Annotated in this window: 180 protein-coding genes and 3 tRNA genes (1 of these 183 running past the window's edge); 116 read left to right on the top strand and 67 right to left on the bottom strand. The window is 31.3% G+C overall.

The features are described 5' to 3' along the window. The first annotated feature begins 29 nt into the window (after positions 1–29). The 14 genes from atpB to I0K12_RS04315 all read left to right on the top strand — a co-directional run bounded on the left by atpB (position 30) and on the right by I0K12_RS04315 (position 17,839). Positions 30–1,196 carry a F0F1 ATP synthase subunit A gene (gene atpB, locus I0K12_RS04250; protein WP_196885650.1) on the top strand — a complete coding sequence of 389 codons (1,167 nt, stop codon included), beginning with the start codon at positions 30–32 and terminating at the stop codon, positions 1,194–1,196. Positions 1,197–1,235: 39 nt separating this feature from the next. Continuing rightward, positions 1,236–1,433 (top strand): ATP synthase F0 subunit C, encoded by a 198-nt coding sequence (gene atpE / locus I0K12_RS04255; protein ID WP_196885651.1) that lies wholly within the window; start codon positions 1,236–1,238, stop codon positions 1,431–1,433. A 110-nt stretch (positions 1,434–1,543) separates the two neighbouring features. Continuing rightward, on the top strand, positions 1,544–2,035 hold the full coding sequence (locus I0K12_RS04260; protein WP_196885652.1) for a F0F1 ATP synthase subunit B: 492 nt from the start codon (positions 1,544–1,546) through the stop codon (positions 2,033–2,035). 25 nt (positions 2,036–2,060) lie between these two features. After that, on the top strand, positions 2,061–2,603 hold the full coding sequence (gene atpH, locus I0K12_RS04265) for an ATP synthase F1 subunit delta (protein WP_196885653.1): 543 nt from the start codon (positions 2,061–2,063) through the stop codon (positions 2,601–2,603). A gap of 50 nt (positions 2,604–2,653) precedes the next feature. Continuing rightward, complete coding sequence (atpA, locus tag I0K12_RS04270; protein WP_196885654.1) at positions 2,654–4,231, top strand: F0F1 ATP synthase subunit alpha; 1,578 nt, start codon at positions 2,654–2,656, stop codon at positions 4,229–4,231. A gap of 74 nt (positions 4,232–4,305) precedes the next feature. Further along, positions 4,306–5,163, top strand: coding sequence for an ATP synthase F1 subunit gamma (atpG, locus tag I0K12_RS04275; RefSeq protein ID WP_196885655.1), 858 nt, complete (start codon positions 4,306–4,308; stop codon positions 5,161–5,163). A gap of 104 nt (positions 5,164–5,267) precedes the next feature. Beyond that, positions 5,268–6,173, top strand: coding sequence for a hypothetical protein (locus I0K12_RS04280; protein ID WP_196885656.1), 906 nt, complete (start codon positions 5,268–5,270; stop codon positions 6,171–6,173). Positions 6,174–6,235: 62 nt separating this feature from the next. Then, positions 6,236–6,952: a 3'-5' exonuclease gene (locus tag I0K12_RS04285; protein ID WP_196885657.1), complete on the top strand. Its 717-nt coding sequence runs from the start codon at positions 6,236–6,238 to the stop codon at positions 6,950–6,952. Positions 6,953–6,972: 20 nt separating this feature from the next. Beyond that, positions 6,973–7,551 (top strand): hypothetical protein, encoded by a 579-nt coding sequence (locus tag I0K12_RS04290; RefSeq protein WP_196885658.1) that lies wholly within the window; start codon positions 6,973–6,975, stop codon positions 7,549–7,551. 103 nt (positions 7,552–7,654) lie between these two features. Next, the gene (locus tag I0K12_RS04295; RefSeq protein ID WP_196885659.1) at positions 7,655–10,924 is read left to right on the top strand and encodes a UvrD-helicase domain-containing protein; all 3,270 of its coding nucleotides are present in this window, start codon (positions 7,655–7,657) and stop codon (positions 10,922–10,924) included. A gap of 90 nt (positions 10,925–11,014) precedes the next feature. Continuing rightward, the gene (kbl, locus tag I0K12_RS04300; protein WP_196885660.1) at positions 11,015–12,214 is read left to right on the top strand and encodes a glycine C-acetyltransferase; all 1,200 of its coding nucleotides are present in this window, start codon (positions 11,015–11,017) and stop codon (positions 12,212–12,214) included. Positions 12,215–12,310: 96 nt separating this feature from the next. Next, positions 12,311–13,678 carry an OmpA family protein gene (locus I0K12_RS04305; protein WP_196885661.1) on the top strand — a complete coding sequence of 456 codons (1,368 nt, stop codon included), beginning with the start codon at positions 12,311–12,313 and terminating at the stop codon, positions 13,676–13,678. 273 nt (positions 13,679–13,951) lie between these two features. After that, the gene (locus I0K12_RS04310) at positions 13,952–15,775 is read left to right on the top strand and encodes an alkaline phosphatase PhoX (RefSeq protein WP_196885662.1); all 1,824 of its coding nucleotides are present in this window, start codon (positions 13,952–13,954) and stop codon (positions 15,773–15,775) included. A gap of 132 nt (positions 15,776–15,907) precedes the next feature. After that, entirely contained in the window at positions 15,908–17,839 is a 1,932-nt protein-coding gene (locus I0K12_RS04315; protein ID WP_196885663.1) for a cytochrome-c peroxidase, read from the top strand. A gap of 238 nt (positions 17,840–18,077) precedes the next feature. Here the strand turns inward: I0K12_RS04315 and I0K12_RS04320 are convergent, their stop codons facing one another. Both I0K12_RS04320 and I0K12_RS04325 read right to left on the bottom strand, forming a co-directional pair. Next, entirely contained in the window at positions 18,078–18,749 is a 672-nt protein-coding gene (locus I0K12_RS04320) for a response regulator transcription factor (protein WP_196885664.1), read from the bottom strand. After that, positions 18,746–20,254, bottom strand: coding sequence for a sensor histidine kinase (locus I0K12_RS04325; protein ID WP_196885665.1), 1,509 nt, complete (start codon positions 20,252–20,254; stop codon positions 18,746–18,748). Before I0K12_RS04325 ends, I0K12_RS04320 begins: the two co-directional genes overlap by 4 nt. 114 nt (positions 20,255–20,368) lie before the next feature. Between I0K12_RS04325 and I0K12_RS04330 the strand changes: the two genes are divergently transcribed. The 6 genes from I0K12_RS04330 to I0K12_RS04355 all read left to right on the top strand — a co-directional run bounded on the left by I0K12_RS04330 (position 20,369) and on the right by I0K12_RS04355 (position 28,170). After that, the gene (locus I0K12_RS04330) at positions 20,369–21,148 is read left to right on the top strand and encodes a GLPGLI family protein (RefSeq protein WP_196885666.1); all 780 of its coding nucleotides are present in this window, start codon (positions 20,369–20,371) and stop codon (positions 21,146–21,148) included. A 58-nt stretch (positions 21,149–21,206) separates the two neighbouring features. Then, entirely contained in the window at positions 21,207–22,097 is an 891-nt protein-coding gene (locus I0K12_RS04335; protein ID WP_196885667.1) for a GLPGLI family protein, read from the top strand. A 23-nt stretch (positions 22,098–22,120) separates the two neighbouring features. Next, positions 22,121–24,814, top strand: coding sequence for a carboxypeptidase-like regulatory domain-containing protein (locus tag I0K12_RS04340; protein ID WP_196885668.1), 2,694 nt, complete (start codon positions 22,121–22,123; stop codon positions 24,812–24,814). Positions 24,815–25,033: 219 nt separating this feature from the next. Beyond that, a complete protein-coding gene (locus tag I0K12_RS04345) occupies positions 25,034–25,387 on the top strand; it encodes a DUF6686 family protein (protein WP_196885669.1) in 354 nt (117 codons plus the stop codon). Positions 25,388–25,392: 5 nt separating this feature from the next. Then, positions 25,393–27,510, top strand: a complete 2,118-nt coding sequence (locus I0K12_RS04350; protein WP_196885670.1) for a TonB-dependent receptor plug domain-containing protein — start codon at positions 25,393–25,395, stop codon at positions 27,508–27,510. Between the two features lie 12 nt (positions 27,511–27,522). After that, the gene (locus I0K12_RS04355) at positions 27,523–28,170 is read left to right on the top strand and encodes an HmuY family protein (protein WP_196885671.1); all 648 of its coding nucleotides are present in this window, start codon (positions 27,523–27,525) and stop codon (positions 28,168–28,170) included. 401 nt (positions 28,171–28,571) lie between these two features. On the opposite strand, the gene I0K12_RS04360 is transcribed toward I0K12_RS04355, so the two are convergent. Continuing rightward, on the bottom strand, positions 28,572–30,497 hold the full coding sequence (locus I0K12_RS04360; protein ID WP_196885672.1) for an LTA synthase family protein: 1,926 nt from the start codon (positions 30,495–30,497) through the stop codon (positions 28,572–28,574). Positions 30,498–30,824: 327 nt separating this feature from the next. Continuing rightward, positions 30,825–30,906 (bottom strand) — tRNA-Leu (locus tag I0K12_RS04365). Between the two features lie 124 nt (positions 30,907–31,030). Here I0K12_RS04365 and I0K12_RS04370 point away from each other — a divergent pair. Beyond that, entirely contained in the window at positions 31,031–31,972 is a 942-nt protein-coding gene (locus I0K12_RS04370) for a ribose-phosphate pyrophosphokinase (protein ID WP_196885673.1), read from the top strand. 18 nt (positions 31,973–31,990) lie between these two features. Then, positions 31,991–32,566 (top strand): 50S ribosomal protein L25/general stress protein Ctc, encoded by a 576-nt coding sequence (locus tag I0K12_RS04375; protein WP_196885674.1) that lies wholly within the window; start codon positions 31,991–31,993, stop codon positions 32,564–32,566. 55 nt (positions 32,567–32,621) lie between these two features. On the opposite strand, the gene I0K12_RS04380 is transcribed toward I0K12_RS04375, so the two are convergent. Beyond that, positions 32,622–33,182 (bottom strand): class I SAM-dependent methyltransferase, encoded by a 561-nt coding sequence (locus tag I0K12_RS04380; RefSeq protein ID WP_196885675.1) that lies wholly within the window; start codon positions 33,180–33,182, stop codon positions 32,622–32,624. Positions 33,183–33,526: 344 nt separating this feature from the next. On the opposite strand from I0K12_RS04380, the gene I0K12_RS04385 reads away from it, so the two are divergent. Continuing rightward, entirely contained in the window at positions 33,527–35,761 is a 2,235-nt protein-coding gene (locus tag I0K12_RS04385) for an NADP-dependent isocitrate dehydrogenase (RefSeq protein ID WP_196885676.1), read from the top strand. Between the two features lie 171 nt (positions 35,762–35,932). On the opposite strand, the gene I0K12_RS04390 is transcribed toward I0K12_RS04385, so the two are convergent. From I0K12_RS04390 to I0K12_RS04425, 9 genes are all read right to left on the bottom strand, one after another. Beyond that, positions 35,933–36,541, bottom strand: coding sequence for a superoxide dismutase (locus I0K12_RS04390; RefSeq protein ID WP_196885677.1), 609 nt, complete (start codon positions 36,539–36,541; stop codon positions 35,933–35,935). 180 nt (positions 36,542–36,721) lie between these two features. After that, entirely contained in the window at positions 36,722–37,669 is a 948-nt protein-coding gene (locus I0K12_RS04395) for an SPFH domain-containing protein (protein ID WP_196885678.1), read from the bottom strand. Between the two features lie 87 nt (positions 37,670–37,756). Further along, the gene (gene gltX / locus I0K12_RS04400; protein ID WP_196886137.1) at positions 37,757–39,274 is read right to left on the bottom strand and encodes a glutamate--tRNA ligase; all 1,518 of its coding nucleotides are present in this window, start codon (positions 39,272–39,274) and stop codon (positions 37,757–37,759) included. A 107-nt stretch (positions 39,275–39,381) separates the two neighbouring features. Next, positions 39,382–40,236, bottom strand: a complete 855-nt coding sequence (locus tag I0K12_RS04405) for a ChaN family lipoprotein (protein ID WP_196885679.1) — start codon at positions 40,234–40,236, stop codon at positions 39,382–39,384. A gap of 39 nt (positions 40,237–40,275) precedes the next feature. After that, complete coding sequence (locus I0K12_RS04410; protein ID WP_196885680.1) at positions 40,276–40,620, bottom strand: hypothetical protein; 345 nt, start codon at positions 40,618–40,620, stop codon at positions 40,276–40,278. A gap of 25 nt (positions 40,621–40,645) precedes the next feature. After that, positions 40,646–40,774 (bottom strand): hypothetical protein, encoded by a 129-nt coding sequence (locus I0K12_RS22095; protein ID WP_255552870.1) that lies wholly within the window; start codon positions 40,772–40,774, stop codon positions 40,646–40,648. Positions 40,775–40,891: 117 nt separating this feature from the next. Beyond that, on the bottom strand, positions 40,892–42,235 hold the full coding sequence (locus I0K12_RS04415; RefSeq protein WP_196885681.1) for a serine hydrolase domain-containing protein: 1,344 nt from the start codon (positions 42,233–42,235) through the stop codon (positions 40,892–40,894). 221 nt (positions 42,236–42,456) lie between these two features. After that, a complete protein-coding gene (locus I0K12_RS04420; RefSeq protein ID WP_196885682.1) occupies positions 42,457–42,897 on the bottom strand; it encodes a hypothetical protein in 441 nt (146 codons plus the stop codon). A gap of 73 nt (positions 42,898–42,970) precedes the next feature. Further along, positions 42,971–44,047, bottom strand: coding sequence for an endonuclease/exonuclease/phosphatase family protein (locus I0K12_RS04425; RefSeq protein ID WP_196885683.1), 1,077 nt, complete (start codon positions 44,045–44,047; stop codon positions 42,971–42,973). A 239-nt stretch (positions 44,048–44,286) separates the two neighbouring features. Between I0K12_RS04425 and I0K12_RS04430 the strand changes: the two genes are divergently transcribed. From I0K12_RS04430 to I0K12_RS04440, 3 genes are all read left to right on the top strand, one after another. Continuing rightward, positions 44,287–46,992 carry a TonB-dependent receptor gene (locus I0K12_RS04430; RefSeq protein WP_231372701.1) on the top strand — a complete coding sequence of 902 codons (2,706 nt, stop codon included), beginning with the start codon at positions 44,287–44,289 and terminating at the stop codon, positions 46,990–46,992. A 10-nt stretch (positions 46,993–47,002) separates the two neighbouring features. Beyond that, positions 47,003–48,331: a DUF5689 domain-containing protein gene (locus I0K12_RS04435; RefSeq protein ID WP_196885685.1), complete on the top strand. Its 1,329-nt coding sequence runs from the start codon at positions 47,003–47,005 to the stop codon at positions 48,329–48,331. Between the two features lie 98 nt (positions 48,332–48,429). Continuing rightward, the gene (locus I0K12_RS04440) at positions 48,430–48,687 is read left to right on the top strand and encodes a hypothetical protein (protein WP_196885686.1); all 258 of its coding nucleotides are present in this window, start codon (positions 48,430–48,432) and stop codon (positions 48,685–48,687) included. A gap of 134 nt (positions 48,688–48,821) precedes the next feature. Here I0K12_RS04440 and sufD read toward each other — a convergent pair whose 3' ends face one another. From sufD to I0K12_RS04460, 4 genes are all read right to left on the bottom strand, one after another. Beyond that, a complete protein-coding gene (gene sufD / locus I0K12_RS04445; protein ID WP_196886138.1) occupies positions 48,822–50,150 on the bottom strand; it encodes a Fe-S cluster assembly protein SufD in 1,329 nt (442 codons plus the stop codon). An 84-nt stretch (positions 50,151–50,234) separates the two neighbouring features. Further along, positions 50,235–50,978 carry a Fe-S cluster assembly ATPase SufC gene (gene sufC / locus I0K12_RS04450; protein WP_196885687.1) on the bottom strand — a complete coding sequence of 248 codons (744 nt, stop codon included), beginning with the start codon at positions 50,976–50,978 and terminating at the stop codon, positions 50,235–50,237. Between the two features lie 12 nt (positions 50,979–50,990). Beyond that, positions 50,991–52,439: a Fe-S cluster assembly protein SufB gene (sufB, locus tag I0K12_RS04455; RefSeq protein WP_196885688.1), complete on the bottom strand. Its 1,449-nt coding sequence runs from the start codon at positions 52,437–52,439 to the stop codon at positions 50,991–50,993. 46 nt (positions 52,440–52,485) lie between these two features. After that, positions 52,486–52,815 carry a HesB/IscA family protein gene (locus I0K12_RS04460; RefSeq protein ID WP_196885689.1) on the bottom strand — a complete coding sequence of 110 codons (330 nt, stop codon included), beginning with the start codon at positions 52,813–52,815 and terminating at the stop codon, positions 52,486–52,488. 150 nt (positions 52,816–52,965) lie between these two features. Here I0K12_RS04460 and I0K12_RS04465 point away from each other — a divergent pair, with 150 nt between their 5' ends. The 3 genes from I0K12_RS04465 (at position 52,966) to I0K12_RS04475 (ending at position 57,151) form a co-directional block, all read left to right on the top strand. Beyond that, positions 52,966–54,048: a CapA family protein gene (locus tag I0K12_RS04465; protein WP_196885690.1), complete on the top strand. Its 1,083-nt coding sequence runs from the start codon at positions 52,966–52,968 to the stop codon at positions 54,046–54,048. Positions 54,049–54,060: 12 nt separating this feature from the next. Beyond that, entirely contained in the window at positions 54,061–55,116 is a 1,056-nt protein-coding gene (gene thiL / locus I0K12_RS04470; RefSeq protein ID WP_196885691.1) for a thiamine-phosphate kinase, read from the top strand. Between the two features lie 220 nt (positions 55,117–55,336). Then, positions 55,337–57,151, top strand: coding sequence for a sodium:solute symporter family protein (locus I0K12_RS04475; protein ID WP_196885692.1), 1,815 nt, complete (start codon positions 55,337–55,339; stop codon positions 57,149–57,151). A gap of 320 nt (positions 57,152–57,471) precedes the next feature. Here I0K12_RS04475 and I0K12_RS04480 read toward each other — a convergent pair. Beyond that, positions 57,472–57,545 (bottom strand) — tRNA-Asn (locus I0K12_RS04480). Positions 57,546–58,008: 463 nt separating this feature from the next. On the opposite strand from I0K12_RS04480, the gene I0K12_RS04485 reads away from it, so the two are divergent. The 7 genes from I0K12_RS04485 (at position 58,009) to I0K12_RS04515 (ending at position 68,463) form a co-directional block, all read left to right on the top strand. After that, positions 58,009–60,750: a 2-oxoglutarate dehydrogenase E1 component gene (locus I0K12_RS04485; RefSeq protein ID WP_196885693.1), complete on the top strand. Its 2,742-nt coding sequence runs from the start codon at positions 58,009–58,011 to the stop codon at positions 60,748–60,750. A gap of 28 nt (positions 60,751–60,778) precedes the next feature. Beyond that, complete coding sequence (gene odhB, locus I0K12_RS04490) at positions 60,779–61,990, top strand: 2-oxoglutarate dehydrogenase complex dihydrolipoyllysine-residue succinyltransferase (RefSeq protein WP_196885694.1); 1,212 nt, start codon at positions 60,779–60,781, stop codon at positions 61,988–61,990. 131 nt (positions 61,991–62,121) lie between these two features. Then, on the top strand, positions 62,122–63,981 hold the full coding sequence (locus I0K12_RS04495; protein ID WP_196885695.1) for an ABC-F family ATP-binding cassette domain-containing protein: 1,860 nt from the start codon (positions 62,122–62,124) through the stop codon (positions 63,979–63,981). A gap of 113 nt (positions 63,982–64,094) precedes the next feature. Next, complete coding sequence (gene radA, locus I0K12_RS04500) at positions 64,095–65,456, top strand: DNA repair protein RadA (RefSeq protein WP_196885696.1); 1,362 nt, start codon at positions 64,095–64,097, stop codon at positions 65,454–65,456. A gap of 30 nt (positions 65,457–65,486) precedes the next feature. Next, positions 65,487–66,014, top strand: a complete 528-nt coding sequence (locus I0K12_RS04505) for a CvpA family protein (protein WP_196885697.1) — start codon at positions 65,487–65,489, stop codon at positions 66,012–66,014. Between the two features lie 84 nt (positions 66,015–66,098). After that, entirely contained in the window at positions 66,099–66,710 is a 612-nt protein-coding gene (locus I0K12_RS04510) for a tRNA (guanine-N1)-methyltransferase (protein WP_196885698.1), read from the top strand. Between the two features lie 211 nt (positions 66,711–66,921). Then, positions 66,922–68,463 (top strand): glycine--tRNA ligase, encoded by a 1,542-nt coding sequence (locus I0K12_RS04515; protein WP_196885699.1) that lies wholly within the window; start codon positions 66,922–66,924, stop codon positions 68,461–68,463. Positions 68,464–68,708: 245 nt separating this feature from the next. On the opposite strand, the gene I0K12_RS04520 is transcribed toward I0K12_RS04515, so the two are convergent. Then, positions 68,709–71,972 carry a M4 family metallopeptidase gene (locus I0K12_RS04520; protein ID WP_196885700.1) on the bottom strand — a complete coding sequence of 1,088 codons (3,264 nt, stop codon included), beginning with the start codon at positions 71,970–71,972 and terminating at the stop codon, positions 68,709–68,711. Positions 71,973–72,484: 512 nt separating this feature from the next. Between I0K12_RS04520 and I0K12_RS04525 the strand changes: the two genes are divergently transcribed. Beyond that, a complete protein-coding gene (locus I0K12_RS04525) occupies positions 72,485–74,158 on the top strand; it encodes an ABC transporter ATP-binding protein (protein WP_196885701.1) in 1,674 nt (557 codons plus the stop codon). 71 nt (positions 74,159–74,229) lie between these two features. On the opposite strand, the gene I0K12_RS04530 is transcribed toward I0K12_RS04525, so the two are convergent. Beyond that, positions 74,230–74,643 carry a BrxA/BrxB family bacilliredoxin gene (locus I0K12_RS04530; protein ID WP_196885702.1) on the bottom strand — a complete coding sequence of 138 codons (414 nt, stop codon included), beginning with the start codon at positions 74,641–74,643 and terminating at the stop codon, positions 74,230–74,232. Between the two features lie 425 nt (positions 74,644–75,068). Between I0K12_RS04530 and I0K12_RS04535 the strand changes: the two genes are divergently transcribed. The 3 genes from I0K12_RS04535 (at position 75,069) to I0K12_RS04545 (ending at position 88,912) form a co-directional block, all read left to right on the top strand. Further along, positions 75,069–86,306: a gliding motility-associated C-terminal domain-containing protein gene (locus I0K12_RS04535; protein WP_196885703.1), complete on the top strand. Its 11,238-nt coding sequence runs from the start codon at positions 75,069–75,071 to the stop codon at positions 86,304–86,306. Between the two features lie 76 nt (positions 86,307–86,382). Further along, complete coding sequence (locus tag I0K12_RS04540) at positions 86,383–87,297, top strand: type IX secretion system membrane protein PorP/SprF (RefSeq protein ID WP_196885704.1); 915 nt, start codon at positions 86,383–86,385, stop codon at positions 87,295–87,297. A 19-nt stretch (positions 87,298–87,316) separates the two neighbouring features. Continuing rightward, the gene (locus tag I0K12_RS04545; protein ID WP_196885705.1) at positions 87,317–88,912 is read left to right on the top strand and encodes an OmpA family protein; all 1,596 of its coding nucleotides are present in this window, start codon (positions 87,317–87,319) and stop codon (positions 88,910–88,912) included. An 80-nt stretch (positions 88,913–88,992) separates the two neighbouring features. Here I0K12_RS04545 and asnS read toward each other — a convergent pair whose 3' ends face one another. Continuing rightward, positions 88,993–90,426: an asparagine--tRNA ligase gene (asnS, locus tag I0K12_RS04550; RefSeq protein ID WP_196885706.1), complete on the bottom strand. Its 1,434-nt coding sequence runs from the start codon at positions 90,424–90,426 to the stop codon at positions 88,993–88,995. A gap of 267 nt (positions 90,427–90,693) precedes the next feature. Here asnS and I0K12_RS04555 point away from each other — a divergent pair, with 267 nt between their 5' ends. Then, positions 90,694–91,104 (top strand): ester cyclase, encoded by a 411-nt coding sequence (locus I0K12_RS04555; RefSeq protein ID WP_196885707.1) that lies wholly within the window; start codon positions 90,694–90,696, stop codon positions 91,102–91,104. Between the two features lie 78 nt (positions 91,105–91,182). Here I0K12_RS04555 and I0K12_RS04560 read toward each other — a convergent pair whose 3' ends face one another. The 3 genes from I0K12_RS04560 to I0K12_RS04570 all read right to left on the bottom strand — a co-directional run bounded on the left by I0K12_RS04560 (position 91,183) and on the right by I0K12_RS04570 (position 93,833). Beyond that, a complete protein-coding gene (locus tag I0K12_RS04560; protein ID WP_196885708.1) occupies positions 91,183–91,413 on the bottom strand; it encodes a ferredoxin in 231 nt (76 codons plus the stop codon). Next, complete coding sequence (locus I0K12_RS04565; protein ID WP_196885709.1) at positions 91,413–92,654, bottom strand: peptidase U32 family protein; 1,242 nt, start codon at positions 92,652–92,654, stop codon at positions 91,413–91,415. Before I0K12_RS04565 ends, I0K12_RS04560 begins: the two co-directional genes overlap by 1 nt. A gap of 147 nt (positions 92,655–92,801) precedes the next feature. Further along, the gene (locus tag I0K12_RS04570; protein ID WP_196885710.1) at positions 92,802–93,833 is read right to left on the bottom strand and encodes a rhodanese-related sulfurtransferase; all 1,032 of its coding nucleotides are present in this window, start codon (positions 93,831–93,833) and stop codon (positions 92,802–92,804) included. A gap of 464 nt (positions 93,834–94,297) precedes the next feature. Between I0K12_RS04570 and I0K12_RS04575 the strand changes: the two genes are divergently transcribed. From I0K12_RS04575 to I0K12_RS04595, 5 genes are all read left to right on the top strand, one after another. After that, on the top strand, positions 94,298–96,781 hold the full coding sequence (locus I0K12_RS04575; RefSeq protein WP_196885711.1) for an efflux RND transporter permease subunit: 2,484 nt from the start codon (positions 94,298–94,300) through the stop codon (positions 96,779–96,781). A 521-nt stretch (positions 96,782–97,302) separates the two neighbouring features. Further along, entirely contained in the window at positions 97,303–100,113 is a 2,811-nt protein-coding gene (gene leuS, locus I0K12_RS04580) for a leucine--tRNA ligase (protein WP_196885712.1), read from the top strand. A 181-nt stretch (positions 100,114–100,294) separates the two neighbouring features. Next, positions 100,295–103,039 (top strand): TonB-dependent receptor, encoded by a 2,745-nt coding sequence (locus I0K12_RS04585; RefSeq protein ID WP_196885713.1) that lies wholly within the window; start codon positions 100,295–100,297, stop codon positions 103,037–103,039. Positions 103,040–103,223: 184 nt separating this feature from the next. After that, positions 103,224–104,732: a F0F1 ATP synthase subunit beta gene (gene atpD / locus I0K12_RS04590; RefSeq protein ID WP_196885714.1), complete on the top strand. Its 1,509-nt coding sequence runs from the start codon at positions 103,224–103,226 to the stop codon at positions 104,730–104,732. 21 nt (positions 104,733–104,753) lie between these two features. Continuing rightward, entirely contained in the window at positions 104,754–105,047 is a 294-nt protein-coding gene (locus tag I0K12_RS04595) for a F0F1 ATP synthase subunit epsilon (RefSeq protein WP_196885715.1), read from the top strand. A gap of 182 nt (positions 105,048–105,229) precedes the next feature. On the opposite strand, the gene I0K12_RS04600 is transcribed toward I0K12_RS04595, so the two are convergent. The 3 genes from I0K12_RS04600 to I0K12_RS04610 form a co-directional block, all read right to left on the bottom strand. Then, entirely contained in the window at positions 105,230–106,000 is a 771-nt protein-coding gene (locus I0K12_RS04600; RefSeq protein WP_196885716.1) for a DUF3050 domain-containing protein, read from the bottom strand. A gap of 117 nt (positions 106,001–106,117) precedes the next feature. Beyond that, the gene (locus tag I0K12_RS04605; RefSeq protein WP_196885717.1) at positions 106,118–108,016 is read right to left on the bottom strand and encodes an amidophosphoribosyltransferase; all 1,899 of its coding nucleotides are present in this window, start codon (positions 108,014–108,016) and stop codon (positions 106,118–106,120) included. A 111-nt stretch (positions 108,017–108,127) separates the two neighbouring features. After that, positions 108,128–109,057: a PfkB family carbohydrate kinase gene (locus I0K12_RS04610; RefSeq protein WP_196885718.1), complete on the bottom strand. Its 930-nt coding sequence runs from the start codon at positions 109,055–109,057 to the stop codon at positions 108,128–108,130. 133 nt (positions 109,058–109,190) lie between these two features. Between I0K12_RS04610 and I0K12_RS04615 the strand changes: the two genes are divergently transcribed. From I0K12_RS04615 to I0K12_RS04630, 4 genes are all read left to right on the top strand, one after another. Beyond that, positions 109,191–109,610, top strand: a complete 420-nt coding sequence (locus tag I0K12_RS04615; RefSeq protein ID WP_196885719.1) for a SufE family protein — start codon at positions 109,191–109,193, stop codon at positions 109,608–109,610. Positions 109,611–109,629: 19 nt separating this feature from the next. Continuing rightward, positions 109,630–109,950 (top strand): SUF system Fe-S cluster assembly protein, encoded by a 321-nt coding sequence (locus I0K12_RS04620; RefSeq protein ID WP_196885720.1) that lies wholly within the window; start codon positions 109,630–109,632, stop codon positions 109,948–109,950. A gap of 3 nt (positions 109,951–109,953) precedes the next feature. Beyond that, positions 109,954–110,463, top strand: a complete 510-nt coding sequence (locus tag I0K12_RS04625) for a DUF2480 family protein (RefSeq protein WP_196885721.1) — start codon at positions 109,954–109,956, stop codon at positions 110,461–110,463. Positions 110,464–110,785: 322 nt separating this feature from the next. Then, entirely contained in the window at positions 110,786–111,631 is an 846-nt protein-coding gene (locus I0K12_RS04630) for a DUF3078 domain-containing protein (RefSeq protein WP_196885722.1), read from the top strand. 57 nt (positions 111,632–111,688) lie between these two features. On the opposite strand, the gene I0K12_RS04635 is transcribed toward I0K12_RS04630, so the two are convergent. Next, complete coding sequence (locus I0K12_RS04635) at positions 111,689–112,114, bottom strand: hypothetical protein (RefSeq protein WP_196885723.1); 426 nt, start codon at positions 112,112–112,114, stop codon at positions 111,689–111,691. Between the two features lie 391 nt (positions 112,115–112,505). On the opposite strand from I0K12_RS04635, the gene I0K12_RS04640 reads away from it, so the two are divergent. From I0K12_RS04640 to I0K12_RS04675, 8 genes are read left to right on the top strand one after another with little or no spacing between them, the layout of a single operon-like run. Continuing rightward, on the top strand, positions 112,506–114,140 hold the full coding sequence (locus I0K12_RS04640; RefSeq protein WP_196885724.1) for a glutamate synthase-related protein: 1,635 nt from the start codon (positions 112,506–112,508) through the stop codon (positions 114,138–114,140). After that, positions 114,137–114,502 (top strand): DUF1622 domain-containing protein, encoded by a 366-nt coding sequence (locus I0K12_RS04645; protein ID WP_196885725.1) that lies wholly within the window; start codon positions 114,137–114,139, stop codon positions 114,500–114,502. Before I0K12_RS04640 ends, I0K12_RS04645 begins: the two co-directional genes overlap by 4 nt. A 31-nt stretch (positions 114,503–114,533) precedes the next feature. Further along, the gene (locus tag I0K12_RS04650; RefSeq protein ID WP_196885726.1) at positions 114,534–116,480 is read left to right on the top strand and encodes a thiamine pyrophosphate-binding protein; all 1,947 of its coding nucleotides are present in this window, start codon (positions 114,534–114,536) and stop codon (positions 116,478–116,480) included. After that, positions 116,481–116,687 (top strand): hypothetical protein, encoded by a 207-nt coding sequence (locus tag I0K12_RS04655; RefSeq protein ID WP_196885727.1) that lies wholly within the window; start codon positions 116,481–116,483, stop codon positions 116,685–116,687. Between the two features lie 5 nt (positions 116,688–116,692). Beyond that, entirely contained in the window at positions 116,693–117,130 is a 438-nt protein-coding gene (locus tag I0K12_RS04660) for a hypothetical protein (protein WP_196885728.1), read from the top strand. Beyond that, on the top strand, positions 117,121–118,158 hold the full coding sequence (locus tag I0K12_RS04665) for a Rieske 2Fe-2S domain-containing protein (protein WP_196885729.1): 1,038 nt from the start codon (positions 117,121–117,123) through the stop codon (positions 118,156–118,158). Before I0K12_RS04660 ends, I0K12_RS04665 begins: the two co-directional genes overlap by 10 nt. Next, a complete protein-coding gene (locus I0K12_RS04670; RefSeq protein WP_196885730.1) occupies positions 118,155–118,949 on the top strand; it encodes a hypothetical protein in 795 nt (264 codons plus the stop codon). The genes I0K12_RS04665 and I0K12_RS04670 overlap by 4 nt, the downstream gene beginning before the upstream one ends. A 12-nt stretch (positions 118,950–118,961) precedes the next feature. Next, positions 118,962–119,414, top strand: coding sequence for a YHS domain-containing (seleno)protein (locus I0K12_RS04675; protein ID WP_196885731.1), 453 nt, complete (start codon positions 118,962–118,964; stop codon positions 119,412–119,414). 75 nt (positions 119,415–119,489) lie between these two features. Here the strand turns inward: I0K12_RS04675 and pth are convergent, their stop codons facing one another. The 14 genes from pth to I0K12_RS04745 all read right to left on the bottom strand — a co-directional run bounded on the left by pth (position 119,490) and on the right by I0K12_RS04745 (position 132,641). Next, positions 119,490–120,056, bottom strand: a complete 567-nt coding sequence (pth, locus tag I0K12_RS04680) for an aminoacyl-tRNA hydrolase (RefSeq protein WP_196885732.1) — start codon at positions 120,054–120,056, stop codon at positions 119,490–119,492. 7 nt (positions 120,057–120,063) lie between these two features. Then, positions 120,064–121,563, bottom strand: coding sequence for a GH3 auxin-responsive promoter family protein (locus I0K12_RS04685; protein ID WP_196885733.1), 1,500 nt, complete (start codon positions 121,561–121,563; stop codon positions 120,064–120,066). Beyond that, on the bottom strand, positions 121,563–122,435 hold the full coding sequence (locus tag I0K12_RS04690) for a M23 family metallopeptidase (RefSeq protein WP_196885734.1): 873 nt from the start codon (positions 122,433–122,435) through the stop codon (positions 121,563–121,565). Before I0K12_RS04690 ends, I0K12_RS04685 begins: the two co-directional genes overlap by 1 nt. A 40-nt stretch (positions 122,436–122,475) precedes the next feature. Continuing rightward, positions 122,476–123,057: a nicotinate (nicotinamide) nucleotide adenylyltransferase gene (nadD, locus tag I0K12_RS04695; protein ID WP_196885735.1), complete on the bottom strand. Its 582-nt coding sequence runs from the start codon at positions 123,055–123,057 to the stop codon at positions 122,476–122,478. 6 nt (positions 123,058–123,063) lie between these two features. Further along, complete coding sequence (gene gmk / locus I0K12_RS04700) at positions 123,064–123,633, bottom strand: guanylate kinase (protein WP_196885736.1); 570 nt, start codon at positions 123,631–123,633, stop codon at positions 123,064–123,066. Then, complete coding sequence (locus I0K12_RS04705; RefSeq protein ID WP_231372702.1) at positions 123,634–124,479, bottom strand: YicC family protein; 846 nt, start codon at positions 124,477–124,479, stop codon at positions 123,634–123,636. Between the two features lie 228 nt (positions 124,480–124,707). After that, a complete protein-coding gene (gene murI / locus I0K12_RS04710; RefSeq protein WP_317194415.1) occupies positions 124,708–125,502 on the bottom strand; it encodes a glutamate racemase in 795 nt (264 codons plus the stop codon). A 66-nt stretch (positions 125,503–125,568) separates the two neighbouring features. After that, on the bottom strand, positions 125,569–126,072 hold the full coding sequence (locus I0K12_RS04715; protein WP_196885738.1) for an OmpH family outer membrane protein: 504 nt from the start codon (positions 126,070–126,072) through the stop codon (positions 125,569–125,571). A 34-nt stretch (positions 126,073–126,106) separates the two neighbouring features. After that, on the bottom strand, positions 126,107–126,937 hold the full coding sequence (locus I0K12_RS04720) for an OmpH family outer membrane protein (protein WP_196885739.1): 831 nt from the start codon (positions 126,935–126,937) through the stop codon (positions 126,107–126,109). A 70-nt stretch (positions 126,938–127,007) separates the two neighbouring features. Then, positions 127,008–129,527: an outer membrane protein assembly factor BamA gene (gene bamA, locus I0K12_RS04725; protein WP_196885740.1), complete on the bottom strand. Its 2,520-nt coding sequence runs from the start codon at positions 129,525–129,527 to the stop codon at positions 127,008–127,010. Further along, on the bottom strand, positions 129,520–130,275 hold the full coding sequence (locus tag I0K12_RS04730; RefSeq protein ID WP_196885741.1) for an isoprenyl transferase: 756 nt from the start codon (positions 130,273–130,275) through the stop codon (positions 129,520–129,522). The genes bamA and I0K12_RS04730 overlap by 8 nt, the downstream gene beginning before the upstream one ends. An 8-nt stretch (positions 130,276–130,283) precedes the next feature. Beyond that, positions 130,284–130,961, bottom strand: a complete 678-nt coding sequence (locus I0K12_RS04735; protein WP_196885742.1) for a DUF6089 family protein — start codon at positions 130,959–130,961, stop codon at positions 130,284–130,286. Between the two features lie 132 nt (positions 130,962–131,093). Then, positions 131,094–131,978: an NAD kinase gene (locus I0K12_RS04740; protein WP_196885743.1), complete on the bottom strand. Its 885-nt coding sequence runs from the start codon at positions 131,976–131,978 to the stop codon at positions 131,094–131,096. A 3-nt stretch (positions 131,979–131,981) separates the two neighbouring features. Then, on the bottom strand, positions 131,982–132,641 hold the full coding sequence (locus tag I0K12_RS04745; RefSeq protein WP_196885744.1) for a CBS domain-containing protein: 660 nt from the start codon (positions 132,639–132,641) through the stop codon (positions 131,982–131,984). A gap of 193 nt (positions 132,642–132,834) precedes the next feature. On the opposite strand from I0K12_RS04745, the gene I0K12_RS04750 reads away from it, so the two are divergent. From I0K12_RS04750 to tig, 4 genes are all read left to right on the top strand, one after another. Next, complete coding sequence (locus I0K12_RS04750) at positions 132,835–133,554, top strand: pyridoxine 5'-phosphate synthase (protein WP_196885745.1); 720 nt, start codon at positions 132,835–132,837, stop codon at positions 133,552–133,554. Positions 133,555–133,557: 3 nt separating this feature from the next. Beyond that, a complete protein-coding gene (locus I0K12_RS04755) occupies positions 133,558–134,331 on the top strand; it encodes an alpha/beta fold hydrolase (RefSeq protein ID WP_196885746.1) in 774 nt (257 codons plus the stop codon). A 59-nt stretch (positions 134,332–134,390) separates the two neighbouring features. Further along, a complete protein-coding gene (locus I0K12_RS04760) occupies positions 134,391–134,735 on the top strand; it encodes a phage holin family protein (RefSeq protein ID WP_196885747.1) in 345 nt (114 codons plus the stop codon). Positions 134,736–134,834: 99 nt separating this feature from the next. Beyond that, the gene (tig, locus tag I0K12_RS04765) at positions 134,835–136,160 is read left to right on the top strand and encodes a trigger factor (RefSeq protein WP_196885748.1); all 1,326 of its coding nucleotides are present in this window, start codon (positions 134,835–134,837) and stop codon (positions 136,158–136,160) included. Positions 136,161–136,233: 73 nt separating this feature from the next. On the opposite strand, the gene I0K12_RS04770 is transcribed toward tig, so the two are convergent. After that, positions 136,234–137,631 (bottom strand): dipeptidase, encoded by a 1,398-nt coding sequence (locus tag I0K12_RS04770; RefSeq protein WP_196885749.1) that lies wholly within the window; start codon positions 137,629–137,631, stop codon positions 136,234–136,236. A gap of 179 nt (positions 137,632–137,810) precedes the next feature. Here I0K12_RS04770 and I0K12_RS04775 point away from each other — a divergent pair. Both I0K12_RS04775 and upp read left to right on the top strand, forming a co-directional pair. Next, positions 137,811–137,892 (top strand) — tRNA-Leu (locus tag I0K12_RS04775). A gap of 103 nt (positions 137,893–137,995) precedes the next feature. Continuing rightward, on the top strand, positions 137,996–138,649 hold the full coding sequence (upp, locus tag I0K12_RS04780; protein ID WP_196885750.1) for a uracil phosphoribosyltransferase: 654 nt from the start codon (positions 137,996–137,998) through the stop codon (positions 138,647–138,649). On the opposite strand, the gene I0K12_RS04785 is transcribed toward upp, so the two are convergent. Further along, positions 138,646–139,584, bottom strand: a complete 939-nt coding sequence (locus tag I0K12_RS04785) for a DUF6427 family protein (RefSeq protein WP_231372703.1) — start codon at positions 139,582–139,584, stop codon at positions 138,646–138,648. The two genes, upp and I0K12_RS04785, sit on opposite strands and share 4 nt — an antisense overlap. Before the next feature lie 41 nt (positions 139,585–139,625). On the opposite strand from I0K12_RS04785, the gene I0K12_RS04790 reads away from it, so the two are divergent. After that, entirely contained in the window at positions 139,626–139,820 is a 195-nt protein-coding gene (locus I0K12_RS04790) for a DUF6341 family protein (RefSeq protein ID WP_196885752.1), read from the top strand. 133 nt (positions 139,821–139,953) lie between these two features. Beyond that, entirely contained in the window at positions 139,954–140,625 is a 672-nt protein-coding gene (gene trmB / locus I0K12_RS04795; protein ID WP_196885753.1) for a tRNA (guanosine(46)-N7)-methyltransferase TrmB, read from the top strand. A 78-nt stretch (positions 140,626–140,703) separates the two neighbouring features. Here trmB and I0K12_RS04800 read toward each other — a convergent pair whose 3' ends face one another. Then, positions 140,704–141,654: a geranylgeranylglycerol-phosphate geranylgeranyltransferase gene (locus I0K12_RS04800; RefSeq protein ID WP_196885754.1), complete on the bottom strand. Its 951-nt coding sequence runs from the start codon at positions 141,652–141,654 to the stop codon at positions 140,704–140,706. A 13-nt stretch (positions 141,655–141,667) separates the two neighbouring features. Continuing rightward, positions 141,668–142,606 carry a mevalonate kinase gene (locus I0K12_RS04805; protein ID WP_196885755.1) on the bottom strand — a complete coding sequence of 313 codons (939 nt, stop codon included), beginning with the start codon at positions 142,604–142,606 and terminating at the stop codon, positions 141,668–141,670. 237 nt (positions 142,607–142,843) lie between these two features. On the opposite strand from I0K12_RS04805, the gene I0K12_RS04810 reads away from it, so the two are divergent. Next, a complete protein-coding gene (locus I0K12_RS04810) occupies positions 142,844–144,004 on the top strand; it encodes a beta-ketoacyl synthase N-terminal-like domain-containing protein (protein WP_196885756.1) in 1,161 nt (386 codons plus the stop codon). A gap of 47 nt (positions 144,005–144,051) precedes the next feature. Then, positions 144,052–145,170: a biotin synthase BioB gene (gene bioB, locus I0K12_RS04815; RefSeq protein ID WP_196885757.1), complete on the top strand. Its 1,119-nt coding sequence runs from the start codon at positions 144,052–144,054 to the stop codon at positions 145,168–145,170. A gap of 70 nt (positions 145,171–145,240) precedes the next feature. Here the strand turns inward: bioB and I0K12_RS04820 are convergent, their stop codons facing one another. Then, positions 145,241–145,624: a hypothetical protein gene (locus tag I0K12_RS04820; RefSeq protein WP_196885758.1), complete on the bottom strand. Its 384-nt coding sequence runs from the start codon at positions 145,622–145,624 to the stop codon at positions 145,241–145,243. A gap of 217 nt (positions 145,625–145,841) precedes the next feature. Between I0K12_RS04820 and I0K12_RS04825 the strand changes: the two genes are divergently transcribed. The 8 genes from I0K12_RS04825 to I0K12_RS04860 are packed head-to-tail and all read left to right on the top strand — an operon-like array spanning position 145,842 to position 157,208. Continuing rightward, positions 145,842–147,356, top strand: coding sequence for a c-type cytochrome (locus I0K12_RS04825; RefSeq protein ID WP_231372704.1), 1,515 nt, complete (start codon positions 145,842–145,844; stop codon positions 147,354–147,356). Positions 147,357–147,386: 30 nt separating this feature from the next. Continuing rightward, the gene (locus I0K12_RS04830; RefSeq protein WP_196885759.1) at positions 147,387–150,500 is read left to right on the top strand and encodes a TAT-variant-translocated molybdopterin oxidoreductase; all 3,114 of its coding nucleotides are present in this window, start codon (positions 147,387–147,389) and stop codon (positions 150,498–150,500) included. A gap of 34 nt (positions 150,501–150,534) precedes the next feature. Further along, entirely contained in the window at positions 150,535–151,926 is a 1,392-nt protein-coding gene (gene nrfD / locus I0K12_RS04835; protein WP_196885760.1) for an NrfD/PsrC family molybdoenzyme membrane anchor subunit, read from the top strand. Then, a complete protein-coding gene (locus tag I0K12_RS04840) occupies positions 151,919–152,443 on the top strand; it encodes a DUF3341 domain-containing protein (RefSeq protein WP_196885761.1) in 525 nt (174 codons plus the stop codon). Before nrfD ends, I0K12_RS04840 begins: the two co-directional genes overlap by 8 nt. A 5-nt stretch (positions 152,444–152,448) precedes the next feature. Next, the gene (locus I0K12_RS04845; protein ID WP_196885762.1) at positions 152,449–153,006 is read left to right on the top strand and encodes a c-type cytochrome; all 558 of its coding nucleotides are present in this window, start codon (positions 152,449–152,451) and stop codon (positions 153,004–153,006) included. A 27-nt stretch (positions 153,007–153,033) separates the two neighbouring features. Beyond that, positions 153,034–154,395 carry a quinol:cytochrome C oxidoreductase gene (locus I0K12_RS04850; protein ID WP_196885763.1) on the top strand — a complete coding sequence of 454 codons (1,362 nt, stop codon included), beginning with the start codon at positions 153,034–153,036 and terminating at the stop codon, positions 154,393–154,395. A gap of 28 nt (positions 154,396–154,423) precedes the next feature. Then, positions 154,424–155,431, top strand: coding sequence for a cytochrome c oxidase subunit II (locus I0K12_RS04855; RefSeq protein WP_196885764.1), 1,008 nt, complete (start codon positions 154,424–154,426; stop codon positions 155,429–155,431). Between the two features lie 28 nt (positions 155,432–155,459). After that, on the top strand, positions 155,460–157,208 hold the full coding sequence (locus I0K12_RS04860) for a cbb3-type cytochrome c oxidase subunit I (protein ID WP_196885765.1): 1,749 nt from the start codon (positions 155,460–155,462) through the stop codon (positions 157,206–157,208). A 221-nt stretch (positions 157,209–157,429) separates the two neighbouring features. Here I0K12_RS04860 and I0K12_RS04865 read toward each other — a convergent pair whose 3' ends face one another. The 4 genes from I0K12_RS04865 to I0K12_RS04880 form a co-directional block, all read right to left on the bottom strand. Further along, complete coding sequence (locus tag I0K12_RS04865) at positions 157,430–158,458, bottom strand: glycosyltransferase family protein (protein ID WP_196885766.1); 1,029 nt, start codon at positions 158,456–158,458, stop codon at positions 157,430–157,432. Beyond that, positions 158,455–159,333, bottom strand: coding sequence for a UDP-2,3-diacylglucosamine diphosphatase (locus I0K12_RS04870; RefSeq protein WP_196885767.1), 879 nt, complete (start codon positions 159,331–159,333; stop codon positions 158,455–158,457). The genes I0K12_RS04865 and I0K12_RS04870 overlap by 4 nt, the downstream gene beginning before the upstream one ends. A gap of 339 nt (positions 159,334–159,672) precedes the next feature. Further along, entirely contained in the window at positions 159,673–160,143 is a 471-nt protein-coding gene (locus I0K12_RS04875) for an ABC transporter ATPase (RefSeq protein ID WP_196885768.1), read from the bottom strand. 531 nt (positions 160,144–160,674) lie between these two features. Further along, positions 160,675–161,283 carry a thioredoxin family protein gene (locus tag I0K12_RS04880; RefSeq protein WP_196885769.1) on the bottom strand — a complete coding sequence of 203 codons (609 nt, stop codon included), beginning with the start codon at positions 161,281–161,283 and terminating at the stop codon, positions 160,675–160,677. Between the two features lie 214 nt (positions 161,284–161,497). Here I0K12_RS04880 and I0K12_RS04885 point away from each other — a divergent pair, with 214 nt between their 5' ends. The 6 genes from I0K12_RS04885 to fdhF all read left to right on the top strand — a co-directional run bounded on the left by I0K12_RS04885 (position 161,498) and on the right by fdhF (position 170,502). After that, entirely contained in the window at positions 161,498–162,046 is a 549-nt protein-coding gene (locus I0K12_RS04885) for an MOSC domain-containing protein (protein WP_196885770.1), read from the top strand. 240 nt (positions 162,047–162,286) lie between these two features. Further along, positions 162,287–163,216, top strand: coding sequence for an ion transporter (locus tag I0K12_RS04890; protein WP_196885771.1), 930 nt, complete (start codon positions 162,287–162,289; stop codon positions 163,214–163,216). 120 nt (positions 163,217–163,336) lie between these two features. After that, positions 163,337–164,239: a type IX secretion system membrane protein PorP/SprF gene (locus I0K12_RS04895; RefSeq protein ID WP_196885772.1), complete on the top strand. Its 903-nt coding sequence runs from the start codon at positions 163,337–163,339 to the stop codon at positions 164,237–164,239. Positions 164,240–164,276: 37 nt separating this feature from the next. Further along, entirely contained in the window at positions 164,277–165,833 is a 1,557-nt protein-coding gene (locus I0K12_RS04900; protein ID WP_196885773.1) for an OmpA family protein, read from the top strand. Between the two features lie 268 nt (positions 165,834–166,101). Continuing rightward, entirely contained in the window at positions 166,102–167,748 is a 1,647-nt protein-coding gene (locus tag I0K12_RS04905) for an NADH-ubiquinone oxidoreductase-F iron-sulfur binding region domain-containing protein (protein WP_196885774.1), read from the top strand. Positions 167,749–167,769: 21 nt separating this feature from the next. After that, entirely contained in the window at positions 167,770–170,502 is a 2,733-nt protein-coding gene (fdhF, locus tag I0K12_RS04910; RefSeq protein ID WP_196885775.1) for a formate dehydrogenase subunit alpha, read from the top strand. Positions 170,503–170,573: 71 nt separating this feature from the next. Here fdhF and I0K12_RS04915 read toward each other — a convergent pair whose 3' ends face one another. Both I0K12_RS04915 and I0K12_RS04920 read right to left on the bottom strand, forming a co-directional pair. Further along, a complete protein-coding gene (locus tag I0K12_RS04915; protein WP_196885776.1) occupies positions 170,574–171,266 on the bottom strand; it encodes a LytR/AlgR family response regulator transcription factor in 693 nt (230 codons plus the stop codon). A gap of 3 nt (positions 171,267–171,269) precedes the next feature. Continuing rightward, positions 171,270–172,418 (bottom strand): sensor histidine kinase, encoded by a 1,149-nt coding sequence (locus I0K12_RS04920; RefSeq protein ID WP_196885777.1) that lies wholly within the window; start codon positions 172,416–172,418, stop codon positions 171,270–171,272. 181 nt (positions 172,419–172,599) lie between these two features. Here I0K12_RS04920 and I0K12_RS04925 point away from each other — a divergent pair, with 181 nt between their 5' ends. The 5 genes from I0K12_RS04925 to I0K12_RS04945 all read left to right on the top strand — a co-directional run bounded on the left by I0K12_RS04925 (position 172,600) and on the right by I0K12_RS04945 (position 181,483). Continuing rightward, entirely contained in the window at positions 172,600–173,466 is an 867-nt protein-coding gene (locus tag I0K12_RS04925) for an ABC transporter ATP-binding protein (protein WP_196885778.1), read from the top strand. 31 nt (positions 173,467–173,497) lie between these two features. Further along, positions 173,498–176,785: an ABC transporter permease/M1 family aminopeptidase gene (locus I0K12_RS04930; RefSeq protein ID WP_196885779.1), complete on the top strand. Its 3,288-nt coding sequence runs from the start codon at positions 173,498–173,500 to the stop codon at positions 176,783–176,785. Positions 176,786–176,937: 152 nt separating this feature from the next. Further along, positions 176,938–180,339, top strand: a complete 3,402-nt coding sequence (gene ileS / locus I0K12_RS04935) for an isoleucine--tRNA ligase (protein ID WP_196885780.1) — start codon at positions 176,938–176,940, stop codon at positions 180,337–180,339. Between the two features lie 4 nt (positions 180,340–180,343). Continuing rightward, positions 180,344–180,730: a TraR/DksA family transcriptional regulator gene (locus I0K12_RS04940; RefSeq protein ID WP_196885781.1), complete on the top strand. Its 387-nt coding sequence runs from the start codon at positions 180,344–180,346 to the stop codon at positions 180,728–180,730. A 159-nt stretch (positions 180,731–180,889) separates the two neighbouring features. Beyond that, positions 180,890–181,483, top strand: coding sequence for a lipoprotein signal peptidase (locus I0K12_RS04945; RefSeq protein ID WP_196885782.1), 594 nt, complete (start codon positions 180,890–180,892; stop codon positions 181,481–181,483). A gap of 34 nt (positions 181,484–181,517) precedes the next feature. Here the strand turns inward: I0K12_RS04945 and I0K12_RS04950 are convergent, their stop codons facing one another. After that, positions 181,518–182,720, bottom strand: a complete 1,203-nt coding sequence (locus I0K12_RS04950; RefSeq protein WP_196885783.1) for an acyltransferase family protein — start codon at positions 182,718–182,720, stop codon at positions 181,518–181,520. Between the two features lie 179 nt (positions 182,721–182,899). On the opposite strand from I0K12_RS04950, the gene I0K12_RS04955 reads away from it, so the two are divergent. Continuing rightward, the gene (locus I0K12_RS04955) at positions 182,900–183,436 is read left to right on the top strand and encodes a hypothetical protein (protein ID WP_196885784.1); all 537 of its coding nucleotides are present in this window, start codon (positions 182,900–182,902) and stop codon (positions 183,434–183,436) included. A gap of 49 nt (positions 183,437–183,485) precedes the next feature. On the opposite strand, the gene I0K12_RS04960 is transcribed toward I0K12_RS04955, so the two are convergent. The 3 genes from I0K12_RS04960 to I0K12_RS04970 all read right to left on the bottom strand — a co-directional run bounded on the left by I0K12_RS04960 (position 183,486) and on the right by I0K12_RS04970 (position 186,893). Then, positions 183,486–184,262 carry an enoyl-CoA hydratase/isomerase family protein gene (locus tag I0K12_RS04960; protein ID WP_196885785.1) on the bottom strand — a complete coding sequence of 259 codons (777 nt, stop codon included), beginning with the start codon at positions 184,260–184,262 and terminating at the stop codon, positions 183,486–183,488. A 17-nt stretch (positions 184,263–184,279) separates the two neighbouring features. Next, the gene (locus tag I0K12_RS04965; RefSeq protein ID WP_231372705.1) at positions 184,280–185,692 is read right to left on the bottom strand and encodes a sensor histidine kinase; all 1,413 of its coding nucleotides are present in this window, start codon (positions 185,690–185,692) and stop codon (positions 184,280–184,282) included. Positions 185,693–185,870: 178 nt separating this feature from the next. Beyond that, positions 185,871–186,893: a 2-oxoacid:ferredoxin oxidoreductase subunit beta gene (locus I0K12_RS04970; protein WP_196885787.1), complete on the bottom strand. Its 1,023-nt coding sequence runs from the start codon at positions 186,891–186,893 to the stop codon at positions 185,871–185,873. Positions 186,894–187,016: 123 nt separating this feature from the next. Here I0K12_RS04970 and I0K12_RS04975 point away from each other — a divergent pair, with 123 nt between their 5' ends. After that, positions 187,017–187,970, top strand: a complete 954-nt coding sequence (locus I0K12_RS04975; RefSeq protein WP_196885788.1) for an NAD-dependent epimerase/dehydratase family protein — start codon at positions 187,017–187,019, stop codon at positions 187,968–187,970. An 83-nt stretch (positions 187,971–188,053) separates the two neighbouring features. Here I0K12_RS04975 and I0K12_RS04980 read toward each other — a convergent pair whose 3' ends face one another. Beyond that, positions 188,054–190,279: a reprolysin-like metallopeptidase gene (locus I0K12_RS04980; protein WP_196885789.1), complete on the bottom strand. Its 2,226-nt coding sequence runs from the start codon at positions 190,277–190,279 to the stop codon at positions 188,054–188,056. A gap of 225 nt (positions 190,280–190,504) precedes the next feature. Then, a complete protein-coding gene (locus tag I0K12_RS04985) occupies positions 190,505–192,757 on the bottom strand; it encodes a reprolysin-like metallopeptidase (protein WP_196885790.1) in 2,253 nt (750 codons plus the stop codon). A gap of 336 nt (positions 192,758–193,093) precedes the next feature. On the opposite strand from I0K12_RS04985, the gene I0K12_RS04990 reads away from it, so the two are divergent. The 15 genes from I0K12_RS04990 (at position 193,094) to I0K12_RS05060 (ending at position 210,763) form a co-directional block, all read left to right on the top strand. Then, entirely contained in the window at positions 193,094–194,020 is a 927-nt protein-coding gene (locus I0K12_RS04990; RefSeq protein WP_196885791.1) for a bifunctional riboflavin kinase/FAD synthetase, read from the top strand. A gap of 78 nt (positions 194,021–194,098) precedes the next feature. Beyond that, on the top strand, positions 194,099–195,373 hold the full coding sequence (gene serS, locus I0K12_RS04995; RefSeq protein WP_196885792.1) for a serine--tRNA ligase: 1,275 nt from the start codon (positions 194,099–194,101) through the stop codon (positions 195,371–195,373). A gap of 374 nt (positions 195,374–195,747) precedes the next feature. Beyond that, positions 195,748–196,098 carry a hypothetical protein gene (locus tag I0K12_RS05000; RefSeq protein WP_196885793.1) on the top strand — a complete coding sequence of 117 codons (351 nt, stop codon included), beginning with the start codon at positions 195,748–195,750 and terminating at the stop codon, positions 196,096–196,098. 449 nt (positions 196,099–196,547) lie between these two features. Continuing rightward, entirely contained in the window at positions 196,548–197,705 is a 1,158-nt protein-coding gene (locus I0K12_RS05005; RefSeq protein WP_196885794.1) for a homogentisate 1,2-dioxygenase, read from the top strand. A 54-nt stretch (positions 197,706–197,759) separates the two neighbouring features. Next, a complete protein-coding gene (gene hppD / locus I0K12_RS05010; RefSeq protein ID WP_196885795.1) occupies positions 197,760–198,911 on the top strand; it encodes a 4-hydroxyphenylpyruvate dioxygenase in 1,152 nt (383 codons plus the stop codon). A gap of 72 nt (positions 198,912–198,983) precedes the next feature. Next, the gene (locus I0K12_RS05015) at positions 198,984–199,931 is read left to right on the top strand and encodes a tryptophan 2,3-dioxygenase family protein (protein ID WP_196885796.1); all 948 of its coding nucleotides are present in this window, start codon (positions 198,984–198,986) and stop codon (positions 199,929–199,931) included. Positions 199,932–200,055: 124 nt separating this feature from the next. Next, a complete protein-coding gene (locus tag I0K12_RS05020) occupies positions 200,056–200,829 on the top strand; it encodes a DUF3108 domain-containing protein (protein WP_196885797.1) in 774 nt (257 codons plus the stop codon). Between the two features lie 51 nt (positions 200,830–200,880). After that, positions 200,881–202,140, top strand: a complete 1,260-nt coding sequence (locus I0K12_RS05025) for a M23 family metallopeptidase (RefSeq protein ID WP_196885798.1) — start codon at positions 200,881–200,883, stop codon at positions 202,138–202,140. Positions 202,141–202,146: 6 nt separating this feature from the next. Next, on the top strand, positions 202,147–203,718 hold the full coding sequence (pgi, locus tag I0K12_RS05030; RefSeq protein WP_196885799.1) for a glucose-6-phosphate isomerase: 1,572 nt from the start codon (positions 202,147–202,149) through the stop codon (positions 203,716–203,718). A gap of 366 nt (positions 203,719–204,084) precedes the next feature. Continuing rightward, a complete protein-coding gene (locus tag I0K12_RS05035) occupies positions 204,085–206,658 on the top strand; it encodes a TonB-dependent receptor (protein ID WP_196885800.1) in 2,574 nt (857 codons plus the stop codon). Between the two features lie 21 nt (positions 206,659–206,679). After that, a complete protein-coding gene (locus tag I0K12_RS05040; RefSeq protein ID WP_196885801.1) occupies positions 206,680–207,765 on the top strand; it encodes a hypothetical protein in 1,086 nt (361 codons plus the stop codon). 129 nt (positions 207,766–207,894) lie between these two features. Continuing rightward, the gene (locus I0K12_RS05045) at positions 207,895–208,329 is read left to right on the top strand and encodes a hypothetical protein (protein WP_196885802.1); all 435 of its coding nucleotides are present in this window, start codon (positions 207,895–207,897) and stop codon (positions 208,327–208,329) included. A gap of 94 nt (positions 208,330–208,423) precedes the next feature. Next, complete coding sequence (locus I0K12_RS05050) at positions 208,424–209,158, top strand: lysophospholipid acyltransferase family protein (protein WP_196885803.1); 735 nt, start codon at positions 208,424–208,426, stop codon at positions 209,156–209,158. A 22-nt stretch (positions 209,159–209,180) separates the two neighbouring features. Continuing rightward, the gene (locus tag I0K12_RS05055; protein ID WP_196885804.1) at positions 209,181–210,176 is read left to right on the top strand and encodes an acyl-ACP desaturase; all 996 of its coding nucleotides are present in this window, start codon (positions 209,181–209,183) and stop codon (positions 210,174–210,176) included. Between the two features lie 128 nt (positions 210,177–210,304). Next, positions 210,305–210,763 (top strand): RNA methyltransferase, encoded by a 459-nt coding sequence (locus tag I0K12_RS05060; protein WP_196885806.1) that lies wholly within the window; start codon positions 210,305–210,307, stop codon positions 210,761–210,763. A gap of 458 nt (positions 210,764–211,221) precedes the next feature. Here I0K12_RS05060 and I0K12_RS05065 read toward each other — a convergent pair whose 3' ends face one another. Both I0K12_RS05065 and rbfA read right to left on the bottom strand, forming a co-directional pair. Next, a complete protein-coding gene (locus tag I0K12_RS05065; RefSeq protein WP_196885808.1) occupies positions 211,222–212,427 on the bottom strand; it encodes an ABC transporter permease in 1,206 nt (401 codons plus the stop codon). A 1-nt stretch (position 212,428) separates the two neighbouring features. Then, entirely contained in the window at positions 212,429–212,821 is a 393-nt protein-coding gene (gene rbfA / locus I0K12_RS05070) for a 30S ribosome-binding factor RbfA (RefSeq protein ID WP_196885823.1), read from the bottom strand. Between the two features lie 188 nt (positions 212,822–213,009). On the opposite strand from rbfA, the gene mce reads away from it, so the two are divergent. The 12 genes from mce to I0K12_RS05130 all read left to right on the top strand — a co-directional run bounded on the left by mce (position 213,010) and on the right by I0K12_RS05130 (position 227,399). Beyond that, entirely contained in the window at positions 213,010–213,414 is a 405-nt protein-coding gene (gene mce, locus I0K12_RS05075; protein ID WP_196885833.1) for a methylmalonyl-CoA epimerase, read from the top strand. Positions 213,415–213,437: 23 nt separating this feature from the next. Next, positions 213,438–214,316, top strand: coding sequence for a cell division protein FtsX (locus I0K12_RS05080; RefSeq protein ID WP_196885834.1), 879 nt, complete (start codon positions 213,438–213,440; stop codon positions 214,314–214,316). Between the two features lie 7 nt (positions 214,317–214,323). Next, complete coding sequence (locus I0K12_RS05085; protein WP_196885835.1) at positions 214,324–214,575, top strand: DUF3098 domain-containing protein; 252 nt, start codon at positions 214,324–214,326, stop codon at positions 214,573–214,575. A gap of 127 nt (positions 214,576–214,702) precedes the next feature. Further along, entirely contained in the window at positions 214,703–215,494 is a 792-nt protein-coding gene (locus I0K12_RS05090; RefSeq protein ID WP_196885836.1) for an undecaprenyl-diphosphate phosphatase, read from the top strand. 10 nt (positions 215,495–215,504) lie between these two features. Then, the gene (gene truB, locus I0K12_RS05095; protein WP_196885837.1) at positions 215,505–216,194 is read left to right on the top strand and encodes a tRNA pseudouridine(55) synthase TruB; all 690 of its coding nucleotides are present in this window, start codon (positions 215,505–215,507) and stop codon (positions 216,192–216,194) included. 97 nt (positions 216,195–216,291) lie between these two features. Continuing rightward, positions 216,292–216,570 (top strand): hypothetical protein, encoded by a 279-nt coding sequence (locus I0K12_RS05100; protein WP_196885838.1) that lies wholly within the window; start codon positions 216,292–216,294, stop codon positions 216,568–216,570. Between the two features lie 94 nt (positions 216,571–216,664). Further along, the gene (locus I0K12_RS05105; RefSeq protein ID WP_196885840.1) at positions 216,665–216,901 is read left to right on the top strand and encodes a hypothetical protein; all 237 of its coding nucleotides are present in this window, start codon (positions 216,665–216,667) and stop codon (positions 216,899–216,901) included. Between the two features lie 428 nt (positions 216,902–217,329). After that, positions 217,330–217,974: an OB-fold-containig protein gene (locus I0K12_RS05110; RefSeq protein ID WP_196885842.1), complete on the top strand. Its 645-nt coding sequence runs from the start codon at positions 217,330–217,332 to the stop codon at positions 217,972–217,974. A gap of 152 nt (positions 217,975–218,126) precedes the next feature. Continuing rightward, a complete protein-coding gene (locus tag I0K12_RS05115; RefSeq protein ID WP_196885844.1) occupies positions 218,127–220,331 on the top strand; it encodes a flotillin family protein in 2,205 nt (734 codons plus the stop codon). A gap of 420 nt (positions 220,332–220,751) precedes the next feature. After that, positions 220,752–221,816 carry a hypothetical protein gene (locus tag I0K12_RS05120; protein WP_196885846.1) on the top strand — a complete coding sequence of 355 codons (1,065 nt, stop codon included), beginning with the start codon at positions 220,752–220,754 and terminating at the stop codon, positions 221,814–221,816. Between the two features lie 91 nt (positions 221,817–221,907). Beyond that, on the top strand, positions 221,908–222,339 hold the full coding sequence (locus tag I0K12_RS05125) for an endonuclease domain-containing protein (RefSeq protein WP_196885848.1): 432 nt from the start codon (positions 221,908–221,910) through the stop codon (positions 222,337–222,339). A gap of 146 nt (positions 222,340–222,485) precedes the next feature. Then, on the top strand, positions 222,486–227,399 hold the full coding sequence (locus I0K12_RS05130) for a DNA repair ATPase (RefSeq protein ID WP_196885850.1): 4,914 nt from the start codon (positions 222,486–222,488) through the stop codon (positions 227,397–227,399). A gap of 92 nt (positions 227,400–227,491) precedes the next feature. Here I0K12_RS05130 and I0K12_RS05135 read toward each other — a convergent pair whose 3' ends face one another. The 5 genes from I0K12_RS05135 to I0K12_RS05155 form a co-directional block, all read right to left on the bottom strand. Then, positions 227,492–228,397 carry a hypothetical protein gene (locus I0K12_RS05135; protein WP_196885851.1) on the bottom strand — a complete coding sequence of 302 codons (906 nt, stop codon included), beginning with the start codon at positions 228,395–228,397 and terminating at the stop codon, positions 227,492–227,494. Positions 228,398–228,461: 64 nt separating this feature from the next. Then, positions 228,462–229,064, bottom strand: coding sequence for a hypothetical protein (locus tag I0K12_RS05140; RefSeq protein WP_196885854.1), 603 nt, complete (start codon positions 229,062–229,064; stop codon positions 228,462–228,464). A 471-nt stretch (positions 229,065–229,535) separates the two neighbouring features. After that, the gene (locus I0K12_RS05145) at positions 229,536–229,757 is read right to left on the bottom strand and encodes a phosphate ABC transporter substrate-binding protein (RefSeq protein ID WP_196885856.1); all 222 of its coding nucleotides are present in this window, start codon (positions 229,755–229,757) and stop codon (positions 229,536–229,538) included. A 196-nt stretch (positions 229,758–229,953) separates the two neighbouring features. Beyond that, entirely contained in the window at positions 229,954–230,373 is a 420-nt protein-coding gene (locus tag I0K12_RS05150; RefSeq protein ID WP_196885858.1) for a hypothetical protein, read from the bottom strand. Between the two features lie 119 nt (positions 230,374–230,492). Continuing rightward, positions 230,493–230,686, bottom strand: partial view of an SdiA-regulated domain-containing protein gene (locus tag I0K12_RS05155; protein ID WP_196885860.1) — the 3' end only. It continues 544 nt past the right edge of the window; 194 of the gene's 738 nt are visible here — the last part of the coding sequence; its start codon lies beyond the right edge, outside the window — the gene reads right to left on this strand; it ends in the stop codon at positions 230,493–230,495.

A 230,686-nucleotide genomic window follows, 5' to 3' on the forward strand; every position in this document is an offset into this window, starting at 1 on the left:
TAAAGGCATAATTTTTTACTATCTTAAAAATGATTATAGCAAAAAAATCTATCAAGACATTTATCCTATCAATGCTGCTATCAGTTTCATTAGTAGGATCTTTATTTGCTCAAGGGCATGGTGAAGAAACATCTCACGCAAATGACAAATCTTCTCACCATGAAGAGGAAAAGTTTAATCCAAGTGAATTTATCAACGATCACATCGCTGATGCACATGAATTCCATATCGCTGATTGGGGTGGACATGCAATTTCAATGCCTCTTCCAGTTATCTTATGGACAGATAATGGATTAGTTACTTTCATGTCTACAGAATTTGGACATGGAAAATATAGAGATGTAAAAGCTAGTGAGTTCACAAGAACTGATCACCACAGAAAGATTGTAGAAAAGAACGGAATGAAATTCGAAATGGTAAATGGAAACATTTATTATGCGGATAAAGTTGCTGATATTCACCCAGCAGACTTAAAAGATTTAGCAAAAGCTTTTGATTTTGGGATCAGACCAATCAACTTATCTCCTACAAAGAATGCATTTTCGATGGTTCTTTCAGTAATTTTCTTATTTCTTATTTTTTCAAAAGTTGGAAAGTCTTACAAAAAGAATAAAATGGCACCGAAAGGAATCGCTGGATTCATGGAGCCTTTAGTGATTTTCGTTCGTGACGATATTGCTATTCCAAACATTGGAGCTAAGAAATATGCGAAATTTATGCCTTATTTATTAACGATATTTTTCTTTATTTGGATTAATAACTTAATCGGATTGATTCCTTTCTTCCCGTTTAGTTCTAACCTTACAGGAAACTTAGCGTTTACATTTACTTTAGCATTTATCACATTCTTAATCACATCATTTAACGGAAACAAGAACTACTGGGGGCACATATTTGCTCCACCAGTGCCAAAAGCATTATGGTTCTTAATGATTCCTGTTGAGATTATCGGAATGTTCACAAAGCCTTTCGCCTTAATGGTGCGTTTATTCGCAAACATTGCGGCAGGACATATTATTATTTTAAGTTTAGTAGCTTTAATTTTCATCTTTAAGACGGTATTCATCGCACCAGTTTCTGGAGCGTTCGTAATCTTCATGAGTTTCTTAGAGCTATTAGTTGCTGCATTACAAGCGTATGTATTTACATTGTTATCAGCATTATTCATTGGTCAAGCTGTAGATGACCATCACTAAAAAGAATTTGTTTAATTATTAATTATAAATTTTAATATTATGGTTTTAGCTGGAATTGGTGCTGGGATCGCTGCATTAGCTGCAGGATTAGGTATTGGTAAAATTGGTGGATCTGCAATGGACGCTATTGCACGTCAACCAGAAGCTGCTTCAAAAATTCAAACTGCAATGATTATTGCTGCTGCCTTAATCGAGGGGGTTGCTTTATTCGCAGTAGTAGTTGCGTTAATCGCGTAATTATTTTTGAAAAAACAAAAAGGAACACACTGCAACGGTTGGTTGCAGTGCTCCTTTTAAAAGATTAAACAAATAAAAATTTTAAAAAATAGATACTTAAATATACAGTTATGAATCTTATCGCACCTGAAAGTTTAGTTTTTTGGACAACAATAATCTTCGTTGTTTTCTTTTTCATCTTAAAGAAAGTAGCTTGGAAACCAATTTTAACTGCTGTAAAAGATAGAGAAGACTCTATTAACAACGCTTTAGCTGCTGCTGAAGAGGCTCGTAAAGAAATGGCAAATTTAAAAGCTGATAACGAGCGTATCTTAAACGAAGCAAGAGCTGAAAGAGATGCAATGTTAAAAGAGGCTCGTGAAATGAAAGATAACATGATCAATGAAGCTAAAGAGCAAGCACAGACTGAAGCTACTAAATTATTAGAGCAAGCACAAGTTGCTATTCAAAATGAAAAGAATGCTGCTGTTGCTGAGTTAAAAGGTCAAGTTGCTGCAATTTCATTACAGATCGCTGAGAAAGTAGTGAAGTCAGAGTTGTCAGATGATAAGAAACAATTAGAATTAGTAAATTCTTTAGTAAAAGACGTTACTTTAAACTAATCTAACCAAAAAAGAGTAGAGCAGTATGAGAGTAGCACTTAGATACGCAAAAGCAATTGCAGGAGTAGCAGCAGAAAAAAATGCTACAACTGAAGTTTATAATGATATGAAGTTAATAGTGGAAACTATTAACGAAAGTACTGATTTACGTACGTTATTAAAAAGTCCTTTATTACATTCGAATGATAAAAAGGCTGCTTTAGAAGCAATTTTTAACGGGAAGGTAAATCAAGTTTCTTTAGACTTAATGCAATTATTAATTGAGAATAAAAGAATTGATATTCTTGACATAATCGCAGAAAGATATATTTCTTTAGCAGATACTTTAGCAGGAAAACAAGAAGCAACAGTTACAACAGCTGTAGCTTTAACAGCAGAGCTTGAAGCTCAAATCCTTGCGAAGGTTAAAGAAATAACTGGAAACGAAGCTACATTAGTAAGTATTGTGGATCCTGAAGTAATTGGAGGATTCATCTTAAGAGTTGGAGATGTTCAATTCGATGCTACAGTAGCAAGTAAATTAAAGGCATTAAAAGTAAAATTTGAAAATAATCGTTACACAGCATAAGTGTAATACTATTTAATAGCAAGATTTTTTAGTTTTTAAAAACAATTAAAATGGCAGCAATAAATCCAGCTGAAATATCAGCAATTTTAAAACAACAATTATCAGGATTCGAAGCTAGTGCATCGCTTGATGAAGTAGGAACAGTACTACAAGTAGGAGATGGTATTGCACGTGTATATGGTTTATCAAATGTACAATATGGTGAGTTAGTAGAATTCCCTGGAGGATTACAAGGAATTGTACTTAACTTAGAAGAAGATAATGTTGGGGTTGTATTATTAGGAAGCTCAACAGAAGTAAAAGAAGGAACAACAGTAAAACGTACAGATACAATTGCATCTTTAAATGTAGGTGAAGGAATTGTAGGACGTGTTGTTGATACTTTAGGAAATCCTATCGATGGTAAAGGACCAATCGCTGGAGAAACTTACGAAATGCCATTGGAGCGTAAAGCACCAGGAGTAGTTTTCCGTGAGCCAGTAACTGAGCCATTACAAACTGGTATCAAATCAGTAGATGCTATGATTCCTGTAGGAAGAGGACAACGTGAGTTAATCATTGGTGACCGTCAAACAGGTAAATCAACAGTAGCAATTGATACAATCTTAAATCAAAAAGAATTTTACGATGCTGGAAAACCAGTATATTGTATTTATGTTGCAATCGGACAGAAAGCTTCTACAGTAGCGGGAATCGTTAGTTTATTAGAAGAAAAAGGTGCTTTAGCTTATACAACTGTTGTAGCTGCAAACGCATCTGATCCTGCACCAATGCAAGTATATGCTCCATTCGCAGGTGCTGCAATCGGAGAGTACTTCCGTGATACAGGACGTCCTGCATTAATCGTTTATGATGATTTATCTAAACAAGCCGTAGCTTACCGTGAGGTATCTCTTTTATTAAGAAGACCACCAGGTCGTGAGGCTTACCCTGGAGATGTATTCTACTTACACTCTCGTTTATTAGAGCGTGCTGCAAAAGTTATCAATGATGACAAGATTGCTGCTCAAATGAATGACGTGCCAGATTCATTAAAAGGTAAAGTAAAAGGAGGAGGATCTCTTACTGCATTACCAATTATTGAAACTCAAGCGGGAGACGTTTCTGCATATATTCCTACAAACGTAATTTCTATTACGGATGGACAGATTTTCTTAGAGTCTGATTTATTCAACTCAGGGGTTCGTCCAGCGATTAACGTAGGTATCTCAGTATCTCGTGTAGGAGGATCTGCACAGATTAAATCAATGAAGAAAGTATCTGGAACATTAAAATTAGACCAAGCTCAGTTCCGTGAATTAGAAGCATTCGCGAAATTTGGTTCTGACTTAGATGCTGCAACAATGAACGTGATTGAAAAAGGTAAGAGAAACGTGGAGATCTTAAAGCAAGCTCAAAATGATCCATTTACTGTTGAAGATCAGGTAGCAATCATTTATGCAGGTTCTAAGAACTTATTAAAAGATGTTCCTGTAAATAAAGTTAAAGAATTCGAGAGAGATTACATCGAGTACTTAAACGCAAAACACAGAGATGCATTAGATACTTTAAAGTCTGGAAAATTAACAGACGAAGTAACTTCTGTATTAGCTAATGTAGCAAAAGAATTATCAGCAAAATATGCTTAATAAAGCTTTTAGTATTGAGTAGTAAGGTTCATTCCTTACTACTGAATACTCAATACTAAAATAACTCTATACTTATGGCAAACTTAAAAGAAATACGTAACAGAATCACATCTATTAGTTCAACTATGCAAATTACTAGTGCCATGAAAATGGTATCTGCTGCGAAGTTGAAAAAAGCTCAAGATGCAATCACAGAAATGCGCCCTTATGCTGATAAGTTAACTGAACTTTTACAAAGTTTAAGCGCAACACTAGACGAAAATGCTGGTGGTGTATATTCTGAGCAAAGAGAAGTATCTAAAGTATTACTTGTTCCTGTAACTTCAAACAGAGGTTTATGTGGAGGATTCAATTCTTCTATCATCAAAGCAACGAAGAAAGTTGCTGCAGAATACGCAGGAAAAGAAATTGATATTTTAACTATTGGAAAGAAAGGAAACGATCTTTTAGCAAGAGAATTTAATACTATCGAAAATAACAATGAAATTTTTGATGCTATTACTTACGAAAATGTTTCTGTAATTGCGGAAAAATTAATGAATTTATTCGCAGATGGTAGTTACGATAAAATAGAAATTGTTTACAATAGATTTAAGAATGCTGCCACGCAAATTGCTACTGTAGAACAATTTTTACCAATCAAACCAGTGGAGAAAGATTCTAATGTTGTATTAGATTATATCTTTGAGCCATCTAAAGATGAAATCGTTTTAGACTTAGTTCCTAAATCGTTAAAAACACAATTATTAAAAGCTATAAGAGATTCATTCGCTGCGGAACATGGTGCTCGTATGACTGCAATGCATAAAGCAACTGATAACGCAACTGAATTGAAGAATGAGTTATTATTAACTTATAACAAAGCTCGTCAGGCTGCAATTACAAACGAGATCTTAGAGATCGTTGGTGGAGCGGAAGCTTTAAATAACTAAGAATTTCGAGTTGTATTAATTTATAACTTTAAAATATTAGAAAACCCACAGAATATTTCTGTGGGTTTTTTGTTTTTAATAATAATCGTTAATTTTAAAGTTCTATGAAAAAATCTATCTTATTATTTTGTTTTCTGATTTCTATAAAATCATTTTCTGTTCATAAAAATGTTTTGAAAAACTTTAATTATGGAAATGTTTCAGGAGTTTATATTACCGCATGGAATAATGATGGAACTATAAATGACTTTGATATTTTGGTACAGTTGACTGCAAAACTTGCTGAAAAAGTTTCTTATAAAGATTCCATATTTTTAGATTTTAGAGATGAAACAGCTACTAGTAAACCTCGATATTCTGAAATAAGAAAAAATAATATAGCTTATGATAAAAAATATGGAATTACTTTTTGTAATTATAGTTTTAAAAATATCAATATTTGGGAGACATTGAAGCTTTTAGAATTTGCAATGAAAAACGATTTTAAAGAGCAAAAAAGAAAAGTAGTTAGATATGATGATTTTTATGAAAAAACTATTGTAGAATACTTTGGAATGACAGATAAGTTGATTTCTAAAATTAAAAATTCAGAGGATTCAAGAAATTTAAAAAAGTTGCGAAAAGAAAAAATTTCCTTTTTAGATGAAAATGGAGTTCAAGCTTATTTTCAAAATGAAACGTATTATTTCACCAATCAAAAAATGACTTTCCAAACTAATTCTTTAGAATATTTATTGACTTTGAATAATGGAATTATGATTTTTGATACAAAATCTAGTTTTGTTTATCTTAATCCGGAAATTTCAGTTATGAATAAAATTGAATTAGATTTTTATGAAGAACTTTCTGATTATCCTTTCTACCATTATTCCTTTAATATTTATAATAAAAGGAAATTAAAAGAAGGAGTGTTTATTTATAAAGTTATGGATTCAGAGCGAAATAGTTTTGTGTTTTCAGAAGAAAAAAATGAAATAATAGATTTTTATTTTAAGCCAAAAAATCCTTAAAATTCTATGTATATTTGGTTTTGTTGAAAAGAAAAAGAATTTTAAAATTTTAAAAAAAGAGAATGCAACAACCAAAAATCCACTTCGAGAATATTTTATTTTTAGATATTGAAACTGTTCCAGAAACAGAAACATTTGATGAGCTTTCAGATATTAAAAAAGAGCTTTACGCAGATAAAACTAAATACCAAAGAAAAGATGAAGAAACTCCAGAAGCGTTTTATCATAAAGCAGGAATTTGGGCAGAGTTTGGAAAAATCATTTGTATTTCTGTTGGGTTTTTTAAACAAAAAGAAGGAGATAGAAACTTTCGTGTTAAATCTTTTTACGGAGAAGAGGAGGAACTTTTAACAGAGTTTAAAAATCTTTTAGAAACGTATTTTGCACATCCTAAATATTTACTTTGCGCACACAACGGAAAAGAGTTTGATTTTCCTTACATCGCAAGACGAATGGTGATCAACGGAATTTCTTTACCTCAAAAGTTGAATTTATTTGGTAAAAAACCTTGGGAGATTCCTCATATCGATACGATGGAAATGTGGAAGTTTGGAGATTTTAAACATTATACTTCCTTAAAACTGTTGACTACGATTTTAAATATTCCTTCACCAAAAGATGATATTGACGGAAGTCAGGTTGCTGAAGTTTTTTATAAAGAAAAAGATATAGATCGAATAATTACTTATTGTGAAAAAGATACAATAACGGTTGCGCAGCTTTTATTGCGTTTCCAGAACCGTCCACTTTTAAAAGAACACGAGATTATTATTACATAAAAAATAAATAAAAAAAAGCTATGAAATATTCTTATTATAGTTTAATTACCATATTGATTTTAAGTTTATCCTCTTGTAAGTTTTATGGTCCTTTTCAAGGATTATATAGCTATCAAGAAAAAGTAGAAATTGAAAATCCTAATCTAATTCAATTTCCAAAATCTGCTATTTGTGAATTGGAAAATAAGGAAACACCAGTAATTTATAAGATTCATGGAGAGGAATTGAAAAGTTGTTTGAACAATTATGATAAATCAATTATTTACTTATGGAGTCCAAATTGTACTAGTGATGTTTGTATTCCTTTGGATTTAGCGCAAGATTATTGTGATCAAAATAATATAGAATTATTTGTGGTTGCTGAATATTATGATGCTAAAAAGATGAAAGAGAATTATACTATCGAAAGACCAATTTTTTCCATTGATACAAAGTTTTATAAAACAGATTTGACCAATAAATATCTAAGAGCTTTTTTTGAAGATGTGACGAATCAAAAAATGAAAGATTTTGAAAAGTTTTATTTTTTTGAAAAAGATGAATTAAAATCAAGCGTTGATTATTTGGAAAAAAACGATTATAAAAATATTTTTAACTAATGAAAAGAGTTTAACTTCGGTTAGACTTTTTTTATGACTTATTTTTACCTTAGAAAACAGTTTTGTGAAAAAAATTATTAAAGAAAAAATTACTTATTAACATATGTCTGAAAAATCAACATTTATTGTTTATAACGCTTCGGCAGGAAGTGGGAAAACTTTTACATTGGTGAAAGAAACCTTGGTATTACTGCTTTCTACGAATGATTTAATGCGATATAAGCGAATTTTGGCAATTACGTTTACTAACAAAGCAGCTGGTGAAATGAAGGAAAGAATCATTCATTATCTGAAACTTTTTGCTGACAAACAAGAAAATGACATGTTGGATCATGTTTTTCAAATAATCAGTGAAAAAAAGCCAATATCCAAAGAGTTGATTTGTAATAGAGCTAAAACAGTTTTGGAGAACATTCTTCATAATTATGCTGCTTTTAGTGTGACGACCATTGATAGTTTGACACATCGAATTATCCGTAGTTTTTCTAAAGATCTTGGTTTGTCTCTGAATTTTGAAGTAGAGATGGATGGAGGTAAATTGATTGAAGAAGCTGTGGATATTCTGATAGCAAAAATTGGAAAAGACAAAGAAGTTACCAATTTGCTTTTGGATTTTTCGCTTCAAAAATCAGAAGAAGATAAATCTTGGGATATTTCTAGGGAGTTGAAAGAATTTTCTAGGTCTTTATTGAATGAAGATGATATTCGAGAGTTGGAAAAAGTAAAAGATAAAACGATTCAAGATTATAAAAAACTTCGAAAGTTTATCCGTTCGCAAAATGAAATTATCGAAGAACAAGCACAGAAAATAGGAAAAGAAGCTTTGGAGTTGATAGAAATGAATGGAATTGAAGTGAAAGATTTTAATCGTTCGGTGATTCCAAAATATTTTGAAAAACTTCGAGATGCTTTTAAAGACAATGATTTTTTACCAGATGTTACGGCATTTAAACATTTTGAAAATAATACACTTTATGCAAAATCAAAACCAGAAGCTGTAAAGCAAAGTATTGATGCGATTGCACCAAAACTAGAAGAGCTTTTTGATGATTCGATGCGTTATGGTAAATATTATTATTTAAATAAAAGATATTTGAATAGCATCGTTCCAATGGCGGTTTTGAACGCTGTTCGAAATGAGTTGGAGCAATTAAAAGAAGAAAATAATATTCGTTTAAATGCTGAGTTTAACAAAATCATTAATGATGAAATACGAAAGCAACCTGTTCCTTTTATTTATGAAAGGATTGGGCAGCGATATTCGGATTACTTTATTGATGAAATGCAAGATACCTCGGTACTTCAATGGGAAAATTTGATTCCACTTATCGGAAATGCTTTGCATAATGAATATGATGATAAATCGAAAGGATTTTTACTTTTGGTAGGAGATGCAAAGCAAGCAATTTATAGTTTTCGTGGAGGAAAGGCAGAACAGTTTATTAAACTTTCAGAAGAAGAAAGTGAAGAATTTTTGGAAGTAGAAACAGAACAAAATCCATTTTACATTGAAAAATCTTTGGAGAACTTGACTACCAACTACCGCAGCCACTCTGCGATTGTGGACTTCACAAATGCATTTTTTGTTCATGTTTCAAAATTTTTGAATAATGATTCGTATCAAAATTTATATATAGAAGGAAACCAACAGAACATAAATTCTAGTAAAGAAGGATATGTGGAAATTTCTTTTGTAGATAAAAAAAATGCAGAAGCAGAAGAAAAAGATTTGGTTTATCCGAAGCGAGTTTTGGAAATAATTGAAAATATGGATCCGGCTTTTAATCGAAAAGATATCTGTATTTTGACCCGAAAAACAAAAGATGCAAGAGCTGTTGCTAAATATTTGAGTGAAAATGGTGTGGATATCGTTTCTTCGGAAACACTTTTAATTAATAATTCAGAGAAAGTTCAATTTATTATTCACCTTTTAAAGTTTATTCATTTTGATATGGATAAGCAAGTGAAGATTAATGCGCTTTATTTCTTGTATGATCATCTGAAAATTGAGGTGGAAAAACATCATTTCCTAGCTGCTTTTATTGATTTAAATAATAAAGAGTTTTTCGAAAAACTAGCAGAGTTTGATATCGAATTTGATTATGCAGATTTTCTACAAAAACCATTGATTAATGGAGTAGAACAAATCATAAGAGATTTTAGACTTACGGAAGAAACAGATGCTTATTTACAATTTTTCTTGGACTTGGTGATGGAATATCAAGACTCGAAAGGAAATAGTTTATTAGGTTTTCTTTCTTTTTGGGAACAACAAAAGGAGCGAAAAACAATTATTTCTCCAGAAGGACAAGATGCAGTTCGAATCATGACCATTCATAAATCAAAAGGATTGGAGTTTCCTGTAGTTATTTTTCCATATGATTTAAGTATTTATGGAGAGATTACAAGAAAGTTTTGGTATCCTTTAGACCCAGAAATTTACCAAGGATTTCCGTCTTTAAAAATTGATTATAATATCGACAAATTCAAGCTTCTTGGTGGAGCTGCTGAAGAATTGGCTACAAAAAGAGAACATGATTTAGAGTTGGATAATTATAATCTTCTTTATGTTGCTTTGACTCGTCCGGTGGAGCAATTGTATATTATTTCTGAGAAAAATATAGATAAAAAAGGAGTTGAAAAAACAAATACGTATTCTGGTTTATTTATCAATTATCTGAAAATGTTTACGGATGAAAATGCTTGGGATGAAAATAAAGATGTGTATGGATTTGGTTCGAAAGAAAGAAAACATTTACCAGAAAAAGAAACTTCAGAAATTGATACAATTCAGCAAAAGCGATTTTTATCGACACCTTGGAAAGATCATCAGATTTCGATTGTTACAAGTGCTTCCTTGCTTTGGGATACAGAACAAGAAGAAGCGATTTCTTATGGAAATCTGATTCATGAAATTGCTTCGAAAATTCTTACAGCAGCAGATATCGAATCTGTGGTAGATACTTATGTTTTTGAAGGAGTTTTAGAAATTGAACAAAGAGAAGAAATCATCCAAAAGCTTTTTGCAATTGTAGAGCATCCGATTCTTCAACCATTTTTTGAAGAAGGAATTCAAGTTTTTAATGAAAGAGAAATTATGGTTCCGAAAACAAAGGAACAGATAGAATATGAAGCTGGAATGAAAGGTTTGAATGAAGATAAAATTAAAACGTACGAAATTTTGATTCCGGATCGTATGGTTGTTTTGCCAAATAAAGAAGCTGTTATTATTGATTATAAAACTGGAAAACCTTCTTTTACATATCATAAACAATTGGAAAGATATGCCGAAGTAATTGAAAAAATGAATTATAAAGTTTCGAAGAAATATTTAGTCTATATTGATGAAGAAATTGTAGTGGAAGAAGTATAATTATTAATTACATTTGTAAACATTAAGATTTTTTACAGTCGGTAATTAAACTTTTAAGCAAAAGAATTTTATCTAAAAAAATAAAAAAATATGTACGGCAAAATCAAAGAAACTTTAGAACAAGAGATTCAAGAAATAAAAGATGCAGGTTTGTTTAAAAAAGAAAGAATTATTACATCTTCTCAGGATGCAGTAATTAAGATTTCTACTGGAGAGGAAGTAATCAACTTTTGTGCAAACAACTATTTAGGATTATCAAATAACAAAGAAGTAATCCAAGCTGCAAAAGATACAATGGATACACACGGATTTGGAATGTCATCTGTACGTTTTATCTGTGGAACACAAGATATTCACAAGAACTTAGAAGCTAAGATTGCTGAATTTTACCAAACAGAAGATACAATTCTTTACGCAGCAGCTTTTGATGCAAATGGAGGAGTTTTTGAACCTTTATTAACAAAAGAAGATGCAATTATTTCTGATTCTTTAAACCATGCTTCAATTATTGATGGAGTTAGACTTTGTAAAGCTGCAAGATATCGTTATGATAACAACGATATGCAAAGTTTAGAAGAGCAATTAATCAAAGCTAATGAAGAAAACCACAGATTTAAAATCATTGTTACTGATGGTGTTTTCTCAATGGATGGAATTGTTGCAAAATTAGATGAGATTTGTGATTTAGCTGATAAATATGATGCACTTGTGATGGTAGATGAGTGTCACGCTGCTGGATTTATCGGAAAAACAGGAAGAGGAACATTAGAGTTGAAAAACGTAATGGGACGTGTAGATATCGTAACAGGAACTTTAGGTAAAGCACTTGGAGGAGCAATGGGAGGATATACTACAGGAAAGAAAGAAATCATCGAGATTTTACGTCAACGTTCTAGACCATATTTATTCTCAAACTCTTTAGCACCTGCAATTGTTGGAGCTTCTTTAAAAGTATTTGATTTACTTTCTACAGATACTACTTTAAGAGATAAATTAGAGTGGAATACAGATTATTTCAAAAAAGGAATGATTGAAGCTGGATTTGATATTGTAGAAGGAGATTCTGCAATTGTTCCAGTAATGTTATACGATGCGAAATTATCGCAAGATATGGCTGATATGTTATTAGAAGAAGGAATTTATGTTATTGGATTCTTCTACCCAGTTGTACCTAAAGGAAAAGCTAGAATTAGAGTGCAATTATCAGCTGCTCATGAGCAAGAACACCTTGATAAAGCGATCAATGCTTTCACAAAAGTAGGTGAAAAGCTAGGTGTGCTTAAAAAATAAAAGAAACTTAATAAGAAATTAACGAAAAGCCTTTGAAAATAGTCTCTTACGGTTTACATTTGCCAAAAAATAGTAAATTTTTTAATACACGAAAAAATGAGACATTTATCGAAGGCTTTTTTAGCCTTTTTACTTTTGGTATGTGTTGGTACAACACAGGCTCAAGATTCTGATAACCCATGGTTAGTAGGAGTCGGTTACAACGCTGTTGATTTTAACTCAGCAGGAGCTACAGGAAATGGAAGATTTGATGGTTTTTTCAAATTTGACAACTACAATTTTAACGCTACAGCATTTAGATTTTCAGGAGCTCGTTACTTAGGTTCTGGGTTTAGTGTTGAAGCTGCTTTATCTTTAAACACTATTGATAGATTTGGTGAGACTAAATTAGATAAGGATCTGTCTTACTTAGCATTTGATGCAGGAGCTAAGTATGATATCAATAATTTAGTTGGTCAAACAGGATGGTTCGATCCATATTTAGGATTAGGTCTTGGATATGTTTCTGTAGAAGATGATGCTACTTCTTCTATTAATGGAACAGCTGGTTTTAACATCTGGTTTGCTGAAAAATTCGGATTATATGTTCAAACTATGTACAAGAGATCTATGAAAGCTGAGGATGTTGCTAGACATTTTCAACATTCAGCAGGTTTAGTTTACAGATTTGGAGCTAAAGATACTGACAATGATGGTATCGTTGATAAGAAAGATAAATGTCCAGAAGTATTCGGATTAGAAGAGTTTGACGGATGTCCTGATACAGATGGAGATGGTGTAAAAGATTCAGAAGATGCTTGTCCAGAAATCGCTGGAGAAAAAGAATTAGGAGGATGTCCTGATGCTGATAAAGATGGTATTGCTGATCAAAATGACGCTTGTCCAAATGCTAAAGGAACAGTGAAAAACGGAGGATGTCCTGATACAGATGGAGATGGTGTTGTTGATAAAGATGATGCTTGTCCAAACAAAAAAGGAGAAAAAGGAAACAATGGATGTCCATGGGTTGATACAGATGGTGATGGAGTATTAGATAAAGATGATGCTTATCCAAATGATCCAACAATGTGGACTAAAGAGCAATTCTTAAGAAAAGAAAGATTAAAGAATGCAATTGCTAAAATTCAAGAGAATGCAAAAGCAATCAAGTTTGGTGTAGGTAGCGCAAGATTTACTCCAAGAAAATCTAAGCAATTAGACGAGATTGTTGCTTTAATGAAAGAAAACAAAGATGCTAACTTCTTAATCCAAGGAAACACGGATAACACAGGTTCAGAAGAAATAAACCAAAAATTATCTGTAAGAAGAGCTGAAGGTGTAAAGAAATACTTAGTAAAAGCAGGAATTGAAGCTTCAAGAATTGAAGTTAAAGGATTAGGAGAGTCTAACCCTATTGATTCTAACGATACTTGGAAAGGTAGAGCTAAAAACCGTAGAGTTGATTTCGTTATCATTAATCTATAGTTAATACCTAAAAAATAAATTATAAAAACCGAGTTACTTTCTTAGTAATTCGGTTTTTTTATTAGATATCGTAAATTGCTGAAAATAAAATATTAAGTAATATCTCTTAATATACGCTTAATAAAATAAATGTTTAATTTACATTTTTTTAATAAAAATAACTTTAAAGTAAAAATTCCTTTTCATTAAATATATTCTAAGTTTAAGTTCATCTGATAGGTTTGTAATGCAAAAAAACAAAAAGAGTTAGTAAGCATAACCAAACCAAAAACAATGAAAAAAACTACTTTATTTTTAGCGTCTACTTTTTTAACGGTAGCAGGAGCTTTTGCTCAAAGTACTTTCCCAACAGAAGTTGAGCCTGATTGGGATGCAACAGAGATTGTAATGATGGACGAATCTCCAATGGAATCTCAAATCATATTTACAGGAGGAGTAGATATGGTACAGACAAAATCTGGAGAAACGGAAGCAAAACAATGGCATGATTTCATCGGATTTACGCCAGTAACAGATGAAGATTGTGTACCAGAAGGAGCTATCGGGTGGGTTTCTGTAAACCACGAAATGATTGCTAAAGATGAAAAGATTGGTGATGGAGGAGGAATGACTTCTTTCTTAGTAAAAAGAGCAGAGGATGGAACTTTCGAAGTATTGGACCAAACTTTATCTGATGGAAGAGAAGGAAAATTCTTCAATGTAGATTTTAGTGGAGTAGGAGAAACAGGAATGAACTGTGGAGGAATCAACTCATCTATTGATGGAAGAATCTGGACTGCTGAGGAGTGGTTTAGAACAAGTAATGAGTCTATTAATGATGAAGGAGATGGAGTAAGAGATATTTCTGATTACACAATCAAATATACAGATTTCGATTTTGCTAACTTCCAAACTATCGAGAAGTACCAAAACTTCAACTGGATGGTAGAAATTGACCCAAGAAATGCAAAAGCTATCCGTAAGCAATATAACTGGGGACGTCAAGGTTTTGAAGGTGGAGCAATAGCACCAGATAACCAAACTGTTTATTTAGGAGTGGATGCAAATCCTACTTTCTTCACAAAATTCGTAGCAGACGAGCCAGGAGACTTTACAAAGGGATCTTTATATGTATATAAGCATGATGCTGCTGATAAATGGATCGAAATCGATAATGAAGATTTTGACAAAATGTTAAACTACCAAGATGAGGCTATCGCTGTAAATGCTACAATGTATAACCGTATCGAGTGGGTTACTATTGACAAAAATTCAGGAAAAGTTTACTTAACGGAAACTGGTAGAGATAACATTGGAGAGAAATGGGCTGATGAAGCTGCAGCAGGAGCAGTATTCGCACCACACCACCAAACTAGAGCAGAATCTATGGGATTAGCTACTCCTGACGCTACTTATACAGATTACTACGGAAGAATCTTAGAGTTTGATCCAGAAACTAACGAATTTTCAGTGTATTTAGCAGGAGGACCAGAATTAGCTGAAGAAAATGTTGCAGAAGCTGATTACCCAGACAAGCACTTATCTAATCCTGATGGGTTAAACTTATTATATTTAAATGATAAGACTTATATGTTAATCTGTGAGGATTTAAATGGAACTTCTTATGGAAGAATGCCAGCAGAATTTGCTTCAAACAGAATGTGTGAGTTATATATGTTAGATATGTCAGTAGAAGATCCTTCAATTGATGATTTATTACGTATCGCTCAAACTCCAGCAGGAGCAGAGATTACAGGAGTTTGTCCAACACCTGATGGAAAAACAATCATGTTTAATTCTCAACACCCAAGTTCGGATAATCCAGCTCCATACAATAACTCATTAACGATTGCATTACATGGAATGGATGAGTTAATCAATGCTTTAGAAGTTACAGATTTTGCTCCAACAAATTCTGATAGTTTCCAAATTTATCCAAACCCAGTAGAAAGAATCGTATACTTAAGCAAAAAGACTGATGTTGCTTTATATGATGTTACAGGAAAAAGAGTTGCTGTTTACAGAAACAGAAAATCTTTTGATGTGACTAACTTAAACCCTGGAGTTTACTTTGTAGTAACTAAGGATAAAGAAACTAAGAAGTTAGTAATTAAATAGTTTATTTTTTTTAATATATCTATTGTAGTGAGATTTTTAGCCAAGTACTTTCGCCAAGGTACTTGGTTTTTCCTATAAAATAACATTACATCTTCATACATAATACAATACAAACACTTAGCAAAAACGAATATGAAAGCTCTAAAGTACTTTTCCATTCTTACTATAGGTATTATTATATTTTCAACATTACTTTCCAATCAAAAAAAGAAAGGAGTTTATAGCGAAAAAAGTATTAAAGAAGTAAATACATTATTTCAACAACAAATTTCCGATTTCGAACTTGAAATCTTAGAATTTGAAAAAGCAGTTCAGCAAAATTCGAAATCGAAAATTCAGGAATCGTATAAAAAACTTCGTAATACTTTTAAAAAAGCAGGTTTATACATCGCATATTTAGACACGGAAGCAAATGATAGATTCATCAATGGAGCTCCTTTATTAAAAATCATGAAGAAAACTCCAGAACTTTCTATTGTACAACCAAAAGGAATGCAAGTAATAGATGAATTGATGGCAGAAGATTTAGCAAATCCTGAAATCAAGAAAGAATTAGTACAAAAAGTACAGCTTTTAAAAAGACATTATAAAGACGTAAAACTTTATATTTCTAGATTAAGTCTTACCGACAGACAAGTTTTTGAAATTATCCGACAAGAAATTATCCGAATCACAACTTTTGGTATTACAGGTTTTGATACTCCAGGAACTTTAAATGGAATTTCAGATTCTTATTACAGTTTTCTTGAAATGAAAGAAATAATCGAAGCTTATAAAGAAGAGATGAAAAACGTCAACAGAATAGACTTATACAAAGAAACAATCAAAATTTTTGATGAAGGATTAAAACAATTAAAACATAACGATTTTGAAAAATTTGACCGCTTAATTTTTATCAAAAAAGTGATAAATCCTCTTTACGGAAATATCAAAAAAATTCATTTTGCTTTAGGTTATGAAACAATTGATGAGGTATATTTTGGTAAAAAAACTACCAATTATGAAGTAGAAAATCTTTTTGAAGAAAACTTCGTAAACAAAGAATATTTTACAACCTATAAAAAAGAAAAGAACCACGAAAAAGTAGTAAAACTTGGAAAATTATTATTCAATGATCCAGTTCTTTCTTCTACAAAACAAATGGCTTGTGTAAGTTGCCATCAGGCGGATAAAGCTTTCACAGATGGACAAAAAACAAGTATTTCTAATGCCGGAGAATTCGTGAAAAGAAATTCTCCAACCTTGAATTATTCCATTTTTGCTACAAAATATCTTCACGATTTAAGAGCAGATAGATTGGAAGATCAATACGAGCATGTAATCACAAATCCAGACGAATTCAACTCTTCTTACCAACAAATCATTAAAGACTTACAATCGAGTCCAACATATCAAAAAATGTTCGAAGAAGCTTTTGAAGGAAAAGAAATTTCGACAACAACAATCGATCATGCAATCACAGCTTTCATTATGGACTTGACACCTTTTGATAACGATGTAGATCTTTATTTTCAAAACAAAAAAGTGGTTTTAAAACCAGAAATTAAAAGAGGATTCAACCTTTTTACTGGAAAAGCAGCTTGTGCTACGTGCCATTTTATTCCGCTTTATAACGGAACTGTTCCACCAAATTATGTAGATACAGAATCAGAAGTTCTTGGAGTGCCAAAGACCAAAGAAGATCAAACGGTTTTAGATGATGATTTGGGGAGATATGGAAACAAACGTCCGAAAGAACATGCGCCACACTACAAAAATTCATTCAAAACACCAACGCTTCGAAATATCGCAAATACAGCTCCATACATGCACAACGGAGTTTTTTCTACACTAGAAGAAGTGATGGAATTTTACAACAATGGAGGTGGAGCAGGACAAGGAATGAAGCTTGATAACCAAACATTAAGCGATGCTCCTCTGGATCTTACAGAACAAGAAATTTCAGATATCATCGCATTTATGAAAGCACTTTCAGACAAAAAAACATTTGAAAACAAAGTAGAACTACCAAAAGATTTTCCAAATCAGGAATGGAATAACAGAAAAGTTAAAGTAGACTATTAATAATTGGACGCTCCCTTTTCCTTTCGTAAAAACTACAGGAAAAGGTCAGGCTTTCCGTTCCAAGTTTTGTATTAAAAAAAAGAACTTCTAAACAATCCGGGGGCTTCCGTTGGTCGCCTCCTTTTGTCAAGAAGTTCTAATTTTTTTAAAAACAAAAGCTTTCCACTACAATCCTTAGCGCAAAAGCATTTGTAACAAGTTTTTCAATTTCTTTTCTTGAAAAACGAATTCTTAAAACTCAAAAAATAAGCTTATACCCAAATCCTCTTACATTGATAATTTGAATTGCAGGATCCTTTTTTAGTTTCTTACGAAGCTTTGATATAAAAACATCCATACTTCTTGTAGTAAAAAAATCATCTGTCCCCCAAAGTTTGTTTAAGATTTCGCTTCTTTCTAAGATTTCATTTCGCTGAAGAAGTAAATGATAAAGTAATTCGGACTCGCGATGTGTAAGTGGAATTTCTTCTTCTTCAAATTTTAGAAGTTGTTTTTTATAATCAAAATCGAACTTTCCTAGCTTTGAAGTTTCTTTCTTTTGCGTGTTTTTTCGTAGTTGCGCATGGATTCTTACAATCAATTCTTCCATGCTAAAAGGTTTTTTCAAATAATCATTTCCACCAATCGTAAAACCTTTTACTACATCCGCTGTTTGCGACTTAGAAGTAAGGAAAATAATAGGAATTTGCTCATCCAGATTTCGGATTTCGGTCGCAAGTGTAAAACCATCTTTCAAAGGCATCATGATATCTAAAACCAAAATCTCTGGTTTTTCAGTTTTGAATTTTCGCAAAGCTTCTTCTCCATCCAAACAATGAATTACTTCAAAATCTCGAGTCTCTAAGCTTTCTTTGATAATTTGCCCTAAAGCCGTTTCGTCTTCTGCTAAAATTACTTTTATTTTTTTCATTTGCTTTTTGGAAGTTCTATTTGAAAAATACTTTTTCCTTTTTTATAAATCACTCGAATGTTTCCGAAGTGTTTTTCTATGATTTTTTTAGTGTAATAAAGCCCAATTCCAAAACCTTTAACATCGTGCTTATCTCCTTCTGAAATTCGATAGAATTGCTCGAAAATCTTATCTTTTTCTGTCTTTGGAATTCCGATTCCATTGTCAAAAATTTCAATAATTACTTTGTCTGATTTTTGATAAAGATTACATTCAATTTTATCTCCCCCGTATTTAATTGCGTTATCAAAAATATTATTCACTGCATTTTCAAAATGGAAACTATCAATATTTGCTTCAATATTATCCAAGCTGTTTAAAATAAACTCACGAGAAGCATAGCGTTCTTGGTATTTCTGAACACGTTTTTTGATTAATTCACTCAAATTTGATTTTTCAATATTCAAATCAATTGAATCACTTTTTAGCGTTGCAGTTTCTAGAAGTTTTTCAACCATTAAATTTAGCTTCTGTAATTGTTCTGTAGAAATATTCAGATATTTTTCTGTTCGTTTTTGATCATTTAAAACATTAAAATTCTTCATTCCTTCGATGGCAGCAAAAGTAGTTGCAATTGGTGTTTTGAACTCGTGTGTGATATTACTTATCAAATCATTTTTGATTTCAGATAATTGTTTTTGTTTGTAGATCGTTTTTAGAAGATAAATCAAACAAGCAATTACACTCAGCGTTAAAATAAGTGAGAGAAAAATACTGACATACATTTTTTTAAAAATTTCAGAATTATCTTTTTCCAAAGTCATTTCTAAATCAGTATCATTTGCAAAAAGAAGTGGACTTGCTTTAATTTTTAATTCAGATTTTAAAATAGTGTCTTTTAAATTTGAATAATAAGTATCGGAAAATTGATCATAGAAATGATTTTCTTTTAAAGACAATTTAAAATCTAAATCGATTTCTTGTTTCTTAAGCTCTTTTTTAATTTTATTTCCAAGAGTATCTACAGAAATAGAATTTTCAAAAACTGAAACAAGAATTTTTGCAAATAAACTATCAATTTTGGAATGCTCTTCTTTGTCTGAATAAAATTTTCTTTTTGGATACTCAAAACGAATTGGAAAATTCTTTTTCAAGCTATCTTCATGTAAGCTGATGGATTCTATCTCTTTTGGAATCCTCATTTTTAAACTATCATTTTTATACTTCCCAACTAAAATTTTACGAAACTCTCTTTTCTTAGAAATTGGTGAATTTCGAAATGGTAAAATAATAGTATCAATACTATTTATCTTAGATTCATTATTTGAAAAAGTAAAAAATGAATTTTGTGTTTTATCTGTATAATAACTTTCAATAGAATTGTCTAATATCTTTTGAATTTGTTGTTTTAAATTATGCTTTTTAAGTACGTAATTCTTTCTGTTCCAGTAAAATTGCGTTCCAATTACAAGCAAAATTGTAATACAAATAAAGACAATTCCTGTTGTATAATTTTTTCCAATCATAGCTCAAAAGTAGAATTAATTTTCATTCTTTTTTTATTGTTAACACTCGTTAACGTTTGTTAACCCAAATCTTAAACGTCCCTATATACTTTTGAAAAATCAATTTAGATTATTATGAAAACAAAATTAATTTTACCTATTATTCTAATTCTATTATTTATTCCAACACTAATTTTTTCTCAAAATTTTAGTGGAATAGCAGTTTATCAATCAAAGATAAATGTAGATCTAGAATTGGATAAAGATTCTACAAATGCGGCATTACAAAATCCTGAGATTAGAAAAATGCTTCAGCAACAATTAAAAAAGCAACTTGAAAAAAAATACGTTTTAAATTTCACTTCAAAAGAGGCGAATTTTATTGAAGAAGAAAATCTAGAAATTAAAAATCCAGCAGTTCAAGTAAAAGTTTTTGGAGGAACTTCAACTAAGCAAGGAATTTTATATAAAGATATTTCTAAAAAAGATTACAAAGCAGAAAAAGAGTTTTTTGGAAAACGATTTTTAGTTGAAGATAAAATGCCTGAATACAATTGGGAAATGACAAATGAAACAAAGAAAATTGGAAATTACACTTGTCATAAAGCAATCGCAAAAACAGAAGAATCTACAATAACAGCATGGTATACAATGGAAATCCCTTTAAGTATTGGACCAGATTTATACAGCGGACTTCCAGGAATGATTTTAGAAATTAATGATGGAAAAAGACAATTTCTTTGTACAAAAATCACTTTAAATCCTAAAAAAGAAATTAAAATTAAAATTCCAAAAAACGGTAAAAAAGTAAAACAAGAGCAATTTGAAAAAATTGTAGAAAAGAAAATAAAAACTTTTACAGAGCAACATAAAAGCAATAGAGGAAATTCAAATGTAAAAATCATTAGACAGTAGTTTAAACTTTGAATTTAAAAAGCGGTCTAAAACTTATAATCAAAATGAAACCTTAAAAATGAAAAATATTCAGAAACTAATATTAGCTACACTTTTCTTAATTCCATCTATCCTTTTAGCACAACAATTTCAAGGTAGAGCGATTTATCAGACCAAAACTACTTTTGATCTTGGACAAAAAAATGATACTACAAAACAAGGACAAGTAAGAGCAGAAAGAAGAAAGGCTTTTGAAAACATGTTGAATCAAGAATTGGAAAAAAGATTCGTGTTAGATTTCAATCAAAAAGCTGCTATTTATGAAGAAGAAGCCAAAGTAGATGTTGGAGCATCGAACCCGAATGCGGGAAGGATTAAAATGATGGCAAATGTAATGTCGGGAGGAACTGTAAGTAACGGAGTTTTATATACAGATATTCAAAACAGAACTTACATTAACAAACAAGAGCTTTTTGGAAAAAACTTTTTGATAAAAGATAAGCTTCCAAACTACGAATGGCAACTTGAAAATGAAACAAAAAAAGTTGGAAACTATACTTGCTACAAAGCTACGGCAAAAACAATGATGAGAGATTTTCAGGCAGAAGCTAAAAAAATGCGTGATAATTTCCGTAAAAAACAAAAAGCTAAAATAGAACCAATAATTAAAGAAGTACAAATAACTGTTTGGTACACGCCTCAAATTCCTATAAGTGTTGGTCCAGAAAAATTTGGTGGACTTCCAGGATTGATTTTAGAAGCAAATATTGGAAATACGCAATTGGTTTGTACGCAAATTACTTTAAACCCAAAAGAGAAAGTAGAAATCAACCCGCCAAAAGGAGGAAAAGAAATTACGCAAGAAAAATTTGATGAAACAAGACAGAAAAAAATGGAAGAAATGTCTAAAAACTTTCGTCGTGGTGGTGGACGCGGAAGAGGAGGTTTCGGAGGTGGAAGAGGCCGTTAATTGAAATATAAATACGAAGAAAGATGTACCTAAAGAATATATTATTAGTTTTTTTCCTTTTTGGAACTACTATCACTTTTGCACAAAAAACTACGATTACTGGAACTGTAAAAGATAGTACGGGAGTAGCAATGGAACTTGCAAATGTTTTGGCTGTAAATCCTGAAACGAAAGCAATCAAGAAATTTGCGATTACAGATACGCAAGGACAATTTAAATTAGTTGTACCGAATGATGAAAAAATTGTTTTACAAGTAAGTTATCTTGGATATGCAATGAAAGAAGTTCCTGTGGATTTTACAGGAAATCCGAAGACTTTAACTTTCAATATTGTTTTGGATCAAGAAGATAATACGCTGGATGAAGTAGAAATTACTTATGAAATTCCGATTACGATTCAAGGAGATACGATTGTTTATACAACAGATGCATTTACGAATGGTAAAGAAAAAAAACTGGAAGATGTTTTGAAAAAATTACCTGGAGTGGAAGTAAATGAAGATGGAGAAATTGAAGTAGAAGGAAAAACCGTTTCGAAAGTAATGGTGGAAGGAAAAGATTTCTTTGATGGAGATTCGAAATTGGCAACGAAAAATATTCCTGCAGATGCGATTTCTAAAATTGAAGTCTTGAAAAATCATAATGACGTTGCACCAATTCGTGGTCTGGAAGATGATTCGGATAATATCGCGATGAATATTTTATTAAAAGAAGGAAAAAAGAATTTTTGGTTTGGAGAAATAAATGCTGCTGGAGGAGTTGAAAATCGTTATTCTTTTAACCCAAAACTCTTCTATTATAGTCCGGAAAAAAGTATCAATATTATAGGTAACATCAATAATACTGGAGAAGTTCCATTCACGTTCCGAGATTATATAAAGTTCTCGGGTGGATTTAAAAACCTAATGCGAAAAGGAGGATCGAGTATTAATCTATCTTCAAATTTGGCTGGTTTTAATTTTTTCCAAGATACAAAAGTACAGGAAATCACTTCGAAATTTGGAGCTGCAAACTTTAGTTTTTCAACCAAAGAAAGCAAATGGGATTTTAATGGTTTTGCAATTTTCAACGAAAGTAGAACAGATAATAAAACACAAAGTCAACGAACTTTTATTGAAACAAACGAAACGGAAATTGATAGCGATAATACTTCTTTACAAAAAAGTCAATTGGGATTATTGAAATTTAGTGCAACGAATAAACCTAGTGTAGATACACATTTTGAGTATGATGCTTTATTTAAAATAGCAAAACAAACAGAAGATGGTGGTTTAAATTCCTCGATAAAAGGAGATATTCAAACGGTTAATGAAGATTTACCAATTTCTTTTAACCAAAATATTGGATACCATCATACGATCAATGAAAAAAATATTATTTCGCTTGCGGGGCAACATTTATACACAAAAGAAAAACCAATTTATGAAGCGATTATTGATAGTCCAACAGGAGAATCGCCTTTTCAGTCGATTCCTTTTGTAACGCAAAATGTTTATGACATTCAGCAAAACAGAGATATTCATACAAACAAAATTGATGCAAAAGCAGATTATTATTATGTGCTTAACAATAAAAGTAATTTGAATTTCACATTAGGAAATACAACGAACATTCAAAAACTGACTTCTGATATTACGCAAACATTAGAAGACGGAACGAAAGTTTATTTCTCAGATGATAATTTAAACAATGATGTTTCTTATACTTTTTCTGATATCTTTTTGAGCTTACATTATAAGGTGAAACTTGGGAAATTCTTATTACTTCCAGGAGTGAGTGTTCATCAATATTTAATTCAAAACAAACAATTGGGAATTACTCAAAATGATAATGAAATCCGCTTCTTAGGAGATTTCTTGGCAGAATATGAATTTACAAGTTCGGAAACTTTACGTTTTAAATATAATGTGACAAATGAATTTTCAGACATAAACAACATTGCTGAAGGATCTATTTTTACGAACTATAATAGTTTACAAAAAGGAAATAGAAACTTAGAAAGTGCGCAGTACCATAATTATAATTTGAGTTATTCAAATATCAATATGTTTTCTTTCACAAATATTTTTGCAAATGTGAATTATTCTAGAAAAATGGATGCGATTAAAAACTTTATCGATATTTCTGGAATTGATCAAGAATCTACACCTATTAATTCTGATTTTACTGATGAAGCATTATCTGCAAGAGGAAGTATTGATAAGAATTTTGGAAAATATAAACTAGGATTCACTGCAAACGGAAATTATTCTAAGTTCTACAATATTATTAATACACAATATCAGACTTCAGAATCGTTTACACATTCTTATCAATTAAAAGTAAATACGAATTTTGATGAATTTCCAAATATTGAATTGGGATATAAGAAAAGTTTCTCTGATTATAATTTAGCATCGAACAAAACAACTTATATCACAGATAAACCTTTCGTTCGTATAGAATATAGTTTCTTGAAAAACTTTACGATTGATGCGAACTATGATTATTATAATTATAGAGACAAAGACGACACAATTGAAAATACATATGCTTTCTTGGATGCTAATTTGTATTATCAAAAAGAAGGAAGTAAATGGGAATTTAAGGTTTCTGCAACCAATTTGTTAGACACAAAAACTGTAGAAGACAACTCATTTTCTCAAACTTTCCAGAGAACAACTACTTATTATGTACAACCAAGATATATCTTATTTGGTGTAAAATACCAGATTTAAAAGGAATCCATTACTCTTTTTCCTACATATAAAACTGTCACTATTTAGAATTAGTGACAGTTTTTTTGTTTAAATACTTTTCCAAGAAACTAGAAAACCCTGTGTTTATGAAGGCTAAAAGCAAATGTTAGAAAAAATATAATATTTTCTTTATTTATATTCAGTCTAAATAAAAATAATAATATATATTTGTACCATCAATGGAAAACAAATGTGGATATGAGTCATCAAATTGAATTATTAAGCAGAACGGAAAATGGAGTAATCTATAAATGTCTTGAGTGTAATCATTATCAGATTGAGTTCAAGAATTTGAATTTTACTTTTTCTATTTCAGGATTTGATCGATTTAGAAACCACATCAAAAATCTTTATAAAAAACATTTAGGAGATGGAGCTTTGTGTCATTCTTTAGGTAAAAACATTCTTTTACCAACAAATAGTGAAACATTGAAAATCTCTTTTAACATGAATGAATTAGAAGAATTGTTTTCACTTTTTTCTATGAGAAAGACGCAAAAGAAAGAGACAGAGTTGGCAGTAGAAATGACGTATGACTTTTGTTTAAACTAGAGAAAATGAAAAAAATAATTGGAACTTTATTTTTTGTGTTTGCTTTTATAAATACAATTTCAGCACAGCAAACACAGAAAAAAGACACGATAAACGGCTTGGAAGAAGTCGTGGTAACAGCAACAAAGAATAAAAGACAGCTAAGTAGTATTTCTGTACCTGTGACATTATTGAAAGCTAAGGATATTGAGGCATTAGGTGTAACTAATTTAAAAGACGTTTTACAAGAAGTCACAGGTCTTGACATTGTCTATGATCATGGAGCCGGAGTACAATTACAAGGTTTAAATTCAGATTATATTTTGATACTTGTAGACGGAAATCCATTAGTAGGTAGAGTTTCAGGAACTTTTGATTTATCAAGATTGAATCTTGGAGATATTGAACAAATCGAGATTGTAAAAGGTCCAAGTTCAAGTCTATATGGTTCAGAAGCTTTAGGAGGAGTAATTAATATTATTACTAAAAAAGCAAACAGAACTTCTGCTTCAATTATCGGGCGATATGCTACGAATAATACAATAACTGGAAATGCGGAGCTGGATTTTGTAAAAGATAAATTTAAATTAAATGTTGGTTTAAATCATTATCAAACGGATGGTTATGATTTATCTCCAGAAACATTTGGAAAGACAGTTTCACCTTTTAATAATCAAACATTTTTGACAAATATTGGTTATGATTTTACAAAAAAGCTAAAGTTTACTGTAGGTGGAAGATATTTTCAAGAAAAGCAAGATTACGATTATTTAAGCAATGAATTAGTCATCAATTCTGAAGGAAAAGTAAAAGATTTCTTTGTAGTTCCAAAGTTTGAGTATAAACACTCGGATAAACTTCAGACAAGTTTAAGATGGTATTATACAAGATATAAAACAGATTCAGAATCTATATATAAAGAAACTAATGAGAATTATGATTCATCATTCTTTAAAGAATCTTTTCAGCAATTAGAATCACAAACAACTTACCAATTTCACAAAGCACATACGCTAACTGTTGGATTGGGATATATTCGAGAAACTGTAAATACTTCTCGATTGGATGCAGATATTACTTTCAAGGCGAATAATGTTTTTGCTTATGCTCAATATCTGTGGGATATCAACAAAAAAGCGAACGTAACTGTGGGAGCAAGAATTGATAATCATGATGCTTTTACAACACAGTTTAACCCAAAATTTTCAGGGTTTTATCGTTTCACAGACAATTTCTCTGTTAATGCTAGTATTGGAACAGGTTTTAAAAGACCAACGTTTCAACAGCTATACTTAAACTTCTCAAATGCTTCCGTAGGATACACTGTTTTTGGTACTACATATGTTGTGGAAGGTATTGAGAAGTTATTACAAGAAGAACAAATCAAACGAAATGAAGATGGAAGTCCGATTTTGTATGATGATTATTATAAAATTAAAAACGATGATGGTAAGATAGATCCTGAAACATCTATTGGAATTAACTTCGGTTTCAATTATTCTCCAATTAAAAATGTGTTTATCAAAGGAAACCTTTTCAGAAATGATCTTGACAATTTAATTGAATCTACTGCGATTGCTTTAAAAACAAATAATCAATTCGTCTATAGTTATAAAAATATCAGTAGAGTTTACACGCAGGGAATTACACTAGATGTTTCTTACCATCTGAATGAAAAAATCAAATTTAGTATTGGATATCAATACTTAGATGCAAAAGATAAGGATGTTGTAGAAGAAATTAAAGACGGGAAAAGATATGGAAGAGATCCTAAAACAGGAGAATCTTACAAGTTGAAATTATCTGATTATGGAGGTCTTTTCAATAGATCAAAACATTCTGGGAACTTTAAAATTACAGCAAATAATATTTGGAAAAAAATCTCCGCTAATCTTAGAATTATCTATAAAGGACCCTATGGTTTTGCAGATGTAAATGGTTCTGGAATTCTTGATGCAGATGAAGAATATACAAAAGGATTTAGTCTTGTAAATACGAATATTTCGAGACCATTTTGGAAAGATAAATTAATCTGGAGTATTGGAGCAGAGAATCTTTTTGATTACACATACAAAACAGAAGAATACACAATTACTTCCAATCCAGGAAGAATATTATATACGTCACTAAAATTAAATTTATAAACTATAGAAACCATGAAAAAAAATAATTTATTCCTTAGTTTTTTACTTATCGCTTTTATATCATTTTCATTCGTAAGTTGTTCTGATGATGATGATAATACACAAACTGTTGATCCAGTAGACCCAGCTCCAACAGAATTAGAATTAAAAAAAGTAGAAAATTTACACGCTCCTAATGATGTTATTGATTATGCTACAGGACAAGTAATCGAGGAAAAACCTTTTAATTATTTCAGTTTTGAAGAAGGAGGATTGGTAGATGAAAGTGCAAACTGGGATATTGCTTTCAAGGGAACTACAATTATTACAAATTCAGGGATTAGCGGAGATGGTTCTGCAATGGCTGTAGTTTTAGATGGAATTTTCAATGAAGTTTTAGAAGCTCCAGAAGATGCAGATTTTAGAGAAGATACAGAAGCTGAATTAGCTGTTCCAAAAGGAGGAGGAAATGGATGGTATAACTATAATCCACAATCTCACCAAATTACTCCAATTCCAGGAAAAGTTATTGTTATTAAAACAGATGCTGGAAAATATGCAAAAATGGAAATCTTAAGTTATTACAAAGATAATCCTGCAACGATTGATGAAACATCAGAGTCTGCATATTACACATTTAATTATAAATATCAAACAGGTGATTCTAAATCATTAAAATAAGTAACCTATAAATGTTGCATAGAAAATTATAACTAACCATATATTTCTGATTTTAAATTGTTCTAATTGAAACTATACTATGCAACATTTTTTAAAAGTTCATTCATATATCAAATTGTTTTAGTTATTGAAGTATTTAGTTTTATCAAAGTACATTATTGGTATTGTAATACCTTTCTTCAATTTCTCGAGAAAAGGAAGAATCTTTGAATTATGAAAACTATTATCACAGGTGTAAATTGATAATGTACGACAAACACGTTCTTTTTTCCTTCACGATAAAACTAAATATCTTCGATATATTTTAGTTATAGATTGTAGAAAATCTTAAGTTTTCTACGTTGTTTTTGGTTTGTAAGCGTTGGGGTAGTTACCAACGCTTTTTTTATGAAGTTTATTTTCTAAAACTCTTCCAATTTTGTTTGACCAGAAAGCAACATGTTTTGATATACCTGAAGATTTGACTTAGCATAGTCAGTCATTTCTTTTACCAATTCAGGATTTTCATCTGCATAATTTTTTGGATCCGCTTGCTTGTATTTATACAATTTCGCTTCATCATCTTTATAAATACATAAGAAGGTTGTATCTATAATCCCGATTTTATCATCGTCATTGATAATTGCAAAATCTCTTTTACTATTAATAACATCTACACCCAAACTATTATTCACATAAGGAATTTTAAGCATCCCCATTAAAGTTGGATAAATATCTACTTGACTCGCGATGTTTTTATGTATTTGTTTAATGTTTTTATTTGGTTGATAAATCACTAACGGAGATCTAAAATAACTTAAAGGAATATCATAATTAGCTTCTAGCACCGCTCCATGATCCGCAGAAAAAATGAAAATAGTATCTTCATACCAATCTTTTTCAGAAGATAATTCTAAAAATCGTTTTAAAGACCAATCAGCATATTCTACTACCTGATCTTTGATATTTTCTGATTTAGGTTGAAAATATTCAGGAACGTAATAAGGACCATGATCACTAGTAGTCATAAAAGTGGTGAAAAAAGGCTTATCTCCTCCAGCTAAATCATCTAAAATATCCATTGAATATCGGAACATATAATCGTCTGGAACTCCTAAAGATGTTTTTACTTCCGAAATAGGATAATCAGATTGTGTAATAATGTTTTGAAAACCATTTTCTCTTAAAAAACCTTCTACATTGTCAAACTGACCATCATGTGTTGTAAAATATGTTGTTGAATATCCATTTTTAGATAAAGTACTACTCATTCCACTATGGCTTATCATTTGCTTCATCGAATGTCTTCGGTAGATTGCCGGAAAAGAATATAAGGAACTAAAAATTCCGTTGAAAGTATGTTTACCCGATGTGTAGTAGTTTTCAAAATAGATGCTTTCATTTGATAAACTATCTAAAAAAGGAGTTAGGTTTTTTTCATTTCCATGTCGATTCATTTTAAAAGCACTCATACTTTCCATCAAAATTAATACAACATTTGGCTTTTTTTCTGCCTTAGTATCAAATTCTACTTTTCTAGCAATCGGAGAATTATAATCGGATGATTTTATATTATAATATCTTTTTACATTATTTAATGCTAATTCTCCTTCTATTAAATCAATTTTTTTGTTCTTCGGATTTTTACTGCTTAAATAACTTCTCAGTAAAGTATAAGATGGATTTAATCCTAATTTATTTAAAAAAGCATTATCACAAAAATAAGCTGTTCCTACTCTAATTGGTGATTTTCTTTGTAATCTTCCTCGAATTCCTACTGCAATAATTAGTAAAGTACAAACCATCAAAGTTGCTTTTTTCCATGTTTTTAAATTTGAAATCTCTTGCTCTTTTAAAAGAATCTTTTTCAGCATAAAAACAAAACCAACAGCTAATAATATAAAGAAAATAAAGAAAGAATAATATTGAGGTTCGCTAAAAATCATAGAAAAAACAATATCAAAATTACTCATCCACTCAAATGCTCCTACTGAGAATCTTTCATAGAACTGACTGAAATATGGAATATCTGCCGAAGAAATTGCAAAAGCAACAATAAAAAATATAGAAGTCCAATAGAAAATAAATTTCTTTACATATTTACTGTCTTTCTTTAGAAGATCCATGATACTCAATATCAGAACAGGAAGAATCAGTATATAACTTGATATAACTATATCAAATCTTACTCCCATCACAAAGGATTGGAAAATTGTTGAAATGGAAACTTTACTTAAATCTACTTTGTCTGATTCGTAAAAGAAAAGTATGAATCTAAAAAGTGTAAAAATGGAAAGAACTAATAAGTATAACTTTAAAATTAGTTTAGAGTTAGGGTTAATTTTCATGCTTAATGGGGTTATTTTTTTATTTCTTTTAATTCAAGAATGTGAAAAAAAAGCACCCAAAAGTAAAAAGTATTTTATTTTTAACAAAAAATTAGCACAAAACAAGTTTATTTGATAGAATAATTATGTATAGAGAAATTTTACGCTTAATTTTTTATTGAAATCTAAAAATGCAATTAATTTAATACTTGAAAATTACATTTATATCAATAAAAAGAAGTTTTTTAAGTATTTTTACATAAAAAAATATCCTTTTTATGAGTTATTTTTAATTGTTGGATATAAAAAAACACCTTATACTATTTTAAAATAATATAAGGTGTTTAGTACCTTGGGTGGGAATCGAACCCACACTCCCGAAAGAACTGGATTTTGAATCCAGCGCGTCTACCAATTCCGCCACCAAGGCTTAAGGTGAGGCAAATTTAATAAATATTTTTGGTTTATTAACTACCCAATTTTCAAATAATTTCTAAATTTGCACAACAAACAACACTATATTTTTAAGTACTTAAAACACAACTAAATAAAAAATGGAAAACACAAAACTTCCACCAAAAATCTTTGCATGTTCACAAAGTGTAGAATTAGCCGCTGAAATTGCTAAAGCTTATGGAGCTGAATTAGGAAATGTAAAATTATCTAAGTTTAGCGATGGAGAATTCCAACCTGCTTTTGAAGAGTCTGTGAGAGGACGTAGAGTTTTTATCATTGGTTCTACTTTTCCAAATGCTGATAATTTAATGGAAATGCTTTTAATGTTAGACGGAGCAAAAAGAGCTTCTGCTAGACATATTACAGCAGTAATTCCTTATTTCGGATGGGCTAGACAAGATAGAAAAGATAAACCTCGTGTGGCAATTGGAGCAAAATTAGTTGCAAACTTATTACAGTCTGCAGGTGCTACAAGAGTAATGACGATGGATTTACATGCAGATCAAATTCAAGGATTTTTTGAAAAACCAGTGGATCATTTATTCGCATCTACAATCTTCTTACCATACATTGAAAGTTTAGGTTTAGATGATATCACGATTGCTTCTCCAGATATGGGAGGATCAAAAAGAGCTTATGCTTATTCTAAGTATTTAAAAAGTGATGTAGTAATATGTTACAAGCAAAGAGAAAAAGCCAATGAAATCTCTACAATGGAACTTATCGGAAAGGTAGAAGGTAAGAATGTAATCTTAGTAGATGATATGGTTGATACTGCTGGAACATTAACAAAAGCTGCAGATATGATGATGGAAAAAGGAGCAAAAAGTGTAAGAGCAATCACTACACACCCTATTTTATCTGGTAATGCAGTAGAAAGAATTGAGAACTCAGCACTTACGGAACTTATTGTTTCTGATACAATTCCGTTAAATGCTAGTAGTTCTAAAATAAAAGTTGTATCTTGCGCCCCTTTATTCGCAGAGGTGATGCATAAAGTGCATGATAACACTTCAATTAGCGATAAATTTATTATTTAATTTTATATTTTATTTAAAATGCAATCAATAGCAATCAAAGGATCTAAAAGAGAAAGCGTAGGTAAAAAAGCAACTAAAGCCTTACGTAATGCTGGAAAGGTACCTTGCGTATTATACGGAGGAGAGAACACTTTATCATTTTCAGCTGATGCAAAAGAATTCAAAAGTTTAGTTTATACTCCAAATGTATACACTGCAACGATTGAAATTGAAGGTGGTGAAACTTATACTGCTATCTTACAAGATATCCAATTCCACCCAGTAACTGACGAGATTTTACACATCGATTTCTACCAATTATTTGAAGATAAAGAAATTGGTATGGATATCCCAGTAAAATTAACTGGAGCATCTCCAGGGGTTATGCGAGGAGGAGCTTTACGTCACAATATGCGTAAATTAAGAGTAAAAGCTTTACCAGCAAACTTACCAGATTTCATCACAGCTGATATTTCAGAATTAGAAATCGGAAACAAATTATATGTAACTTCATTAGCTAACGATAACTATACTATCATGCACCCAGAAAACACTGTAGTTGCACAAGTTAGAATGTCTCGTAACGCTAAGAAAGCTGAAGAAACTGCTGAATAGTAGGTTTTTAACAGATAATATACTTAAAAGCTCTCTTAAATTAAGAGAGCTTTTTTTATGCTTTATTTTTTAAAACATAAGTTACTTGCTTGAAAAAAAATAAAAATTTATAATACTCAACTTTCTCGATTTCTAAGTTTAAATCTTCAAAAACATCTCGCCAACCTTTATCATCTTTATTAGTATATGGATGTCCAATAAATTCCCAATTGACAATACTATCTACTATATGTGTTAGAATTTTCTGAAAATAACTTTCAAAAATATCTTCCATAATAATAATTCTTTTGGCTGTCTTTTGAGCTTCTTTGATAGTATTTACAGGATCTGGAATATGATGAAGAACTGTAATGATTTGAACAGTGTCAAAACTTTTTTGTTCAAAAGGAAAATTCACTCCATTATATATTATAGGAGAAACAGATTGAAATCCACTTTTATTTTTAATATCTAAAGAAGTTACTTCTAGATTTTCATTTTTTAAAAGATAACACAAACCTCCATTTCCGCTCCCAACATCTAGAATTTTTTCTTTTTCAGTATAAAATTTGGATAGTCTTTCTAGTTTTACATTGGCTTTTTTTAAATACCATTTTTGAATAAAATTAAACTTCATAAATTAAATAAAGACGTCTGTTATAAAAATATTAGAGGCTTAGTCGGAAATAAGGAATATTATTTACAAAATTTCCCGAAGAAAAGCTTTTTTGTTGCATTTTTTTCTATTAAATTAAAAAAACAATAAAATATATCTAAATTTTAGGCTATGATTTATGAGTTATTATAAAAAAAATAATTACTTATTTGACAAATGTCAATATTATCATAAAATTCGATAAGTTATTGATAAGAGTAAAGCTAAATTCTTTAATAAAAGAAAATTGTTTGTTAAATTTACCACGCAAAAAATGGCTAATTAATTTAGCTAGATAATTATATTTTTTAAACTGAATTTTGATCATGACAAAAATAGCATCCAAGATTATTTATACGAAAACAGACGAGGCACCAGCTTTAGCAACTTATTCATTTTTACCAATTGTAGAGGCATTCTCAGCTTCTTCAGGAATTGAAATGGAAACAAGAGATATCTCTTTAGCTGGAAGAATTATTGCAACTTTCCCAGAGTTTTTATCAGAAGAACAAAGAATCAACGATGATTTAAAATATTTAGGAGAATTAGCTAAAACTCCAGAAGCTAATATCGTAAAACTACCAAATATCAGTGCTTCTATTCCTCAGTTAACAGCTGCAATTAAAGAATTACAAGCTCTTGGATATGCTTTACCAGATTACCCAACTTCTCCTGCTACGGATGAAGAAAAAGCAATCAAAGCTCGTTATGACAAAATTAAAGGATCTGCAGTAAACCCAGTTTTACGTGAAGGAAACTCTGACAGAAGAGCTCCTAAAGCAGTGAAGAATTATGCTAGAAAACACCCACATAGTATGGGAGCTTGGTCAGCAGATTCTAAATCACACGTTGCAAGCATGGGAGAAAATGATTTCAGATCAAGTGAGCAATCAGTTACTGTAGAAAAAGCGACAGATGTAAAAATCGTTTTCGAAGGAGTAAATGGAGAAGAGAAAGTATTAAAACCACAAGTTTCTCTTTTAGATGGTGAAGTAATTGATGCTACAAGGTTAAGTAAAAATGCATTAATTTCTTTCTTAGAAACACAAATCGAAGATGCAAAGAAAGAGGATGTATTATTTTCTTTACACATGAAAGCTACGATGATGAAGGTTTCAGATCCAATTATTTTTGGACACGCTGTAGAAGCTTTCTTCAAGCCAGTTTTTGAAAAACACAATGATACTTTCAAAGAATTAGGAGTAAATGTAAGAAACGGATTTGGAGATTTAGTATCTAAAATCGAAAACTTAGACGAAGCTAAGAAAAACGAAATTAAAGAAGATATCAACGCTTGTATGGCAGATCGTCCTGCATTAGCAATGGTAAATTCTGATAAAGGAATTACAAATTTACATGTACCAAGTGATGTAATTATTGATGCTTCTATGCCAGCAATGATTCGTACTTCTGGACAAATGTGGAATGCTGAAGGAAAACAACAAGATACAAAAGCTGTAATTCCAGATAGTAGTTATGCTGCTGTTTACCAAGAGACAATTGATTTCTGTAAAGAAAACGGAGCTTTCGATCCAACTACAATGGGAACTGTACCAAACGTAGGATTAATGGCACAAAAAGCTGAAGAATACGGATCTCACGATAAAACTTTCGAAATTCCTGGAGAAGGAACTGTAAAAGTTATCGATGCTGAAGGAAACGTATTAATGTCTCATAAAGTTGAGGAAGGTGATATCTGGAGAATGTGTCAGACAAAAGATTTACCAATCCAAGACTGGGTTAAATTAGCTGTAAACCGTGCAAGAGCTACAAATACACCAGCAGTTTTCTGGTTAGATGAAACTAGAGCTCACGATGCTGAATTAATCAAAAAAGTAAACACTTATTTACCACAACACGATACAGAAGGGTTAGAAATCTTAATTCTTGCTCCAGCTGAAGCTACTCGTTATACTTTAGCTAGATTAAAAGATGGAAAAGATACGATTTCTGTAACTGGAAATGTATTAAGAGATTACTTAACAGATTTATTCCCAATCTTAGAAGTTGGTACATCTGCAAAAATGCTTTCTATCGTTCCATTAATGAACGGAGGAGGTTTATTTGAAACAGGAGCTGGAGGTTCTGCACCAAAGCACGTACAACAATTTGAGTCTGAAAACCATTTAAGATGGGATTCATTAGGAGAGTTCTTAGCATTAGCTGTTTCTTTTGAGCACTTAGGAACTACAACTGACAATGCTAAAGCTTTAGTTTTATCTGAAACTTTAGATAATGCAACAAGTACTTTCTTAGAAAATGATAAATCTCCTTCTAGAAAAGTAAATGAATTAGACAACAGAGGTTCTCACTTCTATTTAGCTTTATACTGGGCAGAAGAATTAGCGAAGCAAGATAAAGATGCTGAGTTAAAAGCACACTTCGCTGGATTAGCTGAAGAGTTAAAAGCAAATGAGGAAGCAATCGTTGCTGAATTAAACGGAGCTCAAGGTGTGGAAATGAATATCGGAGGATATTACAAACCAAACCAAGAGTTAGCTGCTAAAGCTATGCGTCCAAGTGAAACTTTCAATAAAGTATTAGCTAATTTAAACGCTTAATAAAGAGTTTAAAATAACATAAATAGAAAAAGAGATAGATATACATCTATCTCTTTTTTGTTTTATTAAAATTGACTTATAAAAAAACAGGATTCAAATTAAATTTTGAATCCTGTTTTAAATTTATACACTTAATGGTATAATAAATAATTATTATATGTCCTCTAAAAATTATTTTCCTTCAGCATATCTTCTAGAAACTTCTTCCCAGTTGATTACATTAAAGAATGCATTAATGTAGTCAGGTCTTCTGTTTTGGTAGTTTAAGTAGTAAGCGTGCTCCCAAACGTCTAATCCTAAGATTGGAGTTCCTCCACACCCGATTTCTGGCATTAATGGATTATCTTGGTTTGCAGAAGAACAAACTTCTACTTTTCCACCTTTTTGTACACATAACCAAGCCCATCCTGATCCGAATCTAGTTGCAGCAGCTTTTGCAAAAGCATCTTTAAAAGCATCAAAAGAACCAAAAGCAGCATCAATTGCTTCTGCTAATTCTCCTGTTGGAGCTCCACCTCCGTTTGGAGACATGATTGTCCAGAATAAAGAGTGGTTGTAGTATCCACCTCCGTTGTTTCTTACAGCTCCGTTAGATAAGTCTAAATTAGCTAAGATATCTTCGATAGATTTTCCTTCTAAATCAGTTCCTGCAATTGCATTGTTTAAGTTATTTGTATATCCTGCATGGTGTTTACCATGGTGAATTTCCATTGTTCTAGCATCAATATTTGGTTCTAATGCGTCGTATGCGTATGGTAATTTTGGTAATTCGAAAGCCATTTTGTTTCTATTTTTTTAAGTTAAACATAAACTATTTCAAAGGTAATGAACAATAATGAATAAAAGAAATTGATTGTTTTGATATTCCTATTATTTTTATTGATAATTAAAAATATAAATCTGAATTTAAGAGTTTTATGAATTATTTCTTTCAAAACTCAAGTTTTCTTGATTTATTTTTTATTCAAAATCTTTGTGATCATCATCGTTTTTCTTCTTACGAGGTTTTTGGTTTGCTTCACTGATTTTGTTTGCTGCAACCATACTCGTTACCAAATTATTCAACATATCACTTGCTGCATTTGGTGTGTTTGGTAAAAGAATCAAATTACTGTTCGTATCTTGTCCAATTGCTTGTAAAGTATCATAGTGTTGTGTAATTACAATTAGAGAAGAAGCTTCTTGAGAATTAATTCCAGCTCTGTTTAAAGTATCTACAGACTCTTCCAATCCACGAGCAATCTCACGTCTTTGGTCTGCAATACCTTGTCCTTGTAAACGTTTGCTTTCTGCTTCTGCTTTTGCTCTTTCTACAATACGGATACGTTGTGCATCTCCTTCAAACTGTGCAGCAACTTTTTCTCTTTCTGCAGCATTAATTCTATTCATCGCATTCTTTACTTGCGAATCCGGATCAATATCTGTTACAAGAGCTTTTACGATGTTGTAACCATAATTCAACATTGCTTCTTTCAATTCTCTTTCAATTGCGATGGCGATATCATCTTTCTTCTCAAAAACATCATCCAAAATCATCTTTGGAACTTCCGCACGAACTACATCAAAAATATATGCTGTAATCTGGTCATGAGGATTTTGAAGCTTATAAAAAGCATCATAAACTTTTTCCTGAGAAATTTTAAACTGAACAGAAATTTTTAGCTGAACGAAAACATTGTCTTTTGTTTTTGTTTCTACCATTACATCTAATTGCTGAATTTTCAACGAAACTCTACCTGCAATTCTATCGATAAAAGGAATTTTGAATTGAAGTCCTGCTTGACGAATAGATCTAAATCTACCAAATCTTTCAATTACGGCAGTAGTTTGTTGTTTCACCATAAATAAACCTGAAACAATAATAAATAGTAAGACAATTACTACGGGTATGTACTGATAATAATCCATATTATTTTATTTTTTGCTTAAAAATACAAAAAAAGCACTTCAAAATAGAAGTGCTTTTAGAATATTTATAGTATTTTGATTAAAAAATTATCCGTTTGTTTGAATTGCATTTTGAATTCTTTCTACAGTATTTTCTTTTCCAATCATTTCAATAATATCAAATAGATGTGGTCCTTTCATTGCTCCAACTAGACTTAAACGAAGAGGCTGCATTACTTTTCCAAATCCAACTTCTTTTGTTCCAATCCATTCCTTCACGATTGATTCTGTATTTGCTGAAGAGAAATCTTCAATTCCTTCGAGAACAGAAATTAATTCTGTCATCAATTCATTGGTTCCTTCTTTCCAGTTTTTCTTTACTCCTTTAGCATCATATTCTGTAGGATTTACAAAGAAGAAATTGCTTAAATCCCATAAATCATTTACAAAAACAGCTCTTTCTTTAATTAATCCAACTACTTTTTCTACGAAATCTTCTGTAGCTTCGATATTATGCTCTTTTAAAATTGGCATAAATAAACCAGCTAATTCTTTATCCGATTTCTTTTGCATGTATTGTTGGTTGAACCATTTTGTTTTGTCTGGACTAAATTTTGCTCCAGCTTTGCTCACTCTTTCTAAAGAAAAAGCTTCTACTAATTCTTCTAAAGAGAAAAGCTCTTGCTCTGTTCCAGGATTCCAACCAAGGAAAGCTAACATATTGATAAAAGCTTCTGAGAAATATCCATCTTCTCTATATCCTCTAGAAACTTCTCCATTTACTTCATTCGTATATTCTAATGGGAAAACAGGGAAACCTAATTTATCTCCATCACGTTTGCTTAATTTTCCTTTTCCAACTGGCTTTAAAATCAATGGTAAATGTGCGAATTTTGGCGCCTCCCATTCAAAAGCTTCGTATAATAAAACGTGTAATGGCATAGAAGGTAACCACTCTTCACCACGAATTACGTGTGTGATTTCCATTAAATGATCATCTACAATATTTGCTAAATGATACGTTGGCATTCCGTCCGACTTAAATAAAACTTTATCATCTAAAGTATTTGTATCAATCGAAATTTCTCCACGAATTTCATCTGAAAGTTTTAAAATTCTATCTGCTGGAGTTTTAAAACGAATCACATATTTTTCTCCTGCTGCAATTTTTGCTTCTACTTCCTCTTTAGAAAGTGCAAGAGAATTGTCTAATTTTTCTCTATTATGATGACTATAACTAAAAGTTTTACCTTTTTCTTCGTGTTCTTTTCTGTGTGCGTCTAAAGCTTCTGCAGAATCAAAAGCATAATAAGCTTTTCCTTCCTCGATTAATCTAAAAGCATAATCTTTATACATCGCTTTACGCTCCGATTGACGGTAAGGACCAAATTTTTCATTTTTCCCTGGACCTTCATCAAAAGGAATTTCACACCAGTTTAAAGAATCAATAATGTACTGTTCGGCATTTGCAACATATCTTGTCTGATCTGTATCTTCAATTCTCAACACAAATGTACCATTGTGCTTTTTTGCAAATAAATAATTAAATAATGCTGTTCTTACACCTCCCATATGTAATGGTCCCGTTGGACTAGGTGCAAATCGTACTCGAACGTCTGTAGTCATGATTTTGATTTTTTTCTGTCGCAAAGATAATGAACTTGTAGAAAGTAATTGATACACTCAATTAAGCTTTTATCAATATTCTATTTGCTTTGTTTTTTTATTTAAGATTAATAAGATTTAGTTACATCTTCATCTACAACTAAGATAAAGTCTGCTTTTTCTTTATTTTCTTTTTTAAACTTATTTACCTCTTTTTGTTCTACAATGGAAATAGTAACAATATTCAGTTCAGGATTATGTTTTTTCAAATACCAATAAATTCCTTCAAAATCGTCAGAATGATAAGAACCATTAAAATGAATAAAAAGTTCTCCTTCTTTTTTATTTTTCAAAATAGAATTTGCCATTGTAGCATCTTTTAAAGCCTGTGCTTTTGGTAAGTTTTCTCCACCATGACCTCCCATCATTTTCAACATATTTTGGTATCCTGGTAAGTTTTTATCATAAGGAATCGGAAGCGGAGCAATCCATTTTTTTTCATCAACCGCTAATGTTTCCAAACCTTCAAATCCTTTTTTATAAACAATACTTGCGTATTTTCTAGGAACATTTGTAGCAATTACTGGAATATTATTTTTTTTAGAAAATTCAATTAATTGTAAATAATCTGTGTCAAAATTATTCCAAGGACGTGCTAAAGAATCAAATTCTTTTTTAGTTAATTTTTCTTCTAAAAAAGCATCCATGGTCGTTTGTGTATCTGTTTCGAACATTTCCATTCCAATAGTCACTTTATTATTTTCCGAAATGTCTTCTAAAATAGAATATTCCAGCCAGTGAGAAATCGGGTTATTGTGGAATTCTCCAACTAAAACAACATCTGCTTTTTTGATTTTTCGAAGCATTTTTTGATAACGAACTTTCTTTCCATTTTCGTTATACAATTTATACACATCTTTTCCTTGTGCATTTCCAATAAGACTAAAAGCTAAAAAACTAACTAGAAGAAATATATTTTTCATAAAATTTATCTTGGTTAAAGAGCAAATGTAAGATAAAATCTATTCTCTTTTTATCAAGACAAACAAATCATTTTCAAGAGCAAGATAGCCTTGATCATAGCAAAAATGATAAACAGTTCCTTTTTTTGTAGTATAAATGGAAGTCAAATAATCAAAGTCAAAACCTTTACTAATTAATTTATGTTTTGAAACCTTTGTTTTTCCAGAAACATTTAGTTCGGATAGAATTTTGTAGTTTTTTCGCAGGCGATTATTGATATTTCGAATGATTTTTTTTCCTTCGATATCTAATCTGTTGTTATAACTGTTTCTACAATAGTCCGAGCAGTATTTTTTATCTATTCTTCCAACAAATGTTTCTTCACAGTTTAAGCACTTTTTCATTCACAATTGATTTTAAATTCTTAGTTTAAAACAAATCTTTAATCCATTTTCCTAAACCAAAAAATATTGCTAACCAAACCAATCCTTTGATAAAGAAAAAAAGAAAGCCTACAAGACCTATTTTTTTCAGCCAATCTTTAACTTTTTTTTGCATGAGGTTGTATTATTAAGAGTCTCTAAAAATAAGAAATAATTGCTTCAAAATCATATTTTAAAGCAATTATTTAGAATTGTTCTATTTAAAAGTTTGTTTCTTAACAATAACCATTTATTATTTTACGGATGCTACGATATTGCTAACCATTCCGTCAAAATCAAAAGCATCTCTTTCTGAGTAACCTAGTCTAACAATCACCATATCTTTACTAGGAATTATGAAAATTCTTTGTCCTTGATATCCATTTGCAGAATACATATCTCTAGGTGAGTTTGGATAGAAACCTCCTTTGTTAATCCAGAATTGTTCACTATATCTATCATCTGATTCTGGAGCTGGTTCTTGTGTATATTTCACCCAAGACTCTTTCAAAATCTGATCTCCATCCCAATTTCCATTATGAAGATATAAAAGACCAAACTTAGCCCAATCTCTCGTTGTAGCCCAACCATATGAAGAAAGAACATAATTTCCGGCACAATCTGTTTCGATAATCATAGAATGCATTCCCATTTTATCGATAAAAGATTTATAAGGAAAATCCATATAATCTTGATACGAATCAAATTGTTTTCTCAAAATTCCAGAAAGAAGATTTGTGGTTCCAGAAGAATAATTGAAAAAATGATTAGGTTTATGTTTTTCACTTTTATTGATTTGAGATTTTGTCATATTTCCAGCTTGAAAAAGCATTTTTGTCACATCAGAAATAGTATTATAATCTTCAACCCATTCCAAACCACTATTCATTTTTAGTAAATCTTTTGTGGTGATTTTTCTTCGATCATCTTTTTGCCATTCTTCTACAGGAGCAGGTTTATGAATATCAAATTTCTTTTCTTTTTGAAGAATTCCAAACATGGTGTTTGTCAAACTTTTTGTCATCGACCAACCTAAAAGACGAGTGTCTTTGTTATATCCTTCCATGTATTTTTCTCCAATAATTTGATCTTTATAAATAACTAAAACTGCTTTTGTTTTTTTAGTTGCAGAATCTAAAGATTCGTCAAAAGCATCTGCGATTGTTTTGTTTAATTTATCATAATCGATATTGGTAAAAGTAGTGTCCTTTGGTTCTAAATTTCCATAAGGGAAAGGCTTTTGGATTGGTGTTAAATTTCTATTCGGAGCATCATTTTTCTCACTTTTAGGAGCATTTTCAGGAAGAAGTACACAACCTAAACCTTCTCTATAAATAGCTTTTCTCTTTTTTAATCCAAAAACTGTAGAAGTAACAGATTTTTCTTTAAAATCAATTTTATTCTTAGCCATTTTAATTGGTGAAAAACCATTGTCTTCAGATTCGATAGATTTTAATTTTCTATCGGCAACAAAAGTACACGAACAAACATTTTTTGCTGCAAAACCTGTAATGATGTTTAATCGAGGATAATTATAGACTACAACTACAATTATTACAGCTATCAGTATGAAAAAAATCATTTTTGCAATTTTCATATTTTAAGAAATCTATTTTGAGTAAATAATTTGATTAATCTTTTAAGAACTGATTTTTTTAGTTCTTATTTTCTTATGTAATTTATAAAAGAAACATAGATAAATCAAGGATAATTAATAATTTAACGGTATTACGTTATTTTATTAGGGTATTTTCTCTTTTATTATCCTCTATATGAAAAAAGTAATGATTTGTTTTATAGTAAATATTTTATGTAGTTTTATTCTTTTAGATACGATTTAATCTTCACAATATGCTCTTTTTTATAGCCTTCGTATCCCCAAATTAATTCTTTTCCTTTGTATAATTGAAAAATTGGATAAAAGTCATTTGGAAAAACACTGCCATCTTTTGGGTTTATGAAAAGATATTTGTCCAAATATCGTTGATGATATCTTTTTATAGTCATTGGGTTTCCAAATTCGGCAACAACAATATTTAATTTCGGAGATTTATCAAAAATTAAAAGGTCTTTCATCGCTTGATTACAATAACCACAACCAACTCCAGCAGTCATTATTAGTGTAAATTCTTTTTCTTCCTTAAAGTATTCTTTAGTATTTAAAACTTCGACAGAAGAGTAATCTGGAATGTATTCAATAGTTCTACAAGATTGTAAACTGAAAGTGAAAATAGCGATGTACAATAATCTTTTTAACATAAAACAAAAAACCTATTAAAACGTAAAAGTATACTTATTTTAATAGGTTTAATAATATTTTGTTTAAAAAAGATTAATCATCGTCGTCATTATCTCCTCCCATTTCTCGAATTAAATAAATATAAACAGGATAATGATCACTATATCCACCTGTATATTGGTTATTCGAATAACTTCGGAAAGGATAACCTTTATATCTTCCTTTTGAATTTGTTAGATAACTTGGGTTAAAAATATGTGCTTCATAGAACTTATAATCATCATAATCTTTATCATCTGTTAATAATTCTCCAGAAATAATTATTTGATCAAAAAGATTGATATTATCTCTATAACCTAAAGAGCTCATTCCTGATTCAAACATATTATAAAAAGGATTGTAAAGTTCTTCATCCTCCACATTTTTAGACCTTTTAGCATCCAAAATATCTTTGATACTTTTATTTGTAGGATCATCGTTAAAATCTCCCATAATCATAATTTTCGCATCATCATCTTCTTCAAGAATCTCATCTACAATTTTTTTGGTTAATGCTGCAGCTTTTTCTCTTAAAGGACTACTTCTTTTTTCTCCACCTCTTCGAGATGGCCAGTGATTAACAATCACATAAACTAATTCGTCATCTAAATATCCTTTTACCATCAATTGATCTCTGGTGTAAATTCTTCTACCATTATCACTCCAGAGTTTTAACTCATAACTTTTATAGTCTACTGGAGAGAAATATTTTTTTTGATAAAGTAGCGCAACATCTACACCTCTTTTATCTGGAGAATCAAAATGAATTATTCCGTAATTTTTTTTCTTTATTCTTTCATTATTTACTAAATCTTGTAAAACACCTTCTGTTTCTAATTCCGAAACTCCCAAGATTACTGGTCCATTTTTATCTTTATCCGTTCCGATTTCAGAAATTACTTGTGCCAGATTATCTATTTTATCCCAATATACTTTTGATGTATATTGATCTTTTCCGGTTGGAGTTCTATCATCGTCATAAGTATCAGGATTGTTAATGGTATCAAATAGATTTTCCAAATTATAAAAAGCTACTGTTCTTATAGAATATTTTTTTCCTGATTTTTGACCAAAAACTTGTATAGATACAAAGCTTAAAACTACACAAATGAATAGGATTTTATTTTTCATTTTTCATTGTTTTAAATGTGTTTTAAAATTATAGATATTTTTTCAATTTTATTTTAAAAAACAATTAAAATTATCTTTTTTTAAATTTATAACAGCTTGTTGTTCAATTAATTATTTAAACGTACCTTTAATTAGCAGTTCTATGAACTCAAGTTTAAATTTTAATTCATGTAACGTAAAAAAAGATGAAAATCAAGTTTATTACATTCAGTATCTTTTTTTGTTTCATGGTATCTTTTATGCACGCCCAATCTGTAATAAGGGGTGTAATAGTAGATAATGAAACAGACTTACCATTAAAAGATGTACAGCTATCCGTTAAAGGATTTACAAAAATTTACACAACAAACGAACAAGGTGTTTTTGAAATTGACAATTTGCCAATTGGAAATCACATGTTAATTATTAATTATGAAGATTATCTGAATCAAAATATTCCCTTTGCAATAAAGGCAGATAATGAAGAGCTAGATTTTGGAATTATCGTTTTAGAAAGAAATTTTGAAGATGATAATGATTTAAGTGTAATTACACTTACAGAAGACGATTTAGATGAAAATGGAAGTGGAGGAACGGAAAATATTTCTGGTTTGTTACAATCATCAAGAGATGCTTTTTTACAGGCAGCAGCTTTTAATATTGGACAAGCAAGATTCCGTGTAAGAGGTTATGATTCCAATCAAGGAACGATTTTGATTAACGGAATTTCGATGAATAAACTTTATGATGGACGTCCACAATGGAATAACTGGGGAGGTTTGAATGATGTTTTTAGAAATCAAACTTATATCAATGGATTACAACCTTCCAGTCAAATTTTCGGAGGAGTCCTTGGAGTTTCAAGTTTTGATACTCGTGCCTCATCGTATAGAAAGCAAACAAAAGTTTCGTATTCTTCTTCAAACAGTAACTATACAGGAAGGGTGATGGCTTCCTATTCTTCAGGTTTACAAAGTAATGGATGGGCTTATGCCGTTTTAGGTTCAGGACGATTTGCTAATGAAGGGTATTTCGAAGGTTCTTATTACGATGCCTGGAGTGGTTTTATTGCAATTGAAAAGAAAATATCAGATAAACATAGCTTAAACCTAACAGCTTTTATAGCGCAAAATAAAAGAGGGAAATCTTCTCCAAATACTCAAGAAGTTTATGATTTAAAAGGATATAAATACAATTCTTACTGGGGAAAACAAGCAGGGGATGATAGAAATTCTAGATATAGAGATATTAATGAACCAACATTTATCTTAAGTCATTATTGGAACTTATCAGATAAGGCTTCTTTAAATACAAATGTTGCTTATCAATTTGGGCACATAGCAAATAGTCGTTTAGGATTTTTTAATGCACCAAATCCAGATCCAACATATTATAAAAAACTACCAAGTTATTTCCTAAGAGACGAGTCAAATCCTGATTATGCAAATGCATATTTAGCATATGAGAATTTTAGAGACTACGGACAAGTTACCTGGGAAGATTATTATGACATCAATATGAATAGATATGATGTAAATGGTAATAGATTAGAAAATTCACTTTATTATCAATATGAAGATAGAGTGGAAGATAATCTATTTTCAGCTTCTTCTATTCTAAATGCAAGTTTAACTAATGATATCATTTTAGATGCAGGAGTTTATTATAAAAATCTAACATCGAACAATTTTGCTAAAATGGTAGACCTTTTAGGAGGTTCTTATTTTATTGATTTAGATCCTTTTGCAGATCCAGGTAAAATGCAAAATAACTTAAATGATCCTAATAGAAAAGTTTATACGGATGATGAATTTTTATACAGTTATGATATAAATGCTTCGACTTTAAATACTTTTGCGCAACTACAATTTCAATATAGCAAAATAGACTTTAATGTTTCAGGTTCTTACACTAATACTTCTTACCAAAGAGATGGTAATTATAGAAATGGAACCTTTGCAGATAATTCTTTTGGAAAAGGAGAAAGACAAACTTTTAATGATTTTGGTGTAAAAGCTGGAGCTACTTATAAAATTACAGGAAGACATTTAATTCTTGGAAATATTGGGTATATCACGCAAGCCCCAAGTATCAGAAATACTTTTGCAAATGCGAGAGTTAATAATACAATTATTCCAAATATTGATAGTGAAAAAATCGCTACAGGAGATATTAGTTACTATTATAGAGCTCCAAAATTTAAAGGAAGAATCACAGGTTATTATACTAAATATCAAGATGGAATAGAAACTTCTTTCTTCTTTGCTCAAGGTTTAAGAGGAGATGATTCTGATTTCGTATCTGAAATGCTTACAGGTGTTGACAGACGTCATATGGGGATGGAATTATCTTTAGAATACGATGTAACTTCTACTATTAAGCTTAAAGGAGCTGTAGCAATGGGTGAATATATCTATGATAATAATCCTAATTTATATTTACAATCTTCGAGTGCGGAACCTTTAATTAGCTATGGTCAAACTTATATTAAGGATTATAAATTAAGTAATGGACCACAAAATGCTTATTCTTTAGGTTTTGAATATAGAGATCCAGATTATTGGTGGGTAGGTGCAAATGCAAATATTGTTTCAAATAATTATTTAGACATAGCACCAGTTTTAAGAACTGAAAACTTCTTTTTAGATTCAGAAGGACTTCCATTTAACGATATCGATGAAAATTTAGCAAAAGAACTTTTAAGACAAGAAAAATTTGATTCTGCTTTCTTAGTAAACCTTCAAGGAGGGAAATCTTGGAAAGTAAATCAATATTATATCGGATTTTTTGCAAGTGTAAATAATGTTTTAGGAGAACTGTATAAGTCAGGAGGATTTGAGCAATCAAGAAATGCAAACTACCAAAGATTAAAAGAAGACAAAGGTAGGCAAACTCCGCTTTTCGGCCCTAAATACTGGTATGGTTACGATACAACCTATTTTTTAAATGTTTATGTAAGACTATAACTAAGAAATCATGAAAAAATTATTTTTATTATTAAGTATAGGATGTTTATTAGCTGTTTTCCAAACATCTTGTGTAAATGACGATGATTATTCAATTCCAAACATCGTAGATCCAAGTATTGATATTAAACCAAATATTACGCTTGATGGAGTAAAACAAATGTATACAGGTTCTCTGATTGAATTTGGTGCAGATTCAGATTTAATTTTCGAAGCTTATGTAGTTTCAAGTGATGAAACAGGAAATATATATAAAGTAATGTATTTACAAGATGATCCTACAGATCCAACACAAGGTATTGCTATCAGTATAGATGCTACAAATACTTATGTGAAATACAATGTAGGAAGAAAAGTATATGTGAAGTTGGCAGGATTATATATGAATGCTTTGAACGGGGTTTTAACTATTGGAGGTTTAAATGGATCAAATGTTGGAAGAATTTCTGAATTTACTTACGAAGATCATTTAGTCAGAACTCCAGAAACAATGATGGTTACGCCAAAATTGATTACAAGTGCTGATTTCTCTCCTGCAATTCATAGTATGTTAGTAAAGTTAGAAGATTACCAATTAATCGAAACACAATTAGGAGATGCTTATGCAAACTACGATAATACTTTTTCTGTAAATAGAACTTTAGTTAGTTGTAGTGGTGGAGAAAATGTTGTGATGAGAAATAGTGGTTTTGCTACTTTCAAGTCACAAACATTCCCAGAGGGAAGAGGTTCTGTTGTAGCTGTATTTAGTGCTTATAATAGTACAAATCAATTATTCATTAGAAGTACAGAAGATGTTCAATTTGAAGGAACAAGATGTAAAGCTCTTTTTGAAGAGAATTTCAGTTCTGTAACAGATAACCAAAAAATTGAACTACCAGGTTGGATTAACTTTACACAAGCTGGAACAAGAGACTGGAATGGAGGGGAATTTAATGATGATAAATATGCTAAATTCTCACCTTTCGGAGCAAATGAACCAGAAAATATTGGTTGGTTAATTACACCAGCAATTGATTTGAATGAAACTACAGATCCATTATTAACTTTTGAAAGTGCTACAGCATATCCTGTAGATGGATTCCAACCTCTTGAAATTTTAGTTTCAACGGATTTTGACGGTACAGAAGCAGGAATTCCTAATGCAACATGGAATGTGTTAAATGCAACTCTAGCAGGGCCTGGAAATAGTAATTTCGAGGTAGTTCCTTCAGGAGAGGTAAGTTTAGCAAGTAATATTTCTGATCAAGTATATATTGCTTATCGATATACAGGTAATTCTGCTGATAATCAATCTCCTTTAATGCAGATTTATAACATCAAAGTATTTGAAAAATAATAGTTTTTTATATTAAAGTTGAATAAGCTGTTTCTTAATTGAAGCAGCTTTTTTTAATTATTTTTTTATTAAATTTGAATAAAAGAAAAAGTAACATTATGAAAATCAGCACAAAAACTTTAAGGATTCTTCCTGTATTTTTAATTCTTATCTATTCTGCAATTATATCTATTTTTGATTTAAGCTTTAAAGTTGAGATGACAATTATTTGGTCATTTATTGCTTTAAGTTTAGTCTCATTAGGGTATTTATATAAAAATGTATTTTCTCAAAAAGAAAAGAAACAAAAACTGATTCAACTTTCGTTTGCAATTGTTTCTCTAATTGGAGTTTTACTTTTTCAAGTTTATAGATAATTCTATTATTTAAAGAAAATTTCATTCTATAAATAATAGATTGAAGACAGATATAACTTTAAATATTAATTTATACCATAAAAAAATCCAGACACCTCAAAGTATCTGGATTTTTTAGATAAAATAATATAAAATTATAAATCAAATTCTAAATCCACATTTAGTTTCTTAGCAATGATTTGATTTACTTTTTGTTTTAAAGCTGGTATTTTTACATTCTGTAATGCTTCATTTGCGAAAGCATACATCAATAAAGCCTTAGCATTTTCTTTTCCAATTCCTCTTTGTTGCATGTAGAACAATGCACTTTCGTCTAATTGTCCAATAGTACAACCGTGAGAACATTTTACATCATCAGCAAAAATTTCTAACTGAGGTTTTGCATTAATTGTTGCAGAATCTCCAATTAAGATATTGTTGTTTTGCTGGAATGCATTTGTTTTTTGAGCTTCTTTATCTACAATTACTTTTCCGTTGAAAACTCCTGTAGCTTTATCGTCAAAAATTCCTTTGTACATTTCGTGACTCTCACAGTTTGGTTGTTTATGGTGAACCAAAGTATGATTATCTACTAATTGTTTTCCTCCAAGAATCGAAAGTCCATTTAAGTTAGAAGTAATATGCTCACCTTCGTGATAAAACTCTAAATTATTTCTAGTTAATTTTCCTCCGAAAGAATAAGTATGCACAGAAGCAATACTATCTTGTTTTTGAGATACAAATGTGCTATCGATTAAAGTAGCATTTTCTGTATCATTTTGAAGTTTATAGAAATCTACAATTCCTCTTTTGTGAACAAAAATTTCCGTAACACTATTTGTTAAAGTAACGTTTGTCTCACTTAAATTTTGGTGACGCTCGATGATTTGAACATGAGAATTTTCACCAACAATTACAAGATTTCTTGGTTGTACTAATAATTCTTTTTCAGCTCCAGTAGTGAAGTTTAAAATCTGAATTGCTTTAGGAACAACTGTGTTTTTTGGAATATTGATAAAAGCTCCTTCTTTAGAAAAAGCAGTATTTAAATTGGCTAAGCTCTGATCTTCTTTTGCAATTGTATTAAAATAATTGTCAACGATCATTTTGTATTTAGGCTTAGAAAGTGCTGATGACATCACGCAAATATCTAAACCGTCATGTGTAGCATCAGAAAGAAAAGAGTTGAAAACTCCATCGATAAAAACTAATTTATACGATTCTATTCCGTGTACAAAATATTTTTTTACATCACTCAAATCGATGTTTGAAGCTGCAGCTATTGGAAAAATACTATAGTCATGATTTAATACAGAACGTAAGCTTGTATATTTCCACTCTTCATCCTTTTTTGTTGGGAATCCTTGAGTTTCGAAATTGTTAAGAGCTTTTGTTCTAATATCATGAATACTAGAATCCAAGTCAATGCTTGCATTGTTTTCAAACGCCAAAAATGATGATACTAATTTATCTTTTAATTCCATTACATCTAAATTCAAAGCCATTTTGTTTCCGAGAATTGATTTCCTTTAAAGGTAAATATCAAATCTTTAAAAAACAAAAAAGCATTAACTATTTTTAATCCAATCGTATCCTTTTTCTTCTAATTCTAGAGCTAATTCTTTTCCTCCAGACTTAACGATTTTTCCATCGTGTAAAACGTGAACAAAATCAGGAACGATATAATCTAATAATCTTTGGTAGTGCGTAATTACGATTACAGCATTATCCTCAGACTTTAATTTGTTTACTCCATTTGCAACAATACGTAATGCATCGATATCTAAACCAGAATCTGTCTCATCTAAGATTGCTAATTTAGGCTCTAACATTGCCATTTGGAAAATCTCGTTTCTTTTCTTCTCTCCTCCAGAAAATCCTTCGTTTAATGAACGAGATAAGAATTTACGATCAATTTCTAATAATTCTGATTTCTCACGAATCGTCTTTAACAAATCTTTCGCTGGCATTTCTTCCAACCCTTTTGCTTTTCTCGTTTCGTTGATTGCAGATTTGATGAAGTTTGTAACGGTTACACCTGGAATTTCAACAGGATATTGAAATGATAAAAATATACCTTTGTGTGCTCTTTCTTCTGGAGCTAATTCGATGATATCTTCATCATCTAAGATGATTTCTCCTTCTGAAACTTCATAATCTTCTCTTCCAGCAATAACAGAAGATAAAGTACTTTTCCCAGCACCATTTGGTCCCATGATTGCGTGTACTTCTCCTGGTTTTACTTCTAAGTTAATCCCTTTTAGGATTTCTTTTTCGTTAATACTTGCGTGTAGATTGTTAATTTTTAACATCGTTATATATTTTTATCCTACAGATCCTTCTAAACTAATTTCTAATAATTTTTGTGCTTCTACAGCGAACTCCATTGGAAGTTTATTCAATACTTCTTTACTAAACCCGTTTACAATTAATGCAATCGCTTTTTCCGTATCGATTCCTCTTTGGTTACAATAGAATAATTGATCTTCACCAATTTTACTTGTAGTTGCCTCGTGCTCGATTTGAGCCGTTTTATTTTTTGCTTCAATATATGGGAAAGTGTGAGCTCCACATTCATTACCCATTAATAAAGAATCACATTGAGAGAAGTTACGTGCATTTTCAGCTCTTGCTCCAATTTGCACTAATCCTCTATAACTATTTTGAGATTTTCCAGCAGAAACTCCCTTAGAAATAATCGTACTCTTCGTATTTTTTCCTAAGTGAATCATTTTTGTACCTGTATCTGCTTGTTGGAAATGGTTTGTTACCGCTATTGAATAAAATTCTCCAACAGAATTATCTCCTTTTAATACACAAGAAGGGTATTTCCAAGTTACAGCTGAACCTGTTTCTACTTGTGTCCAAGAAATTTTTGCATTTTTCTCACAAAGACCTCTTTTTGTTACAAAGTTGAAAACTCCTCCGTTTCCTTCTGCGTCTCCTGGGAACCAGTTTTGTACAGTTGAATATTTGATTTCAGCGTCATCTAAAGCAATTAATTCAACTACAGCAGCGTGTAATTGGTTTTCATCTCTTTGTGGCGCCGTACATCCTTCTAAGTAACTTACATAACTTCCTTCATCAGCAATTACTAAAGTACGCTCAAATTGTCCTGTTCCTCCTTCGTTAATTCTAAAGTATGTAGAAAGTTCCATTGGACATCTTACACCTTTTGGAATATAACAGAAAGAACCATCTGAGAATACTGCTGAGTTTAAAGCTGCATAGAAGTTATCTGTTTTAGGAACAATTGATCCTATATATTTTTTTACTAATTCTGGGTGATTTTGAATTGCTTCAGAAATAGAACAGAAGATAATACCTTTTTCAGCTAAAGTTTCTTTGAAAGTAGTTGCAACAGAAACAGAATCCATTACGATATCTACTGCTACTCCAGCTAGTTTCTTTTGCTCATCAATAGAAATCCCAAGCTTTTTGAAAGTTTCTAATAATTCTGGATCTACTTCATCCAAACTTTCATATTTGTCTTTTTTCTTAGGCGCAGAATAATAACTTAAATCCTGAAAATTAGGTTTTTCATAAGTTACGTTGGCCCATTCAGGTTCTTCCATTTCTTGCCAAATGCGGAAAGCTTCTAAACGCCATTCCGTCATCCATTCTGGCTCGTTTTTCTTTTTAGAAATGGCCCTAACGATATCCTCATTCAGTCCTTTCGGGAAAGTCTCTGATTCGATATCGGTATAAAAACCATACTCATATTCTTTATGTTCTAACTCCTTCTTTAAGTCGTCTTCAGTAAACTTATTCATAATGTCGTATAAAAAAGATGCACAAAAGTACTAAATCTTATTTTGTTTATAATGAAAAACTTTCTCCACATCCACATGTTCTGCTAGCATTCGGATTTTGGAATACAAATCCAGTTCCGTTTAAACCACCAGAATACTCTAATGTAGTTCCTACTAAGTAAAGGAAACTCTTTTTGTCTACAATGATTTTTACACCATTATCTTCAAAAACTTTATCGTCTTCACTTTTCGTATTATCAAATTTCAAATCATAGGAAAGTCCGGAGCAACCACCACTTTTCACACCAACTCTTACGTAGTCTGTTTCGGGGTTGAAACCGTCATCAGTCATCAATTCAATGACTTTCTTTTTAGCTGTATCTGAAACTTTTATCATAATTTATATGTAGATTAAATCTAATTTTCTTTGCAAAGGTATCATATTTATATGATATTTATCATGTTTAATATATTAATATAATTAATATTGCGATAGTTATCATCTATGAAAGTGTATCTTTGCAAAGTAAATCAATAACAAATTATTATGAAAAGACTCTTACCTTTTATTTTGTTTTTAAGCGTAATTTTAACAAATGCGCAGGAAAGTTCCGATCGAATTTCTCTTTTATTCATTGGGGATTTTATGGGACATATGGATCAAATAAATGCTGCTTATAATAAACAGACAAAAACTTATGATTACACAGATTGTTTCAAATACATCAAAGAAACTTTATCTGAGCCAGACTTGGCTATCGGAAATCTGGAAGTAACTCTTGGAGTAACGCCTTATTCTGGATATCCACAATTTAGTTCTCCAGCTTCTTATGCTTCGGCCATTAAAGAATCGGGAGTTGATGTATTAATGACTGCTAACAATCATTCTTGTGATAAAAGAAAAAAAGGAGTAGAAAGAACCATTTCTATCCTAGATTCTTTAGAAATTCCACATACAGGAACTTTTATCAATAATGAAGTAAAGAAAAAAACTTCTCCTTTAATTATTGAGAAAAATGGATTCAAAATTGCCATTATCAACTTTACTTATGGAACAAATGGAATTCCTCCAACAAAACCAAATGTGGTAAATTATTTAGACCAAAAAACAGTAAAAGCAGATATTGCAAAAGCTAAAGAAGCAAACGCAGATCAGATCATTGCTTTTGTTCACTGGGGGATTCAATATAAAGACATGCCTTCTAAAAATCAGAAAGAATGGTATGATTTATTTAAAAGAGAAGGAATTAACATGGTGATCGGTGCGCATCCGCATGTTTTACAACCTATGGTTTTTGATAAAGAAAGTGGTAACTTTGTAGCCTATTCTTTAGGTAACTTTGTCTCGCATCAAAGAACTTTTCCTAGAGATGGTGGAGCAGTTTTAAAAATAGATTTAGTAAAAAAAGACAACAAAACAGTTATAGATAAAGCTGAATATAAGCTAACTTGGGTGTATGAGCCAATAGAAAATGGACAAAAACAATATTATATTTTACCAGTTTCTGATTTTGAAGAAAAACCAAAATTCTTTAAAAGAAAAACAGATTATGATAAAATGATACGTTTTACAAAACATGCAAGAACTTTATTGGGTGAGAATAACAAAAATGTTGAGGAATATAAATAAACGAATTAAATAATGATAGAAGATAAAAATCCTAAAAAAACAAGTATCGGAGAGTTGGGAGAATTTGGTTTGATTGATTACTTGACAAAAAATATTAAAATTTCACATTCTTCTACCATAAAAGGTATTGGTGATGATGCTGCAGTTTTAGATTTTAAAAATAAAAAAGCTGTAGTTTCAACAGATTTATTAGTAGAAGGAGTGCATTTTGACTTGGCTTATATGCCGATAAAACATCTTGGATATAAAGCCGTGATGGTAAATTTATCGGATGTTTATGCAATGAATGCAGAAGCTACACATATTACGGTTTCTATTGCTATTTCAAATAGATTTCCATTAGAAGCTGTGGAAGAATTATACAAAGGAATTCGTTTAGCTTGTGAAAAATATAATATTGATTTAATCGGTGGAGATACGACTTCTTCTACAAAAGGAATGTTGATTTCTGTAACTGCTTTTGGAGAAGCAAATCAAGAAGATATCGTTTACAGAAATGGTGCAAATGCAGGAGATTTACTAGTGGTAACTGGTGATATCGGTGGAGCTTATTTAGGATTACAAGTATTGGAAAGAGAAAAGCAAGTTTTCCAAGTAAACCCGAACATGCAGCCTGATTTAGATATGTATTCATACATTATCGAAAGACAACTGAAACCAGAAGCTCGTCAAGATATTCCAGGATTATTAAAAGCTTTAGATATCAAACCTACGAGTATGATTGATGTTTCTGATGGATTATCTTCTGAGATTCTTCATATTTGTAAACAATCAAAAGTTGGTTGTAATCTATTTGAAGAAAAAATTCCTTTAGATCCACAAGTGATTTCAACTTGTGAGGAGTTTAAAGTAGATAGTACAACAATGGCTTTAAGTGGAGGTGAAGATTATGAATTACTTTTCACAATTAAGCAAGATGATTATCCAAAAATCAAAGCGAATCCAAACTTTACAATTATTGGACACATGACGCAAGAAAGCGAAGGAGTTCATTTAATTACTAGAGCAAACCAAAAAGTAGAAATGGTTGCTAAAGGTTGGAATCCTTTGAAGAAGGAGGAAGAATAGAATTTAGACAAAATTTCAAATATAAGAACCTGTTTAGCTTTTTTTGATATAAATTTAAACAGGCTCTAAATCCATTTAAGATTTTTCTTGAATGGATTTTTTTATTTCTAAAACTTTCTAGGCTAGAAAAAGAAAAAATCTCAAACTTCTTTTACAATCAAAACACCTACAGTTTTTTTATATATTTACGCAAATACCAATTAATCAAGAACAAAACTACATGATCTCATTACACACGATAGACTATGTCTTTATTTTCACCTTTTTTGCAATCACTTTAGGAATTGGATTTTATATCTCAAAAAAATCTGGAAAAAACACCGATGAATTTTTCTTATCTGGGAAAAATATGCCTTGGTGGCTTTTAGGATTTTCTATGGTTGCAACCACTTTTGCTACAGATACTCCAAATTTAGTAACACAATTAGTTCGTGAAGATGGAGTTTCAGGAAACTGGGCTTGGTGGATTTTTCTTATCACTGGTTTATTAACTGTTTTCGTTTATGCAAAACTCTGGCGAAAATCCAATGTACATACAGATATTGAGTTCTATTCTCTTCGATATGGAGGAAAACCCGCAAATTTTCTAAGAGGTTTTCGTTCGCTCTACCTTGGAGTTGTATTTAATGTTCTTGCAATGTCTGGTGTAACTTTGGCCGCCATAAAGATTGGACAAGTGATGCTCGGATTGTCTCCAATTCAAACAATTGGAATAGCCTCTGTCGTTACAGTTCTTTTTAGTATGCTTGGAGGTTTTAAAGGTGTAGTTTATACAGATTTTTTATTGTTTTTCGTGGCGATGGTTGGTTCTATCGGAGCTGCATATTATTGTGTAAATCTTCCAGAAGTTGGTGGAATTTCAAATCTGATTTCACACCCAAATGTAGTTGGTAAAATTGATATTCTTCCAGAAATTGATAACACAGAAGCATTTATCGGATTACTGATTATTCCACTAGCCGTTCAGTGGTGGAGTGCCTGGTATCCAGGATCTGAACCTGGAGGTGGAGGATATATTGCACAGAGAATGTTGGCTGCAAAAAATGAAAATCATGCGATTGGAGCAACTTTCTTTTTCAATATTTTACATTATGCTCTTCGTCCTTGGCCATGGATTTTAGTTGCTTTAGCTTCTTTGGTTATTTTCCCAGATGTACAAAGTATTCATGAAGCTTTTCCGAATGTTGCTGATGATAAATTAGGACACGATTTAGCTTATTCTGCAATGCTAACAAAGCTTCCTTATGGGTTGATGGGGGTAGTTTTAACTTCTTTGATTGCTGCTTATATGAGTACTATTTCTACGCATTTAAACTGGGGGTCTTCGTATATTGTTTATGATTTTTATAAAGAAACTATCAAACCAAATGCTAGCGAAAAAGAATTAGTTTTTATTGGTCGTATTTCAACCTTAATTTTAATGATTTTAAGCGCAGGAATTGCTTTGCTTCTAAATCATGCAGATCAGATTTTTGATTTCATTATCATGTTTGGAGCCGGAACAGGATTGATTTTTATTCTTCGTTGGTTTTGGTGGAGAATCAATGCTTGGAGTGAAATTACAGCAATGTTCGCTTCAGGAATTATTTCTATCTTATTTCATATTGATAGTGTACAACAATTTCTTTTCTCTGCAGAACATGGAATTTTACCAACATGGAGCTCAATGCCAATAGCAGTGTTTACAACGACATTTTTATGGGTTTTGGTTACTTTTCTAACAAAACCAGAATCAGACAAAGTACTTTTTGATTTCTATGAAAAAATTCAACCAGGAGGAAATGGTTGGAAAACCATTATAGATAAAGCAAGATTACAGAATAGAGAAATTAAAAATCCGAATGAGAAATGGACAGTTCCTTCTGGAGTTTTAGCGATGTTTTTAGGTTGTTTGGTAATTTACGGAAGCTTATTCGCAACTGGATACTGGATTTACGGAGAAACAATGCTAGCAAGCATCTTGACTATTTTAGTACTAATTTTTACTTTCTTTTTGGTCAAAGTTTGGCAAAAAATAAAAGTACATATTTTATAAAAGTATAATAGTGAAATTATAAGATTAGTAGATTAGAAGTAATTTTTAATCTACTAATTTTTTGAAAAAACATAAGTGAAAATATATTAGAAAGTAAGGTTTTTATTACTCGGTAAATTATCAGGAGCTTCCCCTATATTCTTCGACTCCGTTCCACTTCGCTCAGAATTCGGGTCGGGCTATCCGCTATATCTTTTTTGCTAAAGCAGCATTATGAAGAAAAACAAAAAAGGATGCCGCTACTATCCCTAAGCCAAAAAAAATAAAGGAAATGTATAGAAACAAAAAAGCCGTTCAATTATTGAACGGCTTTTGTTTTGCTCCCCCTCTTGGGCTCGAACCAAGGACCCTCTGATTAACAGTCAGATGCTCTAACCAACTGAGCTAAGGAGGAATTTATTTCTCTTTTGCGGTTGCAAATATATACGTTTTTTTTATTCTGCAAAAACTTTTTTCGAAAAAAAATGAAAAAAAATCATGTGGAATCTGTAATTGATTGATTTGTAAAATCTTATTAATTGAAAAAATTTTAAACTTTTTTTCATGTTTTTTAAAACAACCAAAATGGAGTTATATCCGCTTGGATAATGATATTTTTAAAAAGATGATAATTGTTTTGATAATTTAATATTTTTTATTCTCAATTGATTAAAAAATAATCATTGATATTGATTTTTTATTGTTTAAAATGTAAAAAATAGTTAAAATTATGTATTTTATTAGAAAATAAATAAAATATTTATGAAAAATTATAAATAAAATAAAATTGTAAAATAGACGAGTTTATCACGGTTTTGTTATCAAAAATTGTATTTTTGCTCTTAGTTTTATCTAAAACACTGAGCATTAAACAAACTATGGACAAATTTTCGTTCTTAAACGCAGCACATACTGGTTATATAGCTGATTTATACGAGCAGTATTTACAAAACCCCGATGCGATAGAGCCTAGTTGGAGAAGTTTTTTTCAAGGTTATGATTTAGCCAATGAGAATTATTCTTTAACTGACGATACTGAAACTGAAGTAAAAGTACCTGAAAATGTACAAAAAGAATTCAAGGTTTTAGATCTTATTCACGGTTACAGAACCAGAGGGCATTTATTTACAAAAACAAACCCTGTAAGAGAAAGAAGAAATTATTCTCCTACTTTAGATATTGAAACCTTTGGACTTTCTAAAGAAGATTTAGACAAAGAGTTCAAAGCTGGAAAAACACTAGGAATAGGTACAACAACTTTAAGAAACATTATAGATCATTTACAAAAGATGTTCTGTAACTCTATCGGAGTTGAATACATGTACATTCGTAATCCAGAAGAAATCAAATGGTGGAACGAGCGCTTAAACCAAAACGCAAACCTACCGAACTTTTCTACAGAAGCTAAGAAATACATTCTTACAAAATTAAACCAAGCGGTATCTTTCGAGCAATTTTTACAAACTAAATATGTTGGACAAAAACGTTTCTCTTTAGAAGGAGGAGAGTCTTTAGTTCCTGCATTAAGTTCTGCTATTAGAGATGCAGCTGAGCAATATGATGTAGACGAGTTTGTATTAGGTATGGCACACAGAGGTCGTTTGAATACATTGACAAATATCTTTAGAAAACCAATTCGTGAGTTATTCAACGAATTTGAAGGAAAAGATTTTGAAGATGAATCAATTGATGGAGATGTAAAATATCACTTAGGTTCTACTACAACAAAAACGCTTAAAAACGACAAGACAGTTAAGATGAATTTGGTTCCAAATCCATCGCACTTAGAAACTGTTGGTGCAGTTGTAGAAGGAATCGCAAGAGCTAAAACGGACAGAGATTACAATGAGGATTCTTCGAAAGTTTTACCAATTATTGTTCATGGAGATGCTGCAGTTGCAGGACAAGGTTTAGTGTATGAGATTATCCAAATGAGCAAATTGAACGGATATAAAACAGGAGGAACTTTACATTTAGTTGTAAACAATCAAGTTGGATTTACAACGAACTACTTAGATGCACGTTCTAGTACTTATTGTACGGATATTGCTAAAGTAACTCTTTCTCCAGTTTTACACGTAAATGCGGATGATGTTGAGGCTGTGGTGCACGCAATCGGAATAGCGATTGATTTTAGAATGAAGTTTGGAAGAGACGTATTTATCGATTTATTAGGATATCGTAAATATGGTCACAATGAGGGGGATGAGCCAACGTTTACACAACCAAAATTATACAAAGCAATTAAGAAGCATGATAATCCAAGAGATATTTATGCGGATAAATTAAAGAGTGAAGGAGTAATCGATGATGCTTATTTAAAAGCGATTTCTGCGGAATTCAAAAATAAATTAGAGGAAGAATACCAAAAATCAAAACAAGATGAGGTTTCAGTTATTAAACCTTTCATGAATGATATTTGGGATGACTTTACTCGTAGAGGACTTGAAGCAATGTTATCTTCAGAGGATACATCTTATCCAGAAGAGAACTTAAAGAATATTGCTAAAGTTGCTTCTACAACTCCAGAAGGTGTGAAATTTGTTAGAAAAGCACAACGTATCTTAGACGGAAGAGCGAAAATGGTTTTTGAAACAGACAAGATCGACTGGGGAATGGGAGAAACTCTTGCTTACGGAAGTTTATTAGAAGAAGGATTTAATGTTCGTATCTCTGGACAAGATGTAGAAAGAGGAACATTTAGTCACCGTCACGCTGTATTAAGAGATGAGGTTTCTGAAGAGAGAATCAATCTTTTAAACACAATCAGTGATAAGCAAGGAAAAATGTATATCTATAACTCATTATTATCAGAATACGGAGTTTTAGGTTTCGACTATGGATATGCAATGGCAAGCCCAAATACATTAACAATCTGGGAAGCACAATTTGGAGATTTCAGTAATGGAGCACAAATTATGTTTGACCAATATATTTCGGCTGCAGAGGATAAATGGAAATTACAAAACGGAATTGTAGTTTTACTTCCTCACGGATATGAAGGTCAAGGAGCAGAGCACTCTTCTGCAAGAATGGAGCGTTATTTACAGCTTTGTGCGGAAGACAACATGATTGTTACAGACTGTACAACTCCAGCGAACTTCTTCCACTTGTTACGTCGTCAAATGAAACGTGACTTTAGAAAACCATTAGTAGTATTTACACCAAAGAGTTTATTACGTCATCCAGAAGCAGTTTCGTCAATCAAAGATTTCTCTGAAGGAGCATTCCAAGAAATAATTGATGATACAATTGCGAAGGATAAAGTGAAAAAAGTAGTTCTTTGTACTGGTAAATTCTATTATGATTTATTAAAAGAAAGAAGAGAATTAGAAAGAGAAGATGTTGCTTTAGTAAGAATTGAGCAATTATTCCCTCTTCATACAGATAGAATAAAAGAGATTTTAGAAAGTTATCCAAATGCAACTGAATATGTTTGGGCACAAGAAGAGCCAAAGAACATGGGAGCATGGAGCTTCATGATGCAACGTTTAGATTTCCTAAACTTAAAAGTAGCATCAAGACCTTATTTAGCTGTACCAGCAGCAGGATCAGGTTCAAGATTTAAGAAAAGACATCAAAAAGTAATCGATAGTGTTTTTAATACTATCCAAGAATAACAAAACAGCATAATTAAAATTAGTAACAATGATTTTAGAAATGAAAGTTCCCTCTCCGGGAGAATCAATAACTGAAGTAGAAATCGCAACTTGGTTGGTAGAAGATGGTGATTATGTAGAGAAAGATCAACCAATTGCTGAGGTAGATTCTGACAAAGCAACACTTGAATTACCAGCTGAAGAGAGCGGAATTATCACCTTAAAAGCTGAAGAAGGTGATGCTGTAGCCGTAGGTGAAGTAGTTTGTCTAATTGATATGGACGCTGCAAAACCAGAAGGAAGTGCAAAAGAAGAAGCTCCTGCTAAGAAAGAGGAAGCTGCTGCACCAGCTCCTGCTGCAACAGAAACTAAGACTGCAACATATGCAACTGGTACTCCATCACCAGCTGCTAAGAAAATTTTAGATGAGAAAGGAATTTCTTCTTCAGAAGTTTCTGGATCTGGAGTTGACGGAAGAATCACAAAAGAAGATGCAATAAAAGCGGTTCCATCTATGGGAACTCCAACAGGAGGAGCAAGAGGAAGCGAGCGTAAAAAATTATCAATGCTTCGTAGAAAAGTAGCACAACGTTTAGTTTCTGTGAAAAATGAAACTGCAATGTTAACTACTTTCAATGAAGTGGATATGAAGCCAATTTTCGACTTAAGAAATGAGTTCAAAGAAGAATTCAAAGCAAAGCACGGAGTTGGTTTAGGATTCATGAGTTTCTTTACATTAGCTTGTACAAGAGCTTTACAAATGTATCCTGATGTAAATGCAATGATCGATGGTGATTACAAAATCACACACGATTTCCAAGACATTTCAATTGCTGTTTCTGGACCAAAAGGATTAATGGTACCAGTAATCAGAAATGCAGAGAATTTATCTTTCCGTGGAGTAGAAGCTGAGGTTAAGCGTTTAGCTTTAAGAGCACGTGATGGACAAATTACTGTTGATGAAATGACAGGAGGAACATTTACAATTACAAATGGAGGAGTATTTGGATCAATGTTATCAACACCAATTATCAATCCACCTCAGAGCGCTATTTTAGGAATGCACAACATCGTTGAGCGTCCAGTTGTAGTAAACGGAGGAATTGCTGTAAGACCAATTATGTATGTTGCTCTTTCTTATGATCACAGAATCATTGATGGAAGAGAATCAGTTGGATTCTTAGTAGCAGTTAAAGAAGCTTTAGAAAACCCAGCAGAAATCTTAATGGGAGGAAATCCAAGAAAAGCTTTAGAATTATAAGATAATTTTTATCAAATAATATTTTAAAAAATCCAGAGGTGTTTATCTCTGGATTTTTTCGTTTAGAACAAATTTTCAATAATGTTTTGGTACAATTTAATTTTACTAGCTTTGTAAAAAATTAGATTATTGTGAATTATCTTTCAGTAGAAAATATATCCAAAGCATTCGGAGAACGAGTTTTATTTGAAAACTTATCATTCGGAATAAATAAAGATCAAAAAGTAGCATTTGTAGCAAAAAATGGAAGTGGAAAAACTTCGATTTTAAATATTATTGCTGGAAATGATACGCCAGATTCAGGACAAATTATTACAAGAAAAGGAATTAATATTGCTTTTTTAGAACAAACAGATACTTTCAATCCTGAATTAACAATAGAAGAAGCAATTTTTCATACAGAAAATCAATCGTTGAAAGTTATTCAACAATATGAAAGAGCTTTAAAAAATCCAGAAAATGAAGAAGCTTACCAAAAAGCTTTCGAATTAATGGAGCAACACAATGCTTGGGATTTTGAAACACAATACAAACAAATCCTTTCTAAACTTAAATTAGAAAATATCAATGTAAAAATCAGTGGATTATCAGGAGGACAAAGAAAACGTCTTTCTCTTGCTATCGCTTTGATTAATAAGCCTGATTTATTAATTCTTGATGAGCCAACCAACCATTTAGATTTAGAAATGATTGAGTGGTTAGAGAAGTATTTTGCAAAAGAAAAAATGACTCTTTTTATGGTGACGCACGATCGCTACTTTTTAGAGAGAGTTTGTAATGAAATCATCGAATTAGATCACGGAAAATTATACCGTTATAAAGGAAACTATTCTTATTATTTAGAGAAAAAAGAAGAGCGAATTGCTATAGAACAACTTTCTGTAGAAAAAGCAAAAAACCTTTTCAATAAAGAGTTAGATTGGATGCGTAGACAGCCAAAGGCAAGAACTACAAAATCGAAATCTAGAATTGATGATTTTTTTGAAATCAAGAAAAAAGCACACCAAAGAAGAAAAGATCATGTGGTTCAGTTGGAAATCAACATGGAACGTATGGGAAGTAAGATTTTGGAATTGCATAAAATTGGAAAATCTTATGATGATTTAAAGATTTTAGATCAGTTTGAATATGTTTTCAAAAAAGGTGAAAGAATTGGAATCATTGGAAAAAATGGTACTGGAAAATCTACTTTTTTAAACGTAATTACTGGAAAAGAATCTGTAGATGCTGGAAAAGTAGTTCCTGGAGAAACGATCAAATTTGGTTATTATTCTCAAAAAGGAATTAAAGTCAAAGAAGGACAAAAGGTAATTGAAGTTATCAAAGAATTTGGAGAATATATTCCTTTAACAAAAGGAAGAAAAATCTCTGCAGCACAACTTTTAGAACGTTTTCTTTTTGACAGAAAAAAACAATACGATTATGTAGAGAAACTAAGTGGAGGAGAACAAAAACGACTTTATTTATGTGCTGTTTTAATCCAGAATCCAAACTTCTTGATTTTGGATGAGCCTACGAATGATTTAGATATCGTTACCTTGAATGTTCTTGAAAGTTTCTTATTGGATTATCCTGGGAATTTAATGGTAGTTTCGCACGACCGTTATTTTATGGATAAAATTGTAGATCATTTATTTGTTTTCAGAGGAGATGGAGTGATTGAAGATTTCCCTGGAAATTACTCAGATTTCCGAGCTTATGAAGATTCTACACCAAAAGAAGATTCTGTAAAGAAAGAAAAAACAGAAAAAACTGTCAAAGAAAAAACAACGAAGGTTAAACTTAGTTATAAAGAAAAACTTGAATTTGACAATTTAGAAAAAGACATTGCTACCTTAGAGAAAAAGAAAATAGAAATTGAAGCATTATTTGCGAATGGAGAAGTAGAAGATATTCAGAAAACTTCTCAAGAACTTCAGACTATTTTGGATTCTATAGATGAAAAAGAAGAACGCTGGTTCGAGCTTTCTTCAAAAATGGAAGGAGAATAAATCGAGTTTTTTTATCGAAAAAACATATTTTTTTAATTGAACTGATGGAATTTTATTGAAATCAGTTCAATTTCTTTTATTTTTACCTAAAAACAAAAACTATTTTAATAAAAATGGCTAAAGTTAAAACTGCTTTTTTCTGTCAAAATTGTGGGACACAGTTTGCAAAATGGTTAGGACAATGTACGGCTTGTAATCAGTGGAATACGATTGTAGAAGAAGTTATTCAAAAAGAAGAGAAAAAAACGTGGAATGTAGCTTCGGAAAAACCAAAAGTAAAAAAGATCAAAGCTTATAAGGTAAGTGAGATTTCTTATGACAAATCGGAGCGAATTACTACTAATAACAACGAATTTAATAATGTTTTAGGTAATGGAATTGTTCGTGGTTCTATGGTTTTACTAGGAGGCGAACCAGGAATTGGTAAATCTACTTTACTGCTTCAGGTAGCGCTTTCTATTGATAAAAAAGTATTATACATTTCTGGAGAAGAAAGTAAGGAACAAATCAAAATGCGTGCGGACAGATTGGAAAATGTCAATACGGATTGTATGATTTTGACCGAAACTAAAACACAAAATATATTTAAAGTAATCGATGAAGTAGAGCCAGATGTGGTGATAATTGACTCGATTCAGACATTGCATACAGATTATATTGAAGCTTCTGCTGGAACAATTTCTCAAATTCGAGAAACTACTACAGAGTTTACCAAATTTGCAAAAGAAACTGCGACACCAGTTATTATTATTGGACATATTACAAAAGATGGAAATATTGCAGGACCAAAAATTTTAGAACATATGGTGGATGTTGTACTTCAGTTTGAAGGAGACAGAAATCATACCTATAGAATTTTGAGAGCAAAGAAAAATCGTTTTGGTTCTACTTCGGAGTTAGGAATTTTTGAAATGCAAAGTTTTGGATTACGAGAAGTTTCCAATCCTTCGGAGATTTTAATTTCTCAAAAAGATGATTCTTTAAGTGGAACTGCAATTGCTGCAACTTTGGAAGGTGCAAGACCTTTGATGATCGAAATTCAGGCATTGGTGAGTACAGCAGTTTATGGAACACCACAACGTTCTTCCACAGGATATGATTTGAAAAGACTGAACATGCTTTTGGCTGTTTTGGAAAAAAGAGCAGGATTTAGACTAGGAGCAAAAGATGTCTTTTTAAATATTGCAGGAGGAATAAAAGTTGATGATCCAGCAATTGATTTGGCAGTAATTGCTGCTATTTTATCTTCCAATGAAGATGATCCGATTCCACATGACTATTGTTTTGCTGCGGAAATCGGACTTTCGGGAGAGGTTCGTCCTGTTCCGAGAGTGAATCAACGAATTTTAGAAGCAGAAAAATTAGGATTCAATAGAATTTTTGTTTCAAGATTTAGCAAATTGACTGTGAAAAATACAGGAATCCAGATTATTCAAGTTTCAAAAATTGAAGATATTTATAACGCTTTATTCTAGAAAATATTAACAAAAACTAAAAAACATAAGATGAATACATTTGATATTATAGCTATTGTTTTAATGACAACGGGTTTTATCCGTGGAAATCTTAATGGACTTTTTGAAGAAGTTGCTTCGCTTGCCTCCTTAGTTGGAGGAGTTTTAGGAGCTGTACTTTTTTCAAGTATTGTAGAAAGTATTTTAGGATTTTTGGAATGGGAACAAAAATATATTACAGCTTTGGCCTATATTGTAACTTTTGCTTTAATTGTTGCTCTAATTATGGTTGTTGGTAAATTGTTTACTAAATTAGCCGATAAATTAGAACTTGGAACCATAAACAGTATTTTAGGAGGGATTTTTGGTGTTTTAAAAATTGCAGTGATTATTAGTGGAGTTCTTTTTATTTTTAATAAAGTAAACTCAGCTATTCCGTTTATTTCAAATAAAGATTTAGAAGATTCCGTTTTGTATAAACCTATTAAAAGTATAGCACCAGCCATTTTTCCAACAATAGAATCAGAGTTTAAAAAACAGATGGAAAAGCATGTTGAAAAGCCAGGGAAATTAATTTAACATAAGATTCCTCTGTTAAATCACTTGACAAACAGAATATTGTTTATATTTTTGCGAAAAGAAAATAAATTAATAGCCTCAATAATGAAATTATCGAAATATTTTTTCACACTAGTAGTAATACTATTAACTACTGTAAATTTAGCAGCGCAGGAGACACCGTCAGCAGAAGGATTATCGCTAAATAAAGGACCTATCAAGAATCAATTTGATTACGTTATTCAAAAATCGAACAACTACAAGCAATTCAAGGTAGTGGAAAGAACATGGTTGAATCAATTAAAAGGTCATGTATTAGATAGTTTAAAGTTATCACAAGAGAAATTAAATAAAGTAAATACAATTGTTGATAAACAAAAGAATGAAATTTCTTCTTTAAAATCTAAATTAGAGAATACAAATGGAGAATTATCTTCAATCAACCAAGAGAAAGATAGTATCACATTTGTAGGAATGCAGATGACAAAAAGTTCTTATAAGACTTTTATGTGGTCAATTGTTGCAGTATTAGTAATTCTTTTAGTTTTCTTCATTTCTAAGTTTAAAAGAAGTAACGTTGTTACAGTGCAAGCGAAGAAAGATTTAGAAGAAATTCAAGAAGAATTTGATGCACACAGAAAAAGAGCTTTAGAACGTGAGCAAAAAATCATGAGAAAACTGCAAGACGAAATTAACAAGCAGAAAGCAGTTTCTTAATTCAATAAAAAAACTAGGAAAAAGGTCTCTAAAAAGAGGCCTTTTTTTGTTTGTCAGATTTAATAAGAATAATGTTTTTAATACAACTATTATTTACATAATTCTTTTTAATTTTGACCTTCGTTTAAAATGAAAGAAAATAAAAGTTTTCTGGAGAATGTTTTTTCTAGAAAATTTAGTGTTAAATCATAATACCTAAAATCTTTGCTATATGGCAAAACAAGAAGATCAATTCAAAAAAGTTATTTCGCATGCGAAGGAGTACGGATATGTATTTCAGTCAAGTGAAATTTACGATGGTTTAAGTGCAGTTTATGACTATGCTCAAAACGGAATCGAGTTAAAGAAAAACATTAGAGATTATTGGTGGAAAGCAATGGTGCAATTAAATGAAAATATTGTAGGATTAGATTCTGCGATTTTTATGCATCCAACAACTTGGAAAGCTTCGGGCCACGTAGATGCTTTCAACGATCCGATGATTGATAATAAAGATTCGAAAAAACGTTACAGAGCGGATGTTTTGGTTGAAGATTATGTAGGCAAGATTGACACAAAAATTGAGAAAGAAATCAAAAAAGCGGCTAAGCGTTTTGGAGAAGCTTTCAATGAAGAGGAATTTGTTGCTACAAACAAAAGAGTTTTAGATTATAAAGCAAAGCAAGAGCAAATCTTAAAAAGATTAGGAGAGTCTTTGACTAATGAAGATTTAGAAGATGTAAAAGCTTTAATCGAAGAGTTAGGAATTGCTTGTCCACTTTCTGGATCTAAAAACTGGACAGAAGTAAAGCAATTTAACTTAATGTTCGGTACGAAACTAGGAGCTTCTGCTGATTCTGCAATGGATTTATATTTAAGACCAGAAACAGCACAAGGTATTTTTGTGAACTTCTTAAATGTGCAAAAAACAAGTAGAATGAAGATTCCTTTTGGAATTGCACAAACAGGAAAAGCTTTCAGAAATGAGATTGTAGCTCGTCAGTTTATTTTCCGTATGCGTGAGTTCGAACAAATGGAAATGCAATTTTTCGTTCGTCCAGGAGAGCAAAAGAAATGGTATGATACATGGAAAGAAAATAGATTAAATTGGCATTTATCTTTAGGTTTAGGTAAAGAAAATTATCGTTTCCATGATCATGAGAAATTAGCACATTATGCGGATGCAGCAGCAGATATCGAGTTTAAATTCCCATTCGGATTTAAAGAATTAGAAGGAATTCACTCAAGAACTGATTTCGATTTAAAAGCACATGAAGAGCATTCTGGAAAGAAACTTCAGTATTTTGATAATGAAATCAATGAGAAATATACTCCTTATGTAGTAGAAACTTCTGTTGGATTGGATCGTTTATTCTTAGCTATTTTCTCAAATTCTTTACAAGAAGAAACTTTAGAAGATGGTTCAGAAAGAACAGTTTTACGTTTACCAGCAGTAATTGCTCCTTACAAAGCAGCAGTTTTACCATTGGTAAAGAAAGATGGTTTACCAGAAATTGCACACAAAATTATCGATGACTTGAAATTTGATTTCAATGTGATGTATGATGAGAAAGATGCAATTGGTAGAAGATATAGAAGGCAAGATGCAAATGGAACACCTTTCTGTATTACAGTAGATCATGATACTTTAAATGATAATACAGTTACGATTCGTCATAGAGATACGATGGAACAAAAACGTGTACCAATCTCTGAGCTTCGTTCTATTATTGATGATGAAGTATCAATGCGTAAATGGTTACAAAAAATATAAGGAATTAGATTGTTTTTTGGCTTAAGGATTGAAGCGGCATCCTTTTTTGCTTTTCTTCATAAAGTTGGTTTGGCAAAAAAGATATAGCAGAAAGCCTGACCCGTATCCTGAGCGAAGTCGAAGGAAGGGGAAGCCCCAAATAATTAATTTCAGAAAAAATAAAAGGACTTTTCAATTCACTGAAAAGTCCTTTTTTAATTCAAATAATTTTTATGCTTGTTTAGATAAAATTTTTAGTTAGACATTTATTTTATAAATAATTTTTTAGTTAAGTTTCTTTGACCATCATTTACATTGATCATGTATACTCCAGTGTTTAGATCTTTTACGTTGATAGGTTTTTTAGTTACTTTTCCAGCTTTTACAATCTGTCCGAATAAATTTGTAATTGTGAAATTCGTTTCACCTCTTTCTCCTACATAGATTGTAATTTCACCAGAAGTTACAGGATTTGGGAAAACGTCAAGCGTAAAGTTTGGCGCTTCATTTCCTATTGTAAATACTTCCGTATCACTTGTAAATCCTGTATTGAAAGGAGCATCATCGATATTAACTGTGTAATCTTCAACTTCACCATAAGTAAAAGTTCCACATGAAGGAACAGTACTAGTTCCATACATCATTACAACACGCATCCTTGTAGCTCCATTGTTTGCTGAAGAAGGAATATTTACAGTATGATTTACATTAGTTGTACTTGAAGATGAACCTGAAGCAACTTCTTCGCTAGCGTCAAATGTTCCATTTTGGTTGAAATCAATCCAAACTTTCCAGTTTTCTGTGTAAGAATTTCCGCTAAATCCAGCTCTAAGTGATAATGTATAAGAACCTCCTTTGCCTACATTTGCGGACATATTTGTGAAATCTCCATATCCATTATTATTTCCAGAAGAATTTGAAATACCTGCGAAGCTTACAAAATCTATATATTCATAATTTGTATTATTTCCGCTAGCTTCACAATAAGAAACTGAGTTTGAAAGTGTCGTTACATTTACAGTATTACTATATCCAGAAATGTTATTAGCAGCATCTTTTGCTTTTACTCTAAAAGTATAAGAAGTATTAGCTGTTAGTCCAGAAACATTGTATGAAGTTGAAGAAGTTGTAGTAATTTTAGTATTTCCTCTATAAACATCATAACCTGTTACTCCAACATTATCTGAAGAAGCATTCCAAGATAATTGAGTTGTAGTTTGCGTAGTTCCAGAAGCTGCTAAATTTGTAGGTGCTGAAGGAGCTTGTGTATCTGCTCCACTTCCGATATTAACTGTATAATCTTCAACTTCTCCATAAGTAAAAGTTTCACAAGCAGTAGGAATTCCATTATATTTCATAGAAACTCTCATCCTTGTAGCTCCAGATGTCGCTGAAGTTGGAACTGTAAAAGTTCCACTTACAGGTGTGTCCTGAGAAGCTGCTTTAGACCAAACTAATTCACCAGCATCATTGAAATCAAAATCATTATTATAATCAATCCAAACTGCATAAGCTTCATTATAAACTGTTCCTGTCCAAGTTGGAGTAATTGTAATTGTATAAGATTGACCTTTTCCTAAATCTGTTGACATAGCTGTAAAGTCTGCATATCCACCATTTGCTCCACTTGTATTATTGATTGTTCCTAATTGTACTCTGTTGATGTATTCATCATTTACATTTGTTCCTTTAGAATTACAATAACTTGGTGTGTTATCTCCATATTCATCTCCAACACCTACAGCATAAAAAGCATTTGTAGTAGCAATTACTTCTGGAGAATCTGTACCATATAATTCTTCAGCTGATTGGATTCCATATGTTCTAGCATCCGCATATGTAGAATTTGAAGTTAGATAAGTACTTTCTAAACGATAAGCAATTTTTGCTGCTTTATCAATTGTAATTCCAGTTACATTATAACTATCTCCATTATCATTTGATCCAGTTTTTCCAACAGAAAGAATATAAAACCAGTGATTTAAAACACCACTATTTGTATGAACTCCACAGTAATCATTCGATTGCGTTGGTGTTCCACAGTTTACGTTTTTCCAATAAGTTCCACCATACGTATCTGGTTGTCCTTGTGCTTTAGGATTACTCATTGAACGAAGTGCTAAAGAACCAGATCTTCTGTCAATCTCTTCTCCGATTAACCACTCATCTTTATCCGCATCTGTTGCACCAGAATAAACTTCAACAGCAGCTCCCCAAATATCAGAGAAACCTTCGTTCATTGCTCCAGATTCTCTTTGGTAAACTAAGTTTGCTGTATATGTACAAACTGCATGACCAATTTCGTGTGCAGCAACATCAATACTTGTCAGAATGTCGAAATATCCATTTCCTTCATTTCCGTTAGAACTTCCATCTCCATAAGACATTACAGAACCATTCCAGAAAGCGTTGTCATAATTAGAAGAAACATGTACATAACTTCTGATTTGAGCACCATTTCCATCAAAACTATTTCTGTTATGTTTTGCTTGGAAATAATCATAAGTTTTCATTGCTCCCCAGTGTGCATCTAATGCTCCATCATCTTTTCCTGGACTGTGCTCTGCAGAAGTCCAATTGTTATCATTATCTGTAAACTGATCGTAGTTGTTTACATAAGGGTAACCAGCTGTAGATTGATTTTTTGCATCTCTAGTGTACACTTTTCTTCCAGAATCACTTAAGATATAATTTCCACCACTAGAACCTGTAGTAATAGTTTGCGTTCCACTATACCTTGTTTGTGCTGTTCCAGAGGCTATAGCCATTGGTGTTTCATCCATTGACGTATAATTTGGAACTGTTGCTACATCATGATCATGATTATGTCCTGTGTGTCCAAATTCACCAGCATGTTTAATTGTAGCGTTGTAAAGAAGAATTTCTCCAGTTTGTGCATCTACATATACATCACCACGACTTAATGGATTTGTAGCGTAGATATCAAATTTGTAAGCTAATTTTACACTAGAATCTGTATTTTTTCCTCTATCTATAGTAGCGTAGTTTGGAATAATAATCAATTCACCAGTTGGTTTTTGATAATCATCCATAGCTTTAGCACTCTGAGGATATTCCCAAAGATAATTAGTTGCATTAATGTGTTGAAGTGCTAAATTAAAGGCTTGAGAAGAGGAAATAGATGGAGAAGTATTTAAATTTTCAATTCGATACATTTCTCCATTCATGGAATTTAATTTACCGTTTTTGTAGTGTGCTAAATAACTAGCAAACTCCACTTTGATACCATTATAATATTGTTGGTATTTTTCGTGAACAAAACCTAAATCATCAGAGAATTGTTTGATCTTGATAAAAGAATCTTCTGGATTTAATTCCAGATACTCTGAAAAAGCTGATTGAATGTTTTTTTGTGATACGTTTGAGTTTTCATTAAAATTAATGAATTTCGGTGTTCCGAAAGCGTCTGTGTGTTTGTTTTTAACTGCATCTCTTTGCTGAGCGTTGACTGAAAAAGTGAAGGCACAACAAATCGAAAAAACTAAGAAACTTGCATAGTTTTTTTTCATTTGATTTTAAAAAATTTGAATGTTAAACAAAAATTATTTCAACCTTATTCTTAATAAAACCTATTTCTAGTGCGCGCTGTATTATGATTGGTTTTTATAGGATCCTTCAAAAAACCAACGAAACGGATTAATTAAACTAAGATTGATATTTTTTCTTTTAAAATAGCTGTAAGCAGTATTATGGTAAACGTAGTTTGGGGACTTCAAAAAAAACACACTTCCGTATAAACTAGAAGTGTGTATTATTTATAAAACATGATAGAACGTAGGAAGTTTTTACAAAAACTTCCAAAAAATATTTTAATTAATTTGCTCAAAACCGAATCAAAATACTTTTTCTTTTTTTACTTTTTAATGGTTATTTTAGCGAAGGTTAAAAACTAAGCTAAAACAGTCTTTTATTTAAATTTTTATTTGGGAACTTTTTCATTTTCAATTACTTATATAAATATACGCTTTATATTATTAATTAACCATATTTTAACATTTATAACTTATTTTTTAAATATAACATGCTGAAAATAAATAATTTATATGTAAAGTTTAAAAAAAATGATATAAAAATAGAGATTATTCAAAATTTAAGTTTTGAAGTAGCTAAAAACTCTATTTTGGGTATTGTTGGAGAATCTGGGAGTGGAAAATCTATAACGAGTTTGAGTATTCTTCGATTGTTGGCTAAAAATGCTGAAGTTTCTGGTGAGATATTTTTTGAAGAAGAAAATCTTTTAGAATTCCCAGAAAAAAAGATGCAAGAAGTTCGTGGAAATCAGATTTCGATGATTTTTCAGGAACCAATGAGTTCTTTAAATCCGAGTATGCGATGCGGACAACAGGTAGAAGAAATTTTATTTAGACATAAAAATTTAACCAAAAAAGAAGTAAAAGAAGAAGTTCTTTCTTTGTTTGAAAAAGTAAAATTGCCCAATCCTGAAATTATTTTTAAAAAATATCCACATGAAATTTCTGGAGGACAAAAGCAAAGAGTGATGATAGCGATGGCGATTGCTTGTAAACCAAAATTATTAATTGCCGATGAGCCAACAACAGCTTTAGATGTTACAGTTCAAAAAGAAATTATCGATTTGTTGAAATCATTGCAGGAAGAAATGCAGATGAGTATTATTTTTATCACGCATGATTTGGAATTGATTTCTGAAATTGCAGATGAAATTATCGTGATGCAAAAAGGGCAAATTGTAGAAAAAAATACACCAAACGAAATTTTTCATCATCCGAAAGAAGATTATACAAAAGCATTAATTAATTCGAAACCGAAACTAGATGTTCGATTAAAAACACTTCCTACAGTTTCTGATTTTATTAAAAACACTTTTCAGAAAGTAATTTTTACAGCTAAAGAAAGAAAAGAAAAGCAAGAGGAAATTTATAATAAAAAGCCAATTTTAGAAGTAAAAAACTTAAAGACTTATTTTCAACCTAAAAAATCCTTTTTAGAAAAAGAATTTGAACTAATAAAAGCTGTGGATGATGTTTCTTTTCAGTTATATGAAGGTGAAACTTTAGGTTTGGTAGGAGAATCTGGTTGTGGAAAATCTACTTTGAGTAGAACTATTTTAAAATTGGAAAAAGCAACTGACGGAGAAATATTATATAAAGGTGTCGACATTACAAAATTAAAAAGAAGTTCTGCAAAGCAATTTCGAAAAGATATACAATTGATTTTTCAAGATCCGTTTGCTTCTTTAAATCCAAAAATGAAAGTTGGAGAAGCGATTATGGAAGTGATGTCCGTGCATAATATTTTGAAAGGAAGAAAAGAGCGAAGGGAATATATTTTTGAACTTTTGGAAAGAGTTGGATTAAAAAGAGAATTTTATGATCGATATCCGCATGAATTTTCTGGAGGACAAAGACAAAGAATTGGAATTGCTCGTGCGATAGCTTTACAACCAAAAATTATTATTTGTGATGAATCTGTTTCTGCATTGGATGTGTCAGTACAAGCTCAGGTTTTAAATCTTTTAAATGAACTGAAAGAAAAATATGCTTTTACCTATATATTTATTTCGCATGATTTGTCTGTGGTAAAATATATGTCAGATCAATTAATTGTAATGAATAAAGGAAAGATTGAAGAAAAAGCGGATGCAGATAAAATATATGAAAATCCAGCTTCAGAATATACCAAAAAGTTAATAGCATCTATTCCGAAAGGAATTTAGAAATAAACATAAAATAAAAAAGTTTGCTCTCTTGTGGAAAGCAAACTTTTTTTATGAATATTGTTTAATGATTATTCACAAAATTCGTCATAAGCACCTACTAAGTTTTGAGCAATTGCTTGCGCAGATCTTCCTTCGATGTGGTGTCTTTCTAACATGTGAACTAAGTTTCCATCTTTAAAAAGAGCGATACATGGAGAAGAAGGAGGGAAAGGAATCATAAATTCTCTTGCTTTGTTCGTTGCTTCTTTATCTACACCTGCGAAAACAGTAGTTAAGTGTGTAGGTTTTTTGTCATTATAAGTAGAAGCGATAGCTCCAGGACGAGCAGTACCTGCTGCACACCCACAAACAGAGTTTACCATAACTAAAGTAGTTCCTTCTCTTTTGATTGCATTTTCAACACTCTCTACCGTGTGTAATTCTTCAAAACCTGCTGCTACTAATTCCTCGCGCATTGGTTTAACTAATTCTGCTGGATACATATATATGTTGTTTTTTAAATCTTATTACTTGCTACAAAGATATATATAAAACTAATGCAAAAATAATTCTTCTAATCTGCGTTTATTTGGAGTCAAAAAGGGTAAATATGTTAATATTTTATAAGTAAAGTCAAAAAAAATTAACATAAAATAATATAAATATTCAGTGAAAATTAAGAAAAATTAGAATTTAGTTTTATAAAAAATGAAATATTACTTAAAAATTAGAGAATAATATAAAAATAAACTTCTCTTTTTAAGGATATTTTATATCTGTGTAAAAGTGACTAAATTTATGTGTAGTATCATTTAATCAATTGATAGTCAGTTGGTTGAATATTTTTTGATGTGCACAACCCTAAAGAATGATTTGCCTAAAGTTAGATAAATGAAATGATATAACTTTTAAACTAAATCATTCAACTATGAAGAATATTACTTTTCGCAAAATTAAAAGCCGGTCAATTTTATTGCTTTTATTTTTTTGTTTTTATTTCTATGACGGCGTCTATGCGCAGTGTCCTACCGAGATTTCTGCGTCGCCAACAAGCCCTAGTGCAATACAAGAAGATGTAACTTTTAGTTTGTCAAATGCACAAGGAGGATTTAATATGGATGCAATTCCGGGAGGGTGGTCCCAAATATATGGAACAGCTGGAGTTCATTCTAATTCAGAATGTAAACCTTCGTATGATGGAGGAAATTTCTATTGGGTTGGTGAGTCTCTTACAGGTCCTGATTATAGAGATATAATTTCAACTTCTTATGATTTTTCCGGTTCAGGAGCTATGATAACTTTTTATATGAAGTTTGCTGGAGGTGGAGATTCAGGATCAAATTGTGAAACTTTAGATCCAAATGAAGGAATTGAGTTACAATATAACACTGGAAGTGGATGGGTTCCTTTTGCAGATTTTGATCCAAATGATGGAACGGGTAATGATTATGTAAATTGGAATCAATATGAAGTTTATTTACCAGCTGTAGCAAGAACAGCATCTACGCAAATTAGATGGCATCAAAAATTAACAAGTGGTGCAACTAATGACTATTGGGGATTAGATGATATTCGTTTTTATAAAGATGTTCAATGGACAATTGATGGAGCACCCGTTACAATTGGAGCTGGAGAAACACCATTTTCTTTTCAAGAAACATTTACAACTCCTGGAGTTAAAAATATCGTAGTATCTGGTACAGTGTTTAATTTTGATGGTTCAGAATGTTCATTTGCTAGTTCTATGCAATATACAGCTGTACAACCATCAGTCACAACTACTGTAACAAGTTCAGGGGATTCTTCTATTGGAGATACTGCAATGATGGCTTTGAATGTTCAGAATACTTCAACAGTTACTATTTCAGGAGTAGACGTTGCTTTAACTTTTGGAGATGATTTGGCACCTGACTTTACAGGGATGCCTAATATTACTCTAGGAAATCCTGCTACTGTAAATGTTCCAGATATTTTACCTGGAGACACTTATGTTTTAAACATACCAGTATTCTTAAAAGAGCCTTCAGATGCTAATTCAAATGGAGATTACTATGATGATAATAGTTTTGATGTAAATGTTCAAACAACACAAACTACTTATGGTATTTCGAATAGTTTTGTTCATGAATTTTCAGCAAAATATACAGATATAGAGTTTAATGTAACAGCATTTACAGATGGTAGTCCAACTGCAGATTATCAAGTTACTTTTGAAATTCAAAATAATGGTTCTCATAATGCAACGGAACTTTATGCAAATTTATTTGTTCCTTCTGGTTTTGATTATGTTTCATCTAGTCCAGATGCAGGAACATCTTATAATGGTGTTTGGACTATTGGAGCTTTAAATCCTAGTAATAGTGTAGCAATTACATTGTTTTTAGATAGAAATTTAAGTGGTAATTATCAAATTTTAGGAGAAGCATTCTTGAAACAACATGATTGGGATTATGCTAATAATGCTGTGAGTGCAGAACTTCCACCAATAGTTGATTTACAAGGAGATGTTTCTTTTTTAGAGCCAGTCCCTACTACTACTTATTATGGACAGGAAATTGATTTAATAGTAAGTGTTACAAATCAAGGAAATGCAGATTCTGGAATTATTACCGTTGATGAATTAGTTCCTGATGGATATGATATTGTAGCTTATAATTTCCTTGATGGTACTTATGATTCTTCTACAGATAAATGGGATAATTTTATATTAGAAGCTGGAGAGAATCAGCTTATTGAACTTAAATTAAAAATTAAGACAGATACTGGAAGTTTAGATTATTCGCCAAACACATTTGGATCAGATAGTAATGGAAATAATATCAATTTTGGTATTATGCCAAATATTTCACCAACTGCAGCGAGTGATTTAGATATGACTTTTACAGTAAGTAATCAAAATCCAGAAGTAGGAGAACATGTTGAAATTACTGTTACTTTAACAAATAATGGTCCTTCTAATTCTTTAGCTTCAAATATAATTGTTGATTTTGGAAAAGGAAATGGTTTAGGGTATACACCTGCAACGCCTAATTTAGCTATTTGGATAGTTCCAACATTAAATTCAGGAGATTCTGAAACAGAAACATTTATTCTTGAAGCTTTAGGATTGCCAAATGGAACCGCTCCTGTAGATTATTATGATTTTTGGGCAGAAATTTTATCTGCACCAAATCCAGATTTAGACTCTGATTTCTTAAACAATCCAGGTTCACCACCAACAAGTGGAACAGACCCTGCTGCAAATGTGGAAGATGATTTTATATTAACAACATTTACGCCAGTTCCTGTAGCAAATATGGATATAACGATTACAGATAATAAAGAGTTGTATACTGCTGGAAATACTAATACTTATGATGTTAGAATTCAAAATACTGGTTTAAGTGAAGCAGAAAATGTGACTATCACATTTAATGATTTTTCACCAATAGGAAGTTCTGAAATTGATTATTCAGGTTCTATAGTAGAAGTTGCAGATGTATCTAATATTTTTTTATTAGGAACTACACCAATGACATTTGATAATGGAACAGATATTTCAGATGGATTTACTATAAATGGAATGACATTCCCAGCTGGAAGTGTATTAGATTTACAAGTGACTATTAGTATTCCAAGTAATTATACGATAGAAGCAGGAAATACACCAAATATTACTATAGAAACTTCAGTAACAACTACAACATTAGAACAGGATACTAATAATAATGTTGCTTTTGATACAAATTTACCTGATTCAACAGTTGATATTGATTTAGCAATGGAAATTTATGATGGTTCTTTGGTTAACCCACCTGTACCTGCAGTTGCTTCCAATGTTAATGTTGGAGATATTGTATTTATTTATATAGAATCAACTAATAATGGGCCTAGTGATGCTAGTGGTGTACAAGTCAGTGATATGTTACCAGATGGATATGCATATTTAGCTCACTTAGCAGATTCAGGAACGTCTTACGATCCAACAACTGGAGTTTGGACTATAAATGATTTAGTAGATTCTGATACTAAATATCTAGAAATTGAAGCAACAATTACTTCTACACAGAATTATTTAAATGTTGCTGAAGTAATAAATGTAGATCAGACAGATTCAGATTTAACAGATAATGTGGTTTCAAAATCAGTAAATTTAATTGTTACAGATTTAGAAGTGACTTTAGATGATGGAGATGATACTTATACTGCAGGTGAAACTAAGACTTATAGATTAGTTATAGAAAATAAAGGTCCTGCTACTGCAGAAAATGTGACTATAAAATTTGAGGATTTAACTCCTATTTATTCTTCTATAAATGAGATTACAGATATTAGTAATGTTTATGACGTAGCAAATCCTCCAATTGAAGATTTAAATGGAAATCCTTCACCTCCAGCTTTGATAGATGATGGATTTGTAATTTCAGGATTAACATTTCCTCCAGGAGCAATTTTAGAATTAGATGTAGTTCTTGATATTCCAAGTGATTTTACAGATGGAGCTCCTTTAGAAGTATTAGTTCAAGTAACAACAGATACTTATGATACTGATATGGGGAATAATGATGCATTTGATGTTGATTTGCCGAACTTAATTTCTGATTTACAAATTACGATGGATGATCCAGTATTAGTAGGAGGAGGAGCTCCAACTTTTGTACCTGGAGAAAATTTAGAGTATACAGTAACTGTAAGAAACGATGGGAATAGTGATGCATCAAATGTAAATGTACAGTTTCCAGTGCCTTCAGGATTTCAATATATCTCAGAGGTATTTGAGTCTTTTAATGGAGCAGTTTGGATTCCTTTTACTCCATTGGCTCCAGAAGGATACGATGAAGCAACAGGAGTTTGGACAATTGGAGATTTAGCTTTTGATGAAGAAGTTAGAATAACATTGAGACTTGAAATGTTAGCTTCAGGTAATTATATGAATGTTGCTACGGTTTCAGGAAGTGAAACAGACGATGTTCCAGGAAACAACCAAGCGAGTAAAGGAATTTCTTTAGCAGATGTAGTTGTTGAAATTTTAGATATAAGTGATAATCCAATCAATGATAATGTTCAAACTTTTATTCCAGGACAAGATTTTGTTTATAAAGTAAGAGTTACAAATCAATTATCTTTTGGAGGTACTCCAACTTTTGCTCAAAATATAAAAGTTTTAGCACCATTACCAATTAATACGTCATCAAGTGATGTCTCTTGGACAAGAGATGGAGGACCAACCAATGCTGGAATGTTAGATGACACGATTACTTCTTTAACTAATAATCCAGCTGGAAATGCTAATAGAGTAGAGTATACGGTTACCATATCTACACCAAGTGGTATGGATGGTAATTTAATTCAATGGTTAGAAGCGAGTACAGCTTCAGTAGATCTATCTCCTTTATGTAATGTTGGAGCTTGTTCATTTACTGCAACTCCGGATCCAGATGTGGAATTAGAAATTGAAAGTTATACTTCTGATATGTCAGCAACAACAAATGTTGGAGATGAAGTTGAGTTTACAATTGAAGTAGAAAACACTGGAGTGAGTGATGCTTTTGACGTTTCAGTAACTAATATTCTTAGTAGTCAATATGAGTTTGTTTCTTATACAACTGATCAAGGAGTATATGATACAAATTCAAACACATGGTTTGTTGGAGATTTAGCTTCGAATACACCTATAACTAATAATAATATATTGACTTTAAAAATTAAAGCAATAATATTACCAACAGGACCACCATATACAAATACTATTACAATTGAAACAAATCCATTGTATAGTACAGACAATCCTGCTGATAATACAGCTACTTTTACTCCACCTGTAGGAGTGCCAATTCCTTCATCAGATTTAGAAATTAGTCTAGAAGTAAACAATGATGAACCAGAAGTGGGAGATAATGTTACATTTACTTTGACAGTTGTTAATAATGGTCCTAGTGTAGCCCAAAATGTTACTATTAGTTCAGTTTTAGGTGTTGGGCTTCCTTTGGTTAATTCACAATCAGCAACAATTGGTACACCTTCTCTAGCAACTACAAATAGTGCTGATGATAGTGTAGTGTGGTTAATTACTAGTTTACCGGTTGGTACACCTCAAACTTTAACGTTTGATTCTAATGTATTAGCTACAGGACCTTATGATATTATTTCTCAGGTTTCAAGTATGGATGATAATGATCCAGATTCAACACCAGGAAATGCAGGAACAGATCCTGATGAGGATGACTCGGTTGCAATGGTCTTAAAACCTAAAAAAGTTGATCTACAATTAATAAGCTCTGTGTTTAGTCAAGATCCAACAGCAGGTGATGAGGTAACAGTTACTTTAACTCTAACTAATAATGGACCAAATAATGCTTCTCAAGTTGAGGTGTTAGTTCCAATTCCAGATGGTCTAGAGTATGTTTCTGACAACAGTGGAGGTTTACTTAAAGATTTGTTATTAGCAGATTTATCTACTCCAGGAACGGATAATATTTTAGATACATGGGAAGTTGGAAATCTTCAGAAAAACACGACAACTTCTATAGATATTGTATTTATGGTCTTACCAGATGAAGCAGGGAGTTATGGCTTTACATCGGTAGCAGATGCTTTTGAATATAATACTGGAGGAACAGGTTCTCAAACTACAGTTACATTTAATACAGTTTCTCAGTTAGCTAATATGACTATTAGTTTAACAGATAATAAAGATACTTACACAGCAGGAATCCCTAATTCTTATAATTTAATTATTGAGAATTTAGGTCCAAGTTCAGCTACAGAATTACAATTAGCAGTGAATGTTCCTTTAGGAACTACCACTTCTAATTGGCAAGTTGATGATAATTCAACAAATTTAACAAACTCTGATATAGGTGATTTGATTTTAGGAAATACAATTTCTGGAGTTGATTTTGAATCAGGAGGAGTATTAGAATTAAGTTTCGAATTAGATATACCAAGTAGCTATACAGTAACTAATGCTTCAAGTCCAGATATAGAAGTAGAAACATTTATAACTGGACTTCCAGGAGTTTTAGCACAAACAACAGATTTGGATACTGCAAATCCTATTGCTGATTTGGAAATCACAAAAGATGTAAGCGATCCTTTAGCTGTTGTAGGTACTAATGTTGTATTTACAATTGATGTTGAAAACTTTGGTCCAAGTGATGCAAGTGGAATTTTAGTCGAAGATTTACTTCCGAGTGGATATGTTTATGTATCAGATAATGGTGGAGGAGATTATGATTCTGGAACTGGAATTTGGAATGTTGGAAATATTGCAAATACAGGAGTTGCTACACTAGAAATTACAGCCACAGTTCAAGCCACAGGAGAATTTAATAATGTAACAGAAATTGTTTTCTTAAATGAAACAGATCCTGATTGGACAAACAATGTTGTAAACGATGTTATATCTCCACAACCAGATGTTGATTTATCAGTTAATTTAACTGTAAATAATACATCCCCATATGCAGGAGATGAACTTACAATTAATGTAGAAATTGTAAATAATGGATTAAGTACTGCGACAGGAGTTCAAGTTTTAGATATAGTTAGACCTGGTTATACATATATTAATGATACACCTTCTGCAGGTTTTTGGGATAATACATTACAAATTTGGAATGTAGGAAATCTACCAAGTGGACAATCAGAAGTGCTTACATTTAATGTATTAGTAAATGGAGATCAAGGAATAGCTGATCAATATGATATTTGTGCGACAATTGATTCAAATGAGCATGATGTAAATGAACAATGTATCACATTAATTCCAGTACAAAATGCTACACTAAAAACAACAGTTACTGATAATAAAACAAAATATACTGCAGGTACAGGATTTACAGGTTCACCTTCACAAAATGAAAATATTTATAGAATTGAAGTTGAAAATGAAGGTCCAAGTCCAACAAGTAATGTATTAATTAATATTAAGATTCCATTTGGAACACAATTGGAATATTTAGATGTTGTTACAGCTGAAACAACAGTTGATATCACAGGTTTAACATCATTGCCTGTTACATCATTTAGTGTGAGTAATTTACCAGATGATATAGATTCAATTGATTTAGATGTTGCAACATTAGGTGGAGCACTTAGTTTTGATCCAGGAGAAAAAATTGTAATTGAAGCAAGAATGGCTATCAATAGTAACTTTACTATTGTGAATGCTGCCTCTCCAAATCTTGATGTAACTGTAGAAGCTACAGGTTCGGTAACTAATTTAGAACCAAATAAAGCAATTCATACAGATACAGATCATCCAGATCCAATTTCTGATTTAGAAATAACGAAAGTATCAAGTATTGATGATCCTGAGGTGGGAGATTTAGTTACTTTTACTTTAGAAGTTACTAATAATGGACCTAGTGATGCTGATGGTATTTTAGTTGAAGAATTATTACCAGATGGTTATACTTATGTAACTTATACAGGAAGTGGATATGATCCATTAACAGGAATTTGGAATATTGGAGGTTTAGCAAACGGAGATGCAATAGCAATTGATATTGATGCTACTGTAAACGCTTCAGGAAACTATTCTAATGTTACTGCAATTGTAGCTTTAAACCAAACAGATCCTGATTTAACAAATAATATTGTAGAGGATGACACAAGTCCAATTCCAGTTGTTGATTTAGAATTATTAATGGAAGTTAATAATGATGAGCCAAACGTTGGAGAGGAAGTTGTCTTTACTTTAACTTTATTAAATGGAGGTCCAAGTACAGCTACAGGAATTGAGATAGAAAACTACTTACCTAATGGTTATACTTATGTAAGTGCAAATCCTTCGATGGGAATTTTTATTCCAGATGATAATGATGGAGATAATACAGATCAAGATGATTATTGGATTATTCTAGCATTACAAAAGGATGCGACTGCTACGTTGACAATTACTGCAATAGTAAATGATGGTAATGCAGCAGGTAGTGCAATAGATTATAATAATTGTGCTGAAATTGTTAGTGTAAACGAAGATGATCCAGATTCTACACCAGATAATGGTATTATTGGAGAAGACGATGATGTATGTTCAAGTACAACACCAGTTCAAATATCAGATCTTAAAGTCCAAATGGATGATGGTTTAGTTGTTTATACAGCTGGAACTCAAATTGAGTATGGAATTATGGTGAAAAATGATGGTCCAAGTACTGCACAAGCTGTTAGGGTTATAAATAATGCTCCAACAGAATCTAATATAGTTTCTTGGCAAATTTCTGGTTTTGTAGGAACGCCAACATTACCGATACCAGATAATGGAACAGGGAATATTGATGTATTTATTGAGGACTTAAAACCAGGAGAAGAAGTATTTTTTGATGTTGTATTATTTTTAGATAGTGACTTCACTACAACAAGACTTGCAAATGGAGATTCTCCTTTATTAGTTAATATTACTACAGTAGAATTATACGATACACCAACTGGATCGGCTATTCCTGGTGATTTAGATGAATCAAATAATGTTGCGATAGAAGAAGATTATCCAAACCCAATTTCAAACTTAGAAATTGTAAAGCAAGTATTTGATGGACCTCAATCAGGAACACCAAATCCAATTACAGAAGCAGAAGTTGGTTCAGATGTTTATTTCTTAATTGAAGTAGCAAATCCAACACCATCAGACATTACACAGTTCCCTGATGTATTAGAAGGAGGGCCAAGTGATGCAACAGGTGTTATTGCTTATGATTTATTACCGACAGGTTATACTTATGTAGGACATTTAACAGATGGTGTTTCATACGATAATGCGACAGGATTATTTAATGTTGGTGATCTTGCAGTTGGAGAAACTAGATTTGTAGAAATCCAAGCTACAGTTAATCCAGAAGGAGAATATACTAATATTACAGAAATAACTTCTTTAGATCAAACAGATCCAAATTGGGTTAACAATACTACAGAAGTAGGAATTGATCCAATTCCAGTGGTTGATTTAAATGTTCTTAAAACAGTAAATAACTTAACACCTTATGTTGGAGACAATGTAGTATTTACAATAACGGCTTTCAATGCAGGACCAAGTCCAGCAACAGAAGTTCAGTTAGAGGATTTATTACCATCAGGATTTACAATTGTAAGTACTGCTCCTTCAGTAGGGCAATTTGATACAACTACTAATGTTTGGTTATTTGATATTTTACCAGCAAATAATACAGCTGTAATGACAATTACTGCAAAAGTTGAAAAAACAACTGGAACAGTTGATGAATATGAAAACTGTGTGACTATAACTTCAGATGAAGATAATACGCTTCCATTATTAGAAAGTTGTGTTACTCTTGTTCCAATTCAAGTGGCTGATTTAGCAATTTTCAAAGAAGTAGATAATCTGATTCCAGATGTTGGAGATGAGGTGATTTTTACAATCAAATTAGTTAATGATGGACCAAGTGATGCAACGGATGTTGTAGTTTCAGATTTATTACCAGCAGGATTTGACTATGTATCGCATACGCAAACAAATGGTACATATGATGATACTACAGGAAATTGGTCGATAACTTCAGTACCTTATGATGAAGTAAGTGGGCCAACTATAGAAACTTTAACAATTACAGCTATAGTTACTCCAGATCAAACGCAGCAAGAGTATACAAACTGTACTGAAATTGTTGCTTCAAATGAATTTGATCCGGATTCAGATCCTAATAATGGAAATCAAGATCCTCTTGAAGACGATTATGCTTGTGTAGAAGTATTCCCAACGCAAGTTGTAGATGTAAGTATTGTGAAAGAAGTTGATAATCTTACGCCAAATGTAGGAATGAATGTATTCTTTACACTTACTGTTACAAATGATGGACCAAGTATGGCTACTGGTTTAGTAGTTACAGACTTACTAGAGTCAGGATTTGATTTTGTAGCATCTAATCCAAGTGTTGGAACTTATAATGAATATACAGGTTCTTGGGATATCGGAATTTTAGCAGCAGATGCAAGTGTAACTTTAGTAATTGAAGCAACTGTTAATCCTAAAGGAAGTTATCTCAATTGTTCTGCTATTACAGGATTAAATGAAAAAGATATCGATTCTACAATTAATAATAATAGCGATTTTGAAGATGATGAGTCTTGTGTAATCGATATTGTTCCAGTTCCACAAGTGGATTTATTTATACTTAAAACTGTAAATAATGAAACACCATATGTTGGAGATAATGTAGTATTCAATATTGTAATTGCAAATGAAGGTCCTAGTGATGCAACAGCAGTTATAGTTACAGATTTACTTCCAGATGGATATGAATATGTAAGTCATGATGCTTCGGTTGGAGTATATGATCCAGAAACAGGAGAATGGATTGTAGGAATTATTCCTGCAGGTGAAAGTGAAGGATTCTCAGTAACAGCGGAAGTACTTCCAATTAATAATGTAGTTGATGAATATGTGAATTGTGCTGTTATTACGAATGTGTTTGAGGAAGATACAGATCCTTCAAATGATGAGTCTTGTGCAGAAACATATCCTATCAGAGGAGCAGATATTTCATTAAACAAAACAGTAAATAATTTAACACCAATGTCGGGTAGTGAGATTACATTTACTGTAGAGGTTAAGAATGATGGTCCAAGTGATGCAAATAATCTTCAAATCTATGATTATATAGAATCAGGATTTAGATTCATAGAAGCATCTGCTACAAATGGAACTTATAACGAAAATACTGGTATTTGGAATATTGATACAATTGAAAACGATGAGACAGCTTTATTATTTGTAAAAGTAGAAGTGCTGCCTACAGGAAGTCATGAAAATATAGCTGAGGTTGTATTTGTTGATGAGTTTGATTTTGATTCAACACCAAATAACGGAGATGTGTTCGAGGATGATTATGCGAAAGTAATTATCGAGCCTCAAATTGATCTTGAAATTCCTGATGGATTCTCTCCAAACGGAGATGGAATTAATGATGTTTTTGAAATCAAAAACTTAGAAGTTCTTTATCCAAACTTCAGTTATGAAATTTATAATAGATATGGGAATAAAATTTATGAATATGCACATAATGGAAATCCAGATCAAAAACCAAGATGGTGGGATGGATATTATGATGGAGACTTCTCATTAGATTCTAATGAAACTCTACCAGCTTCAACATATTTCTATATAATTAATTTTAATAATGACAATAGAAAACCACAAACAGGTTGGGTGTATTTAAATAAATAAGATATAAATCTGAAAAGAGAGTAACCAAACTCTTTTAGTTACTCTCTTTCATATCATAACCATATAAATTGATTTTATGAAAAAAATTAAAAAATTACTGTTAGGGATTTTAGTCTGTCTGCCTTTGACAATTTTTGCGCAGCAAGATCCTCAGTATACACAATATTACTATAACATGAATATAGTAAACCCTGCATATGCCGGCTCAACAGGAGACTTTAACGTCGGTATTTTAGGAAGAACACAATGGGTAGGCATGGAAGGTGCTCCAAGAACTGCTACAGTAGTGGTACAATCACCTGTAGGAGATAGAGTTGGTTTAGGATTTTCAGGTTTATATGATCAATTCGGTCCTGTAAAAGAAACAAATCTATACGGAGATTTCTCATATACGCTTTTTCTTTCAGATGATTTAAAATTAGCTTTAGGATTAAAAGCAGGAGTTACATTCCAAGATATAGGTTTACTTTCTTTGACAACTTTGGATCAAAACGATCCTTTATTCAATGAAAATGTTAGTAAAGCTTATCCAAACTTAGGAGTTGGTACTTTTTTACATAAAGAAAATTGGTACATAGGTTTATCAATACCAAATTTATTGGAGAATAAGCATTATGAAAAATCAGATGGGATTATTTCAAAAGCTTCAGAACAATCGAACTATTTTCTTACGGGAGGATATGTATTTGATATTTCAAGAAGTTTGAAATTTAAACCTTCTACTTTAATCAAAGGTTCTGCGGGATCTCCACTTACATGGAATTTAGCAGCAAACGTATTATTAGAAGATAAAGTAGAGTTTGGAGTTTCATATCGCTGGGATGATACATTAACTGCTTTAGCAGGGATAAATTTATCTCCAGGATTCAAAGTAGGATATGCATATGATTATACATTGAATAATCTTGGGAATTTTAACTCAGGTTCACATGAGCTTATTATGTTATTTAATTTCAGTAGAACAAATATTGACAGTCCGAGATTTTTCTAAAATTTTAAATTAGTTTTTTATGAAGAAAATTATATTCATTTTATCATTGTTTCTGGCCTGTAGTTTAAGTGCGCAAGAAACAGGAAGATACAAAATCAAAGTTTTAGAAATTAATTCCAAGAATTCGGACTTTGGTGTTGCCTTCGTGAAAGGTAATAAAGTTGTATTTTCTAGTGCCAGAAAAGGTAGATCCATAAGGAATAGAAAATGGAGTAAGAATAAACAACCTTACTTAAAATTATATTCTGGAGAATGGATGCCAAATGCTCAAGAAATTGCTAGTTTGAAAGAACTACCAAAAAAGATTAATACAAAATTTCATGTGGCTTCTGCAACAATAAGTCCAGATGGAGAACATTTATATTTTACTAGTAATAATTATATCAAAGAGAAGTTTAAACTATCAAAAGACAAAAAAAATAAACTTCAGATATATAAAGTAAAAATAAAAGGTGAAGGAGATTTTGGAGAACCAGAATCTTTAGAAATCAATCATCCAGATTATTCTGTAGCACATCCGATGGTGAGCTTAGATGGAACAAAATTATTCTTTTGTTCTGATATGCCAGGTTCAATGGGAGGAACAGATATATATGTTGCAGAAATCTTAGAAGATGGAAGTGTTGGAGAGCCAATTAATTTAGGCCCAAATGTAAATTCGATTTACAATGAAATGTTTCCTTTTATGGGAGGAGATAACGTTCTTTATTTCTCATCTGATAGAAAAGAAAGCCTTGGTGGTTTAGATGTTTTTGGGGTAAGAGTTTATCCTAATGGAAAATGTAGCATGCCTAAAAGGCTTAGTTCACCAATTAATTCTATAGCAGATGATTTTGCATTTGTAATTAATGCAGATGAAGATATGGGATTTGTTTCTTCTAATAGAAAAGGTGGAGTAGGGTCTGATGATATCTATTTCTTTGAAGAAGAAGAACCAATTGCGTTTATCTGTACTCAAAAGATAAGAGGTATTGTAAAACAAGAAAATGGGCCATTATTACCAGGTTCTTTAGTAGATGTGAAAAGTCCGATGCCACCAAGACCAGGAGAAGACATGCCTAGAAATATGAGTATTTTGACAGGGGGTGATGGTGGATTTATCGTAGATGTAGATTGTGATGCTGTATATGAAATTCAAGCGTCAAGAGATTATCATTCACCACATCGTAAGAAAATAAACACAACTTATGAAGTAGATAAAATTCATGTTGTACAGTTTATTTTAAAGCCAGATGAGTTTATGATAAAAGATGGTGTGAAATTTATTAATACAAATAAAATTTATTTTGACTTTAATAAATCAAACATTCGTCCTGATGCAGCAATGGAGCTAGATAAAGTAGTTGCAATCATGCAAAAATACCCTTCTATCATGATTGATGTACGTTCTTACACGGATTCAAGAGGAAGTGAAAGTTATAACTTAGAACTTTCAGACGAAAGAATGGTTTCAACAATCAAGTATCTTGTAGATCATGGAATACCGATGAATAGATTAACAGGGCAAGGTTATGGAGACAGATTCCCTATTAATAAATGTAAAAAAGGTGTGAAGTGTACAGATGAAGAACAAGAGATGAATAGAAGAACTGAATTTGTAGTTATTAAAGAGTGATAATTAGTTTATTGGTTTTATTTAATGAAAGAGGCTATGCAGATTGCATAGCCTCTCTTATTTATTGTTGAATTTATTTTTTAAAATTCTGCGTTTTGTGGAGTTCTTGGGAAAGGAATTACATCTCTAATGTTACCCATTCCTGTTACGAACTGAACTAATCTTTCAAAACCTAAACCGAATCCACTGTGAACTGCAGTTCCGAATTTACGAGTATCTAAGTACCACCATAATTCTTCTTCTTCAACTCCAATTTCTTCCATTTTTTGTTTTAATACATCTAAACGCTCTTCTCTCTGAGAACCTCCAACGATTTCACCAATTCCTGGGAATAAAATATCCATTGCACGAACTGTTTTTCCATCATCGTTTAATCTCATATAGAAAGCTTTGATATCTGCAGGATAATCAAATAAGATTACTGGACACTTAAAGTGCTTCTCAACTAAGAAACGCTCATGCTCACTTTGTAAGTCAGCTCCCCATCCTTCGATTGGGAATTGGAATTTCTTTTTCTTATTTGGTTTAGAATTTCTAAGAATCTCAATAGCTTCTGTATAACTAACTCTTTTGAAGTTGTTGTCTACAACAAAACGTAACTTTTCAATTAAAGTCATTTCACTTCTCTGAGCAGCTGGTTTTCCTTTTTCTTCTTGAATTAATCTTTGCTCTAAGAATTCTAAATCATCCTTACAGTTTTCTAAAGTATAAGAAATTACACTTTTGATGAAATCTTCTCCAAGATCCATGTTTGCATCAAGATCGTTGAATGCAACCTCTGGTTCAATCATCCAGAATTCTGATAAGTGACGAGTTGTATTTGAGTTTTCAGCTCTAAAAGTTGGCCCAAAAGTATAAACTTTTCCAAGTGCCATTGCATATGTTTCAGCTTCTAACTGTCCAGAAACTGTAAGATTTGATTCTTTTCCGAAGAAATCTTCTTTATAATCTACATTACCTTCCTCTGTTAAAGGTGGATTTTTAGCATCTAAAGTTGTAACTCTAAATGTTTCTCCAGCTCCTTCTGCATCTGATCCCGTAATAATTGGAGAATGGAAATAGTAAAATCCGTTTTCTGTGAAATATTTGTGAACAGCAAAAGAAAGAGCAGAACGTAAACGCATAATAGCTCCGAAAGTATTCGTTCTAATACGTAAATGCGCATTTTCTCTCAAAAATTCAAGAGAATGTTTCTTTGGCTGAATTGGATATTCATCAGGGTTTGAATCTCCTAAAATTTCCAAATTTGTTACTTGAACTTCAACAGTCTGTCCTTTTCCTTGGCTTTCTACTAAAGTACCAGTGATAGAAATAGCAGCACCTGTAGTGATTCTTTTCAATAAGTCAGGATTCGTATTCTCAAAATCAACAACACATTGTATATTCTTAATTGTTGAACCATCATTTACAGCAACGAAACGGTTGCTTCTAAATGTTCGTACCCATCCTTTTAAATGTACTTCTTGTAAAATTTTGTCTGAATTCAATAATTCAGCAACACTGCTTTTTTTCATCTTTTATCTTTTGAATCGCAAATATACTTTTTTAGGATTAAAAAATCAATCTACTTATAAGACTTATAATGAGCCTTTTTAGCTTTTCTAAATCCAAAGTGCAAAAGTAAAATTTTAATTTGAAAACAAATAAATTTGAATTGTAATTCGTTTAATTTTAATAATTTATAGTTTTAAAGTCCTGTTAAAAAGAAATGTGATATCAAAATTGTAATAAAAAAATAGATAAATTTAAAGAGGATTCACAAAAAGTAAGATTTTGATATTATGTCTGAAACGAACAAACAGGTTATAAAAAGATTTATAAATGAAGTTTTAAATCCGAATCGACCAGAGCTTGCAGAAGAAGTTTTTAATGTTGATGCAACTAGTCGTGGAACAACTTCAGGACTTTTTGGAGATAATAAATTAAAAGATTTAAAAACTTTTGCAGGTTTATATCACAATGCTTTTAGTGATTTTCATGTGGAAATAAAGGAAATATTTTCAGAAAGAGATAAAGTTTTTCTTGCTATAGAAATATCAGGAACTCATGATGGTGAAGATTTTTTAGGAATAAAAGCAAAAGGAAAAAAGATTTCTTGGACTTCGTTTAATGTCTATTATTTAAAAAATCATAAGATATCAAAGCATTGGGGAGTTTCTAATTTGGACACAAGAATTGAAATGTTGAAATAAAATTTTGAATAAAAACATAAAAAAAGGATTTACAACATAAACTGTAAATCCTTTTCTATTTTATTTTTAAAAAAAAACTTAGATCTGTTTCACATCAATGATATTCACAGGGCAAGCTTCTTTTGCATTTTCAGCATCATTATAAATAGTATCATCAGGAGATTTAATTGTAAAAAAACCTTTTTTCTCCTTAGAATGAAGCAATACAGATTTTCCGTCTTTTTTAGACATCTGAAACTGTAATGGAGCCAATTCCACACAATAATTACAACCAATGCATTTATTTCTTTGTAAAGTGATAATTACCATTACGCTTCTACAATTTTATAAAGTTTATCTGAAGGACGAATTCTGAAATCCATTTTCATCGTGAAAGATTGTCCTTTTGTAGCAACATCTCCTTCTTTATCCTCCACATACATACTTTCTACTTTCATTTCTTGCGCTCCAGTAGTTGGCCCAGTAATTAAGATTGTATCCCCAACTTTTACATCATAAGCTTCAATCTTAAACTCTCCAATATTTGCCTTCGGGAAATAGTGAACACCTTTTCCTAAATAAACTTTCTTTTGCGTTGCATGCGATCCAGAACCTTTACTCCATTCTCCAAGTTTTTGTCCTAAATAATATCCACTCCAGAAACCTCTGTTGTAAACTTTCTTCAACTCTTCCATCCAAGCTTCTACTTTTTCTTGGCTGTAAGTTCCATCGTAAATACTATCAATTGCCTCACGGTAACATTTAATTACTTTAGCAACATATTCTGGAGCTCTTCCTCTTCCTTCGATTTTTAAAACTTTAATTCCAGAATCCACAATCTGATCTAAGAAATCCATCGTACATAAATCTTTTGGAGACATGATGTATTCATTGTCTAATTCCATTTCAGTACCAGTTTCCTGATCGATTACTGTATATTTTTTACGACAATTTTGCTTACAAGCTCCTCTGTTTGCTGATGAATTATGAGAATGTAAACTCATATAACATTTTCCAGAAACAGCCATACATAAAGCTCCATGTCCGAAAATCTCAACTTCTAATAAATTTCCTGAAGGTCCTTTGATTTCTTCTTTTGCAATTTGCTCCGTGATTTTCTTTACCTGACGTAAACTTAACTCACGACTCATTACCACAGTATCTGCAAACATTGCGTAGAATTTTACTGTCTCAATGTTTGTAATATTAATTTGCGTAGAAATATGTACTTCCATTCCTTCTGCTCTTGCCATCGCAATTACTGCTTGATCCATTGCAATTACAGCTGTAATATCCGCTTCTTTCGCTCTTTTGATTAATGTTTTTACAATAGATAAATCGTGATCGTAAATAATCGTGTTTAATGTCAAATACGTACGAACTCCTTTTTCTTTACATCTTTGCGAAATTTCTGGTAAATCATCTAATGTAAAGTTAATTGAAGCTCTTGCTCTCATATTTAATTGTTCTACACCAAAATAAATAGAGTCTGCACCATTATCTAAAGCCGCCTGTAAAGATTCAAAATTTCCCGCAGGAGCCATTAATTCTATTTTCCCAGATTGTGTCATGTTTTCCTAAACTTTTATCCGTTGTGGATTTTATTTTTAATTAAACTTTGAAAAAAAGCTTAAATGTTATTTTTGATTTGTATTGTTTGAGAGAAGTGTATTTCTTTTTTAATTAAAAATACACTTCAATTTTTTTAAAAAGAGAAATTACTTTTTGAATTTCAATGCTTCTGAGCGTCCTTTTTTAAAGATTTTGTTGCTGTTACTCTTTCCTCTTCGAAGTTCTTTTTGTTTTTCTAAAGGAAGTTGAACGATTTCTTGACATTCTGAAGAACAACAATTATCCATTTTTTCAGCACAAGAAGGACATTGAATGAAAAGTAAATGACAAGCATCATTTGCACAGTTTGTGTGAACATCAAAAGGTTCTCCACACTGATGACAAGATGCAATCACATCTTCTGAAACTTTTTCAGCTCTTCTTTCATCAAAAACAAAATTCTTTCCGATGAATTTATTCTCTAAGTCCTCCGTTTTAATCTGACGAACATATTCGATAATTCCACCTTCTAACTGAAATACATTTTTAAAACCTTTATGTTTGAAATAGGCACTCGCTTTCTCACAACGAATTCCACCAGTACAATACATCACAAGATTTTTGTCTTCTTTGTGTTCTTTTAAATCATCTTCGATAATTGGTAAAGATTCACGGAAAGTGTCCACATCTGGAGTAATTGCACCATCGAAATGACCAATTTCACTTTCGTAGTGATTTCTCATATCCACTAAAACCGTGTTTTCGTCATCTAAAAGTTGGTTAAATTCTTTTGCAGAAACATGTGTTCCGATAGAAGTAACATCAAAGGATTCATCATCCAATCCGTCCGCAACAATTTTATCACGAACTTTGATCGTCAGTTTTAAAAACGATTTGTTGTTTTGTTCAATAGCAACATTCAAGCGAATGTCGTTTAAGAAAGAGATGCTGTAAAGTTGATCTCTTAATTTTTCAAAATTTTCGGCTGGAACAGAAATCTGAGCATTGATTCCTTCATAAGAAACATAAGTTCTTCCAAGAACATCAAGCTTTTCCCATGCTACAAATAATTCATTTCTGAAAATCGCTGGATTTTCAATTTTATGATATTGGTAGAATGAAATCGTGATACGATCTTTTCCAGCTTTATCTATTAATAAAGCGCGTTCGTCTGCGCTTAACTTATTGTACAGTTGCATGCTATACTTTTTTAGTTAAACATCAAAATTTTTGCAAAAGTACGATTTTAAAATTGAACTCGTTTAAACTTTTTTGCCAAAACTAGGAGTTTCATCTGATGTTTATTGATGGTGAAGGGAAAAATTTTCAGCATAGCCTTAGCTATGGTTAAAATTTTTCACAAGTCAGTAATGAACATGCTTGAAACGAATTTTGAGTCAAAAAGTTTAAATGAGTTCATCGATTAAAAACCTCGAAAATAATTTTATAAAAACTTTGACGATTCTAAATCTACTGATTATGAAAACTTTAATCTATGAATTGATTATGATTGTGTTAAAAAAAATAATAGCTCCAAAAGTTATCTCTAAACAACTGATTGAATGCTCTTACAACAAGTTAATATTAATTCAGTGTTATTTAATATTTAAACTTTCCTAAAAAGAAAGGTGTGAATTTTATACCTTTGCGAAAATTTTTTAAAATGGGTTTTTGGAATAGAACAGCACGTATAATTATTAAAGACGGTAGATTCGTCATTCTTGGGATTATTGCCCTTATCACTTATTTTCTTGCTTCTCAAATGCAGTATATGCGTTTCTCACACACAGAAGCAAACCTTTTACCAACGGATCATGAGGCAAATATCAAGTATGATAAATTCTTAGAAGTTTTTGGAGAAGAAGGGAACTTAATCATTTTAGCTTCAAATGATTCTACCATTTTTACACCTGAAAAATTCCATGCTTGGAATCAATTAGCAAAAGATATTGCAAGTCATGAAGTTGTGACTGAAAAATATCCGAAGTTTTTTGACAAAGAAGGATATTTTACCAACCATACCTTAGCTGATTCTACCAGTAAAGAAGTAGTGAAAAAAGTAAAAATTAATAAAGAAATTGATTTTGCTATTTCTATTGGAGATATTCAAAAACTTGTAAAAGATAAAGAAAATGAGACTTTTAAGTTAGAGCCGCTTTACAAAATTGAGCCAAAAACCAAAGAAGAAATTATAGAAGTAAAAAAAGCTCTTTTTGATAGTTTACCATTTTACGATAACATTCTTTTTAACAAAAAAACAGGAACAATTCGTACTGCTCTTTATTTGAATAAAGATATTATTAATACGAAAATTAGAAGAGATTTTGTTTTTGATGTAATCAATCCACTTGTTGAAAAGTTTGAAAAAGATTACAATGTAGACGTTCGTGTATCAGGAATGCCTTATATCCGTACAATGAATGCGCAGAATATTATCGACGAAATCGGAATGTTCGTTGGTCTTGCATTGTTCGTTACAGCATTTATTTTCTTCTTATTTTTTAGATCATTCAGAGCTACTTTTATTACGCTATTAGTTGTAAGTATCGGAGTAGTTTGGGCCTTTGGTTTCATCGGACTTTTCCGTTATGAAATCTCAGTTCTGATGGCATTAATTCCACCATTAATTATCGTTATTGGTGTACCAAATGCAATTTTCTTGATCAATAAATACCAGCAAGAAATCAAAAAACACAGAAACCAAGCGAAGTCATTACAACGTGTTATTTCTAAAATTGGAAATGCTACATTAATGACAAACGTAACAACAGCTTCAGGTTTCGCTACGTTTATTTTTACAAAAAGTCAACTTTTAAGAGAGTTTGGTATCATTGCTTCTATCAATATTTTATCCATATTCATTTTAGCACTTTTAATCATTCCGATTATTTATAGTTTCCTTCCATTACCAAAAGAAAAACACCTAAAACACCTTGATAGAACTTGGATTGAAGGTATTGTTGATTGGATGGAAAATATGGTAAGACACCGTAGATTTACAATCTATGTAAGTTCAGTGATCATTATTGTTTTAAGTATCATCGGAATGTACATGATCCGTGTATCTGGATCTCTAATTGAAGACATGCCGAAAGGAAAACAGTTCTATAAAGACATCGTTTTCTTCGAAAAGGAATTTGGAGGAATTATGCCTTTAGAAATTGTAATCGACACCAAAAAACCAAATGGTGTGATGAAACTTTCTACACTAAAAAGAATTGAAAAACTAAGTGAAACAATTAACGATATTCCTGAGTTATCACAGCCAATTTCTGTAAATAACTTAGTAAAATATTCAAAACAGGCTTTCTATAACGGAAACCCAAAATATTACCAATTACCAAGTTCACAAGAGAAGAACTTCATCTTAAATTACGCTAAGAATTCAGGAGGAAATTCTAACATGCTTGAAAACTTTGTGGATTCTACAGGACGTTATGCTCGTATCACAACGTTCATGAAAGATATTGGTACAGAAAAAATGGAGCGAATTGAAGAAACACTATATGCTAAAATCAAGAAAGAATTCCCAGAGTCAAAATACGATGTAAGTATGACAGGGAAAGCATTAGTTTTCTTAAAAGGAACAAACTATTTAATCAACAATCTTGTATTGTCGTTATCATTAGCAATTGTGTTAATCGCATTGTTCATGGCATTCATGTTCCGTTCTTTTAAGATGATTATCATCTCAATTTTACCGAACGTATTCCCATTATTAATCACAGCCGGATTAATGGGATATTTAGGAGTTCCAATCAAACCATCTACGATTTTAGTATTTAGTATCGCATTCGGAATCTCTGTAGATGATACAATTCACTTCCTAGCAAAATACCGTCAAGAGTTACAAGCGAACAATTGGAAAGTGAAAAAATCAGTATACGCTGCATTAAGAGAAACAGGAGTAAGTATGTTTTATACATCTGTAGTACTTTTCTTCGGATTCTTAGTATTCATCGTATCAAGTTTCGGAGGAACAATTGCACTAGGAGGTCTAGTTTCCGTAACGCTACTTTTCGCAATGGTTTCAAACTTACTTTTATTACCATCTCTACTTTTATCACTAGAGTCGAAGATTGCAAATAAAAAGACATTCAAAAAACCAGCGATTCCAATCATTCCAAAAGAGGAAGAAGACAAATAGAACATCATAAATAAATAGAAAAGGTAGCAACAATAATTGCTACCTTTTTTTATGCATTAGATTTAAATATTTTAGAATTCCCCTCTTGAGAGGGGCTAGGGGTGTGTTTTAGATTAAAAAAAATCATATAAAATTTTAAACGTAATAAAGTTTAATATTTAAAATAAAAATTAGGGCGTTCCCCTCCGTCAAAACTTCGGGTCGGGCTTTCCGTTCCAAGTTTTGTATTTCTAAAAAAGATCTTCTAAAGAACCCGTGGGCTTCCGTTGGTCGCCTCCGTTTCTTAAGAATCTCTAATTTTTAGAAAAACAAAAGCTTTCCACTACAATCCCTAACGTAAAAATGAAAAGATTAAGAAAGTTAAAAGAAACTATTATAAAACTTTCAAACACCAAACTTTCTATTCTCAAAGGATTGCTTAAATTTGCAAGCGTTGAAGAAATTTGAGTTTTTAAATAGGAAATCAAATTACTTCAGAAATAAGAAAAACAATCTTTTAAGTAAAAATATACAAATTAAAGATGGAATATAATTTCAATGACATTGAAGCCAAATGGCAAAAATATTGGGCAGAGAAGCAAACCTTCAAAGCAGACAACAACTCTGAAAAACCAAAATATTACGTACTCGATATGTTTCCTTATCCTTCTGGAGCAGGATTACACGTTGGGCATCCATTAGGTTATATTGCATCAGATATTTATGCACGTTATAAGCGTCATAAAGGTTTCAACGTATTGCACCCACAAGGATATGATTCTTTTGGTTTACCAGCAGAACAATATGCAATCCAAACAGGACAACATCCTGCAATTACAACAGAAACAAACATTGCAACATATAGAAAACAATTAGATAAAATTGGTTTTTCTTTCGATTGGTCTCGTGAAGTTCGTACATCAAATCCAGAATATTACAAATGGACACAGTGGATTTTCACGCAATTATTCAATGCTTGGTACAACAAAGAATCTGATAAAGCAGAAACAATCGATACTTTAGTTGCAACATTTGAAAAAGATGGAAATGCAAATGTAAAAGCTGTTTGTGATGAAGATATTACAACTTTCACAGCAGAAGAGTGGAATGCATTTTCTGACAAAGAGAAAGAAGCAATTTTAGCAAAATATAGATTAACTTACCTTTCAGAAACAGAAGTAAACTGGTGTCCTGCTTTAGGAACTGTTTTAGCAAATGATGAAATTGTAAACGGAGTTTCCGAAAGAGGTGGACATCCTGTAGTTCGTAAAAAAATGATGCAATGGAGCATGCGAATTACAGCATATGCACAAAGACTTTTAGATGGATTAGGTACAATTGATTGGCCACAACCATTAAAAGATTCACAAACAAACTGGATTGGTCGTTCGCAAGGTGCTTCTGTAAAATTCCAAGTAGAAAACTCGGAAGATATGATCGAAGTATTTACGACTCGTCCTGATACTATTTTCGGTGTTACTTTTATGACTCTTGCTCCAGAGCATGAATTAGTTTCAAAAATTGTAACGGAAGATAGAAAAGAAGCTGTAGAAGCTTATATCGAAGCAACTGCAAAACGTAGCGAACGTGAGCGTCAAGCGGATGTAAAAACAATTTCTGGAGAATTCACAGGAGCATATGCAATTCACCCATTTACTGGAGAGAAAATTCAAATCTGGATTGGTGATTATGTATTAGCTAGCTACGGAACAGGTGCTGTAATGGCGGTTCCTTGTGGTGATCAACGTGATTGGGATTTCGCAAATCATTTTGGAATTGAAATCAAAAATATTTTTGATGGAATTGATATTTCAGAAGCTGCTTATGCAGAAAAAGATGCGAAAATTGCAAACTCTGATTTCTTAGATGGATTAAATGTAAAGAAAGCTACAAAGCAAGTAATTTATCATTTAGAACAAAAAGGAATTGGAGAAGGAAAAATCAATTACCGTTTACGTGATGCTGTATTCTCTCGTCAGCGTTATTGGGGGGAACCATTCCCAGTTTATTACAAAGATGGAATGCCACAAATGATTGCTGCGGAACATTTACCAGTTAGACTTCCAGAAGTAGAGAAATATTTACCAACAGAAGATGGAAAACCACCATTAGGAAATGCAACTGTTTGGGCTTGGGATACCGTAAATAATGAAGTTGTTGAAAATTCAAAAATCGATGATGAAACTATTTTTCCATTAGAATTGAACACAATGCCAGGTTGGGCAGGTTCTTCTTGGTATTTCAACAGATATATGGATGCAAACAACGAAAATGAGTTTGTAAGCAAAGAAGCTGTAGATTACTGGAAAGAAGTTGATTTATATATTGGAGGTTCTGAGCATGCAACAGGACATTTATTATATGCTCGTTTTTGGCAAAAATTCCTTTTTGATTTAGGATTACTTCCTGTTGATGAATTTGCGAAGAAGTTGATTAATCAAGGGATGATTTTAGGAACTTCTGCAATTGTTTACAGATTATCTGGAACAAATACTTTTGTTTCTAAAAACTTAGTAAAAGATCAAAAAGTAGAAGAATTAAGAGTTGATGTAAAATTAATCAACACTTCTGATGAATTAGATGTAGAGAAGATTAGAGAATGGCAACCACAATATAAGGATGCAGAATTCATTTTAGAAGATGGAAAATACATCGTTGGTCGTGAAGTAGAAAAAATGTCAAAAAGATGGTTTAATGTTGTAAACCCAGATGATATTTGTGAAGAATACGGAGCAGATAGTTTACGTTTATTCGAAATGTTCCTTGGGCCACTAGAGCAATCTAAACCTTGGAATACTGCTGGAATTTCTGGAGTGCATTCTTTCTTAAAGAAACTTTGGAGATTATTCCACAATAATAATGAATTTACAGTTTCAGATGCAGCGCCAACAAAAGAAGAATTAAAAGTTTTACACCAAACAATTAAAAAAGTAGATAAAGATATCGAGAATTTCTCTTTCAATACTTCTGTTAGTACTTTTATGATTGCTGTAAATGAGTTACAAAAATTAAAATGTAACAAAAGAGAAATCTTAGAAGGATTGGTAATTCTTATTTCTCCTTATGCGCCACATATCGCAGAAGAATTATGGAGTAAATTAGGGCATGAGGAATCAGTTTCTACGGCAGATTTCCCAATTTTTGAGCCAAGTCATTTAGTAGAAAGTTCTAAAGAATATCCAGTTTCTTTTAATGGAAAAATGCGCTTCAAATTAGAATTACCATTAGATATGTCAAAAGACGAAATCGAAAAAGTGGTAATGGCACATGAAAAAACACAAGCACAATTACAGGGAAGAGAACCTAAAAAGGTGATTATTGTACCTGGAAAAATTATAAATATTGTTGGATAATTTAATTTGTGAAATGTTTCATATGTTAAATTAATGTAAACAAAATAAAATATTTCTTAAAGCCTCATCAACTTGATGAGGCTTTATTGTTTTAAGTTAAATTAAGTAAAAAATTGGCAATTAAATTGTTAATCACGATAAAAATTGTATTTTACATACTGTTAATTCATATTTAAATATTATGAGAAAAATAATACCTTTAATTATCTTTTTATTATTTGCGAATATTACCATAGCCCAAATAATAGTTTCAGGTTCTGTAACGGATGGCAGCGTAAATGAACCTCTTCCTGGAGCAACAATTAAAGTAGTAGGGAAACCTATAGGTACTACTACAGATTTTGATGGTAACTTTTCCCTTGAAGTAGACTTACCTTTACCTTTTAGTATTGAAGTTTCAAGTATTGGATTTGAATCAAAAAAACTAGAAGTAACCCAAAATAATCAGAATTTTAATGTAACCTTAAACGAATCATCTACAGCTTTAGATGAGATTGTTGTTTCAGCTTCAAGAACACCAGAAAGAGTTTTTGAATCTCCAGTAACAGTAGAACGATTTGATATTAAAAAAATTCAAAGCTCTTCTTCACCAACTTTCTACGATGCTTTAGAAAACTTAAAAGGAGTAGATATCAATACAAACAGTTTAACTTTCAAATCTGTTAACACAAGAGGATTTGCAACTTTTGCAAATACACGTTTTGTACAGTTAGTAGATGGAATTGATAACTCTTCACCAGCCTTAAACTTTACATTAGGAAATTTATTAGGAATGTCTGAATTAGATGTTCACACTGTAGAATTATTACCAGGAGCTTCTTCAGCTTTATATGGAGCAAATGCTTTTAATGGTATTTTATTCATGACAAGTAAAAATCCTTTTGATTTTCAAGGAGTAAGTGCTTATGCAAAAACAGGTTTAACTTCACAAAAAGCAGCAGGAACAAATGGATTTGTAGATGCAGGTTTCCGTTATGCACATGCATTTAATGATAAGTTTGCTTTTAAAATTTCAGGTTCTTTCTTAAGTGGAGAAGAATGGTGGGCAACAGATTATAGAGATTATAACATGCCTGGAGCAACAAGACAAAACGACCCAGGATATGATGGATTAAACGTTTATGGAGATGAGGTTTCTATCTTTTTAAATTTTGATGAAATAGCTGGAACACCAGAAGGAACTTTAGGTGCTGCTCAAGTTTCTCGTACAGGTTATGAAGAAAGAGATTTAGCAAACTACGATGCAAGAAGTTTTAAAGCAGATTTATCTTTAAACTATCGCCCGAATGGAGATGATTTAGAAATTGTATATAACGGAAAGTTTGGAACAGGAAATACTATTTATCAAGGAGCAAATAGATATTTCTTACAAGATTTCTCTATGCAACAACATAAATTAGAAGTTCATAATAAAAACTTTTTTGTTAGAGCTTACTTAACTGCAGAAGACGCAGGAGATTCTTATGATTCTCGTTTTGCAGGGATTAATGTGAATAGAGCTTGGAAAGCGGATCAACAATGGTTCCAAGAATATGCAGGAGCATATATTCAATCAATTTTAGGTGGAGCATCAAGAGAGCAAGCACATCAAGCAGCTCGTGCTTTTGCACAACAGGGAGCTTTAGTGCCAGGAACAGCTGAATTTAATGCAGCTTTCGACAAAATTAAAGATGATGGAAACTTACAAACTGGAGCTAAGTTTATTGATAAATCAAAAATTTATCATTCAGATGTAAATTATAACTTTAGAGATATTATCAAGTTTGCAGAATTTCAAGTTGGAGGTTCTTTCAGACAATATTCTTTAAATTCAGAAGGGACAATCTTTACAGATTATGATGGAGCAATTAATTATAATGAATATGGAGCTTATGCACAGGTTCAAAAGAAATTTGCTCAAGAAAAATTCAAGTTTACAGGTTCTGTAAGATATGATAAATCAGAAAACTTTGATGGTAATTTCTCACCAAGAGTTTCTTTAGTTTATTCTATTGGGGAAGAGAAAAACCACAATATTAGAGGATCTGTACAAACAGGATTTAGAAATCCTACTACACAAGATCAATATATTGGTTTAGATTTAGGAAATGCAATTTTAGTAGGTTCAGCTCAAGATAACTTAGATAGATATACTTCTTCACCTTTATTAGTAAGTCCACAAGGGCAACAGTTTGCAGGAGGAGAGACAGTAATGTTAAAAGGTAGAGAAGCTTATGAAAATGCTTTCGCTTTATCTTCAATTGCAGCAGGAGCACCTGTAAAAGCAAATATTGGATTGGTAAAACCAGAACAAGTAACTGCTTTTGAATTAGGGTACCGTGGAAAAGTGAAAAAATTAATTATCGATATTTCTGGATACTATAATGAGTATAAAGATTTCATTTCTACAGAAACAGTTGTAGTTCCTTTATATGGAACAGTTGGAGATAACACACTTTCTTTATTAGCATTACAAAATGGAGATTTCAAACCATTCCAAGTTTATACAAATTCTTCTGCTGATATTAGTTCTTATGGAGCAACATTAGGATTAGACACAAGATTAAATGGAGGATTTGAAGTTGGAATTAACTATACATTCTCGAAATTAGATTTTGATCAAGCTTCTGATCCAGATTTTGAAGCTAGTTTCAATACACCTGAACATAAAGTAAAAGCTACTTTCGGAAATTCGGATGTATATAAAGGAATCGGATTCAACATTAACTATAGATGGAATGATAGTTATTATTGGGAATCAAGTTTTGCAGATGCAGAGTTAAGAGCTCGTTCTACAATTGATGCACAAGTAAGTTATACTTTAGAAAAATGGAAATCAGTATTTAAAATTGGAGGAGCAAATCTTTTAAATCATGAATATTTTAGTGCGCCAGGAGCAGGAGCTGTTGGATCACAATATTTTGTTTCTTGGACTGTAAACCCTTAATTTTAGGTAGAAAAATGAATAATAAAAAAAGACTCACTTTTAAATATAAAAAAGTGAGTCTTTTTACTTTAAATAAAAATAAAAGCAGAATGCTAGATTATTTCGCTAAAAAAACTATCTTTGCGCTCTGTTAAGCGAGACAATTCTCAGAAAATAAAAGAACTAATAATAAATAGTTAAAGCAATGGCTAGAATTACAGGTAAAGTTGCACAAATTATTGGTCCAGTAATAGATGTTGAATTTGCATCAGGTACTGACCTTCCAAAAATTTATGATTCTTTAGAAATCACAAGAAAAGACGGTTCAATTTTAGTACTTGAAGTACAACAACATACAGGTGAAGACACAGTTCGTTGTATTGCAATGGATTCTACTGACGGTTTAAGTAGAGGTTACGAAGTTGTAGCGAAAGGAACACCAATTCAGGTACCAGTAGGAAGTGAAATCTTTGGTCGTTTATTTAATGTAAACGGTGATCCAATTGATGGATTAAAAGCTTTACCAAAAGACGGAGATAATGGTCTTCCAATTCACCGTCCTGCGCCAAAATTTGAGGAATTATCAACAAGTACTGAAGTATTATTTACAGGTATTAAAGTAATTGATTTAATTGAGCCTTACGCAAAAGGAGGTAAGATTGGATTATTCGGAGGTGCCGGAGTAGGAAAAACAGTATTAATTCAGGAGTTAATTAACAACATCGCAAAAGGACACGGAGGTTTATCTGTATTCGCTGGTGTAGGTGAAAGAACTCGTGAAGGAAATGACCTTTTACGTGAGATGTTAGAGTCTGGTATTATCAAATACGGAGAAGAGTTTAACAAATCTATGGAAGAAGGTGGATGGGATCTTGAAAAAGTAGATGCTAAACAATTAAAAGATTCTAAATTAACGTTCGTATTCGGACAGATGAATGAGCCACCAGGTGCACGTGCACGTGTTGCGTTATCAGGATTAAGTATTGCAGAATACTTCCGTGATGGAGCAGGAACTGGACAAGGTAAAGACGTATTATTCTTCGTTGATAACATCTTCCGTTTTACACAAGCAGGATCTGAGGTGTCAGCACTTTTAGGACGTATGCCATCAGCAGTAGGATACCAACCTACATTAGCAACTGAGATGGGTACTATGCAGGAGCGTATTACTTCAACTAAAGTAGGATCAATTACATCAGTACAGGCAGTATATGTACCTGCGGATGATTTAACGGATCCAGCGCCAGCTACAACGTTCGCGCACTTAGATGCTAAAACGGTATTATCTCGTAAGATTGCTGAGTTAGGTATTTATCCAGCAGTAGATCCATTAGATTCTACTTCTCGTATCTTAGCTCCAGAAATTATTGGAGATGAGCACTATAATACTGCACAAAGAGTAATCGAGTTATTACAACGTTACAAAGAATTACAAGATATTATTGCAATTCTTGGTATGGAGGAATTAAGTGAGGAAGATAAATTAGTAGTACACAGAGCACGTCGTGTACAACGTTTCTTATCTCAACCTTTCCACGTAGCAGAGCAGTTTACAGGATTAAAAGGAGTTTTAGTAGATATTAAAGATACAATCAAAGGATTCAACATGATTATGGATGGAGAATTAGATAAGTATCCTGAAGCAGCATTCAACTTAAAAGGAGCAATTGAAGAGACAATTGAGGCTGGAGAGAAAATGTTAGCGGAAGCTTAATAATTCAAAACAAAACAAATTATGTTTTTAGAAATCGTATCACCAGAAGCTACATTATTTAAATCAGAAGTTGACAGCGTTACTGTACCAGGTACAAACGGTGAGTTTCAGATGTTAAATAATCACGCACCGATTGTTTCTCTTTTAAGTAAAGGAACAATCAAAATATATGTACATTCTCAACAACACTTAGTTTTTGATGAATTACATGCGAAAGTAGTTCCTCATGCTGACGATGAGAAAATTCTTACTGTGAAAATCAACAGTGGAACTATTGAAATGAAAGACAATAAAGTAATTATCTTAGCGGACTAATTATTTTTAAAATAAATGAAAAGCCTTCTTGTTCTAAACAGGAAGGCTTTTTTGTTTTTATAGCTTTATATAAAGTCTTAAAAAATAAAGAACCCTGACTAACATTTTATAGAAAAGTTAATCAGGGTTTATTTATATCGTTTTAAAGACTATTTTAAATCTAAAGTATAAAAAGAAAATAATTATCTATTCAAAATGGATTTTTCAATAGCATCCCAAAGTTGGATTCTTTTTTGAAGTGCAATAATACTTGCTTCTTTTACTTCTTGCCATTTTGTTGCATCCTCAATACAAAGTTCTGAAATCATTTGAAGTGACATTGGTCCATGCTCATCACCATCTAACTCTATATGACGTTCTAAATAATAAATTAGTTTTTCGATCGAAATATTTGTTTCTGAACCAATATTTTTTACAATTTCTGTAAACATATCTGGAATTAAATCTTCTCTTCCGAAAGTGAAAACAGCAGCAATTACATGAGATTTTTGAGATTTAATTGTGTCAAAAGTAAAGTCTAAAAAATCTAAAACTGTTGAATCTAAATTTACAGATGTTGCTGCTTCTGTATAAGTTGCTCCATTTTGAATTTCTTTTACGAATTGAACAATAGAAGCAGTACTAGCTTTGATCTCCAACATTGCGTCCAAATACATTTCATAATGACTCACAGGGTTTTTATCCGAATCTACATCTGTTTCTTCACCAAGAACGATTTCGTTGATAAAACGTCTTGTAATTGGATTTCCTTTTGGTGTCCAAGGAATTGTTGTACAAGTAAGCAGGTTTTGAAGCGATTTTAAAAGAGACATAAAATCCCAAACTGCATACACATGATACTCCATAAAAGTTTGTACATCTTCAATCGTTTTGATGTTTTGATATAGACTATGTTCAATAAGTTGTTTTCTATATGGAGCTAATTCCTTTTCTAAATCTTCTAAATAATTCATTTGCAAAAAAAAATGGTTTGAATAATCGGATGCAAAATTAATTACAAACCATTATTCAAACCAAATTATAGTATTAAGAATTTTGCGTAAACTACGCTATTCTTATTTTATTCTTTTTTAATATGCTCTTTCGTTATTTCCTTCGTAATAATTGATGAAAGCATCATTTACTACTCTATGTCCTCCATTTGTTGGATAATCTCCTGTGAAATACCAATCTCCTGTATGTTCTGGACAAGCTTTGTGTAAGTTCTCAACCGTTTGGAAAATTACAGAAATTTCTGCATTGATATTTTCAGTTTTCAACATTTCAGCAATTTTATCTGAAATTTGTTGGTCTGAGAATGGAGCATAAATTTCTTTTACATAGTTTACAATCTCAATATCCGCTTTTCCTTTTTGCGCTTTTGATTTTTTGTAAACTTCATCAATAATTCCTTCTTTATTTGTTTCTTTTAAAAGCTCAATTGCAGCTTTAAAGGCGATGAAATCTCCTAATTTTGCCATATCGATTCCATAACAATCTGGATAACGAATTTGCGGAGCAGAAGAAACAATTACAATTTTCTTAGGATTTAATCGATCTAAAATCTTAACGATACTTTTCTTTAAAGTCGTTCCACGAACAATACTATCATCAATGATTACAAGATTGTCATTTTCTTTTACAACACCGTAAGTCACATCATAAACGTGTGCAACCAAATCATCACGACTGCTATCATCAGAAATAAAAGTTCTAAGTTTTGCATCTTTAATGGCAATTTTCTCAACTCTTGGTCTTTCTGATAAGATTTCTGTTACTTTTTCTGCTGAAAGAGATCTTTTTCCGTCTAAAATTGTGTTTAATTTTTGTTGGTTTAAGAAATCTTCTGCAGCTTCACGCATACCATAGAATGAAGTTTCTGCCGTATTTGGAATGTAAGAGAAAACAGTGTTTGAAATATTATGATCAATATGTTCTAAAACTTGTGGGAAAACATATTTACCAAGATTTTTTCTTTCTTCATAAATAGAAGCATCACTTCCTCTTGAGAAATAAATTCTCTCGAATGAACAAGATTTCTTTGGTAATTGTTCTTTTACTGGTTTCATCGAACAATCTCCATCTTTTTTGATGATTAAAGCATGTCCTCTTTCAATTTCTTTAATAGACTCTAAAGGAACATTAAATACTGTTTGAATTACAGGTCTTTCTGAAGCAACTACAATTACTTCATCATCTTGATAGAAAAATGCTGGACGAATTCCTGCTGGATCTCTTAAAACAAAAGCATCTCCATGACCTAAAAGTCCTGCCATTGCATAACCTCCATCCCAGTTTCTTGATGCTCTGTGAAGAATTCTTTGAATATCCATGTCTTCTCCAATTTTTGCAGAAGCCTCTTTTTTAGATAAACCTTCTTCTTTACATTTTTGATAAATGTGTGCAGCTTCATCATCTAAGAAATGACCGATTTTCTCCATTACAGTAACCGTATCTGTACTTTCTTTTGGATGTTGTCCTAGCTCAATTAATTCTTGCATTAACTGTCTAGAATTTGTCATATTGAAGTTTCCTGCAACAATTAAATTTTTGTGTCTCCAGTTACTCTGACGTAAAAACGGGTGTACACTCTCGATACTATTTCTTCCGAAAGTTCCATAACGAACGTGCCCTAAGAATAAATTTCCGATGTAAGGCATATTTTCTTCTTGCCATTTTACATCATCCATTTTATCTGGATTTTCTTTAAAAATCGTATTGATTCTTTCGTTGATTTGAGAAAAAATATCCTGAATTGGTTGTGATTTGTTCGAACGCTTTCTACTGATAAATCTAGTTCCAGGCTCCACGTTGAACTTAATACTTGCTAAACCTGCACCATCTTGACCACGATTGTGCTGTTTTTCCATTAACAAATACATTTTGTTTACTCCATAAAATGCAGAACCATATTTCTTTTTATAATACTCTAATGGCTTCAAAAGGCGAACCATTGCAATTCCACATTCATGTTTTAAAGCATCACTCATTTTTAGAAAATTATTTTAGTTGTGTGTTGTTGTGTTTTATTTTCGTGGTAAAAATAAAAAAATCCGTATCAAAACGATACGGATTTCTATAATATAAATTTATGAACCAAATTAAGAGTTTAATTCGATATCAAATTGTGTTAATTCTTTAAACTGAACTAATCTGTTTTGAACTTCTTCAGCAGTTAAGTTTTCCATTCTTTCTGTTCCAAATTTCTCTACACAGAAAGATGCTAAGTTTGATCCTGCGATTACAGCTCTCTTCATGTTTTCGAAAGAAATATCTTCAGATTTTGCAATGTATCCGATAAATCCTCCTGCGAAAGTATCTCCAGCTCCTGTTGGATCAAATACTTCCTCTAATGGTAAAGCTGGTGCAAAGAATACATGCTCTTCATTGAATAATAAAGCTCCGTGCTCTCCTTTTTTGATCACCACATATTTAGGTCCCATTTCGTAGATTTTCTTAGCAGCTCTCACTAAAGAGTACTCTCCAGTTAATTGTCTTGCTTCTTCGTCATTAATTGTAATAACATCTACTCTTTTGATAACGTTTAATAAATCTTCTAAAGCATTATCCATCCAGAAGTTCATCGTGTCTAAAACCACTAATTTTGGCTTCGTTTCCATTTGATCTAAAACAGAAGACTGTACTAATGGGTGTAAGTTTCCTAACATTACGAACTCAGCATTTTTGTACTCGTCGCTTACTTTAGGATTGAAATCAGCAAGAACATTTAATTCTGTAGCTAATGTAGTACGAGAATTCAAATCGTTGTGGTATTCTCCACTCCAGAAGAAAGTTTTTCCTTCTTTTACGATTTCTACTGCATCTGTATTTACATTTTTATCGTTCAGCATTTTTAAATATTCTTCAGGGAAATCTCCTCCTACTACAGAAACGATTCCTGAATCAATTCCAAAATTTGAAGCAGATAATCCGATATACGTACCTGCACCACCTAATATTTTATCTGTTTCACCGAAAGGAGTCTTGATTGCATCAAAAGCTACAGTCCCCACAATAAGTAATTTACTCATATTCTATTTCTTCATTAAATTAATTGCTTACAGGAAGTTATGAATACTTTTTGAAAGTATGCGAAAAATTCCTGAACTTTAATTGTGGTTAAATAGTTGAATGTATTTAACTTTGCAAAAATAAGTTTAAAAAATGACTATCAAAGAAATACAAGAAGAAATTATTGATGAGTTTTCTATGTTTGAAGATTGGATGGAAAGATATGAATATCTGATTGACCTTGGAAAATCTCTTCCGATAATTGATGACCAGTATAAAGTTGACGAGAACTTAATCAAAGGTTGCCAATCTCAGGTTTGGCTTCATTCTGAATTAGAGGACGGAATTGTGAAATATACTGCTGATAGTGATGCAATCCTTACAAAAGGAATTATTGCTTTATTATTACAAGTATTTAGCAATCAAGAACCGAAAGCTATTTTGGAAGCAGATACTAATTTTATTGATGAAATTGGATTGAAAGAGCATCTTTCTCCTACAAGAGCAAACGGATTGGTATCGATGATTAAACAAATCAAGTTGTATGCGATTGCATTACAAACGAAAGCTTAATTTTTAAATTAAAGGAAAAATGAACGAAGCAGAAGTACAAGAAATAGGAGATAAAATTGTAGGTGTTTTAAAAACAATCTACGATCCAGAAATTCCTGTAGATATCTACGAGTTAGGATTAATCTACGACGTTATGGTAAGCGAAGATAATGATGTGAAAATTTTAATGACTCTAACTTCTCCAAACTGTCCAGTTGCGGAAACACTTCCTGTAGAAGTGGAAGAAAAAGTGAAAACTTTAGAAGAAGTAGACAACTGTGAGGTTGAAATTACTTTTGATCCGACTTGGACTCAGGATATGATGAGTGAAGAAGCGAAGTTAGAATTAGGTTTTCTATAAAAAATGGCAGAAGAAATCGTAAATAGAGTTGCTAAAAGTCCTTTAGTAACTATTTATCTGGAAGATTATTTCCCAACGAATCCAAGAATGGAAATTGACATTAAGGATTGGCTTTTTGAAGGAATAATTTTGAAAGAGAAAGATTTTAGAGCGTATTTGGAAGAACATAATTGGGAACAATACCAAGATGCTTTTGTTTCGATTTTTTGTTCAGAAGATGCGATTATTCCAACTTGGGCTTACATGTTGGTTGCCACAAAAGTTACTCCTTTTGCTAAAAAAATAATGAAAGGAAGTAAAGAAGAATTAGAAAACATCGTTTTTCAAGAGATTATAAACAACTTGGATTATTCGGAGTTTGAAGGAAAACCTGTAATTGTAAAAGGTTGTACTTCGAAACCAATTCCTGAGAATGTTTATGTACATCTGATTGAAAAATTACAACCAGTAGCAAAATCTATCATGTTTGGTGAAGCTTGCTCGACGGTACCATTATTTAAGAAGAAAAAATAATCTTTTATAAAACATCACAATTTGATTATTGTGATGTTTTTTTCAGTTTTTAATTGCTATTAAATTTTAAAATTGTAGACTAAAAAAACTAAATTTCCTCATTAGAACCCCAAATTAGAGGGAACTTTCATTGTTATTTATTATTGGCTTAGGGATTGTAGCGGCATCCTTTTTTGCCTTTCTTCATTCTGTTGATTTGGCAAAAAAGATATAGCGGAAAGCCCGACCCGATTCCTGAGTTTTTTGAAACGAAGGAGGGAGGGGAAGCTCCAAAATGAAAAATACTTTAGAATCAATATATAATTATTAAATCAAACACATTATGACAAAAAAATTACTTTTACTTTTCGTTTTAGTTTGTGGTATTTCGATGAATGCACAGACTGAAAAGGACTCAATTCCATCGAATTGGAATAATTCTGGAACTTTTAGTTTTCTTTTAAATCAATCTTCTTATTCGAACTGGGTTGCTGGGGGAGATAATAATCTTGGTGGAAATGTAATGGTGAATTATAATTTCAACTACGAAAAAGACAAATGGACTTGGAATAGTAGAGTGAATGCTGCTTATGGTTTGTCTAAGAATGCAGATGAAGCAACGAAAAAAACGGATGATAAAATTGAGATTAATTCTGTTTTGGGGTATAAAGCAGGAGGAAATTGGAGCTATTCTTTTTTGGTGAATGCTAAAACACAATTTACAGCTGGATATGAAGATTATAATGCAGATCCGAGAGTGAAAATTTCAGATTTCCTTTCTCCTGGTTACTTTAGTTTTGGTCCTGGTATGTTGTGGAAAAAATCAGATAATTTATACTTAAACTTATCGCCAGTTACTTCGCGTCTTACGGTGGTAAATGATGAGCAATCTGGTAAATTTGGAACGGAAGAAGGAAAAACTACTTTTTATCAACTGGGTTTCAATGCAAATTTATATTACAAGTTTACCATCATGAAAAATATTACGGCTGAAAATAATTTAGTTCTGTATTCTGATTATTTGGAAGAGCCTAAAAATGTGATTTTAAATTACGAATTAAACCTAGTGATGAAAATTAATAAATATCTTTCTACAAATGTAAATGTTCAGGTGATTGCAGATGATAATGCTACATCAAAAGTGCAATCTAAGGAAGTATTTGGATTGGGAGTGAATGTTGCTTTATAGGCAAATAATAATACAAATGAAAAAGCTATTTCAAATTTGAAATAGCTTTTTGTTTTTTTAGATATCTTTCAAAGCTTTCTTGAAGTTGTCAAGATTTGCAATGTTGATAAAAAACTGAATCGCAGCATCTGCAATTTTTTCAGATTTTTCAACAGGGAAACCAAGTCCAACAGTGATTTTGTTTAAAAAAGCTTTCTCTTCCTCTGTTACAACTCTGTCTAAGAAAATCATATGAGTCAGATTATATAATCTCTCCAAACGATCATCCTGGCTAATTGGTGGTTCAATCGGGAAACTATCCGGATCCTCAAAAATTGCTAAATATTCATCGTTACTTAGACCTAATTTCTTAGACAATCCTTTTAATATTTCTATTTCACCATCGTTCATCGGGTGATTCAGTTTTGCCAATTTTACAATATTAGCAAAATGTCCTATTTTTCTTTTGTGTGAGCCGTTTTCGTATAAATTTAAAAATGACATAGTAGTTTTTTTAGTTATTAACAAATATAAATAATTATACTATCAAAGCCTAGAAAAAATTAACGCTCTACATTAATATTTTATCAAAAAATGATAAAAGTTATTTAAAAATAATAATTAAGACTTTTTTCATTCGGGTGCTCCCTTTTTTATAAAAAAGGTCGGGCTTTCCATTCCAAGTTTTTCATTTCAAAAAATGAATTTCTAAGCAATACGTGGGCTTCTAAGGTCGCCTCCGTTTACTAAGAAATTCTAATTTTGAAAAAGAAAAAGCTTTCCATTTCAATTCCTAGCACAAAAAAACACTTTCAAAAAAATCTAAATCATTGATAATTAGATTATTAATATTTTTTTGTATCTTTCTTAGTAACAACCTGAAACACATGTTATTATGAAAGAAAAATTACTGAAACTTGCTGTTATTTCCGAACTTCCATTAAAGGAACCACAACATGCCCTAGTAGCAAATACAGATTTGGTAATCATAAAACATGAAAACGGAATTTCAATCCTCTACGGAAGATGTTTACACAGAGGAGCACTTCTAGCAGATGGAAGTATAAAAGGAAAAAGTATAGTTTGTGGAGTTCACAATTGGGATTACAGATACGATACAGGAGTTAGTGATTATAACCACGATGAAAGACTTTATAAATTTAAAGAACACATTAAAGGAGACGAACTTTTTATCGATGAAAATGAAGTTTTAGAGTTTCAAAAACAATATCCACAGAGATACGATAGAGATGAGTATCACGGATCTTACGCAGACTTACATCCAGAAGATACAGAACCTTATACTTTATACATAAAAGAATTAGCAAAATACGGACTTTCCAGAGTAGGAAAGCACGGATTTACAGTTTCCATGGGAGTAGATCGAAATACACTTCCACAATGGACAGATTTACAATTCCTTCCTGCACAACTAGCAAAAAGACCATTATTAGACGAAGAATTAGTGAAAACCGAAGTTGTTATTGGTAAAAAAGCCAAAAAACCACTTAGGCTTTCTATGCCAATTTTTGTTTCTGATATGAGCTTTGGAGCGCTTTCTAGAGAAGCAAAAATATCACTTTCCAAAGGAGCAGAAATGGCAGGAACAGGTATTTGTTCGGGAGAAGGAGGAATGTTACCAGCAGAACAAGAAAACAATTCAAAATATTTTTACGAGTTAGCTTCCGCCAAATTTGGTTTCAGTTGGGAAAAACTGGACAATGTTCAAGCTTTCCATTTCAAAGGAGGACAAGGAGCGAAAACAGGAACTGGAGGACATCTTCCAGGAAACAAAGTAAGTATGGAAATTGCGGAAGTTCGTGGTTTGGCAGAAGGTCAGGCTGCAATTTCTCCAGCAACTTTTCCAGATTTTCATGGCGTAAAAGATTTTAAAGACTTTGCTAAAAAAGTTCGAGAAAGAACTGGAGGAATTCCAATCGGATTCAAAATCGCAGCAAGTCATTTAGAGAAAGATATTGATTTTGCTCTTGATGTAGGAGTAGATTATATCATTTTAGATGGTAGAGGAGGAGGAACGGGAGCAGCCCCTTCTATTTTAAGAGATAATATTAATGTCCCAACGATACCAGCTTTAGCAAGAGCCAGACATTATCTGGATGCGAAAGGTATTAAAGATGTTTCATTGGTAGTGACAGGAGGATTAAGAACGGCGGAGGATTTTGCCAAAGCTTTAATGCTTGGAGCAGATGCTATTGCAGTATCTAATGCAGCCTTACAGGCAATTGGGTGTTTAGGAATGAGAGCGTGTAGTACGAATAATTGCCCTGTAGGTGTTGCAACCCAAAAAGAATCTCTTCGATCTCGAATTATTATTGACGAATCAGCGAAGCAATTGTATAATTATTTCACAGCTTCGAATGATCTAATCAAAGTAATTGCAAGAGCTTGTGGATATGATGATGTAAATAAGTTTAACAAAAATGACTTATCAACTTTTAATTATGATATGCATCGTCTCACAGGAGTAAAATATGCAGGTATGCTTAATAAAGGTTATTATTTATTATGAATAATGTGGTGTTCGAATATTTGGATGAATTAAGTGATATTGTAGATGTAATAGGAATTCTAATATTGATGTTTGGCTTTTTGAAAGGAATTATTGAGTTAATTAAAACAGAGATAAAAGCTTTAAACAAAAAAGAAAATATCTATGCTTCTATTCAAACACTTCGTTCCAAAGTTGGACTCTATATTTTACTTGCTTTAGATTTTTTAATTGCTTCTGATATTATAGGTTCTGTAGTTCATAAAACACAAGATGAATTATTCAAGTTAGCAATTGTAATAGTAATCAGAATCGTGATAGGATATTTTTTAAGTAAAGAAATAACAGAAATAAGAGAATACTCAAAAGAGGATTCAGAATAAATCATTTTAAAACACTTGTAAATTTCAGAAAATGGCTAAAGATATTACTTGGTATAAGGTTTTAGAACATACAAATGAATTACCAGAAGGTAGGGTTAAAACAGTTACAGCTGATAATCAAGGAATATGTTTGACGCACTTTGAGGGAAAGATTTCAGCTTTGGATAATAAATGTCCACACCAAGGAGGACCGTTGGGAGAAGGATCGATTGAGAATGGAATGTTGCGTTGTCCTTGGCATGGTTGGGACTTTCATCCTTGTACTGGTTTACCACCTGGAGGTTATGATGATGGAATTAAAACCTTTCCAGTGAAAGAAGAAGATGGAGCTATATATGTTGGGATGGAGCCAAGAAAACCAGCCAAAAAATCTATTTCTGATGTGATGGTGGAGACGATGATTAATTGGGGAGTTACAAGTGTTTTTGGAATGGTAGGACATTCTAATTTAGGATTAGCAGATGCTTTACGAAGAGAAGAAGATTTAGGTCGTTTAGATTTTTATGGAATAAGACATGAAGGAGCAGCGGCTTTTGCAGCTTCAGCTTATGGAAAATTAACAGGAAGACCAGCAGCTTGTTTTACAATTGCAGGCCCTGGAGCAACAAATCTTTATACAGGTATGTGGGATGCAAAAGTTGATCGAGCACCCTTTTTAGCTTTGACAGGACAAGTGGCAACACAAGTAGTTGGAACAGGAAATTTTCAAGAAGTAGATTTAGTTCAAGCTTTTAGTTCTGTTGCGGAATTTAATCATCGAGTACAGGAAGATAGTAAGCACGCCGAATTGATGTCTTTAGCAGTAAAACATGCAATTATTAATAGAGATGTTTCCCATTTGACTTTTCCAGATGAAATTCAAGAAGAACATAAAAAAGGAAGTGAGCCACAAAGTCCTGATGGAAGAATGGCAAATCCAAAAATTGCACCACCAGAAGATGTTTTAAAAGATGCTTTACATGAAATTAATAAAGCAGAAAGACCATTAATAATAATGGGACATGGAGCAAGATTTCATAAAAAAGCAGTGATCGAATTTGCTGAAACTTTAAAATGTCCGATAGTGACAACTTTTAAAGGAAAAGGATTGATTCCAGATACACATCCATTGGCTGGAGGAGTTTTGGGAAGAAGTGGAACTCCAATTGCTTCATGGTTCATGAATGAATGTGATTTAATCATTGTATTTGGTGCTTCATTTTCAAACCATACAGGAATTACACCAAAAAAGAAAACAATTCAGGTGGATTTTGATCCTTTAGCTTTAAGTAAATTTCATAAGATAGATGTTCCAGTTTGGGGAGAAATATCTACAACTGTAGAGTTATTTAAAAAAGGATTACATAAAAACTTCAAATCAAAAGATCATACTGCTGAAATTGAAGACAGATGGAAGATTTGGAGAGAAGAAAAACAAAAGAGATTATTAGAAACTTCAGAAAAAGGTGTAAGCTCTATCAAAGTTTTTGATTCTATGAATAAATATGCTCCCGAAGATGCCGTGATGTGTGTTGATGTTGGAAATAATGCTTATTCTTTCGGGAGATATTTTGAAACAACAAACCAAGATTTTTTAATGTCAGGATATTTGGGTTCTATTGGTTTTGCTTTGCCAGCTTCTATTGGAGTTTTTGCAGCAGTTAAAAATACAAGACCAATAGTAGCGGTAGCTGGAGATGGTGGACTTTGTCAATATTTGGCAGAAATCACCACATTGGTAAAATATAATATGCCAGTAAAATTGATAATTCTGAACAATTTTGAACTTGGTAAAATTTCTAAAGAACAAAGAGCAGGAATGTTTGATGTATGGAAAACGAGTTTGTCCAATCCAAATTTTGCAGAATTTGCTGAAAATTGTGGGGCATGGGGAAAACGAGTTACCAAAGATGTTGAGGTAGACGATGCGATGAAAGAATTATTTGCAACAAATGGTCCTGCTGTTTTAGAACTTGTAACAGATGTAAATTTAATCTAGATGGTAATCACAATTATTTCATTTTTTTTAAAAGTCCTAGCAGTTTATTTCGGAATGGGAGTTTTGTTCGGAATTTACTTTTTATTCATTGGAGCCACTAAAATTGATCCTCTGATGAAAAATAGTAAGTGGATTGTCAGATTGCTTTTATTTCCTGGAGTAGTTGCAACTTGGATTTGTTTGTTGCCAAAACTTTATAAAAAATAAGAATTATGAATGCTCGATTACGAAAAAGACATCTGATATTTTGGATTTTGATTCTGATAATTCTTCCAATTATTATGATTCGAGCTAAAATAAATATTCCACAGCAGCCAATTGAAAATAAAACATACTCTAAAATAAACGAACAAAAACCGTTTTTAATTAAAGAATCTAATGATTTAAAAAATGGTTTAAAATTTAATTTTAGAGGAGAAAATAAAAATCAAATTTCACAACTAGAAGTGATTTTGATAAAACCTTTAAAAGATGCTTCTTCTACATTATTTGAGTTGAATTATAATGATGAAAAAGGAACTTTTATAGGAGAAATGAACGAAACTGGAGTTTATCGTTTTCCACTGAAAGAGCAAAGACTTTATGGAGTTTTGATTTTTGATGAGATAAAGAAAGATGTAGTGATTAAAAAAGTATTTCAATGGGATTAAATTATCAATTAGTTTTATGGAACAAGAATAAAAAAGTATATGACAGGTTTATCCTGTTATTTGTGCTTTTATACTTATTGTTGTTTTGGGGAATTACTTTAATCACAAACAGTAATACTTCCCTAGAAACACTGACAATTCGTTCTTCAGGAACACTTGCTATTTTGTTATTACACATTATTTTGAGTATTGGGCCTTTAGCAAGAATTAATAAGAAATTCTTACCATTGCTTTACAACAGAAGACATCTCGGAGTTAGTATGTTTTTAATTGCTTTAATTCATGGAGGATTTTCTATTTTTCAGTTTCATATGTTGGGTGATGTAAATCCAATTTATTCTGTTTTTACTTCTAATTTAGATTATTCTTCACTTCACGATTTTCCTTTTCAGGTTTTAGGATTTTTAGCTTTACTGATTTTATTTGCTATGGCGGCTACAAGTCACGATTTTTGGTTGGCTAATCTTTCTGCTAAAACATGGAAAACACTACACATGTTGGTTTATGTAGCATATGCTTTGATTGTATCTCATGTGTTTTTAGGAGCTTTTCAGCAAGAAACTTCGCCATATATGCCAGTTTTAATGGGAATAGGATTTGTCGTTTTAGTAATTCTACATATTTCTGCAGGAATTAAAGAAGTAAAAAAAGACAAACAAACTTATGAAGCTTCAGATGAAGATTGGAAATATGTTTGCGAGATTGATGAAATTGAAGAAGACAGAGCAAAAATTTTTATTGTAGATCACGAACGAATTGCCATTTTTAAATATGAAAATAAATTATCTGCAATTCACAATGTTTGTAAACACCAAGGAGGACCATTAGGAGAAGGAAAAATTATAGATGGATGTATTACTTGCCCTTGGCACGGTTATCAATATTTACCACAAAATGGACAATCTCCACCACCATTTACTGAAAAAGTAGCTACATATTATGTCAAAATTGAAGACAAAAAAGTATATGTTTTACCAAAACCTTTAGATGAAGGAACAGAAGTTTCACCTGCAATTATTGAATCATGAAGAAGGATGAATTTTACATAGGATATATCAATCAGATACCGTCAAAAATCAAGCGAAAGCTAAAATTTACAGTTTGGATTTTGGTTTTGGTAGTGATTGTTTTTGCAGTTGTCTTTAGTTTTTTTCAAAATAAATTTAAGAACAGCACATTTGAATTGACTAATGTTTCAGAAATCACAGGAACTTTTCATAGTAAACCATATCCTAGTGTTCGAATAGAGTTGAGTCCAAATGATTATAAAAATGTTTTGCTGTTAGGTTTTGGGAAATTTGGGCCAGATAAAGACATTGAAAATATGGAATCAAGGTTAAATTCAATTGAAGGAAAAGAGGTTTCTATCAAAGGAAATTTGATTTACTATAATGGAAAAACATTACTGCAAATTGCAGATTCAGAAAAATTTCCTGTGATGAAAAAAGAAAGTCAATTACCTGAAAGAAAAATAAATTCTTTGGGAGAAATTGAGATAGAAGGAGAAGTTATTGACCCTAAATGTTACTTTGGTGTAATGAAGCCAGGTTTTGGTAAAATTCACCGAAGTTGTGCGGTTCGTTGTATTTCTGGTGGAATTCCTCCAGTTTTTACAACAAGGAGCAAAGAAGGAAATTCTGAATATTTTATGATAACAGATTCGAAAGGAAATAAAATCAATCACGACATACTAGAATATGTTGGACAACCTGTGAAAGTAAAAGGAGCGTTGGAACAGTTGGACAATTGGTTTATTTTAAAACTAAATGTAGAGGACATTGAACTTTTAAAAGGGAATTCTAAAATTTATTCTAATTAAAAACTTAAAATCATGAAAAAAGGTTTATTTCTATTATTATTTTTAGGAAGTATTTTTACAACATTTGCACAACAAATTGATTATAATACTTCGGGAGGATATATTGCAGACGGGTATGATGTAGTTTCATATTTTAACAAAAAAGCAGAAAAAGGTTCTAAAAAATATCAAACTACGCACGATGGAGTGAAGTATAAATTTGCTTCGCAAGCACATTTAGATACCTTTAAAAAAGATCCAGATAAATATGTTCCACAATATGGAGGATGGTGTGCGTACGCTTTAGGAGCGATGAATAAAAAAGTAGATATCAATCCTAAAACTTACGAAATTAGAGATGGGAAATTGTATTTATTTTACAATGCTTGGGGAACTAACACTTATGAGAAATGGATAAAAGAAGGGCAAGAAAAATTGAAAGCACAAGCAGATAAAAACTGGGAAGCTAAAAAGTATAAAAAATAATTGTCTTTATGTTACCAAACAAAAAATCCTATTAGTGAAATTGCTAATAGGATTTTTTTATGTTTTAAAATGAATTTATTTTCCGTTGAAAGTATTCATTGTATTTGCTAAACCTGCAGTTCCAAAAGAACGAATTGCCTGCGCAGAAGTTTCCAATCTTTCGATAAGAATACTCTTTTCTTCTTTTGTCCACTCACCAAGAACATAATTTACCTGTCGTCCTTTACCAAAATTGTTTGCAATTCCGAAACGGAAACGAGTATATTGCTGTGTATTTAGTTTTTCGTTGATGTCTTTTAGTCCATTATGACCACCATGACTTCCTTTTCCTTTGAAACGAATTGCTCCAAAATCAATATTTAAATCATCTAAAATAATTAATACATTTTCTAGAGGAATTTTCTCTTTTTCCATCCAATATTTTACTGCTTTTCCGCTTAAATTCATGAATGTACTTGGCTTTAATAAAACAAAAGTTCTTCCTTTAAAACGAAAAGAACAAACGTCTCCAAGCTTTTCTGTTTCAAAAGAAACTCCTTCGTCTTTTGCTAAATAATCAACAATTTTAAATCCAATATTGTGTCTTGTCTCTTCATATTTTTCTCCAATATTTCCAAGACCAACAATTAAATATTTTTTCATTTCAGTTTTAATCTTCAATTATAAAATTTTCTAAAACATCCGCTATTTTACGGTTGTCAGAAAGTTGAGGAATTTTATTTTGCCCACCAAATTTACCAATAGACTTCATATATTCATGGAATCCTCCTTTTTTCACTTTTCGAACTACAAGAGAACGAAGAATATTTCCATCCAATAAATCTTGATAATAGATGTTTTGCTTTTGCATTGAAGCATCCATTTTTAAAGCAAATTCTTCTAAATTCTCAGGTTCATGCTCAAATTCGATAAACCATTCGTGATAAGGTAGTCCTTCTGTTGGATTTACTTGTGGTGCAACCGTAAATTCGTTTACACTTACATTTGTACCTGCAATGGCATCTTTTAAAGCTTGCTCGACTTCTTTACCAATCACATGTTCTCCGAATGCAGAAATAAAATGTTTGATTCGCCCAGTAACTCTAATACGATACGGACTTGTAGAAGTAAAAGTAACAGTATCTCCAATATTATATCCCCAAAGACCTGCATTTGTATTTAAGATAATTACATAGTTTACTCCAACTTTTACATCTTTAAGAGAAATTCTAGTTGGATTTTCATTAAAGAATTCGCTTGCAGGAATGAATTCATAGAAAATTCCTCCATCTAAAAGAAGTAATAAACCATTGTCTTTTTGAGAATCTTGGTAAGCGATAAAACCTTCAGAAGCAGGGTAAAGTTCGATACTATCAATCTTTTTACCGATTAGTTTTTCGAATTTATTTTCATAAGGTTCAAAATTTACACCACCATAGACAAACAAACTGAAATTTGGAAAAATCTCACTGACTGTTTTTCCGGATTTTTTGTGTAAATTTTCTAAATACATTTGTACCCAAGAAGGAATTCCGCTAATAAGAGACATATCTTCTACAATCGTTTCTTCAACGATAGCATCTACTTTTGTTTCCCAATCATCAATACAATTCGTCTCCCAGCTTGGAAGTCGGTTTTTCTGAAGATAATTCGGTACAAAATGCGCTACAATTCCACTTAGCCTTCCTGTCTGAATACCATTGATAGAATCTAAAACAGGACTTCCTTGTAAGAAGATCATTTTTCCATCTACGAAATCTGCATTTCCTGTTTCAGCTATATACATCAAAAGAGCATTTCTGGCAGCATTTATGTGCGAAGGCATAGATTCTTTTGTAATCGGAATATATTTCGCACCAGAAGTCGTTCCAGAGGTTTTTGCAAAATAAATTGGTTTTCCTTTCCAAAGAACATCTTCTTCACCGTTTTTGATTCTTTCCACATAAGGTTTTAAACCTTCGTAAGTATGAACAGGAACATTTTTTTTAAAATCTTCATAAGAAGAAATGGAATCAAAATTATGATCCTTACCAAAAGCGGTATGTTTTGCGCCTTGAATTAATTCTTGAAATACTTTTTCTTGTGTGTTTATTGGGTCATTAGCCCATTTGTAAATTTTCTTAGTAATAAATTTTGCAAAAGGTTTTGCAAAAAATGATTTTAGACTCATTATTCAAAATCTATAAAATTAGTAGGATTCACTGGATACCCTTCATTCCATAATTCAAAATGCAAGTGCGGTCCTGATGATAAATCACCAGTAGATCCTGCAGTTGCAATCACCTCACCAGACTTCACCAAATCACCTTGCTCTTTCAATAAAGAAGCATTGTGTTTATATACAGAGATGAATCCGTTTGCATGTTCAATAATAACTACATTACCTGTTTGTGCGGTCCATTCTGCAAAGATTACAGTACCTTCCGCAGCAGCTTTTACAGGAGTTCCTTCGGCTACAGCAACGTCTATAGCGTAATGCTTATTTTCTGGGTCGTATTGTTGAGAAATAGTTCCTGTAATAGGAGTAAAAAATACAATCCCAATATTCTTTTTTGCTTCGTCAAATAAATTAAAACGCTTTTCACGCTCTACTTCTTCTCTAAAAATAGAGTCAATTTTAGAAGCATTTACACTTTTAGGAGAATCTGAGATATTTTCAGCAATATCAGAATCATTATAAAATTCTTCAATAACTTCTTCTCCTCTTAAGATAGGTAAAAGTTTCTTTATTTTCTGATTCGTGATAAAAGTTTGTCGTTCTAAAGAATCTAATTTTGATATCAGAGCGGAAGTTTTTCTTTTATAATCTGTAGAGGTATATCCTGGAATATATTCTCTCAGAGGTGTAAAAGCAATCAGGAAAATTGTTCCAACTACTAATAAAATAGAAAAAATACTTCCAAAAATAAAAACATTCAGACGTGTTAGTTTAAGAGATAACTTTTCTTCAAAATTATCATCATTTAAAATAACCATACGATATTTACTGGTTAGTTTATTTTTAAAAGATTTTTCTTTCTTTGGAGTTTGATTTTCTTCCATAATTGCAAGATTATTTGAGTTCTATCAAAGAGGGTTTTTATTATTTTTTATAAAAATTCATCAAATCTATATATTCCCAGACTTTTTTTGGTACTAAAGGTAGCACATTTTTGTTTTCTTTAACAGATTGACGAACGAACGTAGATGAAATCTGAACGATTGGTGCGTCAATTTTATGAATCTTAGAATGATTTTTAAATTCTTCTTTTATTTCATTATTATCAATCCTAGGGTATACATAAACCTGATGATTATTTAAAATTACATCATGATTTTTCCACTTGTGAAACGTATTCAAATTATCTTCTCCCATGATTAAACTAAATTCATGGTTTGGATATTTTTCTTGAATATGCGCAAGTGTATTTACCGTATAATTAGGTTGTGGTAATTTAAATTCGATATCAGAAACTTTCAAATGAGGAAAATCTTCTAAAGCTTTATAAACCATCTCCAATCGATGATGATTGTCTAAAAGTGTACTTTTTTTCTTTAGAGGATTATGAGGTGTAACAACCATCCAAACTTCGTCCAAATCAGAATATTGTTGCATGTGATTTGCAATAATGATATGTCCAATATGAATCGGATTGAATGTTCCGAAATATAAACCTATTTTCATGTATTCTTATTTTACAAACTCAGAAACTAAATTGAATGCATCTACTTTTGCTACATCTAAATCATCATTGATCAAAATTGTATCAAAATCTGTTTTGTATTGCATTTCTTTTTCGGCTTTTGCCACACGTTCCTTAATTTTTTCTTCTGTTTCTGTTTGTCTACCACGCAATCTTCGTTCCATTTCTTCAATTGAAGGCGGTTGTACAAAAATTGCCAGTGTTTGCTCAGGAAATTGTTTCTTAATATTTAATCCTCCGATTACATCAATATCAAAAATTACGCTCTTTCCTTCTGCCCAAATTCGTTCTAACTCCGATTTTAGAGTTCCATAGAAATTGTTTGTGTAAACTTCTTCCCACTCTACAAAATCATTATTCTTAATGTGGTTTTTGAAATCATCTGCAGAAAGAAAATAATAATCTTTCCCATGAACTTCATTTGGTCTTGCTTCTCTTGAAGCAGCAGAAATAGAAAAATCTAATTTTAATTCTTCTTGTTTTAATAAATGACGAACAATTGTAGTTTTACCAGAACCTGATGGCGCAGAGAATACGATTAATTTACCTTTTTCCATTTATAGAACGTTTAAGTTTTGTTCTTTTATCTTTTCTAATTCATCTTTCATTTGTACAACCAATTTTTGCATTGGAGCAAAATTCGATTTAGAACCCATAGTGTTGATTTCTCTTCCAATTTCTTGTGTAATAAATCCAAGTTTTTTTCCGTTTGATTCTGGTGTAGCTAATTCTTCAATGAAATATTTCAAATGATTTTCAAGACGAACTTTCTCTTCGTTAATATCTAATTTTTCTAAATAATAGATTAATTCTTGTTCAAATCTATTTTCATCAACTTTTACCTCTAATTCTTCTAATGCTTTGCGAAGTCTTTGTTTTACATGAACCATTCTTTCTTCATCCACCTTGATTACTTCTTTAAGCAAAGTTTGAATGTTTTCAATTCGTAAATTAAAATCTTTAATCAACGCTTTTCCTTCATCAACTCTATAAGTAACAATATTTGAAACAGCTTTATTGATGTGTTTTACAATCTCACTCCATTCTGTCTCATCCAATTCTTCTCTTTCCGTCTTTAACGCTTCCGGAAGGCGCATCGCCATCTGTAACATTTCTAAATCCGAACCATGAGAAATTTGTTTAAGTTTAGAAATATATTGTTTTACGGCTACTTCGTTGATTTGAGAAGTTAATTCCTCACCAGTATTGTCTACATAAATCGAAAAATCCACTTTCCCTCTTGTCAGGTTTGAAGCTAAAAGTTTTCTAATTTCTAATTCTTTCTCTTTGTAATAAGAAGGAATACGAACATTTATGTCTAAATTTTTACTATTTAAAGATTTTACTTCAATAGTAATTTTCTTTGTTGGTAGTTGTAGTATGGATTTACCATACCCGGTCATTGATTGTATCATTCTAAGTGAAATAAAAGTACGCAAAGTTACATAAATTATAGAGAATGGAATAGTTAGAAGTTTATCTAAAATGATTTATTCATTCTCTATTTTTACTAAAAGTTATTTAAAAAAAATGTAAAACCCTATTTATAATGTGAAAAGTAAATTTTATAAAAAAAGTTGTTTAGAATAGTGGAGAGTAGTTTGAAGAGTTTAAAATATATTTAACCAAGATTAAAAACTTCTAAGCTCAATATTTTTTACAAGAACATCCGATAAAAGATTTTCAAGAGTATCTGTATTTAAATTTGAATAAAAATCATGAAACTTGATTTCTGTTTTGTTTTCATTCAATAAGGATTTTTGTTTTAAAACATGATAAGTTTGTTTTGCAACAGCTTTTCCAGAGTCAACAATTTTGATATTTGATCCAATAATATTTTCAATTTTATTTTTCAAATAAGGATAATGCGTACAACCTAAAACAAGATAATCAACAGGGAATTTTGTAATTTTTCCTAAATAATCTTTTAATAAAAATTGCATCTCTTCCGAATCAATTTTTCCTTGTTCAATAAGCTGAACTAATCCATTTCCTGCCTGTGCATGTATCTCTATATTCTCATTATATCTTGAAGAAGTATTCAAGTACATTTCACTTTTAAGTGTACTTTCTGTTGCAAGAATTCCAACATGATTGGTTTTTGTATTTAATAAAACAGGTTTGATTGCAGGTTCAATTCCGATAAAAGGAATATCGTATTTTTCTCGAAGTACTTTTATAACATTCGTAGTTGCTGTATTACAAGCAACAATGATTAATTTTACATTTTGTTGTAATAAATATTCTGTGTTGATAATACTTCGTTCAATAATTTCTTCAACAGATTTTCTACCATAAGGTGCGTTTTTATTATCTGCTAAATAGATAGTATTTTCAAAAGGTAATAATTCATTTACATCTCGCCAAATAGTTGTTCCTCCAACACCCGAATCAAAAATACCAATAGGATTTGTAGTCTTCATCATAAATTACAACAATAAAAAAACTCGCTTATAAAAAGCGAGTTTAAATATATAAAATAAATTGATTTCTTATTTCATTTGATTGTACTTAGCAGTTACTGCAGCAGAGATATCTTCTCCAGCAGCATAGTGTAAAGTAGTTTTTTCTAAAACATACTCAAGACCTTTTTCTTTTGCTACAGCTTCGATTGCTTTGTTTAATTTCTCAACGATTGGCTTTAATAAAGCATTTCTTCTTGAAGCAATATCTTTTTCTGCAGCCATTACAGCTTCTTGTAAAGCTCTTTGATCGTTTTGGAATTCTACAGCTCTTTGTTGGTTTTCAGCTTCTGTTTTAGTTACAGCCTCGCTCTCATATCTTTTTCCTTTTGCTTCTAAAGCTTTTCCTTTTTGCTCTAGTTCATCTTGGTAAGATTTACTTAACTGCTCTAATTGAGAAGTCATGTTTTTTGTGTCAGATAATTCAGTTAAGATTTTATCGTAATTGATATAAGCTAACTTTTGAGCTTGAGCAGTTGCTCCAAACCCTAAAACCATTACAGCAACTATTAAAAAAGATTTAAATTGTTTCATTGTATATTTAGTATTAATTTAATATTCAGAAAATTTATTTATTTTCAGCTTTTGCGGCATCTTCTTTAGCCTTTTTAGCTTCTTCTCTTTTCTTCTTTAGTTCTTCTTGTTTCTTCAATCTAGCTTGTTTTTTAGCTTCGATTGCTTTTTTCATTTCTTCACGTTTCTTAGCACGTGCTTCTTTTTGTTTTTGAATTCTTGCTTGTAATTCTTCTTTACGCTTCTTTTTTGCGTCTTCTCTTTCTTTTTGTTTTGCAGCAGCTTCTGGTGATAATTGTCCACTCTTCGCTTTTGCTTGTTTCGCTTTCGCTGCACTTCTTTTTTCTTCTACAGCTTGCTTCTTTTTGTTTCTAGAGATACTTTGAATTACAAGTTCACTGATATCATACTTTTTATTTGTGTATAACATGATCAAATCTTGTGAATTGTCAAAAACAATATCGTACTTCTTTCTTTTTGCAATTTCCTGAACCGAATTGAAAATTAAATCCTGAATAGGTTTTACTAATTGTCTTCTCAGTAGAAATAAATCTCCTTCAGGACCGAAATAATCGTTTTCAAGTTTTTTATATTCTTCAATTAAAATCTGAATATCTTCTTCTCTTTCTTCGATCAAATCATCTGTTAATAATGCTCTTTCATTATTAAGCTCTGTTTTCTTTGATTCTATTTCTGCATTTTTCTTTTCTAGCTTTTGTCTCCAACTTTGAACTTTTTCATCAAGTTGCCCTTGAGCTTTTGTATATTCCGGAACATTTTGTAAAATATATTCCATGTCTATATATGCTATTTTCTGAGGCTTTTGAGCAAAAGCAAAAGTCGTAGAAAGTGCTATCAGGAATGTAAAAAGAACTTTTTTGATCATAACAAATTAAATTTTAGAAAATATCGTGCCATATTTTTTAGATTAAACTTTAAACTATAACTAAAAAAAATTAAAATTGTTGTCCAAAGATGAAATGTGTTTGCCAACCAGAGATTCCAGTATTAAATTGTTCATTAGCTGGATCAAACCCATAACCGAAGTCAATTCCTAATAATCCAAACTGTGGCATAAATACTCTAAGTCCTAATCCAGCAGAACGTTTTAAATTAAATGGCTCGAAATTATCGAATCCATCATAAGAGTTACCTGCTTCTAAGAATCCTAAAGTATAAATAGTTGCAGCTTGTCCTTTTGTAATAGGGTATCTAGCTTCTAATGAGAATTTGTTATAAACTGTTCCTCCAGTAGAAGAAGAAAGGGCATTATTTTCATATCCTCTTAATGCAATAGTTTCACGACCATCTAACTGGAAGTTTGCTAATCCATCTCCTCCAACAAAATATCTTTCGAATGGTGAATCACCAATATCTTTGTTATAGTGTCCTAAGAATCCAAATTCAGTGTTTAAGAATAAAACAGATTTACCAATTAATGGAGTATACCATTTTCCTTTGAACCCGATCTTGTAGTATTCTAACCATTTGTATTTTACATCATCAGTTTCATTTGCATAATCAACATCTCTATTAAAGATTAAAGAATATGGTAATGTTGCTTTTGCTGTAATACTAAACTCAGAACCTGTTGTTGGGAAAATTGGGTCTGGTCCAGAAGAGTTTCTTGAAAAACTAACCTGATAAGATAGGTTATTAGAAACACCATTATTGAAATCAAAAGATAAGAATCTATAGTTGTTAATATCGTATCTCTGATAGCTCAAAGTTTGCGATAATTGGAAATAATCATCCGGCCATTTTAATCTTTGTCCAATACCTACTGACGCTCCTAAAATATGTAAACTTTGATCTCTGTCTACATCATTGAATCCACTATATCCATATTGTCTAGAAGAATAAACAGAGAATGATAAAGATTTAGGTCTTTTTCCTCCAATCCATGGTTCTGTAAATGAAAATGAAGTAGTAGTATAGAATCTACTCCCTTGTAATCTTAAAGAAAGTTTTTGTCCATCTCCCATTGGAAGAGGTTTATATTCTTTTAAGTTGAAAATGTTTCTTAATGAGAAGTTATTAAATGATAATCCTAACGTTCCGATGAAAGCATTTCCTCCATATCCTGCTTGTAATTCAATCTGACTTGAACCTTTTTCAGCAACAGAATATTCGATATCTACAGTTTTATCTTGGAAATTAGGTTTTACATCTGGCTGAATTGCTTGTGCATCAAAGAAACCTAATTGACTAATCTCACGAATCGAACGAATAATATTCGTTTTACTAAATTTCTGACCTGGTCTTGTTCTTAATTCTCGGTAAATAACATGGTCATTTGTTCTATCATTTCCTGAAACATCTACATTACGTAAAATAGCAATTTCATCTTCATAAATACGAATTTCAATATTGATAGAATCATTTTTAACACCTGTTTCAATAGGCGTTACTCTAGAGAATAAATATCCAGAGTCTAAGTAAAGAGTTGTAATATCATCAGAAGTTGGAGTTCCATCTCCTTTTACTCTTTCTTTTAAGATTTTTCCATTATAGATTTCTCCTTTTTCAATACCAAGATATCTTTCTAAAACATCAGTTTTGAAATGACTATTTCCAATAAATTTGATATCTCCAAAGTAATATTGTTTACCTTCTTCAACAGTAATTTCAATATCAAGTCTGTTATCTTTTACTTTATTGATTTTATAATCTATAACCTTAGCATCTCTATATCCTTGTTCGCTATATGCTTCAACGATACTTTTTAAATCTTCTTTAAACATTTCATCGATAAATTTTGAAGTTTTCCAAAATCTACCAAAAAATGCTTTTTTAGTATTTTTCATTGCTCCTCTAACCTTTCCATTAGAGAACGCTTTGTTTCCATTAATTTTAATGCTACGAACTTTTACTCTTTTTCCTTTGTCAAGGTTAATAAGCATATCTACACTATTAGCACTAGTAGAATCTTTTCTAGTATCAATAGTAACTTTAGCATTAAGGAATCCTTTGTCTATGTATTGTTTTTCGAAATAGTTTTTAGTAGTAACCAAAAGGTTTTCTGTAACCATTTCTCCTTTTTCAAGATTTGAATCTTTTTTAAGATCTTTTGCCTTTCCTTTACGGATACCTCTTACCGTAACTTCATCCAATTCTGGAAGTTCTGTTACTTCAAATAAAAGGTAGATAGCGTTACCATCTATTTTATCAATATAAACATCTACAGTGCTAAACTTTTTTGTTTCATAAAGTCTTTTGATGGCACTAGTTAGTTTATCTCCAGGAATTTTAATTTCTTGCCCTATTGTTAATCCAGTGTAAATTCGGATACTTTCTTCACTAAATTTTTGAAGACCAACAACTCTAATTCCACCTAAAGTATAAGTTTCACCTTGTTTGTAACTTGAAGTTGTATTTGTATTTTCTGTTTGTGAATTATTAGTTTCTTGTGCAGTCAGACTATTACTTCCAAGAATAATTGATAACAGTAGTAATGATAACCTTAATTTATTCATTGTCGATCTTTTCTATTTGTTCGCTGGTTTTACCGAAGCGTCGTTCTCTATTTTGATAGTTTAAAATTGCTTTTAAAAAGTCTTCTCTTCCAAAGTCAGGCCAAAGAACATCTGTGAAATACAGCTCAGAATAAGCGATTTGCCAAAGTAAAAAGTTGCTAATTCGTTGTTCTCCACTAGTTCTAATAAGAAGATCTACATCTGGCAAAGTAAATGTATATAAATGATTATTTATAACTTTTTCAGTAATTTCTTCTACCATTAACTCTTTATTAACAATTTTTTGAGATATTTTTTGAATTGCTTGAGTTAATTCCTCTCTAGCTCCGTAACTTAAAGCTAAAGTTAGAATAATTCCTGTATTATTACTTGTTAATTCAATGACTTCTTGTAGCTCTTTTCTAGCCTTTTCTGGCAAAAGTTCTAAATTACCAATTGCTTGAAGTTTTACCTTATTTTTTTGTAAGTTTTTAACTTCGTTTTTTAATGAAGAAACCAAAAGACTCATCAAAGTTTTTACTTCTAGTTTTGGTCTGTTCCAATTTTCTGTAGAGAAAGCATAAAGTGTAAGTGCTTCAATACCTAATTCTCCAGCAATTTCAATTGTACTTCTTACAGATTTTACCCCATTTTTGTGTCCGAAAACTCTAGGCATACTTTTTTGTTTTGCCCATCTTCCATTTCCGTCCATAATTACCGCCACATGCTTTGGCACTCTTTCTTTATCTATCTGCTCTATCAAACTCATAAGAATAATTATCTAGATGAATAACATGCTGGTCTTCCAAAGGTGTAAACTAAGTTTATTCCTGTGAAAATATACCAATCATTATTATCAGGATTTCCGAAATTTAAATCGGAAATATCTTGTCTATTGTAATCTAAATCATCAACTAAAGTATATCTAGCTGATAATTCTACACTAACGGCAATTTTGTCATATAGTCTTGTTTTATACCCAAATCCAAAAGGAATTGTAACTGATGTATTTGAACTATAATCAAAACTTCCGTCTGCTTTCTGATCTTCCACTGTTTTATAATTAAAAACTCCAATGGCAACCATTAAATATGGTGAATAATCATCATATCTTGAAGACATGTCGAATTCAAAAAAGTTAAACTCCAAACCAAAAGCAGCTTCTTTAATTGAATTAGAAAAAGAATATCCACGTTCTTCTCTTACTTTATTAGAAGAATTTTTATCACTATCTCCAATATTTAAATAAGTAAAAGTACCTCTTAGGGCAATTCTTGGATTTAAATTGTACTTATAAATCCCTCCAAATGCTAGTTTGTTAGGCTTTATATAATTTTCACTCCCTATATCTCCGATATAGTTACTACCCCCTAAAATGATTCCTGCCTCATGGATTTGTCCAAAAGAAACAGTTGTAATACAAAGTAATACGTAAAATAAAATTTTTCTCTTCATGTCTAAAAATAGCTTGCAAATATATATATTTTATTTGCTTTAGGTATACAGTTCTTTCTTTTTTGATAAACTACAATTCTTGTAATTTATTGTGAAAGTTCGTAAAGATACAGTTAAATTCGAAAATATCTATTAATTTCTAGTATCTTCTCCCCAAAGTAATTTGCTACGAAGAGTCTTAAAGAATGATTGTCCCTCCATTTCAATTGTTTTAATGGTAAAAGGCGCTTTTTCAATATAAATTTCCGTTTGATTATTAATAGTAGTTACTCTAGAATCCAACGAAATTAAGAACAGATTTTCATGTCCGTTCACAGTCAATTTTATTTTTGTGTCATTAGGAATAATTAATGGTCTTGTATTCAAATTATGAGGTGCAATTGGCGTCAAAACAATATTTTTTGCTTGAGGCATTAAAATTGGTCCACCACAACTCATCGAATAACTTGTAGAACCTGTTGGAGTTGCAATTATTAATCCGTCCGCCCAATAAGAAGTTAAAAATTCATCATCCAAATATGTATTCACAGTAATCATCGAAGTAGTATTTTTCCTACTTACCGTAATTTCATTAATTGCATATTGAAAATCTTCAGCATCCAAAACTTCTGGAGTTAATCTAAGACTTAAAACAGAACGCTCGATAATTCGATATTCTTCGCTTAAAAGTCTGTCAATAGCATTTTTGATTTCATATTTCTGAATTGTTGACAAAAAACCAAGCCTACCAGTATTGATTCCAATAATAGGAATATTTGAATCTCTAACATACGTAATTGCTCTCAAAATAGTTCCATCACCACCAATAGTGATAAAATATTTTGTGTCTGCTGGTAAATCTTCATGGTTTAAGAAAGTTTCAAAACTATCTTTTTCATCAATGTGCTCTTTCAATTGGTAATAATAGTGAAATTCGAAAACAACCTTAATTCCCTTTTTTTTTAGATGTTTTAAAAGTTTGGTTAAATAAGGTTTTGTTTCTTCTTTATATTTTTGACCATAAATGGCTACTTTCATTTCTTAAATGTTTAGGTATTTTTTTAAATAATTCGAACGATCTCTCAAGCTTTCTAAAAGTAAATCATCATCATGTTTTGAGATTAAAAAATAATCATACCTTCTAAAAGTTTGAATAATTTCATTGATGTCATGAGAAACAAGACGAATAGAGACCTGAATTTTTTCAGATTTAATTTTAGAAACCAACATTCCCAAAATTTTTCCATTGTTCGATTCTACAATTTGAGAAATTTCACTAAAACTAAAATCTTTAATATTTTTTTCTACTACTAAAATATCTCCTTCTTCTTGAAAATATGGCAATTCATTCAAAAGATGAATGATTTCTAATACTTCAAAACTACCAATGAATTCTCGTTGCGAATTTACGACAGGAATCACATTTGTATCATAAGTAGAATACATTTTTAGCAAATCGACAACTTTCGTGTTTTCTTCTGCAAAAAATGGTACAATTAAATGCTCGAATTCTTTAATTTTTTTGGAAGTACTCTTTTCTAATAAAATATCATTAATCGGAATTGCTCCATGATATATTCCTGCACGAGTTACGGGATAATGCGTATAATTCGTTCCTTCAATTGCAAAAATCAAATCTTGAATTGTTTCCTCCTCCGAAATTGCAGGAAAATCTGTAGTTATGTAATCTGATATACTCATGCCATTTTTATTTTTAAAGAAAAAAACTTTAATCCGTTGAAATATAAAATATTTTCGGAAGCCATTCAAACTCTACGCCAAGGAAATTAAAATAATTCGAAATCTTATACTTTTCTTAAAACTATTTTAAATCATTTCCCAGAAAAATACAATATCTGTACCTTTGTGCTTTCAAAAATCAAGTTACGAAATAATGACAAAATTAAGTGTTAACATAAACAAAATAGCAACGCTTCGTAATTCAAGAGGTGGAAATATGCCAAATCTTGTACAAAGTGCTATCGATATTCAAGAATTTGGAGGAGAAGGAATCACTGTTCACCCTAGACCAGACGAGAGACATATTAGATATCAAGATGTTTATGATTTAAAGCCGATTATTACTACAGAATTTAATATTGAAGGAAATCCGATTCCAAAATTCATGGATTTAGTTCTTGAAAGTAAACCAACACAAGTAACTTTAGTTCCAGATGCGATTGATAATTTAACTTCAGATGCAGGATGGGATACTGTGAAAAATCAAGATTTCTTAAAAGAAGTAATTACTGAATTTAAAAACAACGGAATTCGTACTTCTATTTTTATTGATACAAATGAAAAATTCATTGAAGCTGCTGCAACAACTGGAGCGGATAGAATTGAACTTTATACAGAAGAATTTGCACATCAATATGGTTTAGGAAACGAAAAAGCAATTCTTCCTTATGTAGAATCAGCAAAATTAGCTTCAGAATTAGGATTAGGAATTAATGCTGGTCACGATTTAAACTTAGAAAATATCAATTTCTTTGCAAAAGAAATTCCAAATCTTTTAGAAGTTTCGATTGGTCATGCTTTAATTTCGGAGTCTTTATATTTAGGATTAGAAAATGTTGTAAAAATGTATTTACAACGTCTTAAAATTTCATAAGAAATGAGAGAAGTTTTACATTCAAAAATTCAAGGACAAGGAGAGCCACTTTTGATTCTTCATGGATTTTTTGGAATGAGTGATAACTGGAAATCTTTAGGAAATAAATATGCAGAGCAATTTGAAGTGCATATGATTGATCAAAGAAATCATGGAAGAAGTTTTCATTCAGAAGATTTTACTTACGAATTGATGGCAGAGGATTTATTACATTATATCCAACATCATAATTTGGAGAAAGTTTCACTTCTTGGACATTCGATGGGAGGGAAGACAGTGATGCTTTTTGCTACGATGCATCCAGAGATGGTAGATAAATTAATTGTAGCAGATATTTCTCCAAGATTTTATCCTGTACATCATGATTTGATTTTGGAAGCTTTAAATTCTGTAGATTTTTCTATTCATAAAACAAGAAAAGAAGTAGAAGAAGTTTTAAAAGATCGAATTGATGAAATTGGAGTAAGACAATTTTTGTTGAAAAATGTGTATTGGAAAAATAAAGGAAAGTTAGCTTTCCGTTTCAATTTGGATAGTTTGACAGAAAATGTAGATGAAGTTGGCGTAGCACTTCCTTCGTTTCATGAGTTTGAAGGAGAAACACTTTTCTTAAGAGGAGAAAATTCAGGATATATTTCTAAAGACGATGAAAGTTTGATTTTTGCGCATTTTCCAAAAGCGAAAATTGAGACTGTCAAAAATGCAGGTCATTGGTTACATGCTGAAAATCAGGCAGATTTTTATATCTATTCTATAGAATTTTTGACAGAAAAATAGTTTTGTACGGAATTTGTTAGTAATTTTCCCGAAAAAGAAAGTTAACTAAAAAGTACAGTATGAAACTAATATTGAAAATTTTAATCACAGCGATTGGAGTAATCATTTTATCCAAAATATTACCTGGAGTAGAAGTGAGTGATTTCCTTTCAGCTGTTTTTGTAGCAATTACTTTAGGATTTTTACGTTTGTTCGTAAAACCTATCTTAATATTTTTGACACTACCTGCAACCATTATTACACTTGGATTATTCCTTTTTGTAATCAATGCAATAATCATTCTATTAGCCAGTAGTTTAGTAGATGGATTCTATGTTTCAGGTTTTTGGACGGCTTTACTATTTAGCTTGTTATTATCGCTCTTTCAGTCGTTATTCAATCCGATGTTAGAAGAAAAGAACTAAAAATAGTTGAATAAGAACAATTTAATGGTTTGCTAGATTGGTAAAAATCACTAATTTTGCAGCCTATTTTTAATTATTACAGAATAAATTACGTAAAAAATGAATATTACAAAAGAGAATGTTGATGCATTGAATGCAGTTGTAAAAGTTGATATTACAGCAGCAGATTATCAAGATAAAGTAACTAAAGTTTTACAAGATTACCGTAAACAAGCTAACATTCCAGGATTTAGACCAGGACAAGTGCCGATGGGATTAGTGAAGAAGCAGTACGGAAAATCTGTAATGATTGACGAAGTAAACAAATTATTACAAGAAGCTTTAAATAAGTTTATCACGGAGGAAAAATTAGACATTTTAGGAAACCCACTTCCAAAAGAAAACGAAAACTTTTCTTGGGATGCTGAAGATTTTTCTTTTGAGTTCGAATTAGGATTATCTCCTGAGTTTGATGTAAACTTAGATGCAGGTGATAAAGTAACTTATTATAACATTTCTGCTGATGAAGAATTAATCAACAAAGAGATTGAGAACATCCGTGGTAGATTTGGAAAAATGATTTCTCAAGAAGAAGTAATCGAAGGAGCTACTATTGTTGGTACTTTCGTAAGCGAAGATGGAGAGATTGAAAATAAAGCTACTTTCGTTTTAGAAGACATCAAAGGAAAAATGAACAATAAAAAGTTCATGGGTAAAAAAGTTGGAGCTGAATTAAAATTAAAAACTAAAAACTTATTCGAAAAAGTAGAAGTTTTAGCAGCTGCAATGGGGAAAGATGAGGAAGAAGCAAAAGCTTTAGAAGTAAACTTAACTTTCACTATTGAAGAAATCAATACACAAGAGTTAGCAGAAGTAAACCAAGAGTTATTCGACAAATTATTTGGAGAAGGAAACGTTACTTCAGAAGATGAGTTAAAAGCAAAAATCAAAGAAGATGCTGAGAAGCAATTCGTTGGTCAAGCTGATCAAACTTTCTTAAACAAACTTACAGAATATTTAGTAGAAAATACTTCATTCGAATTACCAGCTGAGTTCTTAAAGAAATGGTTAGCTGTCGCAGGAGAGAAGCAATTAACTGCTGAAGAAGCTGAAGAGCAATATGCAAACTCTGAGAAAGGATTACGTTACCAATTAATCGAAGGTAAGATTATGAGAGATAACAACATCCAACTTTCTTACGAAGATTTAAAAGAGCACACAAAAGGATTCATCATCCAGCAATTAGCTCAGTTTGGAAACACAAACCCAGAAGATAGCGAAGTAGATGAAATTGCAAACAAAGTATTATCTAACCAAGAAGAAGCTAAGAGAATTTCTGAGCAATTAGTAGCTCAAAAAGTATTAGAGTTCTTCAAAGAGAATGCTAAGTATGCAACTAAAGAAGTAAACTTCGAAGATTTCATCAAAGAGGTTTACAACAAATAAGAAATTTATTTAGTTTACGAGAATAAAAAAGGCTGTCAATTGACAGCCTTTTTTTATATCTATGAATTATCGATTAGTTTTCAACTTTGAATAATTCTGTATAGTATTTATAGAATAATGGAATTGTTTCAATACCTTTTAAGTAATTAAACACTCCATAGTGCTCATTTGGCGAGTGAATCGCATCTGAGTCTAATCCGAATCCCATTAAGATGGATTTACTTTTTAAAACTTCCTCAAATAAAGCAACAATAGGAATACTTCCTCCAGAACGCTGCGGAATAGCAGAAACACCAAAAGATTGTGTGTATGCTTTGTTTGCAGCCATGTATCCAATATTATCAATCGGTGTTACATAAGCTTTTCCTCCGTGGTGAGGAGTTACTTTTACTGTTACAGCTTCAGGAGCAATCTTAATGAAATGATCCATGAATAATTGTGTAATCTCTTCTGGATCTTGATCTGGTACTAAACGCATTGAAATTTTAGCAAAAGCTTTAGAAGGAATTACAGTTTTTGCTCCTTCTCCAATATATCCTCCCCACATTCCATTTACATCTAAAGTAGGACGAATTGAATTTCTTTCGTTTGTAGTATAACTAGTTTCTCCATAAACATCTTTAATATCTAAAGCGTTCTTGTAGTTTTCTAAAGAAAAAGGTGCTTTTGCCATTTCTGCTCTTTCTTCATCAGAAAGTTCGATTACTTTATCGTAAAAACCAGGAATTGTAATATGATTGTTTTCATCATGAAGAGAAGCAATCATTTTATTTAAAATATTAATTGGATTTGCTACAGCTCCTCCGTATAATCCTGAGTGTAAATCTCTGTTTGGTCCTGTTACTTCTACTTCTACATAAGATAAACCTCTTAATCCTGTTGTAATAGAAGGTTGCTCATTAGAAATCATTCCAGTATCTGAAATAAGAATTACATCGTTCTTAAGTTTTTCTTGATTTCTTTCAATAAACCAACCTAAACTTGGAGAACCAATTTCTTCTTCTCCTTCGATCATGAACTTCACATTACATGGTAAATTATCATTTTGAATCATGTATTCAAAAGCTTTTACATGCATGTACATTTGTCCTTTATCATCACAAGCTCCACGAGCGAAAATTGCTCCTTCTGGGTGTAATTCTGTTTTTTTGATCACTGGTTCGAAAGGTGGTGAATCCCATAATTCGATAGGATCTGCTGGTTGTACATCATAATGACCGTAAACTAAAACTGTAGGTAAGTTTTCGTCAATCATTTTTTCTGCATAAACAATTGGATAACCTGGAGTTTCACAAATCTCAACTTTATCACATCCTGCTTTTTCTAAGCTTTCTTTTACAGCGTCTGCAGTATTTAAAACATCTTGATTGTATGCTGTGTCGGCACTAATAGAAGGAATTTTAAGAAGATCTACTAATTCGTTGATAAATCTTTCCTTATTTTCTTCAACGTATGATTTTATATTTTCCATTAATTTAATGTAATTTTGAAGTAAGTTATTGAATAATAACTTTTTAAAATATCTTGTAAACTCTACAAAGTTTATCTTAATTAAGAAAGTAAAGATATTTATAAAAAAACTTTAAAAAAAATAAAAAAAATACTTGCGTGGTTAAATCTTATCCGTATATTTGCACTCACAATAACCAAGCGGGCGTGGTGGAATTGGTAGACACGCTAGACTTAGGATCTAGTGCTTCACGGCGTGAGAGTTCGAGTCTCTCCGCCCGCACAAAAGCTAACTGAACAAGTTAGCTTTTTTTGTATCTATACTTTTCGTAAATTCGGGTAGATATTCCTTCAATATTGAATTAAACTTTTTAAAAGATAATATCATGGTTATTCATAATTTAGAATTAAATAATTCTTTAGCAAACAAATATATTGCAGAGTTAAGAGATGTAAATATTCAAAAAGACAGCATGCGTTTTCGTAGAAATATCGAGCGTATTGGTGAAATTTTGAGTTATGAATTTAGTAAAACTCTAAGTTATGTTGAAAAAGATGTCGTAACGCCACTTGGAACTAAAAAGAGTTTATTGCCAGAAAACGATATCGTAGTTTGTTCTATTTTAAGAGCAGGTTTACCAATTCACAATGGAATTTTAAATTATTTTGATGGAGCAGAAAATGCTTTTATTTCAGCTTATAGATATCATCCGAATAATGATGCGGAATTTGAAATTAAAGTAGAATATTTAGCTTCGCCTTCTTTGGAAGGAAAAACTTTGATTATTGCAGATCCGATGTTGGCTACAGGAAATTCTATGGTAGCTGTGTATGAAACATTATTAAAACACGGAAATCCAAAAGAAGTTCATGTATTTGCTGTTATTGGAGCGAATCAAGGTGTGGAATTAGTAGCAGATAGTTTGCCAGAAAACACACATTTATGGATTGCAACAATTGATGCTGAATTAAATGATCATGGATATATTATTCCTGGTCTTGGAGATGCAGGAGATTTGGCATTTGGGTCAAAGCTTTAATGAATAAAATATTGATATTGCATATATATAGAGCATCCTATTAGAATATATAGGATGCTTTCTTTTATCCACAAACCTCTAATTTCTTGTACAAAATTTGCCAGAATTGTTGCACAAGGAAAGATTAAGAATAATAAAATATCTGGATTTTTATCAGAACTAAAAGCGATAATTACCAGAGAAAGTAGAAAGCTTAAAATTAAAATTCCCCAAGAATATTTAGAATTATTTCCCTGACTTGCAATTTTTGGTGTTGTAATTAAAATGGAAAAAAGAGCTAAAATTCCTAAAATTGATAATGGTAAAATCATGGAAATACTCTGATTATAAACTTCAAATTCGGTGTTGTAATAAAAAGTAAATGAGTTTAGAAATAAATCAGGTTGTTCTATCAAAAGGGAATAAGTATAAAATAATGTGATTGGGAATGAAAAACCGATGATTGGAATCAATAGTGTTCTGAAATTAACTCTTTCATAAATTACTAAACTGATGTAAATCAAAATTCCGAAGACGATACTCCAATTAAAAAATAAAAATGAAATTGCTAACCAAAAACCTACATCAAATAATTTTAATTTGATGTTTTTGATGGAATTTAGACTGAAAATTCTCCTAAAAAATAAAATCAAGAAGAAATTTGAGATAAAAATTAGATTCCAATGAATGGCTTGAGGCAACATTGCAAAAATCAAAATAACTAAAAAATCTCCGTAAGAGTTTTTCTTCACTAAGTTATTTTTTTTAATAACAAAAGAATAAATACTAAGAAAAACCGCAGAAAATAAGAGAATTCCAATACTTTCCGAAATATTTGTAAAACTGTAATTCTCAGATATATTTTTAAAAAAAGATATAATTGAAATTACAATCAGAAGGAAAATAATGGTTAATAAATTTATTGGTTTTGTTTTATTAAAAAAATTGGCAATCATCACTATATTTTATACTTTTGCAAAGTAAATATAATTAAGATATGATTGCAAACAATATTTTTAAGGCTATAGGTGATTTCTTTACAAATGTAGCATTCGCACCTTTGGATACACTATACAATATGAACTGGTGGTCAGCAAACCTACCAAGTTGGATTTTTATCATTATTACATTCGTGGCATTCTTCTACTGGATGGGGCAATTATTGAAGTTTAAGAAAGAAGGAAGAGAGTAGGAAAGAATTCTTGAATAATATTGTTTAAATTACAAAATACAAAGTGGTAATATGTAGATACATGTTACCATTTCTTGTAATAAGTAATAAGGAAATGTTTTTTAAGATGTATAAACTTTAAAAATAGAATCTTTTGGGAAGTAAAAATAAATTAAAACGATTTAACGAAAACGATACATTTGATAATGTAATTCAGCCAACAAGAGAAGAGGTTGTAAATGGTTTTCAATGGAAGGGAAAATGGAATTCTTTTTTTAAAAATGACAATCCGATTGTATTAGAATTAGGATGTGGAAAGGGAGAATATACAGTTGCTTTAGCTAGAAAAAATCCAAATATTAATTATGTTGGAGTTGATATTAAAGGAGCAAGATTTTGGAGAGGAGCGAAAACAGCAATTGAAGAAAATTTAGATAATGTAGCTTTTGTTCGTACGCAAATCGAATTGATTGATCTGATTTTTGCTGAAGGTGAAGTTTCTGAAATTTGGATTACTTTCCCAGATCCTCAGATTAAATATAAAAGAACGAAGCACAGACTTACAAATCATGCCTTTTTAGAGAAATATGATCATATCTTAAATGAGGAAGGTGTGGTGAACTTAAAGACAGATAGTGAGTTTATGCACGGTTATACTTTAGGACTTTTACATGGTGAAGGGCATGAGGTGATTTATGCAAATCATGATGTGTATAAAAATCATGGAGCTCCTGAAGAAGTTGTTTCTACTCAAACTTTTTATGAGAAACAATATTTAGAAGTAGGAAAAGCTATTACTTATATAAAATTTAAAATCCGTTTTTAAGAACGGATTTTTTTTGCGAAAGGGAACGAAAAGCCCGACCCGATAGGGTTTCGCTATGATGAATAAAATAAATATTCTTTAAAGACAAGAAAGTAAATTGTCTACTTTATTTATAATTACATCGTGATCTATGAATGCCATGGAGAATATTCCGGCGATGATCAGAAGTTTCAGGATGTTGTGAATTAAATTATATTGCTTTTGTGATTTGCTTCTCCATAATAGAATTCCGCAAAGAACTAAAACTCCCATGCTTGCGTAGAAATAATAACGCATTCCACCAATTTCTGGGTTTTTGAATAGGAAATAAATAGGGTCAAAAGCAAAAAGAATCAATAAACTTGTAAGTATTTTTGCGAAATGTTCTCCGTAAACAATCGGAATTGTCTTGTAATTTTGGACAACATCTCCTTTGATTTTTTCTAAATCTTTTACCAATTCTTTAATCAAAAGTATACAAAACACAAAAGCTGCGTGTGTGAAAATTATGTATGAGAAGTTTTTGAAATAGACAAAAATTGCAAAAAATGGTAGAATAGTAAGTGTTGCTGCAGAGAACAAACTTACTAATGGGTATTTTTTTAGTTTGTGTGAATAAAACCAAATTAGGAAAATATACGTTGCAAAAAATAATGCTGCTCTAAATGATACGATGAAAGAAATTCCGACACCGATAAAATTTAAAGTGAAATAAATGCTTAGTTTGGTTTTTTGACTGACAATTGCGTCGAGTTTCGATTTTTCAGGTCTGTTGATTCTGTCTGTGTCCGAATCGTAGAAATTATTGATTATATATCCGGAAGCAATCACACAAATAGTGGAAAGTACGATGATATATAAATGAAAATCGAGAAGAATATTTATTAGCGATCTGTCATGAGAAAATATAAATATGGAAGCCATATATTGAGCGAACACTAATATGGCGATATTATATCCTCTCACAACAGAAAGTAAGCTAAATAACTTTATATAGAAAGGGTATTTCTTAGCAGGTGTATTTTTTTTAGCTTCTTCTAATAAATCCATAGCAAAAATTTGCTTAAAAACGATACACCAATTCTATTCTATAATCTTTTAATTGTTCCTTTGCTTTTTCAAAGTCAGGTGCGAATCCTAAAATATATCCACCACCACCAGAACCACAAAGTTTCAGGTAGAAGTTGTTAGATTCAATTCCTGATTGCCATACTTGGTGAAATTTCTTTGGAATCATTGGTTGGAAATTGTCTAAAACAACTTTTGAAAGTTTCTTTACATTTCCGAATAATGATTTTACATTTCCTTTTAAGAAATCATCGATACAAGCATCTGTATGTGCAGAGAATTCTTTGCTTAACATATTACGGAAACCTTCATTTTTCATTTTATTCATGAAAATATTTACCATCGGCTCCGTTTCTCCAACCATTTGAGAATCTAATAAGAAAACAGCTCCTTTTCCTTCTTCTTTTTGTGAAGGAATTCCTGCTGGCTCAATATGATCTTTTGAGTTGATAAGAATAGGAATGCTTAAATAACTATTTAATGGATCTAAACCAGAACTTTTTCCGTGGAAGAAAGATTCCATGATAGAAAAAATTTGTTTTAGTTGTAATAGTTTATCTCTTGTTAAATTTTCTAGAACTGTAATTTTATGGTTTGCATACTTATCATAAAGCGCAGCAACTAATGCTCCAGAACTTCCCACACCATATCCTTGTGGAATGCTAGAGTCAAAATACATTCCTTCGTTGATATCTTTCTCTAATTCGTCTAAACGAAAAGAAAGCAAGTCCGGAAATTCGGCTGTTTTTTCTTTTAAATAAGTATAAAACAATTGTAAGTTTTTGTTTGAAAGCGCTGCACTTTCATTCAAAACTTCTTCTTTTTTCAAAGTTCCTTGATAAGAATTATAAGGAATTGCTAACCCTTTCGAGTCTTTAATAATTCCATATTCTCCGAAAAGAAGAATCTTTGCATAAAATAAAGGTCCTTTCATAATTTAATTCCCATTTAAGAAGCAAAGATAGTAATCATTTCTATATTAGTACTTTTATTTAATGCATAAATGAATATTTTAATTTTATTTTCACATTGTAATTAAATGAAAACGTTATTTTATTGAGTATGAAAAAGTAATTTGTTAAATAAATAATTGAAAAGTTAAAATCGTTTCGGATTAGTTTTTTTTATTTAAAATCAAGACATTTGCAGGCTTATATAATTTTTCATTTTTATGAATGAACAAATATCTATTACTGGTTTAGGTTCCATTTCCGCTTTAGGGAGTGAGTTTGCAGAAATTTACGAGAATTATCAAAATCCGAAACACTTTTTAAAAGAAGAAGACTTTGGAAAGTTTTCTGGGATTGTTAGTTCTATTTCTGACGATTTAGAACAAAAATTAGAAGAAATTAGAAATTCAGATCCCAAATATAAATCGATAGATAAATCTGTATTATTTGCAATTTTTTGTGCAAGAAATGCAGTGAAACAAGCTAATTGGAATATTTCAAATTTTGGAATTAATGTAGGTTCTTCAAGAGGAGCTACGGAGCTTTTTGAAAAATTCCATGAAGAATTTACAAAACATCCACTTGGAAAAACAAATACTTTAAGTTCTCCTACAACTACATTGGGAAATATTGCTTCTTGGATTGCACATGATTTGCAAACAGAAGGTCCTACAATTAGTCATTCGATTGCTTGCTCTACAGCTCTACATTCTATATTAAATGGAATTGCTTGGATTCAATCAGGAATGTCCGATGCTTTTTTGGTAGGAGGAACAGAAGCTTCCAACACACCTTTTACTGTTTCTCAGATGAAAGCTTTGAAGATTTATGCAGAGCCGAAAAAAGATTATCCTGTTCGAACTTTAGATTTTGAAAAAGAGAAAAACGGAATGGTAATCGGAGAAGGTGCTGCGATGATGTGTTTGGAAAAAGGAAAGAAAGAAAATGCACTTGCATATATAGAAGGTGTAGGATATGCTACAGAAGTTTTGAAACATAATGTTTCTATTTCTACCAATGCAGACTGTTTTCAGAAGTCGATGAAGATGGCTTTGAAAGGTGTAAATCCTGAAGAAATAGACTGTATTGTTATGCATGCACCAGGAACCAAAAAAGGTGATAGCTCTGAGTTTAATGCTATCGAAAAAATATTTGGTGAAAAAAAACCAGCACTAACAAGTAATAAATGGAAAATAGGTCATACTTTAGGAGCCTCGGGAGCGCTAAGTATGGAATTGGCAATTTTAATGCTTCAAACACAAGAATTTATTACAATTCCATTTTTATCAGAACAAAAAATACCGAATAAAATCAACAAAATACTAGTAAATGCAGTAGGATTTGGAGGAAACGCAGTAAGTATTTTACTTGCACGTAATTAATTCCTTTTTATTCTTTACATTTGGATAAAATTTCAGAAATAAAACTTATGAGTGAAATTAGACACAATTGGACGAGAGAAGAAATACTTGAAATATATAACAAACCATTAATGGAGCTTTTATATGAAGCAGCAACGATTCATAGAGAGCACCATGATCCAAATCAAGTACAAGTAAGTACTTTATTATCTATTAAAACAGGAGGATGTCCAGAAGATTGTGGATATTGTCCGCAAGCAGCACGTTATCATACAGATATTGAAGGAAATGACTTAATGTCAGTTCAGCAAGTGAAAGCTCAGGCTTTACAAGCAAAAGCTGGAGGATCTTCAAGAGTTTGTATGGGAGCATCTTGGCGTAATGTAAAAGATGGACCAGAATTCGAAAACGTATTAGAAATGGTTCGTACAATCAACAAATTAGATATGGAAGTTTGTTGTACGTTAGGAATGTTGACAGAAAATCAAGCAAAAAGATTAGCAGAAGCTGGACTTTATGCTTATAACCACAACTTAGATACATCAGAAGAATATTATAAAGAAGTAATTTCTACAAGAGGATATGAGGATAGAATCAAAACTATCGAGAATGTTCGTAAAACAAACGTAACTGTTTGTTCTGGAGGAATTATTGGAATGGGAGAAAAATTAGAAGATAGAGCAGGAATGTTAGTTTCACTTTCTACTTTTGCTCCACACCCAGAATCTGTGCCAATTAATGCTTTAGTTCCAGTAGAAGGCACTCCAATGGAAGAGCAAAATGTAGTAGAGATTTGGGAAATGGTAAGAATGGTTGCTACAGCAAGAATCGTGATGCCAAAAACACAAGTTCGTCTTTCAGCTGGTAGAACAGAGATGTCTCAAGAAGGTCAAGCAATGTGTTTCTTTGCAGGAGCAAATTCAATTTTTGCAGGAAGTAAATTATTGACTACTCCAAATCCTGATGTAAATGAAGACATGAAAATGTTTGATAAATTAGGATTAAATCCAAGTAAGCCATTTATCAATATCATGAAAAAACCTGAAACTGTAGAAGCAGAAGATTCTAAATATACAGCACAAGGTGAGAAACCAAAATGGTCTAGACCAGGACATGAAATTGACAGAAATGTTGCCGCTACAGAAAAGGCAAAAGAAATTAGAAAAGCAGAAAAAGTGAACTCATAATTCACTTAATTTATAGAATAAAAAAAGCCCAGTTTTTGATTTAAAACTGGGCTTTTTTAATAGTAGAGGATTAGTAAATAATTTTTGTCTCCAAAATTCTTGCTCCTCTATATTTATCTTTGATTTTGTTTAAAACTCTAACAGCTTCAATTTTTGTTTTAAAATTTCCGATTCTAAGTTTATATTCTGGACTAGAATAGAATAATGAAATCTCGATATCAGGAAAATCTTCTTTAAATTCCTTCTTTTTTTTACGAGTTTCTGCTTCCTTTCCATTAAAAAGCTGAATTTGGTAACCATCGATAAAATTGTCATGGTCTCTATTGAACTCAATCTTTTGTTCAATTAATTCAGTGATCTCAGTGCTCTGATTTACCTGTGCAGTAGCTTTTGAGAAATAAAAGCAACTAACTAAAAATGAGATAATAAATACCTTTTTTTTAAGTGTTTTCATTATAAATTATAATTTTTTGTAAAAGTAATACATTGTGTTTTAAATGCTTAAAAATACATCTTATTTAGAATCGATATAAATTATATCATAAGGTATAATTCGATTTCGATTTTTCCTTATAAATAGTACTTTTGTCAAATCAATTCAAAAACTAAGCAGTTTGCTGTATTGATTGAAAATTTTGTACCAAACAAGAAAGAAAACATATAATTTAAGTATGAAAAGTGTGAATCAACACAGTCCATTATCGAAGCTAATGAAACTTAGCTTTGCTTTCCTTTTGTTTTTTACCATTAATTTATCAGCACAACAAGGTGATGCTACTAAAGGTAAACAACTTTTTAATTCAAATTGTGCAGCCTGTCACAAATTAGATAAAAAACTTATTGGACCTCCATTAAAAGGAGTTACAGAAAGAAGATCAAATGAATGGCTACAAGCTTGGATTAAAGATAATCAAGCATTAATTAAGTCTGGAGATGCAGATGCAAAAGACCTTTTTGAGGAGTATAACAAAATGCCAATGCAGGCTTTCCCTCAATTATCTGAGCAAGATATTAATGACATCTTGGCATATACTGACGGTAAACCAGCTGCAAAAGCTGAAACAGTTGCTGCTGGAGGTGGAGATGATATGTCTCAAAGCCCAGAAGTATTAGCTGGTAAAAAAATATTTAACACAAACTGTGCCGCTTGTCACAAATTAGACAAGAAGTTAGTAGGACCTGCTTTAGGTGGAATTACTGATAAGAGAGAGACAGATTGGTTAAAAGCATGGATTAAAGATAATGCAGCTTTACGTGCTTCTGGAGATGCTTTAGCAAAAGAAGTATTTGAAGAAAATGGAGGAGCTCCAATGACAGCTTTCCCTCAATTATCTGATGAAGATTTAAATGCAATTTTAGCTTATACAAAATACGGAGGTAAAAAAGAAGGTGATGAAAAGGAAGTTGTTGAAGAAACAGCGAAGAAAACTCCTTTCCCATGGCAAGCTACCATAGCTGCTGTTGTATTATTAGTATTCTTAATTTGGGCATTTACAAAAAATAAAAACGGATTCGTTAAGTTCTTATCATTAATCGTTGTGTTAATTGGTGGTGCTTGGTTTGCGTTTAGTTATATGATGCAAGTTGGTGTTGATCAAGATTATCAACCAATCCAACCAATTGCATTCTCACACAAAATTCACGCAGGAGATAACAAGATTGACTGTCAATACTGTCACTCATCTGCGAAACACTCAAAAACTTCAGGAATTCCTTCAGTAAACGTTTGTATGAACTGTCATAAAAACATTACAGAATACGAAGGGCCTGTTACTACAGAGCATGATAAAGCTTTCTATGATGGAGAAATCCAAAAGATTTATGATGCAATCGGATTTGATCCAGAAACAAGACAATATATTGAAAACTACGAACAAAAGCCAATCGAATGGGTTCGTATTCACAACTTACCAGATTTTGCATATTATAACCACTCACAACACGTAAATGTTGCAGGAATTAAATGTCAAAAATGTCATGGTCCAGTTGAAACTATGGATGAAGTTTACCAATACTCTCCATTAACTATGGGATGGTGTGTTGATTGTCACAGAGAAACTGAAGTGGATATGACAAAGAATGGATACTATAAAAAGATCCATGAACAATTGGCGAAAAAATACGGTGTGGTTAAAGTTACCGAGGCTCAAATGGGTGGTCTAGAATGCGGTAAATGTCACTATTAATTAATTACGAAGCAAATAACTTTCTATAAAATGGCATCAAGCAAAAAATACTGGAAAAGTGTTGAAGAACTAAACGAAAATAGTTCTATTGTTGATACGTTAAAACAAAACGAGTTTGTAGAGAAATTACCTGAGGATTCATTTTTAGGTGATAAAGAAACATTAGAATCATCTTCTACAACACGTCGTGACTTTTTAAAATATGTTGGATTTACTACAGCAGCTGCAACTTTAGCTGCTTGTGAAGGACCGGTAATTAAATCGATTCCTTACGTTGTAAAACCAGACGATATTATTCCTGGAGTACCAGATTATTATGCAACTACAATCGCAGATGGATTTGATTTTGCAAATGTTTTAGTAAAAGTTCGTGAAGGACGTCCTATTAAAATTGAGCCAAACAAATTAGTACATGGAGAAACTAATGCTCGTGTTCAGGCATCTGTATTATCAATGTATGATAAATATCGTTTACAAAAGCCTCAAATCAAAGGAGCAGAAGCTTCTTGGAGTGAAGTTGATAAACAGATTACTGCTGAATTAGCAAAATTAAGTTCTCAAGGAAAATCTATTGCTTTCTTAACAGGAACAATGGCGAGTCCATCAACTAGCAAATTAATTGCTGAGTTTAATGAGAAGTTTGGAAATGTAAATCATGTAGTATATGATGCATTTTCTGAATCTGCAGCATTAGACGCTTTCGAAGAAATGTACGGAGAAAGAGCTTTAGCTGATTATGATTTAGAAAAAGCTGATATGATTGTTTCTATCGGAGCTGATTTCATCGGAGACTGGCAAGGTGGAGGATACGAAGCTGCTTATGCAAAAGGACGTGTTCCAAAAAATGGAAAAATGTCTCGCCATATTCAGTTCGAATCAAACATGACTTTATCAGGATCTAATGCTGATAAACGTGTGATGTTAAAACCATCAGAACAAGCTTTTGCTTTAATTAATTTATACAATGCAGTAACAGGAAGTAATTTGCAGTCAAAAGCTACTCCAGTAGATGCTCAAATCAAAGCTGCTGCACAAGAAATTAAGAAGCATGGTTCTAAAGCTGTTGTTTTAACAGGAGTTCAAGATAAAAATGCACAAAGAATCGCTTTAGAATTAAATAAAGCAATTCGTTCTGAAGTTATGGATGTTGAAAAACCTAAGTACGTACGTCAAGGTAATGATACAGCTGTAGCTCAGTTAATCAAAGATATGAATGCAGGAAATGTAGGTGCAATTTTCACTTACAACACAAACCCTGTATACACTTTAGCAGATTCAGATAAATTTGTTGCTGGGTTAAAGAAAGTTGCTCTTTCTGTAGCTATAACAATGAATAATGACGAAACTGCAAATGCAATGGAATTTGCATTACCAGCTCCACATTACTTAGAATCTTGGGGAGATGTTCAAATCAAGAAAGGAAGTTATAGCTTAACACAACCAACTATCCGTCCTTTATTTGACACTCGTCAATTCCAAGAGAACTTATTAAAATGGACTGGAAATAATGTTGCTTACTACGATTACATTAAAAACTTATGGTCAGAGACTATCTTAAACGGTGGATCTTGGAACCAAGCTTTACATGATGGATCTATTACAGTTTCAGCTGTAGTTGAAGAAGAAACTCCTATTACTTCTCAAGAATCTACTGAAGAAACAGAAGAAGTAGTAACGAATGATCTTTCTGCAATTGCTATTGCATTAGTTGCAGCTACTAAGTCTAGCGATTTAGAGTTACAATTATATGTAAAGACTGGAATGGGAGATGGAAGAATGGCAAGTAACCCATGGTTACAAGAGTTCCCTGATCCAATCTCTAGAGCTTCATGGGATAACTACTTAACAGTTTCTCAAGCAGATGCTAAGAATCTAGGTTTTGAAAACTACAATGTTGCAAACGGAGCATTAAACGGAAGTTATGCAACTTTAACAGTAGGAGGAAAAGACTTAACAGTTCCTGTATACATCATGCCAGGTCAAGCTAAAGGATCAGTTGGTCTAGCTATTGGATATGGTCGTACAAAAGGAATGAAAGAAGAAATGATGACTGGAGTTAATGCATTTATGTTTGCAATTAACAACAAAGCAGTTCAAGCAGCTACTTTAGCAAAAGGAGCAGGAGAGCATGAATTTGCTTGTATTCAGTTACAAAATACCTTAATGGGTAGAGGGGATATCGTTAAAGAAACTACATTAAATGTTTATAACGATAAATCTCTTGATCCAAAACACTCATGGAACCCAGTACCAGTTGTATCATTAGACCACCAAGAGGTTGAAGCAACTACGGTAGATTTATGGGATTCATTTGATAGAACAGTTGGACACCACTTCAACTTATCTATTGATTTAAATGCTTGTACAGGATGTGGAGCTTGTGTGATTGCTTGTCACGCTGAGAACAACGTACCAGTTGTTGGAAAAGAAGAAGTACGTAAATCAAGAGATATGCACTGGTTACGTATCGATAGATACTTCTCTTCTGAAGAAACATTTGCTGGTGATGATAAGAAGAAAAATGAGTTCTCTGGATTAACTGGAGAGCAAGGATCATTAGGTGGATTTATTGAATTAGAAGAGTCTTCTGAAAATCCACAAGTAGTATTCCAACCTGTAATGTGTCAACACTGTAATCACGCACCATGTGAGACAGTTTGTCCTGTAGCAGCAACTTCACATGGACGTCAAGGTCAAAACCAAATGGCATATAACCGTTGTGTAGGAACTCGTTACTGTGCAAATAACTGTCCTTATAAAGTACGTCGTTTCAACTGGTTCCAATACGCAGAAAACGAAGTGTTTGATTTCAATATGAATGATGACCTTGGTAGAATGGTATTAAACCCAGATGTTGTAGTACGTTCTAGAGGGGTTATGGAAAAATGTTCTATGTGTATCCAAATGACTCAAGCATCAATCTTAAAAGCGAAAAACGAAGGACGTCCAGTTAAGGATTCAGAATTTGAAGTAGCTTGTTCACAAGCTTGTGGAACAGGAGCGATGATTTTTGGAGATGTAAATGATAAAGACAGTCAAGTTGCAGCAGCAAGAAAAGATGACAGAGCTTACCATTTATTAGAACACGTAGGAACACAGCCAAACGTTGTTTACCAAGTGAAAGTTAGAAATACAGAAGCATAAAATATTATTAATTTAAAGAAAATAGATAAAGGATATGGCGTCTCATTATGAAGCACCTATAAGAGAACCTTTAATTATCGGAGACAAATCATACCACGACATCACAAAAGATGTTGCGGCTCCGGTGGAAGGTAAAGCAAATAAACAGTGGTGGATAGTATTTATTATTTCGATGGCTGCCTTTTTGTGGGGAGCAGGGTGTATGCTATACACAATTGGAACAGGTATTGGAACTTGGGGTCTTAACAAGACTGTAGGTTGGGCCTGGGATATTACCAACTTCGTTTGGTGGGTAGGAATTGGTCACGCGGGAACACTTATTTCTGCGGTACTACTTTTATTCCGTCAAAAATGGAGAATGGCGATTAACCGTTCTGCAGAGGCGATGACAATTTTCGCCGTAGTTCAGGCAGGTTTATTCCCAATTATTCACATGGGTCGTCCATGGATGGGATACTGGGTATTACCTATTCCTAACCAGTTCGGATCACTTTGGACAAACTTTAACTCACCATTATTATGGGATGTATTCGCGATTTCGACTTATTTATCTGTATCATTAGTATTCTGGTGGACAGGTTTATTACCAGATTTCGCAATGTTACGTGATAGAGCTGTACGTCCATTCCAAAAGAAAATCTACGGATTATTAAGTTTTGGATGGTCAGGTAGAGCTAAGGATTGGCAACGTTTTGAGGAAGTATCATTAGTATTAGCTGGTTTAGCTACTCCTCTTGTACTTTCTGTACACACGATTGTATCGATGGACTTCGCAACATCTGTGATTCCAGGATGGCACACGACTATCTTCCCTCCATACTTCGTTGCAGGAGCAGTATTCTCAGGATTCGCAATGGTACAAACACTATTGATTATCATGAGAAAGGTGTGTAACCTAGAAGCATATATTACTTTACAACACATAGAATTAATGAATATCATTATCATGGTAACTGGTTCTATCGTAGGTTGTGCTTATATCACTGAGTTATTCGTAGCTTGGTATTCAGGAGTTGAGTATGAGCAGTACGCTTTCTTAAACAGAGCAACAGGACCTTACGCATGGGCATATTGGATGATGATGACTTGTAACGTATTCTCTCCACAGTTTATGTGGTCTAAGAAATTAAGAACAAGTATTATTTTCTCTTTCGGTATTTCTATCGTTGTAAATGTAGGGATGTGGTTTGAGCGTTTCGTAATTATTGTAACATCATTACACAGAGATTATTTACCATCATCTTGGACAATGTTCTCTCCATCTTTCGTAGATATCGGAATTTATGTTGGAACAATCGGATTCTTCTTCGTATTATTCTTATTATACGCTAGAACATTCCCTGTAATTGCTCAAGCAGAGGTAAAATCAATTTTGAAATCATCAGGTGAGAATTATAAAAAATTAAGAGACGGAAATCATGAGTAGTAAAGTAGTACAAGCATTATATAATGATGATGATGTATTAATGCACGCTGTAAAAGAAGTTCGTGCTGCAGATCATCATATCGAGGAAGTTTTTACACCATTTCCTGTACACGGATTAGACAAGGCAATGGGATTACCACACACTAGAATTGCAATTGCTGCTTTCTGTTATGGTTTAGTAGGTTTAGCATTCGCTACATGGATGATGAACTACATGATGATTCAAAATTGGCCACAAGATATCGGAGGTAAACCAAGTATGTCTTTTTGGTATAATATGCCTTCTTTTGTACCAATTATGTTTGAGTTAACAGTATTCTGTGCTGCTCACTTAATGGTTATCACTTTTTATATGAGAAGTAAATTATGGCCATTTAAAGAAGCTGAAAACCCAGATCCAAGAACTACAGATGATATGTTCTTAATGGAAGTTTCAGTTAAAGGTAACGAAGATGAGTTAACTGCATTTTTACAAAACACAGGTGCAGTTGAAATTAAAGTAACTGAAAAGCACTAATTACGATGAAAAGAATTTTAAAATTATCAACGATATTAGCTGTTGTTATTTCTTTCACTGCTTGTGGAGATAAAACAAAAAGAACACCAAATTTACAGTTCATGCCAAACATGTATGAGCCTGTAGGTTATGAAACATATGGAGAAAATGATTACTTCAAAAACGACATGGCAACAAGATTACCTGCAAAGGGATCTGTTGCTCGTGGAGAAGTTCCTTACGAGTACCCAAATACAAATGAAGGATATGAAGATGCTAAGTTAAACTTAAAGTCACCATACCCTGCAACTAAAGAAAACTTAGACAATGGTAAAAAAATGTACGATATCTATTGTGCAGTTTGCCATGGTAAAAAAGGAGATGGTCAAGGACAATTAGTTAAAAACGAGAAGTTTTTAGGTATACCTAATTATAAAGATAGAGATATTACAGAAGGAAGTATTTACCAAGTAATTATGTACGGAAGAAACCTTATGGGATCTCATGCTTCTCAGTTGACGGAAAAAGAACGTTGGCAAGTGACTATGTATGTTGAACAATTAAGAAACGATTTAATCAAATAACTAGTATATAGTTAGAATTTTAAAGATATGTATAAGTTTTCAAGTAAATTAAAATCACTTTCTATCGCGTTGATGGTAATCGGTATCTTAGGTGTGGGATACGGTTTCTTTTCAGCACCGAAGACGGTAGAGGAGGTTAAAAAAGAAATGTCACACGATTCTCATGGATCTCACCATGGGGGAGAGTCTAAAGCACACTTAGAGAAGGAAGCTTTAGCAAAAATAGATAATCACGGGCATGAAGCTGATGCTTCTCATGGAGATGCTGATGCACATGCTGAGCATGTTTTACATCAAAAGCAAAATAGACCTTGGTCTGCATTATACGTTTCAGTATTATTCTTTGCTTTAATTTCATTAGGTGTATTAGTATTTTATGCATTACAACATGTTTCTCAAGCAGGTTGGTCAATTGTATTATTAAGAGTAATGGAAGGTATTACTGCTTATTTACCAGTTGGAACTGTTTTAGTATTTGTGGTATTAGTACTTTCATCAATGCACGCTAATCACTTATTCGCTTGGATGAATGGAGATTTAATCAATCCTGATAGTCCAGATTTTGATAAGTTAACTTTTGCTAAAAAAGGATATTTAAATGTTCCTTTCTTCTTAGCAAGAGCTGTGATCTACATTGTTGGATGGAATTTATATAGACACTTATCTAGAAAGCGTTCAATCGCTATGGATACTGCTAATAGCTTAGATATTTACAAAAGAAACTTCAAGCGTTCTGCTGGATTCTTAGTATTCTTCTTAGTTTCTGAATCAATGATGTCTTGGGATTGGATTATGTCAATCGATCACCACTGGTTTAGTACATTATTTGCATGGTATGTATTCGCTAGTTTCTTAGTGTCTGCTGTAACTACTATTGCTTTAGTAACAGTTTACTTAAAATCTAAAGGATATTTAGAGAATGTAAATGATAGCCATATCCACGATTTAGCAAAATTCATGTTTGGATTTAGTGTATTCTGGACTTACTTATGGTTCTCTCAATTCTTATTAATCTGGTATTCTGATATTCCTGAAGAGGTAACATATTACGTAACTAGATTCAGTGAGTACAAAGTTCCTTTCTTAGGAATGGTTGCGATGAACTTTATTTTCCCAGTATTATTATTAATCAACAGTGATTACAAACGTATTCCATGGTTAGTAGTTATGGGAGGAATTGTGATTTTAGCTGGACACTATGTTGATTTCTACATTATGATTATGCCAGGAACTGTTGGTGGAAGTTGGTCAATTGGAATTCCTGAAATTAGTGCAATATTATTAATGTTAGGATTATTTATCTACATTGTATTTACAGCATTAACTAAAGCTCCATTACTTGCTAAAGGAAATCCATTCCTTAAGGAAAGTGAGCAGTTTCACTATTAATCACTAAAACACCACTAACTAAAAAGATATGGTAGCGTTATTTTACATATTAATTGCAATAGCTATTGCCACTGGGATTTGGCAATTAACTAGCATTTTTAAATTAAAAGATGTAGTAGCTTCTGAAAAGGATAATAACTTACAAGGTATTTTATTCGGGATATTTGGAATTTTCTTTTATATCGGAATGATTTACTGTTTAGTTCAATATAATTCTTTATTATTACCAGAGTCTGCATCTGTTGAAGGAGAGCACTATGACAACTTGTACATGATTACAATGGTATTAATCTTAGTTGTACAATTCATAGTTCAATTCTTAATTTTCTTCTTTACTTATAAATATAGAGGAGTAGGAAATAGAAAAGCATTATTCTATGCTGATAGTCATAAATTAGAGTTAATCTGGACAGTAACACCAGCAGTTGTATTAACGGTGTTAATTATGTACGGATTATGGGCTTGGAACAACGTAATGGATGTATCTGAAGTTGAAGATCCATTAGTAGTTGAAGTATACGCAAAGCAATTTAGCTGGGAAGCTCGTTATGCAGGAAACGACGGACAATTAGGTAGAGCTAATGTTCGTAACATCAAAGGAATTAATACAATGGGAGTTGATATGACTGATAAGAATTCTTCTGATGATGTTCATGTAAGAGAGTTACATTTACCAAAAGGAAGAAAAGTAATTTTCAAATTCCGTTCTCAAGATGTAATTCACTCTGCGTATATGCCTCACTTTAGAGCACAAATGAACTGTGTTCCTGGAATGGTAACTCAATTCGCTTTCACACCAAAGTTCACAACTGAGGAAATGAGAGCTAATGAAGAGACTATTACTAAAGTTGAAGGAATTAACAAGATTAGAAAAGAAAAAGGTGAAGACCCTTATGAGTTTGACTATTTACTTTTATGTAACAAAATTTGTGGATCATCTCACTACAACATGCAAATGAAAATTGTTGTTGAAGAAGAGGCTGATTTCAACAAATGGGTAAGTCAACAAAAAACAATGTCTGAGCTAATTAAATAATAATTTACGACTACTAAAATTATAGAATATGTCAGATCATCATAAAGAAACATTTATTACTAAATACGTATTTAGTTATGATCATAAAATGATCTCTAAGCAATTCCTTGTAACAGGAATCTTTATGGGAATCATTGGGGTTTTCATGTCTATGTTATTCCGTTTACAGATAGCATGGCCAGAACAATCTTTTGGATTAATTGAAGCTTTCTTAGGAAAGCATCAAGAAGGGGGAGTAATGTCACCTGATATGTACCTTGCATTAGTTACTATTCATGGTACAATCATGGTATTCTTCGTACTTACAGCTGGATTAAGTGGTACTTTTAGTAACCTTTTAATTCCATTACAAATTGGAGCACGTGATATGGCTTCAGGATTTATGAACATGTTATCATACTGGATGTTCTTTATATCTAGTATCATTATGGTAATTTCATTATTTGTGGAAGCTGGACCAGCTGCTGCAGGATGGACTATTTATCCTCCATTATCTGCTTTACCACAAGCAATGGGAGGTTCTGGAATGGGTATGACGCTTTGGTTAGTTTCTATGGCTATCTTCATTGCATCTTCATTAATCGGATCTCTTAACTATATTGTTACTGTATTAAACTTAAGAACAAAAGGAATGAAGATGACAAGATTGCCTTTAACAATTTGGGCTTTCTTTATCACAGCTATTATTGGTGTGGTTTCATTCCCTGTATTATTATCTGCTGCATTATTATTAATCTTCGATAGAAGCTTCGGAACTTCTTTCTATTTATCAGATATCTTCATTCAAGGAGAGGTGTTACATTATGAAGGAGGATCTCCTGTATTATTCGAGCACTTATTCTGGTTCTTAGGACACCCTGAGGTATATATCGTATTATTACCAGCATTAGGTATTACATCTGAGATTATTGCAACAAACTCTCGTAAACCAATTTTCGGATATAGAGCGATGATCGGTTCTATCTTAGCGATTGCTTTCTTATCAACAATCGTATGGGGTCACCACATGTTCGTATCAGGAATGAACCCATTCTTAGGTTCTGTGTTTACATTTACAACGTTATTAATTGCGATTCCATCTGCTGTAAAAGCATTTAACTATATTACAACACTTTGGAAAGGTAACCTACAAATGAATCCAGCAATGTTATTCTCTATCGGATTAGTTTCTACATTCGTATCAGGAGGTTTAACTGGATTAGTTTTAGGAGATAGTGCCTTAGATATTAACGTTCACGATACTTATTTCGTAATTGCTCACTTCCACTTAGTAATGGGTGTATCTGCAATTTTAGGAATGTTCGCTGGAGTTTACCACTGGTTCCCTAAAATGTACGGAAGAATGATGAACAAGTCTTTAGGATATGTTCACTTCTGGGGTACTTTAATTGCTGCATACGGAGTATTCTTCCCAATGCACTTTATCGGGTTAGCTGGTTTACCAAGACGTTATTACACAAACACTGCTTTCCCATTATTCGATGATTTAGCAGACGTAAACGTAGTAATTACTTGTTTCGCTATCTTCGGAGGAATTGTACAGATTGTATTCTTAGCAAACTTCTTCTTTAGTATTTATAGAGGTAAGAGAGCTGAGATGAACCCATGGAGATCTACTACATTAGAGTGGACTACACCAGTAGAGCATGTACATGGAAACTGGCCAGGAGAAATTCCAGAGGTTACTCGTTGGGCTTATGATTATAGTAAGCCAGGATACGAAGAAGATTTCGTTCCTCAGACAGTGCCATTAAAGCCAGGTGAAGAAGAATCTTAAGATTTTTTAAATATATATCATCAAAAAAAGCTCGCTTATTCAAGCGAGCTTTTTTGTTTTTATAAAGATATGTTCTAGAAATTTCCTTGGCTTAGGGATTGAAGCGGCATCCTTTTTTGCTTTTCTTCATCAAGTTGGTTTAGCAAAAAAGATATAGAGGAAAGCCCGACCCTTTTTCTGACCCGTTAGGGAGAGGAAAAAAGGAGAAGCTCCAAATAAGATTAAATACTATTTTGTAAAACGCGATTTGTAAGTTCGTTTGTGATGATATATTTTGATAAAATATTATCGATAATCATTTGTGTACAGTCTGGATAATGAACTTCGATATTTTGATTTTTGGAAATCCATTTTTCTATTTTAGGAATGTTTTTTTGCTTTAATTTTTTCATTACCGGAACTCCAATTTTTTTCAAGCTTGCTGCGTTATAGTGTTGCTCATACTGGTTTTTCATTGGTATAACTAGTATTTTTTTTCCTAAATACAATGTTTCTGCTGGAGTTTCAAATCCGGCTCCACACAGAACTCCTTGACAATTTGAAAGACTTTTTTCGAATGCTTTTCCTTCTATTGGTTGAATTTTTAGGTTTTCAACTTCGTAAGTTTCCGAACAATGTTTTGAGAAAACTTGCCAATTGGTATTTTTGATTTGACTTAAAATCTTAATCAATCTTTTGTCAGCATATGCTGGAAGATAAACTGTGTAATAATTCCCTAATTTTGGTTGTAACTGACGAATTCCTTTTCGGATGATTGGAAGAAAAATATTTTGATCATAGTTTTCAAAATGAAACCCGAAATGCTGAATGGCTGGAGCATAATATTTCAAAATCATGTTGCTCACCCAATCTTTATGTGTTGGCTTCGGAACGTATTTGGACAAAAGTGCCGACTGATGGCTAAGCGAAATACAATTTACACCACGAATTTTGCAAGCCCAAGCAGAAATTGGTTCAAAATCATTGATGACTAAATCATAATCTTGTACAGGACAGCTCAAAATTTCTTTGATCACACGAAATGTATTATTCTTTTTAAAAGTGTTTAGGAAGTCAATTCCGCCCTTTTTACCGAAAATAAAGCTCAGTCCTTTGTATTTGTGTTTTACTTCAAAAGGTAGTTCTATATCCGCTTGAATTCCGCTAACAAGAATATCAACATCTGCTCTGTTTTCTAATGCAGGAATTACTTCTTTAGCTCTGCTCAAATGCCCATTTCCTGTACCTTGAATCGCATATAATATTTTCATTTTTTTCCAATATTAAAATCGTTTAACAACTCCCCAAAAATTTCTTTTGACGTTTTATCTGTGATATCATTTGCTTCTTCGTGTTCGGTGCTGTAATATTCTTCTTTAAACTGAAAAATATTCCAACTTCCTTTGTGGTATTCCAAAGCTGTAAGATTTTCAATCCAATCACCAGAATTGAGATATTGAACTCTTTTGTTTCCATGTTTGAATTCTTTAATCTCTGGTTGGTGAATATGTCCGCAAATCACATAATCGTAGTTTTTTTCTGCACCAATTTCCGTTGCTATTTGTTCAAAATCATTGATGAATTTTACGGCGCTTTTTACTTTGTCTTTAATCTTTTTGGAAAGCGAAATTTTACCTTTTCCGAAAAATTGACTACAATTATTTACAAGCTTGTTTATTAAAATTAATAAATCATAACCAATTGCACCAAGTTTTGTTAACCATTTTGAATATTGCATTGTAACATCGAAAACATCACCATGGAAAATCCAAGCTTTTTTTCCGTCAATGTCTAAATCTAATTGGTTTACAATTTTAAAAGTTCCGATTTCGAAGTTTGCAAATTTTCGAAATACTTCATCATGATTTCCTGTAACGTAATACATTTCGACACCTTGAGACATCCAGCCAATAAGATGTTTTACTACTTTCATGTGAGATTTGGGCCAATATCTTTTTTTGAATTGCCAAACATCAATAATATCACCGTTCAGAATTACTTTTTTGGGTTTGATACTTTTTAGGTAAAGAAGAAGTTCTTTAGCATGACAACCATAGGTGCCAAGATGTACATCAGAAATAATTACTAAATCTACTTTCCTTTTTCGACGTTTTTTTACTTCCTTGGACTTCCTTTCTTTAGCCATAAAAACATATCTTTTTTTTCATTGTAAAGAAAGAAAAGTGTAATTAATTGGTTGTTTTACAATAATTATCAAACAGTTAAAGAATCCAGTTTCTAGGTTATGGAGAGGTTAAAGTGTTAAAGAAATTGGAATGAAAAAGGAAAGTAATGAATATTATTTCTATTAAAATTTTATGAGAGTATTTTGTTTTATCTAAAACACACCCCTTGCCCCTCTCAAGAGGGGAATTTGATTATCTGTAAATAATAATACAAAATGAACCATAATACAAAATGAACAAAAAAAAATCTCTTTGATTAAAGAGATTTAGTTTATGATTAAAATATTTTGTTCTAAATTTTATTTGAAAAAGTGAGAAATCCAGCTTTCTTCGGCAGGAACTTCCCAGAAATTGTCTAGCTCGTATTTTGAGTTTACAAAATTATCTAAAAGAATCGTTTTTTTAGAAACACTTTTCTTTTTGATTAATTCTTTGAATTCTTTTACTTCTTTCATTTGAAGGTATTGGCCTTGTTTGAAACAAATATTCATTTTGTCTAAAAGCGAAGTTTCAAATTCTTTTTCAAGATCTAAAATAAACATAGATAATTTGTCCAAATCAGAAACAGTAAGTGGTGTTTCGTCATCTATTGCAATAATAAGAATACGGTTGTATTTTATATCAAAAGCACATTCGTTTTCAGAAAAATCAGTCAAGAATTCTTGGGCTTTTTCTTTTATTTTTTCAATTGTTTCAGGAAAAAGTTTTGCTTTCGAAGGATAGATATAAACTTTTGAAGTTTCTTCTAATTGGTCAAAATTTACAATCATATATAAGTTTATTTTTCAGTTACAAAGATAAACTTTGTTTCAAGTAAATTAAAAAAAAAGGACTACAAATTGTGGTTCTCTTTCTATTAAATATTTATAAAACTTCTAATAATTAAAAAGGATAAACTTATAAGTAAAATAAAACTTATAATCGTTAAAGTTTTATTCTCTTTTTTATTTTTGATTAAATTAATAATACAAAAAACAGTGAATAAACCAATTGCTAAAATAAATGGAAGTATTAATGCTTGTAATACTACATTTAATACAGTTATGTTGATATTAAATATGTAAGTTAGATAAACTATACTGAAAAAAACAAGTATACTAAGTGTTCCATTAAAAATGGATTTTGAATTTAGACGTAATTTCATAAATGATTTTTTTAATAAACTAATATATTAAATAAATATTATGAAAACAAAAACACCTCCGAGCTGAGAAACTCGAAGGTATTTAAAACTAAATTAACCAAATTAAAATATTATTGAAGTCTAAACTTCTTTCGAAACTTTATGTACCATCAATTTTTTATTCAATCACTACAGGTTTCATCAATTTTAAGATGTCTTCCTGTAGGTTCTTACCTTTATTTTTGTTGTACCAAACTTGTAAGTCTTTTTTGAACTCGGCGTCTAATGCACCATGTTTTTCTTTATAATCTTTAACCATTTGAGTTGCCTCTGATGGTCTAGGTCCCCAAGTATTGATTACTTCTAAAGTTTCCGAGTCGATTAGAATCATTTTTGGAATGGCTCTAGCTCCATTCGTTAGGAATGCATCCATCAGTTGTGGATTTTCATCTCTCAGGATAACTTTGAAATCGATAAAATCAGAAGCTTGACTAATTTTGTGAAGTATTGGTAAATTCTGCGCCGCATCACCACACCAAGCTTCTGAGATAACTAACCAAACTTGACCTTTATTTATGTCTTTTAATGAACTTTCTGTCTCTTCAGAAATTTTGATTGTTTTATCCAAACGATCCATTCTTCGATCGTTTAATATTGTGTAATTCACCAAATCTTCTGTTTGATTTGGACCAGTTGTTTTATTTTGTTCTAAAAGATTTTTTACTAAATCTTTATAAGCCTCATAAGAGATCGCTTTTTCTATACTATCTTGCAATAACTGCTTCATTTCAATCTTGTTTATTATTTGGACGTTTAAAATTGATTTCCTTACAAACAGGTTTCGATTTAACAAATATTTAATGAATCAAAACTATCCGTAAAGACCACACTATTTTGAAGTTACTAATTTCATGTATTCTTTTATCTTAATTTATGATTAAAGTCACAGAAATGATTTTCGTGTAAAAATTAATTTATACATTTCGCAAAAATAAAAAACAATGAAAGTATTAAGTGTAAACCTTGGAGAGCGTAAAAAAGTAATCTGGAAAGGTAAAGAAATCGAGACGGGAATTTTTAAGTATCCAGTTGATAAACCAATTTTTGTAAACAAAGAGCATGTAGATGACGATGCTGTGGTGGATAGAAAATATCATGGAGGAGAGCAAAAAGCTCTTTATGTTTATGGTTTTAATCATTATGAGTTTTGGCAAAAACATTATCCAGAATTAGAATTTTCACATGGAATGTTTGGTGAAAATATTACCGTAGAAAATTTAGACGAACATGAAATCAAAACAGGTGATGTTTATAAAATTGGAGAAGCAATAATAGAAGCTACCATTCCGAGAGAGCCTTGTTATAAATTAGGAATTCGTTTTGACGATGCAAAAGTGGTAAAACAGTTTTTCTTGGAAGATAAACCTGGAGTATATTTTAAAATTATACAAGCAGGAAATGTACAATCTGGAGATATTTTAGAATTGGTAGAAAAAGCTGAAAATGCAAAATCTATCAATGAAATTTATTTTGAGAAAAGAAAAAGGTAGTTTTCTTATAATAAGACGTATTGTGTAAATTCATTATTTAATTGTTTAATATTACATAAATATTAATAAATTGTAATATATGTTGTAAAATATTTATCAAAACTTCTTTTTTTATACTTTAGATGTCCTTCAAATACTATATTATTTATCATTAATAAAATTTTAAAAATATGGGGTTTATCCGGACATTAAAAGAGAGAGTGAAAGTTGATGTAGTTAATTTTAAAACTGAATTTACACATGGTAATTAAGTTCAGTAAGAAAGTTTCTGAGTCAAAGTGGTTCGGAAATTTAGTAACTATAGCAATATTAGTTGCAGGGGTTTTAGTAGGAATGGCAACCTATTCTGAGTTTTCCACAAAACATTCGGTTATTTTAGAAATATTTAATCAAATAATTCTTTACATTTTTATTGCGGAAATAGCTGTAAAAATGTTAGCAGAAGGAAAAAAGCCATGGCGATATTTTAAAGATCCGTGGAATGTTTTTGATTTTATTATTGTAGCAGCAGCTTTTCTTCCTTTTGGCGGAAGTTCTGTGGCAATTCTAAGATTACTACGTCTGCTTCGTGTTTTGAAATTAGTAAAAGCTTTACCAAAACTTCAAATATTGGTTGGTGCACTTCTGAAAAGTATTCCTTCCATGGGATATGTTTCGATTCTGCTTTTCCTACTGTTTTATATTTATGCAGTAGCAGGTGTTTTCTTTTTTAAAGATAATGATCCAGTTCATTTTGGAGATTTACAAATGTCGATGTTATCGATGTTTAGAGTTGTAACGCTAGAAGACTGGACAGATATTATGTATATCAATATGTACGGTTGTGCGAATTATGGATACGGAGGAAATGAAGCTTTATGTACAAATTCTCAAGGAAACCCTATTTTAAGTGTGCTGTTTTTTGTTTCTTTTGTTTTATTAGGAACGATGATTATGCTGAATTTATTTATTGGAGTTATCATGACAGGAATGGATGAAGCGAAAAATGATGAATTAGAAAAAGAAAAGTTAGAGAATGCTGGGACTAGAGATTCAAAAATGATTGAGTTAGAACAAAAACTTGGAGAAGTTCATGAGCTAATTCAGATGATCAAAATAGCTCCAGAGCAGCAAAAAGAACCCGAAGTTGTAGTGGATAATATGAATCCAGACAATCTTTCAAAAAACTAAGAAGATTTTAAATATAAAAGAATAAAGTATAAAACTATGTAAGCGTAAAGTTTATGTAGTTTTTTTTATTAATTTAAATAAAGCCTTATCTTGAACATCTAAAATAAATAGTATCTGCATATGAAAAAAATATTACTCCTTCTACTGTTTTTCTCACTCCAAATGATTGCGCAACAAGATCCGCAATACACACAATATATGTATAATATGAATGTGATCAATCCAGCATATGCAGGTTCACAAGAAACATTGAGTATTGGGTTGCTCGGAAGAACACAATGGGTAGGAATTGATGGAGCTCCAACAACTTTTACAGGAGCAATTCATGCGCCAGTTTCCAAAGCTTTAGGAGCAGGTTTTTCTGTTATTCATGATGAAGCTGGACCATTGAAAGAAACAAATTTTTATGCAGATTTTTCTTATACAATTCGTTGGAATCAAAAATATAATTGGGCTTTTGGAGTCAAAGGAGGACTGACGATGTTGAATTTTGATTTAGCAGCTTTAAATCAAATTCCGCCAGGATTATTAAATACAGATATCCAAAAAACACATGGAAACTTTGGACTTGGTACTTTTTTCTATACTGATAAATATTATATCGGAGCTTCGGTTCCAAATGTTTTAAAATCTACTTATTTCGAAACTTCTGATGGAGAATATGAAAATGCTTCTGAGGAAGTTCATTTTTTTGTAACAGGAGGTTATGTGTTTGATTTGACTAAAAATATCAAATTCAAACCTGCTACTTTTCTGAAAATTGTAGAAAATTCGCCAATTACTTTTGATGTTACAGCAAACTTTTTATTCTCCGAAAAATTAGGATTAGGAGTTGCTTATCGTTGGGAAGATGCTGTTTCTGGTTTGGTAAGTTTTGTGGTAGCTCCAAATTTAACTTTGGGTTATTCTTATGATTATACCATCAGCAAATTGTACGATTACAGTCATGGTTCTCATGAAGTTTTCTTGCAATTTTCTTTAGATTTATCCAAAGGAGATTTAAAATCACCACGTTTTTTCTAGTTTCACCAAAATTATTTCTATTTAAAGCTTCCAGATTATGAAACCATTTTTAAGCATATTATTTCTTTTTTCTTCCCTAATTATTGTTGCCCAAAAATCCGAGTCGAGATTTAAAATAAAAAACAGTAAAGTCAATACAAAGTATTCCGATTTTGGGACAACTTTTTATCAAGATTCTTTGATTGTTTTTGCTTCGCCAGATAATAAACATCAAATGGTGAAAAGAGTTTGGAAAGGAAATAATCAGCCATTTTTGGAACTATATATTGGGAAAATTAATGAAAAAGGAGACATCGATGCTGTAGAGAAATTCTCGAAAAATGTAAATACAAAGTATCACGAAGCTGATGTAACTTTTACAAAAGATGGGAAGAAAGTATTTTTTACAAGAAATAATTATTTCAACGATAAATACACAGAAGATGAAAACGGAATGAATCATTTGAGTATTTATATTGCAGAAATTGATGAAAATGGAGAATGGATTAATGAGAAAGAATTTCCATATAATAGCGCAAATTACTCTGTAGGGCATCCAAGTTTGAGTGCGGATGAAAAGACTTTATATTTTGTTTCCGACATGCCAAATGGTTTTGGACAAACAGATATTTATAAAATTTCAGTAAAAGAGGACGGAACTTTTGGAGAAGCAGAAAATCTTGGAGAAAAAATAAATACAAAAGGCAAAGAAATGTTTCCGTTTTTAGATGTAGATAATGTACTTTATTTTGCTTCAAATGGAATGGAAGAAAAAACAGGAGGTTTGGATGTTTATGCTGTGAAAATTTATCCAGATTATATTTCAGATCCGAAACTTTTAGACCAAAAAATCAATACAAAATATGATGATTTTGCTTTTGTAATTCATCCAAAAACTAGAAAAGGATATCTTTCTTCTAACAGAAAATCTGGAAAAGGAGATGATGATATTTATTTCTTTGAAGAAAAAAGACCGATTAAATTTGATTGTTATGAAATGGTAGAAGGAGAAATTTCTTTGCCAGAAAATATTTTGGGAGAAACAATTGTAAGTGTTTTAGATGCTAAAAAAGATACGATTGTAAGTCAAAAATTGATAAACAAGAAATATAAATTTAAGCTTCCATGTGAAGAAGAATACGAAATTGTTTTAACGAATGATTTGTTTAAAGAAAAACGAATTCCTGTAGAAACTTCTTATAAAAATGGACAAACACATTCATTCGCTTCAGAATTAGAATATAAAAAGCCGCAAATTGATGAGAAAATAGTTTTGGATAAAATTCATTTTGATTTAGATAAATGGAATATTCGTCCGGATGCTGTAGAACAATTGGATGAAATTATAGCTATTTTAAAACAATATCCAGATATAAAAGTACACGCAACTTCACATACAGATAGCCGAGCTTCAGATGCTTATAATCAAAAACTTTCGCAAAATAGAGCAAAATCTACAGTTGAATATTTGATTAAAAACGGAATTGCAGCAGACAGAATTACTTTTGAAGGAAAAGGAGAAATGGAATTAGTAAACAAATGTAAGAACAACGTAAAATGTTCGGAAGAAGAACATCAACAAAACCGTAGAACAGAGTTTTTGATTGTGGAATAATTTTTCTGAAAAATATAAATATCTGTTAATTAAAACTTTAGAATGATTCTAAAATATGTTTTTTAGTAAAGTTTTAATAATGAAGAAAATAACGAATCTTTTGTGAAAAATGTAATGTAAAATATTTATTCACAGTGGATTAGTTATTTTTCTTTTTTAGAAAGGTTTTAAATTGCTTGGTTTTAAATGATTTACAAGTTTTTGAAGAGGTTTTTGGGTTAAAAATCAGCACTTTTTTTAGTTATCTTAGGGGAAAAACCAAAAAAACATGTCGAAAAACCTAAGCGAACTATCAGGGAAAAAGGGCATTACCGATAATTTATTTGAAAAGTTGGGAATAGCCTCAAAAGAACTTGGAACTCCATCCAGTGAAAGATTAGAAGAACTTGCACAAGAATTTTTAATAGGAAAAGCAAATACTTACGGAGCTACTTCCTTTTATGATTTTATGAAACCAGAGAACAAAGGTAAAAAAGCCTATGTCTGTAATGGTTCTGCCTGCGTATGTGCGAGAACTCAAGAAAATGTGCAAGAGGAATTAGAGAAATATCTTCAACCTGAAGAAATTGGTCATATTACATGTTTAGGAAGATGTCATGAAAATGGAGCTTTTCAGTTTCAAGACAAAAATTATTCGGCAAAATCAAACGAAGAAATTAAAGAGATTTTTTTAGGAAAAAACTTTGAAGAAGATACTTATAATGTAAAAGCAACAAAAGAAGTTCTGACAGTTCCTTACGAAGGTTTTGAAAAACATTATGAAGTAATTAAAAATGTTTTAAAACAAGATTCTAAAGAAGTTTTAGAAGAGATAAAAAAGTCAAATGTTCGCGGAAGAGGAGGAGCAGGTTTTCCGATGGGAATCAAATGGGAAGCTTGTCGAAATGAAGAAAGCAATGAAAAATTTATTATTTGTAATGCAGATGAAGGAGATCCAGGAGCATATTCTGATAGATATTTATTAGAGAAAAAACCACATGCTGTTTTAGCAGGAATGATGATTGCAGGTTATTGTACTCATGCAAATTGGGGAGCTTTATACATCCGAGCGGAATATCCAGAATCTGTTACCATTATTCAAAATGCGATTGATGAATTAAGAGAGCATAATCTTTTAGGAAAAAATATTGATGGAAGTGGTTTTGATTTCGATTTTAAAATTATTGAAGCAAAAGGAGCTTATATCTGTGGAGAAGAAACAGCTTTGATTAATTCTATCGAAGGACAAAGACCAGAAGTTCGAACTCGTCCGCCATATCCAACACAACAAGGACTTTTTAATCGACCAACAATTGTAAATAATGTGGAAACATTGGCTGCTGCTTATTCGATTTTAAAAAATGGAGGAGAAACTTATAATAATTTAGGAACAGAAAAATCTTCAGGAACGAAATTGGTTTGTTTGGATAGTTTCTTTAACAATCCTGGAGTTTATGAAGTAGAAATGGGAACACCTTTAATGACAGTGATAAATGATTTAGGAGGTGGACTTAAAAAAGAAATTAAAGCACTTCATATAGGAGGGCCTTTAGGAGGAATTGTTCCAAAAGAAAAGTTTGAAAACTTAGCAATCGACTTTGAGTCTTTTGCAAAAGAAGGTTTTTTATTAGGACATGCAGGAATTGTTTCGATTCCAGAAAGCTTTCCGATGATTCAATATTTAGAACATCTTTTTGATTTTGCTGCTTATGAAAGTTGTGGGAAATGTTTTCCATGCCGATTAGGAACAAAAAGAGCACATGAAATGCTGCAAAAAACAGTGCAGTCCGATTATAAGATTAGTAGGAAATTATTTAATGATTTATTGAACACTTTAGAGCAAGGTTCGCTTTGTGCACATGGAGGAGGAATTCCACTTCCAGCTAAAAATGCACTTCAATATTTTGGAGATGAATTAGAAGGTTTTTTCAATTAATCATTAGTAAAAAAAGAAATTATGGAACAAATAGCATATATAAATAATATTCCTTATCCATATAAAAATGGAGAAACTATCTTGAATTTTGTCAAAAGAATTGAAGGTGAAAAAATAATTCCTACACTTTGTGATGCACCAAATCTGGAAGCTTTTGGCTCTTGTAGAGTTTGTAGTGTGGAAGTGGCTTTAGAGAAAGATGGAAAAACAAAAACTGTTGCTTCTTGTCATACTCCTGTAATGGCAAATAGTTTTATTTATCCCAATTCGGAAAGTATTCAAGAATTAAGAAAAAATATCATTGAACTTGTATTGACAGATCATCCAATGGATTGTTTGACTTGTGAAGTAAATGGAAATTGCGAATTACAAGATGTTGCTGCAAGTGTTGGAATTACAGAAGTTCGTTATCCTGAAGGTGAAAATCATTTGGATAGAGAAAAAGATTTATCGCATCCTTATATGCTTTCAGATTTATCAAAATGTATCAATTGTTATCGTTGTGTTCGTGCTTGTGATGAAGTACAAGGTGAATTTGTTTTAAGCATGGCAGGAAGAGGTTTTGATGCGCATATTATCAAAGGAAATGATGAATCGTTTATGGATTCTCCTTGTGTGAGTTGTGGAGCTTGTTCGCAAGCTTGTCCTACAAGTGCGATTTCAGATATTTTCCAATCAAAATCTATACAAGCGACAGAAAAAACAAGAACTGTTTGTACATATTGTGGTGTAGGATGTAATTTGGATGTTTCTACAAAAAATGGAAAAGTTTTATCCATTCAAGCACCTTATGATGCAGAAGTAAACCAAGGACATACTTGTATTAAAGGTCGTTATGCATTCAAATTTTATGATCATCCAGATCGTTTAAGATCTCCAATGATTAAGAGAAATGGAGAATTTGAAGAAGTAAGTTGGGAAGAAGCTTATGATTATATTACAGATAAATTTAAATATTATAAAGAAGAATTTGGTCCAGATAGTTTAGCAGGAATTTCTTCTTCAAGATGTACGAATGAAGAGAATTATTTAATGCAAAAATTCTATAGAGCTGTAATTCAAACTAACAATATTGATGGATGTGCTAGAGTTTGTCATTCGCCAACTGCTTTAGGAATGCAACGAACTTTTGGAACAGGAGCTGCAACAAATTCGATTAAGGATTTGAAAGATACAAATTGTATCATGGTAATTGGTGCAAATCCGACAAGTGGACATCCTGTGACTGGTGCGAAAATGAAACAATTTGCAATGAAACAGGATAATATTTCCATTGTGATTGATCCTAGAAAAACGGAATTAGCAAGACATGCAACGTATCATTTACCAGTTCGTCCAGGAACAAATGTCGCAGTGTTGAATATGATGATGTATTATATTGTTTCAGAAGGATTGGTTGATGAAAGTTTTATTCAAAATAGAACAGAAGGATTTGAAGAATTTAAGAAAGAATTACTGCAAATTAATCTTCAAGAATTAGAAGAAATTACAGGAGTTGCTAAAGAAAAAGTGCGAGAAGCAGCGATTGCTTATGCGATGGCTCCAAATGCGATGAGCTTTCATGGATTGGGAGTAACAGAGCATTCACAAGGAACTTTTACAGTAATGCAGATTGCAGATTTGGCTTTAATGACTGGAAATATTGGTAGAAAAGGAGTTGGAGTAAATCCGTTGCGTGGACAAAATAATGTACAAGGAGCAGCAGATATGGGAGTTCAACCACATCAAGGAGCAGGATATTTAGACATTACAAAACCAGAAATTACTAAAAAATATAATGAGTTTTATGGAGTTCCAGTTCCAAGTCATATTGGATATAAAATTCCAGAGATGTTTGATGCAGCTTTAGAAGGAAAATTAAAAGCAATTTGGATTATTGGAGAAGATGTAGTGCAAACAGATCCGAATACACAAAAAGTAATAAAAGCATTAAATAATACAGATTTAGTGATTGTTCAAGAATTATTCATGACAGAAACGGCAAAACAAGCAGATGTGATTTTACCTGGAGCTTCATTCTTGGAAAAATCAGGAACTTTTACAAATGGAGAAAGACGTGTGCAGAGAGTAAATCAAGTTGTGGAACCAATTGCAGGAACCAAACCAGACGGACAAATCATCGTGGATATGATGAACAAAATGGGTTATGAACAACCAGATTATACAGCAGAAGGAGCTTTAAAAGAAGTCTCGGAAATAGTTCCGTTTTTTGCTGGAATTACTTGGGAGAATCTTAGTGAAAATGGAAAGCAATGGCCAGTTGCTCCAGATGGAACAGATACGAAGATTTTACACACAAAAGAATTTAAAAGAGGAAAAGGATATTTTGAATTTAATGACTTTAAAGAAAGTAATGAGATTGTTCAAAATGGAAAAGAATATCCATATATTTTGACGACAAATCGTGATTTAGAACATTATAATTGTGGAGCGATGACTCGAAGAACTGGAAATGTTGAGGTTCACACTACAGATAAACTTTGGTTAAATCCGAAAGATGCGCAAGAACATGGAATTTCTGATGGAGATTTTGTTTGTGTGGAATCGCCAAGAGGAAAAGTGGATATTAAAGCTTGGATTACAGAAGGAGTTAAACCAGGAATTTTAAGTACAACATTTCATTTTCCAGAAATAATGGTGAATAATATTACTTCGGATGAACACTGTTCAGAAGCGATGTGTCCAGAATATAAAGTTGTTTCTGTACGAATTCGAAAAAGTAAAGGAAAACAAAAGATGATTGCAGAATCGTAAAATGATTTATAAAACAAATAAGAATCCCTTTTGTGTAAAAATGAAAGGGATTTTTTTTGAATAAAAATGGATTAAGAAATCATTTCTTGTACATTTGATTTAAACAATTTCCCGATTGGAACAATATGTTTTTTAATGAAAATTCTATTTCCTTCAATACTTTCAATGTGATGTTTGTTTACAAAAAAGGATTTGTGAACTTGAACAAAATCTGTAGAATTTATAAGATGATACGTTTCAGATATTTTTTCACGGATTAAAATATTTTGATCTAAATAAAAAATCTTCGTGTAGTTTCCAGCAGCTTCAAAATATAGAATATCATCGATTTCTATCTGGTAATATTTTTTACTGGATTTAAAGAAAATTTGCTTCGATTTCTCCTTATTTTCTGTTGGAGTTTCTTCTGTGTTTTTTGTTTCTGAAGAAAGTTTATTAATAGCTTTCAAGAAACGTTCAAAACTAAAAGGTTTCAATAAATAATCTACAACATTTAATTCGTAACCCTCAATTGCAAATTCTTTATAAGCAGTAGTGACGATTACTTTTGGAGGAGAACTTAAGGTTTTTAAAAAATCAAAACCTTTAAGTTTAGGCATATTTAAATCTAAAAAAATGAAATCTACAGAATTTTGTTTCAAATATTCCATTGCTTCAATAGCATCATAACAGCTTTTCATCAATTCCATATTTGGCAACAACTCACAATATCCTTTGATGATTTCGTGTGCGATATATTCGTCGTCAATGATTAAATATTTCATTTTTTAAAGTTCTAAAGTTAAATAGGTTTCGTAAATATTTTCTTTTTTTGAAAAAATCAGTTGATGTCTGTTAGGATACATTAATTCCAATCTTCTTTTTAGATTTTTTAAACCAATTCCTGCTTTTTCTGGAATTTCATCTGGATCAAAATTATTAACAATAGAAAACTGAACTTTATTATCTTCAGAAGTAATTTTGATTTCTATAAAAGCATTTTCTCTCAAATTTTCTACACCATGTTTAAAAGCATTTTCCAATAAAATAATAAACAATAAAGGTGTAATTTTTTGATCGGAATTGATATTTTCTTCAAACTTTATAGTAATCTCTTTTCGGTATCGCATTTGGTGCAATTCGATATAATTTTGCAAAAACTGAATTTCCTCTTCCAAAGCAACATATTCTTTTTCTCCTTCATAAATACTGTAGCGCATCATATCAGAAAGTTTCAAAATCAACTTTTGCGCTTTTTCTTTATCTGTTCCTACCAAACCGTATAAATTATTCAAAGTATTAAAAAAGAAATGTGGATTCACCTGACTTTTCAAGTGTAATAATTCCATTTTTTGTTGTTCTTTTTTTAAGTTGATAATATTTTTAGTTTGTTTGAAAATCCAATTTAGAATTAGATAAATTACCAAAGGAAAATAAATAAAAGAAACAATAATCAAAGCGTCGCTATCTCCATAATTATCGATTAGAAGTAGAATTTTCCAAAAGGCTAAAACCAATGTCCAAATAAGTATTCGTAGAAACCATTTTTTGCTTAAAGTTTTCTTTCCTTTTTTTTCTAAATAAAAATTTCTGAAAATCAAACCTCCAAAAAGTATGGAATAAATCAATAAAAACAGAAAAACATAAAAGAAAGCAGGAAGTTTGGAAGAAGCTTCGAAAGTTCCAATGGAGAAAAGTAAAATTAAAGTTGCAATTAGAATTACGATTTCTTTTTTAGACCAAATGGCGAATTTTTTCTTTTTAGAAATTATAAAGAATAATAAATAAGATAAAGGAAAAGCAAGAGTTAAAATAAAAGCTACATTTCCTGTTATTTCTAAGCTGTAAGCAAAAGAAACAGATGTTGTGAAAACTAAAAAAAAGGTGAAACAAAAAAGAAAAATTCCTTTTTGATATTTGGTTAAAAATGATTGCATGCTCAAAATTAATTCATTCCAAAATTGTGAACAAAAAAGTTGATAAACGTACCTGAAAATAGGATGAAAAGAAGTTTTTGATGAAAAAAACTTTCTGTGTTAGAAAAAGGACTGTTCATCACATTTTTTAGAAAAGAAACATAAATAAAAAGAAGTTTGATCTCAAATAATAAGAGACAAAATGTATTTATCTATTCAGAATTTATCCAAAACTTATGCAAATGGAGTCAAAGCGCTTCAAGATATTTCTTTAGAAATCCCAACAGGAATGTTTGGTTTGCTAGGACCAAACGGAGCAGGGAAATCAACTTTGATGCGAACTTTAGCAACTTTACAAGAAGCAGATTCGGGAACTGTTCAGCTTGGAAATTTAGATGTTTTAAAAGAAAAAGAAGCAGTTCGCAAGATTGTAGGTTATTTACCACAACAATTCGGTGTGTATCCAAAAATTTCCGCAGAAACTTTATTGAATCATTTTGCAGTTTTGAAAGGGATAACGGATAAAAAAGAACGAAAAAATCGGGTGGATTTTCTTTTAGATCAAACCAATTTGTATGAAAAAAGAAAAAGAAATCTGAGCGAATATTCTGGAGGAATGAAACAACGATTTGGAATTGCACAAGCTTTATTGACGAATCCAAAATTATTGATTGTAGATGAACCAACAGCAGGTTTGGATCCTTTGGAAAGAAATCGATTTTACAATTTGTTGAGTGAATTGGGAGAGAAAACAGTAGTCATTTTGTCCACGCATATTGTAGAAGATGTAAAGGAATTATGTACTAATATGGCGATCATTAATGAAGGAAAAGTTTTGCTGAAAGACAATCCGAAAAATGCGATAGAAAGTTTGAAAGGAAAAACGTATCAGAAAATAATTCCCAAAAACGAACTTGAAATTTACAAGAAAGAATTCAATGTCATAGCGGATAAATTATTCATGGGGAATCGTGTGATTCATGTGATGAGCGAAACCAATTTGGGAACTGATTTCACACCAATTTCTCCAGATTTGGAAGATGTTTACTTCTCAAAAATTTTACAATAATCTTTTTTCTTCTTTTTAAAAAATATAAAATATGTGGTTTGAAATATTCAAGTTCGAATTAAAATATCGTGCAAAACGCTGGGAAACGTATCTGTTTTTTCTCTTCTTATTCTTTTTTTCTATTGTTGCTGTAGATTTTGTTTTTGAAGGAGTTTCGATGGGGAAAATCAAAACCAATGCACCAATTGTAATTGCTAAAACAATGGGAGCTTCTTCAGGAATTTTTCTCTTTATCGCTTCTTTGATTATGGGAATTCCTGTACTTCGAGATTTTCAGTATAACATTACACCATTAATGTTTATAAATCCAATTAAGAAAAGGGATTATTTATTCGGTAGGTTTTTGGGCTCTTTTACAGTTTTGATTTTTGTTTTTTCTGGAATTATTTGGGGAAATATGTTTGGAGAACTACTTCCTTGGCGAAAACCTGAAAATCAACTTCCGTTTGATTTTTGGTTGTATGTTTATTCTTTTTTCACAATTGTTTTTCCGATTTTATTTTTCGGAGCAGCTTTGTTTTTTGTGGTCGGAACTTTGACGAAGAAATTGCTAGTGGTGTACACACAAGGACTTTTTGTATTTGTGCTTTTTTTGATTGTTCAAAGTATTTCTGATGAAACAATTTCTGCTTTTTTAGATCCTTTTTCGCTAAGTACTTTGACGAAAATGACCGAGAATTGGTCTGTTGTGGAAATGAGTTCCAAATGGATTCCTTTTGATGGAATTCTCTTCTGGTCAAAACTATTTTGGATTTCTATTAGTGCTTTGATCTTGTTTTTTGGTTATAAAAAGTTTCAGTTTAGTATTCCAAAATCAAAACAAAAGAATGTGATTATTGAAAAGGAAAAAAGTTTCAATAAAATAAAAAAACAGACTTTTAAAGTTCATAAAGGTTTTTATGCAACATGGAAACAATTTACTTATTGCACCAAATTCTACTTTTTATCCATCACAAAAGAAGTTTCTTTTTGGGCAATTTTGATTGCAGCTTGCGGAATTATTTTTGTCAATTCTATCAATCTAGGAACTGTTTATAATGTCGATAGTTATCCAGCCAGTTATTTTATCGTAGAGGAATTGCTAGAAATGTCCAGCTATTTTTTCATTATGATTTTGGTTTTTTATTCGGGAGAATTGATTTGGAAAGAAAAAAATGTAAATATTCATTCGATTACGGATGCTTTGCCAAATTCTAATTTTCTTCAACTTTCAGCTAAGTTTTTTGGTTTGATTTTGATTTATGTTGTACTGATTTTCGCTTTGATTATTTCAGGAATTCTTTTTCAAATATCGAAAGGATATTACCATTTTGAATTAGAAACTTATTTCTACGGTTTGTTCGGTAATTTATTTTCGACTTTAATTTTCTTCACTGCCGTTTCTTTTTTCATTCATTCTATCGTGAATAATAAGTTTGTTGGATATGTTTTGGTTTTAAGTTCAATTATTGTTTCAATTGTCGTCTCGCAGCTTGGTTTTGATTATGCTTTATATAGTTTTGGTGGAATTTCGTTTGGGAAATATTCTCAAATGAATGGCGTAGGACATTTATTGAAACCATTTATTTGGACAAAGATTTATTGGATACTTTTCTGTGTTTTACTTTTTATTTTTTCAGCTTTAATTATTGTTCGTGGTACTGAGACGAAATTTAAAGTCAGAATACGACAATTTCGAAATCGTTTTACAAAACCTATTCAAAAATTTACACTGATTGTTTTTATTCTTTTTATTTCTGTTGGAGGATTTATCTTTTATAATGTTTCTGTTTTAAATACTTACTGGACAAAAGCTGAGTCAGATAATTTTCGTGTGAATTATGAGAAAAACTTAAAACAATATGAATATATAGAACAACCAAAAATTATTGCTGTGAATTTGGAAGTAGATTTATTTCCAGAAGAAAGAGATTATTTTATCAAAGGAAAATATGTTTTAAAGAATAAAAGTGAAAAACCAATTTCTACAATTCATGTGCAGAAAACTTTAGATTCTCAGATTTTTTTAGAAGATATTTCTTTTAGTGAAGAAGTAAATTTAGATGAAAAATATTTAGAATTCGATTATTATATTTTTGAGTTAAAAGAAACTTTAGAACCAAATGATTCTTTGGAAATGAATTTTGTACAAACGTTCAAAACAGAAGGATTTGAAAGTAGTGATTCGAATTTTAGAATTGTAGAAAACGGGATTTTTCTAAGAAATCAAGATTTGCCTTCACTTGGTTACAATAAAAAATATGAACTTAGAGATGATGATAAAAGAGAAGAATTTGGTTTAAAAGCAAGAAAAGAAATTGCAGGTCAAAAGAATGTTGAAGAATTGAAAAATGCAATAAATGGAGATGATGGTTATAAAATTGATTTGGAAATAATCGTAGGAACCAATGAAAAACAGAAAGCAATTGCTCCAGGGAAATTGAAAAATCAATGGAAAAAAGATGGACGAAATTATTTTCAGTATAAATCAGAAAAACCAATGGTCAATTTTTATACGATTGTTTCTGCGGAATATGAAACTTTAGAAGATGTTTGGTTTTCTGAAAAAGAGAAGGAAGTCGCTTTAGAAATATATTATCATAAAAACCATACCTATAATTTGGATCGAATGATGGAGTCGATGAAAATGTCTTTGGATTATTTCTCTAAGAATTTTAGCGAATATCCGTATGAAGAACTACGAATTATGGAAATTCCTCGTTACGCAGATTTTGCACAATCTTTTCCTACAAGTATTCCTTTTTCAGAATCCTTAGGTTTTGTTTTAGATATTGACGCTGAAAAAGATGTAGATATGGCTTTTTATATTACAGCACATGAAATTGCACATCAATGGTGGGGATTGCAAGTAGCTGCTGCGAATGTAAAGGGAAAACATATGATTTTGGAAACTTTGGCGCAATATTCAGCCTTGATGGTTTTAAAACAAAAATATGCTGATGAAAAAGTAAATCAGTTTTTGGAAAATGAATTTGAAAGATATAAAAAAGGAAAGCTCAAAGAAGAAGGAGAGGAATTTGCTTTGAAAGATGTGGAGTATCAAGAATATATTTATTATCGAAAAGGAGCTTTGGCAATGTTTATAATTCAAAAAGAAATTGGAGAGGAAAATGTCAATAAAGCTTTGCAGAGTTTTATCCAAGAGTGGAATATTCTAGATGCTACTTTTGATAAAAATAGATATGCAACGACAGAAGATTTATTAGAAGAATTTAGAAAGGTGACTCCAAAAGAAAAACAAATTATTTTATCAGAATTATTTGAAGAAGTGAATGATGAAATTTTAGAAAAAAATATTTCAAAACCAATTTCAGAATAAAACATTACGGATATTATAATAAAAGAAATTTAGGTGGTGAAAAACGCCTAAAATTCAAAAAATCATGAAGTGTAAATTGTTTTTCTTCATTAGAAAATTTGGAATGAAAAAAAATCCGTAAATTCGCAAACCAATTGAATAGTAGCATAAAAATGAGTGCAAAGTATAAAGAATATAAAGGATTAAACTTAGTACAAGCCGCTGAGGAAGTAGCGGATTTTTGGAAAACTAATAATATTTTCGAAAAAAGTATTACGTCTCGTGAAGATAACGAACCATTTGTGTTTTTTGAAGGACCACCTTCAGCAAACGGTTTGCCAGGAATTCACCACGTAATGGCACGTACGATTAAGGATATATTTTGCCGCTACAAGACATTGAAAGGATATCAAGTAAAGCGTAAGGCAGGATGGGATACACACGGACTTCCTGTGGAACTTGGTGTTGAGAAAGAATTAAAGATTACAAAAGAAGATATCGGAACGAAGATTTCTGTAGAAGAATATAACGATGCTTGTAGAAAAGCAGTAATGCGTTATACAGATGTATGGAATAATCTTACGGAAAGAATCGGTTATTGGGTAGATATGGAAGATCCATATGTTACTTATAAACCAAAATATATGGAATCAGTATGGTGGCTTTTAGCACAATTGTATAAGAAAGATTTAATCTATAAGGGTTATACAATTCAGCCATATTCTCCAAAAGCTGGAACAGGTTTAAGTTCTCACGAGTTAAACCAACCAGGATGTTATAAAGATGTAACAGATACTACAATCGTAGCTCAGTTTAAAGCTGTAAAAGAAACGTTGCCAGAAATCTTTGCCAATGTGGATGGTGATGTACATTTCTTAGCTTGGACGACAACTCCTTGGACACTTCCTTCAAATACTGCATTGACAGTAGGAAAGAAGATTGATTATGTTTTAGTAAAATCATTCAACCAATATACAGGGAAAGAAATCAATGTAATTTTAGCTAAAAACTTAGTTGGAAAACAATTTGGTAAGAAATTCTTCGTAGTGGAAGATGTTGCTGAATTAGCTAATTTTAATAAAGGAGATAATAAAATTCCTTATTTCATTGCAAAAGAATTCAAAGGAGCAGACGTTTTAGGTGTGAAATATGAGCAATTATTGCCTTATGCACAACCTTATGAAAATGCAGATAAAGCATTTGTTGTAATTCCTGGAGATTTCGTAACAACAGAAGACGGAACAGGAATTGTACATACAGCTCCAACTTTTGGACAAGATGATGCACAAGTAGCGAAAGATGCTGGAGTTCCTGCAATGTTAGTTTTAGATGCACACGAAAATCCAGTTCCATTGGTAGATTTACAAGGGAAATTTACAGAGCACATGGGACCTTATGCTGGGAAATATGTGAAGAATGAATATTATAATGCAAATGAAGTTCCTGAAAAATCTGTAGATGTTGAAATTGCTATTCAATTAAAAGAAGAAAATAAAGCATTCCACGTTGAAAAATATAAACACAGTTATCCACATTGTTGGAGAACTGATAAACCAGTTTTATATTATCCATTAGATTCTTGGTTCATTAAAGTTACAGATAAGAAAGATCGTATGTTTGACTTAAACGAAACAATCAACTGGAAACCAAAATCTACTGGAGAAGGACGTTTTGGAAACTGGTTAAAGAATGCAAACGATTGGAATTTATCTCGTTCTCGTTATTGGGGAATTCCTCTTCCAATCTGGAGAACAGAAGATGGAACAGAAGCAATTATTATTGAGTCTGTTGCAGAATTAAAAGTAGAAATTGAAAAATCAATGGCTGCTGGTTATATGGATACGAATGTTTTCGCTGATTATGAAATCGGAAACATGAGTGACGAAAACTATGAGAACATTGATTTACATAAAAATATCGTAGATGCGGTTATTTTAGTTTCTCCTTCAGGGAAACCTATGAAAAGAGAAGCCGACTTAATCGATGTTTGGTTTGATTCTGGTTCGATGCCTTATGCACAATGGCATTATCCATTTGAAAACAAAGAATTAATCGATAATAAAGAATCATTTCCAGCAGATTTCATCGCAGAAGGAGTAGACCAAACAAGAGGTTGGTTCTATACTTTACATGCAATTGGAACAATGGTATTCGATTCTGTAGCATACAAAAACGTAGTTTCAAACGGACTAGTTTTAGATAAGTCAGGTCAAAAAATGTCAAAAAGTAAAGGAAATGCAGTGGATGCTTTTGAAACTTTAGATAAATATGGACCAGATGCTACAAGATGGTATATGATTTCGAATGCGAATCCGTGGGATAACTTAAAGTTTGATGTAGATGGAATTGATGAGGTTCGTCGTAAATTCTTCGGAACTTTATACAACACTTATTCATTCTTTAGTTTATATGCAAACTTAGATGGATTTACTTATGCTGAGGATGATATCCCAACAACAGAAAGACCAGAAATCGATCGTTGGATTCTTTCAGAATTACACACATTAATTCAAGATGTGGATAAATTCTACAAAGAATATGAGCCAACAAGAGCTACAAGAGCAATTCAAGATTTCGTAACAGAAAACTTAAGTAACTGGTTTGTTCGTTTAAGTAGAAGAAGATTCTGGAAAGGTGAGTATGGAACAGATAAGATTTCAGCATACCAAACATTATATAAATGTATGGTGACAGTAGCGAAATTAGCTTCACCAGTTTCACCATTCTTTACAGATAGACTTTACAAAGACTTAACAAGTGTAACTGGAAAAGATAACGTTGAATCTGTACATTTGGCTAAGTTCCCAGAGTTCGATGCTTCTATGGTAGATAAGTCTTTAGAAAGAAAAATGCAGAAGGCTCAGAAAATATCTTCGATGGTATTGTCGTTACGTAAGAAGGAAAACTTAAAAGTACGTCAGCCACTTCAGAAGATCATGATTCCAATTTTGGATGTAAATGATAAAGAAGATATTCTAGCAATTCAAGATTTAGTTCTTTCAGAAGTAAATGTAAAAGAGATTGATTTATTGGAAGATGCTTCGGGTATTTTAGTTAAAAATATCAAACCAAACTTCAAAGTTTTAGGACCAAAATTTGGGAAAAACATGAAGTTAATTTCAGCAGAGATCAATAAATTTTCACAAGAAGATATCGCTGAAATAGAAAAAAATGGAAGTATTTCTATTAAAATTAACGAAGAATTAGTAACTTTAGGAAAAGACGACGTTGAAATTAGCTCTCAAGATATTGAAGGTTGGCTAGTTGCAAGTCATAATAATATTACTGTTGCTTTAGATATTACAATAACAGAGACTCTGAAAAATGAAGGAATAGCGAGAGAGTTAGTAAATAGAATTCAGAATTTACGTAAAGACTCAGGTTTAGAAGTAACTGATAAAGTGACATTAACGATTAAGGAAAACGAAATGTTAACACAAGCGATTTCTGAATATGAAGATTACATCAAAACAGAAACACAAACGGTTTCTATAGACTTCAATAGCGAAGTTGGAAATGGTACGGATGTGGAGTTTGATGAAATTCAGACAGAAATAGCTATTCAAAAAATTTAGGGTTATGATAAACGATGGAACAACAGAAAGGTATTCTGATGAAAGTTTAGAGGAATTTAAAGAGATTATTCTTGACAAGATCAAAAATGCCGAAGAAGATTTACGTTTATTAGAATCTGTTTTCAAAAACGGTTCTAGTAACAAAACGGACGATACTTCTCCGCAGTTTAAAGCTTTTGAAGAAGGATCTGAAACAATGTCAAAAGAGGCGAATGTGCAATTAGCTATTCGTCAGCAAAAGTTCATTAGAGATCTAAAAAATGCTTTGGTTCGTATTGAAAATAAAACATACGGAATTTGTAGAGTAACTGGGAAATTGATCCAAAAAGAAAGATTAAAACTAGTTCCACACGCTACATTAAGTATCGAGGCAAAAAAGATGCAATATTAAGCTTCTTAAAAATATAAAAGAAGAGCTTTCTAAATCTATAGAAAGCTCTTTTTTTTGTGTATTTTTGTGAGATAGGCGAAAATTATTTTGCCTAATAATAGGTTAGAATAGGATTAATAAGATAAAATTCTATTTTTGTAAAAATTAAAATTTAAATCATTGAAAAAAGCAGTTATTATCATAGTTCTGGTTTTATTAATTGATCAAATTAGTAAGATTTGGATTAAAACGCATTTTGTGTTAGGGCAAGAAATTAGAGTGTTCGATTGGTTCCGAATTCATTTTATTGAAAATAACGGAATGGCCTGGGGAACGGAATTTGGAGGAGATAAAGGAAAATTATTCTTGACACTTTTCAGACTTGTTGCTATTACAGGAATTGGGTATTGGCTATATAGTTCAGTGAAATCAAAAGCTTCTAATTTATTAGTAGTTGCAGTAGCTCTTATTTTTGCAGGAGCTTTAGGAAATATTATTGATTCCGTTTTTTATGGAGTTATTTTTAGCGAAAGTAATTATCATGAAGTAGCTACAATGTTTCCAGAAATGGGGTATAGACCTCTTTTTTATGGTAAAGTAGTTGATATGCTTTATTTTCCGATTTGGAAAGGAGATTTACCAAGTTGGATTCCAATTGTAGGAGGGAAACCATTTACTTTTTTCAATGCAATTTTTAATATAGCAGATACCGCAATTAGTGTAGGAGTAGGGATTTTGATTGTTTTCAGTAAGAAAGTATTCCCGAAAAAATAATTAATTGTTTAAAAATATATTTATCAAAAGTGATTTAGGTCTTAGTATCTAGATCACTTTTTTGTTTTACACTTACTTTTCTCCAAGAAAATAATGGTCTGTAAGGATAGGTTCTTCCGTTTAAAAATTTTCCTATAAAAGTAGATCTTACCAAATAATGATAAGAAAGCATACAGATACCAAAACTTAAAAACATAATGATTGCAAATTTTGAAAATGCAGAAATTTCTAATTCCAAAATCAGAGAAGGAAGGTAGATCACAATTGGAAGATGGACTAAATATACCCAATAAGAAGCATCGGACATATATCTCATTTTTGATGATTTAAAATTAAAATATTTTAAAAATAACCCCATGAAACCAAAATTGTAAAACCAAATTGCGATTGAATAGGTGATTTGAGCATAAATTAATTCAAAGTTAGAAAAGAGGTTGAAATATAGATTAAAAGTAAAAAAAATAGTTCCGATAGAAATGTTTGTCCAAGTATAAGGAATGTAAATTTTCAATAAGTTTTTAGATCTAAAAAGAAACCAGCCATAAGAGAAATATAAAACATAAAAAGTGAAAAGTTTGTAATTTGGAACCAAGGAAAAACTAGCATTTGCTGTACTTGTTCCCATATTTCTTAAAGCAAAAAAACTGATAAAACTAAAAAGTATAATACCAAGAAAATTGTTTTTTAAAATAAAATCAAAACTCTTGTGGAAAATGCTGTTTCGATAAGAATATTTTTTAGTGATTTTTGCAATAAACCAAAAAATAAAAGAGATATAGGCAAGATAATATAAGAACCAAAGATGTACAGTTTCTAAAGGGAATAAAGTTCCTGTATTAAAATTCTTCAAGGCAATTTGTAAACTATGTTCTTCTCCTGAAAAAATAGCTGTGCTAAGCGAAACACTAAATTTATAAATAGGAATAATCAGAAATAAACCAGCAATAAAAGGAAAAACAATTCGGTTAATTCTATTGAAAAACATTTTTTTTGGATTTCTTTCATAAAAAAGCAAAGCACTGAAAAAACCAGAAATGATGAAGAAAATAGGCATCCTGAAGATATGAATCCATTTCGCTAAAGCATCGAAGAAAATATTATAACTAATAGGATCTTTTATAAACCAGTAGGAAGGTTTTTCTGGAACATAGGTTAAAGAAACATGAATTACTAATCCTAAAAACATCATAATTGCTCTAAGAGAATCTAAACCATGAATTCTTTCTGTTTTCTTCATAAAACTTCGGATTAATCAGTCATTTATTTAAAGTTACTTAAAAATAGAAGTAGAAAAAATTAGCTTAACATAGTTTTATGTTGTGTAATTAGTTAATAAATATTAAAAATATGTTAAAATATTAATGAAAAAATACTTTATTTGTAATTATTAATTAACCATATAAATAACTTAAAAAGATGAAATTATTAAAAGGATTTATCTTAACATTAGCCCTTGGATTTGCTGTTGTTTCTTGTAATGAAGCACTAAAAACAGATTCTAAAACAGAAACTAAAGTAGAGCAAGAGTCTAAAAAAGCTGAGACTCCAGCAGAGAAACATGGAGATCATGACGGACATGATCATGGAACTAAAGCTGATGAAACTAAATCTTCTTGTTGTACTGCTAAATGTGGTGATAACTGTTCTAAAGAAAAATGTGCAAACTGTGAGAACAAAGAAGCTTGTAAAGGAAAATGTTCTGAAAAAACGATGGCTAAGCATTGTGAAACTAAATGTAGCAAAGATTGTACGAAAGCAGATTGTGAAAAGTGTGCAGCTAAAAAAGAAGAATGTAAAAAGAAATGTGCTGCTAAGAAAGAAATGGCAGCTAAGCACTGTGAAACTAAGTGTAGCAAAGAATGTACGAAAGCAGACTGTGAAAAGTGTGCAGCTAAAAAAGAGGAGTGCAAAAAGAAATGTGCTGCTAAAAAAGAAGCTGAGAAAAAAGCATAATTATCATATAGAAAAAGGGATGAAAATTTTCATCCCTTTTTTATTTCTACTATTCAAAGTTTGGTTTACGTTTTTCTAAAAATGCAGTAGTTCCTTCTTTGAAATCATTTGTTCCGAAACAAATACCAAATTCTTCAATTTCTGTATCAAATCCGTTTACACCATCTTCGAAGTTTGCATTGATTGATTTGATTGCAGCTCTAATCGCAACAGAAGAGTTTCTAGTGATTTTTCCAGCGATTTTCTCAGCTAATGGTAATAATTCTTCTTGTGTTACAGCATAATTTACTAAACCTAAGTTTAAAGCTTCTTCAGCAGTAAGCATTCCAGCTGTCATTACTAATTCCATTGCTTTTCCTTTTCCGATTAATTGCGCTAAACGTTGCGTTCCTCCATATCCAGGAATTACTCCTAAAGAAGTTTCTGGTAATCCCATTTTAGCATTGTCCGAAGCAATTCTGAAATGTGCAGACATTGCTAATTCTAATCCTCCTCCTAAAGCAAATCCGTTTACAGCAGCAATAACTGGAGTTCCTAAGTTTTGAACAAAATCAAATAATGTTTCTTGTCCTTTTCTTGCTAATTCTGTTCCTTCTTCTACTCCAAAATGAGCAAATTCAGAAATATCAGCTCCTGCTACAAATGATTTAGTTCCGCTTCCAGTAATGATGATTACTTTCGTAGCTTTATCTTCGTCTAAACCTTTAAAAGCTTCGTGTAAGTCAGCAATCGTAGCTTTGTTTAAAGCATTTAATTTTGTTGGTCTATTGATTATAATTGTAGCAATTGATTCTTTTTTCTCTACTAAAATGTTTTCGAAATTCATTTTTTAAAAATTTGATTTTATTTTTTTGGTAAAATTATTGTGAAAATTGTTCCCATATTTTCTTCTGAAACAAAAGAAATAGAACCATTATAAGTCTCTATAATATTTTTTATCATTGGTAAACCTAATCCCATTCCACTTGATTTTGTAGTGAATTTAGGTTCAAAAACTTTGTCTTTTACTTCCTCCGAAATTCCAATTCCATTATCTGAAACTTTAATAATAATATTTTCTTTATCATCAATAAGCTCAATAAGGATTTTTGGAGTTTCTTTTGAAACGGTTGCTTGAATTGCGTTTTTAACCAAATTCGTGATGATTCTAATGAATTGAGTTCGGTCTATAAAAGCAACAATTTCATGTGATGGAAATGAATATTTGATATAACTTTTATTGAAAATATCAATAGCAAGCTTTAAAGTTTCAACAATTTCAAGTCTTTCTTTGTTTTGTTCAGGCATTTTGGCAAAACTTGAAAATGCGGAAGCGATAGAACTTAAAGTATCAATTTGTTGAATTAAACTATTAGAAAACTCATGTAATTTATGTTTAATATCTGGGTTTTCTGGATCAAATTTTCTTTCAAAACTCTGAATCGTCAAACGCATTGGCGTCAACGGATTTTTGATTTCATGCGCTACCTGTTTAGCCATTTCTCTCCAAGCTTGTTCACGCTCACTTTTTGCAAGTTTTACGGCACTTTCTTCAATTTGATTAATCATACTATTATAAGCTTTAATCAAAGTATGAATCTCAGTACTCGTATTTTCCATAAAAATCTTTTCATTCTTTTTATCCAAGAATGTTTGTTTCATTTTATTGGTGATGGTTTTCAGTGGCTGTGTTATAAAGCTAGATATGAAATAAGCCATGATAATTGCCGTTACTAACATCACAATATAAACCACAGATAATCGATATAAAAACTCTCGAAGTTCTTTATCTAAATGCGAGTTGTCCTGAAGATATTCGACATTTAAAATACCGATTGGTTTGAAAGAATCATTATCCGTAATATAAGTGTAAGAAGACTGAAAACTATCGTCTCCAATGCTTTCTTGTGTAGCAAAACGATCTGTTGGACTTTTTGCTAGTTCTGTCAGAACTTTTTCTTTAAGTTTGGTAACTTGTTTCTTTTCTCCAATTGCAGGAATAGAAGTAATTAGAAGTCTACCCTTTAAGTCATAAATACTAATGTCTACAGAGTGAGTTTGGGAAATTTCATAAACTTTTCGCCTAAAAATATTAGGTAAATAAGTTGTTTCTACTGGATATTTTTCTTCTTGTTCTAAACGAATATCAATAGCTGCCTGAATGGATCTTTCCTTTCTTTGAAGCCTTGCAGCATTATAATCTGATGTTTGTTCTTTATATTGATAAATGGTAACAGTAGCAATCAGAATAGATGCCAAAAGTACCAAGACAATCATGGATATAAAGATTCTTATTCGAAGTGATAAATGACCTATTTTCATCTTATTTTCTATGAAGGGTAAATATACAATTTGTTATTTTCTTATTATAATCAAAAAGGAAACCAAATTGCATAAAAAAACCTTACTCTTTAAGTTTAAGAATAAGGTTTTAGTTTATTAAGTTTTGTTTGTTTTAATCATGAATCCAGAAATGATCTCCGCGAAGTAAATCATCCAATGATTTTTCACCTTTCATTTCTTTTGCTTCTTCCACCTGAACTTGTACAGCATCATCATAAGTAATTCTATCTTCAGCATAGAAAATCCCAAATGGTCTTGGTAAAGCATTTTCTTCTGAAGGATCATCGAAGAAACGAACTAAAAGAGAAGCTTTATTTTTATCATTTTCATCATGAATCCATAAATCTTCTTCTGTATACTTTCCATCCGTTAATTCAACAACTTCAGGAGAAAGTCCATTAATACGAATTCCTTTTGAATTATTTTCTCCAAAAACCAACGGTTTACCATGTTCTAAGAATAAAACATTATTAGCTTTTACTTTTTTGTCTGTAAAAACTTCAAAAGCTCCGTCGTTGAAAACATTACAGTTTTGGTAAATCTCAATTGTAGAAGTTCCTTTATGATCGTTTCCTCTTTTCAGAATTTCACGCATATGTTTCGGATCTCTATCAATAGTTCTGGCAACAAATGTAGCACTTGCACCCATTACTAAAGCTAAAGGATTAAAAGGCGCGTCGATTACTCCAAGAGGTGATGATTTTGTTTTTTGTCCAAGTTTAGAAGTTGGAGAGAATTGTCCTTTTGTCAATCCATAAATTTCGTTATTAAACAAAAGTAAATTCACATCCATATTTCTACGCATCAAGTGAATCAAATGATTTCCTCCGATAGACATACTATCTCCATCTCCAGTAATCACCCAAACACTTAATTCTGGATTTGCAATTTTTAGCCCACTAACAATAGCAGGAGCTCGACCGTGAATACTATGCATTCCATAGGTATTCATATAATATGGGAACCTTGAGGAGCATCCAATTCCTGAAACAAAAACAATATTCTCTCTCTCGACACCGATTTCTGGCATCACAGATTGAACTTGCTTTAATACAGAATAATCTCCACATCCTGGACACCATTTTACATCCTGATCACTTGCAAAATCTTTTGGTTTTAATACAGTATTTTCCATTTCTATGGTATTGAAGGTACAAAAGTACGAATTAAAGCGAATTAAAAATTGATTTATATCAGACAAGTATGTTTTAATTTCCTTAAATTTGCTCAACTTTTTATAAAACACCCCTTTTAATCTATGAATGAAACCATATTGATCATTGGTGCCTGTGGGCAAATTGGGACTGAGCTTACAGCAAAGCTTAGAGAAATGAACGGAAAAGATGCAGTTATTGCTTCTGATATCCGTGAAGGATCTGAAGAATTAATGAGTTCTGGACCTTTTGAAATTTTAGATGCTACAAGTAAAGATGATATTTTAGAAATCATCAAAAGACACAAAGTATCTCAAGTATATTTGATGGCTGCTATGCTATCTGCTACAGGTGAAAAATATCCGGACAAAGCTTGGTATTTAAACATGACAACATTGTTTAATATTTTAGATTTAGCTAAAGAAGGAGAAATTAAAAAAGTATTTTGGCCAAGTTCTATTGCAGTATTTGGACCAACAACTCCAAAGCAAAATACACCACAAAAAACAGTAATGGAACCAACAACTGTTTACGGAATTAGTAAACAAACAGGAGAGCGTTGGTGTGAATATTACCATGATAAATATGGTGTAGATGTTAGAAGTATCCGTTACCCAGGAATTATTAGTTGGAAAGCGGAACCAGGTGGAGGAACTACAGACTATGCTGTGGAGATTTATCATGAAGCTTTAAAAGAAGGAAAATATACTTCTTTCTTAAATGAAGAATCTGCTTTACCTATGATGTATATGCCAGATGCAATTGACGCTACAATTCAATTGATGAATGCTCCAGCTGAAGAAGTGAAAGATCGTTCGGCTTATAATTTAGCTGCTATGACTTTTACTCCAGTAGAAATCGCAGAAGAAATTAAAAAACATATTCCAGAGTTTGAAATGTCTTATGCTCCAGATTTCCGTCAAGAAATTGCAAATAGTTGGCCACAAAGTATCGATGATACTGCTGCTAGAGAAGATTGGAATTGGAAACATGCTTTCGATTTAGAATCGATGACAAAAGACATGTTAGAAAACTTAGGGAAAAGATATTCAAAATAAATTTTCTATTTATATTCAAAAAAACTGCCAATAAGTTAAATCATATTGGCAGTTTTTGTTTTAATTATTTTTGTTGATATTTTTTATTCAATAATAATTTTCTCAACTCTTCTTTTACCATTTATTTCTAGAGAAGCTAAATATATTCCAGGTTTTAAAGAACTGATGTTAATTTCATTTCTGGTTGCTTCAAAAGATTTTGTTAAAACTTTAGATCCTAGAATATTAATAATTGTAATATTACCTTTTTCTTCTGCTTCGATAAATAAACTTCCGGTAGCAGGGTTTGGATATAACTTGATGTTTGTTAGATTAAATTCTTCAAGACCAATATCTCCAGCCATAACAAAATCTTTATTACCAATTGCAAAGAAAATATTATCAGAAGCTTTTACCATAATTCTAGCTTCTTCGTAATATCCAATTTGGTTTGGAATATCTACTTCTTGTTCACCATCATTTGGGGTGTTTTCTAATAGAGGAATGATATTTAATTCATCGTTAAAATTATAAGCTATCAAGAAAATATCTACATTATCTGTATTTATAGGAGAAGCATCTGTATTTGCTACATTCCATTTAATTGTTTTTGTTGAACCAGGTTGCCAAGTAGTTCCCTCAAATGAAGGTGTTGTTACTTTAAATGGGCCAGCTTCATCAGAAACCGTAATTTTCATATCATCTGTTTTAGATTGTCCGAATCCTGAAAAATTATCTCTAACAGTAACAGCGAAATTTAATTCTCTAGCTACGACAGGAATCACTTCCCATTCCCATCCAAGTTCTTCGTTATCTGATTCAAAAATTGATTTGATATTTGGAAAATATCTTTTATTGTTAAATCTAGGTTTATAAGATCTAAATAAAGGATTTTTGTCTTCTGTAGCTGTAGGTTTTAAATTGGTGTAATTTAAATATCGATCTTTTTGTTCCCAACAATAAGTTAATTGATCCTCGTCAGCATCTGAACCTTCAGCATCTAGAACAAAAGCGGTTCCCATTGGAATTGTATAATCATTTCCAGCATCAACAGTTGGTGCTTGGTTGTCAAATTCAGTGATTGCTGCACAGTTTGCACCTTCTTCATTTCTAATATGATTGGCAACTTGTAGCATATTGATTTGATTAAAATAATCATCTCCTGAATCTTGAACGTCTAAATCTCCTGAAATACCAGCGTAACTCATCACAGTCGATCCACTTCCTGGTTCAACATGATTATTATGTCCTTCAAATCCATTTGTAATATGAATATGATTTGCTCCAAACTGATGTCCCATTTCATGAGCAACATAATTAGTGTCAAAAGCATCACCTTGAGGAACACTATGTCTTGTCCAAGCACTTGCACTTTCTCCAGGAACACAAATACACCCTATAAAACCAGCATGTCCTTGTGGATTTCCTGTTGAGAATAAGTGTCCAAAATCATATTCAGAATTATTAAATGTAGAGTTAATTGTATTTTGAATTTGTTGATTGAATTGTGATTGATCATCAGCATCCCAAGTAAAAGGATCTGTTACAGGGTCTAGGTAAATTACTTCTTCATTATCCGTTATTATGTTGATATGAATTGTGAAATCCTTTTCAAATATTCCATTTACTCTGGTCATTGTTTCGTTCATAGCAGCTAAAGCATCAGCTTTTGTGCCACCATGATAATTAGTATATTCTGCCGTTGCTGCTATAGCAACTCTATAAGTTCTTAGTTTTCCATCATAAGAATGTCTACTTTCAATTTGATTTTCACTAATCTCAGAATTATTAGAATTCTCAGTTAAACATTCAAAATTTTGATTTAAAGTATAACCAGATTTTCGATCATAAACAGCATATAGTTCATCTTCTATATTGATTGACTCTATAAATGTAGTTGGAGAGTCTACTGTAAATGACATACTGCTTAGTCCTTTTTGTGGAGAATAACTAAAACGAATATAGTCTGTAGTGTTTTTTGGATTTATACCAATATAAGCTCTAATTTCTGGATATTTTTCTTGTAATCCAGATTCAAAGTTGGATGCTTCTTTTACTTCATAAGAAGTGATTTTTCCTTGAGAATTAGGAAATTCAATGAATGCTCCTGTTTTATCTGTTTCAAATCTATCAGGAACATTGTTCAGTAATTGAGTTAATTTTTCTGCGTTTAACTCGAATACTTCATATGCATGAGGATGTACTTTAGCGTAAAGTAAATCATCTGTTTTTTCAGATCTTTCAGAATTTATCCAAACAGATTGTGCTTTTAAAGAATAAGAGAATAAAGAAATAATAATTAAAATCAAGCTGGGGTAGTTAAACTTCATATGTTATTTTATAAAAGTTAAATTATTTTAATTTTCATAAAAAATACATATAAAAAACTATAAATACAAATATTTAATTTTTAATTGTTTGCTTCACTGATTTGTTATGATCGTTTAAAAGTAACTGTATTTATTTTTAATCCATAAAAAAAATAGGCTACCTGTTTAGATAGCCTATTTTATTTTACCCATAAAATCCTTTACAAGGATTATTAAAAAAAATAATTATTTGATGATAATTTTTTCAACTCTTCTCTTACCATTAGCTTCTAAAGAAACAAGGTAGATTCCAGGTTTTAGAGAGCTGATGTTAATTTCGTTTCTGTTAGCAGAGAATTTTTGATTTAATACTTTAGCACCAAGAATATTGATGATTGTAACATTTCCTTTTTCTTCAGAATCAATATATAATTTTCCTGAAGCAGGGTTAGGATATACACTAATTGTAGCTAAATCAAACTCCTCTAATCCAATTTGGTTATTGTAAACAATGTATTGCTCTTCACCATTCATGATGAAATCTTTTTCTCCAATAGCAAAGAAAATATTATCAGAAGCTTTTACCATGATTCTAGCATCTTCATAGTATCCAATCTCTGTTGGAATATCAACAGATTCTTGTCCATCATTAGGTGTGTTTTCTAATAAAGTAACAATTGATTCTCCATCGTTAGCAATTAAGAAAATATCTACACTTGCAGCATTGATTGGAGCCATATCTGTATTTTCAACATTCCATTTTACAGTTTTAGTTGATCCAGGTTGCCAAGTAGTTCCGTCAAAAGAAGGAGTTGTTACTTTAAATGGTCCAGCAGCAGTTGATATAGTTACTTTCATATCGTCTGTTCTACTTTGACCTACTCCCATTTTGTTATCTCTTACCGTAGCAGCGAAATTTAAATCTCTTGCTACGATTGGAATTTGTTCCCATTCCCAACCAATATTTCCATTAGTTGATTCGAAGATTGATACTAAATTAGGAAAGTATCTTTTGTTGTTATGTCTTGGTTTATAAGATCTAAATAATGGATTTTCATCTTCATTTGGAGTTGGTTTTAAAGATAAATAATTTAAGTATCTATCTTTTTGTTCCCAACAATAAGTTAATTGATCTCCATCAGCATCAGAAGCAGTAGCTTCTAATACAAAAGCAGTTCCCATAGGGATAATGTAATCATCACCTGCATCTACAGTTGGAGCTTGGTTATCAAATTCAGTAATTGAAGCGCAGTTACCACCTGAACCATTTCTTACATGGTATGCAACTTGTGCCATGTTAATTTGGTTGAAATAATCATCTCCTGAACTTTGAACATCTAAATCACCTGAAATTCCAGCATAACTCATAACAGTTGACCCACTTCCTGGCTCTACCTGGAATTGGTGTTTTTCACCATTTCCACTTGAATTTACATTGGATACGTGTGTGTGGTTAGCTCCAAATTGATGTCCCATCTCGTGAGAAGCGTAGTTTGTATCAAAAGCATCTCCTTCAGGAATGTTGTGTCTTGTCCAAGCACTTGCACTTTGTCCTGGAACACAAATACATCCAATACATCCTGCATTTCCTTGTGGGTTTCCAGTTGAGAATAAATGTCCAAAATCATATTCAGAATTAGTAAATGTAGCACTAATTGTGTTTTGAATTTGTTGATTGAACTGAGTCTGATCAGAAGCATTCCAAGTAAATGGATCTGTAACAGGGTCTAAGTAAATTACTTCATCATTATCAGCAATTAAGTTGATATGAACTGTAAAATCTTTTTCGAAGATTCCATTTAATCTTGTCATTGTAGCATTCATTGCAGCTAAAGCAGCAGATTTAGTTCCTCCATGATAAGTAGTATATTCTGCAGTAGAAGCTAAAGCAACTCTATAAGTTCTTAACTTTCCATCATAAGAATGTCTATTTTGAACTTCTTCGATATCTTTGATTCCAGCTTCTTCAGTAAGACATTCGAAGTTATGATCCACAGTATAACCTGATTTTCTATCATAAATAGCGTATAATCCTTCAGCTACATCAATAGACTCGATGTATGTTGTTGGAGCATCAACTGTAAATGACATCGAACTTAATCCTTTTTCTGGAGAAAGACTGAATCTGATATAGTCAGAAGCATTTTCAATATTTACACCAATATAAGCTCTGATGTTAGGATATTTAGCTTGTAATCCTGGTTCGAAGTTTGTTGCTTCTTTTACTTCATAAGTAGTAATTTCTCCTTGAGAATTTGGGAAATTTATCAAAGCACCAGCTTTTCCAGTTTCAAATCTTTCTGGAACATCACTTAATAATAAAGCGATTTTTTCTGTGTCTAATTTGAACACATTATATTCATGAGGTTTTACTTTTGTGTAAAGTAAAGCATCCGTATCTTTTGTTCTATCTGATCTTTCCCAAACAGTTTGGGCGTTTATAAAATAAGAGAAAAAACAAAAGAATAGTAAAATAAAATTAGAGTATATTACTTTCATACATATTTGTTTTAAAATAGTTATCAAAAATATTATATTATCGCTAATTTTTATTAATTATTATTTATTAAATATTTTTTTTGATAAAAATTAAAAAAAAAGCTAAATCAGATACTTTAAATTTAATTAATGATTTTTTATGTTTAAAAAAATAGTAAATACATAAAATTTTCACATTAAAAATAGGATTAATATTTTATTTTTAGAGTTTAAATATCTGTATAAGAATTATGTTTTTGGTTTTTTTAGATAAGATTGAACTGATTTCAAAAAAAACTTCAACAACTTTTATATTCTTAATATATTTGTAACATAGAATTTTTAAAAAATTTCACGTTGTTAATTCATAAAAGTTTAAACGATTTTTCTTCAACAAAAGAAACCGTAATTACAATCGGAACTTTTGATGGTGTTCATGTTGGTCATAAAAAGATCATTGAGCAATTAGTTCAAGATGCAAAAAAACATAATACAGAGTCTTTATTATTGACTTTCTTTCCTCATCCAAGGATGGTTCTTCAAAAAGATATGGACATTAAATTGATCAATACAATTGAGGAAAAAGCTTCTCTTTTAGAAAATTTAGGTTTAGATCATTTGATTATTCATCCTTTTGATAAAGAATTTTCAAGATTAACAGCATTAGAATTTGTTCGAAATATTTTAGTAAATAAACTTCATGTTTCAAAGTTGGTTATTGGTTATGACCATCATTTTGGAAAAAATAGAGAAGGTAGTTTTGAACAATTAAAAGAATATAGCGAATTATACGATTTTGAAATTCAAGAAATTCCTGCACAAGACATTGATCATATTTCTGTTTCATCTACAAAAATCCGAAAAGCTCTTGAAGATGGAGATATTAAAAGAGCAAATGATTATTTAGGATATTCTTTTATGCTTCATGGGAAAGTAGTGAAAGGAGAGCAAATTGGAACTACAATAGGTTATCCTACAGCAAATATTGAGATTTCTGAAGATTATAAATTAGTTCCAAAAAATGGTGTTTATATAGTACAAACTTTTTACAAAGATCAATTGTATTATGGAATGATGAATATCGGAAAACGTCCTACAGTTTTTGGAAATCATCGTACGATTGAAGTGCATCTTTTTGACTTTTCGGAGAATATTTATGGAGAAAATCTAAAGATTGAATTGCTTCATTATTTACGAGAAGAAAAAAAGTTTGAAGACATAGAGCAATTAAAACTTCAACTAGAAAAAGATAAAACAAACTCAAAACGATTTTTATTTTCTTAAAACGATTTAAAATAACTGTTGAAATACTTTATTATTCAGAGTTATTATTAAATTTGCTTTTTTATTAAAATAAAAATTATGTTACAAGTAACGTTTATCAGAGAAAACAAAGAAGCCGTATTAAAAGGTTTAGCAAAGCGTAACTTTCAGAACGCTGAAGAAATTATCAACAAAGTATTGAGTACAGACGAAAGTAAGAGAAGTATTCAGTTAGACTTAGATAATACATTGGCTGAATCCAATAAAATCTCAAAGGAAATCGGTATTTTATTCAAATCTGGTGAGCGTGAGAAAGCTGAAGAAATGAAAGCTAAAACTGCAGAATTAAAAGAAAAAACTGCAACTTTAAAAGAAGCTTTCCAAAAAGAAGCTGATGCTTTATTAGACTTATTATATCAGATTCCAAACATTCCTAATGATTTAGTTCCTGCTGGAAAAAATGAAGAAGACAACGAAACTGTTTTCGAGCACGGAGAAATTCCACAACTTTTTGAAGGAGCATTACCTCACTGGGAATTGGCTAGTAAGTATGATATTATTGATTTCGAATTAGGAAATAAAATCGCAGGAGCAGGTTTCCCTGTTTATAAAGGAAAAGGAGCTAGATTACAAAGAGCTTTGATCAACTATTTCTTAGACAAAAATACTGCTGCTGGATATAAAGAAGTACAAGTTCCTCATGTGGTGAATGAAGCTTCTGGATATGGAACAGGACAATTACCAGACAAAGAAGGGCAAATGTATCATATTCCTGCACAGGATTTATACTTAATTCCAACTGCGGAAGTTCCAGTAACAAACATTTTTAGAGATGTTTTATTAAAAGAAAAAGATTTCCCAATCACATACACCGGTTATACACCATGTTTCCGTGTAGAAGCTGGATCTTATGGAGCACATGTAAGAGGATTAAACAGATTACACCAATTTGATAAAGTAGAAATCGTAAGAGTTGAACATCCAGAGAATTCTTATAAAGCTTTAGACGGAATGGTGGAGCATGTAAAAGAAATTTTACAAGAATTAAACTTACCGTATAGAATTTTAAGACTTTGTGGTGGAGATACAGGATTTACTTCTGCTTTAACTTATGATTTTGAGTTATTCTCTACAGCGCAAGATAGATGGTTAGAAATTAGTTCTGTTTCAAACTTCGAATCTTTCCAAGCAAATAGATTAAAATTAAGATTTAAAGGAAAAGATGGTAAAAAGCAATTGGCACATACTTTAAATGGAAGTTCATTAGCATTACCAAGAGTTATGGCAGGGATTTTAGAGAATTACCAAACTCCGGAAGGAATTAAAATACCAGAAGTATTAATTCCTTACACAGGGTTTGACATAATCAACTAATAATAAACAAATCATAATACCTAAACAGTGAATGTTTTCATTTTATTGTTTAGGTATTTTTTTTAGTAATATTTTAACAATTCACTTCTGTTAAAGTATTTCATTGCTTCTTCGCTATTTTTCAATATTTATTTTAAAATTTTATTTAATTACATATTTAAATTGAAGTGTATCATAAATTGTGATATATGTTATTTAAATATGTGAAACTATATGATGATTGTCTGTAATTATGTATTATTGATTCATATTGTAATTAGTGCTTTGCTTTTAATGTAAACTTAATGTTAAGAAATTGTTTCTAATATATTTGGTTAGTGTAAAAAAATAGCTATCTTTGTGAATATATCGTTAACCATTAAAAATTTAATATCATGAAAAAAGTATTTTTTACAATATCGGTTTTAATAGGATTAGGATTATCTGCTCAAACAGTTGAACCTAAATATGAGAAAAATGAAGACTTAGTAAAAGCTACATACTATCATGATAATGGAGAAGTAAGAGAGAAAGGATTTTACAAAGACAAGAAATTACACGGAACTTGGGTTAAGTATAATGAGAAGGGAGAAAAGGTTACTTTAGGAAATTATCATGAAGGAATGAAAGTCGGAAAATGGTTATTCTGGCAAGAAGGAGTTTTAAGAGAAGTGAATTATGATAATTCTAAAATAGCTAGTGTGAGCGAATGGAAAGAAACTTCAAAAGTGGCTTACAATAAATAGTTTTACGATATACAATCAAATTTGAATACATGAGAAAACCACCTTATATAAGGTGGTTTTTTTATTTGTATTATGTTAAAAATATTCGATTTTTAGCTTTAAATATGATAATTGTTATAAAAAAAGAAAAAATATAGCAGGAAAAGTGTAAAAATAAAGACATACACTTGCTTGTTATTTCATAAGAAAAATTATTGTGTATATTTGTTTCCTATGAAAGAAGCTTGGGCAAACTTACTAATTTTACTAAAATTCTTAATCAAGAGAAATCCTGAATAAGAGCTACTACTTTTATGTAAATTATTAAGATTTAAAATTATCCAATTCTAGAAAAATAGCATTAAATTTATTTTGTCTAAAAAGAAAGAGTTTTAACCAATATTTATGGTTGAAATTTAGGATAATTTCGAAATTGACTTTAAAATTATACCAATAAAAAGTTTTATAAAATGCCAAGATATCACAAATTAGGTAGTATTCCTTCAAAGAGGCACATCACTTTCGAAAAGCCAGATGGAGGTTTATACCAAGAAGAGCTTTTTGGTACAGCAGGATTCGCAGGGAATTCTTCATTATTGTACCACATTTATCCTCCAACAGTAGTTACAGAGATAAAAAAAGTAGGAGATGTATCTCCAAAGGTTGCAATTGAGAAAAACATGAAAGCATTAAGCTTAAAAGGTTTTTCATTACCACAAGAGCAAGATTATTTAGAAAGTAGAAAAACATTATTTGTAAACAATGATTTACATATCGGTTTAGCTGCTCCTAAAGAATTTTCAAAAGATTATTTCTATAAAAATGCAGATGCAGACGAAATGTTATTCGTTCACATCGGTTCTGGAACATTAAGAACATCTTATGGAAGCATTCCTTTTGAATATGGAGATTATTTAATCATTCCAAGAGGTACGATTTATCAAATCGATTTTGATACTGAAGATAACAGGTTACTTTATGTAGAATCATTTAGTCCAATTGTAACTCCTAAACGTTACCGTAACAATTTTGGACAAATGTTAGAGCATTCACCATATTGTGAAAGAGATTTTAAACTTCCTGAAAATCTAGAAACTCATGATGAAAAAGGAGAGTTTAAAGTAAAAATCAAGAAGCAAGGTGTAATGTGGGAATATACTTATGGAAACCACCCATTTGACGTTGTAGGATGGGACGGATTTAACTATCCATTTGGATTCTCAATTCATGATTTTGAGCCATTAACAGGAAGAATTCACCAACCGCCACCAGTACACCAACAATGGGAAGCTGCTGGATTCGTAGTTTGTTCTTTCGTGCCAAGATTGTATGATTATCATCCAAAAGCAATTCCTGCTCCTTACCACCATAGTAATATTGATTCGGAAGAATTATTATACTATGTAGATGGTGATTTCATGAGTAGAAATAATATTGAAAAAGGACAAATCACTTTACATCCAGGAGGAATTCCACACGGACCACACCCTGGAGCAATTGAAAGAAGTATTGGTAAAAAGGAAACAGAAGAATTAGCTGTTATGATTGATCCTTTTGCACCAATGATGATTACGGAAGAAGCGTTAAAATTAGAAGTTGATGATTATTACAAATCATGGGCTGAGTAATTTTATGCAAGTAAAATGACTATTTTTTTCTAAAACTAAAACAACAAAACTAAAATGAAAGACTTAAAAAATATAGAGAACGTATCTTATGGATTAGAGAAAATTTTCCCAGAAGCTGAGGATTTTCTTCCATTAAACGGAACAGATTATGTAGAAATGATTGTAGGAAATGCAAAACAAGCTGCGCATTTTTATAAAACTGCATTTGGATTTCAATCATTAGCATATTCAGGATTAGAAACAGGAAACAAAGAAAAAACTTCTTATGTTCTTGTTCAAGATAAAATCCGTTTAGTATTAAGTACGCCAACAAAATCAGGAGGAGAATTAAACGAGCACTTAGATAAGCATGGAGATGCTGTGAAAGTGGTTGCCCTTTGGGTTGATGATGCAAGAAAATCTTGGGAAGAAACTACTAGCAGAGGAGCAAAATCTTACATGGAGCCAACTGTAGAAACAGATGAGCATGGAGAAGTAGTTCGTTCAGGAATTCATACTTATGGAGATACTGTTCATATTTTCGTGGAAAGAAAAAACTACAAAGGAACTTTCTTACCAGGATTCAGAAAATGGGAATCTCACTATAACCCAGTTGACTGTGGATTACGTTATATCGACCACATGGTAGGAAACGTAGATTGGAATGAAATGAACAAATGGGGAGATTTCTACAGAAATGTAATGGGATTTGCTCAATTAGTATCATTCGATGATAAAGATATTTCTACAGAGTACACAGCTCTTATGTCAAAAGTAATGACAAACGGAAATGGACGTATCAAATTCCCAATTAATGAGCCAGCTGAAGGAAGAAAAAAATCTCAAATCGAGGAGTATTTAGATTTCTATAATGGAGCAGGAGTTCAGCATATTGCTGTTGCAACAAACAACATTATCGAAACAGTTACAGCTTTAAGAGATAGAGGAGTTGAATTCTTATATGTTCCTTCTACTTATTATGATGATGTATTAGAAAGAGTAGGAGAAATTGATGAAGATTTAGAGCCATTAAAAGAATTAGGAATCTTAATTGACCGTGATGATGAAGGATATTTATTACAAATCTTCACGAAGCCAGTAATGGATAGACCAACTTTATTCTTCGAAATTATTCAAAGAAAAGGAGCTACTTCTTTCGGAAAAGGAAACTTTAAAGCTTTATTCGAATCAATCGAACGTGAGCAAGAACAAAGAGGAACTTTATAATTGAAAAAGTAACAAAATATATAAACTCTTTACCTGAATTAATTTTTGGGTAAAGAGTTTTTTCATTTAAATATGGACAGAGAAACACTTTTAGCTAAACTTGACGAAAAATTTGCAGCAATGGGACAGGATACAAATGTCCATTTAGAAGGATTGTTGCATAATACTCCGATTACTTATTGGGATTATATCCAAACTGATGCTTTATTAAATCTTCAAATTCAAAGAACCAATCTTCCTGATGAAATGGTTTTTATCATGTATCATCAAGTAAATGAACTTTTGTTTAAGATGATTCTTTGGGAAATGGATCAGATTGCTGACAATCAAGACTTGACTCCAGAATTTTTCACAGAGCATTTAAGCAGAATTTCAAGATATTTTGATGTATTGGCAAATTCATTCGAAATCATGGGAGATGGAATGGAAGTAGCACAATACATGAAATTCAGAAATACTTTAACTCCAGCAAGTGGTTTCCAAAGTGCACAATATCGTTTAATCGAATTTTCTTCAACAGAAATTATCAACTTAATCGATGCAAGATTTAAAATGAATTTTGACATTGAAAATAAATCTTTTGAAGAAATTTTTGAAAATCTTTATTGGCAAGCAGCAGGAAAAGACTTTAAAACTGGAGAAAAGTCTACATTATTGAATTTATTTGAAAAAAGATATAAAGCAGAATTTTTAAGATATATCGAAGATTATCAAAAGAAAAATCTTTGGACTCGATTTAAAGAATTACCAGAAGAAGCACAAAATAATATTGATTTAAGAAATGCAATGCGTCACTATGATCATACAGTGAATGTAAAATGGGTGATGGCGCATTATAATGCAGCTGGAAAATACCTTTTAAGTGGAGACGAAGATGTAGAAGCGACTGGAGGAAGTGATTGGAGAAAATACATGCATCCGAAATATCAAAGAAGAATTTTCTTCCCAACTTTATGGACAGAAGAAGAGCATAAAAATTGGGGAATTACGAATTTAGAATCGTATGAAATCCTGAAATAAAAAATATTTTGATACAATTATCAGTATTTTAATGAAAGCTTAGCAATTTTTGTTAAGCTTTTTTTTATTTTTATTTGGCATTATTTGTGTAATGTTGTTAAAATGTGAAACAAAATAAAAATATATGAAAAAAATATTTCTCTTACTGATATTTCTATACGGAATAAATATAAATGCTCAAACTCCAGAAGCTTTTAAGTCTGGAGAATGGTTTAAGTTCAGAATGCATTACAGTAATTTGGTAAATGCAGGTTTTGCAACTTTAGAATTAAAAGAAACAAGTCATAATGGAAAGGAAGCTTATCATGTTGTTGGGAAAGGATGGACAACGGGATTGGTGAAATTTTTCTTCAAAGTAAAAGATGAATATCAAACCTATTTTTATAAAGATACACTTTTGCCTTATCATTTCGTTCGAAGAGTGGATGAGGGAGGACATATTATAAGTAGAGATATTTATTTTGACCAACAGAAAGGAAAAGCAGAAATAATTGATCATAAAAAAAATACCGAAAAAACGTTGGAAGCATCTGATGTTCAGGATATGATTTCTGCTTTTTATTATTTGAGAAATCAAGATTTTACTGGAATGAAGGATGGAGATGAATTACATATGAAGTTATTCTTCGATTATGAAACATTTGACTTTAAATTACGTTTCTTAGGTAGGGAAGTAATAAAAACTAAATTTGGTAAAGTTAAATGTATTAAATTTAGGCCTTTAGTTCAGGCAGGAAGAGTTTTTAAAGAAGAAGAAAGTGTAACGATTTGGGTGTCGGATGACAAGAATAAAATACCACTTCGTATAAAAGCTTCTTTAGCTGTAGGTTCTCTTCGTTCTGAATTGGAAGAGTTCAAAGGCTTAGCGCATCCTTTTAACATAATATTTGATAATTAATTGTACTTTTGTAGTCTTGTGTTTTTAAAAAAGAATTTAAAATTGATTCCATTGAGAAGAATAGCATATTTTCTAGTAGCTGTATTTACTATTGTTTCTTGTTCGAAAGAAAAGAAAAAAGAAGTAGTAGTGCCGGAAATTAAAGAAGAAATTAAGAAACCATTAATCAAGTTTGGATATAACTTAGATAACTATTTTATCGTAAAAGATACTGTGAAAAATGGTGATAGTTTTGGGCAAATTTTAGATGAAAATGGAGTTGAATATCCAGTAATCAATAAGATTGCAGAAAATATTAAAGAAGTTTTTGATGTAAGAAAACTTAGAGCTGGGAAAGAATACACAATTTTGAAATCAAAAGATTCTTCACAAACTGCATCTGTTTTTATTTATCACCAAGATAAAATTAATCATAAGATTATCCATTTTAAAGACACAATTAAAGCTTCGGATTTTAAAAAACAAATAAAAATAGTTGAAAAAACAGCTTCAGGTCAAATCGAAAGTTCACTTTCTAAAGCTATAGATGATCAAGGATTAAGTTATGTAGTTTCAAATGAATTATCAGATATTTATGCTTGGACTATTAACTTTTTTGCTCTTAAAAAAGGAGATAAATTCAAGATTGTCTATGAAGAAAAGTTTATTGACGATACTATTTATGCTGGAATGGGAGAAATAAAAGCTGCATATTTTGAGCATGGTGGAAAACCTTTTTATGCTTTCAATTATATGCCAGATTCTACTAAAAGATATACTGAATATTATGATGAAGAAGCTACAAACTTAAGAAGAGCGTTTTTAAAAGCACCTTTAAAGTTTAGTAGAATTTCTTCAAGATATAACTTACGCAGAAGAATTGCTTATTATGGAAATAAGATAAGACCACATTATGGAACTGATTTTGCGGCACCTATTGGTACTCCTATTATGAGTACTGCAAATGGAGTTGTAGTAAAATCAGAAAGAAGAGGAGGAAATGGGAATTATGTAAAAGTGAAACACAACGCTACTTACTCAACACAGTATTTACATATGAAAAGTAGAGCTGTAAAAGTTGGAGATGTTGTAAAACAAGGAGATGTTATTGGATATGTTGGAATGACTGGAAATACTTCAGGTCCACATGTTTGTTATCGTTTCTGGAAACATGGTAAACAGGTTGATCCGTTAAGAGAAAAACTACCTGCAGCAGATCCGCTTAAGGATAGTTTGAGAAAGCCATATTTTCATTACATAAAACCATTTAAAGAGAAACTAGATTCTATTACATTCGAAAAGGAAGTTTTAGAGTTTGCGGAGTTAAAATAAATTGAAATGTCTTTAAAGAAAGTTAACCCTACAAATACAAAGTCCTGGGAGAATTTAAGCTTGCATTTTTCTGATATTAAGAAAAAGCATTTGGATTCTTTATTTAAAGAGGATAAAAAAAGAAAAGATAATTTTACTATTTCTTTTGAAGATTTTGAAATAGATTTTTCTAGAAATAGAATTACTAAAGAGACAATTCAAAAGCTTATAGCACTTGCTAAAGAAGTTCATTTAGAAGATGCTATCGAAAAATTATACAGAGGAGAGGAAATTAATGAAACAGAAAGAAGAGCTGTATTACATACAATATTAAGAAGTCAAGAATCAAATGTTTGTAAAAAAAATAGGGAAAGATTCTATGAAGTTCAAAATACACTCGAAAGAATTAAATATTTTTCAGAAGAAGTAAATAATGGAAAATGGAAGGGGTTTTCAGGAAAAAAAATAACAGATATTGTAAATATTGGAATTGGAGGTTCAGATTTAGGACCGAAAATGGTTGTAGAAGCTTTATCTAATTATAAGACAGAGTTAAATACACATTTTATTTCCAATATTGATAGTGATTTTTTAGAAAATTATACACAAAAATTAAATCCTGAAACTACTATATTTATTGTTGTATCTAAATCATTCTCGACTTTAGAAACAAAATTAAATGCAGAATATTTTAAAAATTGGTTTTTAAAGGAAACAAATAATGCTACTTTAAAACATAATTTTATTGCAGTTAGTACAAATACAAACGCTTGTGATACTTTTGGTATTTGTAAAGAGAATATTTTTCCAATGTGGAATTGGGTTGGAGGTAGATTTTCATTATGGAGTGCTGTTGGTTTAAGTATTAGTTTGAGTATTGGATTTGATAATTTTAAGCAGTTATTAGAAGGAGCAGATGAAATGGATACGCATTTTTCTTCAGCACCTTTTGAAGAAAATATTCCTGTTCTTTTAGGTTTAATCGGAATTTGGTATAACAACTTTTTTAATGTTGACTCTGAATTAGTAATTCCTTATTCTCAGTTTCTAGAATCTTTTGTTCCTTATCTTCAGCAATTATCTATGGAGAGTAATGGGAAAAGTGTAGATAGAAATGGAGATAAAATAGATTATCAAACAGGAACAATTGTTTGGGGAAGTGTTGGAACAAATTCACAGCATGCTTATATGCAATTGATTCATCAGGGTACTAAATTAGTTCCAGTGGATTTTATTGGATTTAAGAATACAATGTTTGGAAATACTAGTTTACATAAGCAATTTATGGCTAATATGTATGGTCAAGCTGATGCATTATGTTTTGGGAAATCTAAGAATAAAGTTCATCTTGATTTAAAAGTTGATAAGAAATCAGAGGAAATTTCAAAAGTATTACCTTATAAGATTTTTGAAGGAAATAAACCTTCTACTATTATTATGATAGATCAACTATCTCCAAAATCTCTTGGAAAGTTAATAGCTATGTATGAACATAAAGTATTTGTACAAGGTGTTATTTGGAATATATTTAGCTTTGATCAATTTGGAGTAGAATTAGGAAAAGAAAATTCAAATAAGATGATTTCGAATCTTATATAAAATACAAAAAATATATTTATGAAAAGCTACTAGAACAATAACTAGTAGCTTTTTTAGTTAAGTTTAACATGTTAAAGTGTTAAAAAAATCCACGAAAATCTATGTTAAGTTATTTTTAAGAGTAATTTTAATTGAAAAAAAAAGGTTTTTAATTTGAGATAATTTATTTTAAATGTTAAAATAATAATAAAAAATATATTTGTGTGATTTAAACAATAAATATTATGAATTTATTAACATATGTCTTAGCTATTAATTATTAACTATTTACCTTCCTAATGTTATCATTTCTTAACATTAACTTAAAATTAGATATTTTTTAAATAGTCACATTTGCAACGCATGTTAAAACGTAATTATTTAAAAATGAAAAATTTTAAAAATTTATTGATTGCTATGTTGATGATAACTTCATCAGCAATTTTTGCACAAGCAAAACTGACAGGGGTGGTTACAGATGAGACTGGACCTTTACCAGGAGCAGATGTAATCGTGAAAGGAACTACTAAAGGTGCATCAACTGATTTTGATGGAATCTTTACTATTGATGTGGAGCCTGGAAGTGGAACTGTAGAAATCTCTTTCATGGGATATACTACGCAATCGATTTCTTATTCAGTTTCTAATGGAGAAACTAAAGATTTAGGAACGATTAACTTAAAATCTAATTCTGTTGGATTAGAAGAAATTAACATTGTTGCTTCTGTTGCAACAGGAAGAAAAACTCCAGTAGCTGTTTCTACTATTAAAGCTGCTGAGATTCAAGAAAAATTAGGAAACCAAGAGTATCCAGAGATCTTGAAAACAACTCCAGGTGTATACGCTACTAAACAAGGGGGTGGATACGGAGATTCAAGAATTAACTTACGTGGATTTAACTCTGAGAACATTGCTGTATTAATTAACGGTATTCCTGTTAATGATATGGAGAACGGAAGAGTATACTGGTCAAACTGGGCTGGATTATCTGATGTAACTAGCTCAATGCAGGTTCAAAGAGGATTAGGAGCTGCTAGAGTTGCTGTACCTTCTATTGGAGGAACAATCAACATTATCTCTAAAACAACTGACGTTGAAAAAGGAGGTAAAGTAATGGCTTCTACAGGTAACGACGGATACCAAAAATATGGATTTACATTATCTACAGGATTAATGGATAATGGATTAGCTGCAACTGTTTCAGCTTCAAGAACTACAGGAAATGGATTTGTAGATGGAACTTCTTTCGAAGGATATTCTTACTTCGCAAACATTTCTAAGAAAATTAATGATGCTCACAAATTATCTTTCACGATTTTTGGAGCACCACAAGAGCACGACCAAAGAACTACAAGAGCTTCAATCGCTGATTATAAAGAAGCAGATAGAGGAATTCGTTTCAACCCAGACTTCGGATACAAGAATGGACAAGAGTATTCTGCTAGAAGAAACTTCTACCACAAGCCTCAAGCTTCTTTAAACCACTACTGGAATATCAATGATAACATGATGTTATCAACTGTATTATACGGTTCTATCGGAAAAGGTGGAGGAACTGGATTATTATCTAGTGGAGCTGGAAGAGCTATTCAAGATGACATTTATAACTACACTAGTTCTGCATACAGATTTGGACCTTATCAAGCAATTGATTTTGATAAAGTTGTTCAAAACAACATAGCTCAAGGAGATGCTGGATCAAACGTAATTAGAAGAGCTTCTAAAAACAACCATAACTGGTACGGAATTTTATCTAATTTAAACACTACAATTGGTGAAAAGTGGACTTTATCAGGAGGAGTTGATTTAAGATACTATAGAGGAATGCACTTTAGAGAGGTTGAAGATTTATTAGGTGGAAAATACTACGTTGATAATTCAAATGATAACAACCCAATGAATAGAGCTAAAGTTGGAGATAAGATTGCTTATAACAATGATGGTGTTGTATTATGGGAAGGATTATTCGGACAATTAGAATATGATAATGATGTAATTTCAGGATTCGTATCTTTAGCTGGATCTAATACTTCTTACAAAAGAATTGACTACTTTAACTACTTAGATTCTGACCCAGAGCAAGAAACTGACTTCCAAAACTTCTTAGGATTCAGTGCAAAAGGAGGAATCAACTGGAACATTGACGAGACTCACAATGTATTCTTTAATACTGGATACTTTGAAAAAGCACCAAACTTTGATGCGGTATTCCAAAATTTCCAAAACATTATCAATGCTGATGCTGTAAATCAAAAGATCTTCAGTCTTGAGTTAGGATATGGTATTAAATTAGAGAAATTCAGATCTAACATTAACGTTTATAGAACGCAATGGAAAGATAGAACTTTCGTAAAGAGAGATGTTAACCAAGATGGTATCGATATTTTTGGAAACTTGACAGGAGTTAACGCTATCCACCAAGGAATTGAGTTTGACTTTACTTATAACCCAACTGAAAAGTTAGGATTTAAAGGAATGGTTTCTGTAGGAGACTGGTTCTGGCAAAATAACATCTTAGATGTACAATTATTTGATGGTGATCAAAACCCAGTAGGAGATCCTGTAAACTTATTCATCAAAGATTTAAAAGTTGGAGATGCTGCACAAACTACAGCTTCTTTAGGAGTTAACTATGAAATCATCAACGGAGTTAGATTATCAGCTGACTATATCTACTACGATAACTTATATGCTGACTTTAACCCATCAAACAGAACATCTGCAGCTGAAGAAGGAGTAAACTCTTGGAAGTTACCAAGCTACGGATTAGTTGATTTAGGATTACGTTGGAAGTTTAACATCAAATCTTTAGATGCTACTTTAAATGCTAACGTAAACAACGTATTTGGAACTGAGTATGTTTCTGACGCATTAGACGGAAGAACTCACAATGCTAGTACAGCAGCTGTATACTACGGAGCTGGAAGAACATATACTGTAGGAACAAAAATTAAGTTTTAATTCTAAAGAAATTATAAAAAAATGAAAAAATATATTTCAATCGCATTTTTAGCTGTTGCTGCACTTTTCGTAGGGTGTGATGCTACAGAAGATATCTATGATGAGATAGATGCAAATCCAGTAAAGTTAGAATCTTATACTTTAACTGAAAATGACTATAAGGACATCGATAACGAAGTAGTATCTGGACAAGGTTTTTTTGACACAAAAGAACAAGCTTTAGAGTTAGTTCCTTCTGTATTAGATAAGAACTTCCACGAGTACATTAACGGAACTACTGTTGATGTTTACTTTAACAAATCTAACTCTTTTGATTTATCAAATGAATTAGAAGCTTATACTGTAACAGCTCAAGATTATGAAGATTTAGGATATTCTTACCCTAACTTTAGTAATGCTGATCAAATTGCTGGATTTTTAGAATCTAAATATACTTCAGCTACAAGAGGAACATTTGTAGAATTAACTTATGATTACTACAGTGGAAGTGTAAGTACTTTAACTAATACTTTCGTTTACTTAAACGGATGGGTTCAAGGATTAACGTTCTCTTCTTCTCAGTACAATGATATGGGACAAACTTTCTCAAACTTTAGTGATCATGCTACAGCTGTAAGAAATATTGGAATTTACTTAGAGTCTCTTTATCCATTTGCTAATGAAGGTGATGTTGTAAACCCAATTTATGTTTATACATACAAAAATGACGAAGGAGATAGAATCTTTGAAGATTATTTAGTTGAGTATACTTTTAATGGAGATAAATGGATCCAATCTACTTCAGTAGTTGAAGATATGTACTTATTCTTAAAAGGAGACGAAGGAAAATGGATTCCAGATCCAACAATCTATTATTCTTTAACTAACGCTGATTATGAGTTAGTAGGAAATGGATTCTATAACAACTTCGATATCCGTGAAGGTAAAGGAGAGTATGATTTATCTGTAAGAGTAGAGAAGATTGATACAATCTTAAAAGCTAACTTCCCTGAAGTTGCAGTAGGACAAGAGTTTGTAGTTACTTACAAATACTACGATGGTACAAATGGTTCTGATAGCATTAGAGTTATCTTAAATGCTGAAGGAAACTATGAAATCGTTGAATAATTGAATCAATTATTTTTAAATATTTTTCGAAAAACCTGTTCTTTAATTAGAGCAGGTTTTTTTCTTTTATAGAATACGGTAGATAAAGACTAAATGCTTATTTTTGTTCGAATCTATAAATAAAATATCATGTTATTACAAATCCATTCATATGTTGCTTATGCAGTGCTTATTCTAGTATTAGCTGCGCTATTAAATAGCATCATAGGTTTTTCTTCAAACAAACCATATTCAGACAAAAACAAAAAGATTTACCTATTTACATTAATTGCATCCCATATTCAATTATTAATCGGTTTAGTATGGTTTTTTACATCTCCAAAAATCGCTGCTTTAACAGAAGGTGGAATGGGAGCTGTAATGAAAAATTCTGCTGCTAGAAATGCTGTAGTAGAACACCCAATCACAATGTTAATTGCAATTGCATTAATCACAATTGGATTTTCTAAACACAAGAAGAAAGAAGATGCTAAATCTAAGTTTAAAACAATCATGGTTTTTTACGGAATCGCATTATTATTGATTTTAGCTAAAATTCCATGGAAAATGTGGTTTGCTTCTTAAGAAAAATATAAAATTTCAAATTATAGAAAATCCTAAGTCTTAGTACTTAGGATTTTTTTTGTTTCTTTGCCAAATCAAATTTTTAATCTCAAACATGAAAACTATTTTATCGTATATACTGAGTGTATTCTATTATATCGCTTTCGGATCCACACTTGTAATCTTTCACGCCATTCAATGGTTAGGATTAAAACTAGGAGGATATAAAGGACACAAAAGAACAGTAGATGCTTTTAACTATACTTTATTACAATGTTTAAAAATATTAGGAACTAAAATTACGTTTAAGGCAGAAGGAGAATTACCTGATGATGCCCCAATGATTTTAGTTTCAAATCACCAAAGTATGTATGATATTTCTCCAATTTCATATTTTATGAGAAAATATCATCCAAAATTTGTTTCAAAAATTGAACTAGGAAAGGGGATTCCAAGTGTTTCTTTTAACCTTCGTCATGGAGGTTCTGTGCTAATTGATCGTAAAGATGCAAAGCAATCATTATTAGCAATTAGAAATTTTGGAAAATATTTGCATAAAAATAATTACTCTGGCGTGATTTTTCCGGAAGGTACTAGAAGTAAGAATGGAAAACCAAAACGATTTTCTGAGAATGGAGTTAAAATGTTAGTGAAATTTGCACCAGGAGCTTATGTAGTTCCTGTGACAATTAACAACTCTTGGAAATTAGTAGAAAAAGGAAGTTTTCCACTAAACATCGGAGTGCATTTAGAGATAATTGCACATAAACCAATCAAAGCAGATTCAATGCCATTTGAGGAGCTTTTTAAAGAAGTAGAACAAACAGTGAAAAGTGCTGTAACAGCATAAACACCCCTTAATAAAGACAATTATGTCAATAAAAAATATTAGACTAGAAGTGATGCAAACTCTTGAGAAAAGTATCGGAGAGTTTGTGGACAAATATCTTATTCCTGTAGAACAGATTTGGCAGCCAACGGATTTTTTACCAGATCCACAGGGGGATAACTTCATCGAGGAAATCAAAGAAATTAGAGAAATATCAAAAGATATGGATGATGATTTCTGGGTTTGTCTTGTTGGAGATACCATTACAGAGGAAGCTTTACCAACTTATGAATCTTGGTTATTAGATTTAGAAGGAGTTCAGCAAGACCCACATGATAATTCATGGGCAAAATGGGTTAGAGCTTGGACAGGTGAAGAAAACCGCCATGGAGACGTTTTAAACAAGTATTTATACCTTTCAGGAAGAGTGAATATGCGTGAGGTAGAAATCACGACACAACACTTAATTAACGATGGTTTTGATATCGGAACTTCAACAGATCCATACAAAAACTTCGTTTATACAAGTTTCCAAGAATTAGCAACATATATTTCGCATATCAATGTGGCTAAAATCGCAAAGAAAAAAGGACATAAAGCATTAGCAAAAATGTCTAGAATTATTGCCGGAGACGAAATGCGTCACCACTTAGCTTATACAGATTTTATTCGTCACATTTTCCAGTACGATCCAAGTGAAATGATGCTTGCTTTCCATCACATGATGAAACACAAAATTGTGATGCCAGCAATGAATCTTCGTGAAGGTGGAGCAGAGAAAGGAACTTTATTTGATCAATTTTCTAACGTAGCACAAAGAGCAGGAGTTTATACAGCACAAGATTATATTGATATCTTAGAAAAGCTTCTAAAAGACTGGGATATTCAAAATATCAATGGTCTTACTGATGAAGCAGAGAAAGCAAGAGACTATTTAATGCGTCTTCCATCAAGAATGCAGAGAATTACGGATAGAATCGTAGTTCCTGATACAAAATATGATTTTAAATGGTTACAACAACCAGAATTAAAAATATAATAAGTTCCCCTCTTGAGAGGGGCTAGGGGTGTGTTTAAGCACTCGTAATAAAATGAAGAGGTTTTTTTATAAACCTCTTTTTTTTTGCCATAAAATTCAACTAATTTTGCAGTCTAAAAAATAAGAAGATGATTGATAATTTAGAGCAAGGTTTTTTTGGGATTGGAATGCAAAATGGAAAAACTCCAGAAAACTTAGGCGTACTTTGGCGTTCTGCTCAAAATATGGGAGCCAGTTTTATTTTTACTATCGGAAATAGATATGCAAAACAAGCTTGTGATACACATAAAGCAGTTGGTGCAATGCCATATTTTCATTATAAAGATTTTGAAGATTTTTATGCACATCTTCCAAAAGGAGCTATGCTTGTAGGAGTAGAGTTAGATGAGAAAGCAGTTCCTCTAGAAACTTTTGAACATCCAAGACGTTGTGTTTATCTTTTAGGTGCAGAAGATCATGGTTTGTCTAATAAAGCAATTGAGAAGTCACATCATCTTGTGAAGTTTGATACACCACTGAGTCTTAACGTTGCTGTAGCAGGAAGTATCGTGATGTATGATCGAAATATGAAAAAGAAATTTAAATAAGTTTTAAAGTTTCTCTGAAGTGTTGCCTGAGGTTCTCGAAGTGTTACCTGAGGTTCTCGAAGGCAATTTTTATTTTCCCTTCTTGAGATGGGCTAGGGGTGTGTTTTTAAATTCTTACCTAAAAATAATTAGGGCATTCCCATTTTTCTTCGTTTCATAAAACTCAGAAAAAGGTCAGGCTTTCCGTTTCAAGTTTTTCATTTTCAAAAAAGAATTTTTAGAGAATCCGTGGGCTTCTAAGGTCGCCTCCGTTTCTCAAAAAATCTAAATTTTGAAAAAGAAAAAGCTTTTCACTTCAATCCTTAATGTCGCATAAACATTGAGAATTTTCTTTTGAAAATTGTAATTATTCTAAAATTATATGTTTTATAAATTAAACTATATTAGAATAAATAAAGAACACATCATTTCATAACACACCATAAACATTGAGAAAATGAATCTGAAAATTGTATTTTTTAGTCAATTAATTGTTTTGAAATACGACTACTAGCGATAAGAGAAGCAATGTAACCTAGAGCTAGAATCGTGAAAAATACCACGGACACATTTGTAAGTGTTAGTGTCATTGGGTAAGGAAGTGTGCTGGTAATCATAATGATTCCAAAATGTTGTTGTAGTAGTACAAAAATAATCCCAAGTCCAAGTCCGATAAATAATCCAAGGACAGAAAGTAAAAAACCTTGAAGAATGAAAACTCGTTTGATATCTTTGATAGAAGCTCCGATGTTGTAAAGTGTTTTCTGGTTATCTTTTTTATCAATAATCATCATGATAATTACTCCAACAACATTGAAAAGTGCAATAATTAAAATCAAACAAAAAATAAGATAAGTGATAAACCTTTCTGAATTAATCAGACGATAATAATCTGCATTTAGTTCATTTCTTGTTTTTACTTCAAAAGTATTTCCGATTTTATCCTTTAAATAATTAGCAACCGAATTAATATCACTTGCATTTGGTACAGAAAGTTCAATGCTAGAAATCTGATTTGGTTTATATCCTAAAAGTTCTTGTCCAGATTTCAGTGGAATAAAAATATAATTAAAATCTAGATCTTCATTATTTGCAGCAAAAACTCCAGTAACAGAAGTATTGATTTCATTAAATGCTTTACTAACACTTGTAACAGTTCCTTTTCCTGGCTTTGGAACGAACATTTTCAGATTTGCTCCAAATTCATAGGCAGAAATAGAAAGTTCGTTTGAAATTCCAATCCCAATTACTGCGCTATTTTCAAAACGTTTGTCAAACCAAGAACCTGTATAAATACTATTTCGAATATTAGTGAGTTTGGAAAAATTAGTATCCACAGCTTTAAAGTTTGCTATGATTTCTTTTTCTCCATTTTTCAAAAAAGACTTTTCTTCAATAACTTTTGAGTAGTAAGCAATGTCTTTATTTTCTTCAATAATGTTTTGAATAGTATCATTAAAGAAGAAAGATTTTCCTTTTTTCGGTGAAATTTCCAGAGAAGGCGTAATCGCATTTAAGCTTTCTTCACCCAAATCTTTTAAACCAGAAAAAACAGAAAGTACGACAAACAAAGAAAGTGTACCAACCATAACCGCAAAAACAGCAATAAATGTGATGATGTTTATCGCATTATTGCTGTTTTTAGAAAATAAATATCTTTTGGCTATGTATAAAGAAAAATTCAATTTATCTTTTTTGTCTTCTTGGTAAAATATCAGGATTTTTAATAGGATTTTCCTTCTTTCCTTTTAAAGCATCATCGATACCTTCAATATAATCTAGAGAATCATCTCCGATGAACTCTAAATTTGGCATTCTTCTCAATTGATTTTTTGTACGTAGAGCTAATTCATGACGTACTAAATGTGTATTTGTTTTGATTGCCTCAATCAACTCATCTCTCTTCTCCGATGGGAAAACGCTTAAATACACTTTAGCTTGCGATAAATCTGTTGTTACATTTACTCTTGTAACAGAGATAATCACACCCTTCATTCCTTCTTTTGCAGCAGATTGCAAAATATCTACTAAATCCTTTTGAAGAACTCCTGCAATTTTCTTCTGTCTCGTTGTTTCCATTTTGCAAAAATACGTTTTATTTGATATTTTTGAAACTTTAAGACCAACTATTAAGTATTATTACAAAATATTTTACATCAGAACGGGGTTTTGTTAAAGATATTTTAAAAGATTCTTACTTTTAAAATTCTAATTCAATTATTCCGTTTAAGTTTTGTGATAATTATAACCAAACTAAAACATTATTAATGAAAAAAATTGAACACATTGGTATTGCTGTAAAAGATTTAGAAAAATCAAACCAAGTGTATGCAGCCCTTTTTGGAAAAGAAGCATATAAAATCGAGGAAGTAGAAAGCGAAGGTGTACGAACTTCTTTTTTTGAAAGTGGTCCGAATAAAATAGAACTTTTAGAGGCAACAAAAGAAGATAGCCCAATAGCAAAATTTATTGCAAAAAGAGGAGAAGGAATTCATCATATTGCTTTTGCAGTAGATAATATTTACTCGGAAATGGAGCGTCTGAAAGAAGATGGTTTTAAAGTTTTAAATGAGAAGCCAAAAAAAGGAGCAGATAACAAATTAGTTGTATTTTTACACCCGAAAGATACACACGGAGTTCTTGTAGAGCTTTGTCAAGAAATTGAAGAATAATAACCTATAAAACCTAAAAATAAATGTCTAGACAACATGATCGTTACCAAAAAAGACGCTTGCGTTCTTCCTATTTTTCTGTAATAGTTAGTATTGGTTTGGTACTATTTCTTGTTGGACTTTTAGGTATTGTTGTTTTCAAAACGAAAGATGTTACGGATCATGTGAAGGAAAATGTTGCGCTGACAGTTTTCTTAAAAGATGATACTGCTCAAAGTCAAATCAAGTTATTTGAATCCAAATTGAAAACTTCTGACTATGCTAAAAAAGTTGTTTTTATAGATAAAAATGAAGCAGCAAAACAGTTTCAGGATGATATAGGAGAAGATTTTGTAAACTTTATTGGAGAAAATCCACTTAAAAATGCTTTTGATGTTTATTTGAAAGCAAATTATGTAACACCAGAAAAGATTGAAGAAATAGAGAAAGAAATCAAACGTCAGAAATTTGTTTATGAAGTTTCTTACGACAAGCCTTTGATTACAATTCTAACCAAAAATATCAATCGATTAAGTATTTGGATTCTTGGTTTTAGTGTGTTTTTTACATTTGTAGCGATTATTCTTATCAATGGATCAATCCGTCTTTCAGTATATTCTAAAAGATTTACAATTAAGACAATGCAAATGGTTGGAGCTACGAAGAGTTTTATTCGAAAACCATTTATTTATACTAGTATCAAACTTGGAATTGTAGGAGCTTTATTTGCAATTTTAGGTCTTGGTGGAATAATTTATTATGGAGATATTCAATTTCCACAATTTAGCATGTTGGAAAATCTAGAGTTTTTGATTTTCTTATTTTCTGGAATTCTTGTGCTTGGAATTATTATTACTTGGATTAGTACGTATTTTGCAACACAAAGATTCTTAAACCTTAGAATTAACGAACTATATTATTAATAAAAATATGAAAGAAAATTCGAACAAACAGTTTTTATTCGATGGATATAATTACAAAATTATGCTGATTGGTCTTGTAGTTATTATTATCGGATTTGTTCTAATGTCTGGAGGTTCTTCGGATGATCCGAATGTATTTAGCCCAGATATTTATGATTTTAGAAGAATTCGATTGGCACCAACTGTTGTTCTTATCGGTTTTGCTATTCAAGTTTATGCGATTGTAGCAAAAAAGAAAGAGAAGAAAACAGAAGATTAAAAGATTGTTTTTCGAGACATTCTTTAAAAGATAATACCAAATTCCCTTCAAGATTTGTTGGGAATTTTTTTGTAAAAAATAATAAACAAAATTAAATATTAGCAATTGCTAAACCTCAAAGAATAAAATGGATTTTTTAGAAGCAATTATTTTAGGAATTGTACAAGGTTTGACGGAATTTTTACCTGTTTCGTCGAGTGGTCACTTGGAATTGACCAAAGCACTTTTTGGAAATGAAGCTGTGCCAAAAGAAAGTTTGACTTTTACAGTGGTTTTACACTTCGCAACAGCATTAAGTACCATCGTGATTTTTAGAAAAGAAATCATGGAAATTATCAAAGGGTTATTTCAGTTTAAATGGAATGATCAAACAGAATTTTCTGTAAAAATTATTGTTTCTATGTTGCCTGCAGTAGTTGTAGGATTACTTTTTGAAGAACATTTAGAAGCTTTTTTTAGCGGAAAAATTGTTTTAGTAGGAGCGATGCTTTTAGTTACAGCTTTACTTTTATTGTTAGCAGATAAAGCAAAAAATACAATAAAAGATGTTAGTTATTCAAACGCATTTATTGTTGGAGTTTCACAAGCAGTTGCGATGTTACCAGGAATTTCTCGTTCGGGTTCGACAATTGCAACCTCGGTATTACTTGGGATTGATAGAACAAAAGCTGCAAAATTTTCATTTTTAATGGTGGTTCCATTGATTTTTGGAAAAGTAGCAAAAGATATTTTAGGAGGTGGAATTTCGATTGAAAGTGATCAGATTGGAGTGATGAGTGCAGGATTTATTGCTGCGTTTTTTTCAGGTCTTTTGGCTTGTCAGTGGATGATTGCTTTGGTGAAAAAAAGTAAACTTAGTTATTTTGCAATTTATTGCGCAGTTGTTGGTGTGATTGCAATTATTTATTCAATTATATAAGAAGGATAGAATGAGCTTAGAATTGGAAGACTTTAAAAATGGTCAGGTTTTATTAATTGATAAACCTTTAGAATGGACATCTTTTCAGGTGGTGAATAAACTGAGATGGCATATTCGTAAAAAATTCGATATTAAAAAAATCAAAGTTGGACATGCTGGAACTTTAGATCCTTTAGCAACTGGACTTTTGGTGATTTGTACTGGAAAATTCACAAAGAAAATTGAAACTTATCAGGGACAAATTAAAGAATATACTGGAACAATTCGTTTGGGAGCAACAACTCCTAGTTATGATTTAGAAACAGAAGTGAATGAAACTTTTCCTACAGAACATATCACAGAGGAAATGATTCATGAAACTACGAAACAGTTTATTGGTGAAATTGATCAGAAACCACCAATTTTTTCTGCGCTTCGTAAAGATGGAAAACGTTTATATGAAATTGCAAGAGCTGGAGAAACGGTAGAGATTAAAACTAGAAAAATTACAATTCCAGAATTTGAAATTACAAAGATTAATTTCCCAGATGTGGAGTTTCGTGTTGTTTGTTCAAAAGGAACTTATATTCGTTCTCTTGCATATGATTTTGGGAAAGCTTTAAATTCTGGTGGGCATCTTACTGTATTGAGAAGAACTAAAATTGGAGATTTTTCTGTAGAGGAAGCGCAGACTATTGAAGAGTTTATTGAAAGTTTATAATATTATTTATAATTGTTATAAATATCATCTTTGTAATTAAAATTAACATAATATTTATATATTTGGCAGAAATTTAACCAAAACAATAAAAAATATTATGAAAAACTTTAGAGTTTTAGTAGCAGTATTAGCTATCGGTACATTAGGATTCACATCTTGTTCTAAAGATGATGATGGAGATTCAAATTCAGCTCAAAATTGTTATGAGTGTAAAATAGAAATATTAGGAAATTCTCAAGTACAAAATATTTGTGAAAATGAAGATGGAACTTTAACTGTAACAACTCAAGGCATATCAAATACTGTTGAAGATACTACTTTAGATGAGTATGTTTCTTTACAGGAATTAGTTGGTGCTGAGTGTACAAAGAAATAATTAGTTTAAAATAAAATTATTGTTTAAAACAGCTCAATTGAGCTGTTTTTTTATTTTATATATTTGGCAAAACTAAAAAATAATCAAATTTCTTATGAAAAACATTAAATTGTTTGTTGCTATGATGGCAATTTCTACAGCTAGTTTTATTTCTTGTTCAGAAGATGATGGTGATGATTCTACACCTTGTTATGAATGTGAGTTAAATGGAATAAAAAATACACTTTGTCCTGATGCAGATGGAAACATTAAAGTATTAGGTCAGACGATTTCTTATGAAGATCATAAAAAGAATATAGAACTTGGAGGAGGTTCTTGTAAAGAAAAATAAGATTCTTTATAAAATTAAATTAATAAAATGACAGCTCTTTTTGAGCTGTTTTTTTATGTCTAAATTTTTAACCTAAAATCTAAAAATTGCTATTTTTTTTAGCGAATCTAACCAGATATGACGATTTAAAGCTTTTATTGTTACTTTTCACTTGTTTAAAACTAATTTTTTTAGCTAAAAAAAGAGCTAAATTTTATAGTTATTTTAATTTGATGCTAATTTTAATAGTGTTAAAATAATATTATTGAAATTTTTATTAGCAGTTTTTTAGATTTTCATAATAATAATACTTGTTCTTGAAAATTATAAAAATTTGACATATTTTTATCAAAAACATTGAAACAGTAATTAATAATTAATTAAAATAAAGTTTTAATGAAAATATTATAATCTATAAAACGTAAACTTAAAACTTAAATTAATCGAAAATGTTAGAGTTATTAAAAATTGCAACAACAGGAGCAAACATCATCCCAACAGCTTTGCTAATATTTTTAATCTTGTATGGATTAATAGCAATTGTTGGTTTAATTGAATTTGATTCCCTTGATTTTGATATAGATACAGATGTAGACGTTGATATGGACGTAGATGCCGACATAGATACAGATGCAGATATTTCTACTGGAGGAGGACTTTCGGGGGTTTTGACTTTTTTCAATATCGGGAAATTGCCAATCATGATTTACCTGTTTTTCGTAGCAATTCCAATGTGGGGACTTTCAATTTATATAAACCATTTGATTGGAAATAACTCTTTCTTAATAGGGTTTTTACTTTTAATTCCTATTACATTCGTATCCTTGCTGTTTGCAAAATATGCTTGTATTCCTTTCGTAAAAGTTTGGGATGGATTAGACGGAACTATCGATACTAATTTTGTTGGTAAAATGTGTACGGTGCTTTATGATACTGAAAATGAAAAATTGAGCCAAGCAGATTTAGATTTTCAAGGAGATAAGATTCGATTGAACATTAAGTCTATTGAAGGGAGAAAGATTTATAGAGGAGACGAAGTTGTAATAGTAGAACACTTCGAAGAGAACGACTACTACTTAGTAGCAAAAATTTAGAAACAACATTTTATACATATTTGAATTAACCAGTTTTTCCCTTCTGAAAATGGAGGGAAAGCAAAAGCTGGATAGGAAAAGTACATTCAAATTTTAAGCAAAGAACAAACAAAAAGTAAATTATAAATTAATCTAAAAACAAAAATTTAATTATGGAAGAAACAGTACAAGAATTAGGAGCAGGAGCTTTTGCAGGCTATATAAGCCTTGGTTTAGGAGCCTTTGCAATTATTGTTTTTTTAGTCATTATCATCAAAATGTATAACAAAGCAGCTCAGGGAGAAGTTTTAGTTCGAACTGGAGGTTTTGGAGGTGTAGATAAGAAACCAAAAGTATCTTCTTCAGGTTTGATTTCGGTACCCGTGATTCATAGACTAGAAAAAATGGATATTCGTGTGAAAACAATTAATATTTCAAGAACTGGTTCAGAAGGTCTGATTTGTAAAGACAATATGAGAGCAGATATTAAAGTAACTTTTTTCGTTCGTGTGAATGTGGATAAAGTTGCAGAAGTTGCTAAATCTATTGGTTGTGATAGAGCTTCAGATCCAGAAACGTTAAGAGGATTATATGAACCAAAATTTGCAGAAGCATTAAAGACAGTAGGTAAGCAATTTGATTTTATCGAATTATATACTTCTCGTAGAGAATTCAATCAAGCTATTGTAAATATTATCGGAACAGATCTTAATGGATACAAATTAGAAGATTGTGCGATTGACTTTTTAGAGCAAACTCCAATTAACGAATTAGACGAGAGTAATATTTTAGATGCAGAAGGTATCAAGAAAATTATTGAATTAACTGCAGAGCAAAAAGTACAATCTAATTTAGTTGAAAGAGATAAAGAAAAAACAATCAAACAACAAGATGTTGAGGCACAAGAGACAATTTTAAACTTAGAAAAACAAAAAATAGAAGCAGAAGAGCGTCAAAAACGTGAAATCGAAAATATCAAAGCTAGAGAGCAATCGGAAATTGATAGAATCAATGAAGAAGAACGCTTAAAAGCAGAAAAAGCTAGGATTGCTACAGAAGAGCAAATCCAGATTGCAGAAGAAAACAGAATGCGTGAGGTAATTGTTGCAGAGAAAAACAAAGAGAAAATCGAAGCAATAGAAGCAGAGCGTGTAGAGCAAGCAAGACTTTTAGAAGAAACAGAAAAAACAAGAATTGTTGAGTTAGCTCAAATTGAAAAACAAAGAGCAATCGAAGTGGAACAGAAAAATATTCAGGATGTAATTCGTGAGAGAGTTTCTGTAGAAAAAGCGGTTGTAGAAGAACAAGAAAAAATTAAAGATACACAAGCACTAGCGAAAGCGGAAAGAGATAAAGTAGTTGCATTGAAAAACGCAGAGCAAGAAGCAGAATCAGCATTAGTGAAGAAAATCAAAGAAGCAGATGCTGCGAAAGAAGCTTCGAAATTGGATGCGGAACGTATGTTAATTGATGCGAAGAGTAAAGAAACTGCTGCAATTCATGATGCGGAAGCTACAAAAATATTAGCGGAAGCTGCTGCTGCCGAAGCTGCTGCAATCGGAATGTCGGAGGCACAGGTGATGGAAGCAAAAGCGGAAGCGCGTGAAAAAGAGGCTGCTGCTGAGGCTGCTGCTGTTGAGGCAACAGCTCATGCAGAAGCAAAGGGAATTGAAGTTAAAGGAGCTGCTCAAGCGGAGGCGGACAGACAAATTGGGGAAGTTGCTGCACAAATTGAAAAAGAGAAGGGATTAGCAAAAGCGGAAGTTATTCAAGTTCAGGCGGAAGCTAATGAAAAACAAGGATTGGTGGATGTTCGCATCTTAAACGAGAAACTGGAAGTGGAAGCAGAAGGAATCCGTAAGAAAGCAGATGCGATGAAAACATTGGATCCTACAAGCGTTGCTCATGAGGAGTTCCGTTTACGCTTAGAGCAAGCTAAAGAAATTGAGTTAGCTAGAATTGATGCAAACAAAGATGTTGCTGCTTCACAAGCTGGTGTATTAGCGGAAGCGTTACAGTCTTCTAATATCGATATTATCGGTGGGGAGTCTATGTTCTTTGATAAATTGACTAGCGCAATTACAACTGGAAAAGCAATTGACAAAGCTGTTGGAAATAGTGAGGTTTTACAAGAAGTAAAAGGAACTTTCTTCAATGGTGAAAATGGAAATGGTTTTAAAGAAAATTTTAAAATGTTTATCGATCAGTTTGGAGTAAACTCTGAAGATTTGAAAAACTTAACAATCTCTGCATTACTTTACAAATTAATGCAACAAACACAAGATGAAGATTCTCTTTCTGTGTTAAACCAATTACAATCGGTTTCTAAAATGTTAGGTGTTTCAGATAAAACTCCAGCTAGCATCGGATTGAACTAAAATATTTGTTTGGGTTTTGAATCAACTTAGGACATTTCGAAAGAAATGTTCTAAGTTTTTAAAAAAGTAAGGAACAAAAGTTCCTCTCTTGAGAGGGGCTAGGGGTGTGTTTCAACTGTCTGAGTAGTTTTTCAAAATGTCTAAGTCTTAAAAACAAATGTCGGAGTGATAAATGCAACTGTTGGAGTAGTTTTTCAAAGTGTCTGAGTCTTAAAAACAAGTGTCTGAGTGCTAAATGCAACTGTCTGAGTGATTCCTCAAAGTGTCTGAGTCTTGAAAACAAGTGTCGGAGTGACAAATGCAACTGTCTGATTGATTTCTTACAGTTTCTGAATAATAATTATACAAGTTCTATAAGAAGTAAAGAATGTAAGTTCCCCTCTTGAGAGGGGTTAGGGGTGTGTTTAAAAGTAATTTGCCATGAATAAAAAATTATCTAAAAAAAATATAATAATTACCATTTCAATTTTAGTTGCATTTTTAGTAATTATTTTTACGATAAAAGCAATTTATATTGTTGATAATCCAAAATGGTTTGACATAGATTTTGATAAAAAAGGAAGTATAATTTCAAGTTATGCTGCTTTAGTTGGTTCTTTACTAACTTTTTTATCTATTCTTTTTGTTATATATACAATTATTCAACAAAAAGATTTACATGAAAAAAACTTAAAACATAAAGAAAAAGAGGAGCTAGAGAAATTATATGATAATATCCTTTTTTGTCAGAATTATTTGGATAAATTAATTGATATTGTTGATAAAACTGGAGGTTATCTAAAAGAATTTTATGAAAAAGAAAAAGAACATCCATTAAAGAGTAATCTACTTTATTTTACAATTTATATGGAGTTAAATCCTTTTTTAGAGTTGAACTCAGTAGAAATTTTTAAAAGTTTTCAAGTTTTTTATGAAAAAGAAACTAATGTAAAACATTATAATACATTATATAGTAAATTTCATTTTTATTCAATTGCAATCAAAGAATTAAAAGGGAAATATGATAATTATATCATTGATAAAGTTAATATAAAGCGTAAACTCGTAAGAGATATTAATAGCAATATTGATGAAATTGTTTATTTAAAAGAAGAATTTGAAAAAAGGAATTTAGAATCTGATCCATGGTACGTTTTATTTGAAGAATTTATCGAAAAATATTATCAAAGTATAAATAATGAAGAGGAAATAGATTTAAAATTCTTAAAAGATGAAAATTTAAAAGACTTTATAAAAAAAACAATTGAACTAAAGAAAATAACAAAAGTTTACACTGCTAAGAGTACTAATGTAATTATTCTTAAATTTTCAACAATTAGAAAAGAAATTTATTCTTTAGAGTTTGATTCTTTGAATTATGCAAAACAATTAGAAGGAAATTATAAAAATTATTATTCTAAGGACAGTGAATTTTTAAAAGAACTTTATCAATTAAGAGATGATTTAAAGAAAACAATTCCAATTGATGAAATTTTGAAAAAGTAATTTGAACACACCCCTAGCCCCTCTCGAGAGGGGAACTTATTTTTGGGAGTGAAGAGAGTATTTAACTGGGAACTTGAAAAAAACATAAACAATGAGAAAAATAATACCATATAATTCAGAGTTGAAGGAGCTTGCTAAAGAGTTACGAAATAAAAGTACGAAGAGTGAGATTTTACTTTGGCAAAAATTGAAGGGAAAGCAATTGTATGGTTATCAATTTTCGAGACAAAAACCTTTGTTGAAATATATTGTAGATTTTTATTGTTATGATTTGAATTTAGTAATAGAATTAGATGGTTATTCTCATCAGCTGGATGAAGTTTTTGAGAAAGACAAACAAAAAACTTTGGATTTAGAAAAACAAGGATTAAAAATATTGAGATTTCAGGATAAAGATGTTTTTGATGATATGGAGAATGTGATTCTAGTTATTGAAAATTATATTTTGGAATTTGAGGGTGGTGGAGATGTTGAGGTTGATTTGGAAAAACACACCCCTAGCCCCTCTCAAGAGGGGAACTGATTATTGAGTGTGAAGAGAATACATTTCTAATTCTTTTCGAGAGAGGAATTTAAAAATCTTTATTTGAGTAAATTAATTTTAAAATTTAGGGTGAAGTAACACACCCCTTAATCCCCTCTCAAGAGGGGAGATTAAAACCAAAAAAAATGAACGATCAAAAAGAAAATATAGAAAATACAGAAATGCAATTAGACGGAGGAACGTATGAGATTCTGAAGCAACGATTGCGTAAAGATAATGTAGATTTAAGAGAAAGATTAAATCAATTAAATGTTGCTAGAAAAGATGTTTTTGGAGCGATTGATTTTCAACTTCAAGCCACAGAAAGAGTAACGACGAATTATAATTGTGTGCCTTGGGATATGTTTTCTTTGGGAAATCATTTTCTTTTTGGTTACAACATTCACATGGGCTTGAAAACGGAAATAAAACTAGAAGATGTTTTTAGTTTTTATTGTTTCCGAGATCATGAATTTCATCAAGCTACTTTAGAGATTTTAGACGACGAAAATTTCCATAGAGATTTTCAGAATTTATATAAATATTACAGAGATACACAGTTTGTAAAGTTTGCAAAAATTGGGCAGTATCTTCATATGGTTTTCCGTTTTGGAACTCGTGAGGAAGATATCAAAACGTTTAAATGGCTGATAAAAGAAGAAACTTTACAATATGTAGATAATCGAAGTGAACATGAATTTCGCTTTCCACATCAACACGAATTTCGTTGGAAACAAACGACTCGTGAGAACTTTTGCGAGGGAGAACATCCACATATTTCGATAGAAGATATTGTTTTTGTTGAAACAGTTGGTGGCGATTTGACCATCAAAGTGGAAGACAATACAAAGGATGGAAAAGGAATTTATAATGAACCTGTAAAACATCAGGAACAGAGATTAGATGATGCGGAAGTGGAATATGCAATCATTGATCATTTGGTGATTTTCAGAATTAAACCTTATCAAGAAGCGTTTCGTTATTTTGTTTATAACAGCAAATTACAAGAAGTAAAACGTGTCGATTCGATGGAAGAAGCTTGTATTTTACTTCCGGAAAGTCAAGGTTTACTTTTCTCGGATGGTTATTATTTACAATCTGGAGAATACAAACGTTTTGAGCAAGATTTGGAACACATGCTTTTCGAAAGATGTATTACTTCGCCAAATGGAGAAGATTTCTTGTATGTGTTTTACAATCAAAGTAAAGGAGTTTATTTGCTTTTGCCTTATAATTTAATTGAGCAAAGAGTAGAAAACCCGATTGTTTGTCATGGTTTTTCTTTGTTTGATAATGGAGAAATGTGTTTGTTTAAAGCGGAAGAAGAAGCGAAAAAACACCATGCAATTCAGATTTGGCAAACACCTTTTATTGGAGCAGATTTCCAAATTGATGGAAATAAAGATTCATTTTTATACAAAATTGGAAACAAAGATATCGTTCGTGCAATGGCGGAATGTCATTCGTTGATGACTTTGACAGATAAGGAAGAAGTTTACAACGATTTGTATTTAGACATTATAAAATATAGTACGGATGTTTTAGATACTTATCATTGGTTAAACAAAAAAGAAACTTTTGAACTTACAGTTCCGCTTCATGCCATAAAAGAAACGGCTTCAGCGGCTGTGGAAGAATATGAAAAAGTTCGTCAGATTCAACAAAATACTAAAAACGAATATGAAAAAGTTACAGCAGAAGCAGATGAGTTAATTCGAGTAATTAAAAGAGAAATTCCACATCATATCAATGATTTTGTACAGTCGTTGACAAATCTTCGAAAAGTTCGTGGAGAAGTGATTTCTTTGAAAGAATTACGCTATGTAGATATTGAAGCTGTTGAAAACTATGATGAAATTTTAGGGCAATTTACGGAAGAAACTTCAAAATCTTGTGTGCAATTTTTATTGAAAAAAGAAGCTTTAGCTCCATATCAGCAAAAAGTTTCGGAATTGACAGCAGAAATTGAGCAAATCAAGAAAGTTGTAGAAGCAAATGCTTTAGAAGAAAAAATCACAGAAAATGCTGCGGAATTAGAAATGCTAATCGAAATTGTTTCCAATCTGCAAATTGAAGATGCGACAGAAACAACAAGAATTATTGATAATATTTCTGAGATTTATGCTTCTTTCAACCAAATAAAAGCGAGTTTAAAAAGAAAACGTAAAAGTTTATTAGGAGAAGAAGGGAAAGCGGAGTTTAATGCGCAAATTAAATTAGTTGATCAAGGAGTTGTAAACTATATCGATTTATGTGATACGCCAGAAAAATGTGAGGAATATCTTACCAAATTGATGGTGCAGCTAGAAGAATTGGAAGGGAAATTTTCTGAATTCGATTCTTTTGTTGAAAAAATATCTTTAAAAAGAGAGGAATTATACAACGCATTTGAATCGAAAAAAGTTGCTTTGGTGGAAGCTCGAAATAAAAGAGCAACGACTTTACAACAAACTGCGGAAAGAATTTTAAAATCTGTAAAAAGTAGATTATCTCGATTTAAAGAAGTTTCAGAAATCAACGGATATATTGCTTCCGATTTGATGGTGGAGAAAATCAGAAAAACGATTGAAGAACTTGAAAATATTGGAGATTCTGTAAAAGCAGATGATATTCAAAGTAAACTGAAATCTTTAAAAGAAGAAGCAATTCGTCAGCTAAAAGATAAATCAGAACTTTTTGTTGATGGGAAAAATATTATTCAGTTTGGAAATTATAAATTCTCTGTAAACACACAGAATTTAGATTTAACCATGGTTTTCAAAAATGATAAAATGTATTATCATTTGACAGGAACTGATTATTTTGAAGAAGTTGTAGATAAAACTTTTAATGAATATCAGCCAGTTTGGAATCAGATTTTGCCTTCGGAAAATAGAAATGTGTATCGTTCGGAATATTTGGCTTATCAGATTTTAGAAGCTGTAAAGAGAAAAGAATTAATTGATGATACTACAAAAGCGATTATAACTTGGGACGATATTTCGACTTTAGATTCGAAAGATTTATTGAAAGTTGTACAAAAATTTAGTGCTTCCAAATATTCGGAAGGTTATGTGAAAGGAGTTCATGATCAGGATGCTTTGTTAATTTTACACAATTTAATTCAAATGTATTCGCATGTTGGATTGTTGAAATATGATGCAACAACTCGTGCTTTTGCTAGATTTTATTGGGAGATTTGGGAAAAAGATGAAGCGAAGAAAGTTTTAGAACAACAATTAAAAGCAGCAGGAATTTTATTGAAAGTTTTTCCAAATACAAAAGAATTTGAAGCGATAAAAAAACAAATGAAAAATCGCTTGGAAATTTGTTTTGAGTCTGAAAATATCACTTGGAATACTTCTGTAGAACAAGCTTGTGATTATCTTTTTGATGAATTAGCTTTTACTGAAAACTTTGTGATTGATGCAAATGCAGCGGATTTAGTACATTCTTTTGATATTGAATTACGAGGGAAAAAGATGAAAAATGCTTTTGAAAAATCGATGGAAGAAATCGAAGATATGAGCATTCGTTTTCAGACAATTCAAACTTGGTTAAAAGCGTTTATGCAAAATTCGAAAAGTTCTTATATCAAAAATGTAGAAGAAGCAGCTTTATTAATCATTTTACAATCAGATGTGAAGAAAAATGTACATAAAGTAATTACAGAAGAAACTTTAGAAAATTTGACTGGAACACATGAAATTATTGAAGATGGAAAATACCAATTAAACATTCATGATTTCCAGAATAAATTAGAAAAATATAGTGAAACTGTAGTTCCAACGTATGAGAAATTTACTTCTTTAAAACATGAATTATTAGAAGAAACTTCAGAAATAATGCGTCTTGGCGAGTTCAAGCCGAGAGTGCTTTCTTCTTTTGTGAGAAATCAATTGATTGATAAAGTTTATCTACAAATTATTGGAGCAAACTTAGCGAAGCAAATCGGAACTGCTGGAGAAAATAAAAGAACTGATTTAATGGGACTTTTATTATTAATTTCTCCTCCAGGATATGGAAAAACAACCTTGATGGAATATGTTGCAAACAGACTTGGTTTGATTTTTATGAAAATTAACGGACCAGCTTTAGGACATGATATTACTTCTGTAGATCCGTCTGAAGCAACAAATGCTGGAGCAAAACAAGAATTAGAAAAGTTGAATTTAGCTTTTGAAATGGGAGATAATGTGATGATTTATTTAGACGATATTCAGCACTGTAATCCAGAGTTTTTACAAAAGTTTATTTCACTTTGTGATGGACAGCGTAAAATTGAAGGAGTTTATAAAGGAAAACCAAAAACATACGATTTCCGAGGGAAGAAAGTTTGTGTGGTGATGGCAGGAAACCCATATACGGAAAGTGGAGATAAATTCCAGATTCCAGACATGCTTGCAAACCGTGCGGATATTTATAATCTTGGAGATATTCTTGGAGATTCGGCTTATGAATTTGAATTATCTTATATAGAAAATAGTATTACATCGAATCCGACGCTTTCGAAATTGGCAAATAAAAGTCAAAAGGATATTTTGACGATATTAAAAATTGCGGAAACAGATCAGCGAGAAAATGTGGAGTTTGAAGCAAATCATTCGGCAATAGAAATCAAAGAATATATTTCAGTTTTCAAAAAGTTAATTGAAGTTCGAGATGTTGTTTTAAAAGTAAATCAAGCTTATATTCAATCGGCAGGAATTTCAGAAGAATATAGAATGGAGCCAATGTTTAAATTACAAGGTTCGTATCGTGATATGAATAAAATGGCAGAGAAAATTGTTCCTGTAATGAACGATAAAGAATTAAAAACATTGATTATTTCGCATTATGAGAGAGAATCGCAAACTTTAACTTCAGGAGCAGAAGCGAACATTTTGAAATTTAGAGAAATGATTGGACTTTTATCTGAAGAAGAAAAAGATAGATGGAATTCCATCAAAGAAACTTTCTTGAAAAAGCAAAAACTAAACTTAGTTGGAGGAAATCAAATGGGACAAATCTTAGAACAAATGGAAGCAATTTCAGAGAGTCTACAGAAAATGGCTCAGGTTGATAAGGTTTCTTTGAATTAAGAAAATAGATTTTAAAAAATAAAACCTAGTACTTTATTCATTTAAAGTACAGGGTTTCTTATTTTAATATCTGTTAGAAGGTATAATTAATGTTATTTATTATTTTTTAAATAATTTAAAATTTCTAACCTCATTTGTTGACGTTTACCAGATGGTTCAAAATTAAAGATATCTCTTTTTAAAATATCTTCTAAACTATAAAACCCCGAATTGTCACGCAATATAAAACTATCTATAAATATTTTTTCTGGTACTTGACAGTTTAAATCTATAATTAAAAATTTTAAAGCACTCATATTTCTTACTCTTAAACAGAAATATATAATATTTTGTTCATACTCCTTTTTATTATTAAACTTTTTTAAATCAATACCATCGAGTTTAGTATCAAATAATTTTAATATTTCATAAGAACATTTCTCTCTATAATCCAGATTATATTCGAGTATTAGTGTTAATATTGGATCATATTCAAAATTACACTTTTTGTGTAGTCCTAAATTAAATTTAATATCATATTTAAGAAGTTCTTTAATATAAAATAAATCACATCTTTTATTAATTTTTAAGGCTAATAAAAGAGGAGTAATACAGTCTTTATTATCATATAAATTAGGATTTGCTCCTAATTTAAGTAATTCACTAAAAGCCTCTTTTTTATTATGTACCATCGCAGTTAATAATAAAGAAGTTCCATACTTTGGACTAAGATAATCAATATCAGATTTATTTATAATTACTTCCTCTCTGATGTCATTTAAGTTATTTTTTTCTACAGCTTTAGATAATGCTTCTACTGGAGTGTTATCAAATTGAGAGAAACTAAAAGCTGGATTTCTATTCTTACACGAAACAAGAATCATTATTAATAATAAATAAAAATATTTCATATTTATAAATAAATTATAAGAACTCCAACTTGGCATTTTTTTCGTTGAAGGGTCAACACTTGACCAAGTACTCCATTTTGAGTTGTAGTAGCGGTTTTTCCTTTTCATATTATTTAGCTATTTTTTTGAAATATACGATAATATTTTAATTTTCTTTTTCTAAACATATTTGCTAATTGTATTTTTTTGTGATTTCAGTAGCTGGAGGAGGAGGCATTTTAATATCAAAAGAATCTACAGGAAAAAAATAAAATTTAAGTTGTAATAATTTAGCTATTTTATTTTGGTCAATAGTATTTGTTTTTCCAATTTTAGAAACACTTTTAGAAATAACACTTATTATTTCTGACATTTTTTTAGGTTTATTTTTTTCATTATTGTTTAAATATGTAAGATTAAAACCAACATCAGGATAATCATTTATATGATAGTCTTTAAAGTTTTCAATTAATGTTAAGAACTCTTTTTCTAAGACTTTAGTTAAATTGTCTAAATCTGTAACTACGCCATCCAATAATACAGTCTCATTTATAAAATCAATTTCTAATGAATAATTAAACCTACCACAATTAAAAGTATTATTTTCATTATTTAAAAAAGTATATTTCTCCTGAAAAGATTTAATTAAAAAACTTTTATTACGAGTGAAAACTTCATTTTTAATAAAAATATTTTCTAATTCATCTTGAGATTTATTTGTTTTACAAGACTGTAAAATTAAAGCTCCAAAAAATATTAAAAACAGTTTAATAAGAGATTTATTTGGATGATTCATATTATTTTTGGATTTCAAAAGTTTTATAGCGTTTATCAAATAAAATAACAGGTGGTTCCGTATTTTCTTCAGGAACTCCATTAACAACAGAGTAATTATCAACTTTTCGACAAGATCGAATTAGATTTAAATTATCTCGTAGTATTAATTCTTTTTCATTTATTTTTTCCTATATTTTTAAATCTTTTCCAGCTTTCTTTTATTTCATAAATGATTATAGTATCTTTTTGATTACAAACGGCATTATAGTAAATATATTTTTCTAAATGAGTTTTAGCAAAGATGGTATAGTCTTTTTTCTTTTGAAATTTAATTTCTGATTGAAAAAATAGCTACGGAAATAATAAAGATTTAATTAGCAATTTCATATTGATTTAGATTTTAAGTTTTTTAAAAAAGTTTGATGAAAAATCTTCAATAATAATACCTATAAAAAAAGGCTACCCAATAAAGAGTAACCTTCAAAAGATTTTATTTCCATTGATTTTTCCTATATTTTTTCCAGTTTTTCTGAAATTTACTTTCTTTAGAATTAATAGTTTCAAATCCATGAGGGAAACAAAAAGAACATCCGCCCATTTCTTCATGATGTAAAATTCTAGCAATTTTCACGCTTGAAATTTTTCTAGGAAAATCAATCATTTGGTATTCATTTAAACCAAAAGCATTTTTAAGTTTTTTAGAAATTTTCATTCCATTCTTTTTTAAGTTTTATACTTAAAACATGGAACCTTTTAAAAATTGAATTAATAACATATTTATATTCTATATTTAACGTAAAGTAAAAGCTCTGAAAATCCCTTAAAAGTCTATGTTGAATGGAGTTTTGCAGAGAAAGATATAGCTTTTTTGGCTTGTTAGATTATTTAAAAGTTTATTTTGAATAACTCTAATAAAAAAGACCTTGTAATTCATTTCCTTTCAAGAAATTTTCACTGATCAAGTTCATCTCATCTTGTGTGAAGTATTTAGAATATGAATTTTTAAATAGAGCTAATTTTTGATTATCTAATAGCGTATTACTTTTAGATAAATAGATTTCATTTTCGAATTTTAAGATTTTATGTATAATTGACACACTTTGTAAATTATGTTCATAGTATCTATACAATCCGATACAATTTTCTTCATTAGTAATTATGGGATGAATTTTTAAACCATCGCCATCCCCAAAATCTTTATCTTGAATGACTTTTTTATAATCTTCCTTTGTAAAACAAGTTGTATTATTCTTGTAGGATTGAGATACATCTATTGTTTTACAAGATGAAAATAAAATAGCTATTATTAGAAGTAAAGGTATTTTCATATTTCATTATTTTCTTGAAATATAAGATGTTATTTTGATTTTTAATAATAAAAAGTCCTGAAAGGACGATATAAGCCAACACAGGATGAAGTTCTGTGAAAAAGAACTCTTATGAAAACCTACTCTTTCAACTGAAACTCATAAAGTCTATTTTCCGCATCACTCACAATATAAACTTTTCGATCATTCGAAATCACAACACCTTCTGCCTGATGAATTGGAAGTTCATATTCTTTTAGTAAAGTTCCATCATGAGATAAATGAATCAAAGCTTCAGATTCATCACTTACAATCCAAAATGAATTATCATCAT

The sequence above is a fragment of the Aureivirga sp. CE67 genome (assembly GCF_015767245.1).
Taxonomy (GTDB): domain Bacteria; phylum Bacteroidota; class Bacteroidia; order Flavobacteriales; family Flavobacteriaceae; genus Aureivirga.

Coding starts and splice junctions, on each gene's coding strand:
- atpB (WP_196885650.1), top strand. CDS start 30: ATGATTATAGCAAAAAAATCTATCAAGACATTTATCCTATCAATGCTG.
- atpE (WP_196885651.1), top strand. CDS start 1,236: ATGGTTTTAGCTGGAATTGGTGCTGGGATCGCTGCATTAGCTGCAGGA.
- I0K12_RS04260 (WP_196885652.1), top strand. CDS start 1,544: ATGAATCTTATCGCACCTGAAAGTTTAGTTTTTTGGACAACAATAATC.
- atpH (WP_196885653.1), top strand. CDS start 2,061: ATGAGAGTAGCACTTAGATACGCAAAAGCAATTGCAGGAGTAGCAGCA.
- atpA (WP_196885654.1), top strand. CDS start 2,654: ATGGCAGCAATAAATCCAGCTGAAATATCAGCAATTTTAAAACAACAA.
- atpG (WP_196885655.1), top strand. CDS start 4,306: ATGGCAAACTTAAAAGAAATACGTAACAGAATCACATCTATTAGTTCA.
- I0K12_RS04280 (WP_196885656.1), top strand. CDS start 5,268: ATGAAAAAATCTATCTTATTATTTTGTTTTCTGATTTCTATAAAATCA.
- I0K12_RS04285 (WP_196885657.1), top strand. CDS start 6,236: ATGCAACAACCAAAAATCCACTTCGAGAATATTTTATTTTTAGATATT.
- I0K12_RS04290 (WP_196885658.1), top strand. CDS start 6,973: ATGAAATATTCTTATTATAGTTTAATTACCATATTGATTTTAAGTTTA.
- I0K12_RS04295 (WP_196885659.1), top strand. CDS start 7,655: ATGTCTGAAAAATCAACATTTATTGTTTATAACGCTTCGGCAGGAAGT.
- kbl (WP_196885660.1), top strand. CDS start 11,015: ATGTACGGCAAAATCAAAGAAACTTTAGAACAAGAGATTCAAGAAATA.
- I0K12_RS04305 (WP_196885661.1), top strand. CDS start 12,311: ATGAGACATTTATCGAAGGCTTTTTTAGCCTTTTTACTTTTGGTATGT.
- I0K12_RS04310 (WP_196885662.1), top strand. CDS start 13,952: ATGAAAAAAACTACTTTATTTTTAGCGTCTACTTTTTTAACGGTAGCA.
- I0K12_RS04315 (WP_196885663.1), top strand. CDS start 15,908: ATGAAAGCTCTAAAGTACTTTTCCATTCTTACTATAGGTATTATTATA.
- I0K12_RS04320 (WP_196885664.1), bottom strand. CDS start 18,749: ATGAAAAAAATAAAAGTAATTTTAGCAGAAGACGAAACGGCTTTAGGG.
- I0K12_RS04325 (WP_196885665.1), bottom strand. CDS start 20,254: ATGATTGGAAAAAATTATACAACAGGAATTGTCTTTATTTGTATTACA.
- I0K12_RS04330 (WP_196885666.1), top strand. CDS start 20,369: ATGAAAACAAAATTAATTTTACCTATTATTCTAATTCTATTATTTATT.
- I0K12_RS04335 (WP_196885667.1), top strand. CDS start 21,207: ATGAAAAATATTCAGAAACTAATATTAGCTACACTTTTCTTAATTCCA.
- I0K12_RS04340 (WP_196885668.1), top strand. CDS start 22,121: ATGTACCTAAAGAATATATTATTAGTTTTTTTCCTTTTTGGAACTACT.
- I0K12_RS04345 (WP_196885669.1), top strand. CDS start 25,034: ATGAGTCATCAAATTGAATTATTAAGCAGAACGGAAAATGGAGTAATC.
- I0K12_RS04350 (WP_196885670.1), top strand. CDS start 25,393: ATGAAAAAAATAATTGGAACTTTATTTTTTGTGTTTGCTTTTATAAAT.
- I0K12_RS04355 (WP_196885671.1), top strand. CDS start 27,523: ATGAAAAAAAATAATTTATTCCTTAGTTTTTTACTTATCGCTTTTATA.
- I0K12_RS04360 (WP_196885672.1), bottom strand. CDS start 30,497: ATGAAAATTAACCCTAACTCTAAACTAATTTTAAAGTTATACTTATTA.
- I0K12_RS04370 (WP_196885673.1), top strand. CDS start 31,031: ATGGAAAACACAAAACTTCCACCAAAAATCTTTGCATGTTCACAAAGT.
- I0K12_RS04375 (WP_196885674.1), top strand. CDS start 31,991: ATGCAATCAATAGCAATCAAAGGATCTAAAAGAGAAAGCGTAGGTAAA.
- I0K12_RS04380 (WP_196885675.1), bottom strand. CDS start 33,182: ATGAAGTTTAATTTTATTCAAAAATGGTATTTAAAAAAAGCCAATGTA.
- I0K12_RS04385 (WP_196885676.1), top strand. CDS start 33,527: ATGACAAAAATAGCATCCAAGATTATTTATACGAAAACAGACGAGGCA.
- I0K12_RS04390 (WP_196885677.1), bottom strand. CDS start 36,541: ATGGCTTTCGAATTACCAAAATTACCATACGCATACGACGCATTAGAA.
- I0K12_RS04395 (WP_196885678.1), bottom strand. CDS start 37,669: ATGGATTATTATCAGTACATACCCGTAGTAATTGTCTTACTATTTATT.
- gltX (WP_196886137.1), bottom strand. CDS start 39,274: ATGACTACAGACGTTCGAGTACGATTTGCACCTAGTCCAACGGGACCA.
- I0K12_RS04405 (WP_196885679.1), bottom strand. CDS start 40,236: ATGAAAAATATATTTCTTCTAGTTAGTTTTTTAGCTTTTAGTCTTATT.
- I0K12_RS04410 (WP_196885680.1), bottom strand. CDS start 40,620: ATGAAAAAGTGCTTAAACTGTGAAGAAACATTTGTTGGAAGAATAGAT.
- I0K12_RS22095 (WP_255552870.1), bottom strand. CDS start 40,774: ATGCAAAAAAAAGTTAAAGATTGGCTGAAAAAAATAGGTCTTGTAGGC.
- I0K12_RS04415 (WP_196885681.1), bottom strand. CDS start 42,235: ATGAAAATTGCAAAAATGATTTTTTTCATACTGATAGCTGTAATAATT.
- I0K12_RS04420 (WP_196885682.1), bottom strand. CDS start 42,897: ATGTTAAAAAGATTATTGTACATCGCTATTTTCACTTTCAGTTTACAA.
- I0K12_RS04425 (WP_196885683.1), bottom strand. CDS start 44,047: ATGAAAAATAAAATCCTATTCATTTGTGTAGTTTTAAGCTTTGTATCT.
- I0K12_RS04430 (WP_231372701.1), top strand. CDS start 44,287: ATGCACGCCCAATCTGTAATAAGGGGTGTAATAGTAGATAATGAAACA.
- I0K12_RS04435 (WP_196885685.1), top strand. CDS start 47,003: ATGAAAAAATTATTTTTATTATTAAGTATAGGATGTTTATTAGCTGTT.
- I0K12_RS04440 (WP_196885686.1), top strand. CDS start 48,430: ATGAAAATCAGCACAAAAACTTTAAGGATTCTTCCTGTATTTTTAATT.
- sufD (WP_196886138.1), bottom strand. CDS start 50,150: ATGGAATTAAAAGATAAATTAGTATCATCATTTTTGGCGTTTGAAAAC.
- sufC (WP_196885687.1), bottom strand. CDS start 50,978: ATGTTAAAAATTAACAATCTACACGCAAGTATTAACGAAAAAGAAATC.
- sufB (WP_196885688.1), bottom strand. CDS start 52,439: ATGAATAAGTTTACTGAAGACGACTTAAAGAAGGAGTTAGAACATAAA.
- I0K12_RS04460 (WP_196885689.1), bottom strand. CDS start 52,815: ATGATAAAAGTTTCAGATACAGCTAAAAAGAAAGTCATTGAATTGATG.
- I0K12_RS04465 (WP_196885690.1), top strand. CDS start 52,966: ATGAAAAGACTCTTACCTTTTATTTTGTTTTTAAGCGTAATTTTAACA.
- thiL (WP_196885691.1), top strand. CDS start 54,061: ATGATAGAAGATAAAAATCCTAAAAAAACAAGTATCGGAGAGTTGGGA.
- I0K12_RS04475 (WP_196885692.1), top strand. CDS start 55,337: ATGATCTCATTACACACGATAGACTATGTCTTTATTTTCACCTTTTTT.
- I0K12_RS04485 (WP_196885693.1), top strand. CDS start 58,009: ATGGACAAATTTTCGTTCTTAAACGCAGCACATACTGGTTATATAGCT.
- odhB (WP_196885694.1), top strand. CDS start 60,779: ATGATTTTAGAAATGAAAGTTCCCTCTCCGGGAGAATCAATAACTGAA.
- radA (WP_196885696.1), top strand. CDS start 64,095: ATGGCTAAAGTTAAAACTGCTTTTTTCTGTCAAAATTGTGGGACACAG.
- I0K12_RS04505 (WP_196885697.1), top strand. CDS start 65,487: ATGAATACATTTGATATTATAGCTATTGTTTTAATGACAACGGGTTTT.
- I0K12_RS04510 (WP_196885698.1), top strand. CDS start 66,099: ATGAAATTATCGAAATATTTTTTCACACTAGTAGTAATACTATTAACT.
- I0K12_RS04515 (WP_196885699.1), top strand. CDS start 66,922: ATGGCAAAACAAGAAGATCAATTCAAAAAAGTTATTTCGCATGCGAAG.
- I0K12_RS04520 (WP_196885700.1), bottom strand. CDS start 71,972: ATGAAAAAAAACTATGCAAGTTTCTTAGTTTTTTCGATTTGTTGTGCC.
- I0K12_RS04525 (WP_196885701.1), top strand. CDS start 72,485: ATGCTGAAAATAAATAATTTATATGTAAAGTTTAAAAAAAATGATATA.
- I0K12_RS04530 (WP_196885702.1), bottom strand. CDS start 74,643: ATGTATCCAGCAGAATTAGTTAAACCAATGCGCGAGGAATTAGTAGCA.
- I0K12_RS04535 (WP_196885703.1), top strand. CDS start 75,069: ATGAAGAATATTACTTTTCGCAAAATTAAAAGCCGGTCAATTTTATTG.
- I0K12_RS04540 (WP_196885704.1), top strand. CDS start 86,383: ATGAAAAAAATTAAAAAATTACTGTTAGGGATTTTAGTCTGTCTGCCT.
- I0K12_RS04545 (WP_196885705.1), top strand. CDS start 87,317: ATGAAGAAAATTATATTCATTTTATCATTGTTTCTGGCCTGTAGTTTA.
- asnS (WP_196885706.1), bottom strand. CDS start 90,426: ATGAAAAAAAGCAGTGTTGCTGAATTATTGAATTCAGACAAAATTTTA.
- I0K12_RS04555 (WP_196885707.1), top strand. CDS start 90,694: ATGTCTGAAACGAACAAACAGGTTATAAAAAGATTTATAAATGAAGTT.
- I0K12_RS04560 (WP_196885708.1), bottom strand. CDS start 91,413: ATGGTAATTATCACTTTACAAAGAAATAAATGCATTGGTTGTAATTAT.
- I0K12_RS04565 (WP_196885709.1), bottom strand. CDS start 92,654: ATGACACAATCTGGGAAAATAGAATTAATGGCTCCTGCGGGAAATTTT.
- I0K12_RS04570 (WP_196885710.1), bottom strand. CDS start 93,833: ATGCAACTGTACAATAAGTTAAGCGCAGACGAACGCGCTTTATTAATA.
- I0K12_RS04575 (WP_196885711.1), top strand. CDS start 94,298: ATGGGTTTTTGGAATAGAACAGCACGTATAATTATTAAAGACGGTAGA.
- leuS (WP_196885712.1), top strand. CDS start 97,303: ATGGAATATAATTTCAATGACATTGAAGCCAAATGGCAAAAATATTGG.
- I0K12_RS04585 (WP_196885713.1), top strand. CDS start 100,295: ATGAGAAAAATAATACCTTTAATTATCTTTTTATTATTTGCGAATATT.
- atpD (WP_196885714.1), top strand. CDS start 103,224: ATGGCTAGAATTACAGGTAAAGTTGCACAAATTATTGGTCCAGTAATA.
- I0K12_RS04595 (WP_196885715.1), top strand. CDS start 104,754: ATGTTTTTAGAAATCGTATCACCAGAAGCTACATTATTTAAATCAGAA.
- I0K12_RS04600 (WP_196885716.1), bottom strand. CDS start 106,000: ATGAATTATTTAGAAGATTTAGAAAAGGAATTAGCTCCATATAGAAAA.
- I0K12_RS04605 (WP_196885717.1), bottom strand. CDS start 108,016: ATGAGTGATGCTTTAAAACATGAATGTGGAATTGCAATGGTTCGCCTT.
- I0K12_RS04610 (WP_196885718.1), bottom strand. CDS start 109,057: ATGAGTAAATTACTTATTGTGGGGACTGTAGCTTTTGATGCAATCAAG.
- I0K12_RS04615 (WP_196885719.1), top strand. CDS start 109,191: ATGACTATCAAAGAAATACAAGAAGAAATTATTGATGAGTTTTCTATG.
- I0K12_RS04620 (WP_196885720.1), top strand. CDS start 109,630: ATGAACGAAGCAGAAGTACAAGAAATAGGAGATAAAATTGTAGGTGTT.
- I0K12_RS04625 (WP_196885721.1), top strand. CDS start 109,954: ATGGCAGAAGAAATCGTAAATAGAGTTGCTAAAAGTCCTTTAGTAACT.
- I0K12_RS04630 (WP_196885722.1), top strand. CDS start 110,786: ATGACAAAAAAATTACTTTTACTTTTCGTTTTAGTTTGTGGTATTTCG.
- I0K12_RS04635 (WP_196885723.1), bottom strand. CDS start 112,114: ATGTCATTTTTAAATTTATACGAAAACGGCTCACACAAAAGAAAAATA.
- I0K12_RS04640 (WP_196885724.1), top strand. CDS start 112,506: ATGAAAGAAAAATTACTGAAACTTGCTGTTATTTCCGAACTTCCATTA.
- I0K12_RS04645 (WP_196885725.1), top strand. CDS start 114,137: ATGAATAATGTGGTGTTCGAATATTTGGATGAATTAAGTGATATTGTA.
- I0K12_RS04650 (WP_196885726.1), top strand. CDS start 114,534: ATGGCTAAAGATATTACTTGGTATAAGGTTTTAGAACATACAAATGAA.
- I0K12_RS04655 (WP_196885727.1), top strand. CDS start 116,481: ATGGTAATCACAATTATTTCATTTTTTTTAAAAGTCCTAGCAGTTTAT.
- I0K12_RS04660 (WP_196885728.1), top strand. CDS start 116,693: ATGAATGCTCGATTACGAAAAAGACATCTGATATTTTGGATTTTGATT.
- I0K12_RS04665 (WP_196885729.1), top strand. CDS start 117,121: ATGGGATTAAATTATCAATTAGTTTTATGGAACAAGAATAAAAAAGTA.
- I0K12_RS04670 (WP_196885730.1), top strand. CDS start 118,155: ATGAAGAAGGATGAATTTTACATAGGATATATCAATCAGATACCGTCA.
- I0K12_RS04675 (WP_196885731.1), top strand. CDS start 118,962: ATGAAAAAAGGTTTATTTCTATTATTATTTTTAGGAAGTATTTTTACA.
- pth (WP_196885732.1), bottom strand. CDS start 120,056: ATGAAAAAATATTTAATTGTTGGTCTTGGAAATATTGGAGAAAAATAT.
- I0K12_RS04685 (WP_196885733.1), bottom strand. CDS start 121,563: ATGAGTCTAAAATCATTTTTTGCAAAACCTTTTGCAAAATTTATTACT.
- I0K12_RS04690 (WP_196885734.1), bottom strand. CDS start 122,435: ATGGAAGAAAATCAAACTCCAAAGAAAGAAAAATCTTTTAAAAATAAA.
- nadD (WP_196885735.1), bottom strand. CDS start 123,057: ATGAAAATAGGTTTATATTTCGGAACATTCAATCCGATTCATATTGGA.
- gmk (WP_196885736.1), bottom strand. CDS start 123,633: ATGGAAAAAGGTAAATTAATCGTATTCTCTGCGCCATCAGGTTCTGGT.
- I0K12_RS04705 (WP_231372702.1), bottom strand. CDS start 124,479: ATGACCGGGTATGGTAAATCCATACTACAACTACCAACAAAGAAAATT.
- murI (WP_317194415.1), bottom strand. CDS start 125,502: ATGATGAAGACTACAAATCCTATTGGTATTTTTGATTCGGGTGTTGGA.
- I0K12_RS04715 (WP_196885738.1), bottom strand. CDS start 126,072: ATGAAACAATTTAAATCTTTTTTAATAGTTGCTGTAATGGTTTTAGGG.
- I0K12_RS04720 (WP_196885739.1), bottom strand. CDS start 126,937: ATGATCAAAAAAGTTCTTTTTACATTCCTGATAGCACTTTCTACGACT.
- bamA (WP_196885740.1), bottom strand. CDS start 129,527: ATGAATAAATTAAGGTTATCATTACTACTGTTATCAATTATTCTTGGA.
- I0K12_RS04730 (WP_196885741.1), bottom strand. CDS start 130,275: ATGAGTTTGATAGAGCAGATAGATAAAGAAAGAGTGCCAAAGCATGTG.
- I0K12_RS04735 (WP_196885742.1), bottom strand. CDS start 130,961: ATGAAGAGAAAAATTTTATTTTACGTATTACTTTGTATTACAACTGTT.
- I0K12_RS04740 (WP_196885743.1), bottom strand. CDS start 131,978: ATGAAAGTAGCCATTTATGGTCAAAAATATAAAGAAGAAACAAAACCT.
- I0K12_RS04745 (WP_196885744.1), bottom strand. CDS start 132,641: ATGAGTATATCAGATTACATAACTACAGATTTTCCTGCAATTTCGGAG.
- I0K12_RS04750 (WP_196885745.1), top strand. CDS start 132,835: ATGACAAAATTAAGTGTTAACATAAACAAAATAGCAACGCTTCGTAAT.
- I0K12_RS04755 (WP_196885746.1), top strand. CDS start 133,558: ATGAGAGAAGTTTTACATTCAAAAATTCAAGGACAAGGAGAGCCACTT.
- I0K12_RS04760 (WP_196885747.1), top strand. CDS start 134,391: ATGAAACTAATATTGAAAATTTTAATCACAGCGATTGGAGTAATCATT.
- tig (WP_196885748.1), top strand. CDS start 134,835: ATGAATATTACAAAAGAGAATGTTGATGCATTGAATGCAGTTGTAAAA.
- I0K12_RS04770 (WP_196885749.1), bottom strand. CDS start 137,631: ATGGAAAATATAAAATCATACGTTGAAGAAAATAAGGAAAGATTTATC.
- upp (WP_196885750.1), top strand. CDS start 137,996: ATGGTTATTCATAATTTAGAATTAAATAATTCTTTAGCAAACAAATAT.
- I0K12_RS04785 (WP_231372703.1), bottom strand. CDS start 139,584: ATGATTGCCAATTTTTTTAATAAAACAAAACCAATAAATTTATTAACC.
- I0K12_RS04790 (WP_196885752.1), top strand. CDS start 139,626: ATGATTGCAAACAATATTTTTAAGGCTATAGGTGATTTCTTTACAAAT.
- I0K12_RS04800 (WP_196885754.1), bottom strand. CDS start 141,654: ATGGATTTATTAGAAGAAGCTAAAAAAAATACACCTGCTAAGAAATAC.
- I0K12_RS04805 (WP_196885755.1), bottom strand. CDS start 142,606: ATGAAAGGACCTTTATTTTATGCAAAGATTCTTCTTTTCGGAGAATAT.
- I0K12_RS04810 (WP_196885756.1), top strand. CDS start 142,844: ATGAATGAACAAATATCTATTACTGGTTTAGGTTCCATTTCCGCTTTA.
- bioB (WP_196885757.1), top strand. CDS start 144,052: ATGAGTGAAATTAGACACAATTGGACGAGAGAAGAAATACTTGAAATA.
- I0K12_RS04820 (WP_196885758.1), bottom strand. CDS start 145,624: ATGAAAACACTTAAAAAAAAGGTATTTATTATCTCATTTTTAGTTAGT.
- I0K12_RS04825 (WP_231372704.1), top strand. CDS start 145,842: ATGAAAAGTGTGAATCAACACAGTCCATTATCGAAGCTAATGAAACTT.
- I0K12_RS04830 (WP_196885759.1), top strand. CDS start 147,387: ATGGCATCAAGCAAAAAATACTGGAAAAGTGTTGAAGAACTAAACGAA.
- nrfD (WP_196885760.1), top strand. CDS start 150,535: ATGGCGTCTCATTATGAAGCACCTATAAGAGAACCTTTAATTATCGGA.
- I0K12_RS04840 (WP_196885761.1), top strand. CDS start 151,919: ATGAGTAGTAAAGTAGTACAAGCATTATATAATGATGATGATGTATTA.
- I0K12_RS04845 (WP_196885762.1), top strand. CDS start 152,449: ATGAAAAGAATTTTAAAATTATCAACGATATTAGCTGTTGTTATTTCT.
- I0K12_RS04850 (WP_196885763.1), top strand. CDS start 153,034: ATGTATAAGTTTTCAAGTAAATTAAAATCACTTTCTATCGCGTTGATG.
- I0K12_RS04855 (WP_196885764.1), top strand. CDS start 154,424: ATGGTAGCGTTATTTTACATATTAATTGCAATAGCTATTGCCACTGGG.
- I0K12_RS04860 (WP_196885765.1), top strand. CDS start 155,460: ATGTCAGATCATCATAAAGAAACATTTATTACTAAATACGTATTTAGT.
- I0K12_RS04865 (WP_196885766.1), bottom strand. CDS start 158,458: ATGAAAATATTATATGCGATTCAAGGTACAGGAAATGGGCATTTGAGC.
- I0K12_RS04870 (WP_196885767.1), bottom strand. CDS start 159,333: ATGGCTAAAGAAAGGAAGTCCAAGGAAGTAAAAAAACGTCGAAAAAGG.
- I0K12_RS04875 (WP_196885768.1), bottom strand. CDS start 160,143: ATGATTGTAAATTTTGACCAATTAGAAGAAACTTCAAAAGTTTATATC.
- I0K12_RS04880 (WP_196885769.1), bottom strand. CDS start 161,283: ATGAAGCAGTTATTGCAAGATAGTATAGAAAAAGCGATCTCTTATGAG.
- I0K12_RS04885 (WP_196885770.1), top strand. CDS start 161,498: ATGAAAGTATTAAGTGTAAACCTTGGAGAGCGTAAAAAAGTAATCTGG.
- I0K12_RS04890 (WP_196885771.1), top strand. CDS start 162,287: ATGGTAATTAAGTTCAGTAAGAAAGTTTCTGAGTCAAAGTGGTTCGGA.
- I0K12_RS04895 (WP_196885772.1), top strand. CDS start 163,337: ATGAAAAAAATATTACTCCTTCTACTGTTTTTCTCACTCCAAATGATT.
- I0K12_RS04900 (WP_196885773.1), top strand. CDS start 164,277: ATGAAACCATTTTTAAGCATATTATTTCTTTTTTCTTCCCTAATTATT.
- I0K12_RS04905 (WP_196885774.1), top strand. CDS start 166,102: ATGTCGAAAAACCTAAGCGAACTATCAGGGAAAAAGGGCATTACCGAT.
- fdhF (WP_196885775.1), top strand. CDS start 167,770: ATGGAACAAATAGCATATATAAATAATATTCCTTATCCATATAAAAAT.
- I0K12_RS04915 (WP_196885776.1), bottom strand. CDS start 171,266: ATGAAATATTTAATCATTGACGACGAATATATCGCACACGAAATCATC.
- I0K12_RS04920 (WP_196885777.1), bottom strand. CDS start 172,418: ATGCAATCATTTTTAACCAAATATCAAAAAGGAATTTTTCTTTTTTGT.
- I0K12_RS04925 (WP_196885778.1), top strand. CDS start 172,600: ATGTATTTATCTATTCAGAATTTATCCAAAACTTATGCAAATGGAGTC.
- I0K12_RS04930 (WP_196885779.1), top strand. CDS start 173,498: ATGTGGTTTGAAATATTCAAGTTCGAATTAAAATATCGTGCAAAACGC.
- ileS (WP_196885780.1), top strand. CDS start 176,938: ATGAGTGCAAAGTATAAAGAATATAAAGGATTAAACTTAGTACAAGCC.
- I0K12_RS04940 (WP_196885781.1), top strand. CDS start 180,344: ATGATAAACGATGGAACAACAGAAAGGTATTCTGATGAAAGTTTAGAG.
- I0K12_RS04950 (WP_196885783.1), bottom strand. CDS start 182,720: ATGAAGAAAACAGAAAGAATTCATGGTTTAGATTCTCTTAGAGCAATT.
- I0K12_RS04955 (WP_196885784.1), top strand. CDS start 182,900: ATGAAATTATTAAAAGGATTTATCTTAACATTAGCCCTTGGATTTGCT.
- I0K12_RS04960 (WP_196885785.1), bottom strand. CDS start 184,262: ATGAATTTCGAAAACATTTTAGTAGAGAAAAAAGAATCAATTGCTACA.
- I0K12_RS04965 (WP_231372705.1), bottom strand. CDS start 185,692: ATGATTGTCTTGGTACTTTTGGCATCTATTCTGATTGCTACTGTTACC.
- I0K12_RS04970 (WP_196885787.1), bottom strand. CDS start 186,893: ATGGAAAATACTGTATTAAAACCAAAAGATTTTGCAAGTGATCAGGAT.
- I0K12_RS04975 (WP_196885788.1), top strand. CDS start 187,017: ATGAATGAAACCATATTGATCATTGGTGCCTGTGGGCAAATTGGGACT.
- I0K12_RS04980 (WP_196885789.1), bottom strand. CDS start 190,279: ATGAAGTTTAACTACCCCAGCTTGATTTTAATTATTATTTCTTTATTC.
- I0K12_RS04985 (WP_196885790.1), bottom strand. CDS start 192,757: ATGAAAGTAATATACTCTAATTTTATTTTACTATTCTTTTGTTTTTTC.
- serS (WP_196885792.1), top strand. CDS start 194,099: ATGTTACAAGTAACGTTTATCAGAGAAAACAAAGAAGCCGTATTAAAA.
- I0K12_RS05000 (WP_196885793.1), top strand. CDS start 195,748: ATGAAAAAAGTATTTTTTACAATATCGGTTTTAATAGGATTAGGATTA.
- I0K12_RS05005 (WP_196885794.1), top strand. CDS start 196,548: ATGCCAAGATATCACAAATTAGGTAGTATTCCTTCAAAGAGGCACATC.
- hppD (WP_196885795.1), top strand. CDS start 197,760: ATGAAAGACTTAAAAAATATAGAGAACGTATCTTATGGATTAGAGAAA.
- I0K12_RS05015 (WP_196885796.1), top strand. CDS start 198,984: ATGGACAGAGAAACACTTTTAGCTAAACTTGACGAAAAATTTGCAGCA.
- I0K12_RS05020 (WP_196885797.1), top strand. CDS start 200,056: ATGAAAAAAATATTTCTCTTACTGATATTTCTATACGGAATAAATATA.
- pgi (WP_196885799.1), top strand. CDS start 202,147: ATGTCTTTAAAGAAAGTTAACCCTACAAATACAAAGTCCTGGGAGAAT.
- I0K12_RS05035 (WP_196885800.1), top strand. CDS start 204,085: ATGAAAAATTTTAAAAATTTATTGATTGCTATGTTGATGATAACTTCA.
- I0K12_RS05040 (WP_196885801.1), top strand. CDS start 206,680: ATGAAAAAATATATTTCAATCGCATTTTTAGCTGTTGCTGCACTTTTC.
- I0K12_RS05045 (WP_196885802.1), top strand. CDS start 207,895: ATGTTATTACAAATCCATTCATATGTTGCTTATGCAGTGCTTATTCTA.
- I0K12_RS05050 (WP_196885803.1), top strand. CDS start 208,424: ATGAAAACTATTTTATCGTATATACTGAGTGTATTCTATTATATCGCT.
- I0K12_RS05055 (WP_196885804.1), top strand. CDS start 209,181: ATGTCAATAAAAAATATTAGACTAGAAGTGATGCAAACTCTTGAGAAA.
- I0K12_RS05060 (WP_196885806.1), top strand. CDS start 210,305: ATGATTGATAATTTAGAGCAAGGTTTTTTTGGGATTGGAATGCAAAAT.
- rbfA (WP_196885823.1), bottom strand. CDS start 212,821: ATGGAAACAACGAGACAGAAGAAAATTGCAGGAGTTCTTCAAAAGGAT.
- mce (WP_196885833.1), top strand. CDS start 213,010: ATGAAAAAAATTGAACACATTGGTATTGCTGTAAAAGATTTAGAAAAA.
- I0K12_RS05080 (WP_196885834.1), top strand. CDS start 213,438: ATGTCTAGACAACATGATCGTTACCAAAAAAGACGCTTGCGTTCTTCC.
- I0K12_RS05085 (WP_196885835.1), top strand. CDS start 214,324: ATGAAAGAAAATTCGAACAAACAGTTTTTATTCGATGGATATAATTAC.
- I0K12_RS05090 (WP_196885836.1), top strand. CDS start 214,703: ATGGATTTTTTAGAAGCAATTATTTTAGGAATTGTACAAGGTTTGACG.
- truB (WP_196885837.1), top strand. CDS start 215,505: ATGAGCTTAGAATTGGAAGACTTTAAAAATGGTCAGGTTTTATTAATT.
- I0K12_RS05100 (WP_196885838.1), top strand. CDS start 216,292: ATGAAAAACTTTAGAGTTTTAGTAGCAGTATTAGCTATCGGTACATTA.
- I0K12_RS05105 (WP_196885840.1), top strand. CDS start 216,665: ATGAAAAACATTAAATTGTTTGTTGCTATGATGGCAATTTCTACAGCT.
- I0K12_RS05110 (WP_196885842.1), top strand. CDS start 217,330: ATGTTAGAGTTATTAAAAATTGCAACAACAGGAGCAAACATCATCCCA.
- I0K12_RS05115 (WP_196885844.1), top strand. CDS start 218,127: ATGGAAGAAACAGTACAAGAATTAGGAGCAGGAGCTTTTGCAGGCTAT.
- I0K12_RS05120 (WP_196885846.1), top strand. CDS start 220,752: ATGAATAAAAAATTATCTAAAAAAAATATAATAATTACCATTTCAATT.
- I0K12_RS05125 (WP_196885848.1), top strand. CDS start 221,908: ATGAGAAAAATAATACCATATAATTCAGAGTTGAAGGAGCTTGCTAAA.
- I0K12_RS05130 (WP_196885850.1), top strand. CDS start 222,486: ATGAACGATCAAAAAGAAAATATAGAAAATACAGAAATGCAATTAGAC.
- I0K12_RS05135 (WP_196885851.1), bottom strand. CDS start 228,397: ATGAAAAGGAAAAACCGCTACTACAACTCAAAATGGAGTACTTGGTCA.
- I0K12_RS05140 (WP_196885854.1), bottom strand. CDS start 229,064: ATGAATCATCCAAATAAATCTCTTATTAAACTGTTTTTAATATTTTTT.
- I0K12_RS05145 (WP_196885856.1), bottom strand. CDS start 229,757: ATGAAAATTTCTAAAAAACTTAAAAATGCTTTTGGTTTAAATGAATAC.
- I0K12_RS05150 (WP_196885858.1), bottom strand. CDS start 230,373: ATGAAAATACCTTTACTTCTAATAATAGCTATTTTATTTTCATCTTGT.